219 protein-coding genes and 2 tRNA genes (2 of these 221 cut by a window edge) are annotated in these 220,074 nt (G+C 70.5%); 121 read left to right on the top strand and 100 right to left on the bottom strand.

Translation table 11 applies throughout. From position 1 onward, the window contains the following. The 12 genes in view from EYW40_RS01375 to EYW40_RS01320 are tightly spaced (at most 38 nt apart) and all read left to right on the top strand, a layout consistent with a single transcriptional unit that may run on beyond the window. Positions 1-19, top strand: the 3' portion of a protein-coding gene (locus tag EYW40_RS01375) for a DUF7310 family coiled-coil domain-containing protein (protein WP_135819834.1). Its footprint begins 494 nt before the window's first position; only the last 19 of its 513 coding nucleotides appear in the window; its start codon lies off the left edge, out of view; its stop codon occupies positions 17-19. Then, on the top strand, positions 16-477 hold the full coding sequence (locus EYW40_RS01370; protein WP_135819833.1) for a DUF7311 family protein: 462 nt from the start codon (positions 16-18) through the stop codon (positions 475-477). The genes EYW40_RS01375 and EYW40_RS01370 overlap by 4 nt, the downstream gene beginning before the upstream one ends. Before the next feature lie 26 nt (positions 478-503). Next, on the top strand, positions 504-2,393 hold the full coding sequence (locus tag EYW40_RS01365) for an ATPase, T2SS/T4P/T4SS family (protein ID WP_135819832.1): 1,890 nt from the start codon (positions 504-506) through the stop codon (positions 2,391-2,393). Further along, entirely contained in the window at positions 2,387-4,084 is a 1,698-nt protein-coding gene (locus tag EYW40_RS01360; protein ID WP_135819831.1) for a type II secretion system protein, read from the top strand. The genes EYW40_RS01365 and EYW40_RS01360 overlap by 7 nt, the downstream gene beginning before the upstream one ends. A 34-nt stretch (positions 4,085-4,118) precedes the next feature. Further along, positions 4,119-4,589, top strand: a complete 471-nt coding sequence (locus EYW40_RS01355; protein WP_135819830.1) for a DUF7283 family protein — start codon at positions 4,119-4,121, stop codon at positions 4,587-4,589. Further along, entirely contained in the window at positions 4,567-4,956 is a 390-nt protein-coding gene (locus EYW40_RS01350; RefSeq protein ID WP_135819829.1) for a DUF7285 family protein, read from the top strand. Before EYW40_RS01355 ends, EYW40_RS01350 begins: the two co-directional genes overlap by 23 nt. After that, complete coding sequence (locus tag EYW40_RS01345; RefSeq protein ID WP_135819828.1) at positions 4,953-5,795, top strand: DUF7284 family protein; 843 nt, start codon at positions 4,953-4,955, stop codon at positions 5,793-5,795. Before EYW40_RS01350 ends, EYW40_RS01345 begins: the two co-directional genes overlap by 4 nt. Continuing rightward, positions 5,792-8,851 carry a DUF7286 family protein gene (locus tag EYW40_RS01340; protein WP_135819827.1) on the top strand — a complete coding sequence of 1,020 codons (3,060 nt, stop codon included), beginning with the start codon at positions 5,792-5,794 and terminating at the stop codon, positions 8,849-8,851. The genes EYW40_RS01345 and EYW40_RS01340 overlap by 4 nt, the downstream gene beginning before the upstream one ends. Positions 8,852-8,867: 16 nt before the next feature. Continuing rightward, positions 8,868-9,296: a DUF5791 family protein gene (locus EYW40_RS01335; protein WP_135819826.1), complete on the top strand. Its 429-nt coding sequence runs from the start codon at positions 8,868-8,870 to the stop codon at positions 9,294-9,296. Between the two features lie 31 nt (positions 9,297-9,327). Next, the gene (locus EYW40_RS01330) at positions 9,328-10,224 is read left to right on the top strand and encodes an NAD-dependent epimerase/dehydratase family protein (protein WP_135819825.1); all 897 of its coding nucleotides are present in this window, start codon (positions 9,328-9,330) and stop codon (positions 10,222-10,224) included. A 38-nt stretch (positions 10,225-10,262) separates the two neighbouring features. Beyond that, the gene (locus tag EYW40_RS01325; protein WP_135819824.1) at positions 10,263-11,432 is read left to right on the top strand and encodes a DHH family phosphoesterase; all 1,170 of its coding nucleotides are present in this window, start codon (positions 10,263-10,265) and stop codon (positions 11,430-11,432) included. A 32-nt stretch (positions 11,433-11,464) separates the two neighbouring features. Next, the gene (locus tag EYW40_RS01320) at positions 11,465-12,553 is read left to right on the top strand and encodes an aldo/keto reductase (RefSeq protein ID WP_135819823.1); all 1,089 of its coding nucleotides are present in this window, start codon (positions 11,465-11,467) and stop codon (positions 12,551-12,553) included. Here the strand turns inward: EYW40_RS01320 and EYW40_RS01315 are convergent, their stop codons facing one another. Further along, a complete protein-coding gene (locus EYW40_RS01315) occupies positions 12,554-14,467 on the bottom strand; it encodes a sensor histidine kinase (protein ID WP_135819822.1) in 1,914 nt (637 codons plus the stop codon). A 180-nt stretch (positions 14,468-14,647) separates the two neighbouring features. Between EYW40_RS01315 and EYW40_RS19475 the strand changes: the two genes are divergently transcribed. The 8 genes from EYW40_RS19475 (at position 14,648) to EYW40_RS01280 (ending at position 21,418) form a co-directional block, all read left to right on the top strand. Beyond that, a complete protein-coding gene (locus EYW40_RS19475) occupies positions 14,648-15,436 on the top strand; it encodes a class I fructose-bisphosphate aldolase (RefSeq protein WP_161973144.1) in 789 nt (262 codons plus the stop codon). Next, positions 15,346-16,311 carry an HTH-type transcriptional regulator GlpR gene (gene glpR, locus EYW40_RS19470; protein ID WP_237560561.1) on the top strand — a complete coding sequence of 322 codons (966 nt, stop codon included), beginning with the start codon at positions 15,346-15,348 and terminating at the stop codon, positions 16,309-16,311. Before EYW40_RS19475 ends, glpR begins: the two co-directional genes overlap by 91 nt. Beyond that, a complete protein-coding gene (gene pfkB, locus EYW40_RS01305; RefSeq protein ID WP_135819820.1) occupies positions 16,308-17,216 on the top strand; it encodes a 1-phosphofructokinase in 909 nt (302 codons plus the stop codon). The genes glpR and pfkB overlap by 4 nt, the downstream gene beginning before the upstream one ends. Before the next feature lie 129 nt (positions 17,217-17,345). Beyond that, positions 17,346-18,503, top strand: coding sequence for a PTS fructose transporter subunit IIC (locus EYW40_RS01300; RefSeq protein WP_135819819.1), 1,158 nt, complete (start codon positions 17,346-17,348; stop codon positions 18,501-18,503). A gap of 35 nt (positions 18,504-18,538) precedes the next feature. Further along, a complete protein-coding gene (locus tag EYW40_RS01295) occupies positions 18,539-19,015 on the top strand; it encodes a PTS sugar transporter subunit IIA (RefSeq protein ID WP_135819818.1) in 477 nt (158 codons plus the stop codon). Then, on the top strand, positions 19,012-19,290 hold the full coding sequence (locus EYW40_RS01290; protein ID WP_135819817.1) for an HPr family phosphocarrier protein: 279 nt from the start codon (positions 19,012-19,014) through the stop codon (positions 19,288-19,290). The genes EYW40_RS01295 and EYW40_RS01290 overlap by 4 nt, the downstream gene beginning before the upstream one ends. Further along, positions 19,287-20,981: a phosphoenolpyruvate--protein phosphotransferase gene (gene ptsP / locus EYW40_RS01285; RefSeq protein WP_135819816.1), complete on the top strand. Its 1,695-nt coding sequence runs from the start codon at positions 19,287-19,289 to the stop codon at positions 20,979-20,981. Before EYW40_RS01290 ends, ptsP begins: the two co-directional genes overlap by 4 nt. Then, positions 20,978-21,418 carry a PTS fructose transporter subunit IIB gene (locus EYW40_RS01280; RefSeq protein ID WP_135819815.1) on the top strand — a complete coding sequence of 147 codons (441 nt, stop codon included), beginning with the start codon at positions 20,978-20,980 and terminating at the stop codon, positions 21,416-21,418. Before ptsP ends, EYW40_RS01280 begins: the two co-directional genes overlap by 4 nt. Before the next feature lie 105 nt (positions 21,419-21,523). On the opposite strand, the gene EYW40_RS19785 is transcribed toward EYW40_RS01280, so the two are convergent. After that, positions 21,524-21,691, bottom strand: a complete 168-nt coding sequence (locus tag EYW40_RS19785; RefSeq protein WP_202614405.1) for an HVO_0758 family zinc finger protein — start codon at positions 21,689-21,691, stop codon at positions 21,524-21,526. 88 nt (positions 21,692-21,779) lie between these two features. Between EYW40_RS19785 and EYW40_RS01275 the strand changes: the two genes are divergently transcribed. The 7 genes from EYW40_RS01275 (at position 21,780) to EYW40_RS01245 (ending at position 29,804) form a co-directional block, all read left to right on the top strand. After that, a complete protein-coding gene (locus tag EYW40_RS01275; RefSeq protein WP_135819814.1) occupies positions 21,780-22,991 on the top strand; it encodes an MFS transporter in 1,212 nt (403 codons plus the stop codon). A gap of 53 nt (positions 22,992-23,044) precedes the next feature. Then, positions 23,045-24,151 carry a glycosyltransferase family protein gene (locus EYW40_RS01270; protein WP_135819813.1) on the top strand — a complete coding sequence of 369 codons (1,107 nt, stop codon included), beginning with the start codon at positions 23,045-23,047 and terminating at the stop codon, positions 24,149-24,151. 67 nt (positions 24,152-24,218) lie between these two features. After that, positions 24,219-24,689, top strand: coding sequence for a DUF7109 family protein (locus EYW40_RS01265; protein ID WP_135819812.1), 471 nt, complete (start codon positions 24,219-24,221; stop codon positions 24,687-24,689). 36 nt (positions 24,690-24,725) lie between these two features. Continuing rightward, positions 24,726-25,310, top strand: coding sequence for an NUDIX hydrolase (locus EYW40_RS01260; RefSeq protein WP_135820603.1), 585 nt, complete (start codon positions 24,726-24,728; stop codon positions 25,308-25,310). 147 nt (positions 25,311-25,457) lie between these two features. Then, positions 25,458-26,243 (top strand): DUF7388 family protein, encoded by a 786-nt coding sequence (locus EYW40_RS01255; RefSeq protein WP_135819811.1) that lies wholly within the window; start codon positions 25,458-25,460, stop codon positions 26,241-26,243. Positions 26,244-26,473: 230 nt separating this feature from the next. After that, on the top strand, positions 26,474-28,612 hold the full coding sequence (katG, locus tag EYW40_RS01250) for a catalase/peroxidase HPI (RefSeq protein ID WP_135819810.1): 2,139 nt from the start codon (positions 26,474-26,476) through the stop codon (positions 28,610-28,612). A gap of 82 nt (positions 28,613-28,694) precedes the next feature. After that, entirely contained in the window at positions 28,695-29,804 is a 1,110-nt protein-coding gene (locus EYW40_RS01245) for an NAD(P)/FAD-dependent oxidoreductase (RefSeq protein ID WP_135819809.1), read from the top strand. A gap of 8 nt (positions 29,805-29,812) precedes the next feature. On the opposite strand, the gene EYW40_RS01240 is transcribed toward EYW40_RS01245, so the two are convergent. The 3 genes from EYW40_RS01240 to EYW40_RS01235 form a co-directional block, all read right to left on the bottom strand. Further along, on the bottom strand, positions 29,813-30,238 hold the full coding sequence (locus EYW40_RS01240; protein WP_135819808.1) for an Hsp20/alpha crystallin family protein: 426 nt from the start codon (positions 30,236-30,238) through the stop codon (positions 29,813-29,815). 40 nt (positions 30,239-30,278) lie between these two features. Next, positions 30,279-30,437: a DUF7559 family protein gene (locus tag EYW40_RS19780; protein WP_202614404.1), complete on the bottom strand. Its 159-nt coding sequence runs from the start codon at positions 30,435-30,437 to the stop codon at positions 30,279-30,281. Positions 30,438-30,504: 67 nt separating this feature from the next. Beyond that, positions 30,505-31,410, bottom strand: coding sequence for a hypothetical protein (locus EYW40_RS01235; protein WP_135819807.1), 906 nt, complete (start codon positions 31,408-31,410; stop codon positions 30,505-30,507). A 92-nt stretch (positions 31,411-31,502) separates the two neighbouring features. Here EYW40_RS01235 and EYW40_RS01230 point away from each other — a divergent pair, with 92 nt between their 5' ends. From EYW40_RS01230 to EYW40_RS01220, 3 genes are all read left to right on the top strand, one after another. Beyond that, positions 31,503-33,227, top strand: a complete 1,725-nt coding sequence (locus EYW40_RS01230) for a radical SAM protein (RefSeq protein WP_135819806.1) — start codon at positions 31,503-31,505, stop codon at positions 33,225-33,227. 54 nt (positions 33,228-33,281) lie between these two features. Beyond that, positions 33,282-33,572, top strand: a complete 291-nt coding sequence (locus tag EYW40_RS01225) for a transcriptional regulator (protein WP_135819805.1) — start codon at positions 33,282-33,284, stop codon at positions 33,570-33,572. A gap of 112 nt (positions 33,573-33,684) precedes the next feature. After that, positions 33,685-33,825 (top strand): rubrerythrin-like domain-containing protein, encoded by a 141-nt coding sequence (locus tag EYW40_RS01220; RefSeq protein ID WP_135819804.1) that lies wholly within the window; start codon positions 33,685-33,687, stop codon positions 33,823-33,825. 26 nt (positions 33,826-33,851) lie between these two features. On the opposite strand, the gene EYW40_RS01215 is transcribed toward EYW40_RS01220, so the two are convergent. The 4 genes from EYW40_RS01215 to EYW40_RS01200 all read right to left on the bottom strand — a co-directional run bounded on the left by EYW40_RS01215 (position 33,852) and on the right by EYW40_RS01200 (position 36,717). Next, entirely contained in the window at positions 33,852-34,274 is a 423-nt protein-coding gene (locus EYW40_RS01215; protein WP_135819803.1) for a Rieske (2Fe-2S) protein, read from the bottom strand. 67 nt (positions 34,275-34,341) lie between these two features. After that, complete coding sequence (locus EYW40_RS01210; RefSeq protein WP_135819802.1) at positions 34,342-35,199, bottom strand: aminotransferase class IV; 858 nt, start codon at positions 35,197-35,199, stop codon at positions 34,342-34,344. Between the two features lie 123 nt (positions 35,200-35,322). After that, positions 35,323-35,871 carry a helix-hairpin-helix domain-containing protein gene (locus tag EYW40_RS01205; RefSeq protein WP_135819801.1) on the bottom strand — a complete coding sequence of 183 codons (549 nt, stop codon included), beginning with the start codon at positions 35,869-35,871 and terminating at the stop codon, positions 35,323-35,325. Between the two features lie 45 nt (positions 35,872-35,916). Further along, positions 35,917-36,717 (bottom strand): shikimate dehydrogenase, encoded by an 801-nt coding sequence (locus tag EYW40_RS01200; protein WP_135819800.1) that lies wholly within the window; start codon positions 36,715-36,717, stop codon positions 35,917-35,919. An 87-nt stretch (positions 36,718-36,804) separates the two neighbouring features. Here EYW40_RS01200 and EYW40_RS01195 point away from each other — a divergent pair, with 87 nt between their 5' ends. The 5 genes from EYW40_RS01195 to EYW40_RS01175 all read left to right on the top strand — a co-directional run bounded on the left by EYW40_RS01195 (position 36,805) and on the right by EYW40_RS01175 (position 41,385). Next, a complete protein-coding gene (locus EYW40_RS01195) occupies positions 36,805-38,109 on the top strand; it encodes a sodium:calcium antiporter (protein ID WP_135819799.1) in 1,305 nt (434 codons plus the stop codon). Positions 38,110-38,153: 44 nt separating this feature from the next. Beyond that, positions 38,154-39,473 carry a D-aminoacyl-tRNA deacylase gene (locus tag EYW40_RS01190; RefSeq protein ID WP_135819798.1) on the top strand — a complete coding sequence of 440 codons (1,320 nt, stop codon included), beginning with the start codon at positions 38,154-38,156 and terminating at the stop codon, positions 39,471-39,473. 79 nt (positions 39,474-39,552) lie between these two features. Then, positions 39,553-40,689, top strand: a complete 1,137-nt coding sequence (gene ftsZ, locus EYW40_RS01185; RefSeq protein ID WP_135819797.1) for a cell division protein FtsZ — start codon at positions 39,553-39,555, stop codon at positions 40,687-40,689. Positions 40,690-40,773: 84 nt separating this feature from the next. Beyond that, complete coding sequence (locus EYW40_RS01180; RefSeq protein WP_135819796.1) at positions 40,774-40,944, top strand: protein translocase SEC61 complex subunit gamma; 171 nt, start codon at positions 40,774-40,776, stop codon at positions 40,942-40,944. Between the two features lie 3 nt (positions 40,945-40,947). Further along, positions 40,948-41,385 (top strand): transcription elongation factor Spt5, encoded by a 438-nt coding sequence (locus tag EYW40_RS01175; protein WP_135819795.1) that lies wholly within the window; start codon positions 40,948-40,950, stop codon positions 41,383-41,385. A 135-nt stretch (positions 41,386-41,520) separates the two neighbouring features. On the opposite strand, the gene EYW40_RS01170 is transcribed toward EYW40_RS01175, so the two are convergent. Beyond that, positions 41,521-41,820, bottom strand: a complete 300-nt coding sequence (locus EYW40_RS01170) for a DUF7565 family protein (protein ID WP_135819794.1) — start codon at positions 41,818-41,820, stop codon at positions 41,521-41,523. Positions 41,821-41,914: 94 nt separating this feature from the next. Here EYW40_RS01170 and EYW40_RS01165 point away from each other — a divergent pair, with 94 nt between their 5' ends. Next, the gene (locus EYW40_RS01165) at positions 41,915-42,691 is read left to right on the top strand and encodes a PHP-associated domain-containing protein (protein ID WP_375137140.1); all 777 of its coding nucleotides are present in this window, start codon (positions 41,915-41,917) and stop codon (positions 42,689-42,691) included. A 40-nt stretch (positions 42,692-42,731) separates the two neighbouring features. Next, on the top strand, positions 42,732-43,337 hold the full coding sequence (locus EYW40_RS01160; protein ID WP_375137139.1) for a J domain-containing protein: 606 nt from the start codon (positions 42,732-42,734) through the stop codon (positions 43,335-43,337). Between the two features lie 22 nt (positions 43,338-43,359). Here the strand turns inward: EYW40_RS01160 and EYW40_RS01155 are convergent, their stop codons facing one another. Beyond that, a complete protein-coding gene (locus tag EYW40_RS01155; RefSeq protein WP_135819793.1) occupies positions 43,360-44,142 on the bottom strand; it encodes a DUF7839 domain-containing protein in 783 nt (260 codons plus the stop codon). 154 nt (positions 44,143-44,296) lie between these two features. Here EYW40_RS01155 and artA point away from each other — a divergent pair, with 154 nt between their 5' ends. Continuing rightward, positions 44,297-45,259: an archaeosortase A gene (artA, locus tag EYW40_RS01150; protein ID WP_237560548.1), complete on the top strand. Its 963-nt coding sequence runs from the start codon at positions 44,297-44,299 to the stop codon at positions 45,257-45,259. Continuing rightward, positions 45,259-45,945 carry a metallophosphoesterase gene (locus EYW40_RS01145; RefSeq protein ID WP_135819792.1) on the top strand — a complete coding sequence of 229 codons (687 nt, stop codon included), beginning with the start codon at positions 45,259-45,261 and terminating at the stop codon, positions 45,943-45,945. Before artA ends, EYW40_RS01145 begins: the two co-directional genes overlap by 1 nt. Here EYW40_RS01145 and EYW40_RS01140 read toward each other — a convergent pair. After that, positions 45,940-47,211 carry an NAD(P)/FAD-dependent oxidoreductase gene (locus EYW40_RS01140; protein WP_135819791.1) on the bottom strand — a complete coding sequence of 424 codons (1,272 nt, stop codon included), beginning with the start codon at positions 47,209-47,211 and terminating at the stop codon, positions 45,940-45,942. The genes EYW40_RS01145 and EYW40_RS01140 overlap by 6 nt on opposite strands. Before the next feature lie 153 nt (positions 47,212-47,364). Between EYW40_RS01140 and EYW40_RS01135 the strand changes: the two genes are divergently transcribed. The 5 genes from EYW40_RS01135 (at position 47,365) to EYW40_RS01115 (ending at position 51,238) form a co-directional block, all read left to right on the top strand. Next, positions 47,365-47,751 (top strand): DUF7344 domain-containing protein, encoded by a 387-nt coding sequence (locus tag EYW40_RS01135; protein WP_202614403.1) that lies wholly within the window; start codon positions 47,365-47,367, stop codon positions 47,749-47,751. An 82-nt stretch (positions 47,752-47,833) separates the two neighbouring features. Further along, positions 47,834-49,027, top strand: coding sequence for a threonine synthase (locus EYW40_RS01130; RefSeq protein WP_135819790.1), 1,194 nt, complete (start codon positions 47,834-47,836; stop codon positions 49,025-49,027). A 116-nt stretch (positions 49,028-49,143) separates the two neighbouring features. Then, positions 49,144-49,833, top strand: coding sequence for a metal-dependent transcriptional regulator (locus tag EYW40_RS01125; RefSeq protein WP_135820598.1), 690 nt, complete (start codon positions 49,144-49,146; stop codon positions 49,831-49,833). Beyond that, the gene (locus EYW40_RS01120) at positions 49,830-50,474 is read left to right on the top strand and encodes a TMEM165/GDT1 family protein (protein WP_135819789.1); all 645 of its coding nucleotides are present in this window, start codon (positions 49,830-49,832) and stop codon (positions 50,472-50,474) included. The genes EYW40_RS01125 and EYW40_RS01120 overlap by 4 nt, the downstream gene beginning before the upstream one ends. Before the next feature lie 86 nt (positions 50,475-50,560). Further along, a complete protein-coding gene (locus EYW40_RS01115) occupies positions 50,561-51,238 on the top strand; it encodes a LysE family translocator (RefSeq protein ID WP_135819788.1) in 678 nt (225 codons plus the stop codon). Here EYW40_RS01115 and EYW40_RS01110 read toward each other — a convergent pair. Further along, positions 51,235-51,918 (bottom strand): HD domain-containing protein, encoded by a 684-nt coding sequence (locus EYW40_RS01110; RefSeq protein WP_135819787.1) that lies wholly within the window; start codon positions 51,916-51,918, stop codon positions 51,235-51,237. The genes EYW40_RS01115 and EYW40_RS01110 overlap by 4 nt on opposite strands. Positions 51,919-52,031: 113 nt before the next feature. On the opposite strand from EYW40_RS01110, the gene EYW40_RS01105 reads away from it, so the two are divergent. Then, positions 52,032-52,739 (top strand): alanyl-tRNA editing protein, encoded by a 708-nt coding sequence (locus tag EYW40_RS01105; protein WP_135819786.1) that lies wholly within the window; start codon positions 52,032-52,034, stop codon positions 52,737-52,739. Between the two features lie 288 nt (positions 52,740-53,027). Next, positions 53,028-54,470 (top strand): aryl-sulfate sulfotransferase, encoded by a 1,443-nt coding sequence (locus EYW40_RS01100; protein ID WP_135819785.1) that lies wholly within the window; start codon positions 53,028-53,030, stop codon positions 54,468-54,470. Between the two features lie 138 nt (positions 54,471-54,608). Here EYW40_RS01100 and EYW40_RS01095 read toward each other — a convergent pair whose 3' ends face one another. From EYW40_RS01095 to EYW40_RS01085, 3 genes are all read right to left on the bottom strand, one after another. After that, positions 54,609-55,982 (bottom strand): hypothetical protein, encoded by a 1,374-nt coding sequence (locus EYW40_RS01095; RefSeq protein WP_135819784.1) that lies wholly within the window; start codon positions 55,980-55,982, stop codon positions 54,609-54,611. A gap of 82 nt (positions 55,983-56,064) precedes the next feature. Beyond that, positions 56,065-57,117: a DNA-methyltransferase gene (locus tag EYW40_RS01090; protein ID WP_135819783.1), complete on the bottom strand. Its 1,053-nt coding sequence runs from the start codon at positions 57,115-57,117 to the stop codon at positions 56,065-56,067. A 112-nt stretch (positions 57,118-57,229) separates the two neighbouring features. Then, entirely contained in the window at positions 57,230-58,279 is a 1,050-nt protein-coding gene (locus EYW40_RS01085; protein WP_135819782.1) for a DUF7972 family membrane protein, read from the bottom strand. A 171-nt stretch (positions 58,280-58,450) separates the two neighbouring features. Between EYW40_RS01085 and EYW40_RS01080 the strand changes: the two genes are divergently transcribed. Beyond that, positions 58,451-58,933 (top strand): FxLYD domain-containing protein, encoded by a 483-nt coding sequence (locus tag EYW40_RS01080; RefSeq protein WP_135819781.1) that lies wholly within the window; start codon positions 58,451-58,453, stop codon positions 58,931-58,933. Between the two features lie 24 nt (positions 58,934-58,957). On the opposite strand, the gene EYW40_RS01075 is transcribed toward EYW40_RS01080, so the two are convergent. The 3 genes from EYW40_RS01075 to EYW40_RS01065 form a co-directional block, all read right to left on the bottom strand. Further along, positions 58,958-59,959: a two pore domain potassium channel family protein gene (locus EYW40_RS01075; RefSeq protein ID WP_135819780.1), complete on the bottom strand. Its 1,002-nt coding sequence runs from the start codon at positions 59,957-59,959 to the stop codon at positions 58,958-58,960. Between the two features lie 171 nt (positions 59,960-60,130). Continuing rightward, a complete protein-coding gene (locus EYW40_RS01070; RefSeq protein ID WP_135819779.1) occupies positions 60,131-61,069 on the bottom strand; it encodes a DNA adenine methylase in 939 nt (312 codons plus the stop codon). 46 nt (positions 61,070-61,115) lie between these two features. After that, positions 61,116-62,015 (bottom strand): DpnII family type II restriction endonuclease, encoded by a 900-nt coding sequence (locus EYW40_RS01065; RefSeq protein WP_135819778.1) that lies wholly within the window; start codon positions 62,013-62,015, stop codon positions 61,116-61,118. A 166-nt stretch (positions 62,016-62,181) separates the two neighbouring features. On the opposite strand from EYW40_RS01065, the gene EYW40_RS01060 reads away from it, so the two are divergent. After that, positions 62,182-62,823 (top strand): hypothetical protein, encoded by a 642-nt coding sequence (locus EYW40_RS01060; RefSeq protein WP_135819777.1) that lies wholly within the window; start codon positions 62,182-62,184, stop codon positions 62,821-62,823. Between the two features lie 64 nt (positions 62,824-62,887). On the opposite strand, the gene EYW40_RS01055 is transcribed toward EYW40_RS01060, so the two are convergent. The 6 genes from EYW40_RS01055 to EYW40_RS01030 form a co-directional block, all read right to left on the bottom strand. Next, positions 62,888-62,960, bottom strand: a tRNA-Gln gene (locus tag EYW40_RS01055). Between the two features lie 132 nt (positions 62,961-63,092). Further along, on the bottom strand, positions 63,093-63,524 hold the full coding sequence (locus EYW40_RS01050; protein WP_135819776.1) for a metal-dependent transcriptional regulator: 432 nt from the start codon (positions 63,522-63,524) through the stop codon (positions 63,093-63,095). Between the two features lie 31 nt (positions 63,525-63,555). After that, a complete protein-coding gene (locus tag EYW40_RS01045; RefSeq protein WP_135819775.1) occupies positions 63,556-64,056 on the bottom strand; it encodes a ferritin-like domain-containing protein in 501 nt (166 codons plus the stop codon). Positions 64,057-64,178: 122 nt separating this feature from the next. Beyond that, complete coding sequence (gene sufD, locus EYW40_RS01040; protein ID WP_135819774.1) at positions 64,179-65,390, bottom strand: Fe-S cluster assembly protein SufD; 1,212 nt, start codon at positions 65,388-65,390, stop codon at positions 64,179-64,181. A 1-nt stretch (position 65,391) separates the two neighbouring features. Then, complete coding sequence (gene sufB / locus EYW40_RS01035) at positions 65,392-66,822, bottom strand: Fe-S cluster assembly protein SufB (RefSeq protein ID WP_135819773.1); 1,431 nt, start codon at positions 66,820-66,822, stop codon at positions 65,392-65,394. 58 nt (positions 66,823-66,880) lie between these two features. Further along, positions 66,881-67,795 (bottom strand): ABC transporter ATP-binding protein, encoded by a 915-nt coding sequence (locus EYW40_RS01030; RefSeq protein WP_135819772.1) that lies wholly within the window; start codon positions 67,793-67,795, stop codon positions 66,881-66,883. Positions 67,796-68,138: 343 nt separating this feature from the next. On the opposite strand from EYW40_RS01030, the gene EYW40_RS01025 reads away from it, so the two are divergent. Next, positions 68,139-69,839, top strand: a complete 1,701-nt coding sequence (locus EYW40_RS01025; RefSeq protein WP_135819771.1) for a histidine kinase N-terminal 7TM domain-containing protein — start codon at positions 68,139-68,141, stop codon at positions 69,837-69,839. Here EYW40_RS01025 and EYW40_RS01020 read toward each other — a convergent pair. Then, on the bottom strand, positions 69,832-72,528 hold the full coding sequence (locus tag EYW40_RS01020) for a DNA-directed DNA polymerase (RefSeq protein ID WP_135819770.1): 2,697 nt from the start codon (positions 72,526-72,528) through the stop codon (positions 69,832-69,834). The two genes, EYW40_RS01025 and EYW40_RS01020, sit on opposite strands and share 8 nt — an antisense overlap. A gap of 118 nt (positions 72,529-72,646) precedes the next feature. Between EYW40_RS01020 and EYW40_RS19775 the strand changes: the two genes are divergently transcribed. Together EYW40_RS19775 and EYW40_RS01010 are read left to right on the top strand one after the other, a co-directional pair. Then, positions 72,647-72,820, top strand: a complete 174-nt coding sequence (locus EYW40_RS19775) for a DUF7331 family protein (protein ID WP_449271846.1) — start codon at positions 72,647-72,649, stop codon at positions 72,818-72,820. A gap of 44 nt (positions 72,821-72,864) precedes the next feature. Next, positions 72,865-73,293 (top strand): DUF7346 family protein, encoded by a 429-nt coding sequence (locus EYW40_RS01010; RefSeq protein WP_135819768.1) that lies wholly within the window; start codon positions 72,865-72,867, stop codon positions 73,291-73,293. 19 nt (positions 73,294-73,312) lie between these two features. Here the strand turns inward: EYW40_RS01010 and rad50 are convergent, their stop codons facing one another. The 6 genes from rad50 to pth2 all read right to left on the bottom strand — a co-directional run bounded on the left by rad50 (position 73,313) and on the right by pth2 (position 80,406). Then, entirely contained in the window at positions 73,313-75,979 is a 2,667-nt protein-coding gene (rad50, locus tag EYW40_RS01005) for a DNA double-strand break repair ATPase Rad50 (protein ID WP_135819767.1), read from the bottom strand. Beyond that, positions 75,976-77,310, bottom strand: a complete 1,335-nt coding sequence (gene mre11, locus EYW40_RS01000) for a DNA double-strand break repair protein Mre11 (RefSeq protein WP_135819766.1) — start codon at positions 77,308-77,310, stop codon at positions 75,976-75,978. Before mre11 ends, rad50 begins: the two co-directional genes overlap by 4 nt. Continuing rightward, complete coding sequence (locus EYW40_RS00995; RefSeq protein ID WP_202614402.1) at positions 77,307-77,639, bottom strand: DUF7966 family protein; 333 nt, start codon at positions 77,637-77,639, stop codon at positions 77,307-77,309. Before EYW40_RS00995 ends, mre11 begins: the two co-directional genes overlap by 4 nt. Positions 77,640-77,691: 52 nt before the next feature. Further along, positions 77,692-78,645, bottom strand: a complete 954-nt coding sequence (locus EYW40_RS00990; RefSeq protein WP_135819765.1) for a hypothetical protein — start codon at positions 78,643-78,645, stop codon at positions 77,692-77,694. A 100-nt stretch (positions 78,646-78,745) separates the two neighbouring features. Continuing rightward, the gene (gene truD, locus EYW40_RS00985; protein WP_135819764.1) at positions 78,746-80,068 is read right to left on the bottom strand and encodes a tRNA pseudouridine(13) synthase TruD; all 1,323 of its coding nucleotides are present in this window, start codon (positions 80,066-80,068) and stop codon (positions 78,746-78,748) included. After that, positions 80,068-80,406, bottom strand: coding sequence for a peptidyl-tRNA hydrolase Pth2 (pth2, locus tag EYW40_RS00980; RefSeq protein WP_135819763.1), 339 nt, complete (start codon positions 80,404-80,406; stop codon positions 80,068-80,070). Before pth2 ends, truD begins: the two co-directional genes overlap by 1 nt. A 172-nt stretch (positions 80,407-80,578) precedes the next feature. Here pth2 and EYW40_RS00975 point away from each other — a divergent pair, with 172 nt between their 5' ends. From EYW40_RS00975 to EYW40_RS00940, 7 genes are all read left to right on the top strand, one after another. Beyond that, positions 80,579-81,730, top strand: coding sequence for a hypothetical protein (locus EYW40_RS00975; RefSeq protein ID WP_135819762.1), 1,152 nt, complete (start codon positions 80,579-80,581; stop codon positions 81,728-81,730). A 131-nt stretch (positions 81,731-81,861) separates the two neighbouring features. Continuing rightward, positions 81,862-83,004: a hypothetical protein gene (locus EYW40_RS00970; RefSeq protein ID WP_135819761.1), complete on the top strand. Its 1,143-nt coding sequence runs from the start codon at positions 81,862-81,864 to the stop codon at positions 83,002-83,004. A gap of 75 nt (positions 83,005-83,079) precedes the next feature. After that, on the top strand, positions 83,080-83,667 hold the full coding sequence (gene dcd, locus EYW40_RS00965; RefSeq protein WP_135819760.1) for a dCTP deaminase: 588 nt from the start codon (positions 83,080-83,082) through the stop codon (positions 83,665-83,667). Continuing rightward, positions 83,664-84,560 carry a thiamine-phosphate synthase family protein gene (locus EYW40_RS00960; RefSeq protein WP_135819759.1) on the top strand — a complete coding sequence of 299 codons (897 nt, stop codon included), beginning with the start codon at positions 83,664-83,666 and terminating at the stop codon, positions 84,558-84,560. Before dcd ends, EYW40_RS00960 begins: the two co-directional genes overlap by 4 nt. Further along, entirely contained in the window at positions 84,561-85,259 is a 699-nt protein-coding gene (locus tag EYW40_RS00955) for a class I SAM-dependent methyltransferase (RefSeq protein ID WP_135819758.1), read from the top strand. It abuts the gene before it with no gap. Between the two features lie 30 nt (positions 85,260-85,289). Next, positions 85,290-86,627 carry a hypothetical protein gene (locus EYW40_RS00945; protein WP_161973142.1) on the top strand — a complete coding sequence of 446 codons (1,338 nt, stop codon included), beginning with the start codon at positions 85,290-85,292 and terminating at the stop codon, positions 86,625-86,627. Positions 86,628-86,689: 62 nt separating this feature from the next. After that, the gene (locus EYW40_RS00940; protein ID WP_135819755.1) at positions 86,690-87,916 is read left to right on the top strand and encodes a hypothetical protein; all 1,227 of its coding nucleotides are present in this window, start codon (positions 86,690-86,692) and stop codon (positions 87,914-87,916) included. A gap of 4 nt (positions 87,917-87,920) precedes the next feature. Here EYW40_RS00940 and EYW40_RS00935 read toward each other — a convergent pair whose 3' ends face one another. Then, positions 87,921-88,697 carry a DUF7001 family protein gene (locus EYW40_RS00935; RefSeq protein WP_135819754.1) on the bottom strand — a complete coding sequence of 259 codons (777 nt, stop codon included), beginning with the start codon at positions 88,695-88,697 and terminating at the stop codon, positions 87,921-87,923. Positions 88,698-88,979: 282 nt separating this feature from the next. Between EYW40_RS00935 and EYW40_RS00930 the strand changes: the two genes are divergently transcribed. Beyond that, positions 88,980-90,743 (top strand): histidine kinase N-terminal 7TM domain-containing protein, encoded by a 1,764-nt coding sequence (locus EYW40_RS00930; protein ID WP_135819753.1) that lies wholly within the window; start codon positions 88,980-88,982, stop codon positions 90,741-90,743. Between the two features lie 21 nt (positions 90,744-90,764). Here the strand turns inward: EYW40_RS00930 and EYW40_RS00925 are convergent, their stop codons facing one another. Continuing rightward, a complete protein-coding gene (locus tag EYW40_RS00925; RefSeq protein ID WP_135819752.1) occupies positions 90,765-91,700 on the bottom strand; it encodes a sulfide-dependent adenosine diphosphate thiazole synthase in 936 nt (311 codons plus the stop codon). 114 nt (positions 91,701-91,814) lie between these two features. Next, positions 91,815-93,941, bottom strand: coding sequence for a 5'-nucleotidase C-terminal domain-containing protein (locus EYW40_RS00920; RefSeq protein WP_135819751.1), 2,127 nt, complete (start codon positions 93,939-93,941; stop codon positions 91,815-91,817). Positions 93,942-94,114: 173 nt separating this feature from the next. Here EYW40_RS00920 and EYW40_RS00915 point away from each other — a divergent pair, with 173 nt between their 5' ends. Further along, positions 94,115-94,639: a DUF2243 domain-containing protein gene (locus EYW40_RS00915; RefSeq protein ID WP_135819750.1), complete on the top strand. Its 525-nt coding sequence runs from the start codon at positions 94,115-94,117 to the stop codon at positions 94,637-94,639. A gap of 1 nt (position 94,640) precedes the next feature. On the opposite strand, the gene EYW40_RS00910 is transcribed toward EYW40_RS00915, so the two are convergent. The 4 genes from EYW40_RS00910 to EYW40_RS00895 all read right to left on the bottom strand — a co-directional run bounded on the left by EYW40_RS00910 (position 94,641) and on the right by EYW40_RS00895 (position 100,505). Then, positions 94,641-95,420 (bottom strand): 4-phosphopantoate--beta-alanine ligase, encoded by a 780-nt coding sequence (locus EYW40_RS00910; protein ID WP_135819749.1) that lies wholly within the window; start codon positions 95,418-95,420, stop codon positions 94,641-94,643. A 46-nt stretch (positions 95,421-95,466) separates the two neighbouring features. After that, positions 95,467-98,265 carry a DUF1508 domain-containing protein gene (locus EYW40_RS00905; protein ID WP_135819748.1) on the bottom strand — a complete coding sequence of 933 codons (2,799 nt, stop codon included), beginning with the start codon at positions 98,263-98,265 and terminating at the stop codon, positions 95,467-95,469. A 100-nt stretch (positions 98,266-98,365) separates the two neighbouring features. Beyond that, a complete protein-coding gene (locus tag EYW40_RS00900; RefSeq protein WP_135819747.1) occupies positions 98,366-99,196 on the bottom strand; it encodes a pantoate kinase in 831 nt (276 codons plus the stop codon). Between the two features lie 25 nt (positions 99,197-99,221). Next, positions 99,222-100,505, bottom strand: a complete 1,284-nt coding sequence (locus EYW40_RS00895) for a cation:proton antiporter (RefSeq protein WP_135819746.1) — start codon at positions 100,503-100,505, stop codon at positions 99,222-99,224. A gap of 113 nt (positions 100,506-100,618) precedes the next feature. Here EYW40_RS00895 and EYW40_RS00890 point away from each other — a divergent pair, with 113 nt between their 5' ends. Further along, complete coding sequence (locus tag EYW40_RS00890; RefSeq protein ID WP_135819745.1) at positions 100,619-101,191, top strand: DUF8159 domain-containing protein; 573 nt, start codon at positions 100,619-100,621, stop codon at positions 101,189-101,191. A 74-nt stretch (positions 101,192-101,265) separates the two neighbouring features. Here the strand turns inward: EYW40_RS00890 and aspS are convergent, their stop codons facing one another. Then, the gene (gene aspS, locus EYW40_RS00885) at positions 101,266-102,567 is read right to left on the bottom strand and encodes an aspartate--tRNA(Asn) ligase (protein WP_135819744.1); all 1,302 of its coding nucleotides are present in this window, start codon (positions 102,565-102,567) and stop codon (positions 101,266-101,268) included. 90 nt (positions 102,568-102,657) lie between these two features. Then, positions 102,658-103,011 carry a hypothetical protein gene (locus tag EYW40_RS00880; RefSeq protein WP_135819743.1) on the bottom strand — a complete coding sequence of 118 codons (354 nt, stop codon included), beginning with the start codon at positions 103,009-103,011 and terminating at the stop codon, positions 102,658-102,660. Between the two features lie 81 nt (positions 103,012-103,092). Here EYW40_RS00880 and EYW40_RS00875 point away from each other — a divergent pair, with 81 nt between their 5' ends. The 3 genes from EYW40_RS00875 to EYW40_RS00865 all read left to right on the top strand — a co-directional run bounded on the left by EYW40_RS00875 (position 103,093) and on the right by EYW40_RS00865 (position 106,471). Continuing rightward, positions 103,093-103,560: an Lrp/AsnC family transcriptional regulator gene (locus EYW40_RS00875; RefSeq protein WP_135819742.1), complete on the top strand. Its 468-nt coding sequence runs from the start codon at positions 103,093-103,095 to the stop codon at positions 103,558-103,560. Positions 103,561-103,833: 273 nt separating this feature from the next. Beyond that, positions 103,834-104,259 carry an NAD-binding protein gene (locus EYW40_RS00870; RefSeq protein WP_161973141.1) on the top strand — a complete coding sequence of 142 codons (426 nt, stop codon included), beginning with the start codon at positions 103,834-103,836 and terminating at the stop codon, positions 104,257-104,259. 1 nt (position 104,260) lies between these two features. Continuing rightward, a complete protein-coding gene (locus EYW40_RS00865) occupies positions 104,261-106,471 on the top strand; it encodes an amino acid permease (RefSeq protein ID WP_135819740.1) in 2,211 nt (736 codons plus the stop codon). On the opposite strand, the gene EYW40_RS00860 is transcribed toward EYW40_RS00865, so the two are convergent. Then, positions 106,468-107,166, bottom strand: a complete 699-nt coding sequence (locus EYW40_RS00860) for a phosphoglycerol geranylgeranyltransferase (RefSeq protein ID WP_135819739.1) — start codon at positions 107,164-107,166, stop codon at positions 106,468-106,470. The genes EYW40_RS00865 and EYW40_RS00860 overlap by 4 nt on opposite strands. Positions 107,167-107,265: 99 nt before the next feature. Here EYW40_RS00860 and EYW40_RS00855 point away from each other — a divergent pair, with 99 nt between their 5' ends. Continuing rightward, a complete protein-coding gene (locus EYW40_RS00855; protein WP_135819738.1) occupies positions 107,266-107,649 on the top strand; it encodes a RidA family protein in 384 nt (127 codons plus the stop codon). 39 nt (positions 107,650-107,688) lie between these two features. Here the strand turns inward: EYW40_RS00855 and EYW40_RS00850 are convergent, their stop codons facing one another. The 5 genes from EYW40_RS00850 to gatB all read right to left on the bottom strand — a co-directional run bounded on the left by EYW40_RS00850 (position 107,689) and on the right by gatB (position 116,913). Continuing rightward, complete coding sequence (locus EYW40_RS00850; RefSeq protein WP_135819737.1) at positions 107,689-109,617, bottom strand: hypothetical protein; 1,929 nt, start codon at positions 109,615-109,617, stop codon at positions 107,689-107,691. A 154-nt stretch (positions 109,618-109,771) separates the two neighbouring features. Next, the gene (locus EYW40_RS00845) at positions 109,772-110,629 is read right to left on the bottom strand and encodes a hypothetical protein (RefSeq protein ID WP_135819736.1); all 858 of its coding nucleotides are present in this window, start codon (positions 110,627-110,629) and stop codon (positions 109,772-109,774) included. 80 nt (positions 110,630-110,709) lie between these two features. Beyond that, complete coding sequence (locus EYW40_RS00840) at positions 110,710-113,196, bottom strand: DNA topoisomerase I (protein ID WP_135819735.1); 2,487 nt, start codon at positions 113,194-113,196, stop codon at positions 110,710-110,712. A gap of 180 nt (positions 113,197-113,376) precedes the next feature. Further along, a complete protein-coding gene (locus EYW40_RS00835) occupies positions 113,377-115,371 on the bottom strand; it encodes a bacterio-opsin activator domain-containing protein (RefSeq protein ID WP_135819734.1) in 1,995 nt (664 codons plus the stop codon). Between the two features lie 54 nt (positions 115,372-115,425). Continuing rightward, on the bottom strand, positions 115,426-116,913 hold the full coding sequence (gatB, locus tag EYW40_RS00830; RefSeq protein ID WP_135819733.1) for an Asp-tRNA(Asn)/Glu-tRNA(Gln) amidotransferase subunit GatB: 1,488 nt from the start codon (positions 116,911-116,913) through the stop codon (positions 115,426-115,428). Positions 116,914-117,092: 179 nt separating this feature from the next. Between gatB and EYW40_RS00825 the strand changes: the two genes are divergently transcribed. From EYW40_RS00825 to EYW40_RS00810, 4 genes are all read left to right on the top strand, one after another. Then, positions 117,093-117,647: a GNAT family N-acetyltransferase gene (locus tag EYW40_RS00825; RefSeq protein WP_135819732.1), complete on the top strand. Its 555-nt coding sequence runs from the start codon at positions 117,093-117,095 to the stop codon at positions 117,645-117,647. Between the two features lie 86 nt (positions 117,648-117,733). Further along, entirely contained in the window at positions 117,734-118,036 is a 303-nt protein-coding gene (locus EYW40_RS00820; protein WP_135819731.1) for a DUF7518 family protein, read from the top strand. Positions 118,037-118,066: 30 nt separating this feature from the next. Further along, entirely contained in the window at positions 118,067-121,639 is a 3,573-nt protein-coding gene (gene smc, locus EYW40_RS00815; RefSeq protein ID WP_135819730.1) for a chromosome segregation protein SMC, read from the top strand. After that, the gene (locus EYW40_RS00810) at positions 121,632-122,630 is read left to right on the top strand and encodes a segregation and condensation protein A (RefSeq protein WP_135819729.1); all 999 of its coding nucleotides are present in this window, start codon (positions 121,632-121,634) and stop codon (positions 122,628-122,630) included. The genes smc and EYW40_RS00810 overlap by 8 nt, the downstream gene beginning before the upstream one ends. 30 nt (positions 122,631-122,660) lie before the next feature. Here the strand turns inward: EYW40_RS00810 and EYW40_RS00805 are convergent, their stop codons facing one another. The 7 genes from EYW40_RS00805 to EYW40_RS00780 all read right to left on the bottom strand — a co-directional run bounded on the left by EYW40_RS00805 (position 122,661) and on the right by EYW40_RS00780 (position 128,337). Beyond that, positions 122,661-122,882, bottom strand: a complete 222-nt coding sequence (locus tag EYW40_RS00805; protein ID WP_135819728.1) for a helix-turn-helix domain-containing protein — start codon at positions 122,880-122,882, stop codon at positions 122,661-122,663. Positions 122,883-123,551: 669 nt separating this feature from the next. Further along, a tRNA-OTHER gene (locus EYW40_RS19465) sits at positions 123,552-123,649 on the bottom strand. 54 nt (positions 123,650-123,703) lie between these two features. Continuing rightward, positions 123,704-125,536 carry an FAD-binding protein gene (locus EYW40_RS00800; RefSeq protein WP_135819727.1) on the bottom strand — a complete coding sequence of 611 codons (1,833 nt, stop codon included), beginning with the start codon at positions 125,534-125,536 and terminating at the stop codon, positions 123,704-123,706. 38 nt (positions 125,537-125,574) lie between these two features. Beyond that, positions 125,575-126,444, bottom strand: coding sequence for a succinate dehydrogenase/fumarate reductase iron-sulfur subunit (locus EYW40_RS00795; protein ID WP_135819726.1), 870 nt, complete (start codon positions 126,442-126,444; stop codon positions 125,575-125,577). A gap of 1 nt (position 126,445) precedes the next feature. Next, positions 126,446-126,808 (bottom strand): succinate dehydrogenase hydrophobic membrane anchor subunit, encoded by a 363-nt coding sequence (locus EYW40_RS00790; protein ID WP_135819725.1) that lies wholly within the window; start codon positions 126,806-126,808, stop codon positions 126,446-126,448. Then, entirely contained in the window at positions 126,808-127,203 is a 396-nt protein-coding gene (sdhC, locus tag EYW40_RS00785) for a succinate dehydrogenase, cytochrome b556 subunit (RefSeq protein WP_135819724.1), read from the bottom strand. Before sdhC ends, EYW40_RS00790 begins: the two co-directional genes overlap by 1 nt. A 111-nt stretch (positions 127,204-127,314) precedes the next feature. Next, positions 127,315-128,337 carry a succinylglutamate desuccinylase/aspartoacylase family protein gene (locus tag EYW40_RS00780; protein WP_135819723.1) on the bottom strand — a complete coding sequence of 341 codons (1,023 nt, stop codon included), beginning with the start codon at positions 128,335-128,337 and terminating at the stop codon, positions 127,315-127,317. 93 nt (positions 128,338-128,430) lie between these two features. Here EYW40_RS00780 and EYW40_RS00775 point away from each other — a divergent pair, with 93 nt between their 5' ends. Further along, positions 128,431-129,753: a RimK family alpha-L-glutamate ligase gene (locus EYW40_RS00775; protein WP_135819722.1), complete on the top strand. Its 1,323-nt coding sequence runs from the start codon at positions 128,431-128,433 to the stop codon at positions 129,751-129,753. A gap of 1 nt (position 129,754) precedes the next feature. Here EYW40_RS00775 and EYW40_RS00770 read toward each other — a convergent pair whose 3' ends face one another. Then, positions 129,755-130,366 carry a DNA-3-methyladenine glycosylase family protein gene (locus EYW40_RS00770; protein ID WP_135819721.1) on the bottom strand — a complete coding sequence of 204 codons (612 nt, stop codon included), beginning with the start codon at positions 130,364-130,366 and terminating at the stop codon, positions 129,755-129,757. An 82-nt stretch (positions 130,367-130,448) separates the two neighbouring features. Here EYW40_RS00770 and EYW40_RS00765 point away from each other — a divergent pair, with 82 nt between their 5' ends. After that, a complete protein-coding gene (locus EYW40_RS00765) occupies positions 130,449-130,712 on the top strand; it encodes a hypothetical protein (protein WP_135819720.1) in 264 nt (87 codons plus the stop codon). 2 nt (positions 130,713-130,714) lie between these two features. Next, positions 130,715-131,260 carry an HD domain-containing protein gene (locus EYW40_RS00760; protein ID WP_135819719.1) on the top strand — a complete coding sequence of 182 codons (546 nt, stop codon included), beginning with the start codon at positions 130,715-130,717 and terminating at the stop codon, positions 131,258-131,260. A 111-nt stretch (positions 131,261-131,371) separates the two neighbouring features. Here EYW40_RS00760 and EYW40_RS00755 read toward each other — a convergent pair whose 3' ends face one another. Then, a complete protein-coding gene (locus tag EYW40_RS00755; RefSeq protein WP_135819718.1) occupies positions 131,372-132,526 on the bottom strand; it encodes an acyl-CoA dehydrogenase family protein in 1,155 nt (384 codons plus the stop codon). Positions 132,527-132,641: 115 nt separating this feature from the next. Here EYW40_RS00755 and EYW40_RS00750 point away from each other — a divergent pair, with 115 nt between their 5' ends. The 6 genes from EYW40_RS00750 to EYW40_RS00725 all read left to right on the top strand — a co-directional run bounded on the left by EYW40_RS00750 (position 132,642) and on the right by EYW40_RS00725 (position 138,369). Further along, on the top strand, positions 132,642-134,618 hold the full coding sequence (locus tag EYW40_RS00750) for a 3-hydroxyacyl-CoA dehydrogenase/enoyl-CoA hydratase family protein (RefSeq protein ID WP_135819717.1): 1,977 nt from the start codon (positions 132,642-132,644) through the stop codon (positions 134,616-134,618). Positions 134,619-134,685: 67 nt separating this feature from the next. Then, entirely contained in the window at positions 134,686-135,579 is an 894-nt protein-coding gene (locus EYW40_RS00745; protein WP_135819716.1) for a DMT family transporter, read from the top strand. A gap of 127 nt (positions 135,580-135,706) precedes the next feature. Beyond that, complete coding sequence (locus EYW40_RS00740) at positions 135,707-136,423, top strand: hypothetical protein (RefSeq protein ID WP_135820597.1); 717 nt, start codon at positions 135,707-135,709, stop codon at positions 136,421-136,423. A 49-nt stretch (positions 136,424-136,472) separates the two neighbouring features. Then, the gene (locus tag EYW40_RS00735) at positions 136,473-136,904 is read left to right on the top strand and encodes a DUF7960 family protein (RefSeq protein WP_135819715.1); all 432 of its coding nucleotides are present in this window, start codon (positions 136,473-136,475) and stop codon (positions 136,902-136,904) included. 45 nt (positions 136,905-136,949) lie between these two features. After that, entirely contained in the window at positions 136,950-137,684 is a 735-nt protein-coding gene (locus EYW40_RS00730) for a DICT sensory domain-containing protein (protein WP_135819714.1), read from the top strand. 112 nt (positions 137,685-137,796) lie between these two features. Further along, the gene (locus tag EYW40_RS00725; RefSeq protein WP_135819713.1) at positions 137,797-138,369 is read left to right on the top strand and encodes a HalX domain-containing protein; all 573 of its coding nucleotides are present in this window, start codon (positions 137,797-137,799) and stop codon (positions 138,367-138,369) included. Here the strand turns inward: EYW40_RS00725 and EYW40_RS00720 are convergent, their stop codons facing one another. Beyond that, the gene (locus tag EYW40_RS00720) at positions 138,370-140,382 is read right to left on the bottom strand and encodes a sensor histidine kinase (protein ID WP_135819712.1); all 2,013 of its coding nucleotides are present in this window, start codon (positions 140,380-140,382) and stop codon (positions 138,370-138,372) included. It lies immediately after the preceding gene. Between the two features lie 178 nt (positions 140,383-140,560). Here EYW40_RS00720 and EYW40_RS00715 point away from each other — a divergent pair, with 178 nt between their 5' ends. Continuing rightward, positions 140,561-142,147 (top strand): sensor histidine kinase, encoded by a 1,587-nt coding sequence (locus tag EYW40_RS00715; RefSeq protein WP_135819711.1) that lies wholly within the window; start codon positions 140,561-140,563, stop codon positions 142,145-142,147. A 39-nt stretch (positions 142,148-142,186) separates the two neighbouring features. On the opposite strand, the gene EYW40_RS00710 is transcribed toward EYW40_RS00715, so the two are convergent. Further along, positions 142,187-143,335, bottom strand: coding sequence for an acyl-CoA dehydrogenase family protein (locus tag EYW40_RS00710; protein ID WP_135819710.1), 1,149 nt, complete (start codon positions 143,333-143,335; stop codon positions 142,187-142,189). 149 nt (positions 143,336-143,484) lie between these two features. Between EYW40_RS00710 and EYW40_RS00705 the strand changes: the two genes are divergently transcribed. The 3 genes from EYW40_RS00705 to EYW40_RS00695 all read left to right on the top strand — a co-directional run bounded on the left by EYW40_RS00705 (position 143,485) and on the right by EYW40_RS00695 (position 147,291). Beyond that, positions 143,485-143,652 carry a DUF5786 family protein gene (locus EYW40_RS00705; RefSeq protein WP_135819709.1) on the top strand — a complete coding sequence of 56 codons (168 nt, stop codon included), beginning with the start codon at positions 143,485-143,487 and terminating at the stop codon, positions 143,650-143,652. A gap of 130 nt (positions 143,653-143,782) precedes the next feature. Next, complete coding sequence (locus EYW40_RS00700; protein WP_135819708.1) at positions 143,783-144,880, top strand: aminopeptidase; 1,098 nt, start codon at positions 143,783-143,785, stop codon at positions 144,878-144,880. A 164-nt stretch (positions 144,881-145,044) separates the two neighbouring features. Next, entirely contained in the window at positions 145,045-147,291 is a 2,247-nt protein-coding gene (locus tag EYW40_RS00695) for a methyl-accepting chemotaxis protein (RefSeq protein ID WP_135819707.1), read from the top strand. A gap of 9 nt (positions 147,292-147,300) precedes the next feature. Here EYW40_RS00695 and EYW40_RS00690 read toward each other — a convergent pair whose 3' ends face one another. Next, positions 147,301-147,966: an O-methyltransferase gene (locus EYW40_RS00690; RefSeq protein WP_135819706.1), complete on the bottom strand. Its 666-nt coding sequence runs from the start codon at positions 147,964-147,966 to the stop codon at positions 147,301-147,303. A gap of 70 nt (positions 147,967-148,036) precedes the next feature. Further along, complete coding sequence (locus EYW40_RS00685; protein WP_135819705.1) at positions 148,037-148,990, bottom strand: mechanosensitive ion channel family protein; 954 nt, start codon at positions 148,988-148,990, stop codon at positions 148,037-148,039. Between the two features lie 148 nt (positions 148,991-149,138). On the opposite strand from EYW40_RS00685, the gene EYW40_RS00680 reads away from it, so the two are divergent. The 3 genes from EYW40_RS00680 (at position 149,139) to EYW40_RS00670 (ending at position 150,630) form a co-directional block, all read left to right on the top strand. Further along, entirely contained in the window at positions 149,139-149,372 is a 234-nt protein-coding gene (locus EYW40_RS00680; protein ID WP_135819704.1) for a hypothetical protein, read from the top strand. A gap of 95 nt (positions 149,373-149,467) precedes the next feature. Then, positions 149,468-150,010, top strand: a complete 543-nt coding sequence (msrA, locus tag EYW40_RS00675; RefSeq protein WP_135819703.1) for a peptide-methionine (S)-S-oxide reductase MsrA — start codon at positions 149,468-149,470, stop codon at positions 150,008-150,010. Next, on the top strand, positions 150,007-150,630 hold the full coding sequence (locus EYW40_RS00670) for a peptide-methionine (S)-S-oxide reductase MsrA (protein WP_135819702.1): 624 nt from the start codon (positions 150,007-150,009) through the stop codon (positions 150,628-150,630). The genes msrA and EYW40_RS00670 overlap by 4 nt, the downstream gene beginning before the upstream one ends. A 26-nt stretch (positions 150,631-150,656) precedes the next feature. Here EYW40_RS00670 and EYW40_RS00665 read toward each other — a convergent pair whose 3' ends face one another. Continuing rightward, complete coding sequence (locus EYW40_RS00665; protein WP_135819701.1) at positions 150,657-151,976, bottom strand: PQQ-binding-like beta-propeller repeat protein; 1,320 nt, start codon at positions 151,974-151,976, stop codon at positions 150,657-150,659. Between the two features lie 153 nt (positions 151,977-152,129). Between EYW40_RS00665 and EYW40_RS00660 the strand changes: the two genes are divergently transcribed. Genes EYW40_RS00660 through EYW40_RS00650 form a run of 3 tightly spaced genes read left to right on the top strand, consistent with a single transcriptional unit; the run spans position 152,130 to position 153,516 of the window. Further along, on the top strand, positions 152,130-152,423 hold the full coding sequence (locus EYW40_RS00660) for an SUI1 family translation initiation factor (protein ID WP_202614400.1): 294 nt from the start codon (positions 152,130-152,132) through the stop codon (positions 152,421-152,423). Positions 152,424-152,477: 54 nt separating this feature from the next. Further along, entirely contained in the window at positions 152,478-153,134 is a 657-nt protein-coding gene (locus EYW40_RS00655; protein WP_135819699.1) for a helix-turn-helix domain-containing protein, read from the top strand. 55 nt (positions 153,135-153,189) lie between these two features. Next, positions 153,190-153,516, top strand: a complete 327-nt coding sequence (locus tag EYW40_RS00650) for a HalOD1 output domain-containing protein (protein ID WP_135819698.1) — start codon at positions 153,190-153,192, stop codon at positions 153,514-153,516. 92 nt (positions 153,517-153,608) lie between these two features. On the opposite strand, the gene EYW40_RS00645 is transcribed toward EYW40_RS00650, so the two are convergent. Continuing rightward, on the bottom strand, positions 153,609-154,646 hold the full coding sequence (locus tag EYW40_RS00645) for an NAD(P)-dependent alcohol dehydrogenase (RefSeq protein ID WP_135819697.1): 1,038 nt from the start codon (positions 154,644-154,646) through the stop codon (positions 153,609-153,611). 101 nt (positions 154,647-154,747) lie between these two features. On the opposite strand from EYW40_RS00645, the gene EYW40_RS00640 reads away from it, so the two are divergent. From EYW40_RS00640 to ptsH1, 3 genes are all read left to right on the top strand, one after another. Next, positions 154,748-155,335: a DJ-1/PfpI family protein gene (locus tag EYW40_RS00640; RefSeq protein ID WP_135819696.1), complete on the top strand. Its 588-nt coding sequence runs from the start codon at positions 154,748-154,750 to the stop codon at positions 155,333-155,335. 67 nt (positions 155,336-155,402) lie between these two features. After that, positions 155,403-156,932 (top strand): uracil-xanthine permease family protein, encoded by a 1,530-nt coding sequence (locus EYW40_RS00635; RefSeq protein ID WP_135819695.1) that lies wholly within the window; start codon positions 155,403-155,405, stop codon positions 156,930-156,932. Between the two features lie 48 nt (positions 156,933-156,980). Beyond that, positions 156,981-157,256, top strand: coding sequence for a phosphocarrier protein HPr (gene ptsH1, locus EYW40_RS00630; RefSeq protein ID WP_135819694.1), 276 nt, complete (start codon positions 156,981-156,983; stop codon positions 157,254-157,256). 2 nt (positions 157,257-157,258) lie between these two features. Here ptsH1 and dhaM read toward each other — a convergent pair whose 3' ends face one another. Next, positions 157,259-157,639 carry a dihydroxyacetone kinase phosphoryl donor subunit DhaM gene (gene dhaM, locus EYW40_RS00625; RefSeq protein WP_135819693.1) on the bottom strand — a complete coding sequence of 127 codons (381 nt, stop codon included), beginning with the start codon at positions 157,637-157,639 and terminating at the stop codon, positions 157,259-157,261. Next, entirely contained in the window at positions 157,639-158,349 is a 711-nt protein-coding gene (gene dhaL, locus EYW40_RS00620) for a dihydroxyacetone kinase subunit DhaL (protein WP_135819692.1), read from the bottom strand. Before dhaL ends, dhaM begins: the two co-directional genes overlap by 1 nt. Before the next feature lie 86 nt (positions 158,350-158,435). Between dhaL and EYW40_RS00615 the strand changes: the two genes are divergently transcribed. Continuing rightward, complete coding sequence (locus EYW40_RS00615; protein ID WP_135819691.1) at positions 158,436-159,800, top strand: bifunctional metallophosphatase/5'-nucleotidase; 1,365 nt, start codon at positions 158,436-158,438, stop codon at positions 159,798-159,800. Between the two features lie 36 nt (positions 159,801-159,836). On the opposite strand, the gene dhaK is transcribed toward EYW40_RS00615, so the two are convergent. Both dhaK and EYW40_RS00605 read right to left on the bottom strand, forming a co-directional pair. After that, entirely contained in the window at positions 159,837-160,829 is a 993-nt protein-coding gene (gene dhaK / locus EYW40_RS00610) for a dihydroxyacetone kinase subunit DhaK (RefSeq protein WP_135819690.1), read from the bottom strand. Between the two features lie 122 nt (positions 160,830-160,951). Further along, entirely contained in the window at positions 160,952-161,926 is a 975-nt protein-coding gene (locus tag EYW40_RS00605) for an AEC family transporter (protein ID WP_135819689.1), read from the bottom strand. A 145-nt stretch (positions 161,927-162,071) separates the two neighbouring features. Here EYW40_RS00605 and EYW40_RS00600 point away from each other — a divergent pair, with 145 nt between their 5' ends. Beyond that, entirely contained in the window at positions 162,072-163,160 is a 1,089-nt protein-coding gene (locus EYW40_RS00600; RefSeq protein ID WP_135819688.1) for an NADH:flavin oxidoreductase/NADH oxidase, read from the top strand. A gap of 22 nt (positions 163,161-163,182) precedes the next feature. On the opposite strand, the gene EYW40_RS00595 is transcribed toward EYW40_RS00600, so the two are convergent. From EYW40_RS00595 to EYW40_RS00585, 3 genes are all read right to left on the bottom strand, one after another. Continuing rightward, on the bottom strand, positions 163,183-163,434 hold the full coding sequence (locus EYW40_RS00595; RefSeq protein WP_135819687.1) for a hypothetical protein: 252 nt from the start codon (positions 163,432-163,434) through the stop codon (positions 163,183-163,185). Positions 163,435-163,495: 61 nt separating this feature from the next. Further along, entirely contained in the window at positions 163,496-164,059 is a 564-nt protein-coding gene (locus EYW40_RS00590) for a thioredoxin family protein (RefSeq protein ID WP_135819686.1), read from the bottom strand. Positions 164,060-164,092: 33 nt separating this feature from the next. Further along, positions 164,093-164,509 (bottom strand): EamA family transporter, encoded by a 417-nt coding sequence (locus tag EYW40_RS00585; RefSeq protein WP_135819685.1) that lies wholly within the window; start codon positions 164,507-164,509, stop codon positions 164,093-164,095. A 108-nt stretch (positions 164,510-164,617) separates the two neighbouring features. On the opposite strand from EYW40_RS00585, the gene EYW40_RS00580 reads away from it, so the two are divergent. Next, the gene (locus EYW40_RS00580; RefSeq protein WP_135819684.1) at positions 164,618-165,106 is read left to right on the top strand and encodes an Lrp/AsnC family transcriptional regulator; all 489 of its coding nucleotides are present in this window, start codon (positions 164,618-164,620) and stop codon (positions 165,104-165,106) included. Next, positions 165,103-166,239, top strand: a complete 1,137-nt coding sequence (locus EYW40_RS00575; RefSeq protein ID WP_135819683.1) for a pyridoxal phosphate-dependent aminotransferase — start codon at positions 165,103-165,105, stop codon at positions 166,237-166,239. Before EYW40_RS00580 ends, EYW40_RS00575 begins: the two co-directional genes overlap by 4 nt. A gap of 25 nt (positions 166,240-166,264) precedes the next feature. Here EYW40_RS00575 and EYW40_RS00570 read toward each other — a convergent pair whose 3' ends face one another. Beyond that, positions 166,265-166,675: a DUF5788 family protein gene (locus EYW40_RS00570; RefSeq protein WP_135819682.1), complete on the bottom strand. Its 411-nt coding sequence runs from the start codon at positions 166,673-166,675 to the stop codon at positions 166,265-166,267. A 198-nt stretch (positions 166,676-166,873) separates the two neighbouring features. Here EYW40_RS00570 and EYW40_RS00565 point away from each other — a divergent pair, with 198 nt between their 5' ends. After that, a complete protein-coding gene (locus tag EYW40_RS00565) occupies positions 166,874-167,728 on the top strand; it encodes a DUF7351 domain-containing protein (protein ID WP_135819681.1) in 855 nt (284 codons plus the stop codon). Between the two features lie 35 nt (positions 167,729-167,763). Here EYW40_RS00565 and gatA read toward each other — a convergent pair whose 3' ends face one another. Beyond that, positions 167,764-169,032, bottom strand: a complete 1,269-nt coding sequence (gene gatA / locus EYW40_RS00560) for an Asp-tRNA(Asn)/Glu-tRNA(Gln) amidotransferase subunit GatA (RefSeq protein WP_135819680.1) — start codon at positions 169,030-169,032, stop codon at positions 167,764-167,766. Then, entirely contained in the window at positions 169,029-169,307 is a 279-nt protein-coding gene (gene gatC, locus EYW40_RS00555; protein ID WP_135819679.1) for an Asp-tRNA(Asn)/Glu-tRNA(Gln) amidotransferase subunit GatC, read from the bottom strand. The genes gatA and gatC overlap by 4 nt, the downstream gene beginning before the upstream one ends. Positions 169,308-169,515: 208 nt before the next feature. Here gatC and EYW40_RS00550 point away from each other — a divergent pair, with 208 nt between their 5' ends. The 3 genes from EYW40_RS00550 (at position 169,516) to EYW40_RS00540 (ending at position 171,356) form a co-directional block, all read left to right on the top strand. Continuing rightward, a complete protein-coding gene (locus tag EYW40_RS00550) occupies positions 169,516-170,490 on the top strand; it encodes a transcription initiation factor IIB (RefSeq protein WP_135819678.1) in 975 nt (324 codons plus the stop codon). Between the two features lie 52 nt (positions 170,491-170,542). After that, positions 170,543-171,022, top strand: coding sequence for an NUDIX hydrolase (locus tag EYW40_RS00545; protein WP_135819677.1), 480 nt, complete (start codon positions 170,543-170,545; stop codon positions 171,020-171,022). Between the two features lie 79 nt (positions 171,023-171,101). Continuing rightward, positions 171,102-171,356 (top strand): hypothetical protein, encoded by a 255-nt coding sequence (locus EYW40_RS00540; RefSeq protein WP_135819676.1) that lies wholly within the window; start codon positions 171,102-171,104, stop codon positions 171,354-171,356. 15 nt (positions 171,357-171,371) lie between these two features. Here EYW40_RS00540 and EYW40_RS00535 read toward each other — a convergent pair whose 3' ends face one another. The 3 genes from EYW40_RS00535 to EYW40_RS00525 are packed head-to-tail and all read right to left on the bottom strand — an operon-like array spanning position 171,372 to position 174,619. After that, positions 171,372-172,793: a hypothetical protein gene (locus EYW40_RS00535; RefSeq protein ID WP_135819675.1), complete on the bottom strand. Its 1,422-nt coding sequence runs from the start codon at positions 172,791-172,793 to the stop codon at positions 171,372-171,374. Positions 172,794-172,847: 54 nt separating this feature from the next. Then, entirely contained in the window at positions 172,848-173,930 is a 1,083-nt protein-coding gene (locus EYW40_RS00530; RefSeq protein WP_135820596.1) for an asparagine synthase C-terminal domain-containing protein, read from the bottom strand. A gap of 2 nt (positions 173,931-173,932) precedes the next feature. Then, a complete protein-coding gene (locus tag EYW40_RS00525) occupies positions 173,933-174,619 on the bottom strand; it encodes a PHP domain-containing protein (protein ID WP_135819674.1) in 687 nt (228 codons plus the stop codon). A 160-nt stretch (positions 174,620-174,779) separates the two neighbouring features. On the opposite strand from EYW40_RS00525, the gene purL reads away from it, so the two are divergent. Together purL and EYW40_RS00515 are read left to right on the top strand one after the other, a co-directional pair. After that, a complete protein-coding gene (gene purL, locus EYW40_RS00520; RefSeq protein WP_135819673.1) occupies positions 174,780-176,918 on the top strand; it encodes a phosphoribosylformylglycinamidine synthase subunit PurL in 2,139 nt (712 codons plus the stop codon). Positions 176,919-177,031: 113 nt separating this feature from the next. Continuing rightward, a complete protein-coding gene (locus tag EYW40_RS00515) occupies positions 177,032-177,610 on the top strand; it encodes a HalX domain-containing protein (protein ID WP_135819672.1) in 579 nt (192 codons plus the stop codon). On the opposite strand, the gene EYW40_RS00510 is transcribed toward EYW40_RS00515, so the two are convergent. Continuing rightward, positions 177,603-179,477 (bottom strand): PAS domain-containing protein, encoded by a 1,875-nt coding sequence (locus EYW40_RS00510; protein ID WP_135819671.1) that lies wholly within the window; start codon positions 179,475-179,477, stop codon positions 177,603-177,605. The genes EYW40_RS00515 and EYW40_RS00510 overlap by 8 nt on opposite strands. Before the next feature lie 163 nt (positions 179,478-179,640). Beyond that, on the bottom strand, positions 179,641-180,051 hold the full coding sequence (locus EYW40_RS00505; protein WP_135819670.1) for a helix-turn-helix domain-containing protein: 411 nt from the start codon (positions 180,049-180,051) through the stop codon (positions 179,641-179,643). 219 nt (positions 180,052-180,270) lie between these two features. Between EYW40_RS00505 and EYW40_RS00500 the strand changes: the two genes are divergently transcribed. Together EYW40_RS00500 and EYW40_RS00495 are read left to right on the top strand one after the other, a co-directional pair. Next, positions 180,271-180,954 carry a DUF8170 family protein gene (locus EYW40_RS00500; RefSeq protein WP_237560547.1) on the top strand — a complete coding sequence of 228 codons (684 nt, stop codon included), beginning with the start codon at positions 180,271-180,273 and terminating at the stop codon, positions 180,952-180,954. Positions 180,955-181,013: 59 nt separating this feature from the next. Further along, positions 181,014-181,226: a heavy-metal-associated domain-containing protein gene (locus EYW40_RS00495; RefSeq protein WP_135819669.1), complete on the top strand. Its 213-nt coding sequence runs from the start codon at positions 181,014-181,016 to the stop codon at positions 181,224-181,226. 321 nt (positions 181,227-181,547) lie between these two features. On the opposite strand, the gene EYW40_RS00490 is transcribed toward EYW40_RS00495, so the two are convergent. The 6 genes from EYW40_RS00490 to EYW40_RS00465 all read right to left on the bottom strand — a co-directional run bounded on the left by EYW40_RS00490 (position 181,548) and on the right by EYW40_RS00465 (position 187,403). Then, the gene (locus EYW40_RS00490; protein ID WP_135819668.1) at positions 181,548-181,898 is read right to left on the bottom strand and encodes a helix-turn-helix transcriptional regulator; all 351 of its coding nucleotides are present in this window, start codon (positions 181,896-181,898) and stop codon (positions 181,548-181,550) included. Positions 181,899-181,964: 66 nt separating this feature from the next. Then, entirely contained in the window at positions 181,965-182,711 is a 747-nt protein-coding gene (locus EYW40_RS00485; RefSeq protein WP_135819667.1) for an NRDE family protein, read from the bottom strand. A 68-nt stretch (positions 182,712-182,779) separates the two neighbouring features. Beyond that, positions 182,780-184,288 carry an o-succinylbenzoate--CoA ligase gene (gene menE / locus EYW40_RS00480; RefSeq protein ID WP_202614399.1) on the bottom strand — a complete coding sequence of 503 codons (1,509 nt, stop codon included), beginning with the start codon at positions 184,286-184,288 and terminating at the stop codon, positions 182,780-182,782. Next, the gene (menC, locus tag EYW40_RS00475) at positions 184,285-185,316 is read right to left on the bottom strand and encodes an o-succinylbenzoate synthase (RefSeq protein ID WP_135819666.1); all 1,032 of its coding nucleotides are present in this window, start codon (positions 185,314-185,316) and stop codon (positions 184,285-184,287) included. The genes menE and menC overlap by 4 nt, the downstream gene beginning before the upstream one ends. Then, complete coding sequence (locus EYW40_RS00470; protein WP_135819665.1) at positions 185,316-186,260, bottom strand: 1,4-dihydroxy-2-naphthoate polyprenyltransferase; 945 nt, start codon at positions 186,258-186,260, stop codon at positions 185,316-185,318. The genes menC and EYW40_RS00470 overlap by 1 nt, the downstream gene beginning before the upstream one ends. Before the next feature lie 255 nt (positions 186,261-186,515). Continuing rightward, positions 186,516-187,403 (bottom strand): 1,4-dihydroxy-2-naphthoyl-CoA synthase, encoded by an 888-nt coding sequence (locus tag EYW40_RS00465; protein WP_135819664.1) that lies wholly within the window; start codon positions 187,401-187,403, stop codon positions 186,516-186,518. Between the two features lie 227 nt (positions 187,404-187,630). On the opposite strand from EYW40_RS00465, the gene EYW40_RS00460 reads away from it, so the two are divergent. Further along, positions 187,631-188,506, top strand: a complete 876-nt coding sequence (locus EYW40_RS00460) for a DnaJ domain-containing protein (RefSeq protein WP_135819663.1) — start codon at positions 187,631-187,633, stop codon at positions 188,504-188,506. An 18-nt stretch (positions 188,507-188,524) separates the two neighbouring features. Here the strand turns inward: EYW40_RS00460 and menD are convergent, their stop codons facing one another. Genes menD through EYW40_RS00445 form a run of 3 tightly spaced genes read right to left on the bottom strand, consistent with a single transcriptional unit; the run spans position 188,525 to position 192,082 of the window. Next, a complete protein-coding gene (gene menD / locus EYW40_RS00455) occupies positions 188,525-190,261 on the bottom strand; it encodes a 2-succinyl-5-enolpyruvyl-6-hydroxy-3-cyclohexene-1-carboxylic-acid synthase (protein ID WP_135819662.1) in 1,737 nt (578 codons plus the stop codon). Continuing rightward, positions 190,258-191,625 (bottom strand): isochorismate synthase, encoded by a 1,368-nt coding sequence (locus EYW40_RS00450; RefSeq protein ID WP_135819661.1) that lies wholly within the window; start codon positions 191,623-191,625, stop codon positions 190,258-190,260. The genes menD and EYW40_RS00450 overlap by 4 nt, the downstream gene beginning before the upstream one ends. Before the next feature lie 58 nt (positions 191,626-191,683). Beyond that, positions 191,684-192,082, bottom strand: coding sequence for a YlbF/YmcA family competence regulator (locus EYW40_RS00445; RefSeq protein WP_135819660.1), 399 nt, complete (start codon positions 192,080-192,082; stop codon positions 191,684-191,686). A gap of 216 nt (positions 192,083-192,298) precedes the next feature. On the opposite strand from EYW40_RS00445, the gene EYW40_RS00440 reads away from it, so the two are divergent. The 4 genes from EYW40_RS00440 to EYW40_RS00425 all read left to right on the top strand — a co-directional run bounded on the left by EYW40_RS00440 (position 192,299) and on the right by EYW40_RS00425 (position 196,771). Beyond that, a complete protein-coding gene (locus tag EYW40_RS00440) occupies positions 192,299-193,282 on the top strand; it encodes a DMT family transporter (protein ID WP_202614398.1) in 984 nt (327 codons plus the stop codon). Between the two features lie 98 nt (positions 193,283-193,380). Then, positions 193,381-194,418, top strand: a complete 1,038-nt coding sequence (dph2, locus tag EYW40_RS00435) for a diphthamide biosynthesis enzyme Dph2 (RefSeq protein ID WP_135819659.1) — start codon at positions 193,381-193,383, stop codon at positions 194,416-194,418. Between the two features lie 279 nt (positions 194,419-194,697). Then, complete coding sequence (locus tag EYW40_RS00430; protein WP_135819658.1) at positions 194,698-195,600, top strand: cell division protein CdpA domain-containing protein; 903 nt, start codon at positions 194,698-194,700, stop codon at positions 195,598-195,600. Positions 195,601-195,730: 130 nt separating this feature from the next. Next, positions 195,731-196,771: a disk-shape morphogenesis protein volactin gene (locus EYW40_RS00425; protein WP_135819657.1), complete on the top strand. Its 1,041-nt coding sequence runs from the start codon at positions 195,731-195,733 to the stop codon at positions 196,769-196,771. 10 nt (positions 196,772-196,781) lie between these two features. Here the strand turns inward: EYW40_RS00425 and EYW40_RS19770 are convergent, their stop codons facing one another. Next, positions 196,782-196,958, bottom strand: a complete 177-nt coding sequence (locus tag EYW40_RS19770) for a hypothetical protein (protein ID WP_162991647.1) — start codon at positions 196,956-196,958, stop codon at positions 196,782-196,784. A gap of 171 nt (positions 196,959-197,129) precedes the next feature. Here EYW40_RS19770 and EYW40_RS00420 point away from each other — a divergent pair, with 171 nt between their 5' ends. After that, positions 197,130-197,525 (top strand): DUF7961 family protein, encoded by a 396-nt coding sequence (locus EYW40_RS00420; protein WP_135819656.1) that lies wholly within the window; start codon positions 197,130-197,132, stop codon positions 197,523-197,525. After that, complete coding sequence (locus EYW40_RS00415) at positions 197,522-198,142, top strand: METTL5 family protein (protein WP_135819655.1); 621 nt, start codon at positions 197,522-197,524, stop codon at positions 198,140-198,142. Before EYW40_RS00420 ends, EYW40_RS00415 begins: the two co-directional genes overlap by 4 nt. 58 nt (positions 198,143-198,200) lie before the next feature. On the opposite strand, the gene EYW40_RS00410 is transcribed toward EYW40_RS00415, so the two are convergent. Both EYW40_RS00410 and EYW40_RS00405 read right to left on the bottom strand, forming a co-directional pair. After that, positions 198,201-198,449 (bottom strand): hypothetical protein, encoded by a 249-nt coding sequence (locus EYW40_RS00410; RefSeq protein WP_135819654.1) that lies wholly within the window; start codon positions 198,447-198,449, stop codon positions 198,201-198,203. Between the two features lie 102 nt (positions 198,450-198,551). Further along, the gene (locus EYW40_RS00405) at positions 198,552-200,189 is read right to left on the bottom strand and encodes a rhomboid family intramembrane serine protease (protein WP_135819653.1); all 1,638 of its coding nucleotides are present in this window, start codon (positions 200,187-200,189) and stop codon (positions 198,552-198,554) included. 89 nt (positions 200,190-200,278) lie between these two features. On the opposite strand from EYW40_RS00405, the gene EYW40_RS00400 reads away from it, so the two are divergent. Further along, on the top strand, positions 200,279-200,563 hold the full coding sequence (locus tag EYW40_RS00400) for a DNA-directed RNA polymerase subunit L (RefSeq protein WP_135819652.1): 285 nt from the start codon (positions 200,279-200,281) through the stop codon (positions 200,561-200,563). Here the strand turns inward: EYW40_RS00400 and EYW40_RS19460 are convergent. Next, positions 200,560-201,390 (bottom strand): hypothetical protein, encoded by an 831-nt coding sequence (locus tag EYW40_RS19460; protein WP_161973140.1) that lies wholly within the window; start codon positions 201,388-201,390, stop codon positions 200,560-200,562. The two genes, EYW40_RS00400 and EYW40_RS19460, sit on opposite strands and share 4 nt — an antisense overlap. Before the next feature lie 134 nt (positions 201,391-201,524). On the opposite strand from EYW40_RS19460, the gene EYW40_RS00395 reads away from it, so the two are divergent. Then, positions 201,525-202,142 (top strand): hypothetical protein, encoded by a 618-nt coding sequence (locus tag EYW40_RS00395; RefSeq protein WP_135819651.1) that lies wholly within the window; start codon positions 201,525-201,527, stop codon positions 202,140-202,142. Between the two features lie 27 nt (positions 202,143-202,169). Here EYW40_RS00395 and hisF read toward each other — a convergent pair whose 3' ends face one another. After that, the gene (gene hisF / locus EYW40_RS00390) at positions 202,170-202,982 is read right to left on the bottom strand and encodes an imidazole glycerol phosphate synthase subunit HisF (RefSeq protein ID WP_135819650.1); all 813 of its coding nucleotides are present in this window, start codon (positions 202,980-202,982) and stop codon (positions 202,170-202,172) included. A gap of 137 nt (positions 202,983-203,119) precedes the next feature. Here hisF and EYW40_RS00385 point away from each other — a divergent pair, with 137 nt between their 5' ends. Beyond that, the gene (locus tag EYW40_RS00385) at positions 203,120-204,382 is read left to right on the top strand and encodes an AI-2E family transporter (RefSeq protein ID WP_135819649.1); all 1,263 of its coding nucleotides are present in this window, start codon (positions 203,120-203,122) and stop codon (positions 204,380-204,382) included. A 64-nt stretch (positions 204,383-204,446) separates the two neighbouring features. Continuing rightward, the gene (locus EYW40_RS19765; protein WP_202614397.1) at positions 204,447-204,602 is read left to right on the top strand and encodes a DUF7550 family protein; all 156 of its coding nucleotides are present in this window, start codon (positions 204,447-204,449) and stop codon (positions 204,600-204,602) included. On the opposite strand, the gene crcB is transcribed toward EYW40_RS19765, so the two are convergent. The 4 genes from crcB to EYW40_RS00365 form a co-directional block, all read right to left on the bottom strand. Then, positions 204,603-204,953 (bottom strand): fluoride efflux transporter CrcB, encoded by a 351-nt coding sequence (gene crcB, locus EYW40_RS00380; protein ID WP_135819648.1) that lies wholly within the window; start codon positions 204,951-204,953, stop codon positions 204,603-204,605. Continuing rightward, on the bottom strand, positions 204,950-205,336 hold the full coding sequence (locus EYW40_RS00375; protein ID WP_135819647.1) for a fluoride efflux transporter FluC: 387 nt from the start codon (positions 205,334-205,336) through the stop codon (positions 204,950-204,952). Before EYW40_RS00375 ends, crcB begins: the two co-directional genes overlap by 4 nt. Before the next feature lie 91 nt (positions 205,337-205,427). Beyond that, complete coding sequence (locus tag EYW40_RS00370) at positions 205,428-205,643, bottom strand: ribbon-helix-helix domain-containing protein (RefSeq protein ID WP_135819646.1); 216 nt, start codon at positions 205,641-205,643, stop codon at positions 205,428-205,430. Positions 205,644-205,802: 159 nt separating this feature from the next. Beyond that, positions 205,803-206,099 carry a hypothetical protein gene (locus EYW40_RS00365; RefSeq protein WP_135819645.1) on the bottom strand — a complete coding sequence of 99 codons (297 nt, stop codon included), beginning with the start codon at positions 206,097-206,099 and terminating at the stop codon, positions 205,803-205,805. Between the two features lie 188 nt (positions 206,100-206,287). Between EYW40_RS00365 and EYW40_RS00360 the strand changes: the two genes are divergently transcribed. The 4 genes from EYW40_RS00360 to EYW40_RS00345 all read left to right on the top strand — a co-directional run bounded on the left by EYW40_RS00360 (position 206,288) and on the right by EYW40_RS00345 (position 211,243). Beyond that, a complete protein-coding gene (locus tag EYW40_RS00360; protein ID WP_135819644.1) occupies positions 206,288-206,881 on the top strand; it encodes a sulfite oxidase-like oxidoreductase in 594 nt (197 codons plus the stop codon). A 66-nt stretch (positions 206,882-206,947) separates the two neighbouring features. Further along, positions 206,948-207,781, top strand: coding sequence for an MBL fold metallo-hydrolase (locus tag EYW40_RS00355; RefSeq protein WP_135819643.1), 834 nt, complete (start codon positions 206,948-206,950; stop codon positions 207,779-207,781). Positions 207,782-207,847: 66 nt separating this feature from the next. Next, positions 207,848-210,271: a midas domain-containing protein gene (locus tag EYW40_RS00350; RefSeq protein ID WP_135819642.1), complete on the top strand. Its 2,424-nt coding sequence runs from the start codon at positions 207,848-207,850 to the stop codon at positions 210,269-210,271. A gap of 66 nt (positions 210,272-210,337) precedes the next feature. Then, the gene (locus tag EYW40_RS00345; RefSeq protein WP_135819641.1) at positions 210,338-211,243 is read left to right on the top strand and encodes a phosphoribosyltransferase HisG-related protein; all 906 of its coding nucleotides are present in this window, start codon (positions 210,338-210,340) and stop codon (positions 211,241-211,243) included. Here EYW40_RS00345 and EYW40_RS00340 read toward each other — a convergent pair. Then, a complete protein-coding gene (locus tag EYW40_RS00340; protein ID WP_135819640.1) occupies positions 211,237-212,133 on the bottom strand; it encodes a hypothetical protein in 897 nt (298 codons plus the stop codon). The genes EYW40_RS00345 and EYW40_RS00340 overlap by 7 nt on opposite strands. Positions 212,134-212,463: 330 nt before the next feature. On the opposite strand from EYW40_RS00340, the gene EYW40_RS00335 reads away from it, so the two are divergent. From EYW40_RS00335 to EYW40_RS00325, 3 genes are all read left to right on the top strand, one after another. Then, complete coding sequence (locus EYW40_RS00335) at positions 212,464-212,661, top strand: DUF8144 family membrane protein (protein ID WP_135819639.1); 198 nt, start codon at positions 212,464-212,466, stop codon at positions 212,659-212,661. Between the two features lie 559 nt (positions 212,662-213,220). Next, a complete protein-coding gene (locus EYW40_RS00330) occupies positions 213,221-213,637 on the top strand; it encodes a DUF5805 domain-containing protein (RefSeq protein ID WP_135819638.1) in 417 nt (138 codons plus the stop codon). Beyond that, positions 213,634-214,701 carry a tyrosine-type recombinase/integrase gene (locus EYW40_RS00325; RefSeq protein WP_135819637.1) on the top strand — a complete coding sequence of 356 codons (1,068 nt, stop codon included), beginning with the start codon at positions 213,634-213,636 and terminating at the stop codon, positions 214,699-214,701. The genes EYW40_RS00330 and EYW40_RS00325 overlap by 4 nt, the downstream gene beginning before the upstream one ends. A 107-nt stretch (positions 214,702-214,808) precedes the next feature. Here the strand turns inward: EYW40_RS00325 and EYW40_RS00320 are convergent, their stop codons facing one another. The 4 genes in view from EYW40_RS00320 to EYW40_RS00305 are tightly spaced (at most 29 nt apart) and all read right to left on the bottom strand, a layout consistent with a single transcriptional unit that may run on beyond the window. Further along, complete coding sequence (locus EYW40_RS00320; protein WP_135819636.1) at positions 214,809-216,761, bottom strand: molybdopterin oxidoreductase family protein; 1,953 nt, start codon at positions 216,759-216,761, stop codon at positions 214,809-214,811. Between the two features lie 4 nt (positions 216,762-216,765). Further along, positions 216,766-217,506 carry a helical membrane plugin domain-containing protein gene (locus EYW40_RS00315; RefSeq protein ID WP_135819635.1) on the bottom strand — a complete coding sequence of 247 codons (741 nt, stop codon included), beginning with the start codon at positions 217,504-217,506 and terminating at the stop codon, positions 216,766-216,768. A gap of 2 nt (positions 217,507-217,508) precedes the next feature. Further along, entirely contained in the window at positions 217,509-219,743 is a 2,235-nt protein-coding gene (fdhF, locus tag EYW40_RS00310; RefSeq protein ID WP_202614435.1) for a formate dehydrogenase subunit alpha, read from the bottom strand. 29 nt (positions 219,744-219,772) lie between these two features. After that, on the bottom strand, positions 219,773-220,074 hold the end of the coding sequence (locus tag EYW40_RS00305) for a 2Fe-2S iron-sulfur cluster-binding protein (protein ID WP_135819633.1). 658 nt of this gene lie beyond the right edge of the window; 302 of the gene's 960 nt are visible here — the last part of the coding sequence; its start codon lies off the right edge, out of view; it ends in the stop codon at positions 219,773-219,775.

Raw genomic sequence — 220,074 nt, 5'->3', positions numbered from 1 at the left:
CCTCCGCGACGCGCTGTGACGGTCCGGGTCGTCCTCGCGGTCCTGCTCGCGACGGCGCTGGTCGCGGCGTCGCTCCCGGCGGTCGACGACGGCCGGGAGCGCGCGACCGACAGCCAGGTGCGGGGGGAGATAGACCGGATAGAGCGCACCGCCGCGTCGCTGCTCGCGACGGAGGAGACGGTACCCGGCGCGTCGAACGGGCCGCGCCGCAGCGTCACCGTGTCGCTGCCCGAGCGGAGCTGGCACCGCGCCGGCGTCGACGAACTGACGATCCGGGAGCCGACGGAGGGGTCTTCGCGGTCCAGGGTCGCGTACGCCGTCGCGGGGCGGGACCGGCGCGTCGTGACGCTGGACGCCCCGGTCCGCCCGGCCGCCGGCCCGCTCGAACTCTCTGGGGGCGGCGACTACCAGCTCCGGCTCCGCCTCGTGCGGGTCGACGGGGAACAGACCGTCGTCGTCGACCGTCCGGGGGTTTAGGTAGGAGGCCGCGGCGACCCCGGCGCATGCGAGGGATCTTCGACCGGTTCCGGGAGGGCGACGAGCGGCCCTGCGGCTGTCGCCCCTCGTTCGACGGCGACCGCCTCGTCGTCGACGCCGACGACTGTTCGGGCGACGGCAGACTCGCCGACGAGGCGGACTGCCGCGAGACCGTTGTGACGTCGCTGACCGACCGCGACGCGGAGGCGGTGCTGACGCGGTCCCGCGGCGTCGAACGGGCGTACGAGGACGCCGCCGCGGCGCTGCTGGTCGCCGCCGGCCGGTTCGCGGAGCGCGTCGCCTTCCGCGATGAGACGCTTGCCGCGACCGCGCGGCGCGACCCGCTCCGGGCCGCCCGGGACGCCGGCGCGCGGGCCAGTCCGGTGAGCGACGTCGCGGCCGAGACGGGACTGCTCGAACTCGCGACCGCCGTCGACGGGTACGCCGACGCGCTCCGGCCGTCGGTCGGAGTCGCGGTCGCCGGCTCCCGCGTCCGCTCCCGGCCGCCGGCCGACGCACGGCTGGTCGACGCCCGGGACCTGGACACTGGGTCGACCGCCCGCGTCTACGCGCGGGAGGGCGACGGCGTGCGGACCTACCACCTCGCGCCCGTCGAGGAGGACCTCCCGCCGGACGCGACGGCGACGCTGGTCGACGCCCACGAGGCGCTGGCGACGGGCGCGGTCGAGGGCGGCGACCGTGCGCCGGGGCGGGCGGTCAGGCGCGTCGCGGACGGCGACGACCCGGTCTGCCTGCTCGCGGACGTGCTCCGGAAGCATGCCCGCGGGTTCGGGGTGCTGGAGGACCTCCTCGCGGACCCGCGCGTCTCCGACGTGTACGCGACCGCGCCGGTGACGGAGAACCCCCTCCGGGCGGTGGTCGACGGCGAGACGATGCGGACGAACGTCCGCCTCACCGAGGACGGCGCGGCGGCGCTTGCCTCCCGCTTTCGCCGCGCGAGCGGCCGTGGGTTCTCCCGGGCCGCGCCGACGCTCGACGCCGCGGCGGAGACGGCGGCCGGCGACCGGATCCGCGTCGCGGGCGTGACCGACCCGGTCAGCGACGGCGTCGCCTTCGCGTTCCGCGCACACGGCGAGGACGCGTTCACGCTCCCCGCGCTCGTGGCGAACGGGACCCTCCCGGCCGACGCGGCCGCGCTCCTCTCCGTGGCGGTCGAGCGCGGCGCGGCGGCGCTCGTCGCCGGGGCGCGCGGGGCCGGGAAGACGACGACGCTCGGGTCGCTCCTCTGGGAGATCCCGGCCGAGACGCGGGTCGTCGCCATCGAGGACACGCCGGAGCTCCCGGTGGCCGCGCTCCAGGCCGCCGGACGCGACGTCCAGCCGGTCCGGACGACGCTCGACGACGGCCCGGGGATCGCGCCGACGGAGGCGCTCCGGACGGCGCTGCGGCTGGGCGAGGGCGGACTCGTCCTCGGCGAGGTCCGTGGCGAGGAGGCACAGGTGCTGTACGAGGCGATGCGGGTGGGGGCGAACGCCAGCGCCGTGCTCGGCACGATCCACGGCGACGGCGGTGAGAGCGTCCGCGAGCGCGTCGTCTCCGATTTGGGCGTCCCGGAGTCGTCGTTCGCGACGACCGATCTGGTCGTCACGCTCGAAGCGTACCGGGACGACGGCGAGCGGGCGCGGCGCGTGCGGGCCGTCGAGGAGGTGGTCGACCGCGACGGCGGCGTCGGGTTCGAGCCGCTGTACGCGATGACCGACGACGGCCTCGCCGCAACCGGACGGATCGACCGCGGCGAGAGCCGCCTGCTCCCGACGCTCGCCGACGCCGGCGAGACGTACGCCGACCTGCGCGACCGACTCGCCGCACGCGAGGACCTGATCGCGGGGCTCGCCGCGGACGAGCGGACGCGTCCCGAGGACGTGACGCGGGCCTACGCCGAGGGGAAATGCTGACGGCGCTGCTCCGGGCGCTCGCCCGGCTGTCGCCCGTTGAGACGTCCCCGAGCGCGGAACTGCGCCGCTCGCTTGGCTTTCTCGACACCGACACGACCGCGGAGACAGTCGTCGACGCTGGCTACGGCGCGGCGGTCGTCGTCGCCGCGCTCGGCGTCGCGGTCACGGCCGTCGTGCCGCCGGCGATGCGTCCCGGGGGTGCGGTGGGCGGCCTCGCGCTCGCCTTGGCCGCGGCCCACGGCGTCCATCGTGCCCCGGTCGTCGCCGCGGCCGCGCGGCGGACCGCGGCGCTCGGCGACGCGCCGGGGCTGGTCGGCCGCGCCGTCTTGCGGATGCGGATCACGCCCGCCGCGGAGACGGCGACGGCCTTCGCCGCCCGAACCGGCCGGGGGCCGCTGGCGCGGAGCCTCCGCGAGCGCGTTCGGGCGGCGGAGGGGACCCCGCGGACGGGCCTCGCGAGTTTCGCCGACGAGTGGGACGAGTGGTTCCCGGCGCTGACGCGCTCGGCGCACCTGCTGCTGGCGGCCGCGGCCGCGCCGGCGGCCGAGCGGTCGCGGACGCTGGACCGCGCGCTGACGGCCGTCCTCGACGGGACCCGCGACCGGATGGCGGCGTTCGCGAGCGACGTGCGCGCCCCGGCCACCGCGCTGTACGCGTTCGGCGTCTTGCTCCCGCTCTCGCTGGTCGCGGCGGTGCCGGCCGCCAGCGTTGCCGGCGTTCCGGTCACCCTCCCGCTGTTCGCGTTCGTCTACGACGTCGTCCTCCCGCTCGGCCTCGTCGGTGCCGGCGTGTGGCTGCTCCTCCGGCGGCCAGTCGCGTTCCCGCCGCCGGCCGTCTCGCGCTCGCACCCGGACGTCCCGGACCGGCGCTGGCCGCCGCTCGCCGCCGGCGGCGTCGCGGCCTGTGTCGGCGCGGGGGTCGGCCTCGTAGCCCTGCCCGTCTGGACCGCCCCCGTCGCCGCAATCGGATTCGGTGCTGGCGTCACGCTCGTCGCCTGGTACCGCCCGGTCGTCGCGGTTCGGGAGCGCGTCCGGGCCGTCGAGGGCGGCCTGGTCGACGCGCTCTACCTCGTCGGGCGGCGCGTCGCCGAGGGCGCGGCCGTCGAGTCGGCTATCGCGCGGGCGAGCGAGGAGGTCGACGGCGGGATGGGCGACGTGCTCGCCGGCGCGGCCCGCCGACAGCGCCAGCTCGGCGTCGGCGTCCGGGAGTCGTTCCTTGGCGACCACGGCGCGCTCGCTGACGTGCCGAGCCCGCGCGTCCGGAGCACCGCGGCGCTGCTCGCGCTGGCCGCGAGCGAGGGGCGCCCGGCCGGCGGCGCGGTCGTCGCCACCGCGGACCACGTCGAGGAGCTCCGGACCGTGGAGCGCGAGGCCCGCCACGAACTCTCGCGGGTCACGGGGACGCTCGGCCACACGGCCGCCGTGTTCGGGCCGCTCGTCGCGGGCGTGACAGTGGCGCTCGCCGGCGGCATCGGCGGGACGAAGTTCGGCGAGCCGGCGCTGCCGCCGGCGGGGCTCGGCCTCGCGGTCGGCGGGTACGTGCTCCTGCTCGCCGCGGTCCTCTCGGCGCTGGCCGCGGGGCTCGAAGCCGGCATCGACCGGCCGCTGGTCGGCTACCGCGTCGGACGGGCGCTCTGTGCCGCCACGCCGACGTTCCTCGGCGCGTTCGCGCTCGCCCGCCTGCTGGTCTGAAGGTTTATGTCGGAGAGCGCGGCGAACCCGGGCCATGTTCGACGCGCCAGTCGACACGTGGTATCTCACCGTCGGCGTCGCGCTGACCGGCGTCGCGTTCGCCGGCGTGGCCGCCGACCTCCCGTCGCAGGCACCGCCCGACGCGGCCGGGGCGGCCGATACCGTCGACGCCGTCGCCGCGAGCGAATACCCGGCGACCGCGGAACAGCCGGTCTCGGCCGACGCGGTCAGGCTCGGCCCGCACCGTCTCGCGCTCCGCGACGGCGGCGGGACCGCCCGGGCGACGTTCGCGTACGGCCCCGTGACGCCGGTCGGCGACGGGACCCTGCTGTGGGAGGTCGCGCAGGGTGCCGACCCCGCGCACGTCTTCGAGTCGCCGGCCGCGTTCGCGGCGGCGGCCGCCGACGCGCGCGACCGCGACCCCTCGTGGCGGGACGCCGACGACCGCATCGTCGTCAGAACGGTCTCCTGGGGTGAGAAGCGTGTCACGCTGGTCGACGCGTAGGGGCCAGACCGAACCGCTCGCCGCCGTGGCGGCGGTGCTGGCGGTCGGGGCCGGCCTCGCGCTGTACGCGGCGACCGTCGACGCGACGCTTCCGGGGGACGGCGCGCGTGACGCGACGCCGACCCTCCGCCGCGTCTGGCGCGCGGTCGCGGAGACGGGCGTCGTCGCGCCCGCGGACCTCCCGTCGGGGCTGCACGCCGCGCCCGGCGGCCACGAGGTCCGGATCACGCTGACCGCCGGCGGTGAGACGTGGACCGCGGGCGCCGACGCCCCGCCCGACGCCGCGTCCGCCGTCCGAACGGCGAGCGTCCGGGTCGGGCCGGGGTCGGTTCGCGTCGGCCGCCTGCGCGTGGAGGTGTGGTCGTGACCGACCGCGGGGTCAGCGCGGTCGTCGACGCCGCGCTCTGCCTGCTGCTCGTCACCGGCGCGGTCGCGACGCTCGCGTATCTGCCGGCCGACCCCGGGCCGTCCCGGGCGAACGCGGCCGACGAGACGGCCGACGCGCTCGGGGCGAGCACCGAGCGGGTGAACTACACGCTGACGGTCGACGGCCGCGAACTGGAGCGGTCCGCACAGGGGACCCTCGCGGAACTGCTCGCCGACGCCGCCGTCGCGAACGCCACGGCGTGGGGACGCCCGATCTCGCCCGCCAGCGCCGCGTACGTCGACCGCGCGACCGCGGCCGTCGCCGCCGCCGTCGCACGGCCGAACGCCTCGGTCGCGGTGCGTGCGACGTGGGAGCCCTACCCCGGGTCGCCGGTCCGCGGCGCGGTGTCGGCCGGCGACCCGCCGCCGCAGGGGGCGGACGTCCACGTCGCGACACTCAGGGTACCGAGCGGCGGCCCGCCGGGCGCGGCGGCCGAACCGACCGGCGACGGCTACCGGAGCGTCGCCCGCGCGACCGCGACGGGCGTCGTTGCGACCCTGTTCCCGCCGGCGACAACCGCGCTGTCGCTGTCGGACCCCGCGACGGCGCCGCTGACTGCGGCCCGGTACGACAGGATCGACGGGGCGCTGGGGACGGTCGCGGTCGGCCCCGGCCCCGGCACGCGGCGCGACGTGGCGCGGGCGAACGGCCGCCTCGCCGACGCCCTGACCGAGCAGTTCGCCCGGGACTTCGAAGCGGGGTTCGAGTCGCCACACGCGGCCGCGTCGGCGGTCGCGGTCGGCGAAGTACGGATCGTCGTCAGGGTGTGGGAGCGATGAGGCTGGCCGACGACCGCCGGGCGCGCGTCCCGTTCGCGCTGGTCGGCGTGCTCCTGCTCGTCGGGAGCGCGACACTCGGCGCGAGTCTGCTGGACCAACACGACCGGACCCCAGAAGTCGACGCCGGTGCCGCCGTCGACCGCGCCGACGCGGCCGTCCAGACGGTCGTCCGGGACGCGGTCGCGGACGCGAGCAGGCGGGCGGCGGCGGCTCCGGTCGTCGAGCCGGCGAACACCCGGTACGGCCGGGTCATCAACGACTCGACGCCGTTCCGCGACGCGCTGCGGATCCGGATCTACCTCGCGGTCCAGTCCCGGCTCGGAGCCGTCGACAAGCGCGTTCGGAGCGCCGGCGCGACCGCGTCGCTGCCGCCGGTGACGAACGCGTCGGACCTCCGCGCCGCGAAGCGCCGCGTAACCGTCGATCGCGCCGGCGAGGGCCGGGTCGCGGTCACCGTTCGGAACGTCTCGTTCGTCGCGGAGCACGACGGCCAGACGGTCGCCCGGGAGCGGCGGACGGTCGACGTGACCGTCCCGACACCCGTCCTCTTGCTCCACGACCGCGTCGAGCGCTACAAGGACCGGCTGAACCGCGGTGCGCTGGACGGTCCCGGCTTCGGCCGGCGCGTCGCCGCACGCCTCTACGCGATGGCCTGGGCCCGTGGCTACGCCCAGTACGGCGGCGCGCCGGTCGCCAACGTCGTCGGCAACCGCCACGTCGAACTGGCCGCGAACGGGGCGGCGCTGGAGACGCAGCGGTCGGTGTTCGGCCGCGCGGACCCGGGTGGTCGGGTCGGTCTCGCCAAGGGAACGGCCCGCGTCGGCATCACGGACGCACTCGCGGAGACGAACGTCAGCGGCCAGGGGTGGGTCGACTACGTCCTCGGCGAGGGCGACCCGCCGAACGGGACGCTCCCCGGGGTCGGGAACGCGACCGGACCGGTCTCGCCGGGCCGGACCACCACGGTCGGCGTGAACTACACGGCCGACGTGGCGGCGACGGCCCTGCTGACCGGCTCCGAGGGGCCGTCCCTGAGCGCCGTCGTGGACGACGCGTACGGGACGAAGGCGCGACTGGTCTCGAACTCCAGGACGGTCCGGCCCAGCGTCCGCCCGCGGACGGAACCGGCGGGCGGCAACTGGACGCTGAACGACACCCGCCGCGAGACGGACGTGACGGTCACGGACGGGCGGGCGTCGCTCCCGTCGGTGCCCCCCGGCTGGCACGAACTGCGAAGCTACCGGCGGGTCGTCGCCGAACGCACCGACGCACACCGCGAGTGGACGCGGGGCAACGAGACGGTCTGGACGACCGACCGGTGGACGACCCGGCACCGCGTTGGGATCCGGCTCGTCGGCACGCACGCCGCCGGCGAGCGTGTGCCGAACCGCCCGGTCAGGGGCGTCCACGCCCCCGGCGGCGCGCTGGACGGCCCCAACCTCGCGGGGATCGAACGACGCGCCGCGAGACGGCTCGTCGTCGACCGGGGCGGGGCGAACGAACTGGCGCGAGCCGTCGCCGACGGCGACGACGTCGACGGGACGGTCACCGTCGGCGGCCGGCAGCCGGACGGGGTCGAACGCTGGGCCTACCGGGACGTGGCCGACCTCCGCGAGCGCGTCCGCAACGTGTCGGTCACGGTCGAACGGGCCGGCCTCGCGACCGGTGCCAACCCGCCTGCCGAGCTAGCGGCGAAGCTCCGCTCGCGCCGGTCGGCGCTCGTCGACCCGCCGGGGCGGTACGACGGCGTGGCCGACCGCGCCCGGGTCGGCGTCCGCGCGGCGTACGTCGACCGCACGATCCGGCTGCTGGAGCGCCAGGCCGAGGTCGTCGCGGAGACCCAGGCGGAACTCGACGACGCGCTCGGCGACCTCGGTGCGGTTACCGGCGACCGACTGCAGGACCTGATCGACGCCGCCCGGGCGGTCGACCAGCCGGGGCGACACGTCGTCGCGACGGACGGCGGCCCGACGACCCTGCGCGTCGACGGCGCGCCGGCGTACCTGACGACGGCGTCGGTCGACCACGATAGGGTTCCCGCGGTCGCCGACGGGGAGACGTATCACCCGCTCGTCGCGCGCAACGAGAACGTCGTCACCGTCCCGTACGGCGACGCGGCGGAGGGGATCGTCGGCGAGTTCGTCGACGACACCACCCGGGTCGACCTGCGGACGGCGGCGAAGACGCTCCGCGAGACGAACCGCGCGCTCGACGCGGTCGACGACGAGGGGGTGGTCGCCAGCCGGAGGAACCTCTGGTCGGCCGTGCGGAAGGGGCTCCGGAACGCGACCGACGCCACGGCGGCCGAACTGGCTGCCGCGACCGCGCTGTCCCGGCGCGAGAGCCGGGACGCGGTCAGGGACGGGCTGTCCGAGTGGGACTCGACCGCCGCCCGCGCTATCGCGCTGGCAAACGGCTCCGCGGCCGCGCCGATCGCCGACGCGGCCGCCGCCCGGAGCGGGACGCCCGCCGCGCCGGCGTGGCGGGACCGGGTGCGGACCCGGCTCCGGGTCGCCACGTCCGAGGCGATGGAGGACGGGTCGGTCCGCCCGCCCGAGGGGCCGGTGCGGGACGCCGCGAGCAGCCTCCGCGCGGCGGCGCGGTCGCGGCTCGAAGGCGCGGTCGAGGACGGCCTGCGTCGTGCCGGCGACCGCGCCACGAAGCGACTCGCCCGGGCGCGAACCGCCGTCCCGGCCGGCGTGCCGGTGACGCCCATCCCCGGGTACTGGTTCGCGACGGCGAACGCGTGGCAGGTCGACCTCGGCGGACGGTACGCGCGGTTCACCGTCCGCGCCGGCCGCGACTCGCCGGCGACGCCCGGCGCGACGGTCGCATACTCCCGGGACGGCTCGCCGGTGTCGGTGGACGTCGACGGGGACGGCGAGGGCGAACGGCTCGGCCGCTCGACCCGCGTCTCGTTCGAGGCGTCGACGACGGTGCTCGTCGTCGTGCCGCCGGGGAAAAGCGGCGTCGGTGACGTCGACGGCCAGCGGACCGAGGAGTCGCCCGGGTGGCCCGACGCCGGGCGCGCCGATCTGAAGCCACTTGTAGGGTGATCCCCTACGGGAAGCCATGTTTCACGACCACCGAACGGACGTCGACGGGCTGTCGCCCGCCGACCTGCGGAGCGAGTACGACGCGGACCTCGCGGCCGCGGTTGAGGCGGCCGGCGTCGACCGGGCCGCCGAGGCGGCGGACGTCGAGCGGTCGACAGTCGAGGCGCTGGTCGCGGGCGACGCGCCCGACCTGACGCTCGCGGCCGCGGCGGCGATCCAGGCGCTGGACCCGGACGCGCCCGACGCCGATACGCTCGTCGAGATGGCCTGCGAACACCTGCTGCTCGGGATGACGACGGGCGTCATGGACGTCGACGCGGTGGCCCGCGAACTCGCCATCGACCTGGACCCCAAGGAGGTCCAACAGAAGATAGAGCGGCGCGCGCCGATGACCTTCGACGAGTTCGTCCACGTGCAACACGCCATCGCGGGGCGCCAGCCGTGAGAGCGACGTGCTGCCGGCCGGAGGGACGGCCATGAACGTCGCCGTCCTCGGCTGTGGCTACGTCGGGTTGGAACTGGGTCGACAGCTACGCGGCGCCGGCCACGACGTCGTCGGCGTCCGCCGGTCCGACGCGGGGATCGAGGCCGTCCGCGACGCCGGCCTGGACGCCGTCCGGGCGGACGTGACCGACGCCGCGTCGCTCGCGGACGTCCCGGACGCCGACGCGCTGGTGTTCGCCGCGAGTTCGGGCGGGCGCGGGGCCGACGCGGCCCGGCGCGTGTACGTCGACGGCCTGCGGACGGCCATCGCGGCGTTCGGCGAGCGCGCATCGCCGCCGGACCGGCTGGTGTACACGTCCAGCACCGGCGTATACGGCGACCACGGCGGCGACTGGGTCGACGAGACGACGCCGCTGGACCCGACCACGGAGAAGACGGAGGTTCTCGCCGAAGCCGAGCGCGTCGCCCGCGAGGCGGCGGCGGAGCACGGAATCGACGGCACCGTCGCGCGGTTCGCCGGACTGTACGGCCCCGACAGGTACCGGCTCCGGCGGTACGTCGAGGGGCCGGTGACGGAGGGGTACCTGAACATGGTGCACCGCGACGACGCCGCCGGCGCGGTGCGGTACCTGCTGGAGGCCGACCGGGCGCGCGACGACGTCGTACTCGTCGTCGACGACGAACCGGTCTCGAAGTGGGCGTTCGCGGACTGGCTGGCCGACCAGTGCGGCGTCGATCCGCCGGCGAAGCGGACGAAAGCGGAGCGTCTGGCCGAGGGCGACCTCTCGGCGGCCGCGGAGCGGCGGATCCAGACGAGCAAGCGCTGTTCGAACGACCGGCTCAGGTCGCTCGGTTACGAGTTCGCGTACCCGACGTTCCGCGAGGGGTATCGGGCCGCTGTGGACGCCTTCGACCCGGCCGACGAATAGGGGGAACATTCTTATCGGTTGATAAAGTCTGGGCGAGTATGTCGTCGTTCGCCGGTCCCGCCTCCGCGTTACAGGTCGACGTCCTCCGGGAGCTGCTGCCGGCGCTTTCGTCCCTCGAACTCGCGCTCCTCGGCGCAGGGGTCCTCGTCTTGCTCCTCGGGATCGCCGTCGCGGTGGCGTGGTACCGCCGGGACCCGGGGGAACGGTTCAGCCGGACGCTGTCCAAGCGGGACGAGGTGGCCGTGCTGATGCATCCGAACCCGGACCCGGACGCGATGTCGTCTGCGATGGCCGTCGCGGCGATGGCCAAGGCCGTCGACACCGAGGCGACGCTCCAGTACCCCGGCGAGATCCGCCACCAGGAGAACCGCGCGTTCCAGACGGTGCTGGGCCTGGACCTGAACCGGGTCGGCCGCGCCGCCGACCTCGCGGCCGACGAAGTCGTCCTCGTCGACCACAACGCCCCGCGGGGGTTCGAGGGCGCGTCGTCGGTCGAGCCGTTCGCCGTCGTCGACCACCACCCCGGCAACGGGGCTGGCGACGACTTCACGGACGTGCGGACGGAGTACGGGGCCTGCGCGACGATCCTCGCGGAGTACTTCGAGTCGCTGGACGCGGAGCCGAACCCGGACGACGGCGGGGACGGGCTCGAACTCACCGACGACCTCGCGACCGGGCTGATCTACGGGATCCAGTCCGACACGAACCGGCTGACGAAGGGCTGCTCGGAGGCCGAGTTCGAGGCCAGCGCGTTCCTGTACCCGGCCGTCGACCAGTCGGCGCTGGACCGCATCGCCAACCCGCAGGTCAGCGCGGACGTCCTGGAGACGAAGGCGCGGGCCATCTACGACCGCGAGGTCCGGGGCTCCTTCGCGGTGTGTGACGTGGGGGAGGTCGACGTTGTCGACGCCATCCCGCAGGCGGCCGACGAACTGACGAGCCTCGAAGGCGTCACCGCGGTCGTCGTCTACGGCGAGCACGAGGGAACGCTCCACCTCTCGGGGCGCTCGCGCGACGACCGCGTCCACATGGGCGAGGCGCTCCGGGCGGTCGTCGACGACATCCCGATGGCCGACGCCGGCGGCCACGCGCGGATGGGCGGCGGGCAGGTGTCGGTCGACCACATGCACGGCATCGGCCCCTCGGACGGCCTCACCCGCGACGAGTTCACCGGCCGGCTGTTCGCGGCGCTCGACGGCGACGTGTAGCGCTTTTCCCGGCCCCGCCCGTACGCCCCCGCATGGCAACCGGGCAGGGAACCTGGGACTACCGGGACCGCTTCGGCGACTCGTTCGGTCGCACGTACTTCCGCCGGTACGGCGACGGCGTCGTCTCCAGCGTCGGCGTCGGCACGTACCTCGGGGACCCGACCGACGCGGTCGACGAGGGCTACTACGAGGCGGTCCGAACCGCACTGGAGAGCGGCGTCAACGTCGTAGACACGGCGATAAACTACCGCTGTCAGCGGAGCGAGCGCGTCGTCGGACGCGCGCTCGCGGACGCCGACGTGGACCGCGACGCCGTCCTCGTCGCCACGAAGGGCGGGTTCGTCCCGTTCGACGGCGAGCGCCCGGCCGATCCGGGGCGGTACGTCCGCGAGGAGTACGTCGAGACGGGACTCGTCGACCGCGATGACCTGGTCCGGGGGAGCCACTGCATCGCGCCGGCGTACCTCGACGACCAGGTCGACCGATCGCTGTCGAACCTGGACGTCGAGACGGTCGACCTCTACTACGTCCACAACCCCGAGACGCAACTCGCCGAGCGGTCGCGCGACGAGGTGTACGACCGGCTGGAGGCGGCGTTCCGCCGGCTGGAGGAGCGCGTCGCGGCCGGCGACCTGAGCGCCTACGGCGTCGCGACGTGGGAGGCGTTCCGCGTGCCGCCGGACCACGAGCAGTACCTCTCGCTCCCGGAAGTCGTTTCTCGGGCGCGGGCCGCCGCCGACGCCGCAGGCAACGAGACGACCGGCTTCTCCGCGATACAGCTGCCGTTCAACGTGGTCATGGCCGACGCGTTCACCGTCGAGGCCCACGAGTCGCCGGACGGCCCGACGAGTGCGCTGGCCTTTGCCCGCGAGGCGGGGATCAACGTCTTCGCGAGCGCGAGCCTCGCACAGGGGCAACTCGCCGAATCGATCCCGGAGGACGTGGCCGAGCGGCTGGCCGGCGACACGACGGCCCAGCGGGCCATCAACTTCGCGCGGAGCGCGCCCGGCATCACCTGCGCGCTGGTCGGGGCGAGCGGCCCGGACCACGTCGCGGAGAACGCTGCCGCCGGGACGTTCGACCCCATGGGCGCGGACGCGTTCGACGCCGTCTTCGAGTGACTACTCGGCGTCCCGGACCTCGAACCGCGCGCCGCCCGACTCGCTCCCGCCGACCGACACGGTCCAGCCGTGGGCCGCCGCCACTTCCTCGACGATGGTCAGCCCCAGCCCCGTCGAGCCGCCGTCCGAGAACCCGTCCTCGAACACCTTCTCGCGCTCACCCTCGGGGATGCCGGGACCGTCGTCGGCGACGTAGAAGCCGGGGTTGGAGTCGAACTCGTTTGCGTCGCCGTCCAGCGCGCCGACGTGGACGGTGAGCCCGCCGTCGTCGGTCCCGTGCTCGACGGCGTTCCGGAACAGGTTCTCGAACAGTTGCCGGAGCCGGCTCTCGTCGCAGCGGACGACGGCGTCGTCGCCGTCCAGCGTGAGCGCCGCGGCGTCGTCGCCCGCCGTCTCCCACGCCGCCTGAGCGACCGAGAACAGCGACACGTCCTCCCTGTCCGCGGGCGGGACCTCCTGTCCGCCCTGCGCGACGGCGAGGACGTCCTCGATCAGCTGTTCCATCCGCGCATGCATCTCGGCGACGGTGTCGAGGTTGTCGTCGTCGTAGCGCTCGCGGGCGAGCTCCAGGTGGCCCGTCGCCGTCTGGAGGGGGTTGCGCAGGTCGTGGCTGACGACGTCCGCGAACCGGTCGAGGCGCTCGTTCTGCCGTTGCAGTTCGCGCTGGGCCTGCTCCTGGGTGAGTTCGTAGCTCACCCACTGGGTGAGCAGTTCGACGAACGTGCGTTCGGCCTCGGTGAAGCTCCGCTCGCGGGGCGACGAGTCGGCGAAACAGAGGGTGCCGTACAGCTCGTTTCTGACGAGCACCTTGCACCCGATGTAGCTCCCGAGTTCGAACGTCTCGTAGGCCGGCGTCCCCTCCCAGCCCGCCGCGGGCGCGTCGTGGACGCTCAGCAACTCGTCGCGCTCGACCGTCTTCTTGCAGTACGCCTCCGACAGTGGGCAGGACTCCCCCGGCGAGATGAGGGGGTGGTCGCCCGCCGCGGCCTCTATCTCCTGGACGTCGTCCTCGATGCGGGTCAGGAAGCCGAGTTCGACGCCGAGCCGGTCCCGGCCGAGGTCGAAGACGCGCTCGAGCTTGCCCTCGAACGAGGGGTCCGGGGCCGACAGGACGTTGTACAGTTCCCGGAACGACTCCTCGCGTTCCTTGAGCTGGTCCTCCAGGTGTTTCCGCCGGCTGATATCCCGCCCGATCGTCAGAAGGGCGGTCACCTCCCCGTCCCGGGTCACCGGCTGCAGGACGCCGTCGACGGTGACCGTCTCCCCGTTCGCGTTGCGGTGCTCGGCCTCGTAGCGAACCGCCCGCCCCTCGGCGGCCGCTTCGATCCAGTCCCGGAGGTTCGACTGGAGTTCCGCCGAGTGGGACCACCACGGGGTCTCCGGGAGCGGCCGCCCCCGGACCGCGTCGGGCGCGACGTCGACGAACGCCAGCGCGTTCTCGTTGGCCCGCCGGAGGGTGCCGTCGGGGTCGAGCAGCGTGACGAACGAGGCCGGGGCCTCGAACAGCGCCTCGAACCGGCTGGCGACGTCGCTTTCGGTCTCCTCGGAGCGCTCGCTCAGGTCGGTGTCGACCGTGACGGTACAGGTCGCCCGGTCGCCGTCCCTCGCGACGCTGGCTTCGAGTTCGCAGTCGACCGCTCCGTCCCGGGTCGTCAGTCGCGCGCCGCGGGTCACCGGCCCGTCGGCTGCGACCGCTGCGTCCACGATCCCGGCGTCGCCGGTCCCGCCGCGGAGCCAGTCCGCGAACTCGGTCCCGACGACGGCCTCGCGTGACCCCGCCAACAGCTCCGTGGCCCGGTCCGAGCACTCGACGATACGCCCGGACTGTACGTCGACGAGGAGAAGCGTGGCGGGAACCGCTCTGACGGATTCCCGGAGGGCAGCGGCCGAAACGCCGAACGCGTCGTCGCTCACAGTGCGGCTATCTTTTCACTCAGCGTATAAAAACGCACCGTCGATCGCCGTTGTCGCGAACCGACGGGGCCGACCCGGGTGGCCTCCGTGAACGACTCTCCCGGATCGATCCGCCGGTTCGTTCAAAAGCGTGCAAATTCAACAGGATTTAGACACGCCGACGCGTCGTTTCGATCACGAATGCTTCCCACTGCCGGATCACCCCTGACGCGGAACGGGCGGTCGATAGTGCTCGCACACGACCACGGCCTGGAGCACGGGCCGAGCGCGTTCGCGGACGTGCCCGAGCGGCTCGACCCCGAGACGGTGTTCGAGATGGCGACCCACGACGCAGTCACCGGGTTCGCGGTCGGGAAGGGGCTCGCGGAGACGTACTACCCCTCCTACGAGGACGACGTGAACCTGCTCGCCAAGTTGAACGGGACGAGCGCGCTCTGGGAGGGCGAGCCGTACTCCCCGCAGAACTGGAGCGTCGAGTACGCCGCCGAACTGGGCGCTGACGCGATCGGTTACACGGTCTACCCCGGCACCAACCGCGAACCGGAGATGTTCGAGGAGTTCCGCGACGTACAGGAGGCGGCCCGCGGGCACGACCTGCCGGTCGCGATGTGGTCGTACCCCCGCGGGCAGGCGATCAAGGCCCACCGCAAGCCGGAGACTATCGCCTACGCCACGCGCATCGGCCTCGAACTCGGGGCCGACTTCGCGAAGGTGAAATATCCGCGGAGCGAGGAGGCGATGGCCCGCGCCGTCGACGCGGCGGGCGACGTGAACGTCCTCCTCAGCGGCGGGTCGAAGACCTCCGACCGCGAGTTCCTGTCGATGGTCGAGGGCGCGATAGACGCCGGCGTCTCCGGGCTGGCGGTCGGGCGGAACGTCTGGCAGCGCGAGAACCCGACGGCGCTCCTCGACGCCCTCGAAGCGGTCGTGTTCGAGGACGCGACGGTCGACGCCGCGCTGGCGGAGTAGTTCGGGGCCCGCTTTTCCGCGCCCGGCCGACGCTTCGACAAGAAACGATCATAGACGAACGCAAACAACTATCACCGTGGAAAATCGATCACGGGACAACGAAGACCATGTTACCGGCAGCACGAAAGCGGAAGATCGTCGAACTCGTCTCGGAGAACGACGGCTGCTCGGTCGAGGAGCTCGCCGACGAGATGAACTGCTCGAAGGCGACGATCCGGCGCGACCTGAACGACCTCGCGGACCGCCAGCTCATCGAGCGGTCCCACGGCGGCGCGGTCCCGGCGACGACCGTCGGCGAGGAGCAGTCCTACGGGCAGAAGGAGGTCCAGAACCTCGACGCGAAGATGGCCATCGCGGACCGGGCGGTCGAGGAGATCCAGGAGAACCAGGTCGTCTTCTTCGACGCCGGCTCGACGACGATGCAGGTGGTCAAACACGCCCCCACCGACGGCTCCTTCCTCGCCGTCACGAACTCGCCGCTGCTGGCCCTGGAGCTGAGCAAGGGCGACACCGAGGTCAACCTCACAGGCGGGACGCTCCGCCGGCAGACCCGCGCCCTGGTCGGGCCGAGCGCCGAGAACTTCATGGACCGGATGAACTTCGACCTCCTCTTTCTCGGGACGAACGCCATCGACCCCGTTCAGGGGCTGATGACGCCCAACGAGGACGAGGCGCGGATCAAGGAGCTGATGATCGAGAAGTCCCGGCGCGTCGTGCTCGTCGCGGACGGGTCGAAGCTGCAAAACCGGAGCTTCGTCCGCTTTGCCGGGTTCGAGGACCTCGACATGTTCGTCACGGACGCGACGCTGACCGAGGCACAGCGCGAGCCCTTCGAGAACGCGGGCGTCGAACTCGTCGAGGGGCTCGACGCATGATCCTCACGGTGACGCTGAACCCCGCTGTCGACCACACCGTCCGGATCGACGAACTCCCGGCGTCGGGCAGCGTCGCCCGGACCGACGACGCGCAGTTCGACCCCGGCGGGAAGGGGATCAACGTCTCGAAGTACCTCGTCGGGCTCGGAGCGGACACGCTCGCGACGGGCCTCGTCGGCGACTTCCTCGGCGACTACATCGCGAACAGCCTCGACGAAGAGGGGATCCCCCGCGATTTCGTCGACATCGACGGGAGTTCGCGGCTGAACACGACGCTGTTGACCGACGACGCCGAGTACAAGATAAACCACGACGGCCCCCGGGTGTCCCGCGAGTCGGTCGACGACGTGGTCGACACCATCGAGCGCTACGACCCGTCGATGGTCGTCATCGCCGGGAGCCGCCCGCCGGGACTCGGCCCCGACGCGGTCGACCGGATTGCCCGCGCGGGGCCGTGGCGGACGGCGGTCGACGTTGGCGGCGAGACGCTCGCCGAACTGAGCGCCGCGTACGCCGTCTGCAAGCCCAACCGGGAGGAACTGGCCGCGGCGACGGGCCGCGCGGTCGATTCGCTGGAGGACTGCGTCGCGGCCGCGCGGGCGCTTCGGGAGCAGGGGTTCGACCGGGTCGTCGCCTCGCTCGGCGCGGACGGCGCGCTGGTCGCCGGCGGCGAGGGCGTCCTCCACGCGGCGGCGCTGAACGTCGACGTGGTGGACACGGTCGGCGCGGGCGACGCCCTCCTCTCGGGGTTCGTCGACGCGCTGGAGCGCGGGCGGTCGGACCGCGAGGCGCTGCAGGCGGGGGTCGCCGTCTCGTCGCGGGTCGTGGCGGTCACCGGGACCGACGTCCCCCGGTTCGCCGACGTTCAGTCCGACGTGGAGAGCGTCTCCGTCTCGGTGGTGTAGGGGGTCGTTTTTGCCGGGCGAAGCTGGTCCGATGCTTGTGCCAGTTCATACATCTATATATCGAACAGTAACAAACACAAACGAAAATACTTTTGAACAATTGGCTGTATAATGATGTGGAATCCCACTATGGCATCCAGCGACAAAGCGGAGAACGTCCTCCGGGCGCACGTGACTTCCGTCAAGGAGGACCTGATGACGGGCGTATCGTACATGATACCCTTCGTGACGATCGGGGGTATCTTCATGGCGATCGGGTTCGGGCTGTCCGAACTCTCCATGTTCCCCGGCAACACCGAGACGGTGTTCGAACAGACCGGGTCGCTCCCGTGGTACTTCGCGCAGATCGGCAACCTCGGGCTGACGATCATGATCCCCATCCTCGGGGGCTACATCGCGTACGCGATAGCCGACCGACCGGGGCTCGCGCCGGGTTTCATCCTGTCGTACATCCTGCAGCAGGGGATGCTGATCGACGCCTCCGGCTCTGCGGTCGGCCTCGACGCCGGCGGCGCGACCGCCGGCTTCCTCGGGGCGATCGTCGCCGGCCTGCTCGCCGGCTACGTCGCGCGGTTCCTGAAGAACCTCGACGTGCCGGGCTTCATCGAGCCGATGATGCCGGTGTTGCTCATCCCCGTGGCGACCACGATGGTGCTCGCCCCGGTGATGCTGTTCGTGCTGGGCGTCCCCATCGCGCTCGCCAACGAGGCGCTGACAGGCTTCCTCGAGTCCATGCGCGGCGGGCAGGCGCTGATCGTCGGCGCGATCCTCGGCGGGATGATGGCGTTTGACATGGGCGGCCCGGTGAACAAGGTCGCGTACGTGTTCGCGACGGGCCTCATCGGCGAGGGCGTGACGGGACCGATGGCCGCCGTCATGATCGGCGGGATGATCCCCCCGATCGGGCTGGCCCTCTCGAACTTCATCTCGCCGCACAAGTACGCCGAGGAGATGTACGAGAACGCCAAGAGCGGCATCGTGCTCGGCTTCTCGTTCATCACCGAGGGCGCGATCCCCTACGCGGCGGCCGACCCGCTCCGGGTCATCCCGAGCATCGTCGCGGGGAGCGCCGTCGGCGGCGCGGCCGCGATGACGCTCGACGTGACGATGCCGGCCCCGCACGGCGGCATCTTCGTCATTCCGCTGTCCAGTTCGCCGTTCCTGTTCCTGGGCTGTATCGTCCTCGGGTCGCTCGTCACGGCCGTCGTGGCGACGCTGCTGAAGCCGGACTTCGAGGACCGGATCGAGAGTAGCGACGCCGGCGCGACCGCACAGGCCGACGATTAACAACCGTTAAGTCCCCGGGCAATCATTTTCAAACAATGACGGTCACAATCGATCAGGCCGACGTGGACGAGCTGATCCCGGCCGACCACGTCTCGCTCTCGGAGCCGCCGGCCGAGAAGCGCGACGCCATCGAATTCCTGCTCGACCTGCTGGTCGACGCCGGCCGCGTCGACGACCGGGACGCCGCGCTCTCGGCGCTGCTCGCCCGGGAGGAGGAGACCACCACGGGCGTCGGCAAGGGGATCGGCATCCCCCACGCCAAGACCGACGCCGTCTCCCGCCCCTCGGTCGCGTTCGCGCGCTCCGAGGCGGGCGTCGACTTCGGCTCGATGGACGGGGAGCCGGCGACGCTCCTCTTTATGATCCTCGTGCCCGAGTCCGGCGCGGAGGACCACCTCTCGATCCTCAGTTCGCTGTCGCGTGCGCTGATGCACGACGAGGTCCGCGAGGCCCTCCACGCCGCGGGGGACGCCGAGGACGTCCGGGACACGCTCAAGGAGGCCGTCGCATGAGCGCGGAGCGGACGGTCACCGTCGTCCCCGAGGACGGCCTCCACGCCCGCCCGGCGGCGGCGTTCGTCGAGGCGGCGAACGAACACGACGCCGAGGTGGAGGTGGGCGCGGCCGACGGCGACCTCGTCGCCGCCGGCAGCATGATCGCCGTCACCAGCCTCGGCGTCGCGTCGGGCGACGACGTCCGCCTGGTCGCCGAGGGCGACGACGCCGAGGCCGCCCTCGACGCGCTGACGGACATCCTTACGACGCCAGAGGACGAACTAGACGCATGAGCACCGAGCGACGGGTCCTCCCCGGGACGGGCGCGACGCCGCGGGCCGGCGTCGGGACCGTCGTCTGGTACGACCCCGGGACGGAACTGCCCGACCCGCCCGAGGGCGGCGTCGACGCCGCGGCCGAGCGCGAGCGGTTCGCGGACGCCCGCGAGACCGCGGAGGCAGAACTGGAGCGCGAGCGCGAGCGCACCGCCGAGAGCGTCGGCGAGGAGGAGGCGGCCGTCTTCGACGCGCACGTTCAGTTCATCAACGACCCGACGATAGCCGACGCCGTCGAGGACGCGATAAACGACGGGCTGCCCGCCCCCAACGCCGTCCACGGGGCGTTCGCCGAGCACATCGAGCAGTTCGAGGGGATGGACGGCCGCATGGCCGAGCGCGCGGACGACCTGCGCGACGTGCGCGACCGCCTCGTCCGGATCCTCACCGACGGCGACCGCGTCGACCTCGCCGCGCTCCCCGAGGGGTCGGTCGTGCTGGCCGAGCGGCTGACGCCCAGCGACACGGCGCAGTTGGACCCCGAGCGCGTCGCCGGCTTCGCCACCGTCACGGGCGGGCGGACGTCCCACGCGGCCATCTTCGCGCGGTCGCTCGCGCTGCCGGCGGTCGTCGGCGTCGGCGACGCGCTGTTCGACGTACCCGACGACGCCGAGGTCATGGTCGACGGCGACGCGGGGGAACTGGTCGTCGCCCCGACCGACGAGGAACGCGCGGCGGCCAGCGAAACGGACGCGGCCGAGGTCCGGCCCGACCCCGTCTCGACCGCGGACGGGAAGGGGATAGAGGTCGCGGCGAACGTCGGCCAGCCCGCGGAGGTCGAGCCGGCGGTCCAGCGCGGCGCGGACGGGATCGGCCTCTACCGCACCGAGTTCCTCTTCCTCGACCGCGAGTCGCCGCCCGACGAGGACGAGCAGTTCGAGACGGTCGTCGAGGCGCTGGACGCGTTCCCGGACGGCCGGGTCGTCGTCCGCACGCTCGACGTGGGCGGCGACAAGCAGGTGCCGTATCTGGACCTGCCCGAGGAGGAGAACCCGTTCCTCGGCGAGCGCGGGATCCGGCGCTCGCTGGGCCCGGACGCGGACCTCTTCGAGACGCAACTGCGCGCGCTCCTGCGGGCCGCCGCGGCGGGCGACGGCGACCTCGCCGTGATGTTCCCGCTCGTGGCCACCGTCGAGGAACTGGAGGCCGCGCTCGACCGCGTCGACGAGGTGGCCGCCGACCTGGCGGCCGAGGGCGTCGACCACGCCCTCCCCGAACTCGGCGTGATGATAGAGACGCCGAGCGCGGCCTTCGTCGCCGACGAACTGGCCGCGCGGGTCGACTTCCTCTCGATCGGCACGAACGACCTCGCGCAGTACGTGATGGCCGCCGCCCGGGAGAACGACCGCGTGGCCGACCTGCACGACCCGTTCCACCCCGGCGTCGTCCGGGCCATCCGCCGCACGGTGGAGGCGGGCCACGAGGGCGACGCCTGGGTCGGCATGTGCGGCGAGATGGCCGGCGACCCCGAGGCGACCGAACTGCTCGTCGGACTCGGCCTCGACGAGTTGAGCATGAGCGCCGTCACCATCCCCGACGTGAAGGCGAACGTGGAGGCGACCGACACCGACGCGGCCGCGGACTTGGCGGCGGACGCCGGCGCGGCCGGCACGAGAACTAAGGTACTCGAACGTATTCATCGATCATGAACATCGTAGCAGTCACGTCCTGTCCGACAGGTATCGCACACAGCCAGATGGCGGCGGAGAACCTGGAACAGACCGCCGAGGAGCTGGGCCACGACATCCGCGTCGAGATCCAGGGGGCGATGGGGGCCGAGGACGAGCTGTCGGCCGACGAAATCGCCGACGCCGGCGCGGTCGTCATCGCCGCCGACACCGCGGTCAGCCGCGACCGCTTCGACGGGAAGCCGGTCGTCAAGGGCACCGTCAAGGACGCCGTCAACGACGCCCGCTCGCTGCTCGAACGGGCGGTCGAGGCCGCGGAGACCGGCGAGACCGGCGAGATAGAGGCCGAGACGTCGTCCGAGGGCGACGCGGGAACGGACGCCGGCGAGCAGCAGGTCCGCCGCGGTGGCGACCGCTCGAAGAGCCTCGTCGCGCGCCTGAAGCGGCTGTTCTCCTGACGGCGTCGCCAGCGGCCCGTGCGGGCCGACGGTCCTCGGGTCGCCGGGGCTGGTCGAACGCGTCGTAGCGTACCCGGGAGTGAGAAAGCGGCAACGCGGGCCCGGTCAGATCTCCTTCCACTCCGACCCGCAGTCGGGGCACTCCCGCACCGTCCACACCTCGGCCGGGTCGTTCCGGCTCTTGAGCGTCTGCTCGCACTCGGCGCAGGTGAGCCGCTCGTACGTGTCCTTGAACAGCTCGCCGTCGCGGAGCGCCTTGCGGACGGATCTCATAGGCGAACGTATGTGATTCCCTGGCAAAAAACCACCCCTGCACTTTCGTTTCGAAAAGCTTGACCCCGGGTCGCGCGAACCGCCGCCCGTGTCACCAAGCGAGGGGTCGGGCCGGACGTTCCGCGGGCGGGGGCGGCTGTTCGGCTCGCTGTGCGCGACGGTGTTTCTCGTCAACCTCGCCCGCGTCGTCTTCGCGCCGCTGGTCGAGCCGCTCCGGGCCTCCTTTGGCCTCTCGGGCGCGACGGTCGGCCTCGTTGCGACGATGGCCTGGCTCGGCAGCGCGGTCCCGCGGCTCCCGACGGGGTACCTGCTGACGCGGGTGCCCCGTCACGTCGTCGTGCTCGGGGCCGGCGGCCTGCTCGCGGCGTCGGCCGCGCTGACGGCCGTCGCGGACTCGTTTCCCGTGCTCGCGGCCGGCGCGTTCCTGATGGGGACGACCAGCGGCGCGTACTTCGTCGCCGCGAACCCGCTCGTGAGCGAACTGTTCCCGGACCGCGTGGGCCGGGCCATCGGGATCCACGGGATGTCGAGCCAGCTCGCCGCCGTCGTCGCGCCGCTGGCGGTCGGCGCCATCCTGCTGGCGTGGGACTGGCGCGCGGTGTTCTGGACGGTCAGCGCCGTCGCCGCGGCGACGACGCTCGCCGTCTTCCTCGTCGCGCGCGGCGCGGAGATGCCCGCGGCCGGGACCCGGGACCGAGATTTCGCCGCCGCGCTGGCGCGCCAGTGGCCCATCGTCGTCACCGCCGTCGCCATCATCGGCGCGACCGGGTTCGTCTGGAACGGCGTGTTCAACTTCTACGTGACCTACCTCGTCGAGTCGAAGGGCTTCGCCGAACCGACGGCGCGCAACATGCTGACCCTCGCGTTCGCCGCCGGCGTCCCCGCGTTCGTCGTCACCGGACGCGTGGCCGACCGCGTCCCGCACGTCCCGCTCATGCTGGCCGTCCTCGGCGGGTTCGTCGCGAGCCTGCTCGCCCTCACCGCGGTCCGGTCGCTCTGGCCGGTCGCCGCGGTGTCGGTCGTCCTCGGCTACGTCGTCCACAGCCTGTTCCCGGCGCTCGACACCTACCTGCTGGACTCGCTGCCCGACGAGAACCGCGCCAGCGCCTACTCGGTGTACAGCGCCGGCATGACGCTCGTACAGGCCGGCGGGAGCGCGGCGATCGGCGCGATAACCGACGCCGGGTTCGCGTTCGACGCCGTCTACCGCGGCTCCGCCGTCGGGCTCGCCGCGATACTGCTCGTCCTCGTCGCCCTGCACGCGTTCGACCGGCTGCCCAGCGAGGCCGCCCCGGCCTGACCGCGCCGCCGCGAGTCGCCGCCGTTTTTATCGTGTAGACCAACCCGCGGGTGATGGAGTACGTACAGGAGCGGATCGCGACGCTCCACGCGTTCGACGATCCGACGCCGGCGGCCCCGACCGACCGGAGCGCGGTCGTCGTGCCGATGACCGACCGGGAGCACGCGGGGCTGGCCGCCGAGCGCGTCCTCTCGACGCTGGCGGAGGTCTCGCCGGAGCGGGTCGTCGTCCCGCTGCGCTCGCCCGCCGACCGGGTGCCGGCGTTCGCGGAGTGGCTCGACTCGTTCGACGCCCCGACCGAACTGCTGTGGTGCAACGCGCCCGGCGTCGAGGCGGTGCTCGACGACGCCGGGCTGGACGACGGCTTCGGCAAGGGTCGGGACGTGTGGCTGGCGCTCGGCGTGGCCAGCGAAACCGCCGACTACGTCGTCGTCCACGACGCCGACGCGACGACGTACTCGGCGGCCCACGTCCCGCGCCTGCTCGCGCCGCTCGCCGACGGCCACGCGTTCTCGAAGGGGTACTACGCCCGCGTGGAGAACGGCCGGCTGTACGGCCGGCTGTTCCGCCTGTTCTACGCGCCGCTGGTGCGGGCGCTGTCGGACGCCCACGACGCGCCGGTGCTCGACTACCTCGCCGCGTTCCGCTACGCGCTTGCCGGCGAGTTCGCCGTGACCGCGGACCTCGCGCGTGACCTCCGCGCCCAGCGCGCCTGGGGGCTGGAGGTCGGCACCCTCGGCGACGCCTTCGCCCACGCCGGCTTCGACGGCACCGCGCAGGTCGACCTGGGCCGTCACGAGCACGACCACCGCTCGGTGTCCGGGCCGACCGGGCTGGCCGACATGGCCCGACAGGTCGGCGCGGCGCTGTTCCGCGTCGTCGAGGAACACGGCGTCGCCCCCGACTACGACGCGCTCCCGGAGCGCTACCGCGACGCCGCCGGGGCGCTCGTCCGCCAGTACGCCGCCGACGCCCGGTTCAACGGCCTCGACTACGACGCCGCGGCCGAGCGCGAGCAGGTCGCGGAGTACAGAGACGCCGTCCGGCCGCCGGGTCCCGACGACCGCCTCCCCGCGTGGTCGGCGACGTCGATAGCGCCCGAGGCCGTCGCGGACGCCTCCGCCGAGGCCGTCGAGCGCGTGACCGGGCGGGACCGGTGACGGCTGGCGTTCCGCCCGGGCGGCCCGACCCGAAACCTCATTCCCCGGGGCCACGCAGGGGTCGCACATGGACGCGACTCGCGACGCCGTCGGCGTGGACCGCGACGAACTCGCCGGCGTCGTCGACCTGTTCGACGCGCTGACCCGCGAGGAACTGCGGTCGGCGCTGTCGGAACTGGCCTACCGCCGCGGCGACGAGTTCGACGCCGACGCCGCGGACGGAGCGATAGACGCGGCCGTCGACGCGTACGCGCTCGTCGAGCACGACGACACGCTGTTCGCCGGCCCGACGGCGTTCCCGACGCTGCCGGCCAACGCCGAGGACCTGCCCCACATCATGGACGTGCCCGAGCGGCGCGTCGACCGCGAGGCGCTCGGCGAGGCGGTCCGGGTGCGGGTCGCGGCCGACGCCGAGGCCGCGATAGCGGACGGCGACGAGGACCGAATGGCGTCCCTCCTCGACGTCTGCTACGACGTCGAGGCGTGGGCCCCCGTGTCGCTGGACGACACCCGGGCGGCGCTCGACCGGCGGCTCTAAGGGGTGCCGGCCCCGTAGCACTACCAGGAGATGCAACTGGACCTGGCCCGCGTCTCGGCGCACGCCCCGCGGCGGGTGACCGGCGAGAAGTACGACGCCGCCGTGCTCATCCCGGTCGTCGAGCGCGACGGGGAGGCACACCTCCTCTTCACCAAGCGGGCCGAACACCTCGGCGAGCACCCCGGACAGATGAGCTTCCCCGGCGGCGGCCGCGAGCCCGAGGACGCGGACCTGGAGGCGACCGCGCTCCGGGAGGCCGACGAGGAGATCGGCCTCCGCCCCGAGGAGGCCGACGTCGTCGGGCGGATCGACGACATCCGGACGATCACCGAGTACTCGGTGACGCCGTACGTCGCGCGGGTGCCCGACCGGGAGTACGCGCCCAACGACGACGAGGTGGCGGAGATCGCGGTGCTGCCGGTCGCGGCGATGCTGGACCCCGACAACTACGAGCACGAGCGCCGCGACCACCCCCACTACGGCGAGGTCGTGATCCACTACTTCCGGGTCGACGGCTACACCGTGTGGGGTGCGACCGGCCGCATCGTCGTCGACTTCTTCGAACTGACGACCGACTGGCGCGCGCCCGAGCGGATCGACCCCGAGTCGCGGGCGGACTGAGACGGCCCGCAGACGGGGTGCGGGCAGCTTCGCCCCGAACGATACCCTTTTGCGCGTCGCTCACTCAGTACGGTCCACATGGTCGCACAGACGATGGATCGAGTTCCGCGCGGACGATAGTTCTCCCTTCATGAGAGGTGACCGCCGATGCTGACCAGTGCCGAGTCCACCCTGGCCGGGCTCGACGCGGTCGCGCTGAAACCGTCGGAGTGTCGCGTCGAGCGAGCGGCGGATCTGCCGGTCGACACCGTCGCCGTCGACTACGAGGGCCGCGAGCACGTGCCGGACCCCGGGACGCTCGCGGCGCTTTCGGCCGAGCGCGAGGTGTTCGTCACCACGCCGGTCCGGGCCGACGGCTACGACCCCCTCGGCGACGACTCGCTGACCGATGAACTGCCCGACGGCGTCCGGCGCGTCCTGGTCGCGGGCCACCCCGCCTACCTGAGCGAGGCCGAGGCCGCCCGCGACGTCGCGCCGCGCTTCGGCGCGGCGATGGAGCGCGCGCCCGACGCCTGGGTCGGCACCGAGGGCGTCGAGCGCATCGCGCTGGCCGCCGGCGGCACCCAGTACGAACTGCTCTCCCGAACGACCGAGCGCGACCTGCGCGCGCTGCGCGACGCCGGCCTCGCTGCCGACGTCGCGGTGTACGCGCCGACCGTGCTCACCGACGACGAGGACGCCGTCCTCGACGCCGTCGGCGACTACGCGGCGCGGCGCAAGCCCGTCGCCCGCGCGCTCCCCGACGGCGCGCCGACCGACAGCGCGGCGACCGGCCGCGCCCGCGAGGTACTGTCGGCCGCCGTCCGCGACTACGCGCTCGTGGGATCGCCCGGGACGGTCCGCGACCGCGTCGCCGACCTGAAGGAGGCCGGCGCGACGACGGTCGTGGGCTACCCCGCGCGCGGCGTCGACGCGTTCGCCGAGGGCGCGTAGCGCGGGGCCCGCCGTTCTGTTCCGCTCGACGGTCCGGCCAGCGGACGGACCGACCAGTTGTTCCGGCCAGTTGCCACGTCGTCGGACGTCGTCGGAAACTGACTCCCGGGTCGTCGCGCTGAACCCGCCACCGACGGCGGGTTACTCGATCGGATGAATCGATTGGTCAGAAGCAAACTTCGTTATCCAATGAGACAAGTTTAATACGCGAAAGTCCCAACTTTGCTACGATGACTAAGTCCAATCAGGAGTGGTGGCCGAATCAGCTACGACTCGACATCCTCGACCAGAACGCGGGGGACGTCGGTCCCATGGACGCAGGCTACGACTACGCGGAGGAGTTCGAGGACCTCGACCTCGAAGCGGTGAAGGAGGACATCGAGGCCGTCATGACGACCTCGCAGGACTGGTGGCCGGCCGACTACGGACACTACGGACCGCTGTTCATCCGGATGGCGTGGCACAGCGCCGGCACGTACCGCACCGGGGACGGCCGCGGCGGCGCGGCCGGCGGCCGGCAGCGCTTCGCGCCGCTCAACAGCTGGCCGGACAACGCGAACCTCGACAAGGCGCGCCGCCTGCTCGAACCCGTCAAGCAGAAGTACGGCCGGAAGCTCTCCTGGTCGGACCTGATCGTTCTCGCCGGGAACGTCGCCATCGAGTCGATGGGGTTCCAGACGTTCGGCTTCGCGGGCGGCCGCGAGGACGACTACCGGCCCGACGACTCCGTCGACTGGGGGCCCGAGGACGAGATGGACACCCAGGAGCGCTTCGACGAGGCCGGCGAGATCCAGGAGGGGCTCGGCGCCTCGGTCATGGGCCTCATCTACGTGAACCCCGAGGGGCCTGACGGGAACCCGGACCCCGAGCTGTCGGCGAAGAACATCCGCCAGACGTTCAGCCGGATGGCGATGAACGACAAGGAGACCGCGGCGCTCATCGCCGGCGGCCACACGTTCGGGAAGGTCCACGGCGCGTCCGACCCCGACGAACACGTCGGGCCGGAGCCCGAGGCCGCCCCCATCGAGCAGCAGGGCCTCGGCTGGGAGAGCGACTACGGCTCCGGGAAAGGCGGCGACGCCATCACCAGCGGCATCGAGGGCCCCTGGACGCAGTCGCCGACCGAGTGGGACACGGGCTACCTCGACAACCTCCTCGACTACGAGTGGGCGGCCCAGAAGGGGCCGGGCGGCGCGTGGCAGTGGATCCCGGTCGACGAGGATCTGGAAGGCTCCGCGCCCGACGCCCACGACGACGGGGAGTCGGTGACGCCGATGATGCTCACGACGGACATCGCGCTGAAGCGCGACCCCGACTACCGCGAGATCATCGAGGAGTTCCAGGAGAACCCGATGGAGTTCGGGATGAACTTCGCGAAGGCCTGGTACAAGCTCACGCACCGGGACATGGGCCCGCCGGAGCGGTTCCTCGGCCCCGAGGTGCCCGACGAGGAGATGATCTGGCAGGACCCGCTGCCGGACGCCGACTACGACCGGATCGGCGAGGTCGACGCCGAACAGCTCAAGGCCGAGCTGCTCGACTCGGACCTGAGCGTCCAGCAGCTCGTCAAGACCGCGTGGGCGTCGGCGTCGACGTACCGCGACAGCGACAAGCGCGGCGGCGCGAACGGCGCGCGCCTTCGCCTCGAACCGCAGAAGAGCTGGGACGTCAACGAGCCCGAGGAGCTGACCGAGGTCCTCCGGACCCTCGAAACGGTCCAGGAGGAGTTCAACGCCTCGCAGTCCGACGACACGCGCGTGTCGCTCGCCGACCTCATCGTGCTGGGCGGCGCCGCGGCCGTCGAGCAGGCCGCCGCCGACGCCGGCTACGACGTTGACGTCCCGTTCGAGCCGGGCCGCGTCGACGCCGCCCCGGACCGGACCGACGAGGAGTCCTTCGAGGCGCTGAAGCCGAAGGTCGACGGGTTCCGGAACTACATCGGCGACGACCTCGCCCAGCAGCCCGAGGAACTGCTCGTCGACAAGGCCGACCTGCTGAACCTGACGACGAGCGAGATGACCGTCCTGGTCGGCGGGCTCCGCGCGCTGGGTGCGACCCACGGCGACGCCGAGGCCGCCTTCGTCGAGGAGCCCGGGGCGCTCACCAACGAGTTCTTCGTGAACCTGACCGACATGGGCTACGAGTGGGAGCAGTCGGCGGACGGCGACTACACGTACGAGGTCCGCGACCGCGACACTGGCGAGGTCGAGTGGGAGGCCACCCGCCTCGACCTCGTGTTCGGATCGAACGCCCGGCTCCGCGCCATCGCGGACGTCTACGCGGCCGACGACGGCGAGGAGCAGTTCGTGCAGGACTTCGTCGAGGCGTGGCACAAGGTCATGACGCTCGACCGCTTCGACCTCGAGTGACGAGTTCCCGGCAGTAACAGACCTCCCTTTTCTCCCCGACCGCAACGCTACGCCCAAGTGGATGCCGCCCGCAGCCCCACGCATGACGAACGTCGCAGTCGTCGGCGGCGGCGCGGTCGGCACGACCGCCGCGTACGACCTGGCCCGACAGGGGGCGGACGTGACGCTGTTCGAGCGCGGCGAGCTAGGGAGCGGCAGCACCGGCCGCGCCGCGGGGATCGCGTACGACGCCTTCGCCGAGGACGTCGACGCCCGCGTGGCCGACCGCGCGGTCGAGCGGTTCCGCGAGTTCTCCAGGCAGGGCGAGTTCGAGTTCCGGGAGACGCCGTACGTCTGGCTCGCCCGCGAGGGCGACGAGAAACGTGCCAGCGCCATCCGTGAGCAGGTGCCCCGGATGCGGGACCACGGGCGGGACGTCGAACTGCTCGACCCCGACGACCTCGCCGCAGAGTGGCCCGCGCTCCGAACGGACGACGTGGCGGTCGCCGCCGTCGCGCGGGACGCCGGGCGGGTGTACCCCGAGACGTACCCGCCGCTGCTCGCGTCGAAGGCCGAGCGTGCGGGCGCGCGGGTCGAGACGAACGCCGCCGCGAGCGTCCGAACCGACCCGCTCGGCGTCGAAGTCGACGGCGAGGAGCGCGCGTTCGACGCGGTGCTCGTCGCCGCCGGTGCGCACACGAAGCGGCTGCTCGCCGACGCGGGGGTGGCGGTGGCGCTCAAACCGTACCGCGTGCAGGCGCTGACGACCGCCGACGGCCCGGACGTGCCACTGACCTACGACGCGACGGGCGGGTTCTACCTGCGCCCCTACGGCGACGGCCTGCTCGCGGGCGACGGCACCGAGGAGGTCGAGAGCGACCCGGACGACTGGGCGCGCGACGCCGACGACGAGTTCGTCGCGGCGACCCGCGAGGGGATCGCGGCGCGGACGGGCCACGACGCCGACGTGACCGACGCGTGGGCCGGGCTCTGCTGTGCGACGCCGGACCGCGACCCGCTACTCGGCGAGCTCCGGGACGGGCTGTTCGTCGCCAGCGGCTTCCAGGGCCACGGGTTCATGCGCTCGCCGGCGCTGGGCGAGGCGGTGGCTGCGGAGATGCTCGGCGGCGACGGCATCCCCGAGTTCGACCCGACGCGGTTCACCGGCGACGAGGAGTTCGCCATCGTCGAGGGGATGACCGTCGAGGAGTAGGGCGGCGCTCAGGCGTCGGTGTCGACGGTCGTTTCGACGGCGTCGCCGGCGTCGCTCTCGCTGACCTTCGGCAGCCGCACGCGGAGTTCGCCGGCGTCGGTCAGCGTCGCCGTCGCGGCCTCGGCGTCGACGGTCGCTCCCTCCGGGAGTTCGGCGCGCCCGTCGAGCGAGAGCCCGCGGCCGGGGAACCGCATCTCGAACCCCTCGTGAAAGTCGCGGAAGCGCTCGACGCGGACCAGCACCGCGCCCTCCGCGAACCGGACCTGTACGTCGCTGCCGCTCGCGCCCGGCGCGTCGAACACGACCAGGAAGTCGTCGTCGCTCTCCAGTACGTCGGCCGCGAGCGAGCGGGACTCCTGGAGGCGGCTCGTCGCCCGGCCGACTCCCTTGACCACGGCGTCGCTCACCGACTTGCCGATCTCTCGTAGCGTCATTGACGGATCGTACGTCGTCCAGCCGCGTAAATCTGGCGCGCTACAGTTCGATGCGTTCGAGGCCCTCCGTCTCCGCGCAGTACGGGCAGACCAGGTCGTCGAGGGTCAAGTCCTCGGGCACGTCGTACGTGTAGCGGTTCTCGAACATGTCCATCTCGCAGTCGTCGTTGGTGCACTTGATCTCCTCGGTCTTGGGCATACTCCTCCGTTCGTAGAGGACGGAAAAGGGGCTTTCGGAGGGCGAAACCCGTCCACGCGGGCGGCGGTCACTCCCCGCCGTAGGGCAGTTCCATGACGCTGAACAGCGAGCCGTCGAACGCCAAGCGGTCGGTCGAGGCGGTCCCCTCGAGCCACGCCAGGTCGCCTTGCTCCTCCGCCGTGACGTCCGTGAGGCCGTCGACGGCCTCGCCGAGCGCCCGGACCGCGTCGGCGTCGCGGTCGGTCCGGAGTTCGGTCCGCGTCACCCGCGTCTCAGCGCCGCCGATATCGTAGCCCACGCCCCAGCCGACCCACTTGCCCGAGTCACGGCTCAGCGCGAGCGTCGCCGCCTCGTCGAAGCCGGTGCGGGCGACGAGCGACTCCGACCCCGCGACCGAGTCGGCGAGCGTCTCGTCGGTCTGCAGCAGCGCCCGGAACTCCGCGGCGGACGCGGCGTTCGCCGAGACCACCAGCCCCTCGCGCGAAGCGCCGTGCCTGTCGTCGCCGTAGTGGCGGACCGAGAGGTCGCCGACCGTCTCCTCGCCGGTCGGCTCCCGGTTCGTGGCCGTGTAGGCGTCGGCGTTTTCGGCGGCCGTCTCCGCGTCGAAGCCCCCGCCGCAGGCAAACAGGGAGGGACCTTCGAACAGCGGCGAGGCCACGAGGACGGACCACTCCGTCTCGTCGGGCGGGAGCGTCGCGTCGAAGCGCAGGCCGGGCACCTCCGGGGGGAGTTCGTCGGCGAGGTGGTCGCTAGCGGCGGTCAGTCGCGCGGGCGACTGGAACGTCGCCGTCAGCGACGTCTGGTCCTCGTAGTCCGTCGGGTCGTACAGCCAGCCGCGGGCCGGGGAGGGGGCGGATCCGTCGTCGGCGGTAGTCTCGTTCAGGGGGCCGCCGAAGGCGTCGCTACACCCGGCGAGGGCCGCCGTCGCCCCGACCCCGGCGAGTCGGAGGACGTCGCGTCGTGTGGAGGGCATCGCGTCGAGGATCGGAGCGCTCGGAGTAAAACCCGGCGACTCCCGCCCGCCGCATCGCACCCGTTTTACCCGTCGAGCGTCTACGGCGTCCCATGACCGACCCCGCGAACCTGGACGTGACGCTCGTCGACGGCTACGTCGACGAGCCGGCCCACTTCGGGGTCCCGCCGTACGTCTCGACGTACCCGCGGTACACCGCCGGCGCGCTCGTCGACGCCGGCGTGCCGCCCGAGCGGATCACGTACCACACCATCGACGAACTGCGCGACGACCGCAACCGCTGGCGCGACGTGGAGGAGGCCGACCTGTTCGTCTACATCGGCGGGATGACCGTCCCCGGCAAGTACGTCGGCGGCACCCCGGCCGAACCGGACGAGGTGCGCGAACTCGCCTGGACCGCCGACGGCGTCTCGATGATGGGCGGCCCCGTCCGCTTCGGCGTCGGCGAGGCCAACGAGGGCGCGAGCGAGACGGCCCGGGACGACCTGGACTTCGACTTCCTGGCGATGGCCGACGTGGAGGCCGCGGCCCACGACATCGTGGCGAACGGCCTGGAGGGGTTCGAGGACCGCTACCGCGGCGTCCCCGAGGAGACGCGCTGGGCGCGCCAGGGGGCCTTCGTCGTCGAACAGCACCCGAACCATCCCGACTACCTCATCGCCGAACTGGAGACGTCCCGGGGCTGTCCGTACCGCTGCTCGTTCTGTACGGAGCCGATGTACGGCGACCCGGACTTCCGGCCGCCCGAATCCGTCGTCGACGAGGTCGACGCCCTGTCGGACCGCGGCGTCCATCACTTCCGGCTCGGCCGGCAGGCCGACATCCTCGCGTACGGCGGCGACGGCGAGAAGCCCAACCCCGACGCCCTGCGGGACCTGTACGGCGGGATCCGCGATGTCGCGCCCGACCTGGAGACGCTCCACCTCGACAACATGAACCCGATCACGGTCGTCGAGTGGCCGGAACTGGCCCGCGAGGGGATCCGCGTCATCGCCGAGCACAACACGCCCGGTGACACGGCGGCGTTCGGGCTGGAGTCGGCCGACCCGCTCGTCCAGGAGGAGAACAACCTCAACGTCACCACCGAGGAGTGTTTCGAGGCGGTCCGGATAGTCAACGAGGAGGCCGGCTGGCGGCCCGGGGAAGGGAGCGACGCCCGCGGCCCCTCCACCGGCGACGACGCCCCGGACCGCCTCCCGAAGCTGCTGCCCGGGATCAACCTGCTCCACGGGCTGAAAGGCGAACGCGAGGAGACGTTCGAGCACAACAGGGAGTTCCTCCGGCGGGTGTACGACGAGGGGCTGATGCTCCGCCGGGTGAATATCCGGCAGGTGATGGCGTTCGAGGGCACCGACATGGCCGAGACGGGCGCGGACCTGGCCAGGGACCACAAGCAGCTGTTTCAGCAGTACAAGCAGGAGGTCCGCGAGGAGATAGACAACCCGATGCTCCAGCGGGTCGCGCCGCCGGGCACCGTCCTGCCGGACGTCCACCTGGAGTACCACCAGGACGGCAAGACGTTCGGCCGACAGCTCGGCACCTACCCGCTGCTGGTCGGCATCCCGGGCGAGCGCGAACTCGGGCGGACCATCGACGTGGCAGTCGTCGACCACGGCTACCGCTCCGTGACCGGCGTCCCGCACCCCCTCGACGTCAACAGCGCGACGATGGACGAACTGCGGGCGCTGCCCGGCGTCGGCCGCTCCAGCGCGGGCGACATCGTCGTCGACCGGCCGTACGAGTCCGCCGCCGCGGTGGACGTCGACGCCGACCTCCGGAAGTTCGCGACGGCGCGGCCGCCCGAGCGCGCGGACTGACGGGTCGGTCGAGCGTCTAGAAGAGCTTTATTCCAGGAACCGCTCCGTTCGGCCATGCGCGAAGCCGACGCCACGACGCGCGAGCGGATCGCCGACCGGCTCCGGGCGGAGACGCTCTCGGCGAGCGCGCTCGCCGCGGAGTTCGACGTCACCGCCGACGCTGCCCTCACCCACGTTCAGCACGTCGCGAAGTCGCTGGACGGCACGGGGGAACAGCTACTCGTCGCGCCGCCGGAGTGCCGGGAGTGTGGCTTCTCCGACTTCGACGACCCCGCGAACCGCCCGTCGCGCTGCCCGGAGTGCAAGAGCGAGGCGGTCGCGGAGCCGTCGTTCCGGGTCGAGTGACCGGGAACACGGTATCCGTCCAGTTTCGGCGGGAAAGGAACCTCGTACGACATTGGAGTGTTCTAGGGATTTTAGGGTTCTTGTTAACTGTTCACACGAAATATCGTGGTGTATGCGACCGAACGACGTGACCAACGACGGAGCGGTGTACGAATGTTTCCAGTGTGGTTCCCGGACGAGCGCGTCGGAGGCGGGCCGGTGTAGCGACTGCGGCGGCGAGTTGCTGAACCTCGGCGTCCCGCGGGACCTGTAGCCGCGTCCCAGACGCGCCGACCGTCACTAGTTCCCGGAGAAGTCGATCCGGCCCCCCGTCGAGAGATCCACGTCGCTCGCGGGGCCGAGGCCGTCGAACTCGTAGCGGTCGTCGGTGAGGAACACCCCGCCGTCGGCGACGGTCACGTCGACGGCGTCCAACGCCGCGCCCTCGCAGGGGCCGTGGGTGCACTCGCCGTCGCCGGGCCGGAACGTCGCGCCGTGTTTCGCACAGAGCAGTTCCCCGTCGCGGACCGACGCGCCCGACCCCTTGTCGAGTCGCACGTCGGTCCAGTGCGGACAGAAGTTGCGCCAGGCGGTCACCGACCCGTCGCCGCCGAGTCGGGTCAGGATCACCTCCTCCTCGTCGAAGCCGTCCCGGACGGTACAGAGCAGCGTGCCGTCGTCGGGCACGGCGTCCAGGTCCGCGATGCGGTCGCGCTCGTCCATGCCACCCCTGGGCGCGCGGACGGTTTGAAACGTGCGAAAGCGGCCGGCGCGGCTCGCCGCCCGCCCCTCAGTAGTGCCGGCGTTCGACGAGGCGGTCGAACAGCATCGTCAGCAACTGCGTCACCGGGCCGCCGCCCACCTCGATGCCGTCGACGGTCGCGACCGGGCGGACCTCCCACCTCGTGTTCGTCAGGAACGCCTCGTCGGCCTCGCGCACGTCCGCCGGGTCGTAGCGGCCGGCGTGGAGCGGGACGTCCGTCTCCGACCGAACGAGGTCGGAAACGACCGAGCGCGTCACGCCGGGCAGGACCGGCAGTTCCTCGCTCGGCGTGTGGAGGCCGCGGTCGTCGACGAAAAACAGGTTGCTCGCCGCGCCCTGCGCGACGTGGCCGTCCGGCCCCCGGAGCAGCGCCTCGTCGCCGTCCGTGAGTTCGTTCCGGGCGAGTACCCCGTTCAGGTAGCTGTGGGTCTTGGCGTCCGCGGGCAGCGCCGCGTCCGCCGGCTTCCGGGTCTTAACCGTCTGGAGGGCCGCGGGATCGTCCCAGACCGGCGTCCCCTCGACGCCGCCCCGCGGGAGTTCCTCCGCGACGACTACGACCGTCGGGTCGGCCGCCGGGCCGGGCGTCAGCGTCCCGGGCCGGTCGCCGCGGGTGATAGAGAGACGGACGGCCGCGTCGTCGAGGCCGTTCGCGTCGAGCACCTCCTGGACGCGCACCCGCAGGTCGGCGTCGGAGACGCCGTGGTCGATGCCGAGCGTCTCGCAGGTGCGGTGGAGGCGGTCGAGGTGGGCGGACCACTCGAACACCTCGCCGCCGTACGCCCGCACCGTCTCGAACGCCGCGTCGCCGTACCGGAACCCCCGGTCGCGGACGCTCACCGTCGCCTCGTCGGCCGGGACGAGTTCGCCGTCTACGTGATACTGCATGCGTTCCCCATCAGTCGCGTGGCGCCGACGCGGCCGCTGTCCGACGGAACGGTTCCCGGTCGGACGCGACGGCCGCCGGCATACGTCTCTGCGGTGGTCGCCGCGCGCCGAGTCGCTTGCGGTTTACCGGACCTTCGCCCGCTCGATCCACTCGCCGACGCGCTTCGGGGAGAGGTCGGTCTCCTCGGCCAGGGACTCGGCGTCGGCCTCCGCCAGTTGCGGTATCGTCTCGACGCCGGCGTCGGCCAGCCGTTCCGCGTAGGCCGGGCCGATGCCCTTGATCTCGTCGACGGGGTCGCCGGTCGGCTCCGCGTCGGCCTCCGCCTCGTCCTCGTCCTCTGTCTCGGCGGGCTCCCCCTCTGCGTCCGCCTCGTCATCCTCGGAGTCGTCCTCCGCCTCTTCCGGTTCCTCCTCGACCTCCGGCTCGGACGCCGCTTCGTCGGACTCGTCGTCCGCCTCGTCGGCGTCGTCCTGCTCGTCGGTATCATCCAGTTCGTCGGCGTCGGCGTCGTCCGGTTCGGTCGCCGTGTCCGTCCCTTTCACCGCCGCTTCCGTCTCGGCGTCCGGCGACTCCGCCGGCTCGCGCTCGACCGTCACGCCGATGTCGCGCTGCCGGTCGGCATCGTCGTCGTCGTCGAACCCCAGCAACGATTTCAGCTTTTTCAGTACCATTGCCTGACAATAGATAGTCGCACTACTTAAACTCGTCCGCCCGGGTCAGAGCTGCGAGCGGAGCGCGTCGTCCATCGCGGCGACCGGCGCGTCGCGGCCGGTCCACCGCTCGAACGCGGCCGCGCCCTGGTACAGCAACATCCGCGCGCCGTCGACCGTCGTCGCGCCGGCCGCGGCGGCGTCACGCAGCAGGCGCGTCTCAAGCGGCGTGTAGACGGCGTCGAGCACCGTCAGGCCGCCGTGGAGCGCGTCGGCGGGCACCGGCGTGGCGTTTTCCTCCATCCCGACGCTCGTCGCGTTGACGAGCACGTCGGCGTCCCCGAGCAGGTCGGCCAGCGCGTCGAGGCCGTGACCGGACGCGCCCGGCACGGCGTCCGCCAGGTCGTGTGCCGTCGATTCCGTGCGGTTTGCGACTCTGACGCTCGCGCCGGCGTCCGAGAGCCCGAACGCCACCGCGCGCCCCGCGCCGCCCGCGCCGACGACGACGGCGGTCGCGCCCTCCAGGTCGGCTCCGGCCTCGGCGAGCGCCCGGCGTGCCCCCTCGGCGTCGGTGTTGTGGCCGGTCGGGCGCTCGCCGCCGAAGTCGACCGTGTTCACCGCGCCGATCCGCGCCGCCATCCCGTCCGGGTCGACGGCGTCCAGCACGGACTGCTTGAACGGGATCGTGACGTTCAGCCCCGCGACGCCGAGCGCGTCGGCTCCGCGGACCGCCGCTTCGGCCTCGTCTTTCGCCGGTTCGAACGTGACGTAGCGGGCGTCTATCCCGAGCGCATCGTAGGCCGCCTCATGCATCGGCGGCGACAGCGAGTGACCGACGGGGTTGCCGACCAGTCCGAACACCTGCATGGCTCGTACGGGGGGCCGTGTGACAATAACTGGTCCGCTCTCCCGACAACGCAAGAACTACCTGTACCGTGGCTCAGATTCCCCATGATGACCAGTCGGCTACGACATCCGCTCGCCGCCGTCGCAGTGACGACGCTGCTGACGTTCCCGTGGCTCGGCGTCTACTTCACCGGCGGCGCTGAATCGCTCGGCAACGTCGGAACCGTCGCCGTCAGCGGCCTCTCGGTCCTCGCGGCGTCGTTCCTGCTCGCCTGGGGAGCCGAGACGGCAGAGAAGGACGTGCCGCGCGCGTTCGCCATCGCGGTGCTCGCCATCCTCGCGGTCGCCCCGGAGTACGCGGTCGACGCGCTGTACGCCTGGCAGGCGGGGCAGGGCCGGACCGGCGCGGGCGACCTCGCGGTCGCCAACATGACCGGCGCGAACCGCATCCTCATCGGCCTCGGGTGGTCCGGCATCGCGCTGTTCTCGATCTACCGCGCGAAGGCCAGCGGGGACGTCGCCGTCGAGCACAACGACGGCTTCCTGACCGACACCGTTCTGCTGGACCGCAGCATCGCGACGGAGGTGTGTTTCCTCGCGCTGGCGACGCTGTGGGCCTTCTTCGTCCCGATGAACGGCGGCATCGACGCGCTCGACATGCTGATCCTCGTCGGCATCTACGTCGTCTACATCGGCATCGTGATACGCGGGGAACCGGAGGAGGACGAGGCCCACGTCGGCGTGCCGGCGTACCTCCAGCGGACGCCGGCGCGCGTCCGGATCCCCTCGGTGCTCGTGCTGTTTGGCTACTCCGGGTTCCTCATCTTCACGGCCGTCGAGCCGTTCGCTCACGGGCTGGAGAACATCGGCATCCAGTACGGCATCCCCGAGTTCTTCATGATCCAGTGGGTCGCGCCGCTCGCCAGCGAGAGCCCGGAGCTGATCGTGACCGCGTACCTCGTGAACAAGGCGCGGACGACCGCGGCGTTCAACGCGCTCATCTCCTCGAAGCTGAACCAGTGGACGCTGCTCATCGGGACGCTGGGCGTCGTCTTCAGCATCTCGCAGGGCGCGTACGGCGTGCTGGAGTTCAACCAGAAGCAGGCCGCCGAGATATGGATCACGGCCGCACAGAGCTTCTTCGCGCTCGCGGTGCTGATCAACTTCCGCATCTCGATGCGCGAGGCCGTCGCCCTGCTCGTCCTGTTCGTCTCGCAGGTGCTCGTCGAGTACCTGCACATCCAGGGCGTGGTGGAGTTCATCACCACGTACGACCTGCTGATCGCGTACACGGTCCTCTACATAGCCATCGGCCTCGCGATGTTCGCGACGCGCCTCGACGACGTCCGCACGGTCGGCAGGCTCGCGAAGGCCGACGCGACGAACAGCCAGCCCGCCGCCGAGTCCGACTGACGGCTTCGACACGCTTTTTTCCGACCCCCGCCGACCCACCTCCAGTGATAGCGATCGTCGTCAGCCGCGCCGACTCGGCCTCCGAGCACCTCGGCGAGCATCTGCTGGAACTGGCCGACTGGGACCGCCTGACCGACGACGCCCGCCCCGATGCCGCGGGCGGCGGCGAGTACCACCGGACCGACGGCTTCGAACTGCGGACGTTCGACGACCTCCACCTGCACGTCGACGACGCGGCCGCGGCGTTCGACGACCCGGACCTCCTCGTGTTCGCGTCGCGCCACTCCGGGGAGACCGGGCCGCTGCTGACGGCCCACTTCACCGGGAACTTCGGCCCCGCGGAGTACGGCGGGGAGTCCGGCGACCTCGCGGCGGCCTGCCCGAACGCCCACGCCGAGGTGGTCGCCGCCTTCGCCGAGCACGCGCCCGACGGCTACGACGCCGGGATGGAGTGTACCCACCACGGCCCCAGCCGGGTCGGCGTCCCGTCGATGTTCGTCGAACTGGGAAGCGACGAGGCACAGTGGGCCGACCCCGAGGGGGCGCGCGCCGTCGCCCGGGCCATCCTCGACCTGCGGGGCGTCGCCCCCGACCGCGAGCGCACGCTCGTCGGGTTCGGCGGCGGCCACTACGGGCCGCGGTTCACCCGCATCGTCCGGGAGACCGACTGGGCCGTCGGCCACATCGCTGCCGACTGGTGTCTCGACGCGATGGGCGACCCCGCGGCGAACCGCGAGGTGGTCCGGCGCGCGTTCGAGCGAAGCGGCGCGTCGTACGCGGTCCTCGACGGCGACTACCCCGACCTGGAGCGCGTCGTCGCCGACCTTGGCTACCGCGTCGTGAGCGAGACGTGGGTCCGGGAGGTCGACGACCGGCCGCTCGACGCCGTCGAGGCGGTCGAGGACGCGCTGACGACGGTCGACGACGGCCTGCGGTTCGGCGACCGGTCGGCGGCCGACGGGTTCGACGTCGTCTCCCTGCCAGCGGACCTGGTCGACGAGGCCCAGGGGATCGACCAAGCGGCGGCACGCGCAGCGGTCGCCGGCGAGACCGTCGCGTTCGAGACGAGCGAGAACGGCAACCGCCTCGGCGCGGGCGCGGCCGTCCCCGCCGACGGGAGCCGCGACGCCGTCGTCGACGCGCTGGTCGCGGTGCTGGCCGAGGGGTACGACGAGGTGGGCCGCGAGGACGGCGCGGTCGTCGCGCAGGAGACGGCGTTCGACCCGTCGCTGGCCCGCGAGGCCGGCGTCCCCGAGGGGCCGGCGTTCGGGAAGCTCTCGGCCGGCGAGTCGGTCACCGTCGACGGCGAGACGATACGGCCCGCTGACGTCCGCACGGAGCGAACGCGCCGTTTCGACCTCTAGGCCGTTCCTACCCCGTCTGACGCGCGTCGTCCGCTTGGGGGAAAGGTAATTAACCTGCATCAAATAGGTGGTTCCAAGAATGGATTCGATCGTAGACGAGGCAATCGACGAGGCCGAGGAGGAGGGGGCGGCTGACCCGCGGGACCCGGCGGCCCACGACGACGTGAACGCGACGGGGAAGATGACGGACGACGAGCTGAAGGACGTCCTCGAGGACCTCCAGACGAACATCACGGTCGTCGGCTGCGGCGGCGCGGGCGGCAACACCGTCGACCGGATGGCCGAGGAGGGCATCCACGGTGCGAAGCTCGTGGCGGCGAACACTGACGTCCAGCACCTGGTCGGCATCGAGGCCGACACGAAGATCCTGATGGGCGAACAGAAGACCGAGGGCCGCGGGGCCGGTTCGCTCCCGCAGGTCGGCGAGGAGGCCGCCCTCGAATCGCAGGACGAGATCATGGACTCCATCGAGGGCTCGGACATGGTCTTCGTCACGGCCGGCCTCGGCGGCGGCACCGGCACCGGCTCCGCCCCGGTCGTCGCCAAGGCGGCCCGCGAGTCCGGCGCGCTCACTATCTCCATCGTCACGACGCCCTTTACCGCCGAGGGCGAGGTCCGCCGCACCAACGCGGAGGCCGGCCTGGAGCGCCTGCGCGACGTGAGCGACACGGTCATCGTCGTGCCGAACGACCGCCTGCTTGACTCCGTGGGCAAACTGCCCGTCCGGCAGGCGTTCAAGGTGGCCGACGAGGTGCTGATGCGCTCGGTCAAGGGGATCACCGAACTCATCACCAAGCCCGGCCTCGTCAACCTCGACTTCGCCGACGTCCGCACCGTGATGGAGCGGGGCGGCGTCGCGATGATCGGCCTCGGTGAGTCCGACTCCGACGCGAAGGCCCAGGACTCCGTGAAGACGGCGCTGCGCTCGCCGCTGCTCGACGTGGACATCTCCGGCGCGAACTCCGCGCTGGTCAACGTCACCGGCGGCAACGACATGTCCATCGAGGAGGCGGAGGGCGTCGTCGAGGAGATATACGACCGGATCGACCCCGACGCCCGGATCATCTGGGGCACCTCCATCGACGAGACCCTGGAGGGGTCGATGCGGACGATGATCGTCGTCACCGGCGTCGAGTCGCCCCAGATCTACGGCCGCAACGAGGCCGCACAGGAGCAGGCGTCCCAGCGCGCCGAGGACATCGACTACGTCGAATAGCGACGCCGTCCGACGCTTTTTTCGCAAACGACCGGCGCGGCCCGGAGCAATAGATAGAAAAAGGCCCACGCGTTACTGGCCGGTATGAAAGTCCCATACGACCTCACCTCGTACGTGCGGGTGCTGAAGATGGCCAGCACCCCGTCCTGGGAGGAGTTCTCCCAGATCGCCAAGATCGCCGGGGCAGGCATCCTGCTCGTCGGTCTGCTCGGCTTCCTGATCTACATCGTGATGACGTTCGTTCCGGGGGCCTGACCGATGCCGATCTACGCAGTCAAAACCACGGCGAGCCAGGAGCGCACCGTCGCGGACATGATCATGAACCGCGAGGAGGACGACATCCACGCCGCGCTGGCGCCCGACTCGCTGACGAGCTACGTGATGGTCGAGGCCGAGAACGACGGGATCATCTCCCGCGTGCTGGAGGAGATCCCCCACGCCCGCAGCATGGTCCCCGGCGAGAGCGGTATCTCGGAGGTCGAGCACTTCCTCTCGCCCAAGCCCGACGTCGAGGGGATCGCCGAGGGCGACATCGTCGAACTCATCGCCGGTCCGTTCAAGGGCGAGAAGGCGCAGGTCCAGCGCATCGACGAGGGCAAGGACCAGGTCACCGTCGAACTGTACGAGGCGACGGTTCCGATCCCGGTCACCGTGCGCGGCGACCAGATCCGCGTGCTGGATAGCGAGGAACGCTGAGCAACGCGAAGCGTTCCTCGGAACGGTCGAGCGGGGAGCGAAGCGACCCGCGAGACGCACAAAAAGGATAGTTCTTCACGCCGCGTAAACGAATAGCGATGCCTCCCCGTCCCTCATACGGTCCGGTGCTGACCGCTACGCGGTCCCTTCCTCGTTCAGTCGGTCGACGACCTGCTGGAGGTCGGCCTCGGCCTCTATCGCCTCCTTGACCTGCTCGCGCTGGCGGACCGCCTCGGAGTCCGCGCCGTACGCGCGGACGTACTCGGCGCGGGTGTGCTCGTCGAACGCGTGGCGGATGGCGAGGTAGCCGTCCGGCACGACGACGCCACACACCTTGCACTCGCGGCGCTCGTGGTCGTTCGTCTGGTGGACGATGGCGCTCTCCGCGTCGGCGAACTGCTCCCCGCACCCGTCGATGCCGCATTCCCAGGCCATTGCAAGGGGGATGTGCGTCACGCCGTATAGACTTTTCCGACCGCCGACGGGTCGAATCAGAACCCATAATTAGGCGCTCCGAAAACCCCACTCTGTGACGGAGCGCGACGAGGTTCGGGTCGACATGCACGTGAAGGTACTCGACGAGCGCGTCGTCCGCCGCGCGAAGGAGCGCGGGCTGGACGCGCTGGTGTACGCCCCGCATTTCACCCGCCTTCCGGACATCGAAGCCGCCGCGGACGCGTACTCCGACGACGACCTGACGGTGATCCCCGGCCGCGAGGTGTTCACCGGGGACTGGCGGAACCGTCAGCACCTGCTCGCGGTCGGCCTCACCGACCCGATCCCGGATTTCATCACGCTCGAAGGAGCGATCGCGGAACTGCGGCGCCAAGACGCGGCGGTGCTCGTCCCGCACCCGGAGTTTCTCAACGTCAGCCTCAGCGAGTCGTCGATCCGGCAGTACCGCGACGCGATCGACGGCGTCGAGACGTACAACCCGAAGATGACCGACCGCGGGAACCGGCGGGCACGCACCGTCGCGGTCCGGCAGGACCTGCCGCCGTATGGCTCGTCGTACGCGCACCGCGTGGCGACCGTCGGCGAGGCGTGGACGGCGTTCGACCGCGAGGCGCTTGACGGCGAGGTGACGGGCCAGTCGGTCGTCGCGGCGCTGCAGGGGGGCGCGCCCCGGCGCGTCGAGCACCGGCACGGGTTCGCCCACCGCCGCCGCCGGTTCGCCGAGCAGGCCCACCTCGCCTGGGAGAACACGTGGGGGAAGATAGACCGGGTGTTCCTCTCGGGGACGGAGCCGACGCATCCGCGCCACATCGCCTACGACGGCGCCTTCGACGACGTGGCGGCGTACTAGCGGCAGGTTCTTTGAGCGCGAACCCGTAGCGCGCGGCGTGGTGTCCGACTGGCTCTGGTCGCTGCCGAACTGGCTGGTCGTCGGCCTGGCGATCGGCGGGGCGTTCACGCTCGTCGCCGCGGGCGTGTTCGCCGCAGGTGCCCGACTGTTCCCGGCGTCCCGGGAGTACACGGCCGACGCGAGCGACGGCTTCACCGGCGAGAGCAAGCGCCGCGCGGAGATCCGCGAGTACCTCCAGCGGATCGACGAGCCGTACGCGGAGGACCACTTCGTCGAGGGGCAACACGTCGCCTTCTACCTGCCGCGGCGCGGCGTCGCGGTGACGTTCGACGCGCAGGCGTACTTCCGGATCGAGGGGTCGGCGACCCACGCCGTGCTCATCGAACACGAGATGCCCGGCGTCCACCTCGGGGAGCGACTGCCGTTCGAGACGCCGGAACTGACCCTCGAAACTGACGAACACGACCCGGTCGCCGCCGCGTTCGACACGCTCGGCCTCCCGCCCGACGCCACCGCGGACGACGTCAAGTCGGCGTACCGCGACCGCGTCAAGGACGTCCACCCGGACCACGGCGGCGACGAGGAGTCGTTCCGGCGGGTGCGGGAGGCGTACGCGCTCGCCAGCGAACACTCGGGGACGACCTGACGCTCGGCTCCCCCGGGCGAGGCTACGCGGCGTCCGTCACTTCGTACGACGCGTCGGCGTCCCGCAGCGCGTCGGTCACCCGGCCGACCCTGTCCGCGGTGGCGACGACGACGGGGTCGATCCCCCGCCCGGCGGCGTCGGCCGCAACCTCGCCCGCGGCGAACGTCGTGTCCGGGTCGACGCCGGCCCGGTCCAGCGCGACGACCGCCTCGACGCCCGACGCGGTGACGACGCCGGCGTCGGCACAGGCCGCCGCGAGCGCGTCGGCGTCGACGGCCCCGCTCCCGCCCGAGCGCACCGGCGGCACCTGCAACACGGTGACCGAGCCGGGGTCCAGGTCGATGATCCCCTCGAAGCCGGTGACGCCCACGTCGCCGCCCGCCTCGGCGTCGGTCGTCGCGACGCCGGTCGCCGGTCCCGCCTCGCCGGGGGTCGCGTGGAGCAGGCCGTCGACGAGCGAGAGCGTCACGGCGTCGCCCTCCGCGATGCGGTCGGTCGCGACGGCGGCGTCCTCCCCGACGCTCCCGAGGATGTCGTCGGTGACGTGGTCGGCGAAGCGCCGGACGTCGGTCGCCTCCCGGAGGAGCCAGTCGACGCCCTCCTTGGTGACGCGGTAGCGCGACCGCCCCTCCTTCTCGACGAGCGCGTCGTCGACCAGTTCGCGGATGTACTCGCTGACGGCCTGGCTGGTGACGCCGACGGCGTCGGCGATCTCCCCCTGGCTCACGGCGGGCTGCCGGTCGGCGATCTCGACGAGGATGCGAAACCGCGTCGCGGCGCGTTTGTTCTCGAGGACGTCGGCCATGTGGCCACGGTCGGCCGCGCGGATAAAAAACCCCCCGACGGCCGCCGTCTCGGGACCGTTCCGGCGGGGCGGGCCGCGGCCGACGTACCCGCGCTCGTGTGCGCCCGACGGGATGCCGTCAACTCTTTATTCCGACGCTACCAGATACCCGAACGTGATCGCCCTCTCCGTCGCCGACGCCTTCGCCCCCCTCGCGGCCGTCTCCGACGCGCTCGCCTGGGTCGTGGTCGCGGCATTCGTGCTCGCGTCCGCGCTCACCTGGGCCGGCCGCCGGACGGTCGCCCGCTACGTCGCCAGCGGGACGTGGGGCCTGTTCGGCGTCTTCTGGCTCTCCGTGTTCCCGACGTTCTGGTTCGAGATGCGCAGCCTCATCGAGGGGACGCTCTCGCTCGTTGCCGTCCCCGCCTGCATCTACACCGGCTACCTGCTGTACGACGGCCGGGAGTCGCTGCTGACCCTTTCCCACGCCGTCGGGGCGATGGGTCTCATCTACCTGCCGGCCGAGACGATCCCGCTCTTCCGGCGGTTCCTCGTCGAGACTGTCGCGGGCCAGACGTACGCCGTCATCACGGCGCTTGGCTACTCCCCGGAACTCGTCCCCGTCGACAAGGACGTCGCCGTGCAGGGGTATCTGAGCATGTTCGTCTTCGAGGACGGCGCTGGCCACACGTACACGACCCACATCGTCACCGCCTGCACCGGCATCGGGAGCATGGCCATCTTCGGCGGGCTGATCGCCGCGGTGCGTGCGCCGGTGCGCCGGAAGGCGAAGGCGCTCGGGCTCGCGGTGGCCATCATCTGGGTGCTGAACGTCGCCCGCAACGTGTTCATCGCCGTCGCGTTCGGCAACCAGTGGTTCCAGCAGGACGCGCTCGTGTACGTCGCCACGGAGTTCGCCGGCTACCAGGACCCGAACCTCACCTCTTTCTTCATCGCCGACCGCGTGATCAGCCAGAGCCTCTCGGTCGTCGCCCTGGTCGGGATCACGTGGCTCGTCGTCCGCGAACTCCCCGAACTGCTCGACGTGATCGAGGAGGCGCTGTTCGTGCTGACGGGCACGGAGTACGACCTCGCCGAGGCGCTCGGCCAGCCGGTCCGGGCCGACGGCGGCGAGTGATGCGCCTTCGCGACCGCGCCTGCTACCTCCCGGCGGCCGACGCGCTCGTGCTGACGGACCTCCACGCCGGCCGCGCCGCCGCCTCCAACGTCGAGTTCCCGCTCGGCGAGCGGTCGGACCTGACCGGGCGCGTGGCCGCGCTCCTCGACGAGTTCGCGCCCGCGGAGGTGGTGGTCGGCGGCGACCTGTTGCAGGCGTTCGACCGCGTCCCGCACGGCGTCGGAGAGACCGTCGACCGCCTCCGGGCGACCGCCGACGGCGCCGGGGCGGACCTCGTCGTCACTCCCGGCAACCACGACAGCCAGCTATCGGCGGTGTACGACGGCCCCGCGCCCGCGGAGTACCGACTCGCTGACGGCGGGACGGTCGTCTGTCACGGCCACGAACTGCCCGACGCCGACGCCGACCGCTACGTGGTCGGCCACGACCACCCCGCGGTCGAGATAGAGGGCCGAAAGCGCCCCTGCTACCTCGTCGGCGAGGGCGCGTACCGCGGCGCGGACGTGGTGATGCTGCCAGCGTTCACCCGCCTCGCGGCCGGCGTCGCGGTCAACGGAATGGGCGCGGCCGACTTCGCCTCGCCGCTCGTGACCGACCCGGACGTGTTCCGCCCGGTGGTGTGGGACGAGGACGCCGGCGAGGCGCTCGACTTCCCGCCGCTGGGCGAGCTTCGGCGCTTCCTATAGGTCCTCGACGGCCGCCTCGGCGGCGCGGCGGCCGCTCTCCATCGCCCCGTTTATCGACGACCACGCGGTGTAGTCGCCGGCGAGGTAGACGGGGCCGTCGGGCGCGCGAACGCCGGGCAGCGACTCGCGGAACCCCGGCGGCTGGGCGAACTGCGCGAACGGGACGCGCTCCGTGCGGACGCGTTCGAGGTCGGCGAAGCTGTGTTCGGGGTACCACGACGCCAGCGCCTCGTGGGTCAGGTCGGCGAGTTCGGCGTCGCTCTCCGAGCGCTCGCCGAGGAACGTCGCCGAGAGCAGCGTCGTGTCGTCGGGCGCGTACTCCGGCGCGACGGCCGTCAGGTCGACGACGTGGTTCGGGTCCGCGTCGGCGGCGTTCAGGATGAGCCGCTTGCCGGCGTCCAGTCGCTTGGCCGCGGGATAGGCGTAGTACTGCGTGACGCAGGCCCGCGCGTCGGTCGGGACGGGGTCGACCCCGGTCAGCTCACGGGCGGACGGCGGGTCGGCGGCGACGATTGCCGCGTCGGCGGTCACCGTCTCGCCGCCCACGGAGACGGTCGCCCTGTCGCCCGCGGGCTCGACCGCGTCGACGGTCGCGTCCGTCTCGACGGCCGCGCCGGCGTCCCGGGCCGCCGCTGCGAGCTGTTCGGGGATCGCCGCCATCCCCTCGGCCGGGACGGCGATGGCGCCCGACGAGAGCGCGCGGAAGGTGTACTCGAACACGCGGCTGGACGTCTCCAGCGACCGGTCCAGCGTGATCCCGCCGTAGAACGGCGCGGCGAAGTTCTCGACGAACGCCTCCGAGAAGCCGTAGTCGCGGAGGTACGCCCGGATCGAGCGGTCCGACCCCTCGAATATCTCGCGGCGGGGTTTGTTCCCCAGTTCGCGCCGGAGCTTCAGCGTCAGCAGCTTGTCCCGCGTCGTCACCTCGCGGTTGAACAGCGAGTCGGTGAACGTTCCGGGGTCCCGGAACGGGTCCGAGAGGATCGACCGCTCGCCCGGGCGGGCGATGCACGCGCCGGGAGTGAACCGGCGAAGCGAGAGCGCGTCGAGGTCGAGTTCGCGCTCCGCCGCGGGGTAGGCCGTAAACAGCACCTGGAACCCGCGGTCGAAGACGAACCCGTCCTCGCGGGTCGTGCGGACCCGGCCGCCGACCTCGGCCTCGCGCTCGAACAGCTGTACGTCGACGCCGGCCTCGGCGAGGCGGCGCGCGGCGACCAGTCCGGCCAGGCCGCCGCCGACCACGGCGACGGTCGCGTCCTTCGACATGCCCGAACGGTGGGGCGCGCCACACTAAACGACTGCGAGACGGCTCCCTCCGCCGGCGACGCGGCGCGGGCGACCGGCCGGCCGGCGACGGCCGGTCCGACCCAAAACGGTTTGGGGCGCCGGTTAACCCCGTCCGGCCGTTCGGTACGGACGATGAGAATCGCACGCGCGGAACGGTGGGAGGAAGCGAACGACGACTCGCAGGATGGAACAACCGACGGCCAGGAGCACGAGGTTGCCGTCGCCGAGTCGGCGGCTCGGGACGCCGTGTCGGACCCCGACCGGCGGTATCTGCTGGAGTACCTGCTGCTGAACCGCTACATGGTGTCGCGGGCCGACGTGGCCGCGGAGGTCGCCGCCCGAAGGGGCGACGGGATCCGGGAGGCGGTCGACGACCGGCGTCGAAAGCGCGTCGAGGTCCGGCTCCGGCACAACCACCTGCCGAAGCTCGCCGACGCCGGGCTGCTGGAGTACGATCCGACGAGCACCATGGTGGCGCTTTCCCCCGACGCCGAGGACGCGGTCAGGGCGGCGCTGTAGGCGAACCCGGACGACATCCCGCGGGGCCGGCCGCCGCGGCCGGAGAGACAGGCATTTGGTCCGGCCGCCCGGAGGTCCGCCCATGGAGACGACGGACGCGTTTCTCGGACTCGACTGCGTGGACTGCGGCGAGCGACACGACGCGGCGACGGCGTCCCACCGCTGTCCGGACTGCGGGGGGATCCTCGACCCGGCGTACGACTACGACGCGGTCGATCTGGACCGCGAGACGCTCGCGGAGCGGCCGTTCGAGACGATGTGGCGCTATCAGGAACTGCTGCCGTTTCCGGCCGACGCGGCGGTGTCGATGGGCGAGGGCGCGACGCAACTCGTGGAGTGTCCCGACCTCGCCGACGAACTGGGCGTCGGCCGCGTGCTGATCAAAGACGAGGGGCGGAACCCGACGGGGACGTTCAAGGACCGCGGACAGACCGTCGCCGTCACCGCCGCCGTCCAGCACGGGGCCGACGAGGTGGCTCTGGCCTCCGCCGGCAACGCGGGGCAGGCCGCCTCGGCCTACGCGGCGCGGGCCGACCTCGACTCGCACGTCTTCCTGCCCTCGCGGGCGGGCTTCACGAACAAGGCGATGGTGAACGTCCACGGCGGCGAGATGACGGTCGTCGGCGGCCGCATCGGCGACGCCGGGGCGGCCTACGAGGACGCGCTGGACGAGCACGACGACTGGTACCCCCTCCAGACGTTCGTCACGCCGTACCGCCACGAGGGGAAGAAGACGATGCTGTACGAGATAGTCGAGCAGGAGGACTGGGACGTGCCCGACGCCGTCGTCTACCCGACTGGGGGCGGCGTCGGCCTCGTCGGCATGCACAAGGCCGCGACGGAACTGCGCGACCTCGGCCTGACCGACGAACTGCCGTCGATGTACGCCGCGCAGGCCTCCGGGTGTGCGCCCATCGTCGAGGCGTTCGAGGCGGGCCGGGAGCGCCACGAGCCGGTGGAGACGCCCGACACCATCTGCGGCGGGATCGAGATACCCGACCCCGGCGCGAGCCCGCTGATCTTGGAGGCGCTCCGCGAGAGCGACGGCGGTGCGGTCGCCACGGACGACGACGAGATACTGGCGAGCGCGATCACCGTCGCCCAGAACGAGGGGGTCGAGATGGGCGCGACCTGCGCGGCGGCGGCGAGCGGCGCGATGGCGCTTGCCGACCGCGGCGAGTTCGGCCCCGACGACACCGTCGTCCTGCTGAACACCGGCGCGGGCAACAAGGACGACGACATCCTCCGGAGCCACCTGATGGGCCAGGGGGTGTAGCGGAACCGTACAGTCGTTCAGTTTTAGCCCGGAGAACGACTCAGGATTGGGCACGCGGCCGACGACGAATTAGACGCGCCAGGTATAAGGTTTAGACCCATCTAATCCTCGTCGTGATGTTGAGCGACGTGATGGAGGACTATCTGAAGGCGATCTACTACCTCGAGCGCGACGAGGGTGCGCCGGTGGGCACCTCGCGGATCGCGGAGTACCTCGACGTGACCTCGCCGACGGTGACGAGCATGCTCGACAGCCTCGGCGAACGGGGCCTCGTCGAGCGCGAGAAGTACAAGGGCGTCGAACTGACCGCGGAGGGCGAGACGGTCGCCGTCGAGGTGGTGCGCCACCACCGGCTGCTGGAGGCGTATCTCACCGAACACCTCGACTACGACTGGAGCGAGGTCCACGAGGAGGCCGACGCGCTCGAACACCACATCAGCGAGGAGTTCGAGCGCCGCGTCGCTGAGGCGCTCGGCGACCCCGAGGTCGACCCGCACGGCGACCCCATCCCGGGGGCCGACCTGACGCCGCCGGACGAGGGCGGCGGGACGCGCCTCGACCAGCACGGGACCGGCGACCGCGTCCGCGTCGAGCGCGTCAGCGACCGCGACGCCGAGGAACTGGCCTACCTGCAGGACGCCGGGGTGGTGCCGGGCACCGTCGTTGAGGTGACGGACGTCGCGCCGTTCGGGATGGTGACCGTCGCCGTCGCCGGCGACGAGCAGAGCCTGCCCGAGTCGGTCGCGCGGTCGATCCGCGTCGCGCCGGCCGAGGAGCGCGACGAACTCGTCGTCGAGGAAGCATGACCGGCTGGGTCGAGGTCCTGACGATCGCCTTCACCGCGCAGTTGCTCGCCCTGCCCGGCGAGAAGGGCCAGTTCGTGATCGCCGGGCTCGCGACGAAGTACCGGCCGGCGGTCGTCGTCGCGGGCGCGGCCTGCGCGTTCGGCGGCTGGACGGTCCTGGAGATCGCCCTCGGGCAGGCGCTCCAGGGCGCGCTCCCGGAGTTCTATCTGGACGCCGCGACCGCCGTCCTGTTCGTGCTGTTCGCCGGGATGCTGTTGTACTCGCTGCCCGAGAAGGACGCCCCGGCGGTCACGGACGGCGGCCTGCTCTCCGAGGTCGAGGTCGCCGGCGACGGCCGGATGGCGGGCTTCGTCCCCTCGTTTTCGGTGATGGCGTTTGGCGAGTTCGGCGACAAGACCCAGCTCATCACCATCGGGCTGGCAACCCAGTACGCGGCCGGGTCGGCGATCTGGGCCGGCGAGATGCTCGCCATCGTCCCGGTGAGCCTGGCGAACGCGTACTTCTTCCACCGCTTTGCCGACGCGCTGGCGGAGTACGACGTCAAGCGGTACCTCTACCTGGCTTCGGCGGCCATCTTCCTGCTGTTCGCCGCCGACATCGCGGCGTCGTACGCGTTCGGGACCTCCTTCCTCCCGCTGTGAGGTGCCGGTCGCCGCCCGGAGCCGCCGCCTCCGCCGTGCTCGCCGCTGTCGAGCGATTTTTGTCGGTCCGCTTCCCAGATGGCGACGTGTCGAACGTGCTGACTTCCGCCGTCGCCGGGGTCGCCTTCGGGCTGGCGCTGGCCGCGCCGCCCGGCCCGATGAACGCGATCATCGCCGAGGAGAGCGTCCTGCGGGGGTGGGTCGCGGGGTTCAAGGCGGGGCTGGGTGCGATGACCGCCGACGCCATCTTCTTCGTGCTCGCCCTGTTCGGCGCCGTCGCCGTCGTCGACCGGCTGCCGACGCTCCGGGCCGTCATGGTCGGGGTCGGCGGCGTGTTGATGCTGTACTTCGCCTACGACGCGTTCGCCGACGCGACGGAGGGGTTCGTCGACGAGGGTGAGGTGGCCGACGACCGCGGGTTCCGGAAGGCGTTCGTCCTCGCGCTGACGAACCCGTATCAGGTCATCTTCTGGCTGACGCTCGGGGTCGGCCTGCTCGAACCGGGGACGCTCGACGTGTTCGAGCCGATGCCGTATCTCGGGTCGGCGCTCGCGGGCACGTTCGTCGTCGAGACCGGGTCGCCGACGCTGCTGGTCGGCTTCTTCGGCGGCATCCTCCTCTGGATCGTCGGGTTCCCCGCGACGCTCGTCGGCGCGGGGCGGCGGATCGACGCGTTCGCGCCGGCGGTGGCCTACGCGAGCGCCGGCGTCCTCGCCATCTTCGGCGTCGTCTTCCTCTCGGACGCCGCCGGCACGCTGCTCTAACTGTCGAACTCGTCCATCCCGGCGACCTCCTCGGAGAGCCACTCCCGGAACCACTTGACCCGCTTCAGCCGGCGGTGGGCGATCCCCTCCGCGGTGTCGGACTGCACGCGGTCGGCGGCGTCGCGGCCGCGCTCTAGGACGCGTTCGACCATCTCGGCGGCGTCCATGTGGGTCCGGGCCTCGTAGCCCATCCGCAGGAGCATCAGCGCCGTGCCGTTCGCCCCAACCTTGTCGAGCAGGTCGGCCTCGATGAGACAGCGGGTCTCCAGCGGCAGGTCGGTCAGGTCGCCCTGGTAGGAGTGGTCGGCCACGGAGCTACAGACGGCGTCGACGAACGACGGGGGGTACTCCCCGCGGGTCTCCAGATACTCGCGGGCGACGCGAGCGCCCTCCTCGGCGTGGACGTCCTGCTCGGCGTCCAGTTTGGCGATGTCGTGAAACAGCGCGGCGACCCGGGTCACGTCGACGTCGGCCCCCTCGCGTTTTGCGATCTCCTCGGCGAGGTCGACCACGTTGAGGATGTGGTTGTGGCGGTAGTCCGCGGAGTGCCACGGGTACCACCGCATGCGGCCGCCCTCGTCCTCGTTTTCGACGCTGGCCGCGAGATACTCGAAGACGAAGGCCGCCATCTCCTCGAACTCCTCGTCGGTGACGCGGGACTCCTTTATTTCAACCCCCACACCACCACCCCCAGAGCGTAGATCCGGTGTTCATTGCTACGTCAACAAACGTTTGTTCGACTCTTTAGCGTTACGACACCGCGAATTAAGTTCCCGCGCCGTCAGTTGCCACCGTGACCGAAGCGATCTATCTGGACGACTCCGACCGGCGGTCGTTCGAGGCAACCGTCGAACGGGTGGCCGGCGACCGCGCCGTTCTCGACCGGACACTGTTCTACCCGGAGGGCGGCGGCCAGCCCGCCGACGCCGGGACGCTCACGGCTGACGGGGAGACGTGGCGGGTGACCGACGTGCAAAAGCGCGACACGATCTACCACGCGCTCGACGGCGACCCGCCGCCGGCGGGGACGACGGTGCGGGGCGAACTCGACTGGGAGCGCCGCGAGGCACACATGCGCTATCACACCGCCCAGCACCTCCTCTCGGCGCTCCTGCTCGACGAGTACGACGCCGAGACCACCGGAAACCAGCTTTATGCCGACCGGGCGCGCATCGACTGCGGCTACGACCGGTTCACGGAGACGGACCTGGCGGACGTCACGGCCCGGATGAACGAACTGATCGAGCGGTCGATGCCGGTCGAGTGGTACGAACTGGACCGCGAGACGGCGGAGGAGACGCTCGACCCCGACCGGACGCGGATCCACCTGCTCCCCGACAGCATCACCGAGGTCCGGATCGTCGAGGTCGGCGACTACGACCGCACCGCCTGCGCCGGCACGCACGTCTCGAACACCGACGCGATAGGCGAGTTCACCGCGACCGGGCGGGAGACGAAAGGCCCCGAGGAGGAGCGGCTCTCGTTCGAGCTGTCCGACTGACCGTACGGGTACTGGGGTCGTCCCCCGCCGTAGCCGGTGCGTTCCCGGCCCGTAGCCGGCACATTACTACCTCCCTGCCGCGCCTCGGACGAACTGTGCCGTGGCTGGGCACGAGCGCGAGCCCACCGGCTTCGGCCGGCCCCGGAGACGGGTTGTAGGTTCGACTCCTACCCGCGGCGTTTCCTTCGGCGACGAGTTTCCCCGAGTCACCGTCCGTAGTCTGCCGGTCACCCGCCCCCGCGCCGCCGACACCACAAGGGTTTCGTATCGCCTCTTCCCACTCGCGATATGGACTTCGACCGCGACTCCCTGCCACCCCGCCGCTGGCTCCTCCGCGGCGGGCTCGCAGCGCTGATCTGCGTGCTCCTCGCCCCCGCGGCCTACGCCGCCGTCAACCCGCAGACGGTGGGGCTCGGGTCCGGAACCGTGGAGGAACCGGCCGACAACGTGACCTACGTCACGAGCCAGGGCTTCCACTTCGACGGCTACGGGAACGCGAAGAAACCGGCCCGGCTCGCCGCGGCCGACGAGAACGGCGACCTCCGCTGGTCGTTCGACGGCGACGCCGTCGGCGCGCGCTGGTTCTACGACGTCGACCCGATGGAAAACGGCGACCTGTTCGTCACCGCGACCAACGCTGGGGGAACGATCGCCATGGAGTTCGACCCCGAGAAGCAGGAGCCGGTCCGAACCGAGGAGTTCGACCTGAAGGACACGCACAACATCAACCGGCTCGACGAGGACCGAATGCTGATCGCCAACATGCGCCAGTACGAGGACGGCGTCAGCAACGACCGCCTCTACATCCGGAACGTCACCGCCGGCGAGACCGAGTGGGAGTGGACCTTCCACGAACACTACGCCAACGACACGGCCGGCGGGTTCGGCGAGGACTGGACGCACGTCAACGACGCCGAGTTCATCGGCGACGGCGAGCGCTACGTGCTCGCCTCGCCGCGGAACTTCGACCAGGCGATCGTCATCGACCGGGAGACCGACGAGATAGTCATGCGGCTCGGCGAGGACGGCGACCACGACACGCTGTACGCCCAGCACAACCCGGACTACATGGAGCGCGAGGACGGGACGCCGGTGATGGTCGTCGCGGACAGTGAGAACGACCGCGTCGTCGAGTACGAGCGCGACTGCGGCGACGCCGACCCGCGGCTCGGCGCCGGGACGCCGCCCTCGAAGTGCGAGTGGAACCTCGTCTGGTCCGTCGACGGGTTCAACTGGCCACGGGACGCCGACCGCCTGCCCAACGGCAACACGCTCGTCGCGGACACCCTCAACCACCGCGTCGTCGAGATCACGCCGCAGGGCGAGGTCGTCTGGGAGTTCCATGCGCCCTGGGCACCGTACGACGCCGAGCGCGGTGAGCGGGCCTCGAACGGCCCGACGATGGCCGACGCGGGGACCGGCGGCAACGCGACCGTCTACGGCGGCGACGTCTCCGGGCCGGCCAACCGCTACACCGTCGCGGACGCCATCGCCGACGGCGGCAGCGCCGTCGGCCTCGGCAACGCGGAGGAACTGGCGTCGCGGTGGGCGCACTTCGAGCCCTGGATCCGCCCGGTGTGGATGGGGTCGTGGACGCTGGTCTCGGCGCTGGCCGGGCTGCTCGTCGCGCTTGTCTGGGGCGGCGCGGAACTGATAGTCAACCGGCAGCGCGTCGCCGCCGGCGTGCGGAACGGCGTCGACGGCGTCGGCCGGCGGCTCCGCGGCGACTGATCCCGGCCGTCGCGAACTGTTTCGGCATCCTCCGCCCCCGTTTCGATCCGCTTCCCTTCCTCGGACGTCCCGCAGTACGCTATTCTCCCGGGAGTGGCCGACACGACGAGTGAAAAACAGCCCGACAGGGGAGCGTCCTCAGTCCCGGCGGCGGTACGCCAGCGCCGCCGCGCCGAGGGCGACGACGACTGCGCCGCCGACGCCGGCCACGACGGCCATGGAGACGCCGTCGTCGCCGCCGACCCCGGCGACACCGTCCGTGCCGCCGACGATACCGCCGTCGCCGTCACCGTCCCCGTCGCCGCCCGACCCGCCGCTGTCGAGTTCGGACGGCGCGAAGTCGTACATCGCCGCGGCGCAGGTCTCGATCTCCTCGGTCGTGAAGTTGGCCGAGTTGTGGGCCTCGTACGTCCCGTTGACGCCGACCTCGCGCATCGTCGGCCCTTCGGAGCCCGGGCCGCCGCGCTCGGCGTCGTACGTCTCGTAGGGCGTGTATATCTCCCAGACGATCCGGCCCTCCGGCGTGATCTCGACGGTGCGGTGGCCCATCCGGTCGCTGACCAGCGTGTTGCCGTTGGGCAGGCGGTCCGCGTCGCGGGGCTCGTTCAGCCCCGTCACCGTCCAGACCCGCTCCCACTCCTCGCTCTCGGCGTCGTAGGCGTACTCGACGACGCGGTCGTTCTCGCTGTCGCCGACGAGGATCGTCCGCTGGCCGTCCGGGCCGCGCAGGTGGTCGGGGTTGTGCTGCTCGTTCAGGATGTCGTAGTTGTCGTCCTCGCCGAGCGTGAGGTTCTCCTCGACGTCGCCGGTCGTCCGGTTGACGAAGACGACCTTGTCGAAGTTCCGCGGCGAGATCATGAAGAGGTGGTCGCCGACGGGGTCGACGTCGTTGACGTGCGTCCAGTCGCCCTCGGGGCCGCCGCCGCTCTCGGGGAACTGCTCGGCGTGGTCCTCGAAGCGCCACTCCCAGACCACCTCGTCGCTCGTGACGTTGTACACGAGTAGGCGCTCGTGGCCCTCGCCCTTGTCCGCGATGACTATCTCGTGGTCGTTGAGCCGGTCGGCGTCGTGGGCGTCGTCGACCTGCGGCGTCGACTCGTCGTCGGGGTCGCCGTCGAAGTCACGCACCCACTCGTACTCGTTTCGCCCGGGGTCCAGCTTCCCGATCTTCGTGTTGCCGCTCTCCGTGGTGACGAACAGCAGGTCGCCGTCCGGGGTGCGGTCCACGTCGTACGCGAACCAGCGCCCGCGCAGCGAGGCGTTGTGCGCCCAGTCGAACGAGCCGTTCGGCTCGTAGGACATCAACATCGCGGGCCACTTCTCGTACCCGTCGTCGGTCAGTCGCGTCCCCTGCATGCTGACGACCGTGTTCTCGTCGGGGCGTTCCTCCATCGTCCCGACGCAGGGGTTCGTCCCGTTCCCTTCCTGCATCCCGTCGGCGGCGACGAGGCCTGGCATCGCCATCGCCGGGAGCGTCAACGCGACCAAAACAACGAGCGTGGACCGACGCATACATCGGCCGTCTTGCGGGCGGCGTAATGAATCTTGTCAGGTCGGTCCGCGTCCGGCCGTCGCCGGCCTTCGCGGCCGGCCGTTACGCGCTCCCGTCGCCGACCGGGTCGTGGACCGCGCGGTAGCCGTCGCCGTCGGCCTCGACGCCGTCGACGGCGTACAGCCGGATCGATTGCTCCTGTTTCGTCGTGACCGGGAAGTCGTAGTGGTCGGCCTCGTAGTCGAAGGATCCGCCGGCATCGCGCTCCTCGCGCACGAACTCGCGGTGGTCGGCCAGCCGTCGCTGGACCACGTCCCTGGAGAGGGTGGGGGCGTCCTCGACGCGGTCCTCGAACACGGACGCGAACGCCGGTTCGCGCTCGTAGCCGACGGAGTCGCGGCCGGCGACGAGCGCGGCGAGCGACGTGGTGCCCGTCCCCCAGAACGGGTCGAGGACCGTGTCGCCGTACGCGCTGTACATGTTGATGAGGCGGTAAGGGATCTCGAAGGGGAACGCCGCGGACCGGTCGCGGAGTTCGCTCCCGTCGAGCGTCTGGAACTCGCCTTTGACGTCGGCCCACACGTCCGAGAACCACCGGTTTCGCTCCTCCCAGAAGTACGCCGCCTCGTACCGGCGGGTCGCCCCGGGTTCGAACGCCCGCGACTCGCCGCCGTTGCGGAAGACGAGGACGTACTCGTGTTCCAGCGTGACGTAGGCGTTGGGCGGCAGCATGCCCGACCCCATGAACTTGGCCGCGGAGTTGCTCGGCTTCCGCCACAGCAGTTCCGGCAGCGGGTCGAACCCGAGGGCCTCGAAGTCGTCGACGACCCGGGAGTGGTTCTGGTAGACGCGGAAGCTCCCGTCCACCGTCCGCGTCGCGTCGCCGACGTTGACGCAGGCGATCCCGCCGTCGACGAGGACGCGCTCGACCTCCGCCCACACCTCGGCCAGCGTCTCGTGCATCAGGTCGAACGCCGCCTGCCCCGCGCCGGCGTCCAGCGCCTCGCCGACCGCTGGGTCGAGTTCGGCGAACACGTCGTCCCACATCTCGATCATCGGGTACGGCGGCGACGTGACGACGAGTTCGACGGCGTCGTCGTCGAGTTCGGCGAGGTCGCGGGAGTCGCCGACCACGACGCGGTGCTGCGTCTCCATTACCCGCCTGTTCCCCGTGCCTTCGTAATAGGGACTTTGCATGTCCGCCGGCGGCTTCCGGGCCGCCGCGGCAGCGGGCGTCGACTCCGGCCCGTTCGCGCGTTCGGCCCGGTCACTCCAGATCGCCGTGCGTGACCGTAAACGGGCCGTCGTCGGCGTCCCGCTTGGGGAGCATCGGCCCGATCGCCGCGGTCCGGCGGGTCAGCGTCGCGGTCCGCAGGATGTACGACGCGAGCAGGCTCACCGGGATGGAGACGACCGTCGCGAGCGCGGCGACCGCGTACGGGAGGTACTTGACCGGGACCGTCGCGCCGCCGAGCCCGCCGTACAGCGGGCCGATGAGGGCGGCCGCGCCGATAGCGGGTAATCCGAAGAGGATCACCAGCTGCGAGAAGCGGGTGAGCTCCCGCTGGAGGTAGACGGTCTTGAAGTGGCCTTGCGCCGTGCTGAACAGGCGGATCGCCTCGATCAGATCGTCGAACGCCCGGCGCGTCCCCTCCGACAGCGCGGGCGCGTCGTTGCGGAGATGCCTCGCGGCGTACAGCTGCCACCCGTCGTCGTAGTCGACGGCCGTGGACAGGGCGTCGAACGTGTTCGCCCCCTTGCGCCCGAGGGCCTCGTCCACCTCCTCGGTCCGCTCCCTGACGCCGCGGGCGTACCTGACGGTTAGCTCCCGGTGGTCCTCGTCGTCGATGTCGGCCGCGGCGTCGGCGAGGCCGTTCGCGCGGACGCGGACGTTCTCGGCGACCAGTTCGAGAAGCCGCGTCGGCTCCGCCGGGGCCGCCGGGACCTCCGTCTCATCCTCGACGTCCCGGCGGAACGACAGCACGCCCTCCAGCCGGTCGCGGAACTCGCCGGCCGGCGAGAACTCCTGGGAGAGGATGAGCTGGTTCACCGAGACGACGATGGTGACCAGCGAGAACGACCCCGCGACCATCCCGCTGGCCATCCGCGTGACCGAGTTGGGGTTCGTGAACGCGATGACTCCGAGGTGGTGGCAGGCGAGCAGCACCGCGAATACCCCCGCGGACGTGACCGCGGTGACGTGGAGCCGGTTCCCGTCGACCAGCACCCACTCGACGAGGCGGTTCCGCGACCGCGTCCGACTGGCGATGTTCCCGTCCGACGACTCCCCCGTGTCCCCAGCGCCGGCAGCCCCCATGGTCCCTCAACAGTCACCGCTCCAAAGAGCGTTGTCCCGCGCGACACTCCTCTGGGGTCCACGTTCGTCGATGGACTCCGCGGCCGGGGCGTATCTTGAAATGCTTCCTCGACGTCCGTTTGCTACCGTGACGGCAGACAGTAACCGCACCTTCCGCACGGCTCGACGGTGATGGGGCGTTCGACGCGCCGGAGCCTGCTGGCGACGCTCGGCACGGGAGCGGCGGCGCTCGCGGCCGGCTGTGCCGCGACGAGCGACGAACCGGAGTACGAGCGGCGGACGGTCGACGCGTCGGGCGGCGATCCGCGGTCGGCCGCCGAGATGGCCGCCGCGGCGGCGCTGGCCCAGCGGACGGCGAACGACGGCGCGAGCGCCCTCGACGCGCTCTCGCTCGTCGAGCACGAGTTCGTGCTGGTCGACGGGTACAAGGGACCGACGGTGCAGGGGGTCGTCGAGAACGGCGGCGAGTCCACCGTCGACTACGCCGAGGTCCGCGTCCGGGTGTACGACGACGGCGGCGCACAGCTCGGCCGCTACCTCGCCACCACCGGGGACATCCCCCCCGACACGCGGTGGCGGTTCGAGGCGATCCTCCTCGCGTCGGCCGCGGACATCGCGGCCTACGACGCCGCGGTGTTCGGCCTCCCCGAGTGACGGCGGAACCGGCCGTGAGACGCCCTACTCGTCGTCCGCTGGCGGCCAGTCCACCGCGTCGGCTTCGACGGCGGCGAGCAGCTTCCGCCGCCGATCGTCTACCCCCGCAAGCGACTCGTCGAACTGCCCGTCCGGGACCATGGGAACGTCCGCCTCGCGGAGCCTGTCGAGGGCCGGGGGCGGCGGCGTCTCGTCGGCGGGCTGGATGAACGCAGCGGTCAGCGTCTCGAGGTAGTCCTCCGTGCTCGACCGGGCGCTCTTGACGAGCGCGGCGTTCGGCATCTCGTCGTCCGGGACGCCGAACTCGAGGACCGTAAGCGCCTCGTCGAGGACCGCGACGGCCAGCGGCGACGAGTCCGAGGCGTCCTCGCTGTGGTAGTAGTGGAGGATCGGGTACGACTTGTGCTGCTCCGCGAGCAGGCCCAGGTCCGACGATATCTCGTTGAGCGGGAGGTCGAGGTCGCGGAACCCCTCGCCGTCCCAGCCGGCCCGGACGAACGCCTCGCCCCGGTCGCCGATCCCGGTGACGCTCTTGGCGAACGCCCGCTTGTCGGCGACCGCCCCCAGGATCGAGAGGACGTAGGAGACGCCGAGCGTGACGAACAGCATCCCGCTGGCGGTCGTCAGCGACGAGGCCATCTGCCACACTCCCCCGTTGGGCGTGAAGTCGCCGTTCCCGTCGGTGAACATCGTGTACGCGACGTACCAGGCCCAGTCGGTCCAGCCGAGCGGTCCCCCGCTTCGCGCGTCGATGAGCGAGCTCTCCCCGCCGGCGAACACGAGCGTCCAGCCCGCCCAGAGGAGCCCGACCCACGCGACCAGCGTGACGACGAGGATGATCGGCCCCGAGAGGCTCAGCACCTTCGTCCGGTTCCCGCCCACCGCCCGGAGCCCGTGCCACACCCACGTCGACAGGCGCGAGGAGAGCGGGCCGGCTCCCCCGTCGACCCAGAGCGTCGTCCAGAGGATGTCGACGACCACGACGACCAGTATCACTACACCCAGAACGAGGTAGAGGGGTCTCATGCGGGGATTGACGCGGTCCGCGGCGGTCGGTTCGTCCACGACGGTGCGAGCACGAGCGGTGCCGCGACGCGCGACGCCTCCGGAGGCGGCGCTTGCCACTTCGGCATGGTGAATCAACCACTCGCTGCCGGATAAAGGTGGAGTGGGCCGCGGTCCCGGGGCGGGCCGGCGTCAGAAGTCCGCGATGGACGCCTGCCCCTGCTCCCCGCGTTCGCCTTCCGGAACGTTCGTGGCGACGATCTCGTCAACTTCCCCGCGGGCGGTTTCGTCGCTGTTGATGCTCCGGGTCGCCCCCTCCTTCTCGACGGCGAACCCGGCGTCGTCGTACAGTTCGTACATCACGCCGCTGTTGCTCAGGACGAAGTAAACGCCGGCGTCGTCGAGTCGTTCGACCGTCGCGAGCAACCGTTCCTGGTCGCTCCGGTCGAACCCCTCGGCGGAGTACTCGGCGAAGTTGGCGGTCGCGCTCATCGGCTGGTAGGGCGGGTCCAGGTAGACGAGGTCGCCCTCCCCCGCCGCGTCGAGGACGTACTCGAAGTCAGCGTTTCGGATGTCGGTGCCGTCGAGCGCGCGACTCGCCGCCCGGACGCGGTCGGCCATCACCCAGTCCGGGTCGGCGTACCGCCCGATGGGGACGTTGAACCCCCCGCTGCTGTTCTCCCGGTAGAGGCCGTTGTAGCACGTCCGGTTGAGATAGAGGAGGAGCGCTGCCTCCTCGACGCGGTCGGCCTCGGTCGCCGGCCACTCCTCGTCGGCGTACGCGCGCCGGTTGAAGCGGGCGCGCTGCTGGTAGAAGTACTGCTCGACCGCCTTCCCCTTCCAGTTCTCGTCGGCGAACGCCTCACTGTCGTCGGGGTCGGCTTCGGGGTCCCGGAACTCCCGGAGGCGCGAAATCAACGCGTCGGGTTCGTCACGCACCACCCGGTAGAAGTTGACGAGGCGGGGGTTCGTGTCGTTGACCGTCCCGTCGGCCGGTTCCAGGTCGAAGAAGACGGCACCGCCGCCGAAGAACGGCTCGTGATAGCGTCCGTAGTCGGCAGGGAAGCGGGAGTATATCTCGTCGAGCAGCTGTCGCTTGCCGCCCGCCCACTTGAGAACGGGTTTGACCATCTACTGTTGCATGACCAGTTCTGGGTTATAAAGGTCCTGTTGCAGGCTACTCGTCGTCGAAATCGTCGACAAGATCGGCGGCGAGGTGTTCGTCGGCTTGATGGAGGTTGTACACGTCCACGATGTCGTTGTAGGATTCGGCGAGAACGTTCTCCATCGATTCCCACCCCTGTCCGTCGGTGATCCAAACGAAGACGACCCCGTCGTTCCGCATTCGCTGGGCGACGTGGTTGTACGACCGGCGGATTTCCGACGGCTTGCTTCCCTGTACCTTGTAACAGTTCGCCTCGAAGGCGACGGCGAGGTCGCCGTCTTCGAAGATAGCGAAGTCGACCGTCTTCTCCTGCCCCGTATCGTCGTCGTACGCCGTCGTGTATTCGTCGTCGTACTCCACGTCGTATCCATCCTCCCCGAGACGGTCGGTCACTTCCGCGACCCGCTTTTCGACTTCGTCCTCGAAACAGAGCCCCTGTCGGTTCTTCCGCGCGTGGCTCTCCATCCCGACGAGCATCCCGCGGTAGTGGTCGCGGACGTTCCCCTCGTCGACGATGTACTGGAGGCCGACGTTCTGGAGTACGCCGGCGAGGTCGAGCGCCTCTTCCCGGTCCCCCCCGTCGATGGCCCGCTGGACGGGATAGAACTTCCAGACCCCTTCGAGGGAACTGTACTTGTTGCCGCGTTCGCCGACGAGTTCGAAGTAGAAGTCGATCCACTCGCGGGTATCGTCGGCCGCCATCAGCGCGTCCGCCACCCCCTCCACGAACTCCGACTCGGTGGCGTTTTCGAGGCCGGCGATGGCCTCGATCTGTTTCTCGTACTTGTCGACATCGTCGTCGATCGAGTCCCAGTCGATGAACCGGTCGTTCGGGATCGCCGAGGGAACGGCGTGCTCGATGAAGTCCTCCACGAACTCGTCCGTGGGCGGACGGTGTTGGCGAATCGGCATACGGCGGAACGAGACATCACCGTGGGATAACAGTACCGTTCGCCGACTGGTAGGACTGCCGTCCATTCGTGCGAACGCTCGTTTGGCGGGGGCGGTCGGATCTGAGCGGGCGGTAGTTGGGAGACGTGTCGAACGGACTATCAGTACGGGGCCGGTCACAGGTATCGTGACCACCGAAAGCCGCGTACTCGGATTCGAGGACTATCCCGAACCGGTCGAGGCGATGCTGGACGCACACGAATGGGAAGAGCCACTGAACAGGCAGCGGATGGGCGTGGTGTTGACCTTCGCAACGACCGTCCCCTACCACGGGGGGTCGCACCGCTTCTACGTCGACCGACTGTCGACGGGCCACGAGGTCTACCTCCAGCACCCGGGGCAGCTCAACAACGGGTTCGACTATCAGGTCCGCGTAGAGGGCTGGGACGACAGCGCGACGATGCGGCCATCGCACGACGAGATCTACTCGGACTTCGCTCACAAGCGCGAACACGCCCCGCAGGAGGCTTTCGAAGCGCTCTGTCGGACAGCCTTCGACATTCACGCCGGCAAGGCTCCCGACGAGGCGATCCGGGAGTACGCCGATCGGTTTGACTTCACCGAGGGCCGCGTTCCGGAGGCGCTACTTCGACCGCTCCCGTGGCTGCTCATTGAGCAGGACATCCGCTACTGGCACGGGGACGGCCGTGACCGAACGATGGGGACGATCGAGTCGCTGTACGATGGCGACCCGATCGACGAGATCGACGACCTCCAGCCGCTCCCCGAAATCAACCGGTCCGAGCTGTCCATTCGGAGCCGGACGTAGCTCGTGTCCTTTCCCTCGGACACCCGCAGCCGGAGCTAGCCGGTTTTAATGTGAGATATTTTAGTAGTCCCGGGCGGATTCGAACCGCCGTCATGGGCTCCAAAGGCCCATATGATTGGCCACTACACCACGGGACTTCGCTCGCGGCGTTCGCTCCCGGTATCCGCGGTCCGTCGGACCGGTCACCGGCAGGGACGTCGCTCGTCTCGAGCGTGCTACCGAATATTCGCCAGACGGGCTTATGGCTTATCGTTCGATATCGCGGCCGGTCAGTCGGCCCCTTCGACCACCGGCTCCAGGTACTCGCACTTGTCCTCCTCGGCGTCGAAGCAGTCGGGACACTCGCTGCGGCGGTCGATGATGGTGTCGAGCCGCTCGGCGACGGTGTCGTCGATGACGCTCTCCAGGGCGCGGGCCTCTTCGCGGTACTCCTGGACTTCGAGCACGTTGGCGAGGAACCGCTCGATGATGCAGTACGTCTGGAGCGCGTCCTCGGCGCGGACGATCCCCTCGTCGGTGAGGGTGACGCCCTTGTACTTCTCGTGGTCGGCGAGGCCGCGGTCCTCCAGCTTGCCGATCATCTCGTTGACGCTCGCGGGGCTGACCTCCAGCATGTCCGCGAGCGTGCCGGTCGCGGCCGGTCCGTCCTCCAGGCGCTGCGCGAGGTAGATCGCCTTGAGGTACTGGTCGCCGGTGTTCATACGATACCCCCCGTCGAATGCGTGTGCCAGGTCATGCTCGGCGCTCCATGATCGCGGTGACTTCTTCGACGCCCTCCTCCTCCTCCGCGCGGATCGTCCGCAGCGTGTCGAGCAGGCGGCCGCGGTCGATCGCGTAGTCGGCGTCGCTCGCCTCGACGGCCTCGATGAGGTCGTCGTAGAACTTGTAGGCGGTCTCCTCGTTACACAGCGCGTCGTACAGCACGCCGTCGAAGTCGTCCGGACTCGTCTGGGCGTACTGGGCCTCAACCAGCTTCTCTATCTCCTCGTAGGCGACGGTTTCGGCGTCGAGTTCCGTGACGAGCCGCTCCAGGCGCTCCCGGTGGTCCTCGGACTCCTCGGCGGCGTCCTCCAGCAGTTCGGCTATCTCGTCGTCGAGCTCCTCCCGTTCGGCCGGCGAGAGGGAGTCGAGGTGGCGGTAGGCGCGCGCCTCGACGACCTCCTCCAGCACGACCCCGATCTGCAGGAGCCGGGCGAGCTGGTGGTCGGTCGAGACGCGTTGACCCAGGCTCATACCAACGGTTCCGGCCCGGGGTCACTTAACCCTCCCTACTCCGGCGGACGGCGCAAAAGTCGATTCCGTCGCAATACTCGCGGCGTCGCCGCTCGCTTTCCGAGGCGCTCGGGCGCGCCTCGCTACTGGCGCAGCCGCGCGGCGACGAGGTCCCGCAGGTCGTCGCGGAGTTCGTCGACCGCGACCTCCTCCAGCACCGGCACGAAGAAGCCCTCGACGAGCATGTTCTTCGCGCTCTCGGGGTCGGTGCCCCGTGCTTCCATGTAGAACAGGTCCTCCTCGTCGACCTGTCCCACCGTGGCGCTGTGGGACGCCTCGGTGTCGTGGTTGTTGATGATCAGCTTCGGGGAGGCGTCGGCCTCGCTCTCGTCGGAGAGCATCAGCGTGTTCTCGCGCTGGTAGGAGTTGGTGTCCCACGCGTCGGTCCCGACGTCCTGGACGCCCTCGTACACGGAGCGTGCCTCGTCGTCGAGGACGCCGCGCGTGACGAGGTCGGCGGTGGTGTGCTCGGCCTCGTGCCAGACGCGGGCGTTCACGTCGAAGTGCTGGTCCTCGTGGCCGAAGAACGCGCCGACGATCTGGCTCTCCGAGGAGTCGCCCTGGAGGTACGTCTCGACGGAGCTCTTGGTCAGGCGCGAGCCGATGTTGCCCTCGATCCAGTCGATCGTGGCGTACGTGTCGGCGTAGCCGCGCTTGAGCGTGTAGTTGTACGTCTCCTCGTCCAGGTTCTGGAGCGAGCCGTACTGGACGTTGCTGTTCTCGGCGGCGTCGACCTCGACGATCCCGCTGTAGTAGCGCTCGCCGTCGACGTCGTCGCCGGTGGACTGCCGTTCGAGGATCGTGACCGACGAGGACTCCTCGGTGACGACCAGCGTGTAGTTGAACAGCGACCGGCTGTTCATCTCGGTGCGGACCGTCACGTCCTCCGCGTCGACGCCCTCAGGGACGTGGACGACCGTCCCGGTGCTAAACAGCGCCGTCGACAGCGCCGTCAGGTAGTCCTCCTGCGGGTCGACGACGGAGCCGAAGTGCTCCTTGACGAGGTCCTCGCGTTCGTCGACCGCGTCGGCGAAGGGCAGGACCTCGACCTCGTCGGGGCCGACCTGGTCCTTGTCCTCCGCGGCGTTCAGCGGGTCGACGAAGCCCTCGAAGTCCAGGTCGTGGAGGTTCGTCCACTCGCGGCCGGGCGTCCGGATGACCGACGGCATGTCGAGGTCGTCGAGCGCCTCCAGCGCCTCCAGCCGTGTTTCGAGGAGCCACTCGGGCTCGTCGAGCGAGTCCGAGAGCTCCCGTACCGTCCCCTCGTCGATGGTTGCGTGTACCTGCGTGCTCATGTTATCCGAGGCTCCCCTCCATCTCCAGCTCGATGAGGCGGTTCAGTTCGACCGCGTACTCGATGGGCAGTTCCTCCGTGATCGGCTCGATGAAGCCGGAGACGATCATCTGCTTGGCGTCGTCGTCGTCGAGGCCGCGGCTCTGGAGATAGAACACGTCCTCGTCGCCGATCTTCCCGACGGTCGCCTCGTGGGCGACGTCGACCTTCGACTCCTGGATCTCCATGTACGGCATGGTGTCGGAGGTCGACTCGTTGTCGAACATCAGCGCGTCGCATTCGACGGCGGTCGACGAGCCCTCCGCGCCGTCGGCGATCTGGACGAGGCCGCGGTAGTTCGTGCGGCCGCCGTCCTTCGCGATGGACTTGGACTCGATTGTCGACTTCGTGTTCGGCGCGTTGTGGTACACCTTCGCGCCGGTGTCGATGTCCTGGCCCTCGCCCGCGAAGGCGATGGTGATGTGGTTGTCCGTCGCGCCCCGCCCCTTGAGGATGGTCGACGGGTACAGCATCGTGGCCTTCGAGCCCATGCTGCCCGACACCCACTCCATCGTGCCGCCCTTCTCGGCGATGGCGCGCTTGGTGTTCAGGTTGAACGTGTTCTTCGACCAGTTCTGGACGGTCGAGTACTGGACGTGGGCGTCCTCGCCGACGAACACCTCGACGCCGCCGGCGTGGAGGTTGTGGGTGCCGTACTTCGGGGCCGAACAGCCCTCGATGTAGTGGACCTCCGAGCCCTCCTCGGCGATGATGAGGGTGTGCTCGAACTGGCCCATCCCCTCGCTGTTCATGCGGAAGTACGCCTGAACGGGCATCTCGACGGTGACGCCCTCGGGGACGTACACGAACGAGCCGCCCGACCAGACGGCGCCGTGGAGCGCGGCGAACTTGTTGTCGCTCGGGGGGACGCACTTCGTCATGAAGTGCTCCTTCACGAGGTCCTCGTGTTCCTGGACGGCCTCGTCCATGTTGCAGAAGATGACGCCCTTCTCCTCCCACTGCTCCTGCATGTTCTGGTAGACGACCTCGGACTCGTACTGCGCGCCGACGCCCGAGAGCGCCTTCCGCTCGGCCTCCGGGATGCCCAGCTTCTCGAACGTGTCCTGGATGTCCTCGGGGAGGTCGTCCCAGCTGTCCGCGCCCTCGCGCTTGTCGACGTCGGGGCGGATGTAGGGAACGATCTCCTCGACGTCCAGCTCCGACAGGTCCGGCTGGCCGGGCCAGTCGGTCGGCATCGGCATCTCCTGGTACTGCTTGAGCGCGCGGAGGCGCCGCTCGAGCATCCACTCCGGTTCGTCCTTGTCGTCGCTTATCATGCGGACGACTTCCTCGGTCAGTCCCTTGTCGGACGTCACCGCAGCGCTCTCCTCTTTCTTGAACTCGAAGCGCTTCTCGGTGTCCGTCTCTTTCAGGTGGTCTTGATCTGAACTCATTGTTGTTGTTCGTTGGTTACCGTCCTGGCCTTATAGCGTTGGTTCTAGTTGAATCCGGTTACGCGGTGCCGTACACCTGCTCGCGGACCCAGTCGTACCCCTCGTCCTCGAGCTTCTCGGCCAGTTCCGCGCCGCCGCTCTCGGCGACTTCGCCGTCGAGCATGACGTGGACGCGGTCGGGTTCGACGTAGTCGAGGATGCGCTGGTAGTGCGTGATCTGGAGGACGCCGGTGCCCTGCTCGTCGCGGAGCGCGTTGATCCCCTTCGAGACGTCCTGCAGGCGGTCGATGTCGAGCCCGGAGTCGATCTCGTCGAGGACGGCGATCGACGGCTCGAGGATGGCGGCCTGAAGCACCTCGTTCTGTTTCTTCTCGCCGCCGGAGAAGCCGGCGTTGAGGTAGCGCTGGGCGAACCGCTCGTCCATGTCCAGTTGCTCCATCTTCTCGGAGAGGATCTGCTGGAACTCGGCGACGCCGACCTCGCCCTCGTCGGCGGGGCCCTCCATCGGGGAGGACTCGTAGCCGGCTTCCTCCTCGGATTCGTCCTCGTCGTCCTCGTCCTCGAAGAGCTCCTCGCGCTCCTCGAGCTTGGCGTTCAGCGCCGTCCGGAGGAAGTTCGTCATCGTGACGCCCTCGATCTCGGCAGGGTACTGGAAGCCGAGGAAGATACCGAGCGCGGCGCGCTCGTTCGGTTCGAGGTCGAGCAGGTCCCACGTGCGCTTGTCCTCGGGGATATCGAAGTCCCCGCCGAAGTCACCCTCCTCGAGGTGGAGCAGCACCTCGCCGTCGGTGACCTCGTAGGCGGGGTGACCCGCGATGACCTTCGCTGTCGTGGACTTCCCGCTGCCGTTCGGTCCCATCAGCGCGTGGATCTCGCCGGACTCGACCGTGAGGTCGACACCCTTGAGAATCTGCTCGTCTACGCCCTCTTCGGCGACTTCCGCGTGGAGATTGCTGAGCTCTAATTGTGCCATACTGGGTACTCCTCTGGTACCTCTATCAAGGCCCGTACCACGCATAATGCTTTCGCATTTCGCCGTATTCGTTTTCGTCCTGTGGGAAATAGATTTTCAGAACCAGAAACAACCGCGGGGGATCAGCGCTGCCGATGACCGTCAAGAGCGCAGATGATGGAGTGCCGGATCCAGGGATCAGTGTCGGTTAACTCGCCGATAGATCGCTGTTAGTACTGCTCTTCCCGGCCGCGCCGCTACCCGCGGCCTGGATGGCTGCTCCGTCGACTACGGGCTATGTGTAGCCCAAACAAATATACCAGATCAGTCGAAAGGACGGACCTATCTTGGTGACGAACGAACCGTGAGTTGGGCCGCTCCCGGGGGATCGATCACGCTGTCGGCGTCGTACGTGGCCCTGCTGTTCGTGTCCGGTGTTGCCATGGTGTTGGTGTTCCTGTCGACGCTCCGACGGTGGTCGGAGCGCGTCGCGCGGCTCCTCGGAACTATCCTAGTCGCCACGGCCGTGTGGTGTTGCGCGTACGCGCTCCAGATCACTAGTTCGGGAGCGGCGACCGCCGCCTTCTGGAACAACGTTCGTGTGCTGGGTCCCACGCTCATCTCGCCGCTGCTGTTCCTGTTCGCGGCGGAGTACACGGGGCGCGACGACTGGCGGCGACCCCGCCGGATCGCCGCCCTGTTCGTGATTCCGGCGCTGACTAACGTCCTCACCTGGACGAATCACCTTCACCACCTCGTGCGACGGGACATCGGGCAGGCGGGCGGCCTGTTCACCGAGGTAACCCCGGGACCGTGGGCGGTGGTGTACAGCGTCTACGACTACGCGCTCATCGTCGCCGCGATCTACCTGTTCGTCGCGTCGTTCCGCCGTCGCCGGGACGAACGGTACCGCGGTCAGGCGGCGACGGTACTCGTCGCGATCACGGTCCCGGTGGTGACCAACGCCGCGTACTTCGTCGGGGTGACGGCGGTCGACGGGACGCCCTTCGCCTTCGCTGTCGCCGGGGTGATGCTCGCGACCGCGGTGTACCGTTACCGGTTGTTAGACCTCATTCCGATCGCCCGTAGCACGGTGTTCGATAGCGTCGAAGCCGGCGTGCTCGTCGTGGACACCGAGGATACGATCGTCGACGCGAACGAGCGCGGCGCAGCCATCGTCGGCCCGGATCCGTCCGCGCTCGTGGGGACGAAGCTGTCGACGCTGGTCTCGGACCACGTCCCGTCGGCGGAACCACTCGTGGACGAATTCGACACGCGGACGCGTCTCTCTCACGACTGCGGGACCGAGCAGCGCTGGTTCGACGTCACCATCTCCCCGATCCGGGTCGACGAGGACCGGGGCGTCGGCCGGCTCATCATGTTCACCGACGTCACCGACCAGGTCCTGCGCCAGCGCGCGCTCGAACGCCGGTCGACGGAACTGGAGCGCAAGAACGAACGGCTCGAAGAGGTCGCCTCCATCGTCAGCCACGACCTCCGGAACCCGCTCAACGTGATCGACGGCTACCTAGACCTGGCGCGAGAGACCGGCGACCCTCGGCACTTCGACGAGATGGAGGAGAGCCTCGACAGGATGGAAGGGATAATAGACGAGATGCTGACGATGGCGAAGCAGGGTCGGAGCGTCGACGACCCCGAGGACGTGGCCCTCTCTCGGGTCGCCGACGAGGCGTGGAACTACGTCGACACGCGGGAAGCGACCCTGGAGAACGACGTTCGAAAGCAGGTGAGGGCCGACCGCTCCCAACTGCTGCAGATCTTCGAGAACCTCTATCGAAACGCGATCGAACACGGTGGGGACGACGTTACGGTCCGGGTCGGTACGACGGCCGACGGTTTCTTTGTCGAGGACAACGGCCCCGGCATCCCCACGGCGGACCGCGAGGCGGTCTTCGACCGAGGCCACACGTCGGCGGACGACGGGACCGGATTCGGACTCTCGATCGTCCGGATGGCGGTCGAGGCACACGACTGGCGCATCACCGTGACTGAAGGGACGGACGGCGGCGCGCGGTTCGAGATAGCGACCGGTGAGTCTACATGAAGCTGCTGAGTCCGGTCTGTTCCTGCCCCGACTTGACCTCCTCCCAGGAGACGTCGAGCGCCTCCAGAATGCGGGCGATCGGCCCCTTCAGCGTCTTGTCGAGCATCTTGTCCCAGTCGACTTCGAACTCCTCGGGCACCTGGTCGGCGAACTCGAAGCAGACGACGTCGGGGTCACGCTTGAACTCGCCGTACAGCGGGTCGTGCTGCGGGTCGAACCCCTCCTCGTCCTCCATCCGGCGGAAGAAGGCGGGGTGGACCTTCTTCAGGTAGAGCCGCTTGGGCTTGCTCCCGCGCGCGAAGTTCGTCCCGAGGAAGGCGTTGGCGTACTTCGCGCCTCGGACCTGCGCCGTGTCGGTGTCGTAGTTGTCGAGGCGCTTGCCGATGCCGCCGGGGATGCCCACGTCGTCCAGGTCGACGTTGCCGCGCTGGAAGTCCTCGATCACGTCGTGGACGTACTCCTTGATCGCCTCCCGGTCCTCCCCGTGGACGATCCGGTCGATGACCTCCTTCTGGACGCGCTTGGTGATCGGTGCGATGTCCGAGCGCTGGTATTCGAACCCCGTGATGTCGACGTCGTCGACCTCCTTGCCCTCCTTCCAGACGATGTGGCCGGCGTACCGCTTTTTCTTGCCGGCCTGGAAGAACCGCCGGTACAGCTTCTCGAACTCGATCTGGAAGCGGTGCTCATCGGCGTTCAGTTCCTCGCTGGCGAACTCGTCGTACGAGGCGTTGATGTGTTCCTCTATCTCGAAGGACTGCTCGATGGCCTCGTCGACGGAGACGTCGCCCCCGAGTTCGAGCATGACGCTGTCCGTGTCGCCGTAGGCAACCTCGTGACCTACCTCGTTGGCGGCGGACTCGGTGAAGTTGATCACCTCGCGGCCGGTGGCGGTTACGGCAGCGCCCATCTCCTTGTCGTAGAGCCGGAACCGGTCCCAGCCCAGCACGCCGTACAGCGAGTTCATGATGACCTTCACCGCGGCCTGCTGGCGGTCGAACCGCTCGTAGGCCTGGCTGTTCGGGTCGTACTCGTTCCGGCGCTCCTTTTTCGCCTCGCGCTCGGCGAGCAGTTCGTCGACCATCTCCCGGATGATGCCGTCCGGCTCCTTCCGGAAGTGGGTCCCGTTGGGTGCGACGTACGTGTCGCCGTCGTACGTCTCGGGGTCGACCTTGGTCTCGGGGCTGGCGTTCGTCGTCACCATGCACATCGGGTACAGCGACTTCAGGTCCAGCACCGTCACGTTCTCCCGGACGCCCGTGATCGGGTCGAACACCGCGCCGCCCTCGTAGTCCTCGCTCTCCTGTTTGCCCTTGGAGGGGAGCGCGAAGTCGCCGTGGACCTTGTGGAGGACGTACAGGTCGACCGCGTCGCCGGGCGTCGTCGCGTCCTCTAGCTTGCAGCCGACGAACGAACGCACCTCGTCCCAGAAGTCGACGATGTTCTGCTTGCGGTCGAGTTCGACGCAGAGTTCCACGTCCCTGACGTTGTACTCCAGCAGGCGCTCGGGGTCGTCCTCCCAGAGGTCGCCGATGTCGCCGGGGTAGCGCTCCTTGCCGACGCCCAGTTCCTGCTCGCCGACGGCGTCCAGCCGGTAGGACTCCAGTTCGGTGAACTGCGTCCGCTTGTAGGCGTACAGCAGGTCGAACACCACCCGGCCCTTCACGTCCGGCCCGCCCCAGTCGCTGCGCCACACCTCGCCGACGCGCGAGAGGCGCTCGATCGAGAGGTCGTAGTCGTGGTCGTAGCTCGCGAGCGTCTCCAGCCGGTCGAGGAAGTACGGCGCGTCGAAGTCCTCGAAGTTCCACCCCGTTAGCACGTCGGGGTCGGTCCGCTCGATGTACCCGACGAACGCGTCGAGCATCGCCTCCTCCTCGTCGAAGGTGCGCACCTCGATGTCGGCGTCGTCGCCGATCGGCTCGTACTCGGACAGCGCCTCGGGCGCGTCGACGCCGCCGACCGGCGCGTCGTACAGCCACGCGACGTACTGCTCGTCGTAGGAGTCGTAGCTCGTCAGGCAGACGATCGGCTCCTCGCCGTCCTCGGGGAAGCCCGAGCGGTCGTCGACCTCGATGTCGAAGGTGTTGACCCGCGGCGTCGCCTCGCCCTCGACGGGCTCGACCTCGTCGTGTGGCACGAGCAGGCTGCCGTCGTCGGCCCGCCGCTCGGGCACGCGGATCCCGCTACCGACGTCCTTGTCGATGAGAAAGCGACTCGGGAACAGGATGTCCGCCTCGTAGTGGTCGAACCGGTCGCGGATGTTCCCGACGTCCCGCGGCGTCCGGCCGAACACCTTCGTCAGTTCCTCCCCCCGGATGCTCTCGTGGCCCGCCTCCGTGCCGGTGATGCGGTCGTCGTCCAGTTTCTCCGCGTCGAGGTTCGCGGTCGGCGCGTAGAAGTACGGCCGAAAGCCGAGCACGCGGACGTGCTCCAGTTCGTCGTCGGCGGTGCGCCCGAACACGTGGATGATCGGTCGCTCGTCCTCCCCGCTCCCGACGATGGTGTAGTCGACCTGCATCACCGTGAGGTCGACCGTTCCGTCGGCCTCCGGTACCGCCTCCTCCAGCGGGTTGACGACCTCGACGGACGACCCGCCGCCGTTGCCGGCGACGGCCGCCGCCTCCTCGGCGGGCCGCTCGTCGCCGCCGTCCCCGAAGTCGCCGAGCCCCGTCTGGCCCGAATCAGTCATGGACGCCGGTTGGCACCCGCCGATAAAAACGTCTGGGTTACCCGGTCGGCGGACGTGACACCGCGCCAGCAACAAGACATTTAGTGTGTGAAAATATAACATGGGTTGGAGCACAACGATGACCGACCACGCGAGCGCTCACGGCGAGCACAGCCGGGACCTGCCCGAACCGGACGGTATCGACTCGGTCGAGGCCTACGAGACCGAGGGGGGCGTCGTGTTTTACGACGCGGAGAACCCGCTCGCGTGGCTCGAGACGTCGAAGACGCTGTCGCTGCGCGAGCAGGTCTGACCGTCCCGCAACGCCTAACCGCGGGACCGACCAACCCTCAGTTCATGCGAACAGTTCGCGACGAGTCCGGCGACCGCTACCTGCTGGTCAAGCAGTCGGCCGAGAGCAGCCTCGTCCGCGACCCCGCCACCGGGGAGGAGCGCTACGTCGATAACGACGCCATCGCACCCCTTGACGACGTTTCGCCGCTCGAAACCGCGGCGGCCGGCGTCCCGCCCGCCGTCCGGCGCGTCGTCGCCGCGGCCCACGACGACCGATCGCTGGGGCTGCTCGCCGAACTGGCGGACCGCGGCCCGGTCGCCATCCGCGACCTCCTCGGCGCGTACGACCTCTGCGAGAGCGACCTGCACGGCCTGCTCGCGGAGTTCCGCGCCGCCGGGCTGGTCGAGGAGGCTCGCGTCGGCGGCGAGCGCGGCTACGCCGCGACCGAAACCGCGGCCGAGGCGCTCGACGCGCTCCGGGGCGGCGACTGACTCAACGCCGCCCGCCGGGTCAGTCCAGCGGGAGCGCCCGCCGCTCCCGCGCCACCGACGACCGGTTGCTCGTCGCGTCCTTCTCGACCCGGACGACGTCGTCGGCCGCGCCGACGAGTTCGTCGTCGTGGCTGACGACGATGATCTGCTCGACGCCCAGGTCCCGCATCGACTCGATGAGTTCGACCAGCTGGGAGACGTGGCCGGAGTCGAGAAACACCGTCGGCTCGTCGAGGATGAGCGGCGGCATCGGCGCGGTCCCCTCGATCCCCTCGGACAGCAGGCGGTAGATCGCACAGCGCAGGCTCAGGTTGAACAGCGCGCGCTCGCCGCCCGAGAGCTGTTCCGGTTCCAGCGCCTCGCCGTCCTTCTGATACACCGTCAGCTCGTACTCGCCGTCCAGTTCGATGCGCGCGTACGAGTCGTTCTGGTAGACCAGGTCGAACGTCTCGTTGACCATCCGCTCTAACGTCTCGACGTTGCGCTGGCGCAGTTCCGCGCGGAGGTCGCCGTACATCTCCTGGAGGCGCTCGGTCTCGTCGTATAAGCTCGCCAGGCGCTCGCGGCGCTCCTCCAGGGATTCGCGCTTCTCCCGCAGCTCGTCGAGTTCGTCGAGTTCGTTCTCCACGCCGCCGATCTGGCTTCCGAGTTCGTCGCGCCGCTCGCGGAGCTCCGACAGCTTCTCCTCGACGTCGGCCAGGTAGTTCTCGGCGCGCTCCTTCTCGGCCCGGGCCGCCTCGACGCGCTCCTCGTCGACGGCGTCGGCGAGCTCCCGCTTGCGCTCGCGTTTCTCCGCCAGCCGCTCGCGGCGCTCGTCGTTGAGCTCGGCCTTGCTCTCGCGCTTCCCCCGGAGGTCCGCGATCGCGTCCTCGGCGTCCGCGACCGTCTCGACAGCCGCGCGGAGCGACTCCAGACGATCCTCCCGCTCGCGGATCTCGCCGCGTCGCTTGTTTATCTCGGCGATCTCCTCGCGCTTCTCGTCGGCCGCTTCGGCCTTCGCCGCCGCGGCCTCGCGCTTCCCGTCGGCTTCCGCCGCCAGCTCGTCGGCCTCCTCCCGCAGGTCGTCGCGGAGCTCCCGCTTCTCCGCGACCTGCGTCTCCTTCTCCGAGAGCAACTGCTCCACGTTCGAGCGGTTCTCCTCCAGCCGCTCGACCGTGGCCTCGGCCTCGACGAGCGCCTCGGCGCGCTCGACGGCCTCGTCGAGCGCCGCGATCTCCTCCTGCAGATCGTCGCGCTCGGTCTCCAGCGCCGCGACCGCCTCCCGGAGGTCGTCGATCGACTCGACGTGGGGCGAGCCCTCGACTGGCTGGCCGCACTCGGGGCATTTCCCCTCGTCGAGCAGCGACTCGGCCTCGTCGAGCCGGTCGCGCTTGGCCGAGAGCGTCGCCGTCACCTCCTGACGCTCGTCGCGCAGTTCGTCGCGCTCGGCCTCCAGTTCGGCGAGGTGCGCCTCGGCCTCGCCGAACGCGACCGGCGCGTCGTCGAAGGCCGCCCGTTTCGTCTCGATCTCGTCGTCGATCTCGGCGACCTTCTCGCGCCGGTCGGCGACCGCGGCCTCGGCCTCCTCGATCTCGGCCGCGAGTTCGCCGGCCCGCTCGCGCTTCTCGTCGGCCTCGCCCTCCAGCTCGTCGGCCCGCTCGCGGAGCGTCTCGGCCTCGTTCTCGCGGTCGTTTATCTCCACGCGGATCGACTCCAGGTCGTCGCGGAGCGCCTCGTCGTCGGCGTCAAGTTCGGCCAGCCGGTCGTCGATGCCCGCCGGGTCCGCCTCGGCGAGGTCGGTCTCCGCGAGGAACTCGTCGCCCTCCTCGCGGGCCGCCTCGCGCCGTTCGCGCTCCTCGGCGAGCCGCTCCTTGAGGTCGTCGCGTTCCCCCTCCGTCTCCGCAATGGCCTCGCGCAGGTCCTCGATGTCGGCCTCGACGGTTTCGAGCTCCGCGCGTTTCTCCTCGTGTTCCGCGAGTACCTCCTTCGCGTCGGCCAGCGACTCCTCGGCCTGCGCCTGCTGGTCCTCGAAGCGCTCTACGTCGGCGACCACCTCGTTGCGCTCGGTCTCCAGTTCGTTGAGCCGCGCCGGCAGGTCCTTCGCCTCCTTGGACTCGATCCGCTCCTCCAGCCCGGAGAGCTCGCCCCGCAGCTCGCCGAGCACGTCGTCGACGCCGAGGCGAGCCTCGCTGGCCCGCTCGCGGTACTCCTCTAACTTGCCGAGCTGGAGCAGGTCGTCGATCATGTCCTGCCGGTCGCTTGGCGACGCGTGGATGAGCTTGTTCACCTCGCCCTGCCGGACGTACGCGCAGTTGACGAACGCCTCGTTGTCCATCCGCAACAGCGACGCGACCTCGCTTCGCACCGCCCGCGCGCCCTCGACGGTGCCGTCGGGGGTTTCGAGGACGCACGTCGCCGTCTGGGCGCGGTCACCCGACAGCCGCACGCGGCGCTCGATGGAGTAGCTGCCGCCGTCGTGCGTGAAGTCGAGTTCGACCTCCGTCTCCTCCTCGCCGTTTGTGATCACGTCCTCCAGGGTGCGGTCGTCGAGGGCCTTCGACCCGTACAGCGCGAAGAAGCAGGCCTCCAGCAGCGAGGACTTCCCGCTGCCGTTGACGCCGTGGATCACGGTCACGCCGGGGTCGAGCCGGAGTTCGGCGTCGCCGTAGCACTTGAAGTTCCGGAGGCGGACGCGCTCGAACTTCACAGGTACTCCTCCATCGACGCCTGGCCGTCGCCGTCCGCGACCGCCTCGTCGGCGTCCGCGTCGGCCGCGGCCCCGTCGTCGCTCCCGCTCGTCGCGTCGTCCGCCTGTTCGGGCCGGGCCGCCTCGTCGCCGTCGGTCGAACCGTCGCGCTCGGCCGCGGTGTCGTCCGCAGCCCCGTCACCCCCGTCGTCCTCGTCGGGGACCCGATCGAACGCCGCCGGGTCCCCGTCGATCAGGTCGCGGACGCGGCGGGACGCCTCCTCGCGGACGTTCGAGTCGGCCACCTTGCTCGCCCGCACCGTCTCGTCGATGTCGCGGGCTGCCTCGCTGATGCCGAGTTCGCGGACGCGCTCGCGGACGGCGTCGTCCGGGTCGGCGAAGGAGACAGACGTCTCGGCCTCCTCCGTCTCGCGGTCGCGCCGGTCGTTGACCCGGGCGACGAGCGCGCCCTGTTCGGCCGCGAACTCCTCGACCGCGGCCGGGGTGATCGGCTCGCCGTCGCCGTCTATCGTGACCAGCACCACGGCGTCCTCCAGGTCGTGCTGGCGCACCTGCTCGCGGACGCGCTCGACGCCCTCGCCGTCCGCGAGGTCCACGTCGACGAACGCGAAGTCGCGGGTGGCGTCGAGGCCGCGGCGGGTGATCGAGACGCCGCCGGAGCCGGCCTCGTCGCCGAAGCGGACGATGTTGTAGCCGCGGTCCTCGCGTTCGCTCCCGCTCGCGCGCTCGGTCGACCCGCAGTACGTCACCCACGTGTCCGCCACTTCGGCGCGGTCGGGGTGGTGGTTGTCGCCGAGCAGCATCGCGTCGAAGTCGACAGACGCCTCCGTCAGCACGCGCTCGGTGTCCCAGTCGGCGTAGCCGAACGGCTCGAACAGGCCGTGGGCGACCAGCGCGGCGTGGTCGGCGTCGTGCGGTTCGAAGTCGTAGTCGAGGTCGTCGCGGCGGGACTCGGGGACGTAGTCAAGCCCGTAGAACGCGGTGTCGCCGACGACGTGCGGCGCGTCGCCCAGCCGCGTCGCCAGCCCGAGGTCCTCGAAGAGGTCGAGCCACTGCCCGTCGCGCTTGCCCTCGTGGTTGCCGACGACGGCGAGGAAGGGAATCCCGGCGTCCCGGAGCGAGCGCAGCGCCGCGACGGTGCCCTGGAGGTCCCGGAGGTCGGGGCGGCGGTCGTGGAACAGGTCCCCGGCGTGGACGACGGCGTCGACGTCGTCCTCGCGGGCGTCGGAAAGCACCTGCTCGAAGGCCCGCAGGAAGTCCCGGCGGCGCTCGGGCGAGTGGTACTGCTGGTACCCAACGTGGGTGTCGCCCGTGTGGATCACCCGTGTCATGTGTCACGACCTTGGCGATCGGGTCTTATATCGGTTCCGCGAGCGCGGTCGCTGCCGTCGCGGGGGCGGCCGTCCCCGTCGCCGTGTGCCGCCCGTCGAAACCGTTCGAACTCCGCGAGCGCGCGGGCGCCGCGGCGGCGCATCCGCCGGTCGGACGCGTCCCGGACCGCCTCCCGCAACCTGTCGAGCCCCACCGTCTCGACGAACGCCGCGGCGTGCGCTACGTCCTCGGTCGCGGCGGACGCGCGTCGGACCACCTCGCGGTCCCCGGCGCGCTCGCCACGCGCCAGCGCCGCGAGCGCCCGCTTCGCCGTCGGTACGTCGACCACGCCGCGGGGTGGCCGCGGCTTCGTACGTAAACGTTCACCCCGTCGGCTCCGCTCAGCGTTCGGTCGCGCTCACCGCGAACGTCCCGCCGCGGTACCGGATCGGCGGCGCGTCCTCCTGCACGCCGAACGGCGGGTGTGTGGCCGTCTTCGCCTCGATCCGCACCTCGTCGACGTCGGGCCCGACGTGGGCCAGCGCGTCGTTGAGGGGCCACCGCCGGACGACCTGCTCGGGGATCAACCGCCGGGCGTCGGCGAACGCCCCGTCGACCCGCCGCAGGACGTACGTCGCCGGGCGGGCATCCTCGCTGTCCTCGTTGTACCCCTCCGCCCGCACCGTCACTACGCTTCCGTCGCGGGAAGTGCCCTCGACGGCGGCGGAGGGGACGGGCCTGATCTCGTCGCCGCCGAGTTCGATCCGGGCGGCGAAGGCGGTCTTGTCCTCGTGGTTCCGATCCTCAAACCAGCCGTCGATGGCGAACGCGTAGATGCCGCCGCCGAGGCCGCTCACCGACACCTCCTCGGTACCGCCCGAGAAGGCCCGTATCGGGTTGGGGTGTTCGCCGTCGACCGAGAGGTGCCACCGGTGGCGCTCGCCCGGCGGCAGCGTCATCAGCGGCTGGGGCACGTACCGCGGCGCGACGCGGTACCACCGGTCGCCGACCTGCTTGGCCAGGAGCCACGAGTGGAAGTTCGAGTTGAACGTCGTTTCGGACGTGTTCTCCAGCGCGAACGAGAACTCGGCGGGGAGGCTCCCCTCGCTCGACGAGGGTTCGAGGGACATCCGGTCGTCGCCGGCGTTGCCGTACCAGACGACGCGCGTTACGTCGTCGGCTTCGCCGGGTGGGAACGCCCCCGGGTCCGGTTCGTCGGCTGGTTCGTCCGTCGCGGTGCGCTCCGTGGAGCCGCTCGTCGGGTCGTCGCCGCCGAACCCGCCGGCGGCGCCGCAGCCGGCGGTCGCGGCGACGGCGGCCGCGGGGAGGGCTCGCAGGAGACGGCGTCGTCGCATGGTGGCTCGTCCGTCCCGTTCGAGCATATACTTCGTGGAAGGTACGACGGGCGTTTGACCCATCCGCGACTGGACGGCGCTGACGGGTCGTCGCGCAGCCTCACCCCAGGTCCAGCGGGTCACATTTGAGGAACTCCCGCAGAATCACCGTGGCGTAGGACCCCTTCGGGAGGGTGAAGGAGAAACGGAGCGGGTCGCGCTCGACGGACAGGTCCGTGCGGACCAGCACGGCCCGCCGCGTCCCCGTCGACCCGAACTCCCCCGGGAGGTCGAAGTCGCCCGGCGAGAGGTTCAGGTCGTCGAGGACGGCGCGCTCGATATCGCCCGGCTCGCCGTCGCCGAGGTCCGTTTCGGTGCCGACCAGCGGCGCGGTGACGAACGCACGGCCGCGCTCGCAGTGGCGGGCGACGGTATCGACGCGGTCCGCGGTGACGCGCTGGAGGCGGTCGGTGTCGGGGAGCGCGAGCCCGTCCGGCGCGTCCGTGTCCGCGAAGCAGACCACGTCCCCTTCGACGGGGCGGTCGAACGGGAGCCCCCGGTCGAGGCGCTCGCTCAGGATCCGGTTGAACGCGTACGACTGCGCGGCGTGGACGAACAGCCGCTGGAGGTTCGACGGGACCTCCTCCAGCGCCGCCCGGAAGTCCGCCGGCTCCGTCCCGCCCGTCTCGACGAGCGCGTGGAGCATTGAGCGCTCGTAGCCGAGGCGGCGGGGAAACCGCTCCAGAGCGGCCGCCCAGTCGCGCGTCTCCTCGACGAACTCCCGGGCTTCCCGGGTTCCCTCCGGCTCGCTCTCGCGGGGGTTGCCGAGGTACGCCATCACCGCGCCCGCCCAGTCCTCGCGGACGACGCGGAGGCCGACCTCGTGGGTGACCGGCCGCTTGCTGCCGAACCGCTGCTGACCGAAGAAGTTGGGGGCGGCGGCCGTGCCGCCGCCGAACGCCCGGAGGTCGTCGGCGACCGCTTCGGCGTTGTCCGGGGCCGCCGGGTCGGTGACGGCTATCTCGAACTCGTTGCCAGCGAGGTCGCCGAACTCGATCGACCGTCCGGCGCGGCCGACCACCTCCACGTCGGCGTCCCGGACGTCGGGGAGGTCGTCAGGGTCGACCCCGGCGACGCTGAACAGCTGGGTCGTGACGGCGTACTTGTCCTTGGTGCCGGCCCAGGCGACGCGCTCGCGGCTGATCCCCAGCGCGTCCGACAGCCGCTTCGCGAAGTCGTTCGTGTCCCAGCCCGACAGCGTGACGCGCAGGACGAGGTGGTTGTACGATCCGGGGTCGGCGTCGACCGGCTCCGCGTCGAACCGTTCCAGTTCCCGGACCCGGAAGTCGCCGTCGGCCTCGCGGAGGCGGCCGCCCGTGCCGTCCGCGTCGCTGACGTAGTACGCCATCCCGACTTCGCGCTCGCGGGGGTGTGCCGGGCGCATCAGAACAGCGAGAGGTCGCCGGTCACCTCGTCGACGACGCGCTCGTGTCCGGGACCGACGGCCAGCGCCGTGACGGTCCCCGGGTCGAGTTGCGTGTGCCCGGCGTCGCGGACGACCGCGTGCGGGAGGCCCTCGCGCTCCGCCACGTCGGCGAGTTCGAAGATCTGGGACTCGCCGTCTGCCTTCAGGACGACCTTCTTCTGGCCGCTGCCCTTCCACTCCGACTGCGTCCTGCTGTCGGCGTCCTCGTAGGCCGACAGCGACGCGTGGGCGACCTGCGCGGCGAGTTTCCCCTGCCCCATGCCGATGTCGGTGCGGGCGACGATGGCCTGCTTCATGGCTCGTACGTGCGGGGCAGCGCCTTTAGCCCTGACTATCGCCCGGGGCCGCCGGAACGCTTAATTATCGGCAGTATTACAGTAGGCGGTAGACCCACATGGAGACCGTCCGGGCCGTCACAGTGGCGTCGCGGAGTCCGACCGCTTGCCGCCGTGGGGAGGGTGCCGTCGGATGATCCGCCGCCTCGTCGCGCTGACCTACGACGCGTACCTCTGGATCCCGCGGCGGCTGTACCGCCAGTTCGGGAACTGGGGGCTGCTGATCTCCCTGTTCCCGATGGCGATGATCAACGTCGGTCTCGTCGCGTACGCCGCGGTCAACATCGACCCCTCACGGGCGGGAAACCTGTGGTCCGGTCCGATGCTGGCCGTGCCGATTGCCCTCACCGCCGTCGCCGTCGTCCTCGGCCGCCGTCGGGAGGAACACGCCGACCGGCCGGCGTGGACGGAGCTTCACGACCCGTTCGATATCAGCGTCGCCATCCGGGACGGGAGCGGGGACGCGACGGCGAGCGGGAGCAACGTGTTGCGGATCCTGGGCGAAACGGACCTCGACGACACGCCCGACGAGGGACTCGAACGGATCAGCAAGTCACTCGAACTCGGCGTCGTCGACCCCGGGAATCAGGAGCGAGCACTCCACAACGCCGAGTACAGCCCCGAGGAGGTCGCGTCGCTCTGTTTCGACCTCGTGGACCGCGGACACCCGCCGTGGCGCGCAATAGAGCGCTTCGCCTTTGCCGACCCCGAGGTCTACGAGCCGTACTGGGACCGCCTGTTCGGCGACCCCGCCGAGATGAAGTTCCACCGACTGATGGCGCTTTGCCACATCGCACGCAACGATCCCGAGCGCGTCCCCGAACTCGTCGAGGCGCTCGAACCGCTCGTCGAGACGGGCGACACGAAGCGCCGCAAGCGCGTCGCGGTCGCGCTCGCGGAACTCTCGACGGTCGACGACGCGCCCGACGAACCCCTTCGAAAGCTCGGCAAGGGCCGGGACCCCGACGTGCGCGAGGCCGCCGTCGCAGCCAAGCGGTTCTACGACGAGAACTCTCACGGCCGGTTCGACCTACTGGACCAGAGCCGCGCCGCGGGGCCGGGCGGCACGCCACACGCCGGCGTCGTCGCGCCGAGCACGCGGACGGCTCCCGACGACGACGATTCCGGCGGGCGGATCGGCCACTCGCTCTACCAGTGCGAGGACTGCGGGACGTACCTGTGGGACGACTTGGACATCGTCTCCACGAGTTCGTACTCCTGTAGCGTCTGCGGCCACGAACTCGACGACCAGGACGGCGCGCGGAAGATCTACATGTACGGCTGAAGCGGTGGGCCACCAGCGACCGCCGGAACGCTTAATCATCGGTAGTATTACAGTACACGGTAGATCCGCATGGCGACCCAGCATCCGACCGCTCGCTGTCGCTCGCACCGACCCGGCGGAGGTACCGAAGGATGATCCGCCGCCTCATCGCGCTGCCGTACGACGCGTACCTCTGGGTCCCGCGGCGGCTGTACAAGGAGTTCGGGATCCCGGGGCTGATGCTCTCCGTCTTCCCGATGACTCTGATAAACGGCATTCTGATCGCGGCCGTCGCCTTCGGCGGCGACTCTGCCCGGGCGTCGACCGGAAATATGCCGGCGCTGTGGATGGCGCTCTCGGTCGTCGCCGCCGTCCTCGCCCGGCGACGGGAGGAGAACGCCGAGTACCCGGCGTGGCAAGATCTGGACGAGCCGATCGAGATCACCAAAGCGATCCGGAACGGCCGAGGGAATGCGTCGGCCGCCGCCACGAAGATGGTGCGGATGATCGACGACACGGACCTCGACGACACGCCCGACGAGGGACTCAAACGGATCAGGATGTCGCTGGAACTCGGCGTCGTCGATCCCGGGGATCAGGAGGAGGCCCTCGACGGCCTCGACTACACTCCCGAGGAGGTCGCGTCGCTCTGTTTTGACCTGGTCGACCAGGGGTACCCGCCGTGGCGCGCGATAGAGCGCTTCGCCTTCGCGGACCCCGAGGTTTACGAGCCGTACTGGGACCGGCTGTTCGGCGACCCCACCGAGATGGGCTTCCACCGCCTGATGGCGCTGTCGCACATCGCACGGAACAACCGCGACTTCGTCCCCGAACTCGTCGAAGTACTCGAATCGGCGGCCGAAACGGGCGACGCGAAATACCGCAAGCGCGTCGCGGTCGCGCTCGCGGAGCTGTCGACGGTCGACGACGCGCCCGACGAGATGCTCCGCACGCTCGGCAAGGAACGGAACCCCAACGTCCGCGAGGCGGCCGTCGCAGCCAAGCGATTCTACGACGAGAACCCCCACGGCCGGTTCGACCTGCTGGACCAGAACCGCGCCGCCGGACCGGGCAACACCCGACACGCGGGCGCCGTCGCGTCGAGCGCGCGAACTGCGTCCGAGGACGACGACTCCGGCGGCCCGATCGGATACTCGATCTACGAGTGCGAGGACTGCGGTTCGGACCTGCTGGACGACTTGGACATCGTCGCCGGAAGCTCCTACACGTGCAGCGTCTGCGGCTACGAACTCGACGACCAGGACAGCGCGCGGGAGATCTACCTGCACGGCTGACAGGCCGGCGCGACGGCGCGGACGCACCGCTCCCGGACCGGGGGCTTTAGGCCCCTCGCCTCGCTCCTACCGCGTATGATCCTCTCGGACGCGGACATCCTGCGGCGGCTGGAGGAGGGCGACCTCGTCGTCGCGCCGCTCGACGACCCGGACCTGCAGATACAGCCCGCGAGCGTCGACCTCCGGCTCGGCCGCGAATTCCTGGAGTTCCAGCGGACGAACATCCCCTGCATCCACCCGGACGCCGAGGCGGAGGTCGACGAGTACGTCGACGAGACGGTCGTCGACGAGGGTGACGAGTTCGTCCTCCACCCCGGCGACTTCGTGCTCGGGACGACGAAAGAGCGGGTCGAGATACCGCCGGACCTGCTCGCGCACGTCCAGGGGCGCTCGTCGCTGGGCCGCTTGGCCGTCGTCGTCCACGCGACGGCGGGCGTCGTCGACCCCGGCTACCGCGGCCAGATCACGCTCGAACTGTCGAACCTCGGCACCGCGCCCGTCGCGCTGACGCCGGGCATGCGCATCTCCCAGCTCATCTTCACGGAGATGAAGTCGCCCGCCGAGCGCCCGTACGGGAGCGACCGCGGTTCGAAGTACCAGGACCAGGACGGGCCACAGGCCTCCCGGATCGGTGGCGACAGCGAGTTCGGAGGGGACCAATGAAGTTCGTCGAGGAGATCGTCGTCGAGGAGTTCCTCCCGACGCTCCGGTCGATGCTCGCCGAGGACCTGCGCGACCGCGGGCTGACACAGAGCGAGGTGGCCGAGGCGCTCGGCATCAGCCAGTCGGCGGTGTCGAAGTACGCCCACGGCGACGTGGCCCGTCGCGCGGAGTTCACGGAGGACGAGCGCGTGCAGGACCTCGTCGAGCGCGTGGGCGAGGGGCTGACCGAGGGCGGGATGTCGCCGGTGCAGGCGCTCGTCGAGGCGGAGGTGCTGATCCGCCGGCTGGAGGACGGCGACGTGCTCGCGCGGCTCCACGAGGAGGCGATGCCCGAACTCGCGGAGTACGACGGCTCCTTTCGCGTCCACGACCCCGAGAGCGAACTGCGGACGACCGAGCGCGTGCTCTCGTCGCTCCGGCGCGGCCTCCGTCGGCTTGAGAACACGAGCGGGTTCGCCACGCTGATCCCGGCCGTCGGGTCGAACCTCGTCGTCTGCACGCCCGACGCCGCCGACCTCGACGACGTGGCGGGCGTGCCCGGCCGCATCTTCGACGTGAAGGGCCGCGCGACGGTGCCGAGCGAGCCGGAGTTCGGCGTCAGCGAGCACGTCGCCACGGTGTTGCTCTCCGCGCGGCGCGCCGGGAGCGACGCCCGGGCGGCGCTGAACGTCCGCTACGACCCCGACATCGTCGACCGGCTGGCGGACGCGGGGCTTTCGACCGTCGAGTTCGACGGCGACCGGCCGACCGACGAGGCGGTGGCCGCGGCGCTCGGCGACGCGCCCGGCGCCGACGTGCTGTACCAGACCGGCGGCTACGGCGTCGAACCGATCGTCTACCTGCTCGGGCCGGACGCCGAGACGGTCGCCGAGCGCGTCGGGGAGCTGGTGTAGATGGGCCGGGCGGCGACGGCGCAGTCGTTCTACGGGCGCTGGGCGGCGCTGTACGACGGCATCGCGCGGTACACGCCCGGCGTCGCCCGCCTGCGCGAGCGGGCCGCCGCCGCGCTCGACCTCTCGCCCGGCGACACCGTCGTCGAGATGGGCTGTGGCACCGGCGCGAACCTGCCGTACCTCCGCGAGCGCGTCGGCCCCGAGGGGACCGTCGTCGGCGTCGACTTCACCGGCCCCGTCCTCGACCGCGCCCGCGGGCTGGTCGAGCGCCGCGGCTGGGGGAACGTCCACGTCGTCCGCGGGGACGCCGCGCGGCCGCCGGTCGCCGGGGGCGTCGACGGCGTCCTCGCGTCGTTCGTCGTCGGGATGCTCGCCGACCCGGCCGGAACGGTCGACGACTGGTGCGACCTGGTGGAGCCGGACGGCACCGTCGTCCTGCTCGACGCCGCGCGCTCCGAGCGGCGGGTCGCCGCGCCGGTCAACGCCGCGTTCCGCGCGGTGACGGTCCTCTCGACGCCGTCGACCCTGCAACTCCGCTACGACGACTCGCCGCACGAGCGCCTGTTCGAGCGGATGACGGCCGCCCGGGCGGCGCTCCGCCGGCGGGCGGCGGCGGTCGCCCACGAGGAGCGCTGGCTCGGCATCGTCCGCCTGACCGGCGGGCGGGTTCGCCCGGCCGAACAGCCGTCTCAGCGGTAGTATTTTGGTCGCTCTCGCGTAATCGTAGGTATGGCGACCCGTCGGCGACTCGCCGCCCTGGCCCTCGTGCTTTCCCTCGTGCTCGCCGGCTGTGGCACGGACTCCGGCGCGTTCCGGACGACCGAGCCGGAGACCGAGACTCCGACTCCGGCGTCCGACCCGTCTGCCCCGACGACCGACGCCGGGACGACGACCCGGACCACGACGACCGCCGACGTCACCGAGGAGTACGCCGTGCCGGTGGCCGGCGAGGAGTTGCCCGTCGACCCCGACCTGACGTTCGCCCGGGTGCAGGCGCTCGTCGGCACCGACGTGGAGCCCCAGCCGGTCACCGTCAGGTCGGGGTCGACCCGGTCGGCGGACGCGGGCTACTACGACCGGCGGCCGTTCTTCCGGATCATGGGGCTGGCCGACGCGAACTACTCGACGACAGGCGCGAGCGGCGTGACCTACAGCGACGGCGAGGTGCAGATAACGACCCGGAACGCGTCGACGACGGAGGTCGAGCGGGTGCTGGCCCACGAGTTCACCCACACGGTCCAGATGCGGACGTCGATGACCGCCGACCTCGACGCCGCCGTCTACGGCGACCGCACCACCGACTACTCGATGACCCGGCGCTCGCTCGTCGAGGGCGGCGCGGTGTACGTCACCGACGTGTACGCCGAGCGGTTCCAGAACCGCACGGTGTACCAGTCATCGGTCGTCGAGCGCCGGTACGAGCGCGGCCCGAGCGGCAACCGCTACCTCTGGGCGCCGTACCACTTCGGCTACCAGTACGTCGAGGAGACAATCGACGCGCCGGCCGGGCTTTCCGACGTCTACGAGGACTACCCGGAGACGACCGAACAGCTGATCCACGGGTACGGCCCCGACGAGGAGCCGCCCGCGGCGCTCGAAGTCGCCGACGAGACCGACGGCTGGTACCGGACCGACGCCGACACGAAGGGGGAACTCGTCACGCGGATCGTCCTGCGCGACGTGCTGTCGCGGGAGCGGGCCGCCGCCGCCGCGGCAGGCTGGGGGAACGACCGCGTCCACGTGTACGACCACGCCCGCCGGGACGCGAGCGGGGTCGCCTGGACCCTGCGGATGGACGACGCGGCCGAGGCGACCGAGGCCGTCGACGCGTTCGAGGCGTACGCCGCGCGCCAGTCGGCGGCCGCATACCGCGTCGAGCGCGTCACGCCGCGCACGCTGGTGGTGTTCGGCGGCGACGAGGCGTTCGTCGAGAACGCCCACGCCGCCGGCTCGGACGGCGAGATATCCGTCGCGGTCGGCGAGGGGGTGACGTCGCTCGCGCCGTCCGCCGCCCCGTCGGCTGCCGCGGCTGCCGCGCCGGACGCCACCGCCGCCGCGCCGGCCTGAAGCCGGTCGGTCACGCCGGACCCGCCACCGTTTTGGTCGCCGCCACGTGACGTTGAACCGACATGCGCGCCAGCGTCCCCATCGTCGTCGCGCTCGTCCTCCTGTCGGGCTGTGCCGCCCCGTTTCTCGGCGGCGACGCGACGACCACGAACGGACCGTCGACGAACGACACGACGGCGACGAGCGCCGCGACGACGGCGGCGTCGACAGGCTCGACCACGACGGCGACCGAGTCGGGCGGGTCCTACGACGTCACCGTGCGGAACGGCTCGCTGCCGGTCGACGCCGACGCCTCGTACGCCCGGGTCCAGGCCCTCCTCGGCACCGACGTCGAACCGCGGCCGGTCGAGGTCCGGAACCTGACCGAGTACCGCGGGTACGACCCCACGTCGTACCGGTTCTTCGACTATCTCGGCGTCGGCAACGCCACGTTCGACGGGGACAGGCCGGGCGGCCTGACCACGCAGAGCGGGGCGGTGTACATCCACCCCGGGAACGGCTCGCCGGGGGCGGTCGAGCAGGTGCTCGCCCACGAGTTCGTCCACACGGCGCAGTTCCGGGCGAACATGCTGCCGTGGCTCGACGCGCTCGACGGGCCGCGGCTGACGTACGACCGGCTCCAGACCCGGCTCGCGCTGGTGGAGGGCGGCGCGGTGTACGTCTCCGACGCCTACACCGAACGCCACCTGAACGTCACGCCCGAGTCGGAGCGGATCGCCGCCGAGTACGAGTCCGCCGGCACCGCGAAACGGCTCTTTCTCGCCCGGTATCACGTCGGGAGCGACTACGTCGCGGACCGGATCGACGACCCCGCGAACCTGGCGAGCGTCTACGAGGACCGCCCGCGGACGACCGAGCAGGTGCTCCACGGTTACGCGCCCGACGAGGAGCCCGCGCGGGACCTGTCGCTCGCCGTCCGCGGCGGGAACTGGACCGTCGGCGCGAACGACACGCTCGGCGAACTGACGACGCGGATACTGCTCCGCGGGGAACTCGACCCCGAGACGGCCGCCGCCGCGGCGGAGGGCTGGGGCACCGACGAGGTCGTCACGCTCCGGCAGAGCGACCGCCGCGCGTACGTCTGGGCGCTCCGGGCGGACGGCCCGGGCGAGGCCGACGAACTCGAAGCTGCGCTGGGGACGTTCGCGGAGCGACGCGGGGCGGCCGCCGACGCGTCGTTCGCCGTCGACCGCCCGACCGACGAGACGGTCGCGCTGACCGTCGCCCCGGCCCCCGTCGACGTGCGGGCTGAGGGCGACGCCGGGAACGTGACGGTGACCGTCGCGTAGCCCGCTACCGGCCGTAGCGCTCGGCGTGGGCCTCGCAGAACTCCGGCTCCCGGAGCTGTGCCCGGACCACGCCCGGCTGGCGGTGGGGGTTCGAGAGCCGGCAGCGCTCGTCGTCGCAGAAGGCCTCGCCGGTCGCCGCGAGGTGGACGGCGCTCAGGACGTACCCCTTCAGCGCCTCGGTCGTCCGGGGGTCGTCCGCGACGAGGAACTCGCCGTCGACGCGGTTCTCCAGCACCTCCCGGGGCGGCGCGTCACCGGACAGCAGGGCGTGGCGCTGCTGTTCCTGGTAGTAGGACTCAGGCTTTGCGGGGGCCTCGTACAGCCCCGGCACCGACACCAGGGCCGGCTGGCCGAGGACGCTCACGCGCTTGTGCCAGCGCCCGTCGTGGTTCCCCCAGGTGCCGACCGCGCGGTCGAGCACCGCGACGTGGAGGCGGTCCAGCGGCCGCTCCTCGGCCGGCAGCGCGGCGTTCAACGCGCGCTGGACCGCGACGCCGTCGTACAGCACGCCGCCCGCCCGGGCCGGGTCGTCGAGCGCCCGCTCCTCGTAGCGGACGGTCCCGAGCATCGGGTCGACGGTGTCGCGCTCGCGGGGCGACCGGACCCTGGCCCCGGCGAGGCGCTCGGCGATGTCGTCGGTCCGGTGGGCGTCGAGGAACGGTTCGCGGATCCGGACGTCGGCGTCGATGCGCTCCCGGAGCCACGCGGCGACGGCGTCCGCGTCGACCGGCGGCGCGCCGTCGTAGTCCGGGGGACGGTAGAGGCACACGTCGTCGATCATATCACCAAGTCGTACCACCGGGTAAAAACGAGTTGCGGTGGCCGGTCGAGGGTCGGACGGCGGGCCGGACCGCTCAGCGCCAGACACGGGCGCCGTCGCCCACGTGTTCGTACAGCGCGCCGCCGGCGACCCCGAAGGCCCGCCACCCCCGGTCCGGGATGAACCACCGGCCGGAGCCGCACCGGGTGACGGCCGTTCAGTGCGCGAGAAGTGCTGATACGCCCGTCCGTCGGCGGTCGAGGAGCCACAAGCTCTAACCGTACTGACTGGTTCAGTACATCCGTGATCTATATCGCCCATCTCCTCGGGCTGCTTCTGACGGTCGTCGCCTCGGGCGGCGCGGCGTGGTGGGTCCGTCGGTGGACCGACGACCGCGCGGGGACGGTGCTGATCGTCCTTCTCGCCGTCCACGTTCTCATGGCGCTCTGTGCCGCCGCAGTGCTTTCGAGCGCGGTGCCCACGCCGTTGCGGGTCGCGTCGACCCACCTGATCTACGCGTTCGTGGTGGCGGCTCCGACCCTCTGGCTCGTGTTCACGGCGTTCTACACCGGCCGGGAGAGCGGGCTGACCGGACCGGTGTGGACCGCGCTCGCCGCTGCCGCGGTCCTCCCGGCCGCCCTGGTTCTCACGAATCCTGTCCACGACCTGCTGCTCGTCGACTTTCGGGTCGTCACCGAGCCGATCCGGTATCCGGTGTACCACCGGTCCGGGCTCATGGACGCGCTGATCGTCGTCACCAACCTCCAGCTGTTGGCCGGCCTCGGCCTGCTGTTCCGGTCGTTGCCGTTCTCCCGGCGGGGCGTCCTGTGGCAGTTGCTCGCGCTGGTCGTCGGAATGGCCGCCATCGTCGTCACCGCCCTCCTCGGGATCACCGGCGCCGCCCCGCTCCCGGGGTTCACGTACGGCGTGTACGGCGCCGGACTCTTCGGGGTTCTCGTCGCGGCCGCGCTGTTCCGAACCGGCGTGTTCGCCGTGGCACCGCTGGCCCGCGACGTGCTGTTCGACTCGATCGACGACGCCATCGTCGTCGTCGACGCCGACGGGCGCATCGTCGACTTCAACGAGACCGCCGCGGAGCGCTTCCCGCGGCTGGCCAACCGGGCGGGCGACGGGATCGGGGAGGTGTACCCGTCCTTTCTCGCCGGGACCGACGGGGGGCTTGCGCACGACGACCCCGACCCGCTCCCGGACGGTGTCGAGAACCGGTCGCCGTTCGCCGGGACGATCACCCGGAGGACGGACGGCGGGCGGCAGACGCTGCGCGTGACCGCCCACGAGGTCGCGAGCGGCGGCGAACCGCGCGGCTACGGGCTGATCGTCCGCGACGTGTCGGAGCTGGAAGCCTACGCGTCCGACCTCGAACGCAAGACCGACCAGCTCGAACGCTTCGCCAGCGTGCTCTCACACGACCTCCGGAACCCGGTTTCGGTCGCCACGGGCTACGTCGAACTCGCCCAGGAGACGGGGGACCCGGAGCACCACCGGGAGGCCCTCGACGCGCTCGAACGGATCGACGAGACGATCGGGGACCTCCTGACGCTGTCCCGGGAGGGGGAGTCGATCGACGACCCCGAGACCGTGGCGCTGCGGTCGGTCGTCGCGGACGCGTGGTCGACCAGCGACACCGGGGATGGGGTGCTCGAAAACGCTGTCGAAGGGGACGTGTACGTCCGCGCCGACCCGTCCCGCCTCCGGACGCTGCTGGAGAACCTGTTCCGCAACGCGGTCGAGCACGGCGGCGAGACGGTCCGGGTCGGCCGGCTCGACGACGGCTTCTTCGTCGCGGACGACGGGAATGGGATCCCCGAGGGCGAGCGCAAGGCCGTCTTCGAACACGGCTACTCGACCCGGCCGGACGGGACCGGCTTCGGCCTCGCCATCGTCCGATCGATCGCGACGGCACACGGCTGGTCCATCGCCGTGACGGAGGGCCGCGACGGCGGCGCGCGGTTCGAGATCACGGGGGTAGCCCCCGACGCGTCGGACGAGCCCGAACCGACCGTCGGATCGACGCGCGACGCGTCGGCCGACGGGTCAGCGGGGTGACCGTGGTCAGAAGCTAGCGGGTCAGTCGTCGGCGGGCGCGCGGGTCGTCATGTCGACGGGGTCGGCCTCGACGCCGAGTTCGTCGATGGCGACCTGGGCGGCGCGCTTGCCGGAGACGAGCATCGCGCCGAACGTCGGCCCCATCCGCGGCAGGCCGTACGTCGTCGCCGTCGCCATCCCGGTGGCGATCAGGCCGTCGTGGACGAGCCCCGTGTGCTCGACGACGGCGTCCTCGCTCTCGCCGACCCACATCGAGTCGTGGCCCGGCGAGTCGTGACCGGGCGCGCCGTAGGAGTCGTCGCCGGTGTTGTCCATGCCCGTGTTGTGCTCCTTGGCGTGCTGGATGCCGGGCGCGTCGAGCACGCCGCGCTCGTCCAGTTTGTTGACCGCGACGGCGTCGTGGCCCGTCGCGTCGATGACGAGGTCGGCCTCGACGGCGATGGGGTCGACGCAGGTGATCTCGCGGGGCAGGGCGTGGACCGGCGTCCAGTTCATCACGATGCCGCCGACGCGGTGGTCCTCGCGGATCACGATGTCGGTGAACTCCGTCATGTTCTGGATCTTCGCGCCGGCGTCGCAGGCCGCCTTGATCAGCGCCGAGCAGGCGTGCGGGCCGTTCGCGACGTACAGTCCCTCGCTGTCCTGCGAGCGCTTGTAGTCGACGTCTAGGTCGTCGAGCACCTGCTCGGCCGGCTCGCGCACCGTCACCTTGTTCATGAGGAAGCCGCCGAGCCAGAAGCCGCCGCCGAGGTAGTTGTTCTTCTCGACGACCATCGTCTGGACGCCGCGCTCGGCGAGTTCCTTGGCGGCCATCAGCCCCGACGGCCCGCCCCCGACGATGATGACGTCCGAGTCGGAGAAGTCCATGAACTCCTCGGTCCACTCCTGGCCGATGGCGCGGGTCACTTCCGCCTCGCCGACGTCGCTGAACTGGTCGAACTGGTCTGCGTCGCTCATACAACCAAGTGATACCACCCAGTAGTTGAAAGAGCTTGCGTTCCGCGACACGCACCCGCGGCTGGGGGTCGAGCGCGCAAAGAATGGAACACGGCCGAACGCGCCGCTCGCCCGTCAGTCCCGCCGGCGTGCGGAGAGGCCGACGAGCGAAAGCACCAGCGCGGCGATGGCGACGACCGGCCCGAACCCGGGCTGGTCGGTCGACGCCTCCTCGGTGGTGGTCTCGTCGCTTCCGCCGGAGGAGTCGTCCGACTCGTCGCTATCGTCGCCGTCGTCGGACCCGCTGTCCTCGGAGCCGCCGTCGCTTTCATCGGACTCGTCGCTCCCGTCCGACCCGTCGTTCCCGTCGTCGACGGTGGTGTTTATCTCGACGTTCAGCACCGAGGCGTCGAAGTACGAGCGGTTGTACTCGGCGTCCTCGTAGGCCGCGTACACCTGCACGTCGCCGCCGTACTCGGACAGCGACTGCAGGTCGCCGTCGGCGAAGGTTAGTTCGAGCGTGCCGTCGGCGACGGAGACGTCCGTCGGTGCGACCGTCGCGTTGGCGGCGGTCGTCGCGCGGACGGTGCTCTCGTTGACGGATTCCACGGCCTCGGGCAGGTCGTAGCTCACCGTCACCTCGCCCTCGCCGTCGAGCGTCGCCTCGGCGGTGTCGAGTTCGCGGTCGAGCCGGCGGATGCGGTCGTTGCCCTCGGGCGCGACGGTGCCCTGGGTCTGGACGTACTCCGCGACCGCGGTGCCGTAGAGGGTCTTGGTCTCCTCGACGACGGTCGCGTTCTCCAGCACGGAGCCGTCCCACCCCTTCATGTAGGAGTTGACGGTCACGGTGTAAGTCTCGTCTTCCTCCAGGGGCTCACCGTTGATCCGGACGTCGCGGATCTGCGGGCTGGCGTTCTCGTGGCCGACCCACTCGTAGGTGACCCCGCTGACCTGCAACTGGGCCTCCGCGCCGTACTGCTGGCCCGTCTCGCTCTCCAGGGTGATGACCTGGCTGGCGAGCAGTTGCTTTATCTCCGCGCCGGTGAGTTCGACCTCGACCAGCGTGTTGCCGAACGGCAGGACGCTGTACACGTCGCCCGCGGTCAGGTTTCCGGGGCCGTACACCCCGTCAGAGCGGATGCCGCCGGCGTTCGTGATGGCGACCTGCGAGTCCGTCTTCCACCGGAACGCGTCGGTGATCAGGTTGCCGTAGTTCGTCTCGTCGTGGTAGTTCGAGGAGAACTGCGCGTCGAGCGCGACGTCGGTCTCGCCGAGGACGGTCGAGAGCTGGTCGGCCCGCGCGCTCTCGATGAGCTGGGCGGTCTCCTCGTCGTAGCTGACGTTCTCGGTCACGTCGAGCAGGCTGCCGTTCCAGTCGACGACCTCGCCGTCGCTGACGGTGAGGTTGACCTCGCCGACGTGCTGTGCGCGGGCCTCGGCCTCGACGATCACCGAGCCGCCCGTCTCCTGGGGCGGGTACTCTATCTCGTCGTCGCCGACGACGATGGCGTCGACGTTCTCGGTGCCGTTGGCTATCTCCTTGGCGACTGGCACGCCGAGGTGGGCCGAGACGACGACCACGTCGACGTTCTCCTCCTCTTTCAGCTGGGTGGCGTACTCGCTGGAAGTCTCGACGTGGTCGCGGAGCTCGTACCCCTGCTCGTCGAAGTCCACCGCCGTCTTGGACTTGATCTTCTCGTCCGCGACGCCGATCACGCCGACGCGGACGCCGTCACGCTCGATGACGGTGTACGGCTCGGTGCCAGGGATCGGTTCGCCCGAGTCCTCCTGGACGATGTTCGCCATCAGCCACGGGAACTCCGAGGCGTTCGAGAACTCCGAGACCGGCTCGAAGCCGTAGTCGAGGTCGTGGTTCCCGATCACCTCGGCGTCCGGTTCGAGGACGTTCAGCACGTCGACCGGCGTCCGCCACTGGCTGATCGGCGACAGCGAGTGCGGGCTGACCTGGTCGCCGCCCCCTATCAGCACGGTCGGGTTGTCGTGGGCGGCCCGCCGCTGATCGATCAGCGACACCATCCGCGGCGTCGTTCCGTTCTGGACGACGGCGGTCTGTATGTCGTTGTACGTCAACAGCGTCACCGTGGTGTTGTTCGCGGCGACGCCTGTGCTCGCGACGGGCGAGTCGGCGGCGTCCCCCGTGGCCACCGGCTCCGTCGCGGCCGGCGTCGCGGCCGCCGCCGCGGGCGCGGCCCCCGCGACGACCAGAAGCGATACTACTGCGAGAACTGCTACTCGTCGCATGCAGCCATGGTGTGAGACGGTCACATGATAAACCCTTCTATTATTCGACCGTTCTCTCCCTAACACTATATACCGGTACGGAGACCGAAACCGGGGCCGCGTCGGCGGGAGCGTCCCGAACGACGGCCGGGCGAACGCGTACGCTTTTTCGCCGGCGCGTGGTACGTCGGGCGATGGGACGCCCGTCGACCGGACCGCTCGGCGTGCCGTCCGCAGCGAAGCCGCTGGTCCGTGCGGGCGTCGTTCTCGGCCTCGGGCTGGGCGGCTTCTTCGACGGCATCGTGGTCCACCAGATACTCCAGTGGCACCACATGCTCTCCTCCCATCCCGACCCGACGGTCGCCCGCGACCTGCGGCTGAACGTCCTCGCGGACGGGCTGTTCCACGCGGCGACGTACGCGTTCACCGTCGCGGGTGTGGCCCTCCTGTGGCGCGCCCGGGGTCGCGTCCCCGACCGACCGGCCGGCCGGACGCTGGTCGGGGCCGTCGTCGCGGGCTGGGGGCTGTTCAACCTCGTCGAGGGGACCGTGAACCACCAGATCCTCGGCGTCCACCACGTCCGCCCGGACGGGCCGGGCGGCCCCTTGCTGTGGGACGTCGCGTTCCTGGTGTGGGGCGCGGCGTTCCTTGCCGGGGGCTGGCTCCTCGTCCGCTCCGGCGCGTCGGCGAGCGGTGGGGGAACCGACGGCCCGGCGTGACTCAGCGGAGGTCGCCCGAGCGGATGCGCTCCTCGGCGGCCCGGAGCGCCTCGTCGGCGTCGAACTCGGCGACGATCGCCTGCAGTTCGTCCTCGCCGGCGTCGGCCAGATCGCGGGCGTGGGCCGCGATGTTCGGCACCGCCCGGAGCACGTTGTCGACGATCGGGACGGCGGCGACCTGTGGCGACCGCGACAGCGGGTTCAGGTCGATCACGATCTCGGTCTTGCCCATCTCGCCCAGCGCCTCCGCGCGGTCGCCGTCCTCCAGCGGGACGAGCACCGCGTCGGCGGCGGCGATCCCGTCGGCGTCGACCTTCGCGCGCTCGTGGTCCAGCCCGGGGATCCGCGCGTCGGCGGTCAGCCCCTTCACGTCGGTCGCGCCGTGGGCCCGGAGGTGGTCGGCGATCGCCGCGACGCGCTCCTCGGTCCGGTTGAACAGGTTCACCTCGAGGTCGGCGTCGACGGCCTCGGCCAGGTCGACCATCTCCTCGGGCACCAGCGCCGCGACGTTGCCGTTCACCGACAGCACCGGGTGGTCGGCCAGCAGGAGGTGGGCGGCGGCGGCCCGCTCGGCGGCGTCGGCAGTCGGGATCGTCTCCTCGCCGAGCAGGTAGTCGAAGGCGCTCCCCCGGCCCTCCGCGTGCATCCCCTGGAGGTGGGTGATGCCCTCCTCGATCCCCCGCTCGATGCGGTGGCGGCTGATCAGGTCCTCGTACCGCGGGTGGTCGGCGGGGATCTCGCTCTCCTCCTCGACCTCCGCGGGCACGCTGTCGTCGCTCACGCGCGAACGTGTGCGGTCAGCCGAAAAAAGCCCCGCGATCCCGGCGCTACTGCGCGACGGTGACGTGGCCCTCGGGGGCCTGGTCCTTCAGCGTCTGCATCGCCTCGCGTGCCTCCCCGCGGGTCGGGTACACCTCGATGCTCCGCGCCAGCGAGTTCCCGTCGGCGTCGACGAGCCGCCAGATCCAGCCGTCGTCCTTGTAGTGGAGTTCGAAGGCCGGGTCGTCTATCTCCAGCACGCTCGCGCCGGCGACGAGGTTGCGGATCTCCTCGATCCGCTCAACCGCGGCGTCGCGGTCGTCGTACGGCGTCGCACCAACCGCGACGGCCCGCTCGTCCTCGTCGAGCAGCCGCCAGCGCCAGCCGTCGTCGGCCCGGAACGGCTCGAAGCCGGCGTCGTCGAAGTTCACCGAGGTCGCCTCGGGCGCGAGGTCCTGCAGGCGCTCGACGGCGTCGAGCACGTCCGCCCGCGTCCCGTAGCGCCGGCCGCTCCGGGCGTACGTCTCGCGCTCGGCGTCGATGAGCACCCAGCCGTAGCCGTCGTCGTCCTGAACCACCCGGACGGCGGCGGACTCTATCTCGAAGATCGGCGCGGTCTCCGCGCCGCGGCGGACGGTCTCGACGTCGGCGACGGCGTCCTCCCGGCGCTCGTAGCGCCGCGACCCGGTCGCCACCTCGTCGCGGGCCGTGTCGAACACGCGCCAGGCCCACTCCTCGCCGTCCCGGTCGAGTTCGACGGCGTAGGCGTCGACCTCGTCGACGGGCGCGTCCGCCGCCGCCTCGCGCACCTCCTCGACGTGGGCGGCCGCGTCGTCGCGGGTGCCCCGCGACTCGGCGGCGTCGGCGATCGTCCGGTTGTCGACGGTGACGTACCGCCACTCCCAGTCGTCGTCGGCGTACAGCTGGAAGACGGGGGCGGCCATCTCGCGCACGGCGGCGTCCGGCGAGAGGTCGACCAGCAGGTCCATCGCCTCGCGGGCGGCCTGCCGGCTCGGGTGCGTCGACGCGCCCTCGGCGATCAGGTAGCCCCCCTCGTCGATGAGCCGCCAGCGCCACCCGCCGTCGTCGGTGCGGATCAGCTCGAACGCGGCGGTCTCTATCTCCAGGATCTCGGCGTCGGGCGCGGTGTCCTTCAGCGTCTGCATCGCGTCGCCCGCGCCGGCCTTGGAGTCGTAGGCCTGACCGCTGTCGGCCAGCACCGCGCCGCCCTCGTCGATGAGCCGCCAGCGCCACTGGTCGTCGTCCGTCTGGTACTGCTGGAACGCGGCGGTCTCGAACTCGATGAGGTCGGCCTCGGAGGCCTGCTCGCGGACCGTCTCGATCACCTCGCGGGCCTCCTCGGGCGTCTCGTAGCCGCCCTCGCGGTCGGCGACGACCGTGCGGTCCTCGGTGACGAACCGCCAGTGCCAGCCGTCGTCGCCGGGGTACACCTCGTAGTCCGCGCCGTCTATCGTCACCACCTCGGCGTCGGCCGCCGTGTTCGCCATGGCCCGCGCCCGGGCCGAGAGCGTCGCGGCGTCTTCGGCGCGCTCGTGGTTGCGGGCGACGACCGCGTCGTCGGCGTCGAGCAGCCGCCACGCCCAGCCGTTGCCGTCGGCGTACACCTCGTAGCCGGCGCGGCCCCGCTCGACCAGCGTCGCGTCGGCGACGCCCTCAAGCAGGCCGTCGACCGACGACTCGGCGAGCCGGCGGGCGTCGAACGCCGCCGCGCTGGCGGCGATCTCCTCGTCGTCGTCGTCGACGAGCCGCCAGCGCCAGTCGTCGCCGTCCTCGTACAGCTCCGCGCCGACGCCCTCCAGCGCGAGGACGCGCGCGTCGGGCAGCAGCGACTGCATCCCGTCCACCGCCGCCTCGGCGGCGTCGCGGTCCGCGTGCGGCCCGACGTCCGTGGCGAGCTGGTCGCGGTCCTCGTCGACGAGCCGCCAACGCCAGTCGTCGCCCTCGCGGTAGTAGTCGACCGCCGCGCCATCGATCTCGATGAGCGGCGCGTCGGGCGCGCTGTCCTTGGTGAAGCTCACCGACCGCTCGACGCCGTCGCGGGCACCGTACGTGGTCCCGCTCTCGGCGACGACGCCGCCGTCCTCGCTCATCAGCACCCACCGCCACTCGTCGTCGTCCTCGTACAGCCGGAAGGCGGCGGTGGTGATCTCCAGCAGCCCCGCCCGGTTGACGAGTTCCCGCACCTCCTCGACGGACTCGCGGGCGGCGGTCCGGCTCCCGGCCGCGCGCGTGCTGTCGGCGACGGCGTCCTGCTGGATCGCGCGCCACGTCCAGTCCTTCTCGGGCGTGCGGAACACGCTGAACAGCGTGCCCGCGGTCGCCTCGCCGACCATCACCGGCGGCTGGTCCGCGAGGTTCAACAGTTCGTCCTCGACGAACATCCCCTGCTTGCCGGTGACGACCGGCACCAGCACCGCCACGCCGGCCATGACGGCGATCCCGACGGTGTACACCGCCACGATCTCGCTGGTGTAGTCCATCCCGCTCCGCCAGTGCTGCGGGTAGGCCCACACGAACGCCAGCACGCCGGCCATCGATATCGCCGCACCCCCCAGCGTCACCTCGACGCCCCGCCACCGCACGGGCAACAGCAACACGATGCCGAGCATCGCAAGCGGCATGCCGAAGGCGGCCAGCGAGACGGAAAGCCGCCAGTAGAAGATGTTGACGCCGTCTACCCCCTGGTTCGGCAGGCCGGACAGGAACAGCCCGATGCCGGCGAAGCTCACGAGATAGCCCGCGATGAACAGCCAGTAGCCGTACACGTCCTTCTCGGAATCCGGTTCCCCCACGTACCGCTCGTACAGCCGGAACAGCCGCCCCGGCCGAACGTCAGCCTGTGCCACGTTGACTCACAGGTTGTGTCACGGGTATGGGTGTATTAATTCCCGTTGATAATTCAACCAACAGGTTTTGAAAAGTAAAGCGACCGACCGGTTCGGTCGTTCACCGCACGGTCGCACCGGCGGGATGGGTTCTACAGACCTCGGGGTCGTAGCCGGCGTCCGAGAGGCCGGTGCCGAGCGCGAACACCGTCTCGCCGAGCATCGCCATCGACGCCTCGCCGCCGGCCTCGCTCACGTCCTGTACGGCGTCCCGGACCGTCTCGGTCAGCAGGCCAGCCTCGCGGGCGAACCGCCGCGACGCGTAGATGAAACTCGTCAGCGTCGGCTCGCGGACGACCCGGGAGAGCGCCCGCTCGCCGGCCGCGCCGAGCGCCTCGGTGTTCCCGCCGATCACGTCCTCGGTCGGGAGTTCGCCGAACGTGACGTACTCGACCCGCGCCTCGCGGGGGATGCCGTCCAGCAGGTTCTCGGCCGGCGCGCCGGGTTCGAGGCGGAGCGGGACGCCGCCGCGGGCCTGTGCGACCACGTCGCCCAGCCCCGTACCCGACTGGACCTCCGCGCCGTGGGCGATAGTTATCAGCTCGTTCTCCGAGAGCTTCCGCGAGAACGCGCGGTTCGCGGCCAGCGCCGTCCCCAGCGCCATCGCGCCGGAGACGCCAAAGCCCGAGCCAAGCGGCAGGTCGGACTCGGCCGACACCTGCGCCGACACCTCCAGCGCGTCCAGCACCCGCTCGACGGGCTCCATCCCGATGCTCGCGTCGTCGAGGTACACCTCCGTCCGGTCGGCGGGGCGGACCCGCACCGTCACGCCGTCCGACAGCGTCAGTCCCGCACCCTGCGACCCGGCCTTCGTCGGGTCGTCGTGCTCGTGGGGCGTGAAAAACCCCGTGACGTGGCCCGGCACGAAGGCGCTCGCGGCGTCGTCGCTCATTACACCCCGGTGGGGGGCGCTGTCGTTAACCGTTTTCCATCCGGGCCGACGCCCGCGCTTCGAGGTACTTCACCACGGGCGTCGCCGTCGTGCCGTGGACGAGGATCGACACGACGACGGTCCAGCTGACCACCGACCAGAGCGTGGCGGCGTAGCGGAACGGGGCGTGGTTCAGCGCGAACGCCAGGTAGTAGAACGAGCCGATCCCCCGGATGCCGTAGAACGCCATGGTCGCGCGCTCCACCGGGTCCCGGTCGAACCCGAGCAACCCCACGCCCCCGGCCAGCGGCCGAACGACGAGCACCAGCGCCACGGCGACGGCGACCACCTCGACGGTCATCGGCGCGAGCAGGCCGGACGCCAGCGCGCCGCCGAACAGTATCATGATCGCCGCCATCAGCAGCTGTTCGGACTTCTCGGCGACGTCGTGGAGCGGCTCGTTGTAGTCGTGCGTGCGCTCGTACTGGCGCAGCACCGTCGCCGCGACGAACACCGCGATGAAGCCGTAGCCGCCGGCCAGTTCCGTCAGGCCGTAGACGACGAGCGTGCCGCCCAGCGCCTCCAGCCCCTGCATCGATTTCGCCATCGGCGTCTCCGGCATCGACCAGAAGACCCCCAGCGCGAGCGCCCCGCCGAGCACGCCGCCGAGCACGAGGCCGACCAGGATGCGGTAGCCCACGTCCACCAGCAGCCACTCGCCGACCCAGCTCGCCGGCGTCAGCCCGACGAACGCGACGGTGACCGCCAGGTGCGTGAACGGGAACGCCAGCCCGTCATTGAGGCCGGCCTCGGAGGTGAGCGCGAACCGCACCTCGTCCTCCATGCCCTCCTCGCGTTCCATCTCCTTGGCCTCGGTCCCCTCGCCGGGCTTCTCCACCTGCACCTCGGCCGCCAGCACCGGGTCCGTCGGCGCGATGACGGCCCCCAGCAACAGCGCCGACGGCGCGGCCAGGCCCAGGGTCCAGTGGCCGAGCGCGGCCGCGCCGGCGATGGAAAGCGGCATCGTCACCGCGAGCAGCCGCCACGTCGTCGCCCACCGACGGAGCCCGGGCAGGCGGTCCAGCTTCAGCCCCGCGCTCATCAGCGCGAGGATGACGCCCATCCCCGTGAGGTGCTCGGCGAGCGTGCCGTGGACCACCGGGTCCGGTGGTGGCAGCGGCAGCGGCAGGGAGAACGCCACCATCCCCGCGCCGACGTAGAAGATCGGCATGGAGACCGGCCGCTCGGAGACGGCCCGTGGGAGGAGGGCGACGCCGATCACCGACAGGCCGACGACGACGAGGCCGAGGTTGTACAGCGTCAGCGCCATGGAGCGTGCGACGTACCACGGCACCCCGAAAAAGGGTGAGTGGCAGCGAACGTACCTGACAGTCGCGGCGAACGGGCGCTTTTCAGCGCCGTCGTGGTAGGTCCCCCGTCCCGATGCGCCGACGAACGTACCTCCGACGAGCCGCGGCCGCGGGGGCGCTCGCGGTCGGTGTCGCCGGCTGTGCGAAGCGCGACGACGCCCGCGCGGAGACGGCGACAGTCGCGAAGAACCAGACGCCTGTGGCCGACCGGGTCCCGGACCTGCCGGTCGAGGAGCGCACGGAGGTGATCGCCGCCGCCATCGAGGACGCCGCGCGGGCCGACGTGGATTCGGCGGAGGCCTTCGCGGCGGCCCTCGACGAGCGCGGTGTCCCGCCCGTCTACCTCGAACCGGAGACCGACGCGGTGCTCGCGCTGGAGTACGTCGCGGATCCGGGCGGGGTCCTCGAAGGGATCGGCGTTGTCGCCGGCGCGTACGCCGCGTTCGTCGCGGGCGGCGACCCGCAGCCGGAGCTTGCGGCCACGCTGTTGGACGAGGACGAAACCGCGTTCGGCGGCTTCCACGCCTTCGCCGACTGGGCGGCGGCCTACGAGGCGGGCGAGCGCTCCGCCGCGGCCTACGGCGAGATGGTGCTCGGAACCGTGGAGACGACCGGTCGGATCGAGCCGCCGCTGTCGGGGCGGTGAACGGCCGGAAAACGTCGGGTGCGGGAGCGTCTCACGTCGCGCGTGACGAGTTCCCGCCCGACGAGTTGCGTCGTTTACGGCGACAGACGCTGCCGGTCGCGCGGGAACAGCACCGCTTCCCGGATGTTGTCGAGGCCGAGCATCGTCATGATGAGGCGCTCACCGCCGAGGCCCCAGCCGGCGTGGGGCGGCATGCCGTACTTGAACATCTTGGTGTAGTACTCGAACGCGTCGGGGTCCAGCCCCTGCTGTTCGAACCCCTCGACGAGGTGGTCGTAGCGGTGCTCACGCTGGCCGCCCGAGACGAGCTCCATCGACGGATGCATCAGGTCGAAGCCGGTCGACAGCTCGGGGTCGTCGTCGTGGTCCTTGATGTAGAACGGCTTGATCTCGCTGGGCCAGTCGGTGATGAAGTAGTGCTCGCCGACCTCCTGCCCGAGCGCGTGCTCGCCCTCGGTCGGCAGGTCGTCGCCCCAGACGAGCTGTTCGTCCAGCTCGCCGGTCGCGTTGATGCGCTCGATGGCCTCCTCGTAGGTGAGCCGCGGGAAGTCGCCCGACGGGGCCTCGAAGTCGTCGTAGCCGAGCGTCGCCAGTTCCTCCTGACAGTTCTCGGCGACGCCCTCGTAGGCGGCGCGGACGACCGACTCGCAGGCGTCCATCGCGTCCTCGTGGTCGTAGAACGCGCTCTCGAAGTCGATCGAGGTCGCCTCGTTCAGGTGCCGGGGCGTGTTGTGCTCCTCGGCACGGAAGATCGGGCCGATCTCGAAGACGCGTTCGAGGCCGGAGCCGACCATCAGCTGCTTGAACAGCTGGGGCGACTGGTTCATGAACGCCTCCTCGCCGAAGTAGGTGATCGGGAACAGCTCGGTGCCGCCCTCGGTACCCGTGGCGACGATCTTCGGCGTGTTGATCTCGGTACAGCGCAGGTCGCGGAACTGCTCGCGGACCGACCGGAGCACCTCCGCGCGGATCTCGAAGATCGCCTTCGACTCCTCGGTCCGGAGGTCGAGCGTGCGGTTGTCCAGCCGGGTCGAGAGGTCGGCGTCGACCTTGCCCGACGGGTCCAGCGGCAGTTCGGGGTCGGCCTCGGCGACGACCTCGACCGACTCGGGGACGACCTCGACGCCGGTCGGCGCGCGGTCCTCCTCCTCGACCGCGCCGGTGACGGCGACGACGCTTTCGCGGTTGACGTTCACGCCCGTCTCGACGAGGTCGTCGTCCATCTCGTCTTTCTCGAATTTCACCTGGATCTTCCCGGTGGTGTCCCGGACGATGAGGAAGGCGATGCCGCCCAGATCGCGGATCTCGTGTGCCCAGCCGGCGACCGTGACGTGGTCGCCCGGTTCGGCGTCCGCGGTGTAGGTCCTGTTCTCCATACCACCCAGTTCTGGCGGGCGAGTCTTAAAAACCGTCTTTTCGGCCGGCCCGCCCGGCGCGTCGGGGGAGCGACGCGGCGGAGCCGGGGATCACTCGTCGGGGTCGACCACCGACCCGACGAACGACCAGTGGTAGTGGGTGCTCCCGTCCGTGTGGGTCTCCTCGGTCACGTGGTAGAGGTACGGGCCGTGCGGGCAGTCCGGACAGCCCGCCGCGCAGGGCTGGCGTTTCACGACCGCGGTGTAGCCGTCGTGCTCCTCGACGCTGACTATCTCCTCGCCGGGCTGGGGTTCGATCTGGATCGTCGGGTCGCGGCGGTGATAGAGCAGTTCCTGGGCGTACACGATGGCCTCCCGGAGGTCGTGGCCGTCGAGTTCCTGGAGGACGTTGACGACTTCGTCCGGCAAGTCGTTCGGCGGCGACGGGGATGTGTCGTCGACCATGCGTCGCGGTACGCACCGGCGTGCCTTGTACGTCAGGTCCGTGGGAAAGAACTACCCCGGATGGACTGATCGGCTCATCGTATGGACGAGGATCCGATGGACGACCTCGACAGGCGGATCGTCCACACGTTACAGTCCGACGCCCGAAAGACGTCGGCCAGCGAGATCGCCGAGGCGGCGGACGTCTCCGCGAGCACGGTCAGGAACCGCATCCGCAACCTGGAGGAGGAGGGCATCCTCGCCGGCTACACGCCGGAGGTCAACTACGAGCGGGCGGGCTACCAGCTCCTGACGCTCATCGTCTGTACCGCGCCGATCCCGGACCGCGAGCGGCTCGTCCGCGAGGCGCTGGAGGTGCCCGGCGTCGTCGCCGTCCGGGAGATCATGACCGGGACCGAGAACGTCCACGTCGAGGCGATCGGCGTCGACGGCGACGACCTCAGCAGGATCGGTCAGGACCTGAACGCACTCGGCCTGGAGATAGTCGACGAGGACCTGATCCGAAACGAGTACGAACACCCGTTCCACGAGTTCGACGTGGACATGTGACCCCCGACGTCTCGACCCTCTTTTACCCGTCTCTCCGCCGCCGACGACGGCGGCCGTTTCCCGATCCCGAACTAACCGCCCCTAGAGGACGGTTAGGCAATATATAGAGTATTTATTCCCGGAACAGCATTTCGACCGGGCTGTTTATGCTGTTCCGGGAGCTAACGGGGAATATGCAACCGAGCCACGAACCGCGCACCGCGCGCGATGGGAACCCCGCTCCGTCCGCACCGGCCGCTGCCGTCCGAACGCACCCGACGCCGGACAGGGACCATGGGTGAGGCCCTCCGCCCCGACGTCGAACGCGGCGCGACGACCTGCGTCGTGGGCAACGACGCCGTCGCGGTCGACCTCGCCGAGCGGCTCGCCGGGCAGACGACGGCGGTGCTTGTCAGCCCCGACGCCGACGTCGTCGCCGACGCCGACCGCCGCGGGCTCGACGCTCGCCTCGCGGACGTGACGGACCCTCGAGCACTCGAAGACGCCGGGGCCAGTGCCGCCGACGTCCTCGTCGCCGGGTTCCGCCGCGACGAGCGGAACATCCTCCTCGCCCAGATCGCCAAGACGGGGTTCGACACGGGCACGGTGGTCGTCCGACTCGACGACCCCGACCTGCGGGACGCGTTCGACGACATCGGCGTCGAGACGGTCTGTGTGACGTCGGTCGTGGCTGACGAACTCGCCGGACGGGTGATGTGAGGTGGCGAAGGAACTCGAACGCGACCTCGGGCTGTTCGCGGTGATAGCGATCAGCATCGGCGCGATGATCGGCAGCGGGATCTTCATCCTGCCTGGGCTGGCGCTCAAGACGGCCGGGCCGGCGGTCATCTTCGCGTACCTGCTGGCCGGCGTGCTGGTGCTCCCGGCCGCGCTGAGCAAGGCCGAGATGGCGACGGCCATGCCGGAGGCCGGCGGCACCTACATCTACATCGAGCGCGGCATGGGGCCGCTGCTGGGCACGATCGCCGGCGTCGGCACCTGGTTCTCGCTGTCGTTCAAGGGCGCGCTGGCCCTCGTCGGGGGCGTCCCGTACCTGCTGTACCTGTTCGACCTGCCGGTGAAGCCGGTCGCGCTGGCGCTTGCGGCCGTCCTCGTCGGCGTCAACCTCGTCGGCGCGAAACAGACCGGCCGGCTGCAGGTCGCCATCGTCGCGGTGATGCTCGCCGCGATGGTGTGGTTCGTCGTCGGGGGGCTCCCGTCGACGACCGGCGGCTACTACGACGGCTTCTTCGACAAGGGGTCGGGCGGCCTGCTGGCGGCGACGGGCCTCGTGTTCGTCTCCTACGCGGGCGTGACAAAGGTCGCGAGCATCGCCGAGGAGATAGAGAACCCCGACCGGAACATCCCGCTCGGCATCCTCGGGTCGCTCGCGTTCACCACGCTGCTGTACGTCCTGATCGTCGTCGTGATGGTCGGCGTGACGCCGCCGGACCTGCTGAGCGACTCCGACGTCCCGATGATCCACGCCGCGGAGTCGACGCTCGCGTTCCCGGGCGTCGTCGCCATCATCGCCGCCGCGGTGCTGGCCTTGATCAGCACCGCCAACGCCGGGATCCTCTCGTCGTCGCGCTACCCCTTCGCGATGGCCCGCGACAAGCTAGCGCCGGAGAGCCTGACCGAGATCCACGAGGACTGGGGGACGCCGGCGCGGGCGATCACGCTCACCGGGGCCGTGATGCTGTTGCTCATCGCGTTCGTACCCCTCCCCAGCATCGCCAAACTCGCGAGCGCGTTCCAGATCGTCGTGTTCGCGCTGGTCAACGGGGCCGTGATCGCGTTCCGCGAGGGGAACGTCGGCGACTACGACCCGAGCTTCGAGTCGCCGTTCTACCCGTGGACGCAGGTCGCGGGCATCCTCGGCGGCGTCGCCCTCATCGGCTACATGGGGACGATACCCCTCGTCGGGGCCGTCGTGATCACCGTCGGCTCCGTGCTCTGGTACGTGTACTTCGCCCGCGAGGAGGTCGAACGCGAGGGAGCCGCCACCGACGTCGTCCGCCGGTCGGTCGGCAAGCAGGCCGTCGAGCGTACCCGCACGGCGTTCGAGGAGGTTGAGGGCTACGAGGCGCTCGTCGCCGTCACCGGGGACACGACCGAACGCCGGGAGCGGGCGCTGCTCCGCATCGCGGCCGACATCGCGCGCGAGAACGACGGGAGCGTCACCGTCGTGCAGTTCGACGAGGTGCCCGACCAGGCACCGCTGGAACACGCCTCCGAGATCCAGTCCCCGGCGGACGTGGAGTTCGAGGACCGGACGGCCGACCTCTGTGCGGAGTTCGACGTCCCCGTCCGCTACGGCGAGGTCGTCAGCCACGACACCAAACGCGCCGTCGTCAACTTCGCGAAACACGAGGGCGCGGACTTCCTCGTGCTCGAACGCACCGCCGAACCCCTGTACGCCTCGGTCTTCGGCACCGGCATCGAGTGGGTCGCACGGAACGCGCCCTGTGACCTCCTGCTGATCGAGGAGCGGGAACTCGACCGGCTCGACCGCGTCACCGTCGTCACGGACCGCGGCCCGTTCGACCCGCGGAAGATCGCCGTGGCCGACGCGCTGGCGACCGAGGCCGGCGCGTCGATCGAGCTCCTCTACTCCGTCGAGCCGACCGCGACCGACGCGCAACGCGAGACGATAGACGACTACCTCTCCGAACTGGAGGCGCTGTGTACGGCCCCGGTCGTCCGGTCGGTGATCCAGACCGACGACCCCGAGGGCGACTTCGTCGCGGCCGCCGGCTCGTCGGACGTGCTGATCATCGGCACCGACGGCGGCCGCATCCGCGGGAACGTCTTCGGCCGGCCGGCCGACTGGATCGTCGACACCGTCGACTGCACGGCGATACAGGTCAAGCCGAGCGGCTCGGGGGGCCCGGGCGTCCTCCGCAGAACGGTCGAGCGGCTGGCGTTTTAGGCGTCCGTCGCGCCCTCGACGGTCTCGCGGACCGCCTCGACGCCCTCGTCGTGGACCAGGTCCCCGACGACGACCACATCGGCGTGCTCCGCCATCGTGTGCGCGGAGTCGTAGTCGTGGATGCCGCCCCCGTAGAACAGCGTCGACTCGTCCAGCGCGTCCGCCGCGGCCTCGACCTTCCGCGGGTCGCCCAGCGTCCCGGAGTACTCGACGTAGACGATCTCCTGGCCGTACATCTGCTCGGCTATCTCCGCGTACGCGGCGACGTCCTCGGCCGTCTGGTCGCAGTCGGCCTGCGTGAGCTGGGCGGCGCTGGCCTCGGGGTTGAGGATGATGTACGCCTCCGTGGTCGTCCGGGCCCAGTCGACGTCGTCGGACTTCACCCACTCCTTGTGCGCGCCGGTGATCCACGCCACGTCGCCGGCGTTCAGCACGACCGGGACGAGGAAACCGTCGACGGCGTCGTCGTGGACGACGACCGCCGGGTTGCTCGGCTCCTGGTACAGCGGGACGTCGTACTTCGCGCAGGCGTCGATGACCCGCTCCATCTTCTCGCTGGTCACGTCCAGCGTGCCGCCGATCTCGAGCGCGTCGGTCCCTGTCTCGCAGACGTCCTCGAAGGTTTCGCCCGGCGCGAGTTCCTTGTCCGGGTCGATCTTCACGATGTGGTCCCAGTCGTCCCACGGGGTAGTCATACCCGTTCGATCAGAAAGGGCGGCCAAGAACCCTTCGAAAGGGGCGCTCGTGCGGGAGAGGCCCCCAAGACTTTCCCTCGCCCGCCGCGGGGCTGCCGTATGGGCCGGAAGGAGGTCGGATCCGGGACCGCGTGGGAGTCGGCGGTGGGCTACTCGCGGGCCGTCCGGGCCGGCGACGAGATACACGTCTCGGGCACGACCGCCACCGACGACGGCGAACTCGTCGGCGTCGGCGACCCCTACGAACAGACCGCCCAGGCGCTCTCGAACGTCGCGGACGCGCTCGACGAGGCGGGCGCCGGCCTCGACGACGTGGTCCGGACGCGGCTGTACGTGACGGACATCGACCGCTGGGAGGCGGTCGGCCGCGCCCACCGCGAGGCGTTCGGCGACGTCCGCCCCGCGACGAGCATGGTGCAGGTCGACCGGCTCATCGACCCCGAGATGCTCGTCGAGGTGGAGGCCGTGGCGAAGGTCGGCTGATCCGGAGGGACGTGCCGGGCCGGCCGGCGTCCGCCCCCGTTACTCGTCGTCGGATTCCAGTTCGGCGTGGGCGACGTGGTAGTCGCTGTCGCCGTACTTGATCAGGACGTAGCGCGTCTCCGCCGGCGCGTCGACGGTCGTACTGTCGCCGGGTTCGACCGTCGTGCCGCTTCCGCCCCAGGTCGTGGTGTCACTGTCCGAGGGCGCGAACCGGATCGTCAGCTTCCCGGCGTCGACGGCCTCGCCGCCGCCGTGGGTCAGCTTCAGGCGGCCGTCGTCGGTTTCGGCGACGCTCAGTTCGAACTCGGGGACGACCAGGTCCTCGGACACCGTCACCGGCTCCTCGCCGCCGGTCCACTCGACGGTCACCGTGTCGCCGGGTTCGGCGGACAGTTCGAGACGTTCCTCGTCGACGAGTTCGTCGTACTCGTCGGTCCACTGCGTCGGCGCGGGGTCGCCGTTTATGAGGACGCGGAAGTCCCCGACCGCCGCCTCCGCGACGGCGTTGTCGTGCTGGCCGTAGTACACGAGTTCGGTGGTCCCGTCCTCGCGCACGACGGTGAAGTGCCCCGGCGGCGACGCCGAGAAGTGGAACACGCTCGACGCCATGCTCCAGTTGTCGCCCTCGACCTCGCAGACGACGTGGAGCCGGTCGCCCATGGTGAACCCGTCGACGACTATCTCGTCGCCCTTCGTCAGGCGGTCGTGGCGCTCCGAGACGGGGATCTCCCGCCGTTCGGTCGACTCGCCGTTCGGCTCGCCGGAGCGGTGGCGAACCGAGAGCGCCTCGGCGTCGGCTGGCTGTTCGCCGCGGTAGGTGATCGTCGCCCGCTCGGCCGAGCGGTCGAACGACGCCTCGAACAGCCCGGGGGCGGTGGTGATCTCGTTGCCGAGGTAGTCGAACGTCTCCTCGTCCTCGGGGTCGTCCCACCGGACGCGGACCAGCGTGAACGGGTCGACCGACAGCGACAGTTCGTCGCCCTCCGTGACCGTGTCGTACTGGTCGGTCCACTGGGTCGCGGTCGACTCGCCCTCCACGAGCACCGTCAGCGTGTCCGCGGGGACGTCCTCGCCGGAGTGGACCAGCGTCGCCTCGCTGGCCTCGACGTCGTACTCGACGTGGAACCGCGCGTCCGGCGACGCCTCGCGGTCAGGCTGGGGCGGGCGCTCGTACACGACCGACGCGATCCCCCGGCGGCCGTCCCGCTCGACGCTCCGCTCGGACAGGTTCTCGTCGCTCCACGTCCCGTCGACGAGCGATTCGAGCGCCGCCGTGTCGACGGCCGACTCGTCCTCGAACAGGAAGACGTAGGTGTACCGGCGGGTCCGCTCCGCCACGCGGGAGGAACCGAAGGCGGCCGCCTCGACGGTGTCGGTGTCTAACTCCTCCGGGAGGCTGTTTCCGCTGTCGTCGGGGAGCACCGGGAGGTAGTTGGCCCACGTCTCGTCGACGACCGGCGACAGCACGGCCTCGACGCCGTCGGCGGCGGCCAGGCCGGCGTCGTCCGAGTCCATGGCCGCCTCGGCGGCGTCCATCCCGGCGGTCCACGCCGAGTGGCTCCCGTCGTCGTTCGTCGCCCGCGCCGCCACGATGCGGCCGTCGTCGGTCGTCACGGCCACGTTCTCCGGGGCCTCGACCGCGCCGGCGTCGAACGAGCCGACGAAACAGGAGACGTTCCGGCCGCCGAACACCGCGGACGCGCTGCGGTCGATGTCGGACGGTCCGAGGCCGAACTGGTCGGCGAGGTCGCGGGGGTAGCCGATCCGGGCCGCGTCGCCCGACGGGCTGCTGATGACCACCCTGTCGGGCGAGTCGCCGTCGACCGTCGCGGGGAGGGGTTCGATCGCCCGCAGGACGTCGTCCGGGAGGCTCGGATCGTCTTCCTCGGTCGTGGTCGTCGTCTCCGTGTCCGTCTCGGTGTCGGTGTCCGTGTCGTCTGCGGCCCGGTCGTCCGGGGCGGTCGACATGCACCCGGCGACGGCTGCGATTCCACTGGCGGCTAACAGCTTCCGTCTGCTGATGGGGACCATTCCCTCTTCGATTCGAGGCCTCGTGTGAAAAAACTAATCCTGTCCGGCGGTGGCTGCTGTCTCAATCCGACGGCACCCGTCTGCCCTGCGCTCACCACTCGGCGTAGGCGAGATACTCGTCGCCCTCGTACGCGACGAGCCACGTCCCGTAGAAGTCGTCCTCGTTCAGCCCCTCGTGGTCCCGGATGCGGTCGATCACCGACTGGAACGCATCGCTGTCCTCGAAGTGGCCGCCGTCGATCGCCCCCTCGACGACCGACCGTTCGGCGTCCGACAGTCCCGTGAGCGCGAACAGGTATCGGTCCCTGACCTGGTCGGCGAACGTCGACAGGTCGGGCGCGACCCGCGTCACTTCGTATCGGTACTCGCTCTCGTTCGCGTCGCGGGACTCGACCCCGACCCGGTATCGATCCCCGTCGTGAACGACGATGTCGTACCGCTGCTCCGGAACGAACGCCGATCCGTTCCCCACTTCCTCGGCGGTTCCGTACGAGACGCCGGCGTCGTATCCATCCTGACCGGATGGGGGGTCCTCCGAGAACACGACGTCGAGGCGCTCCCGGTCCGTCGCCGGGAGGTCGTCGTACCGGATCTCGCCGCGGTCCGGCGAGGTGTCGTCCGGGTCGACGTCGACGAGCACCTCGTACACCGTCACCTCGCCGCTCCCGAGTCGGGTTTCCGTGACGGCGTAGAAGGCGTCGTCGACCCGGACGGTGTCGGTGCGGTCGAACAGGTCGTACCGCCCGCTCCGCGTCGCCGACCCGTTCTCGATGGCGGACGTGACGACCCTGTACTCCTCGGACCCCGGGTCCGGCGACATCGACACCTCGTACGCGATGTCGTCCGACGACGCGTCGTCCATGTCGAGCACCACGTCGGGGTGAGCACAGCCGGCGACGGCGATGGAGCAGAGGGCGGTTCCGGTCGCGAGGAACTCGCGGCGGCGCATGGGATCGCTGGTATCCCTCGGTATGAATGCTTTCCCCCGCCGTCACCCGGTCCCGCGGACGGCACACGCCCGGAGCCGTCTCAGGCCTGGGCCTGCCAGTCGCGGATCCGGTCGGCGCTGACGCCCTCTACCTCGCTTGCCACGTCGTCCGGGTCGGCGTCGGTCAGGTCGTCGATGCTCTCGACGCCGGCCTCGACCAGCTTCTCGGCGGTCTTCGTGCCGACGCCGTCGAGCGCTTCGAGGTCGGAGCCGGAGTCGCTCTCGCGGGCCTGGTACTCGCGGTAGTTGCAGACGGGACAGCCCAGTTCCCACGGCTCGTCGCCGTTGTGGACGAGCAGTTCCGGCAGGTCGTGCTCCTCGCAGCGCTCGTCGGTGACCTCTATCTCGCCGCGCCGGGGCAGCGGCAGCGAGTAGTCGCAGTCGGGGTAGCGCGTGCAGCCGACCAGCCGAGAGCCGTTGCGGAGCTGTTTGATCGCCAGTTCGCCGCCGTGCTCCTCGCCACAGGCCGGACAGTCGCCGATGACCGGCCCCTCGCCGGCTTCGTTGGCCTTGCACTGCGGGCAGCCGTGGACGAACGTGCTCCGGCCGGCGAGCATCTTCACGTGGTGGAGGTCGTGCTCGTCGCAGGTCTCGTCGAGGATGAGCGGCTTGCCCGTGTTCGGCAGGGGCAGCGTGTACTCGCAGTCGGGGTAGCCGTCGCAGCCGACGAACGCCGACCCCCGCGAACTGCGCCGGACGAGCAGGTCGTCCCCGCATTCGGGACAGGGACCGAGCCGCTTGTCGGCCTTCAGCGACTTCCGGAGGTGGTCGCCGACCTCCTCGCGGGAGTCGGTCAGCGACTCGAACACCGTCCCCAGCATCTCGCGGGACTCCTCGGTCACGTCGTCCAGGCTCGCCTCGCCCTCCGCGATGGCGGTCATGTCGGCCTCCAGTTGCTTGGTCATCTCCTCGCTGACGACGCGGTCGGCGTACTCCTCGGCGGCCTCGACGACCGCCATCGCAAGCTGGGTGGGCCGGGGCGGGTCGTTCTCGACGTAGCCGCGGTCGTACAGCTTCTCGACGGTGTTGTGGCGGGTCGACTTCGTCCCGATCCCCATGTCCTCCATGGTCTCGATGAGGCGGGACTGGCCGTAGCGCCGCGGCGGTTGCGTCTCCTTTTCCTCCAGACGGACGTCGGTCACCGACAGTTCCTCGCCCTCGCTCACGTCGGGCACGTAGTTCTCGCTGGTCGAGAAGTACGGGTAGACGTCGTGGTAGCCAGCCTCGACGAGGCGCTTGCCGTTCGCCTTCAGCGAGCAGTCGTCGACGCTCGCGACCACCTTCAGGTGCTCCCACTCGGCCTCCTCGGCGACGGTGGCGAAAAAGCGGCGGACGACCAGTTCGTACACCTCCCACTCGTCGTCGGAGAGTTCGCCCGCGCCGGGGAACTCGCCGGTCGGGTGGATCGGCGGGTGGTCGGTCGTCTCCTCGTCGCCCTCCGTCGGGTCGATCCCGTCGAGTTCGAGCAGCGACTCGGCGTCGTCGCCGAACTCGCGGTGGCCGACGAACTCGTCGAGCAGCACCTCCGGGTCCAGGTCGTCCGGGTAGACGGTGTTGTCAGTACGGGGGTAGGTGACGTAGCCGGCGGTGTACAGGTCCTCGGCGATGCTCATCGCGCGCTGGGCGGAGTAGCCGAGGCTGCCGGCCGCGCGGATGAACTGCGTGGTGTTGAACGGGGCCGGCGGCGCGTCGGTGCGGGTGCGGCGGTTGACCCGGTCGACCGCCACCGCGTCGGCGGCCGACAGCGTCTCGTACGTCCCGGTCGCGGCCTCGGCGTCCCAGACGCGCTCGGCCTCGTTGCCGTCCTCGTCGCGGTAGAAGTACTGCGCCTCGAACGGGTCGTCGCCGCCGGCTTTCAGCAGGTCCGCGTAGATCTCGCGGTACTCCTCCGGTTCGAACGCCTGTATCTCGCGTTCGCGGTCGACGATGAGCTTCAGCGTCGGCGACTGGACCCGGCCCACGCTGATGAAGTCGTCGCCCAGTTGCCCGGCCGACAGCGAGAGGAAGCGGGTCAGCGCCGCGCCCCAGACGAGGTCGATCACCTGCCGGGCCTCGCCCGCCGCCGCGAGGTCGAAGTCGAGGTCCTCCGGCTCCGCGAACGCGTCGCGCACCTCGTTGTCGGTGATCGAGGAGAAGCGGACGCGCTGGATCGGTACGTCCTCGTTGACCTCGCGGACGAGTTCGTAGGCCTCCTTCCCGATCAGTTCCCCCTCGCGGTCGTAGTCGGTGGCGATGGTGACGGCGTCGGCGTCCCGGGCAAGCAGGCGGAGCGTGCGGACGATGTTCTCCTGGGTCGGGCGCTTCTCGACCGCGGCGTCGACCAGTTCGACCGGCTCGACGTCGCGCCAGTCGCTGTACTCGTCCGGGAAGTCGACGCCGACGACGTGACCGGACAGCCCCACGCAGCGCTTCCCGCCCCACTCGTACACGTTGACGCCGTTGCGGCGGTCGGCGTCGGCGCTCCCGCCGCTCAGGATCTCGGCGATCCGGCGCGCGGCGTTTTCCTTCTCGGTGATTATCAGCTCCACCGCGTCCCACCTCGCTCTCGGGCCGGGCGTCTCATTGGGGTGAGCTATGCCGAGCCCCGCCCTAAACCTTTCGGGGCGAAATCGCAGGACAGCGCGGGTGTACGGGCGTGTGCGCGGGCGGTCGTGTACGCCGGCCGCCGGACGGCCCGTACGCGCCGCCGGCCCACCGCCAACCCGGGATCAGTCGCCCTCGAACAGCGCGCCGAACAGTTCCCCCTGTGCCAGCCGCAGGTGGTTGTGGAGCGTCGGTGAGGTGATGCCGAGCGAGTCCGCCACCTCCTCGGCGGTCCGCTCCCGGGGCCACTGGAAGTAGCCCGACCGGTAGGCGGTCTCCAGCACCGTCCGCTGGCGCTCCGTCAGCGAGCCGAGCAGGTCGGCGCGCCACAGTCCCGGCCCGCCGCCGTCGCGGGCCTCCGTCCGCTGCCGGTCGCGCTGTGCCAGCAGTTCCATCCCGTCGAACTCCGCCGTGACGGCCTCGACGACCGACCGCACGTCCGCGGTCGCCGGCAGTTCCGCGACGATCCGCGCGCTCCCGTCCGCGGCCCGCATCGACACCACGCTCGCGCCGTACGACGCCAGTGTCGCCGCGACCGTGTCGTCGGTCGTCGTGAACTCGAAGCCGACGCCGTCCTCGTGCTCCCCGAGCGCCGTGGCGTCCTCGACGACGGCGGCGTCCGCGGCCGCGTCGCGGATCGCCTCCGGTGACCCGCCCCGAACGGTCGCGTACACCAGGTCCGACTCCTCCGTGCGCGGCGTCATCCCCTCGAACGTGACCTCCACGTCCGTCCCCGCGGTGACCCCCGTGAAGAAGTGGTCGTCGTCGGTCAACCTGAATTCGAGTTCGGTCCGGTCGTCGGCGACCAGCGCCTCCTTGCGGTCGACGGCCGTCATCGCGTAGCCGATCAGCCGCCCGACCTCCTCCAGCACCGCCGCCTCGCGCTCGTCGAACGCTCCTACCTCCTCCTCGTACAGCGCCAGCACGCCCAACACGGTCTCCTCGTACTGGACCGGGACGGTCGCAACCGACCGGAGCCCGCGGTCCAGCGCGTCCTCCCGCCACGGTTCGAACCGCTCGTCGGTCCCGACGTCGTCGACCACGGTCACCGACCGGTCGATGACGGCCTGCGCCGCCGGGCCCCCGTCGGAGAGGGTGTCGTAGTCCGAGTCGCTCACCGCGTCGAGGTAGCCCTCCGCCGCGCCGGCCTCGAACCTCGGGATCACCCTGTTCCGCGCCAGGTTCTCCCGGCCGATCCAGGCGAAGGCGTACGGCCCGGAGTCCGCCAGCAGGTCACAGACCGCCTGCTCCATCTCCGAGCGCGACGTGGCGTCGATGAGGACGTGCGCCACCTCCCGGATGAGTCGGTTGATGCGGTCGAGTTCGGCCAGTTCGTCCCGCTGGCGCTCCAGCGTCGCCTCGCGGTCGCGTCGCTCGGACTCCTCCCGGACGATGGCGGTAAACAGCCTCCCGCCCTCGTACCGCCCGTGGTGGAAGGACAGCGACAGCGGGATATCCCGCCCGTTCCGGTGTCGCCCGCGGCCCCGCACCTGGGTCCACTCCCCGACCGAGCCGTCGACGACGTGTCGCGCGAACGCCTCCAAGAAGGGCTCGCGGCGCTCGGTCGGGACTAGGTCGGTGACCGGCGACCCCACGACGGCCGCCGGGTCGTACCCGAACACGTCGGCCACCGCCTCGTTGGCGAACCGGATCTCCGTCCGGTCGTCGACGACGACGACGGCGTCCGGGCCGTTCCGGACGGCGGAGTCGAACAGGTGGTCCGCCAGCCCGCCGGTGGGCGCGCGCCGCGAAAGCACGTTCCGGATCCGCGTCGCCAGCGGCTCCGCCCCGTCCGCGACCCTGACGTAGTCGGTCGGCGGCTTCGACCCGATTTCCGGGACGGGACCCGATTCCACGAGCACGACCCCGGCGAGTTCGGGGTAGGTGCGCCGCACCGCCGCGAGGAGGTCGACGCCGCGCCCGTCGGGGAGCGACGCGTCGACGACCAGACAGTCGACGTCGGCGTCCATCCGGTCGAGCGCCGCCCGCCGGGAGGCGTCGGCGTTTCGCAGGTCGGCGTCGAACAGTTCCGCGGCGGCCGAGACGACGGCGGTGCGCTCCCCGACGTAGAGCACGGTCGTACGGGTCGCCGAATCGGCAGCGGTAGCCAGAGACGCCATCGCATGCCGCGACGGCGAGGAGACACAAAAGTGCTCGGGCGGCCGTCGGCCGACTCAGCCGTCCAGTTCCTCGCGGAGCAGTTCGTTGACGGTGCCGGGGTCGGCGCTCCCGCCGGTCGCGCCCATCACCTGCCCGACGAGGAAGTTGAGCGCGCCGTCGTCGCCGTCGCGGTAGTCCGCCACCGCGTCGGGGTTGTCGTCTATCGCGGCGACGACCGCCCCCCGCACCTCGTCCTCGCCGGTCTTGCCGAGCCCCTCGCTCTCGACGACCGCGTCGGGGTCCTCGCCCTCGTCCAGCATCCGTCGGAGCACCGTCTCGCGGGCGTTCTTGGCGGTGATCTCGTCGTCGGCGACCAGTTCGACGAGCCGGCGGATCTCGTCCAGCCGGCCGTCCACGTCGGTGATCGCCATGTCGCGGTAGTTGAGTTCGCCCAGCAGGTTGTCGGCGACCCACGTCGCCGCTAGGTCCGGGTCGAACTCGCCGGCCAGGTCCTCGTAGAAGTCCGCGACCTGCTTCGTGGAGGTGAGCTTCGAGGCGGCCTCCCCGCTCAGGCCGTACTCCTCGCGGAACCGCTCGCGCCGGGCGTCGGGCAGTTCCGGGATGGAGATGCGCTCCTTCCAGTCGGCGACCCGCAGCGGCGGCAGGTCCTCCTCGCGGAAGTAGCGGTAGTCCTTCTCCTCCTCCTTCGAGCGCATCGAGACGGTGACGCCGCGGGACTCGTCCCAGTGGCGCGTCTCCTGTTCGACCTCGCGGCCGCGCTCGACGGCGTTTTTCTGCCGGGTCTCCTCGTAGGCCAGCGCCTTCTCCGCGCCCTTGTGGCTGGTGATGTTCTTGACCTCGGTGCGGTTGGCGTCGTCGAGGGCGGCCTCGTCTATCGCACCCTCGTCGTCGACCTCAGCCGCGGGCACGAGGCTCAGGTTGGCGTCGATGCGGAGGCTCCCGTCGCGCGTGCTGTCGAACACGCTGAGGTACTCCAGGACCTCCTCCAGTTTGGCGAGGAACGACCGCACCTCGCCCGCGCCGCGGAAGTCCGGTTCGGTGACGATCTCCAGAAGCGGCGTCCCCGCGCGGTTGTAGTCGACCCGCGTGTGGTCGGCCGTGTCGATGCTGCCGCCGACGTGCTGGAGGCTCCCCGGGTCCTCCTCCAGGTGGGCGCGCCGGATGCCGACCGTCCGGCGGTCGTCGCCGACCGTAAACGTCAGCTCCCCGTCCTGGCAGATCGGGTCGTCGTACTGGGTGATCTGGAAGTTCTTCGGCAGGTCGGGGTAGTAGTAGTTCTTCCGGTGGAACGCCGTCTCCTCCGGGATGGTTGCGTCGATGGCCTTCCCCACCTTCACCGCGGCCTCGACGGCCGCCTCGTTCAGCACCGGGAGCGCCCCCGGGAGGCCGAGACAGACGGGGCAGGTCAGGGAGTTCGGCTCCGCGTCCGCCGCGTCCGTCGAACAGCCACAGAAGATCTTCGTCTCCGTCTCCAGCTGGACGTGGACCTCCAGGCCGATGACGGTCGCGAGGTCCGCCTGCTGGGCTGCCTGTGCGGTCATTACCCCCCGGTTCGGCGCGGCCCGGTTAAAGGCTAACGGGACCGGACGCCGACGGTGCTGTTCGCGGGTGTCGCCGTAGCGGCCCATCGTCGGCGGAGTCCGAACTGTCCACGCGTCCCGAACGCTACCACCTCCCACAGCACCCGAAAGCATTTGCTACGCTCGGGGAACGTTCGGCTATGCCCGGCCCGGTGTTTCTGGAGGGGGAGACGGTGACGCTCCGCCCGATCGAACGGGACGACATGGAATTCGTCCAGCGAGCGATGAACGACCCCGCCGTCTGGCGGCCGTCGCTCAGCATCAAACCGATGAACGACGAACTCGCCGCGGAGTTCTTCGAGGAGGTCCTCACCACCGAGGGGGACGTCCACTGCCTGGTCTGTCACGACGACGAACCCGTCGGGCACGTCTCGCTGTCGGAGTCCCGATACGGCCCCACCGAGACGGCCCGGGCCCGGTCCGCGGAACTGGCGTACTGGATCGTGCCCGAACACCAGGGACTGGGGTACGGGTCCGACGCCGCCGGCCGGATGGTCGAGTACGCCTTCACGGACCGCAACCTCCGGCGCGTGAGCGCGTACCCCGGGAGCTTCAACGAGGGCTCGATCGCCTTGCTGGAGTCGCTGGGGTTCGAGCACGAGGGAACGCAGCGCGAGGCCGCGTGGTACCGCGGCGAGTATCACGACGCGCTCTGTTACGGGCTCCTCCGGTCGGAGTGGCGGGCCGACGGGTAGCCCCGCCGCTCCGCTCCGTTCACCTATCAGAAAGTATTTACTTGTCTGACGTACGTTTATGCGTCAGGAACCGCGCCTGTACACGTATGACCGGCAACAGGGTCGAGGAGCTCGAGGCGACGGTCGCGGAACTGGAGTCCACCGTCGAGGGACTCACCGAGGAACTGGTCGAGGCGAAGGAACGCATCCGCGTGCTGGAGTCGGAACTGGACGCCGAGACGCCGTCCCGCGCGGCGACTCCCCGGACCACGGACGACGGCGCGGCCGAGGAAGCGACGCCCGACGACGTCGCGGAGGCGGCGTCCGAAGCGGCTAAGGCCGACGACCCCCAGGAGGGGGACGAAGACGCGGACGACTCCGATCTCGGCGACGACATCATCGTCGCGTAAGGCGGGGTCGTCCGCCCCCACGAGCAACCCATGCACATCAAAGAGCTCGTCCTTGAGAACTTCAAGAGTTTCGGGCGGAAGACCCGGATCCCGTTTTACGAGGACTTCACGACCGTCAGCGGCCCGAACGGCTCCGGCAAGAGCAACATCATCGACGCGGTCCTGTTCGCGCTCGGCCTCGCCCGGGCGCGGGGCATCCGCGCACAGAAGCTCACGGACCTGATCTACAACCCCGGCTACGACGACGGCGAGTCCGGCGCGAGCGGCCCCCGCGAGGCCAGCGTCACCGTCGTACTGGACAACGCCGACCGGACCGTCGACCGGCCGCAGGTCGTCAACGCCGCCGGCAGCGAGGACGTCGGCGACGTCGACGAGATAACGATCAAGCGCCGCGTCAAGGAGACCGAGGACAACTACTACTCCTACTACTACCTCAACGGCCGCTCGGTCAACCTCTCGGACATCCAGAACCTGCTGGCCAGCGCCGGCGTCACGCCGGAGGGGTACAACGTCGTCATGCAGGGCGACGTCACCGGCATCATCAACATGACGCCGGGTGAGCGCCGCGAGATCATCGACGAGATCGCCGGCGTCGCCGAGTTCGACGCGAAGAAGGAGGACGCCTTCGAGGAGCTGGAGGTCGTCGAGGAGCGGGTCGCCGAGACCGACCTCCGCATCGAGGAGAAGGAGGCGCGGCTCGAACAGCTCGCCGACGAGCGGGAGGCCGCGCTGGAGTACCAGTCGCTCCGCGACGAGAAGGAGGAGTACGAGGGCTACCTCAAGGCCGCCGAGCTGGAGGACAAACGCGGCGACCTAACCGAGACCCGCGAGGAGATCGAGGCCCGCGAGGCCGAGCTTTCGGAGCTGCGCCGCGCCCTGGACGAGAAGCAGGGCGCGGTCGTCCGCCTCCAGGAGGACCTGGAGGATTTGAACGCCGAGATCGAGCGCAAGGGCGAGGACGAGCAGCTCCGGATCAAAGGCGAGATGGAGGAGATCAAAGGCGAGATCTCCCGGCTGGAGGACCGCATCGAGACGGCCGAGGAGGCCGTCGAGGACGCCGAGAACGAGCGCCGCGAGGCGTTCGTCGAGGTCGACCGCAAGGGCGAGCAGGTCGAGGACCTGGAGTCCGACATCCGCGAGACCAAACTGGAGAAGTCGTCGGTCAAGGCCGACATCCAGGAACGGGAAAGCGAGATCGAGAAGCTGCAGGCCGAGATCGACGCCATCGACACGGAGTACGACGAGGTCAAGGCCGAACTGCAGGACCGGAAGGAGGCGCTGGAGGAACTCAAGACCGAGAAGAACGACCGCCAGCGCGAGCAGGACCGTCTGCTCGACGAGGCGCGCCGGCGGTCGAACGCCATCAGCGAGACCGAGGACGACATCGACGCGGCGCGCGACCGGCTCCCCGAACTCCAGGCCGAACTGGAGGACCTGGAGGACGAACTCGCCAAGGCGCGCAAGAACGAGGACAGCATCGCCGAGGTGGTCGACGACCTGAAGCGGGAGAAGCGTGAACTGCAGGACGATGTCGACGACGTGGAGGACCGCCTGCAGGCGAAGCAACAGGAGTACGCCGAACTGGAGGCCAAGGCCGACGAGAGCGGCGACGCCTCCTACGGCCGGGCGGTGTCGACGGTGCTCAACGCCGACCGGGACGGCGTCCACGGCACCGTCGGCCAGCTCGGCGGCGTCGACGAGCGGTACGCGACGGCCTGCGAGACGGCGGCTGGCGGCCGGCTGGCGAACGTCGTCGTCGACGACGACGGCGTCGGCCAGGACTGCATCGAGTACCTCAAGAGCCGGAACGCGGGGCGTGCGACCTTCCTCCCCATCACGGAGATGCACACGCGCTCGCTCCCGTCGGCCCCCGACGACCCCGGCGTCGTCGACTTCGCGTACAACCTCGTCGACTTCGCCGACGAGTACGCGGGCATCTTCTCGTACGTGCTCGGCGACACGCTCGTCGTCGAGAACATCGAGACCGCCCGCCAGTACATGGGCGACTACCGCCTCGTGACGCTGTCGGGCGAACTCGTCGAGAAGAGTGGCGCGATGACCGGCGGCTCGAAGAGCGGCTCGCGCTACTCCTTTACGAAGACCGGGAAGGGCCAGCTCGAACGGGTCGCCGAGGCGATCACCGACCTGCAGGACGAGCGCGACTCGCTGCGCGAGGACCTCCGGGACGTCGAGGAGCGCCTCGACGACGCCCGCGACCGGAAGACCGACGCCGCCGACCAGGTGCGCTCGATCGAGTCCGAGATCGAGTCGACCGAGGCCGAGTACGAGCGCGTCGAGACGGAGATCGCGGAGATGGAGGACGAGCTCGACGACCTGCGCGCCGAGCGCGAGGAGGTCGACGAGCGGATGACCGAGATCGAAGGGGAGATCGACGAGACCGACGAGGCGATCGCCGACGTGGAGGAGGAGATCGCCGACCTCGAAGCCGAACTCGCCGACTCCCGGATCCCCGAGCTCACGGGGGAGATCGAGGACCTCGAGGCCGAGATAGACGACCTGGAGGACCGCATGGGCGACCTCGACGCCGACCTGAACGAGTACCAGCTGGAGAAGCAGTACGCCGAGGAGTCGATCGAGGAGCTCCACGAGACGATCGAGGCGGCCCAGAACCGCAAGGCCGAGAAGGAGGCCGCTATCGAGGAGTACGAGGCCGAAATCGGCGAGAAGGAGGCCGAACTCGACGAGAAGCGCGAGGCCGTCGAGGAGCTGGAAGCGGAGCTGGCGGAGCTGAAGGGGGACCGCGAGGAGCTGAAAGCCGACCTCCGCGAGGCCCGCGAGGCCCGCGACGAACAGAAGGAGAAGGTCGACGGCGTCGAGACGGCGCTGTCGGACCTGCGCGAGCGCGAGGAGCAGTTGGAGTGGGAGATAGAGGAGCTGGAGGCGGAGGTCGACGAGTACGACCCCGACGAGGTGCCCGACCACGACGAGGTCGAGGCCAACATCGCGCGCCTCGAAACCGAGATGGAGAAGCTCGAGCCCGTCAACATGCTCGCCATCGAGGAGTACGACGACGTGGAGGCGGACCTCGACGAGCTGAAGGAGGGACGCGAGACCCTGGTCGAGGAGCGCGACGGCATCCGCGAGCGCATCGACTCCTACGAGGCCCAGAAGAAGGCGACGTTCATGGACGCGTTCGAGGACATCAACGAGCAGTTCGAGGAGATATTCGCGCGGCTCTCCTCGGGGACGGGGACGCTCCACCTGGAGAACGAGGACGACCCGTTCGACGGGGGCCTGACGATGAAGGCCCAGCCCGCCGACAAGCCGATCCAGCGGCTCGACGCGATGTCCGGCGGCGAGAAGTCCCTGACAGCGCTCGCCTTTATTTTCGCCATCCAGCGGCACAACCCCGCGCCGTTCTACGCGCTGGACGAGGTCGACGCGTTCCTGGACGCCGCCAACGCCGAGCGCGTCGGCGAGATGGTCGACGAACTGGCGGGCGACGCCCAGTTCGTCGTCGTCTCGCACCGCTCGGCGATGCTCGACCGCTCGGAGCGCGCCATCGGCGTGACGATGCAGGACGACAACATCAGCGCGGTGACGGGCATCGACCTGAGCGAGGGGGTGCCCGCGGATGACTGACGAGGTCGGGCTGGAGCCGGACGACGAGGCCGACCCGGACGACGACGTCCCGCTGAACATCGCGGGCCACGAGGACCGCGAACCGCCCGGCTCGGGCGGCGCTGACGCCGACGCGGTCCCCGGAGACAGTGAGGCCGCCGCTCCCGGGGAGAACGGCGACGACCCCGCGGCAGTCGCCGACCTGGTGGCCGACGGCGACGCCGACGACGGGGAGGTCGAGCCGGTCGAACTGCTCGTCCAGCTCGCCAAGGACGGCGAGATAGACCCGTGGGACATCGACATCGTCGCCGTGACTGACAAGTTCCTCGACCGGCTGGACGAGGTGGACCTGCGGACCTCAGGGCGGGCGCTGTTCTACGCCAGCGTCCTCCTGCGGATGAAAGGCGACGACCTGCTCGCCGAGGACGAGCCGGAGGCGGAGGAGCCGGAGCCGTGGGAGGAACCGCTCGACGGCGGCGAGGCACCGCCGCCGGGCCACGACCCCGTCGAGGGGTTAGAGCGGGAGATGGAGCGCCGGCTGGACCGCAAGCACGCCCGCGGCACGCCGGAGACGCTTGATGAACTCGTCCGGGAACTCCGCGAGGCCGAGCGCGAGACGTGGTGGAAGGAGTCCCGCGAGTACGATACCAGCGACTCGCCCGCCGGCTTCCAGCGCGGCACGCAGACGCTGGACTACCGCTCGGGCGACGACATGCGCGTCGACGACGAGCCGACGCAGGGCGAGGTCACGAGCAACACCCACGAGGAGGACATCGAGACGGTCATCGAGGACGTGCGGGCGACCCTGACCGAGCAGTACGAGGCGGGTCGCGACGAAGTGCTGTACGCGGAGATACAGTCGGCCGGCGGGTCGCGCGTGAAGACGTTCCTCGCGCTGCTTTTCCTCTCGAACCGCGGCCAGGTCAGACTGCAGCAGGACGAACTGTTCGGCGACCTCTGGGTGCAGGACCCCAACGCCGACGCGGCGTCGGACGGAGCGGTCGCGGACTGACCCCGGGCCTCGCTGGCCGGTGGGGACCCGTTATGCGGGGCGGTAGGTTCCGCACTCCTCGCGCACCAGCCCGCGGCTGGCGAGCGTGTCGAGGATGCTGAACAGCGTGATCTTCTCCAGGTCCAGTTCCTTCCGGAGCCGTTCGACGGTCGCCTCGCCGCGCGTCGAGAGATAGAGGTACACGAGTTTCGCACAGGGTGAGTCGAGTTCGCCCGGCAACGAGTCGTCGTGTTCGCGGGTGCGTGTAGCCATCGTACGCCGTTCAATACCTTCGACGATATTAAAACTACGCTACGACGTTCGTCGAAATATCCGCGCCGTCTCTCCCCCGGCCCGTCCGAGAACCGTCTCACGGCGGCTGTCACGGCCGTACGCCGACGAGCCGTCGAACGGGTGTTCGATCACCGTCGATTTCGACGACAGATCGTGAAGGTTCCCGTCGGTCCCGACGACGGAGGGTCTCGCAGAATTGTATCGGGGAGTGGAAGGGGCGGGATTTGAACTCTGCGAGACGGTCGCGTTCGCTTCGCTCACGCGCTGCGACTCGCCTGCTCAAATCCCGCGTTCGCCACTCCACGATACGGCGGTCGCTCGGCGACGAAACGCCTCGCAGGAACGTATCGCGGAGTGGAAGGGGCGGGATTTGAACCACGCCCGGACGGTCGCCTCGCTGCGCTCGGCGCTGCGTCCGGTCTACTTCAAATCCCTTCGGCACCGCTCCGAACGACATGGATCGCTCGACGATGAAACGTCTCGCTGGAAAAGACGTTCGGAGTGGAAGGGGCGGGATTTGAACTCTGCGAGACGGTCGCGTTCGCTCCGCTCACGCGCTGCGGCTCGCCTGCTCAAATCCCGCGTTCGCCACTCCACGATACGGCAGTCGCTCGGCGATGGAGCGCCTCGCAGGAACGTATTGCGGAGTGGAAGGGGCGGGATTTGAACCACGCGAAGCCTTTGGATTCCACGACGACGGGCAGGATCCGCCGACGCGGGGCGCTCTACCACTGAGCCACCCTTCCTCGGGCAGGGCTACGCGATGGGGCAACTAAGAGGTGACGGGTCGGGGGCCGGGGTCAGTAGCTACGGACCTTCGGCTCGTACGTCTTGTTCTCGCCTTCGAGGATGACGGGCTTGTAGAACAGTTCGGGGTCCCCGTCGTTCCAGCGAAGCAGCGTGTGCTTGAGCCACTCGTCGTCGCGGCGCTCCTGGTACTCCTGTCGCCAGTGCGCGCCGCGGAACTCGTTGCGGGCCAGCGCGCCGAGCGTGATGGCCTCGGCGAGGTCGATGATGTTCCGCGTCTCGATGGTGTGGATCAGGTCCGTGTTGAACGTCCGGGACGGGTCGTCGACGTACACGTCCTGGTAGCGCTCGCGGGCCTCGCGGATGTCCCGCAGGGCCTGTTTCAGGCCCTCCTCGTTGCGGAACACGTTGACGTTCTGCGTCATGGAGTCCTGCAGGTCCTCGCGGATGGCGGCGTGTTGCAGCCCCTCCTCCTTCTCCAGCAGGCGCTCGACGCGCTCGCGCTCCTCCTCGACGGTTTGCTCGACGACGCCGGTCGGGTCGGCGACCGCCCCGCCGTCCGCCGCCACGTCGTCGCTCGTCGTCGTGACAGCGCCGGGTTCGACCGGGGTGTCGACCTTGCCGGACTCGGCGTCCTCGCTGTAGCCCGTCGTGATCTCCGCCTCCTTCATGTCCTTGCCGGCGGCGTGGTGGCCGGCGCGCTTGCCGAACACGATGAGTTCTGGCAGGGCGTTGCCGCCGAGGCGGTTCGAGCCGTGGACCGAGACGCAGGCACATTCGCCGGCGGCGTACAGCCCCTCGATGCACGTCTCGCCGTTCTCGTCGGTCTCGATGCCGCCCATCTCGTAGTGCTGGCCGGGCTTGACCGGCATCGGCTCGACGAGGCCGTCGACGCCCTCGAAGTCCTCCGCGAGGTGGAGGATGTTCTCCAGGCGGTCGAGGATGCGGTCCTCGCCGAGGTGGCGCATGTCGAGGTGGACGTACTCGTCGTTGATGCCCCGCCCCTCGTTGACCTCGGTGAGTTCGGCGCGGGAGACGACGTCGCGGGAGGCGAGTTCGCCCTCGTTGTTCGCGTAGCCGTGCTCGAACATGAACCGCTCGCCCTCGGCGTTGTAGAGGATGCCGCCCTCGCCGCGGACCCCCTCGCTGATGAGGACGCCCGTCGACGGGAGCGTCGTCGGGTGGAACTGGACGAACTCCATGTCCTCCAGCGGGACGCCGGCGCGGTAGGCCATCGCGTAGCCGTCGCCCGTGTTCGCCACCGCGTTGGTGGTGTGCTCGAACACCTGGCCGGGGCCGCCGGTCGCCAGGATGACCCCCTTGTTCGCCTTGAATCCCTCGATTTCGCCGGTCTTCACGTCGTAGGCGACGACGCCGTGGCACTGCCGGTCGGAGGGGTCTTCGTGGTCGGTCACGGCGAGTTCGGAGACGAACCACTCGTCGTACACCTGGATGCCGTGCTTGACCGCCTGCTCGTACATCGTGTGCAGCAGGTGGTGGCCGGTCTCGGCCCCGGCGTAGGTCGTCCGCGGGAACGAGAGGCCGCCGAACGGCCGCTGGGAGACGCGGCCGTCGTCCTCGCGGGAGAAGGGCATCCCCCAGTGTTCGAGGTTGATGACCTCCTCGGGCGCGTCCTTCGCCAGGGTCTCGATGGCCGGCGCGTCGCCGAGGTAGTCCGACCCCTTCATCGTGTCGTAGGCGTGCATCTCCCAGGAGTCGCCCTCGCGGAGCGCGGCGTTGATGCCGCCCTCCGCCGCGCCGGTGTGGCTTCGCACCGGGTGGAGTTTCGTGACGATAGCCGTGTCCGCTCCTTCCTCGCTCGCTGCGATCGCGGCCCGGAGGCCCGCACCGCCGCCGCCGACCACGATCACGTCGTGTTCGTGCATAGTTTGGTGTTAGTGTCGGGGTTGCTTGTCTGTGGCGCTTACCAGAACTTCAGGTTGCTCTTGACCGCCTCGCGTTTGAGCTCCTGGATGTGCTCGGTCAGCGGGATGTCCTTCGGGCACACCTCGGTACAGGAGAACTGCGTCTGACAGCGCCAGACGCCGTGTTCCTGTTCGAGGATGCGCAGGCGGTGCTCCTCCAGGTCGGCCTCCTCGCGGTCGTCCATGTAGAACCGGTAGGCCTTGTTGATCGCCGCGGGCCCGAGGTACTCGTTGTCGCCGGCGGCGATGTTACAGGAGGACATGCACGCGCCACACCAGATGCAGCGCGTCGACATCTTGATCTTCTCGCGGTTCTCCCGGGTCTGGCGCTGCTCCTCGCCCTCCGGGAACTCATCGCTCTGGAAGTACGGCTCGACGGACTCCATCTGGTCGTAGAAGTGCTGCATGTCGACGACCAGGTCCTTCACGACGTCCTGGTGGGGGAGCGGCTCGACGCGGACCGGCTCCTGCAGGTCGCCCAGTTGGGTCTTGCAACAGAGCCGCTGGGAGCCGTTGACGAACATCGCGTCGCTCCCGCAGACCGCCTGCCGGCAGGAGTGCCGGAAGGTGAGCGACGAGTCGTAGTGGTCCCGGGCGAACATCAAGGCGTCCAGCACGGTCATCCCCTTCTCGTAGGGGACGTGGAAGTCGTCGAATCGCGGCTCCTGTTTCCCCTCGACCTCGGGGTCGTAGCGGAACACCTTCAGGTGGACCGTCGACTCGGCGGCCTCCAGTTGCTCCCGGGCCAGCCGTTCGCGGTCGGCCGCCTCGCGGCGGGCCGCCTTCTCGGACATCCGGCGCTCCTGATGTGGCTTGCTCTCGGTCTCGGCTTCGGTTTCGGCCTCCGTCTCGGAAACTTGCGTACTCATATTAGAACCCCGCCATGACGATGGCGACTCGAACGCCCTGTGCGATCAGCGCGACGCTGGCGACGACCAGCACCCACTTCACGGCCGTCTTTTGCGTGCCGTCAATCCCCTGGTTGACGAGCGCGTTGAACACGCCGTTGACCCCGTGGAACGTCGCGGTCACGAGGAACGCGACCATCGTCGCGAAGTAGCCGACGTTCTGCATCCGGGCCTGCGTGCCCGCGAACTCGATCTCGTAGGCGTGGTGGACGAAGTGCAGCAGGAAGAAGTGGAACGCGAGCACCACCACGAGAAACGCCGCCGTCACGCGCTGGAGGAGCCACCGCGTGCTCGCCGGCTCGAACGAGGAGTAGCGCTCGGCCATCAGATGCCCACCTCCGAGAGGAACGTCGGGACGCTGGCGACGACGATGGCGCCCGTCAGGACCATCGACGCGTAGAAGCTCTTGTCCTGTGCCTCCAGCCCGACCCCCAGGTCGACCATCAGCAGGCGGATCCCGTTGAGGATGTGGAACACCGCCACCGCCAGCAGCCCGATCTCGAGGATGCGGACGACGAACAGCCCTTCCAGTCCCTGTAGCGTCTCGTTGTACGTCTGCGCACCCTGCATCGCGGAGCTGAGGACGGCGATGTGGGTGAACAGATACCCCGCGAGCACCCAGCCGGTGAACTTGTGGAAGATCCAGGCCCACATCCCGGCCGAGAACTCCCGCCACCGACCGAAGTCCTCGACGGCTCCTCGGTTGTAAGACTGACTCATGCTCTACTCTGAGGCTTGGACCCTGATGGTATAGAAGTTACTACCTTCAGCCGGGATCCGGATCGGATCCGCCCCCCGTCCCGCACACGTTCGGGGGACCGCGGGCCGGCATCACCCCCCGCGGCCGCGCTGTTCGCGCTCCAGCGCGCGCTGGGTCTCCGGTCCGAGTTTCGCGAGGTGACAGATCGGGTTGCCCGGGAACACGAGCGGGTTCTGGAGGATGCCGACGAGCAGGCCGGTAAACGGCGCGACCACCTCGTTCGTCGTCGTGCCGAAGGGGTTGGTGATCGTACAGATCGTCTCGCCCTCGCGGACCAGCGAGCCGCGCGACCGGTGCATCTCGACCATGCCGCCGGTGTCGGCGCGGAGCCAGGTCTTCTCGTCGGAGCTGCCGACGACGGTCCGCCAGCCGGGCCACCGCACCGCGGCATCGGGCCGCATGCCGTACTCCGCGAGCACGCTCTCGACACCGTCCAGCGCGCGGTCGATGAAGCCCCGCTGGAACTCGTTTGCCTTCCCCATCTCGATGGTGATCGTCGGCGTCCCCGCCTCCGACGTCTCCCGGCGGAGCGTCCCCGACGGCCCGTTGCTGGAGATGATGACGTTCGAGCCGAACGCGCGGGCGAGCCGGTCCACCGCCTCGTCGTCGGTGTCGGCGCGCACGTGAAGCATGTTCGTTCGACCGCGCGTCGAGGTGTGGAAGTCGATGCCCAGGTCGCAGGGCTTCAGGAAGTTCTCGAAGATGCGGTAGGCGATCCGCTTGGAGCTCGTGCTGGACTCCGAGCCGGGGAAGGAGCGGTTCAGGTCGCGGTCGTAGATCGGGAGGTAGCGCTGCTGGGCCAGGAAGCCCGGCACGTTGAGGACCGGGAGACAGACGAGCGTCCCGTGGAGGTTCGAGTGGTCCCACTCGTTTGCCACTTCGCGCACCACCTCGACGCCGTTGAGTTCGTCGCCGTGGACAGCCGCGCTCAGAAACGCCGTCGGCCCGGGCCGCTCGCCGTTGACGATCGTGACGGGGATCCGGACGGGGTCGCCCAGGTACGTCTCGCTGACGCCGTACCGGATGTTGGCGGCCTCGCCGGGGGCGACGCTCCCCCCGTTGTACGTGAACGGCTCGGCCTCGCTGTCGCTCATGTGTCCCCTCTCGAAGCGCCGACGTAAAAGCCTGCCACGTCGGGGCGACGACGGTATGAAATCGCTTTTGGCACTGGCAGATGACGTACCATTATGTCCGAATCCGGAGGGAGCGTCGGCGTCGGCGTTCTCAGCCTACACAACAGCAAGGAGACGAAAGCGATCTTAAACGCCGTTCAGGACCTGGGCCACCGACCGGAGTGGCTCCGCAGGGAGAACACCGCCGTCGAGATACGCGACGGGGAGGCGACCGTCGAGCCGGAGGTCGACGTCATCGCCAACCGGCTCTTGCTGTCGAACACCGACCAGCCCTCCGAGGACCTCGGCCTCGCGACGACGTTCCAGCACCTCCGGCCGATGCTCAACGAACCCGGGGCCGTGCTGACGGCGATGCACAAGTTCGCCGCGGCGGCGAAACTCGTCGAGGCCGGCATCCAGGTCCCCGACGCCCTGCTCGCGCTCAGCAACGCCCGGCTCAACCGCGACCGGTTCAAGTTCGGCGACGAGGCCGTGTACAAGACCGCCATCGGCACCCACGGCGGCGGCACATGGAAGATCGGCCCGGAGGAGGACGTGAACCCCCGCGTCGGCAACCGGCAGGCGTTCCTCCAGAGCCTGATCGAGCGCGACGGCGAGCGCCACCGCGACCTCCGCGTCTACGTCGTCGGGGACGAGGTGATCGGCGCGATGAACCGCTACGCCCCGGAGAACGACTGGCGGACCAACGTCGCGCTCGGTGGCGACGTCGAGGATGCCTCGGAGGACCTCCCGCCGGAGGTCGTCGACATCGCCCTGGAGTGCTCCGACGTGATCGGGCTGGACTACGCCGGCGTCGACCTCGTCGAGGGCGAGGGCGGCTGGTACGTCCTCGAAGTGAACCCGACGGCCGGCTTCAAGGGGATGTTCAAGGCGACCGGGATCAGCCCCGCGCCCCACATCGCGAAACTCGCCATCGAGCGGGCCGGCGGCGAGGTCGACGACGAGCGCGTCGCGGAGCTGTCCGAGACGCTCGACGACTCGGTGCCGGACTGCAAGCCCTCCGTCCCGCGGACGGATCCGGACCAGCCGCTCGTCATCGGCTACACCGAGGAGGTCGTCGTCAGCGGCACCAGCGGCTCCGCCTCGGTCGTCGCCAAGTCCGACACCGGCGCGACCCGGACCAGCATCGACACGCGCATCGCCGCCGAGATCGGTGCCGGGCCGATAAAGAGCCTCACGAAGGTCCGGTCGGGCAGTTCGAAGAGCAGCCGCACCCGCCCCGTCGTCGACATCGTCGTCGGCATCGGCGGCACCCGCCACACCGTGACGGCCAGCATCGAGGACCGCAGCCACATGTCCTACGACATGCTGCTCGGCCGTGACATCCTCAAGGACTACCAGGTCGACGTGCGCCGGCGCGTCGACGACGAGGAGTAGCTCAGTCCTCCGCGACCACTTCCGCGACAGCGTCGACCACGTCCTCGTTCGCCCGCCACAGGTACAGCGACGCGTACGACCGGTACGGCCGCCACCGCTCGGCCGCCTCGACCATCTCCGCCCGGCTCATGTCGTCGCCGTACAGCGCCGTCATCCCTTTCCGGACGCCCAGGTCGCCAACCGGAAACACGTCCTCGCGGCCCAGCGAGAACATGAGCTGCATGTTCGCCGTCCACTCGCCGACGCCCTTGATGCTCGTCAGTTCCTCGACGACGGCGTCGTCGTCCAGGCCGGCGAAGTACTCGCGGTCGTACCCGCGCTCGACGAACGCCTCCGCGACGTTCCGGACGTAGCTCGCCTTCTGCCGGGAGAGCCCGGCGTCCCGGAGCACTTCCTCGTCGGCCTCCAGCATCTCCTCGGGCGTCGGCTCGACGGCCTCGAACAGCCGTTCGCGCGTCGCCTCGGCGGACGCCATCGACACCTGCTGGCGCAGGATCGAGACGACGATCCGCCGGTAGAGGTCGTCGGCCGGGTCCAGCCACAGCGGGCCGAACTCCTCGACCAGCGGCCCAAGCACCTCGTCGCCCGCCAGGAACTCGTGTGCCTCGTTCACGACCGGGGGTTACGAGTCGGCGCGCATATGCGTTCCGCCGCCGGACCGAAGGCTTAGCATCCCCCGGTTCGACGTGGAGGCCATGTCGCCGACAGTCGACGACCTCCGCAACGAGATCCGGGAGTCGGTCGGGCGGTACGAGCGCGTCGAATCGACCGGGTTCACCAAGGAGGCGCTGGTCGCGGTCTGCGAGGCGCTGGACTGCGACCTCGCGACGGAGCCGACGCCGCCCAAATCCGAGATGCGCGCGGCGATCCGCCGGGCGGTCGACGGGGACCCCGACGACGGGGGCGCGTTCCGCAAGGCTGATCTGGAGGCCATCGCGGCGGCGCTCCGGAGCGAGTAGAGATGCGGAGTTTAGGAGAGGACGAGGAGATCGAACGAGCGATTCAGTATCTGGTCCACTCGTTCGAATCCACGGGCGATAACCCCAAACCGGTGATCCTCCACAGTTCAAGGGTGGGAATGGATCTCTACGACAGGGGTTTCGACAGCCACGTCGTCGTTTCCGGCCTCCTCCACGACCTGATAGAGGATACGGATACGACTGCCGAGGAGATCCGTTCCGAGTTCGGTAACGACGTTGCGGAGGTCGTGGAAGCCGCTAGTTTCGACGAGGACATCGACGACTATCTCGAAAGGCACTACGACATCTATAGGAGATGCTTCGAACTGGGAAGGAGTGCGGTGGCTGTGAAAGCCGCTGACATCCTAGATAACAGCGATTACTACGGGTTGGGGGACTCGGAGGAACTACAGGAGAACCAGATCGAGAAGATGAGATATTTCATCGACGAATCCGAACCGTATATCGGGGAGGAAGGCATCTATCAGGAACTCCAAGACAAGTTCCCCGTCGTGAAGGAACGAGTGCGGAATCGTCTCCGAGATTGATGTCCGATTTGAATAGACACCGCGAGCGCCCGCGGCGCTCGCGGCCTTTTTGATCGACCTTTTTGGACCGAGCGGTGCGCCGGAGGCGCACCCGAGTGTCGAAAAAGGTCGTTAGTAGCCCTTGCCGAGCAGTTCGCGGGCGATGATGTTCTTCTGGATCTCCGTGGTGCCCTCGTAGATCTGGGTGATCTTCGCGTCGCGGTAGAAGCGTTCGACGTCGAAGTCGTTGACGTAGCCGGAGCCGCCGTGGACCTGCACGGCCTCGTCGGCCACGTCGACGGCGACGTTGGAGGCGTACTCCTTGGCCATCGACGCCAGCGCGGTGAGCTGTTCGTCCTCGTTCTCGACGCTCCAGGCGGACTTGTAGGTGAGCATCCGCGCGGCCTCGGTCTTGGTGTGCATTTCGGCCAGTTTGTGCTGGATCGCCTGGAACTCCGAGATGTTCTGGCCGAACTGCTCGCGCTCCTGGGCGTACTCCAGCGCGCGCTCGCAGGCGCCCTTGGCGATGCCGACGCCCTGCGCGGCGACCATCGTGCGGGTCTCGTCGAAGAACTGCATCAACTGGAGGAAGCCCGCGCCGCGGGTGCCCACGAGGTTCTCCTCGGGCACGCGCACGTCGTCGAAGATGAGTTCGGCGGTGTCGCTGGCGCGGATGCCGAGCTTCCCGGTGATCTTGTCGGCCTCGAACCCGTCCCGGTCGGACTCGACGACGATCTGGGAGAAGCCGGAGTAGCGGTCGGCGGCGTCGGGGTCGGTCTTGCAGAGCACGACGTAGTAGTCGCCGACGCTACCGTTCGTGATCCACATCTTGTTGCCGTTGATGACCCACTCGTCGCCGTCCTTCTCGGCGCGGGTCGACACGGAGGACACGTCGCTGCCGACGTCGGGTTCGCTGATCGCCGCGCCCATGATGGCGTCGCCGCGGGCGACGGGTTCGAGGAAGCGCTCCTTCTGGTCCTCGGTGCCGAACTCCATGATCGCGTCGCCCCCGAAGGAGGCGCTGGTGATCGAGAGGCCGATCCCGGGGTCGACCGCGAACAGTTCCTCGACGATGAGCGCCGTCTCGAACGGCGAGTAGCCCGCGCCGCCGTACTCGATGGGGATGTTCGCGCCGGTCAGCCCCATCTCGGCCGCCTTCTCGACGACCTCGTGCGGGAACTTCTCCTCCTGGTCGTACTCCTTGGCGACCGGTTCGATCTCGTTTTCGGCGAAGCGGCGCACCTCGTCGCGGATGGCCTGCTGTTCGTCGGACAGTGCGAAGTCCATGCGATCCGATTCCATACTCAATAATAAAGACCTTTGTAACCCGAAGTAAACTTGAATAGAGTTTGTAACGTCGACGAGGGAAACGTTGAAACCCTTCGCAGGTGAGAGAACGCGTATGGAGATCGACGATATCAACCGCATCGCAGTTCTCGGCGCGGGGAACATGGGCCACGGCATCGCCGAAGTCGCCGCCCTCGCGGGGTACGAGGTGAACCTCAGGGACATCAAGGAGGAGTTCGTCCAGAACGGGTACGAGCAGATCGAGTGGAGCCTCAACAAGCTCGAGGAGAAAGAGCAGATCGGCGAGGGCGAGGCCGACGCCGCGCTCGACCGCGTGACGCCGCTGGTCGACGTTGAAGAGGCCGTCGGCGACGTCGACTTCGTCATCGAGGCCGTCCCGGAGAAGATGGAGATAAAGCAGGACGTGTACGGGGAGGTCGAGGAACACGCGCCCGACGACGCCATCTTCGCCACGAACACGTCGAGCCTCTCGATCACCGACCTGGCGGAGGTCACCGACCGCGAGGAGCGGTTCTGCGGGATGCACTTCTTCAACCCGCCGGTGCGGATGCAGTTGGTCGAGGTCATCTCCGGCGCGAACACCGCCGACGAGACGCTCGACCTGACCGAGGAACTCGCGGCGGACTTCGGCAAGACGCCCGTCCGCGTCCGCAAGGACAGCCCGGGCTTCGTCGTCAACCGCATCCTCGTGCCGCTGATGAACGAGGCCTGCTGGCTCGTCCACGAGGGCGAGGCGACCATCGAGGAGATAGACAGCACCACGAAGTACGAGATGGGGCTCCCGATGGGCAGCTTCGAGCTGGGCGACCAGGTTGGCAACGACGTGAGCTACCACGTGCTGGAGTACATGCACGAGGTGCTGGGCGAGGCCTACGAGCCGGCGCCGCTGCTGGCCGAGAAGGTCGAGAACGACGAACTCGGCAAGAAAACCGGCAAGGGGTTCTACGACTACGAGGACGGCGACGGGGCCGACGTGCCGACCGACGCCGGCCGCGAGGACGTGAAGCGACGGCTGCTCGCCGCGATGGCCAACGAGGTCGCCCACCTCGTCGGCGGCGACGTCGCCGACCCCGACGCCATCGACGAGGCCGTGATGCTCGGCGCGGGCTTCCCCGAGGGCCCCGCCAAGATGGCCGACGACGCCGGCCTCGCGGAGCTGCTCGACGAGCTCGAAACCGCCCACGAGGAGACCGGCGCGGCCCGCTACGAGCCGGCCGACTACCTCCGTGAAGCCGCCGCGGAAGGCGGGTTCCACGGCGGCGACGACGAGGGCGGCGACGCCTACGACTACGAGACGCTCGACGTCGAGGTCACCGACGACATGGTGGGCCACGTCACGCTCGACCGGCCCCACCGGATGAACACGATCAGCGACGACCTGATCGCGGACCTCGACGACGCCATCGACGAACTGGAGGCCGACGACGACGCACGCGCCATCCTGCTGACCGGCGCGGGCGAGAAGGCGTTCTCGGCGGGCGCGGACGTCCAGAGCATGGCCGGGAGCGGCGCGGACCCGATCAAGGTGACGGAGCTGTCCCGCTCCGGCCAGCAGACGTTCGGCCGGCTGGAGTCCTGTGACATGCCCGTCGTCGCCGGCATCGACGGCTACTGCCTCGGCGGCGGCATGGAACTCGCGACCTGCGCCGACATGCGCGTCGCCAGCGAGCGCTCCGAACTCGGCCAGCCCGAGCACAACCTCGGCCTGATCCCGGGCTGGGGCGGCACCCAGCGCCTCCCGGAGATCGTCGGCGAGGGCCGCGCCAAGGAGATCATCTTCACCGCGGACCGGTTCGACCCCGAGACGATGGCCGACTACGGCTTCGTCAACGAGGTCGTCCCCAACGACGAACTGGAGGACCGCGCCTACGAACTGGCCACCGACCTGGCCGCCGGCCCGCCGATCGCCCAGCGCTACACGAAGCGCGCGATGCTCGCCGGCCGCGACGACCGGACCGCCGGCCTGGAGTACGAGAACCAGGCGTTCGGCCAGTTGGCCGCCACGGACGACCTGATGGAGGGGCTCACCGCGTTCATGGGCGACGAGGAGCCGGAGTTCGAGGGCAAGTAACGGGCGACGGACAGCGAACCCCGCCGCTTTCTCCACTTTTTTCCGGGTCCCCTGTGCACTGCTTCCCGTGACCGACGCACGGTTCTGGGGCATCGCGCCCGCCGCGGCCGCATCGCTGTGGGGCGGCATGTACGTCGTCAGCAAGTGGGGCTTCGCCCACGTGCCGCCCGTGACGCTCGCCTTCCTGCGGGTTGCGTTGGCGGCCGTCGCGCTGCTCGCCGTCGTCCGCGCGGCCAAACCGGCACGGTCGTTCTCCCGGCGCGACTGGCTCGACTTCGCCCACCTCGGGTTCTGGGTGGCGGTGACGCTCGTCACCCAGTTCGTCGGCACGGACCTGACGAACGCGAGCCAGGGGTCGCTGCTGACCGTGCTGACGCCGGTGTTCACGCTCGGGCTGGGCATCGCATTCCACGGGGAGGCGCTGACCGGACGGAAGGTCGGCGGGATGGCGCTGGCCGCGGCGGGCACCGTGGTCGTCCTCGCGGGGCAGTACGACCTGACGACGCTCGCGGAGGGGAGCCTCGCCGGCGTCGCCCTGCTCCTGCTCGCCAGCCTCGGCTGGGCCGCATACACCGTCGCCGGCAAGCGCCTCGTGCGGACCTACTCGGCGCTGGAGGCGGCGACGTACTCGACTGCCCTCTCCGTGCCGATGATCGCCGTCCTCGTGCCCGTCGAGGCCGTCGCGACCGGCGCGTCGCCCGCCGCCGTGCCGCTCACGCCCGCCGTGGTCGCCGCGGTGTGCTACCTCGGCCTGCTCAGCACGGCCGCCGCGTGGTACCTCTGGTACAGCGGACTGGCCTTCGCCGACGCGGGCACCGTCGCCGTCTTCTTCTTCGCCCAGCCGGTCGTCGGGGCCGCGCTCGGGGCGCTCCTACTCGGGGAATCGCTCGGCGCGGGCTACGTCGCCGGCGGCGCGGTCATGGGGCTCGGCATCTACCTCGTCTCCACGGCGGGGGAGTGAGGGTCCCGGACCGGCGTCGGTCGGAACGCGGCGGAACCGTCCGGTCTGCCAACACTTTTGGCGGTGACGGGGTATCGATGCCAGCATGGCGACCTCACGAGCGACGATTCGCGGCACGGTCCGCGGGATGGGGACGCGAGCGAACCCGGCGTTCGCCGTCGGGGCGGTCGCCGTCCCGCTGGCCGTGCTCGCGTACGCGGTCCTGTTCGCACCGATAGAGGTACACACCTACGCCCACGTCATGGCCGGCGTGCTCTGGACGGGCATCGACGTGTTCATGGCGCTCGTGCTCGGCCCGGTGCTCGGCGGGCTCTCCGTCGAGGAGCGGGCGAGCGTCTTCGAGCGGTTCACCCCGAAGATGACGTTCCTGATGCCGACGCTGGCCCTCGTCACCATCGCGGGCGGCATCACGCTCGCCGAGCGGATGTCGTACTTCCCCCACGCCGACCCGTGGCTGGCGCTTTTCACCGCGGCCAGCCTCGTTCCCGCGGTGCTGCTGATCGGGTGGCAGTTCCGTGCCTTCGGCGACCGGCGCTGGCGGGCCGCCTTCGCCGTCGTCGCCGCCGGGAGCGCCGCCTTCCTGGCCCTGACGCTGCCCGACTTCGCGATGACCCGCCCGGTGATCGCCGTCTCGCTGGCCGTCGTCACGCTGCTGTCCGTGCTCGGGTTCGGCGTCCTCATGCCGGGCGAGGTGCGGATGTACCGCGAGATGACCTCGGCCGAGCCGGACCCGAACGTGATCAGCCGCATCGGCATGCGCAACGCGAAGCTCTCCGGCGTGCAGGGCGCGCTCCAGTTGGCCGTCGTCGCCGCGATGGTGTACCTGCGCTGGGGCGGGTTCTGACCGACGCCGGCGCGACGGCGTTTTGCCGTCCCGGTCCCTACGCCCCGCCATGTACACCGGGAAGACGGAACAGCCCTGCTGTCTCTGTGACGACCCCGAGATCCACACCCGGATCGACCTCTTCCCCCGCGCGGTCCAGCTGCTGAAACACTCGGACCCCATCGCCTGGCGCGACATCGTCGGCGAGGTGTCGATCTACTTCTGCGAGGACGACTGGGAGACGGTCCGCGACCTCGTGCTGGAGACCGGGATGAGCCCGCTGCCGCGGTGCAACGTCGCGCGGGCCTCCTTCGACCTCCGCGAGGACTTCGAGGCCCTGCTGAACGAGACGCGCGAGGAACCGGACCAGCGCCCGGTCGAGCACGAGTTCCGCGACCGGAGCGAGGCAGCCCTGTCAGCCCCCGACGAGGCCGAGGAGCGCGAACTCGTGCAGGCCCGCGTCGTCACGTGGGCGCTCGCGGACCTCGACGGCGAGGCGTGACCCGGCCCGTCAGCTACTTGGTCGTCGGCGGGAAACTCAGCCTGAATGAGCCTGCGGGACGTCATCGCCGACGTGGAGTCCCGGCGAAAGACGCTGACCGTGTTCAACCCGGACCCGGACGGCGACGTCGCCGGGGACCTCCGGTCGTACTTCGCGGACCGGAACGTCGCGGTCGAGACCGAGGCGACCGAGAGCGGCCGCCCGGCCGGGTTCGCCGTGCTCTACCGCGGGGAGACGTTCCTGACCGCGACGTCGACGGACGCCCTGCGGGACCTGATGACGGACCTCCCGGACGGCGAGTCGGGGCTGGGCGTCGACGACTCGGCCCACGCAGACCTGTTGCGCTACCTAAAGGAAGCGACGTTCACGTCCTACGACGTGCCGGGGATGGTGACCGCGTCCCGCGAGATAGAGGACCGCGCGTGGCGCGTCGGCGACGGCCAGCTGTTCGCTGGGTTCCAGTACGCCTCGACCCTCGACGGCCAGTCGCAGGTGTACCGCGACCTCGCCGAGCGCCCCCTCGACGTGCACGTCTACGCTTCGCCCGACGAGGACCCGCCGGAACTGGAGGGCGTCACCGTCCACACGGAGGACGACCCCGAGATAGAGCGCACCTGGTTCGTCGTCTTCGACGGCGCGGGCGCGGACGACCGCAAGTCCGCCCTGCTGGCCGAGGAGCGCGGCGACCGGGAGTTCTACGGCTTCTGGACGTACGACCCGGCTCTCGTCGACCGTATCGTCGCACATCTCGACCGGCGCTACGGCCGGGTATCGCAGTGAATTCGCCGACCGCGGCGTCCGCGAATGGCGCGCGTTCCGTCACGGCCCGCGGGGTTTATAACGCAGAACCCCATTTGCCAACATAACCGGCCCATCAGGGTCCCGTCCGACCATGCCCCAAGACCCACCCGAAGTACTCGTCGTCGACGACGAATCGAGACTCGCCGACCTGTTCGCCGCGTGGCTCGGGAGCGAGTGGTCCGTCGAGACCGCCTACGACGGGGAGACGGCGCTCGACCTCATGTCCGATTCGGTCGAGATCGTACTGCTCGACCGCCGGATGCCGGGGCTGTCCGGCGACGAGGTGCTACAGCGGATCCGCGAGGCCGGGTACGACTGCCGCGTCATCATGGTGACGGCGGTCGACCCGGACTTCGACATCATCGAGATGGGGTTCGACGACTACCTCGTCAAGCCCGTCTCGAAGGAGGACCTCCTCGACGTCGCCGACCGCATGGCCACCCGGTCGGAGTACGCCGAGGTGACACAGCGGTACTACGCGCTGAGTTCGAAGAAGGCGCTGCTCGAGTCCGAGAAGTCCGAGCGCGACCTCGCCAACAGCGAGGAGTACCGGGACCTGTGCGAGCGGACGGAGGAACTCGAGAAGGAGGTCGACGAGACGATGTCGGGCCTCTCCGACCACGACGACTTCGTCGGGGCGTTCCAGGACCTCCAGGACGAGTGATCACGCCTCGCGGTCGACGTCCGCGAACTCGAAGCGCGCGCCCCCGCCCTCGCTTTCCGTCGCAGTCACCGTCCAGCCGTGGGCGTGTGCGACCTCCCGAACCACCCACAGGCCGATCCCCAGCCCCTCCTCGGACGTGGTGAACTCCGAGTCGAAGGCGTGCTCGCGGACGTGGTCGGGCATCCCCCGCCCGTCGTCCGCGACGTAGAACCCGCCACCGAGGTCGTCGCCGGCCGCCAGCGGGGCCACCGTGACGGTGACGTCGCTCCCGCCGTGCTCGACGGCGTTGCGGAACAGGTTCTCCAGCAGGCGCAACAGCCGCGACCGGTCGGCCGCGACGACGCCCAGTTCGCCAAGCGAGAGGCTCGCCGCCTCCGTGCTGACGTTGCCCCATGCCGTCTCGACGGCCTCGGTCAGGTCGACCGCCTCCGGTTCGGTGACGGTCTGTCCGTGCCGGGCCAGCGCCAGCACGTCGCCGATGATGTCCTCCATCCGTGAGAGCGCCTCGTCGACGTTGTCCAGTCGGTCCGTGCTCCCGCTCTCCAGCGCCAGGTCGACGTACCCCTGCGCGACCGACAGCGGGTTCCGGAGGTCGTGGCTCACGATCTCGGCGAACGCCTCCAGGCGCTCGTTCTGCCGGCGGAGTTCGCGCTCGCGGCGCTTCCGCTCGGTGATGTCCCGGAGCACGCCGACGGTGCCGTTGAAGCGGCCGTCGTCGTCGACCAGGAGGGCGATCTGGTTCTCGCAGGGGATCGTCCGCCCGTCCTTGGTGTGGACGTCCATCTCCATCGCCGTCGCGTCCGGGCCGTCCTCGCACAGCAGTTCGCGTATCCGGTCGCGGCCAGCCTCGACGTCGTCCTCGTCCATGACGATGGAGACGTGCTCGCCGAGCAGCCCCTCGCGGCTGTACGCCGTCATCCCGACCAGCCCGTTGTTGACGGTCATAAAGTGGCCGTCCTCGTCCAGCGCGTACATCCCGTCGCCGACGGTTTCGACGAGGCGCTCGTACCGGTGGAGCGTCCGCTCCTGCTGTTCGATCCGCCCCTCCAGGGCCATCGAGTGGAGGACGTTCGAGACGCTCCCGGCTATCTCCGCGACCGCGGCCCGCTCGCCGTCGCCGATCGGCGTCCGCGAGTACGCCCCGAGCACGCCGTAGCGCTCGTCCCCGGCCATCAGCGGCGCCAGGATACACGCCGAGCAGCCGTGCTCGGCGGCGGCGTCGGCCCACGGAACCGTCCCCGGCCGCTCGGCGGCGTCCTGGACGACCGCGGTCTCCCGCGACCGCAGGACGCGCTCGACCAGCGTTTCCGGGCCGTCGGAGTCGACCGGGAACGTCTCGGAGACCGGCCACCCCTCGACCGCGCTCCCCGTCACCCAGGGGACGACCTGTCGCTCCCCCTCGTCGTACTCGCCGATCCACGCGAAGACGAACCGGCCGTCCCGGGTCAACCGGTCGCAAACGGCCCGTTCGATGTCGATTGGCGACGACGCGTCGACCAGTTCCCGCTTGACCGGCATCACGATGTCGTCCCGGGCGGCGTTGTCGTCGTCTTCGTCCGGTCCGGCCCCGGACCGGTCGCCCGGTTGGTCGGCCCCGGGGTCGTCGGTCGTCCCCCCAGTCGCAGCCAGGTCGTCGAGCAGGCCCGTCACGTGGGCGACGACGTCGCCGCCCGCGTCTGCGTCGTCGAGCGGGCCGTCGAAGCCGACGACCTCGCTTATCGCCGTCGCCCGGCGGCCGTCCGCGGTGAACTCCGAGAGGACGACCAGCGGGAGGTCTGGGTGGTGTTCCCTGATCGCCCGCAGGATCGCCGGCGCGCTGGCGACCGTCTCGTCGTCGGTGACGACGACGTCGACGGCGTCGCTCGCCCCCTCCGCGACGTATTCGACCGCCGCCTCGAACCCGGCCGCGGTCAGCACGGTCAGTCGCGAGTCCCCGTCTTCGAGCGCCGTTGCGACGCGTTCGCGCCGTGTCGCGTCGTTGGAGACGCACAGGACGCGGTTTGGCTCCGTCATTGTCTGGGTTCCGTGTACAGCACACCCGACGCTGGAGGGGATCGACAGGGTGCGATGATCGGTAGTAGGGCTTTCGGGTCGGCGACAATAAAACGTTCCGTCAGCGGCCGCGCCGACCCCGCTTACCGCCAAGTATTTGCTGGCGCTGTTCGTGGACTGGGGTACAAACATTATCCCGATGCGACTTCGAACGAAGCTCTTTGCCGTGTTTCTCGCCCTCTCGCTGATACTGACCGGCGTTCTCGCGTTCGAGTACCAGTCGCATCGGGACAGGGTGTTGACCCAGGCGGAGGCCGACGCCGAGAACGACGCGTCCGTCACCGCGTCGCAACTCGACGAGCGGATCGACGCCGGCCGGGAGACGCTCGTCACCGCCGTCGCCCACCCGGCGATGGCCCGCCACGGCTCGGCGACGCAGGCGGCGCGCGTCGACGCGCTCGCCGACGAAACCGACTTCAACGGCGTCTCCGTCGTCAACCGGAGCGGGTACCTCGTCGCCATCGACGGCGAGTCCCGAACGAACGTCTCGGGCAGGTACCTCGGCGAGCGGCGGTACGTCCGCCGCGCGCTCGCGGGCGAGGCGTTCGTGAGCGACCCCTTCGAGGCCGAGACTGGCAACACCATCGTCGTGTTGAGCGTCCCGATCCGGGAGAACGGGACGGTCGCCGGGACGCTGAACGCCGCGATCTACCTGTCGAACGCGTCGTTTTTCGCGTCGCTCCCCGCGGCCGACGAGGGCGACCGGACCGTCACCGTCACCGCTGACGGGCGAACGCTGTACCGGAGCGACCCGCCGGCCGACGAAACCGTCACCGGGACCGCGACGATGGCGGCGACCGGCTGGGAGGTCACCGTCGACCGGGACCGGGCGGCGGTCCTCGACAGCGTCCGGCGACTCCTCTACGGCCAGACCCTGCCGACGGGGGCGGTGTTTCTCCTGCTCGTCGCCTGCGTCGCCTGGCTGTACCGCAACGACATCCGCAAGGTCGAGAAGCTCGCGGCGGGTGTCGCGGCGCTCGAACGCCGGCAGTACGACCGGGGGCCGGACCTCGGCGGCAGCGACGAGTGGGAGCAACTCGACGACGCGTTCTCGCGGCTCTCGAAGACGCTGGCCGAGCGCGAGACGATGCTGCTCGTGTTGAACCGGGTGCTCCGGCACAACCTCCGCAACTCGCTGACGGTGATCCTCGGCCGGGCGAAACTCATCGAGGAGTCGGCGTCCGACGAGGGAACGCGGCGGAACGCCGCGGAGATCCGGGCGGCGGCCGACGAACTCGGGAGCCTGAGCGAGAAGGCCCGGACGACGGAGGATCTGCTGGTTCCCCCGTCCGACACGGAGGCGATCGAAATCGACCTGGCGGACCTGGCCCGGCGCGTCGTCGGCGCACACCGCGTGGTCGGCCCCGACGCGGAGTTTCACCTCTCCGCTCCCGCGACCGCGCCGGTGCGGGCCGGGCCGGAACTGGAGCAGGCGGTCGACGAACTGGTCGGGAACGCGCTCGCCCACGCCGGAAAGCGGCCGCGGATCGCGGTCACCGTCGAGCGGCGCGACGGACGGACCGAGATCCGCGTCGCCGACGACGGCCCCGGGATACCGCCGGACGAGCAGGCCATCCTGCTCGGCGAGCGGGAGATATCACAGCTCCACCACAGCGGGGGGCTCGGCCTGTGGCTGGCCGACTGGATCGCCAGCCGCTACGATGGCGAACTCGACATCGACTGCGACGGCGGGACGACGGTGACGCTCCGGTTCGAGAGCGCCTGACGGTGCCCGCGGCCGCGGAGGGCGGCCGGGTGCGACGGCTCAGCTCTGCCGGTAGATCAGGTTCCGCTGGATCTCGTTTGCGCCCTCGTAGATGACCGGGATGCGCACGTCGCGGTAGACGCGGGCGATGCGGCGGTCGGACAGCACCGAGCGGCCGCCGTGGAACTGCATCCCCTGCTCGGCGCAGTCGACGGCGGTTTCGGTCGCCTTCGTCTTCGCCATCGCCGCCCACAGGCCGGCCTCGTCGTCCGCGGCGACCTTCTCGGCGGCGCGGTAGGCCAGCGACCGGGCGGACTCGAACTCCGTGCGCATGTCGGCCAGCCCGTGCTGGACCGCCTGGAAGTCGCTCACGTCGCGGCCGAACGCCTGCCGGCCGTGGGTGAACTCCCAGGCCTCCTCGATGGCCGCCGCGGCGAGGCCGATGCCGTGGCCCGACACGACGACGCGGCCGTGGTTGAAGAAGTCCGCGAGCATGTAGAAGCCCGCGCCCTCGTGGCCGACGAGGTTCGACTCGGGGATCCGGCAGTCGTCGAACACGATGTGGCCCTGCTTCGAGGCGCGCATCCCCATCTTCTCGGGGATGTGCTCCGCGTCGTAGCCGTCGGCGTCCGTGGGCACGATGAAAAGCGAGTGGTTGCCGTAGCGGTTCGACTCGTCGTCGCCAGTGCGGGCGTAGACGGTGAGCCAGTCGCCCTCAACGGCGTTGCCGACCCAGTACTTCTCGCCGTTCAGCACGTACTCGTCGCCGTCCTTCTCGGCGCGGGTCTGCATGCCGGCCAGGTCGCTGCCGGTCTCCGGCTCGGAGACGGCGAGGCCCGTGATCTGCTCGCACTCCGCGACGGGCCGGAGGTACTCCTCCTTTTGCTCCTCGCTCCCGTACTCCTCGACCATCTCAGCGCCGAAGCTCGCGAGCTGGAGCGTCAGCGCGATGCCGGCGTCGGCCCGGAAGAACTCCTCGGCGATGGCGAGTATCTCGACCAGTTCCAGCCCGCGGCCGCCGTACTCCTCGCCGATGTCCTGGGCGACCAGGCCGGCGTCCTGGGCCGCCTCCAGCACCTCCCAGGGGTACTCCCCGCTCTCGAAGTACTCCTCGGCGTTGGGCTCGATGTGCTCCGCGGCGAACTCGCGGGCGTCCTCCTTCACGTCCCGTGCGCGCTCCGGCACGAGGCTCTCGTCCAGTAGTTCCATGGAAGGACCGTGGGCCTCGACGGGTAAAATAGCCCCTCAAACTGCCGACGCGGCGCGAAGGATTGTCGGGGGCGTGCCCGGTGGGACCGGGGCACGCGCCGTCGCTGCGAGCCGGGAGGTTTTACTGCCCCGGCCGCGAAGGTACACACATGGGTTTTGGTAGCTACGACGAGTCCGAACAACAGGAACAGACAGTCGACGAGGACGACGGGGAGAGCGTCAACGTCCACGAGCACGACCACCAGGGTTCCGTCGAGGTAGAGGACGCCGACAGCGAGCAGCTGCTCGACCAGCTTCAGGAGATCAAAGAGGAGTAGTCCGGGCGACGGGGGGCGGTCGCGGCGGAGCGTACGCTGTCTTTTTCGGGTCACACGTCGGCCAGCGACCGCCGCGCAGCGCGAGGGTGTTTCGAAACGAATATCACGGTTTTGATGCGATACGTCCGGTATGGACCCCCGCGTCCGCGAACACGCCGAAGTGCTGGTCGAGGACTGTATCGACGTCTCCGAGGGCGACGACGTCGTCGTCATGGCTCCCGCCGTCGCCGAGGACCTCGTCGTCGCGCTGTACGAGGAACTGGGAGAGAGGGGCGCGCTCCCCCACTACTCCGGGGGGAGTTCCCGCGCCAACCGCGCGTACATGCGCGCTGCCGACGTGGACGACTTCGTCGAGAGCGACATCCGGATGACGATCGCCGAGACGGCCGACGCGATCGTTCAGATCCTTGGGTCGCGCAACTCTTTCGAGACCAGCGACGTCGACCCGGAGAAAACCGCCGCCCGCCAGAGGGCAAACGAGGACGCGATGGCGGTGTTCATGGAGAACGACTGGGTGCTTACGCAGTATCCCGCGCCCGGCGACGCCCAGAAGGCCGAGATGAGTACGGCCGCCTACGAGGACTTCGTCTGGAACGCCGTCAACAAGGACTGGGAGGCCCAGCGCGACTTCCAGGCGAACATGGTCGAGATCCTAAACGAGGGCAGCGAGGTGCGGATCGTCTCCGGCGACACGACCGACGTGACGATGAGCATCGACGGCATGGTCGCGGAGAACGACTGGGCGGACGTGAACATGCCCGCCGGCGAGGCGTTCACCGCGCCAGTCCCCGACTCCGTCGAGGGCGAGGTGCTGTTCGACAAGCCGCTGATGGCCCAGGGCCGGGAGGTCGAGGGCGTGTACCTGCGGTTCGAGGGCGGCGAGGTCGTCGAGCACAGCGCCGAGAAAAACGAGGAGGTGCTGACGAGCGTACTGGAGACGGACGAGGGCGCGCGCCGCCTCGGCGAACTCGGCATCGGCATGAACCGCGACATCGACCGCTTCACCTACAACATGCTGTTCGACGAGAAGATGGGCGACACCGTCCACATGGCCGTCGGCCGGGCGTACCCGGAGACCGTCGGCGAGGACCGCGAGCGCAACGAGAGCGCCGTCCATCAGGACATGATTGTGGACATGAGCGAGGACTCCTACATCGAGGTCGACGGCGAAGTCGTCCAGCGGAACGGGACGTTCAGGTTCGAGGACGGGTTCGAGAGCGAAGCCTGAGCCGCCGGACTCGAACGCACTGCTTTTGGCGTCGCCCCACTGCGACCGGCGTACCGCTCCGGTTCTTTGGAATACATTGACATCCGTCCCGTTCCGTAACGCTCCCGTCCAGAAAATATCAGTAATATAAAACTATCAAGCGGTGTGGCGTCCCGATTCGCCCAATGCTAGAGAGGCTCCGCGCGATCGTCCCCGGCTTCATCCGGAACAGCTACGTCGCGAAGTTCGGCATCGCCCTCGCCGCCGTCATTCTGCTCGTGGGGGCAGTCGGCGGTCTCGTCTACGCTCAGACCAGCGACACGCTGGAGCAGGACACCGAACAGCGGCTCCAGACCGCCGCGACCGCGGAGTCCGAACAGATCGGGCAGTGGGTTCGCCACATGCGCATCCGGCAGACGACGCAGGTGAACTCGCGGGCCTTCCAGACGAACGACACCGAGGAGATCGACCTGCGCCTCGTCAGCACCGTCGAGAACGACCGAAGCGTGGAGGACGCCTACCACGTGAACGTCAGGAGCGGGGCGGTCATCGGCAAGTACGGGTACGGCCGCCTGGCGGCCGACGGGCGACTCTCCGACTCGGTGCGAGGGCGGATCGCGAACCTCTCCGACAGCCCGGCGACCGTGACCACGTCGAACGTCTTCCGGCACGAAGAGGGTGGTCCGCCGTTGTGGCTGTTCGTCAGCACCGTCCCGAACGACGAGGACCGCGCGCTCGTCACGGTGATCAACGCCGAACAGCTGTCGGAGACGACGATCCAGAGCCGCGGGGACGGCCGGGCCGTCGTCGTCGACGACCGCGGCCGGGTCGTCCTCTCGCGGAACACCTCCGAGATCCTCGAACGGTCCGCGATCACGCCCGCCTCGGAGTCGGCCGGGTTCGACACCGCGGTCGACCGCGGGGGCACCGAGCAGGCCGTCGGCTACGCTCCGGTGTCGTCGACGGACTGGACGGTCACGACGCGGACGCCGACGGCGCAGGCGTTCGCGCTCCGGACCGAGATCTCCCGGGGCGTGCTCGCCATGGTGGCGCTCGGCGCGGGCGGCGCGTTGCTCGTCGGACTCACCGTCGGGCGGAACACCATCCGGGCGGTCCGCGACCTCGCTCGGCGCGCCGGGGAACTGGAACAGGGGGACCTCGACACGGACCTGTCGACGACCCGGACCGACGAGTTCGGCGACCTCTACGGCGCGTTCGGGAGCATGCGCGACTCGCTCCGCGACCAGATACGGGCCGCGGAGGAAGCCAAGGAGGAGGCCGACCGGCGGCGCGAGGCGTCCGAGGAGCGCGCGGCCCACCTCGAAGCGACGGCCGAGGAGTACGGGAGCGTGATGCGGGCGTGTGCCGAGGGCAACCTCTCGCGCCGACTGCCCCCGGACGAGGAGAGCAAGCCGATGGCGACGGTCGCCCACGAGTTCAACCAGATGATGAACGAACTGGAGGCGACCGTCGCGGAGGTCAAGCGGTTCGCCGACGACGTCTCGGCCTCCAGCGAGCGGGTGACCGCCAGCACGGACGACGTCCGGCGGTCGTCCGAGCAGGTGACGGAGTCGATCCAGTCGATCTCCGAGGGGGCCGACCGGCAGAACGACCAGTTCCAGTCGGTGTCGGCCGAGATGGACGAACTCGCGGCGTCGGTCCAGCAGGTCGCCGCCGCCGCGGACGACGTGGCCGAACTCGCCGAGCGGACCGCCGACACCGGCGGCGAGGGGCGCGCGACCGCCGAGACGGCGATAGCCGAGATGGACGACGTGGCGGCCGCGTCGCGCGAGGCGGTCGTCGCGATAGAGGCCCTCCAGGACGAGATGGAGGAGATACAGGAGGTCGTCGACCTGATCACGGAGATGGCCGACCAGACCGACATGGTGGCGCTGAACGCCAGCGTTGAGGCGGCCCGGAGCGCGAGCGACCGCGAGGGCTTCGGCGTCGTCGCGAACGAAGTCCGCGCGCTGGCCGACGACACGAAGGAGGCGGCCGCGGAGATAGAGGAGCGGATCGCCTCGGTCCGCGAGCAGACCGAGCGGACGGCCGACGAGGTGCGGGCGGCACGGGACGACGTGACCCGCAGCGCCGAGTCGGTCCGCGACGTCGCGGCCGCGTTCGACGACGTCGCCGAGTACGCGGACGAGACCAACACCGGGGTTCAGGAGATCCGCGCCGCGACGAGCCAGCAGGCCACCTCGACCGAGGAGGTCGTCTCGATGGTGTCGACGGCGGCCTCGATCAGCGAGGAGACGACCGCCGAGGCCGAGACGGTCGCGGCGGCCGCCGAGGAACAGACCGCCACGCTCGGCGAGGTCGCAAACGACGTCTCCGGTCTCGCCTCGCAGGCCGAGCGGCTCCACGACGCGCTCGACCGGTTCGAGACCGACTCGGAGACGGAGGGCCTCCGCCCGTCGCCGGCGCAGTAGAAGCCGTCGTCAAGCGACCCGGTAGCTCACCGCGATCCCCTCGCCGAGCGGGAGGACGACCGTCTCGAACGCGTCGTCGGCCCGCACCGTCTCCAGGTACTCCGCGACACCGAGGGTGTGCTCGTTGGGGTCGTCCGGGTCCTCGCCCTCCAGGAGCGCGAGCAGTTTCTCCGTCTCGATGACCCCCGCGGCCATCGCGTTGTCGGCGACGACCACCCCGCCCGGCGGGACTTTCCCGCGAACGGCATCGAACGCCTCGCGGTAGCGGTGCTTCTGGTGGTCGATCAGGACCACGTCGAACGGGCCGTCGTAGCGCGCTATCGCGTCCAGCGCGTCGCCGCCCTCGTAGCGCGCCAGGTCGTCGAACCCGCCGCGGGCCATGTACTCGCGGGCCATGTCGAGTTCGTCCTCGTCGTACTCCGTGAGGACTATCTCGCCGTCGGCGGGGAGCGCGCCGGCGAACCAGTACGCCGAGTAGCCGTAGCCCGACCCGAACTCGAACACCCGTCGGGCGTCGACCAGCCGGGCGAGCAGGCGCAGCGTCGCGCCGACCTCGTGCCCGACCGTCGGGAAGCCGTGCTCGTCGGCGTACTCGGCCATCTCCGCCTGGACGTCGTCCGGCTCCGGGGCCGCCGCGCGGACGAACCGCGTCGCCTTCTCGGACAGGATCTCCATGCGTCAGCGTGGAACGCTCGCCGCCGTAATCGTTTGGTTCGCGGAGCGTGCCGACGGGCCGGCGACCCCCTCACCGGTTCCGGCTGACGGGGAACTTCACCCTGTCGGGGTTGTCGTTGAACCGCGCGAGGATCCGCTCGTACAGTTCGTTCCGGACGCGCTGGCCCCGTCGCGGGTGGACGAGGTAGCGCAGGCGGAGTTCGACCCACGACTCCTCCTGCTTGACGTTGACCGCGGGGCGGTCCTTCACTTCGAGTTCCACGGCCGTCTCCGACAGCACCTCGCGGTAGCGCGCGACGTTCCGCTCCATCTCGTCGCCGAGAAAGTCGTCCGCGGCGGCGACCATCTCCGCGCGGGCGAACTCCAAGTCCGTCTCGTAGGCCACCTGCACCGCGAGTTCGTTCCAGACGTAGGGGAACTCCTCCCAGGAGTAGTTGAACACCGCCGAGGAGAGCACGACGCTGTTTGGCACCGTCACGATCCGCCCCGAGGGCTGGTTCGTGGTGACGAGGTCGCCGTTTATCTCCCACAGCGTCGTCACGAGGAAGTCGACGTCTATCACGTCGCCCTTCGCGTCCTCGATCCGCACGCGGTCGCCGATCCCATAGGGGCGCTTGACGAGGATGTACACCCACCCCAGCAGCGAGAACAGCGGCTGCTGGAGGGCGAACGTCACGGCGAAGCCGACGACGCCGAGCGAGAACAGCACGCCGAGCCACTGCTCGGTGAGCGCGCCGAACACCCCGACCAGCGCCGCCGCGCCGAACGCCAGCCGGATGACGTTGCGCAGGTCGTGCAGGCGGCGCTTGCTCGCGGTGTGGCGCTCCAGCGCCCCGATAACTATCAGGTACAGTCCGTACGCGCCGAGCGCAACCGCGGCGGCTGAGAGCAGTCGCACCGCGAGGGCCGCCGCCGACACCGCGCCGACGCTCGGCCAGTCGACGGCGGCCGACTGGACGACTGCAGCGCCGATACCGGCGACGACGGCGAGCGCGAACGACAGGTAGCCGAGGCGACGGGTCACTGCCTGAACGTCCGGCGGTGGACACTAAACGGTTCCGGGGCCGCGGACTCGGGCGGTGTTCGGCCGAGAAGTGTGTTACTTGTGATCGTTTCTTACCGGTACCTATATCCACGTCGTACGTCTCGGTTCCGAAACGGGTCGATACAAGATGGGATTCTTCGATTCGCTCGGCGCGCTAGCAAGCAGTATCGTCGCGGCGCTCGTGATGCTCGTGTTCGCGATCGTCAGCTTCTACATCACGGTGTTCATCGTCGGCGCGGGCGCGAGCTTCGCCGGCTACGACCCCGGCGGCGGCTTCGTCACCCTCGCCGCCGCGGTCCTGGCCGGCGCGGCTATCGTCGCGGGATCGACGCCGCTGGCGGCGGTCGCCGGCGAGGAGTGATCGTCGGGTAGTCCGGAGCACAACCGCGTCCCCCGGAGGTGTCGCCTCGCGGCACCACCGGCAGATGAATACCGTTCGAACCCGTACCCGTAGCCATGCCTACCGACCGTGCCACCTTCGGCGGCGGCTGCTTCTGGTGTACCGAGGCGGCGTTCAAGGAACTCGACGGCGTCGAGCGCGTCACCTCGGGCTACGCCGGCGGCGACGTCGCGGACCCGACCTACGAGCAGGTGTGTCGCGGGAACACCGGCCACGCCGAGGTCGTTCAGGTCGAGTACGACCCCGACGTCATCACCTATCCCGACCTCCTGCAGGTGTTTTTCACCGTCCACGACCCGACCCAGCTCAACCGGCAGGGGCCGGACGTGGGCACGCAGTACCGCTCCATCGTCCTCTACCACGACGACGAACAGCGCGAGCAGGTCGAGCGCTTCCTCGTCGAACTGTCGGAGGAGGACGCGTACGACGACGATATCGTCACCGAGGTCGAACCCCTCTCGAAGTTCTACGAGGCCGAACAGCGACATCAGGACTACTACGAGAAGAACCCGGACGACCGCTACTGTAGCTTCTACGCCGAGCCGAAGGTCAAGAAGGTCCGCGAGAAGTTCGGCGACCGGGTCACGGCCGAGCAGTGACGCCGTACCCCGAACTCGTGGCGGACTACGACGAGTCGGCACCCGATCCCGCGGCCACCGAGACGACCACGTTCGCGCTGGGCTGTTTCTGGGGGCCGGACGCGACGTTCGGCGCGCTCGACGGCGTCGTCCGGACGCGCGTCGGGTACGCCGGCGGGACGAAGCCCGATCCGACGTACCACGCGCTTGGCGACCACTCCGAGGCGGTGCAGGTCGACTACGACCCGGCCGAACTCGACTACGCCGACCTCGTCGCGGTCGCATTCGAGCACCACGACCCGCGGAGCCAGCCACGAAAGCGCCAGTACCAGCACGTCGTCTTCCACGGGACCGACGCCGAGCGCGAGGCCGTCGAGGCGTACGTCGCCGCGAGCGACTGGCCCGACGGCGCCGTCGAGACGCGGATCGAGCGGATCGACGCCTTCCACGTCGCCGAGACGTACCACCAGACGTTCCACCTGTCGAGCAGCCCGGGCCTCCTGCGACCGTTCGAGGAGGCCGGGTACGACGACGCCGCGCTCCGCGAGTCGCCCGCCGCGGCGAAGGTCAACGCCCACGCCGCGGGCAAGGACGTGCCGGCGTTCGACGACGCGCTGACGTACGACCCGCGGCAGTCGTAGCCGACCGCCACCTCGTCGGCGCGTTTTCACTCACGCTTCTCCGGCGGGAACGCGTGTACCGCGCCGGACTTCGTCCCCAGGTACGCGACGCCGTCCGCGACCGTCGGCCCGGGCGCCGCATCCTCCAGTTCGAAGCGCCAGCGCACCTCGCCGTCGGCCGGGGATAGCGACAGCAGCGTCGTCGTACCGCGGGCCGAGTCGTACCCGTAGAGCCCGCCGCCGTCGGCCGCGAACGAGAGCGAGCCGTCGACGTCGCGACGCCAGACGAGTTCGCCGTCCGCGACCCGCAGGAGACCCGGCCCGTCGCGCTCCACGACGTACGCCCCCTCGGCGTCGACGGCCGCGAGCAACACGGCGGGGTCGCCGCCGTATCGCCATCGCTCGCTGCCGGTACGCGGGTTGCGGGCGCTGACCGTCCCGTCGGCGCCCGCCGTGTACAGGGTGTCCCCCTGGAGAACGTAGCGGGTCCCGTCGCCGTATCGCCACTCCACGTCGCCGGCGGGCGTCAGTGCCGCGATGCCGTCGTCCGCATTCAGCACCACCAGGTCGTCGGCGACCGTGGGGCGGTACGCGGCCCCGTCGCGGCTCCAGCGGGGCTCGCCGGACGCCGCGTCGACCGCCGTGATCCCCGACCACGTCGCGACGACCAGCGCTCCGTCGACGACAGCGCCGTTCCCCGCCACCGCGGTCGGCATCTCCGCCGTCCACGCGACGTCGCCCGTCTCGCGGTCCACGGCGCGGACGGGGTTCCGGTCGATCGTCTGGTCCTGACGGGGACAGACGTATACACGCTCGGCGTCGACCGCAAGGATCGGCAGGTACGCGTCGTCCCGCCACTCGTCCTCGTAGGTCCAGCGGCGACGGCCGTCCGGCCCGACGGCCACGAGACGCTCCTTCCACGCGTACATGCCGTAGCCGAATCCGGCCGTGACGTAGGCGTGGCCGTCCCGGACGACCGGCGTCCCGTGGCACGGCGGCGTCTCGACGCGCCACTGCCGCGTGCCGTCCGACCGGGCCAGCGCGTAGGCGTTCTGTCCGGGGACGTACAGCCTGTCGCCATCGACGGTCGGACGTGCGACGACGCCAGCGCAGTTCCGACAGCCGTCCTGTTCGGCTTCCGTCTCGGACTCCCCGTCGCGAAACGACCACAGAGCTGGTCCCGCTGAACCATCATCGGGCTCGTCGGCCCGTTCGGTGGTCGAGGCGGTCGTGGTGTCCGTCGACGTTCGGGGTCCCGTCGTCCGTGCCGCCGTTCCGGGGTTCGACGATCCGCCCGCACAACCCGCAACGAGAGCGGCCGCGCCGGTCCCGAGCGCGCCCAGCAACCGCCGTCTGGAGACATCCATTATTGATCCGGGGTTCGGATGGGGAAATAAATGCTTTCTGTCGGAACGCCGGCCCCCAATCGATCGCAGCGACCGTCACGGGACCGCGAGGCGACAGGTCGCGATCCGGAGCGGTGCGAACGCTCTTTTCCCCTCGCGTGCCACGCTCGACCAGTGACCGACGACGACCCGTTCGACGACCTGAACGTCACCGACGACCCGCTCGACGACTTGGACCGGGCGACCCAGCGGCTGACCGTCCGGACCGAGTCCCGCCGCTACGACAAGCCCGTCACGATAGTCGAGGGGTTCGAGGGCGGCGCGGACGTCGACGCCCTCGCCTCGGACCTGAAGTCCATGCTCGGCGCGGGCGGGACGGTAAAGGAAGGGGCCATCGAAATACAGGGCGACCATGGGAGTCGCGTTCGGGACGAGCTACGTGACAGAGGGTATCGGATCGACGGATAGCGAGACCGACGGCCGCCTGCGACTCGCGGGCGTACCTGGCGACAGGACGGACCCATGACGACGATAACCGAGTTCACGCTCCCGGCGGCGGCGTTCCCGCTCGGCCGGATCTTCGCGGACCGCCCCGAGGCGACGCTGGAGTTGGACCGCGTGGTCCCGATGGGCGATACGGTGATGCCGTTCTTCTGGGTCGTCGACGAGGGCGGCGACATGGAGTCGGTCCGGGAGACGTTCGCCGACCTGCCGGCGCTCCGGTCCGCGGACCTGTTGACCGACATGGGGTCGCGAGCGCTGTTTCACGCCGAGTGGGAACCGGACCACGTCGGGATCATGGGCGCCATCGGCGCGTCGGGCGTGACCGTCCTCTCCGCGTCCGGGTCGAGCGACGGCTGGGTGTTCGAACTCCGGGCCGACGGCGGCGAGCAGCTCTCGGCGTTCCAGCGACACTGCGAGGACCACGACATCCCCGTGACGCTCACGAGGCTCGGCGAGGTGTCGGAGCCCGAGGCGGGACTGGAGTACGGGCTCACGGCCGACCAGCGCGAGGCGCTCGTGTTGGCGCTCCGCGAGGGATACTTCGAGATGCCCCGCGAGACGGACCAGGAGCGGCTCGCCTCGCGGCTGGGGATCAGCCGGCAGGCGCTCTCCTCGCGGCTCCGCCGGGGCTACCGGAACCTCGTCAGCAACGCGCTGCTGACCGACGGCCTTTAAACGGGTTGCCTATGCAGGGACGACGCTGAACCCCATCCCCGCTGTACAGTCACCGATGAACTCGGAACGCGACCAGCGCGACGACGCCGACTTCCGCTACGAACTGTCCGACGACGAACCGCCGAGCGAGGCCGTGCTGACTGCGGTCTCGACACTTTCGGGTGACGACGTGATCCCCGAACCCGGCGACGGCGGAACGCGCGCGCTGCCCCCGCTGTACGACGCGGTCGACCCGGACGCCCTCGACTCCCTCCTCGACGACGGTAGTCGGCTGACCGGCTTCGACGGGCACGTCTCGTTCACGTACCACGGGTACGAGGTGACGGTTCACAGCCACGGTTACCTCACGCTGCGGCGCCCCGTCCTCGAATTGGCCCAGTAGCGGGTGTACCCGCATTCCCCGCGATCACGTCGATTTCGTATACCGAGATACGGTTCACGCGACGCCCCTCGAACGGGATTCTGACCTCTCGCTCAGGGCTTGATCACCGCACGCCCCTCGATCTCGCCGTGTTCAAGTTTCTCGGCGACCGCGTTGATCTGCGACAGGTCGTACTCGGTCGTGTGGAGGTCCATCTCGCCCTGCTCGACGAGGGCGACGAGTTCCTGTAGCTCTGTGTACGTGCCGACCAGCGTCCCGCGGTACGCTATCTCGGCGTCGACGAGCGTCTGGGACGGCTCGTGGACGTGGCCGCCGTAGCCGACGACGTGGTGGTCGCCCCGGCCGGCGAGCAGGTCCGGCCCGAGCGAGGTGGTGGCGTCGGCCCCGACGAAGTCCAACACCTGCAGCGCGCCCGCGCCGTCCGTGATCCCCTCGACGGCCTCGGCCACGTCCTCGTCGGCGGAGTTCACCGTGTAGTCGGCACCGCAGTCCGCGGCGAGGTCCAGCGCGGCGTCTTTCACGTCGACCGCCACCGTCCGGGCCGCCGTCATCGAGTCGAGCGCCTGCAGGCCGATGTGCCCGAGGCCGCCGATCCCGATCACGACAGCGTAGCTCCCGGGCACCAGTTCGTCGGCCGCCTTCTTCGCGGCGTGGTACGCGGTGATCCCGGCGTCGGCGTGTGGCGCGATCTCCACCGGGTCCAGGGTGTCCAGTCGGATGGCGGCGCGCTCGGACGTCAGCAGGTACTCCGCGAACCCGCCGTCGGTCGTCAGGCCGGGGAACTGCGCGTTCTCGCAGTGCATGTCGTCGCCCAGGCGACACCGGCGACACGTCCCGCAGGTCATCAGCGGGTGGCAGATCACCCGGTCGCCCTCCTCGACGGTCGTGACCTCGTCGCCCGTCTCCACGACACGGCCGGCGTTCTCGTGGCCGAGCGTCTGCGGGAGGTCGACCGGGGCGTACTCCTCCCACATCCCCTCGACGATGTGGTTGTCCGTCTGGCACCAGCCGGCCCCCTCGACTTCGACGACGACGTGGTCCGACCGCGTCGGCTCCGGGCGGTCGACCTCCTCTATCGTCAGCGCCTCGCTCATGTCGTCGGTGTACTCGTGGAGTCTCGCAGCCTGCATGATATCATCTAACATGGTCGGTGACTAAAAGCCCCGTTCGGCGGCCACACCGCCCGATAGCCGACCGAGTTAATACCGTGTGCGCCGTAGTAACGCACGGCATGTCCGAGATACTGCTCCTCGCCGGCGACTTCGTGGAGGACTACGAGATCATGGTCCCGTTCCAGACGCTCCAGACCGTCGGCCACGACGTCGACGCCGTCTCCCCCGAGAAGGAGGCGGGCGAGACGGTCAAGACCGCCGTCCACGACTTCCGGGGCGACCAGACGTATATGGAGACTCGCGGGCACGACTTCGAACTGAACGCGACGCTGTCGGAGGTCGACCCCGAGTCCTACGACGCGCTGGTGATCCCCGGCGGGCGCGCGCCGGAGTACCTCCGGACGTACGACGAGATACTCGAAATAACGCGGCACTTCTTCGAGGCGGACAAGCCCGTTGCCGCGCTGTGTCACGCCACGCAGATCCTCGTCGCCGCGGACGTGGTCGAGGGGCGGGCCTGCACGGCGTACCCGGCGCTCCAGGCCGACGTGGAGACGGCGGGCGGCGACTGGCGCGACGGGGTCACGCGCGACGGCAACCTGGTCACCGGCCAGGCGTGGCCCGACCACCCCGAGTGGCTGGCCGAGTTCCTCGACGTGCTCGGCACCGAGGTCAGCCACGGCGACCCCGTCGCCGCGGACGACTGAGCGCCGGAGCAGACCGGAACCAGCACATCTTTCCTCCGGGCGTCGCGAGTGCGTCACAGAGCCCGGCATGGCACGCGAGGAGTCAGAACCGACGGTCGCCGCCGACGTCGAGTACGGCATCGACGACAGACCGCCCGCGAGCACTTCGGTGCTCCTGGGCCTGCAACACTACCTCACGATGGTCGGGGCCAACATCGCGGTGCCCCTGGCGCTCGCGGGCGCGATGGGGATGCCCGACGACGTGACCGCGCGGTTCGTCGGCACGTTCTTCGTCGTTTCGGGCGTCGCGACGCTGGCCCAGACGACGCTCGGGAACCGCTACCCCATCGTCCAGGGCGCGCCGTTCTCGATGCTCGCGCCCGCCATCGCCATCGTCGGCGTCGTCGCCAACACCCCCGGGAACCCCGGCTGGGAGACGCAACTCGTCCACCTGCAGGGCGCCATCATAGCCGCGGCGCTCGTCGAGGTGGCGATCGGCTACCTCGGGGTCGTCGGCCGGATCCGCGAGTACCTCTCGCCCGTCGTCATCGCGCCGACGATCGCCCTGATCGGCCTCTCGCTGTTCGACGCGCCCCAGATCGCCGGGGCGACGAACTGGTGGCTGCTCGGCCTCACCGTCGTCCTCATCGTCGGGTTCTCGCAGTACCTCGGCGAGGGCCGCCGGATATTCCGGCTCTTCCCGGTCCTGCTGGGGATGGTGACCGCGTGGGCCGTCGCCGCGGCGCTGTCGGTCGCCGGCGTCTACACCGCCGACACCTCCGGCTACGTCCCCCTCGGGGAGGTGGCGGACGCGCCCGCCTTCTTCCTCATCTACCCGCTCCAGTGGGGCACGCCCGAGTTCCAGCTTTCGCTCGTCATCGGCATGTTCGCCGGCGTGCTCGCCTCGATCGTCGAGAGCTTCGGCGACTACCACGCCGTCGCCCGCATCGCCGGCCGCGGCGCGCCGAGCGCGAAGCGCATCGACCACGGCATCGGCATGGAGGGGCTGATGAACGTCTTCTCGGGGCTCATGGGCACGGGCGGCTCCACGTCCTACTCCGAGAACATCGGCGCGATCGGCCTCACCGGGGTCGCCTCCCGCTACGTCATCCAGGTCGGGGCCGTCGTGATGATCGTGTTCGGCTACGTGGGCTACTTCGGCCAGCTCGTCGCCACGATCCCCTCGCCCATCGTCGGCGGCCTGTTCGTCGCGATGTTCGGCCAGATCGTCGCCGTCGGCATCGCGAACCTGGAGCACGTCGACCTCTCGTCCTCGCGGAACACGTTCGTCGTCGGCTTCGCCCTGTTTGCCGGCCTCGCGGTGCCGGCCTACGTGGACGGCTTCGCGACCATCGCCGCGTTCCGCGAGGGGATGGAGACGGTCGCCGTCGTCGGCCCCGTCCTCGGGTCGCGGCTGGTCGCCGACACCGTCTACGTCATCGGGAGCACCGGGATGGCCGTGGGCGGCATCGTCGCCCTCGTCCTCGACAACACGATCCCCGGCTCCCGGGAGGAGCGCGGCCTCGTCACCTGGGAGCGGATCGCCGAGGACGAGGGCGACTTCCGGACCGCCGTGGAGCGCTGGCGCGACCGGGGCGGGGCCGAGGACGCCGACTGACCGGCCCGCGCCGACAGAGTGACGGGCGTCGCCGTCGAACTGCGGACGATGGAACGAGTCGTCACCGTCGTCCCCGAGGCCGGCCTGCACGCGCGGCCGGCGTCGAAGTTCGTCCAGACCGCGAACCAGTACGACGCCGAGGTCACGATCGCGCCCGTCGACGGCGACGCCGACCCTGTCAACGCCGGAAGCATGCTCGCCGTCACCGGACTCGGCGTCGCGTCGGGCGAGGACGTCCGCCTCGTCGCCGAGGGCGACGACGCCGAGGCGGCGCTCGACGCGCTGGAAGAAATCCTGTCGACCGAGGAGGGTGAGTCGTCGTAGCGCTACAGCTTCGACACGTCGCGGGCTTCCTCGGCGGACTCCCGGACGGATTCGAGCGACGCCTTCGGGTTCGCCGCTTCGACCGCCGCGTTGAGCGTCCCCTCCAGCACCGGCGCGTCGGCGATGACGACCTCCTTGTCGGCCGTTTCGACGGCCATCTCGGCGTTCATCACCGCGCTGCCCAGGTCGACGAGCACGACAACCTCGTCGCCGTCCATCCCCGAAAGCGCCTCCTGGATGGCGGGGACGCTGGTACCGATGCCGCCGTCCGGGTCGCCGCCGACGGCGACGATTTCGGCGTCCGCGCCGCCCATCTCGCCCGCGATATCGCGGATCCCCCGCGCCGCGTCGGCGCTGTGGGAGACGACGAGCAGGCTGACCATCAGTTCCCCTCCCCGTCGGGCGTCTCGTCCGGCACCGTCGGGGAGACGGCGTCGACGTCCGGTTCGGCGTCGAAGCGCTCCTCGGCCGCGGCGAGCAGTTCCTCCAGGATCATCAGCGTACTCGTCGCGCCGGGGTCCTGGTGGCCGACGGAGCGCCAGCCGAGATACGACGCCCGCCCCTTCGACGCCCGGAGCGGCACGGTGAACTCGACCCCGCGCCGGGCGGCGTCGACCGCCTTCGCCAGCGCCGCGACGGGCGGGAGGTCGTCCTGTTCTATCGACTTCTTGTACGTGTGGACGGCCGGCGTCACCGCGTCGACCATCGTCTTGTCGCCGACCCGCGCGTCGCCCCGATCCTGAAGCTTCTCCAGGTACGCCTCCGCGAACGCGACGGTCGTCGCGGCGGTCACGCCCTCGGCGAACTCGCTGCTCGCGGACATGATCGACCCGCCGTACAGCGGCCCCGCCGCCCCGCCGACCTCCGAGACGAGCGTCACGCCGACGGTCTTGACGACCTCCTGCGCGTCGGGGTCCTCCAGGTCCCGGACCTTCTCGGCGGCCGCCTGGAACCCGCGGTGCAGGTTCGCCCCGTGGTCGGCGTCGCCGATCGCCGAGTCGAGGTCCGTCAGGTGGGACTTCTCGGCCTCGATCCGGTCGGCCACCCGCTCGACGGCCGCGATCACCGCCTCGGCCTCCGCCGTCTCTGTCATATCGTGGCGTACCAACGGCCGGCGCGGTGAAAACGTTTTGCGCTCGAGGCGAAGCGCTCTTGTCGCGGGGCCGCCACGTCGCCGACATGTCCCTCCGGATCCTCCACTACTCCGACCTGGAGACCGCCCTCGACGACCCCGACCGGTGCGCCCGACTGGCCGGCGCGCTCGCGGCCCGCCGCGGCGACGACGCGCTCGTCGTCGGCACCGGCGACAACACCGCGCCCGGCGCGCTCCCGCTGGCGACCGAGGGCCGCGCCGCGATGCCCTTCTTCCGGGCCGTCGCACCGGACGCCGACACGTTCGGCAACCACGACTTCGACTTCGGGCCGGCGACGGCCCGCGAACTCGCCGCCGAAGCCCCGCAGCCGTACCTCTGTGCCAACGCGGCCGTCGACGGCGAGCGGTTCGCCGCCGACGCGACCGAGCCGAGTCGGATCGTCGACGCCGGCGGCCACCGCATCGGGGTCGTCGGCGTCGCCCACCCCGAGACCGTCGGGATCAACCCCGCCGCCGAGGGCGTGACGTTCTCCGACCCCGTGCCCGCGGTCCGCGACGAGGCCGCGGCGCTCCGCGAGCGCGGCGCGGAGTTCGTCGTCGTCGCCTCCCACTGCGGCAAGCGCGACGACCGCATCGCCCGCGAGACTGACGTCGACGTCGTCCTCGGCGGCCACGTCCACGACGTGCACGTCGAGACGGTCGCGGACACGTTCGTCGTCCGCCCGGGCCGCGCCGGGCGGTACTTCTCCGAGGTGGAACTCACCCCGTCCCGCGACGTGACGATCCACGAGGTCGGCGAGGAGCACCGCGACGAGTCGGTGGCGGCCGCGCTCCGGGACCGCATCGCCGAACACGGCCTCGACGAAGTCGTCGCGACGGTCGAGGACCCGATAGCGCTGACCGAGGAGGCCGCCACAGTCGCCGAGAGCGAGGCCGGCAACTTCGTCGCGGACGCGCTCCGCTGGCGGGCCGGCGCGGACGTGTCCATCAGCCCGACCGGCGCGCTCCGCTCCGGCGACCCGCTGGCCGGCGACGTGACGGTCGCGGACCTGCAGGGCCTCGCGCCCTACGACGACGGGCTGGCCGTCGTCTCGCTGTCCGGCGACCGACTGCGCGAGGCGCTGGCCGAACTCCCCGTCGGCTACCACCACGACGACTTCCCGCCCCGCTTCTGCAGCCACGTCAGCGGCGCGCGGGTCGTCTGGGACGACGACGCGGGCGAACTCCGCGAGGCGACGGTCGGCGGCGAGCCGGTCGACCCCGGCGCGGAGTACACGCTGGCGGTCGCGGACTACCTGGTCGAAACCGACCACGTCAGCGCCGCGTTCGGCGAGGACGACGTGGTGGGCCGCCACGGCGTCGCCCGCGACGCCATCGTCGAGTACGCGCGGGCGGAAGGGATCGCCCCGGCCGTCGAGGGCCGGATCGAGCGCCCGGCGCTCGGCGAGTGAGAGCAAACAGGACAAGGACGGGGACGGCGGTCCGCCCTACCGCTTCAGCGCGATAGTGTCGGCGTCGTGGGCCAGCAGCTCCTTCAGTTCGTCGTCGACGTCCATCACCGTCACCGAGCAGCCCGCCATGTCCAGCGAGGTCATGTAGTCGCCGACCCACGCGTCCCACGTCTCCAGCCCGGCGTCGTCGACCAGTTCCTGCACGCGGCGGTTGACGACGTACAGCTCCATCAGCGGCGTGCCGCCCATCCCGTTGACGATGGTGACGACCTCGCCCTCCGGGTCCAGGTCGTCCAGCACCGCACCGGTCAGTTCCTCGGCCACGTCGTCGGCGGGCATCTGCTCGGTGCGCTCGACGCCCGGTTCGCCGTGGATGCCGATGCCGAGTTCTATCTCGTCGTCGCCCAGGTCGAACGTCGGTTCGCCCTTCTCCGGCGTCACGCAGGAGGTCAGCGCCGTCCCCATCGTCCCGACGCGGTCGATGGCCTTCTCGGCGACGCGTTTCACCTCGTCGATGTCGCCGCCGCGGTCCGCCATCGCGCCGGCGACCTTGTGGACCAGGATGGTGCCACAGACGCCCCGCCGCCCCGAGGTGTACGTCGAGTCCTCGACGGCCACGTCGTCGTTGACGACGACCTGCTCGACGTCCGTGTCGCCCTCCATCGCGGCCATCTCGGCGGCCGTGTCGAAGTTCATCACGTCCCCCTCGTAGTTTTTCACGACGCAGAGCACGCCCTCGCCGCCGTCGGCCGCGGCGATCATCTCGCCCAGTTCGTCGGCCGTCGGGGAGGTGAACACCTCGCCGGCGGCCGCGCCGTCGAGCATCCCCTGGCCGAGGTAGCCGGCGTGTGTCGGTTCGTGGCCGCTCCCCCCGCCGCTGACGACGCCGACCTTCCCGTCGACCGGCGCGTCCTCGCGCACCAGTACCTTCGTGTCGTCCAGCCGCCGTACCCGGTCGGGATGGGCCGCCACCATCCCGTCCAGCATCTCGTCGACGACGTCCGCCGGGTCGTTGATCAGCTTCTTCATGATCAACGTGGGAGTTCGTCACGAACGTACATAAGCGTCCCCCAGGGAACGGCGAGGTGCGGTCGCGTCCCGGCGTGGAACGGGCGATACGGGGCTGCGAGCCCCCGGCCGCCGGCGTGCGCTCACTGGACGAGAGTGATGAGGACGAACAGAGTGGCGACGGAGGCCAGCGTCGAGACGAACACGTTCAGCGACGCGAACTCCTCGTCGCCGCCCAGTTCCTCGGCGAAGACGAACGTGGACACGGCCGTCGGCGTCCCGAACATCACGACGACGGCGGTGAACGTCGCCGCGTCGACCGCGAGCGCGGCGAAGACGGCCCAGGCGACCAGTGGCATGGCGACGACCTTGACCGCGGTGACCCGGCCGGTCGCGCCGAGGTCGACCGACGGGAGGTCGGCCCGGAGCGACGCGCCGACACAGAGCAGGGCGAGCGGCAGCGCGAGCGTGCCGACGGCGTCCAGCGCCGTCGCGGCGGCGGCCAGCACGTCGACGCCCGCGACAGTCGTCGCGGCGGCCGGCACGTCGAAGTCGGCCGACCCCACCGCCAGTCCGGCGACGAGCGATGCGACGACGGGGTTCAGCGCGAGGCCGCGCAGTTCCTCGCGCAGCGACGCGTCGCCGCCGTTGGCGGTGCTCAACACGAGGACGGTCATCGGCACCTGCAGCAGCGAGACGACGCCGAGGACGACGCTCGCAACCGCGGCCACGTCGGCGTCGAACGTCGCCGCGACCAGCGGCAGGCCGAGGTAGCCGAGGTTCGAGTGGTACGACTGGACCACCGCGACGCTGCGCTGGGGCGGCGACCCGCGGCCCCGGTTGACGGCCCACCCGAGCGCCGCCGTGCCCACGAGCACGGCCAGCAGGCCGGCGAACAGCGACCCCGAGACGAGGTCGCCTATCGGCCGGTCGTACGTCGAGACGAAGATGAGCGCCGGGAGTGCGACCCAGTACGCGACCGCGTTCAGCCGCGCCGCCCGCGACTCGTTCAGCACGCCGCCCCGCCGTAGCGCCGTCCCGACGAGCAACAGCGCTAACAGCCCGAGCAGCCGTCCGACGACCGCGACGTCCACCGTCACCCCGCCCAGCGCGTCCATAGGTGGCCCCAGCCGACTCGCCCCCTTGTGCGGTTCGGATCCGGCGACACCCTCCGGTCGCCGCGAGCCGTGCGCCGCTCGCCGCTCCCGGCAAACCCGTCCCGCTCCGTGTCGGTTTTTCCCGCGTGGCGGCTACCGTCGAAGGATGACCGACGACCTGTTTACGCCGCTGACGCTGCGCGGGACGGAGATACGGAACCGCGTGATGGTCTCGCCGATGTGCCAGTACTCCTGTGATCGGGACGGGCTGGCGACCGACTGGCACCGCGTCCACCTCGGGAGCCGCGCCGTCGGCGGCGCGGGCGTGGTGATGGCCGAGGCGACGGCGGTCGAGTCCCGCGGCCGAATCACGCCACAGGACCTGGGCATCTGGAGCGACGAGCACGCCGACGCGCTCGCGCCCGTCGCGGAGTTCGTCCGCGAGCACGGCGCGGTCCCGGCGATCCAGCTCGCCCACGCCGGCCGGAAGGCCAGCAAGACCCCGCCGCGGGACGGGAGCCGCCCGCTGGGCCCCGACGAGGGCGGCTGGGAGACGGTCGCACCGAGCGCCGAGCCGTACCCCTACGACGACGAACCGCCGGCGACCCGGCGGCTGGACCGGGGGGACGTCGAGGACGTGATCGACTCGTTCGAGGCCGCCGCCGAGCGCGCCCTCGCGGCCGGCTTCGAGGTCGCGGAGGTCCACGCCGCCCACGGCTACCTCCTCCACGAGTTCCTCTCGCCGGTGACGAACCGCCGCGACGACGAGTACGGCGGGAGCTTCGAGGACCGGGCGCGGATCGTCCGCGAGGTGACCCGGCGCGTCCGGGCCGTCTGGCCCGACGGGAAGCCGGTGTTCGTCCGCGTCTCCGCGACCGACTGGCTCCCCGACCGCGAGTCCTGGACCGTCGACGACACCGCGCGGCTGGCCGGCCTGCTGGCCGAGGACGGCGCGGACCTGATCGACGTGAGCGCCGGCGGGATCCACCCCGACCAGCAGGTGCCCCACGGCGGGCCGAACTATCAGGTGCCCTACGCCGAGCGCGTCGCCGAGGGAACCGACGCCGCGGTCGGCGCTGTCGGCGGGATCACGACCGCCCAGCAGGCCGACGCCGTCGTCCGCAACGACCGCGCGGACCTCGCGGTCGTGGGCCGCGAGCACTTGCGGGACCCATACTTCGCGCTCCACGCGGCCGAAGCGCTCGACGCGCTGGACCGCGCGGACGTGCCGGTGCAGTACCGCCGCGGGTTCTGAGACCGGCCCCGGACGCACCGGGTCAGGCGAACCCGTCCTCGAACGCCTCGACTTCCTTCTCGCGCCTGCCGCGGTCCTCGTCTTTCCCCTCGCCGTCGTCGTCCCCGCTGTAGTGCATCCCGGTGATCAGGGCGACGACGCCGACGGCAAGCGACAGGCCGGACAGCGGGAGGTACGACCAGCCGCCGACGAGTGGGACGGCGAGGGCGACGAGGAGACTCGCAATGACGACGTATCCCGACTTCGTGGGACCGGAGGGCTCGTCGTTCGACATGCCTCGTCCCTTCGTCGGGTCGGGAGAAATGCTTTGGGCCGCTCGGCCCGGCGACGGTCCGTCAGTCCTCTTTCCACTTGATCGAACAGCCCCGCGAGGGCTGCTCCTCGATATCGACCGCCTCGCCCGCCAGCACGGCGTCTATCGCCTCGCGGACCTGGAACCGGGACGGCTCGTCGTCCGGGTTCGGCGCGTCGTCGAGGCGGCCGTGGTAGGCCAGCCGGAAGGTGCCGCCGTCGTTCCGGAACAGGAACGGGTCCGGCGTGCAGACCGCGCCGTACGTCGCCGCGACCGTCTGTGCCTCGTCGCGGAGGTAGGCGTCGTAGGCGACACGGCCGTCGTCGACGAACTCGCGCATCCTCTCGAAGGAGTCGTCGGGGTACTCCTCGGCGTCGTTGGGGTTGATCCCGACGACGGCGGCGTCGTCGTACTCGTCGGCGAGGTCGTTGAGCAGGTCGAACTTCGCCTGCGCGTACGGGCAGTGGTTGCAGGTGAACACGACCAGCAGCGCGTCGTAGCCCGCGAAGTCGTCGAGCGAGTGTCGCTCACCGTCGACGCCGGGGAGGTCGAAGTCGGGCGCCTCGTCGCCGCGCTCCAGTTCGGAGTCGGACTCCATCATCACCATGCGTGGGGATCGGCACCGCGGCGGCTTATGGCTTTACTCGACGGTCGTGAAGTACACCGCCAGCACCGCGAAGCCGATGCCGAGCAGTTTGCGCCCGGTGAACGACTCGTCGAGGAAGACGATGCCGAGCAGCGAACTCGTCACGAGGAAGAGCCCGAACACGGGCGTCACGACGCTGACGGCCCCCATCGACAGCGCCCGGTAGTACGAGAGGATCCCGATCGCCAGACAGAGGCCCGCGCCGTACATGTACGGCGCTTTCGGGTGTATCAGGTAGCGGGTGACGGACTGGTCCGCGCGGAGGACGAACACGAGCGCGACGGCGACGAGGATCAGGTTCGAGACGAACGTCGCCACGTCGCTCGGTATCGACTCCGTGGCTATCTTCATCAGCGGTGCGACCATCGTGTAGGCGAGGAGGGCGACTATCGCCCAGCCGATGTGGTTCATGTGCGTCGTGGGCGACCGACCCCGGATAGGCTTTCGACTCGGCCGCCCTGCGTGAGAGGTTTGCACGGACGGGAAACCCTTTTGCCGCCCCCGCCGACTGCCCTACACATGACCGCCAAGCGCGAACTGCTCGACCTCCTGCTGGAGAACGCGCGCTACTCCACCGAGGATCTGGCGCGGATGACCGACCTCTCCGAGGAGGAGGTTGTCTCGACCATCGAGACACTCGAATCCGAGGGGATCATCCGCGGGTATCAGGCCGTCGTCGACTGGCACCGCGTCAAGGAGGAACACATCCGCGCCGAGGTCGAGTTGAACGTCACGCTCGACCGCGAGACGGGGTACGACGACATCGCCGAGCGCCTCGGTCGCTTCCCCGAGGTGACCACGCTCCAGCTCGTCAGCGGCGACTACGACTTCCACCTGGAGGTGGAGGGCGACTCGCTCCAGGAGGTGTCGAACTTCATCAGCGAGAAGGTGGCCCCGACGCCGGAGATCACCCAGACGGTCACCCACTACGTGATGGAGACGTACAAGGACCGCGGCATCGAGTTCGAGGACGGCCACGGCGACGACCGGCTGTCGATCTCCCCATGAAGCCGTCGGAGCGCGTCCAGCGGGTCCCGCCGTCGGGCATCCGGAAGTTCTTCGAACTCGCCGAGGAGAAGGAGGACGTGATCTCGCTGGGGGTCGGCGAGCCGGACTTCTCCGCGCCGTGGGCCGCCCGCGACGCGGCGATCGACTCGCTGGAGCGCGGCAAGACCTCCTACACCGCGAACCGGGGCAAGGCCGACCTGCGCGAGGCGATCGCCGACCACGTCGCCGAGCGCTACGACCTGCAGTACGACCCGGACGACGAGGTCCTCGTCACGACGGGCGTCAGCGAGGGCGTCGACGTGGCGATGCGGGCGCTGGTCGACCCCGGCGACGCCGTCGCGGTGCCCCAGCCGTCGTACATCTCCTACGCGCCCAGCGTCATCTTCGCCGACGGCGACCCGCTCCCGGTGCCGACCCGCGAGGCCGACGAGTTCAAGCTCACGTACGAGCGCCTCGCCGAGAGCGGCGCGGCCGACGCCGAGGCGCTGATCTTCTGTTACCCGAACAACCCGACCGGCGCGGTGATGACCGAGTCCGAACTCGAACCGGTCGCGGAGTTCGTCCGCGAGCACGACCTGACGGTGTTCGCCGACGAGATATACGCCGAACTCACGTACGGCCACGACCACACCTCGATCGCCACGCTCCCGGGGATGCGCGAGCGCACCGTCGTGTTCAACGGCTTCTCGAAGGCGTACGCGATGACCGGCCTCCGGCTGGGCTACGCGCTCGCGCCGCCGGAGGCGACCGCCGCGATGAACCGCATCCACCAGTACTCGATGCTGTCGGCCCCGACGACCGCCCAGCACGCCGCCGTCGAGGCGCTGCGGACCTGCGACGACGCCGTCGCGGAGATGGTCGCCACCTACGACCGCCGCCGGAAGCTCGTCCTCTCGCGGTTCGACGAGATGGGGATCGACTGCTTCGAGGCGAAGGGCGCGTTCTACGTGTTCCCGGAGGCCCCCGGCGGCGACGCCGAGGCGTTCGCCGAGGACCTGCTCGAAGCCCAGGGCGTCGCGGTCGTCCCCGGCGACGCCTTCGGCGAGGGCGGCGAAGGTCACCTGCGTGTCTCCTACGCGACCGGGACGAAGGACCTGAAGGAGGCGATGGACCGGATCGAGGCGTTCCTGTAGGACCCCGTCGGACCGGATCCGGCGGCTATAATTTGCCGAACTCCCGCATCATCTCGATCAGTTCCCGCGCCGACTCGATCCGCTCCCGCCGGACCTGCTCGCCGTAGTCCGGGTCCTCCAGCGACTCGAAGGCGTTTATCGCCCGGTCGAGGTCCCGGACCTCCGCCACCAGCGACTCGCCCGTCTCGCAGTCGACGTCGCCGTCCCGGATCCGCCCGACGAGCGCCAGTCGCTCCCGGCGCAGGTACGAGAGCACGTCCTCGACCCGACCGCGCTCCTCGGGCGACAGGTCCGCCCGGTCCGACAGTTCGAAGTAGAACTCGCGGACCGGGACGGACCTGCCGTCGACCCGGATCGACTCGGGCATCGACCCGCCGACGGTGCCGCTCGTCCGGTTGACCCGGCTCAGCAGTTCCTCCCGACGCCGCTCGTTCATGGCTCGTCCCCGCCCGCGGAAGCGGTCGTCGGCCGGTTCGACGTGGCCGCCGCGACGCGATGCCGGATGGCCGTCATATCCGGCGGTTGGCCCGCCGCGGGAATATGCGTTCGGAGCAACGGATTACTCTAACAGAGTTGATACTATCGGGGCGACCCGACGCCAACGTTTACACGACGACGGCCGTACCCCGGGACGATGAGCGGCCGACCGGACCCCACCGAGGCCTTCGAGCGGGCGACCAACTCGACGCGGCTTTCCGTGTTGCGGGCGCTGGCGTCCGCACACGGCGACGACCCGGCCGACCCGTGGCTGGAGTACAGCGAACTCCGGGAGGCCGCCGGCGTCCGCGACAACGGGAACTTCAACTACCACCTCGACCGCCTCGACGACCTCGTCGTCGACGGGCCGGAGGGCTACCGGATCTCCCGCGTCGGCATGGAGGTGGTGTCGGCCGTCGCCTCCGGCGACTTCGATCCCGGGTGGACGTGGGGGCCGGTCGACGTTCCGGGCACCTGCCTCTTCTGCGACGACGCGGTCCGGTTGCGGTACGAGGACGGCGTTCTCCGACTCGAATGTGGCACGGACGAGCACGCCGTCGGCCTCTCGGTGCCGCCCGGCCTGCTCGAATCCCACCCCGAGGCGGCGATCGCCGAACGGGTGACGTTCCTCGAAAGCAGGTGGGGTGAACTGACCCGACGCGGCATCTGCTCGGAGTGCGGGGGTCGCGTCGAGGGGCGCATCGAGTACGGCGGCGTCGGCCCGGACCACTACCACTACCGCGGCGAGTGCGACCGATGTGGGTTCGTCCACGGGATCCCGGTCGGCCTGTTCCTCGTCGGCCACCCCGCCGTGATCGGGTTCCACCACGACCACGGGGTCGACGTCCGGACCGTCCCGTTCTGGACGCTGGACTTCTGCGTGCCGGGGTCGGAGACGGTCGCCTCGGAGGACCCGCTCCGGCTGCGGGTCGAGACCGAACGGGCCGGCGAGACGCTGTCGCTCACGCTCGACCGGAGCGGTGAGGTCGTCTCGACTGAACGTTCGGGATAAGCGGCAGGAATCGCTCGAAACGGCCGTGCCGTCGCTCAGGCCAGCGCGCTGCCGGCCCTGATTATCGTCCCTTCGTCGAACGCCGACCCGACGAACTGGATCCCGACGGGGAGGCCGTCCGTCTCGCCCGCGGGCACGGAGATTGCGGGCAGGTCGGCGAGGTTGACGGGGACGGTGTTGGCGTCGGCGAGGTACATCTGCAGCGGGTCGTCCAGGCTCGCGCCGCGCTCGAACGGCGGCACGGGCATCGTCGGGCTGGCGAGCACGTCGGCCTCGCCGAGCGCCTCGTCGAAGTCCCGCTTGACCCAGGCGCGGGCGTCCTGTGCCTTCTTGTAGTACTTGTCGTGGTAGCCCGCCGAGAGTGCGTACGTGCCGAGCAGGATCCGGCGTTTGACCTCCTCGCCGAACCCCTCGTCGCGGGTCTTGGAGAACGCCTCGTTCCAGTTGCCGTCGCTGTCGGCGCGGTGGCCGTACCGGACGCCGTCGAACCGGGCGAGGTTCGACGACGCCTCGGACATGGCGATGACGTAGTACGCCTCGACGGCGTGCTCGACCGAGGGGAGTTCGACCTCGTGGTACGACGCGCCGGCGGCTTCGAGTTCGTCGAGCGCGTCGTAGAACGTCTCGACGACGCCCTCGTCGGCCCCCTCCACGAGGTTCGTCGGGACGCCGATCTCCATGCCGTCGACGTCGCCGTCCGCCGCGGCGGCGTAGTCGGAGTCGGTCCCCTCCGGCCGCGTGGTCGCGTCCCGCGGGTCCTCGCCGGCGATGACGTCCAGCAGTTCGGCGGCCTCCTCGACGGTCGGCGCGAGCGGGCCGATCTGTTCCAGGCTGTTCGCGTAGGCGACCAGGCCGTAGCGCGAGACGAGGCCGTAGGTGGGCTTGATGCCGACGACGCCGCAGAACGCCGCCGGGTTGCGGACGGAGCCGCCGGTGTCCGAACCGAGCGCGAGGTCGGCCTCGCCGGCCGCGACGGCCGCCGCGCTGCCGCCCGAGGAGCCGCCGGGGACGCGCCCCTCGGCGGCGGGGTTCTCGACCGGGCCGAACGCCGACGTCTCGGTGGTCGACCCCATCCCGAACTCGTCCATGTTCGCCTTGCCGACGACCGTCGCGCCCGCATCCTTCAGGCGCTCGACGACGGTCGCGTCGTACGGCGGCACGTAATCCTCCAGCATCGCGGAGCCACAGGTGGTGCGGACGCCCTCCGTCGAGATGTTGTCCTTGACCGCGACCGTCCGGCCGGCGAGCGGGCCGTCGTCGGCCCCCTCGATCCGCTCCTCGGTGACGAACGCGTTCAGGCTCATGAGACGTTCGGCCCCTCGAAGTGGCCGTCGTCGGTCTCGGCGGCGTTGTCCAGCGCCTCCGCCTGGGTCAGTCCCTCCCGGACCTCGTCCGGGCGCATCACGTTGACGAGGTCGGCGTCGCGGTCCACCTCGGGCACCTCGTCCAGCGTCTCGAAGTAGCCGAGGATGTCGGCGAACTGCTCGGCGAACCGGTCGACGTCCTCGTCGGCCAGGTCCACCCGCGCCAGGTCCGCGACGTGGCGCACCTCGTCGGGGTCGACGGGCGAGTCGCTCATGCCCGAGAGCACTCCCTTCCCGGGAGTAAGGGTTTCGATACGGGCGAGCGGCCGGGCGAACCGCGGATCGAGAACCCGGCGTAGAACCGGCCGAAACGGCCGGTATCGCGACACTCGCCCTTTCCGCTGTCCGGAGATTTAAGTCCGAACAGTCCCAACAGATTATCGCACTCACCGGTTTTCGGGTGCCACCTCCCGACCCCACACCATGACAGACACGAGCACCAGAACCCGCGTGGACGGGCGGACGCGCGACGAGTCCGAAACGGCCGACGAGGCGACGGCTGACCTCGCCTGCCCGGAGTGTGGCGGCTCCCTCGAATCGGACGCCGCCCAGGGCGAGACGGTCTGTGCCGACTGCGGCCTCGTCGTCGAGGCCGACGAGATCGACCGCGGCCCCGAGTGGCGGGCGTTCGACGCCGCCGAGAAGGAAGAGAAGTCCCGCGTCGGCGCGCCGACGACGAAGATGATGCACGACGACGGCCTCTCGACGAACATCGGCTGGCGGGACAAAGACGCCAGCGGCCGGACGCTCTCGGCCCGGAAGCGCGAGAAGATGCAGCGCCTGCGCACCTGGAACGAGCGCTTTCGCACCCGCGACGCGAAGGAGCGCAACCTGAAGCAGGCGCTCGGCGAGATAGACCGGATGGCGTCGGCGCTCGGCCTGCCCGAGAACGTCCGGGAGACCGCCAGCGTCGTCTACCGACGGGCGCTCGACGAGGACCTGCTCCCCGGCCGCTCCATCGAGGGCGTCGCCACGGCGGCGCTGTACGCCGCCGCCCGGCAGGCCGGCACCCCGCGGAGCCTCGACGAGTTCGCCGCCGTCAGCCGCGTCGGGAAGACCGAGATCGCCCGGACGTACCGGTACGTCGCCCGCGAACTGGGCCTAGAGGTCCAGCCCGCCGACCCCGAGAGCTACGTGCCGCGGTTCGCCAGCGACCTGGGCCTCGGCGACCGGGCCGAGCGCCGCGCCCGCGAACTGCTGCGCGACGCGAAAGACGAGGGCGTCCACAGCGGGAAGTCGCCGGTCGGCCTCGCGGCCGCCGCCGTCTACGCCGCCTCGCTGCTCACCGACGACAAGGTGACCCAGTCCTCCGTCGGCGAGGTGGCCGACGTCAGCGAGGTCACCATCCGCAACCGCTACAACGAGATCCTGGACGCGAGCGACGCGGCATCCGCGTAGCGCCGGGCTCCGGAACAACACGTACAAGCCCCCGCCGTCGCTCTGACGGCGTATGGAGACCACCCGACATTTCACCGCGACGACGTACGTCGTCGAGAGCGGCGCGACCGTCCTCCACGAGCACGACCGCATCGGCAAGTGGCTCCCGCCGGGCGGCCACGTCGACCGCGGCGAGGTGCCCCACGAGGCGGCCGTCCGCGAAGTCCGCGAGGAGACGGGGCTGGACGTGACGCTCCGGGCGGAGACCAACGACATCGGCTCGCCGACCGTCGAGTCGCTCCCCCAGCCCGAACACGTGCTGCTGGCCGACGTGAACGTCCACGGCGGCGAGGTCGGCCACCAGCACGTCGACCTCGTCTACTACGCCGAGGCCGACTCCCGGGACCTCGCGCCGGCGGACGGCGAGGCGGCCGCCGCGGCGTGGGAGTGGTTCACGCCGGCGGACCTGCGCGAAAGCGACGAACTCGACCCCGACGTGGCCGAGATCGGCCGGCGCGCGATCGCCGCCGTCGACGAGCGGGCGGACGGCTGATCCGGATGTCCCGCGGGCCAACGGGACCGCGCGCCTGCCGAAGCCATATGCCGGGGCGGTGCGAACGGCTACCGGACGGATGGCCGAAGGCGACGAGGACGACTCCGACGGCGGCCGGACCCTCCCCGCGTACCTCGGCGTCGCGGGGCTCGCGAGCCTCTGCTGTGTCGGCGTCGGCACCGTCGTCGGGGGCGCGGCGGTCGCCGGCGGCGCCGGGACCGTCACCGCGGCCGCCGGCGGCGCGAACGTCGTCGGGTCGCTGATAAGCGGGCTGGTGACGCTGGCGACGGTCGCGGCCGTCGGGCTGGTCGTCCGGTGGCGGCTGCGGTCCTGACGGGTTTCCGCTGCGTCAGAGGTACCCCAGCAGCGTGCCGACGAGCACGAGTACCCAGAGCGCGCCGCCGCCCACTTCCATCGCGTTCCACCGGGACCCCGCGGCCGCATCCCGGGCCGCGCCGCCAGCGATGAGGCCCAGCGAGAGGATGACGACGACCCGCTGGAGCACCACCTCGACCGGGAGCGTCCCGATGCCGAGGTAGGCGTAGTCGAGCCAGATGGCGACCGAGAGCGCGACCGAGGCCGTCACCGCCGCGTCGAACTGACGGTCGAGCCCGGACGCGACGAGGTACGTGGCGGCCGGGAGGCCGAGCGCCATCACCGGGTACAGCAGCGCGGCGATGGCGTACATCGACAGCATCGGCGCGTTGCGTTCGAGGTACACCCCGCCGAAGCGCACGCCGAGCAGGAGGACGACGATGACGAGCCCGAGCAGCAGGTGGCGCATCGTCGTCCGCGCCCGGACGGCGTCGAACCGCTCCAGGTCGACCCCGTCCAGCCGCGACCGGACGCTCCGCCCGACGCCGAACTGGACGAGGCCGAACGCGACCGGGAGGAGGTACGCCAGTTCGATCACCGTCGCCCAGCCGTCGGAGTCCGAGGGGCCGCCGTTGTCGAGGTAGATCCGGTAGACGCCCTCCTCCTCGACGAACGGCTGGCCCATGAACTCCTGCTCGACGTACGACTGGGCCTGCTCGGAGCTGTCGACGCGGTGGCGCAGCGTGAACCAGTCGAAGTGCTCCTTGTGGGCCTGCATGACCACCCACTGCTCGCTCGCGTTGGGGCTCTCGTACATGCGGACGTGGACCCGCGAGCCGTAGTAGTCGCCGTGGTGGAACTGCGTCGTCTCGGTGACCCACTTGCCGTCGCCGTCACCGCCGGGGTCCAGATACGCCCACCGCGTCGCGCCCGTGGTCCGGTCCCACGCGGTCGTCGGGCTGATGTCCTCCAGGAACGAGCGGTTCCCGGAGGCGTTCGTGGCGTTGTCCGCGGCCGTGGCGTTCCCGACCGGCGTGACGTTCCCGTCCGTGTCGTTGGCGACTATTGTTCCGTTCTCGGCCACCGACTCGTTGACGACGGTGCCGTTCCGGAGCGTCTCGTTTTCCCCCTCGACCAGCGGCCGCCCGCCGAGGTCCCGCTCGTCCTCGGCGGTCTCGTTCCACTGGGTCGCCGTCTCCTCCTGCATGATCCGGGCGACCTCCGAGGTGTTGCCGATGACGACGACGTTTATCGGGCTCCGCTGGGTGAACCGCGGCCGCGAGTTCAGGTAGGGGTAGAAGCCGCTCTCGCTCCCGTTGGGCGAGACGAGCTCCGGCGCGGGGTCGCGCTGCGGGCTGACGTCGTCCGTCGTGAACGGCGCGAACAGCGATATCCCCCCGAGCGCGGCCAGCGCGACCAGCGCCAGCGCGCCGACGACCGCGATCCAGCGTCGCATTCGAGCGCCCTAACACGCGAGCGCGTAAAAGCGGACCCCCGGGTTCGGGACCGCTCACTCGACCCGCGAGGCGACGTACGCCGAGACGTGGTCGTCGGTCCGGCGCTTGAACCCCGCCTGCCGGGCGAGCCGGTCGAGTTCGCGGGAGACGAGGCTACCGTACTGCACCGCCTTCTTCTCCCGGAACGCGACCCTGTCGGGGACGAACTCCCGGGCCGCCAGCCGGAGCGCCCGCTTTCGCTCGCCGCGGTCGTCGACGAGCGCGTCGCCGGGCAGCGACAGGCCCGCCCGGACCACGCGGTCGTCGAGCATCGGCGCGACCGGCTCGACCCCCGCCGCCCGGAGCGCGAGCACGTCCCGCTCCAGCTGGTCGGGGAGCGTCCCGAGCAGTTCCCGGCGCGCGCCGCGGACCGTGTCGGCCGCGACCCGGGGGTCCTCCGGGGCGCGGGCCACCTTGGCGTAGCCGCCGAACAGTTCGTCCGCACCCTGCCCGACGGCGAGCCGGTCGTACCCGTCGGCGGCCGCCCGCTCGGCGACGAGGAAAAGCGGGAGCGCGATGCTCACGTCCATCGCGTTCGTCCGCCCCGTCGCGCGGGCGACCGCCGGAACCGCCCGCTCCACGTCGGCCGCGGACAGCTCCACGACGTGCAGGTCCCGCCCCATCGCGTCGGCGGCGTCCCGGGCGGCCTCGACGTCGTGGCTGTCCGGGAAGCCCGCGACGTACAGCGGCGCGTCGAGCCGACTTGCGACGACCGCGGAGTCGACGCCGCCGGAGAACGCGACGGCCGTGGCGTCGGCCCCGTCCTCGGCGGCCGCGTCGTCGAGCGCCGCCGCGAGCGCCTCCCGCAACTCGGCGACGGCGACGCGCTCGTCGGTGACGGGATCGGGGTCCGGCAATTCCCAGACGGGCTCTGCGTCGCCGTCCGCCGGCCGGACGTGCCCCGCGGGAAACGGCTCCGGGTCGGCCAGTTCGTCCGGCGAGAACGCCCACTCCCCGCCGTCGACGAACAGGGGCTGGCGGCCCAGCACGTCCCGGACGAGGCGGCCGTCGACCGCGCCGGCGAACCCGCGGGTCCCCGGAAGCGGGTCGGGTTCGTCGAGCGCGCGGCGGACCGAGTCAGCGGTCGCGCCCCGCAGCGTCATCGCAGCAGCGAGAACAGTCCGTTCTTGACGCGTCGCTTCGCCCCGCCGGCGGCCTGTCGGAAGCTGATGTGCCACGGCGTCCGCTTGCCCTCGACCGTGGTCCGGCCCTCGCGGATGGCGTCCAGAATGGCGTCGACGCTTCGCTCCTCCGCGCCGATGCGCGTGACCGCCTGCCCGACCATCTCGCTGATGTGGGCGTCGCTCCCGGCGGTCATCGGCATCCCGCGGTCGCGGGCGAACCGCTCGGCCTGGCGGTTCGCCCGGCCCGTCAGGAGCCGCGAGTTGTACACCTCTATCGCGTCGGCCTCGGCGAGCGCGTCCTTCGAGATGTTCGCCAGCACGCCGTGACGGGACTCCTGGAACGGGTGCGGGACGACGGCGATGCCGCCCAGGTCGCGGATGCGGTCGAGCGACTCGCCGTACGGCAGGCCCTCGGGCACGCGCTCCTCGACGCCGAGCGCGAGCACGTGGCCGGCGGCGGTCGACACCTCCATCCCGGGGATGCCGACCAGGCCGTACTCCTCGGCGCGCTCGGCGGCGTCGAGGCTCGCGTCTATCTCGTCGTGGTCGGTGACCGCGAGCGCGTCGAGTCCCACCGCGTCCGCCTGCTTCAGCAGGAGTTCGACCGGGTCCCGGCCGTCGTACGACAGCGACGAGTGGCAGTGGAGTTCGGCCGACAGCACGAGTCGGCCTTCGGGGGGCCGTGGCAAAAGCGCCCCGGTCTCGGAGCGCCCCCGCGCGCGGCCGCCGCCGCGCTGAGACAGCGTCGCCCACGCGGCAGTCGACCACCACGAACGTGCACATGGAAAGCCTCTTATTCGGTCTGTTTGAACAGGGAGGTGAATGAGCCTCGCCGATTCGGACCGCGAACTCGTCGTCGAGGAACTCGGGCGCGACCCCACGCGGGCGGAGGAAGCGCTGTTCGAGAACCTCTGGAGCGAACACTGCGCGTATCGGTCGTCGCGCCCGCTGCTGTCGGCGTTCGACAGCGAGGGCGAGCGGGTCGTGGTCGGCCCCGGCGACGACGCCGCCGTCGTGTCCCTGGACGAGGACACCTACGTCACCATGGGCGTCGAGAGCCACAACCACCCGTCCTACGTCGACCCGTACGACGGCGCGGCGACGGGCGTCGGCGGCATCGTCCGCGACACGCTGTCGATGGGGGCCTACCCCATCGCGCTGGCCGACTCGCTGTACTTCGGGGACTTCGACCGCGAGCACTCCCGTTACCTGTTCGACGGCGTCGTCGAGGGGATCGGCGACTACGGCAACTCCATCGGCGTCCCGACCGTGGCGGGCAGCGTCGCCTTCCACGACGACTACGAGGGGAACCCGCTGGTCAACGTCGCCTGCGTCGGCCTCGTCGACGACCCCGAGCGCCTCGTCACCGCGGAGGCCCAGGAGCCGGGGAACAAGCTCGTCCTCGTCGGCAACGCGACGGGCCGGGACGGCCTCGGCGGCGCGTCCTTTGCCAGCGAGGACCTCTCGGAGGACGCCGAGACGGAGGACCGCCCCGCGGTGCAGGTCGGCGACCCGTACACGGAGAAGCTGCTGATCGAGGCCAACGAGGCGCTCGTCGACGAGGGGCTGGTCGAGTCGGCCCGCGACCTCGGCGCGGCGGGCCTCGGCGGGGCCTCCAGCGAACTCGTCGCGAAGGGCGGGCTTGGCGCGCACATCGAACTGGAGCGCGTCCACCAGCGCGAGCCGAACATGACGGCGTTGGAGATCCTGCTCGCGGAGTCCCAGGAGCGGATGTGCTACGAGGTCGCCCCCGACGACGTCGACCGCGTCCGCGAGATAGCCGAGCGGTACGACCTGGGCTGCTCGGTCATCGGCGAGGTGACCGACGGGAACTACGTCTGTGAATTCGAAGGCGAAACGGTCGTGGACGCGCCCGCCGAGTTCCTCGGGGACGGCGCGCCGATGAACGACCTGCCGAGCGAGGAACCGAGCCAGCCCGAGACGGACCTCCCCGAGGCCGACCTCGCCGAGGCGTTCGAGGCCGTCGTCGGCAGCCCGAACGCCGCCTCGAAGCGGTGGGTGTACCGCCAGTACGACCACGAGGTCGGCGTCCGGACGAGCGTGCCGCCGGGCGACGACGCCGCGGTGCTGGCGATCCGGGAGGCCGAGACGGGCCTCGCCGTCTCGGCCGGGGCGGACCCCGACTGGACCGACGCCGCGCCGTACGACGGGGCCCGCGCCGTCGCGCTGGAGAACGCGACCAACCTCGCCGCGAAGGGCGCGACGCCGCTCGCCGCCGTCGACTGCCTCAACGGCGGCAACCCCGAGAAGCCCGACGTGTACGGCGGCTTCAAGGGGATCGTCGACGGCCTCGCGGACATGTGCGCCGCGCTCGACGTGCCGGTCGTCGGCGGCAACGTCTCGCTGTACAACGACTCGCCGTCCGGGCCGATCCCGCCGACGCCGACGCTGGCGATGACCGGGACGAAGGCGGGGTACGACGCGCCGCCCGCCGCGGCCGCCCCCGAGGGCGACCTGCTCGTCGTCGGCGACCCGGCGCTTTCCGGGGAGTCGGTCCCGCTCGGCGGCTCCGAGTACCTCGCTCAGTTCGGCGGGAGCGACCGCTTCCCCGCCCTCCCCGACGAACCGGGCGCGTTCGTCTCCGCGCTCGCGGCCGTCGCCGACGACGACGCGACGCGCGCCGTCCACGACGTGAGCCACGGCGGCCTCGCCGTCGCGCTGGCCGAGATGGTCACCGCCGAGGCCGGACTGGACGTCTCGCTGCCGGACGACGCCGACCCGACGGCCGCGCTGTTTCACGAGCGCCCCGGCCGCGCTGTCGTCCAGACGACCGACGCCGACGCCGTCCGCGCGGCGTTCGACGGCGTCGCGCCGGTCCACGCGGTCGGCGAGGGCACGTCGGCCGGCGAACTCTCGCTCTCCGTCGGCGGCCGCGACCTGACGTACGACGCCGGGGCCGTCGCCGACCTGCGGTCCGTGATCACCGAGGAGATGGGCTGATAGCGTTTGCCCTCGCCGACCACCGTGCTCCCTCGTTCCGACCAGTCGCCATCTTCAAATACGGCGGCCGACATCGTTGAGATAATGCGCCGGGAGAGGGGAGCGATGTCGCCATGAGCGGGGACCCCGTCGTCCTCGTCGTCGAGGACGAGCCGGACCTGGCCAACCTCTACTCCTCGTGGCTGGCGGACCACTGCACCGTCCGGACCGCCTACGACGGCACGGAGGCGCTGGACGCCATCGACGGGGACGTCAACGCCGTCCTGCTGGACCGCCGCATGCCGGGCATCTCCGGCGACCGCGTGCTGGACGCGATCCGCGAGCGCAACCTCGACTGCCGGGTGGCGATGGTGACCGCCATCGAACCCGACTTCGAGATCATCGAGATGGGGTTCGACGACTACCTCGTCAAGCCCGTCTCGCCCGACGACCTGCTCGACACGGTCGACCAGTTGCTCCTCCGGTCGACGTACGATGCCCAGATCCAGGAGTTCTTCGCGCTCGCCTCGAAGAGGGCCCTGTTGGACTCCGAGAAGAGCGAGGCCCAGCTCCGGGCGAGCGAGGAGTACGCCCGCCTGGAGGACCGCATCGCCGTCCTCCGCGAGCGGGTCGACGACACGGTCGCCCAGCTCTCGGGCTCGGACGCCTACGGCCGCACCTGCCGGGACATCACGCGGGAAGGCACTACGTGACCTCGGGGTCGAGCGTCGTCACGCCCGACACCTCGAACCGGAGCGTCCCCGCCGGCGTCGTCGCCGTCGAGAACTCCCAGCCGTGGGCGCGGGCTATCTCCCGCGCTATCGACGGTCCAACCGGCCCCGTCGTCGGGTCGGTTATGCGCTCCCCGTCCCACTCCGCCGACGCGTCCGCACGTTCCACGAAGAACCCCGACGGGTACCCGCCGTCGGCGACCGACCGGGCCTTGGCCGACGCGAGCAGGCCGACCCGGACGTCTGCCCGGCGGCCGTCCGGCGACCAGCGGAACAGGGCCTCGAACAGCTTCACCAGCCGGTCGCGGTCCGCCCGGAGCGTCGCGTCGTCGTCGGCCGTCAGCGAGAGCCCCGCGACCGGGACCGTCTCGTCGTCGACGACGTTCTCGCCCGCGGCCGCGATGGCGTCGGCGACGTTTACCGTCGTGCGCGGGCCGAGCGCCGTCCGCGCCGTCGACAGCTCCGCGGCGTCGTCGACGAGCCGGTCGGCCCGGGCCAGTGCGGACTGAACCTCGGCCGCCCGCTCCGGGTCCAGGACGGCCCCCTCTATTGCGGACAGCGCGGCGTCGACCTCGTCGCCGACCTCCCCGTCCAGCAGCTCCCGCAGGGCGGTCAGGCGCTCGGACTGCCGGGTGATCGCCGTCTCGCGCTCGGAGAGGAGCCGCTCGCGCTCGGCCCGGTCCAGTTCCAGTTCGGCCTGGGCCGCGAGTATCTCCGCCAGCTCGCGGTCCCGCTCGTCGAACGCGCCGACGGTCCGCGCGCCGGTCATCAACACGCCGTGGTCGCCGATCGGCGCGATGATCTCGCTTCTGATCGGCGTGTCCGGGTTGTACACGTCGGTCGCCGCCCGGACGTCGTCGTACAGCGCCGACTCGCCGCCGTGGTAGGCCTCCCACACCAGCCCCTCGTTGCGGCCGAACCGCGGCAGCCCGCCGATGAGCTCGTGTGCGCCGGCGGTGGCCGCGACGGGGTCGAGGTGGCCCCGTTCCTCGTCGAGCAGCCAGACGCCGCTGACTGGCATGTCCAGCAGCTCCGAGGCGGTGTGGACCGTGACCGCACACACCTCCTCCGGGGTGTCGGCCTCGTACAGCTGGCGGGTCACGCCGTGGAGCGACGTGACGACGCGCTCGTACTCGCGGCGGTCGGTCACGTCGCGGATCACGCCGGCGACGCCGCCGCCGTCGGTCCCCGGGATGCGGACCAGCCGGACCTCCCCGACGTGGGTCGACTCGTCGGCCATCTCGAACGTCGCCTCGACGCGGCGCTCGCCGTCCTCGCCGGCCCGGAGCGCCGACAGCGCGTCGACCAGCGCCGCCGTGCTCCCCTCGTCGATGGTCGCGACGCGGTGGAGCGCCGCGACGGGCGTGCCGACGAGGCGGTCCCGCGGGACGCCGAACGTGGCCTCGACGGCGCGGTTGACGTACGCTATCTCGTCGTCGGCGTTGACCGTGACGACGCCGTCGTGGACCGCCTCCACGATGGCGGCGTGCTGGTCCGCCTCCGTCTCGCGGCGCTTGCGCTCGGACACGTCCCGCAGGTAGACGGACAGCCCGGTGTCGGAGGGGTACGCGCGCACCTCGAACCACGTCCCGATCGGGTTGTAGAACGTCTCGAAGGCGACGTCCTCGCCCTCGTCCATCGCGTGGTGGAACTGGTTCGGGAACGGCGTGTCGGCCGTCTCGGGGAACACGTCCCAGATGACCCGCCCGCGCAGCCCCTCGCCGTCGCGGTCCAGCAGCTCCCTGGCGCGGTCGTTGAGGTAGGTGAACCGCCACGCGTCGTCGAGCGCGAAGAAGGCGTCCGCGACGCGGTCGAGTATCTCCGGGGCCGTGGGTTCCTCGTCCGTCATGTCGGTCCCTCCCGGCGGGTCCGCGCGGGGGCCGGGCGCGCGGCGACGCTCCTCATCGCCGCCCGCTACGAGCGGGGCACACTTACCTTTCGTGGCCGAGCGCGGTCGGGGCCGCGGCGGTCCTGCGTCGAGGCCAGCGATCCCTCGCGCCCCGCGGCACCCATCAGCGCTCGGGCCGCGGGGCCGACTCGTAGCGTTCGATCCCGTCGGTCTTCTCGACGGCGTCGTACGCCTCGCGCAGGGTGTCCTCGGCACGGAGCAGGCCGTGGCGGTCGAGGAACTTCCGGCCGTCGTCGGTCAGCCCGTAGAACACGTGTGGCAAGTCCCGGCTCCGGCGCTCGGGCGGGAGTTCGACCCGCTCGACGACGCCGACCTCCATCAGCGCCGTCAGGTGTTGGCGGATGGTCGAGTCGCTCTTGCTCGGGTTCACGTAGTCGAGTTCGCGGAGCGTCGGCAGCCCGCTGGGGTGGCCGAGCACGTCCTGCAGGAGCGCGAACCGCGTCTCCTGCGTGACGACGTTCAGGCGCTCGCGCTCCCGGTCGACCCCGCCGGCCGCCGCGTCGGGTCGGCTCATACCTACGTATCGTTCCGCCTCGTGTTTAACCGTTGTGGTGCAGACCAAACTGGTTGTAAGCGGATTAGTCTACACCGGTCTGTATCGAACCGTTTCGGTTACCGATACAGTCACCGACTCGGCCACCACACCGGTCACCGAACCGACGGACGGGCGACGCCCCGCTTTACTTCCGCCGCGTGCGAGGGGATTATTTACCGCCCGTTCGAGACGCGAACTATGCGCGACGACCGTCGGCCGGACCGGGGCGAGGGCCCCCCGCCCCACGCCGGCCACGACGACCGGGACGCCGACGGCTCCGGGGGGAGCGACGCCGGTGACGACGCCGACAGCGCGCCGCCGACGCCCGACGAGGTCGCGGCCCGCGCCGCCGACCACCTCCACGACCGCTCGCTGTCGCCCGAGGAGTACGAACGGCTCAAACACTCGGTGGCGGAGCTGTCGCCCATCTTCCGCCACGAGCGCTCGTACTTCGTGCTCGGGAGCTACGGCGACCCGGAGATCCGCCGGCTCCAGCTCGTCAAGGACCGGCTCAACCGCCGCCGGGACGCCTACGCCTTCCTGATGGTCGACGTCCGCCGGGAGTGGACGAACACGTACCTGAAGTTCCGGATCCTCGCGGACTACGCCGACGCCATCGTCGGCGTCGCCGAGCACGACCGCGGCGGCTTCCTCGTCGAACAGGGCATGTTCGTCGGGAGCGAGGAGTACTTCGATAAGACCCACGTCTGCAAGCGCGAGTACGACGGCCTCGACGCCGGCGAGATAGACACCGACGCCGACCCCGCCGACCCGTACAGCGGGATGCAGACGCCGATATTCGACCTGCTCGACGACGCCGGCCGGCTCCACCGCTGGACGACGACGGAGGAACTGGAGGACTGCGTGGCCGGGATCGACTGACCGCGGGCACCCCGTAGAGTCATCAACCGCGCCGTGATACGGACATCCGATCGATCACTATGGCAGAAGCCAGCGCGGAGTTCACGGTACGGGGGGTCGAGTCCGCGGACGAGGCGGCGCGCATCGAGGCGGAACTGGCGGAGGTAGACGGAGTGATGGGTTCGACCGTCGACCCGGACGGCGGCGCGGCCGAGGTGCACTTCGACGTGGACCTGCTCGCCGAGGAGCGGATCAGGGCCACCGTTCGGGAGCTAGGCTACGAGGTGGAGTGATCCGAGTTCGACCTCGCAAAGAACGGCAGGCCGGGGACGCGTGGCGCGAACGAGGGTGAGCGCCCGCGCGACCCGGGGGAGGGCAGGCCGTCGGAAGTGAGGAGTCGAAGGGGTCCAGCATACGGCGGCGGAGCCGCCGTTTCGCCGGACGCGGCCGGCGGCCGCGTCCGGAGTTTTTGATCGACATTTTTGCCGCGAGAGTGCCCGCAGCCCGCCGGAGGCGAGCGAGGACACCCGAGTGGTTCGAAAGACGCCGAAGGCGTCTTTCGTCATCACGAAAGAGCGCTCCGCGCTCTTTCGAACGACGGGAAAACGGCCGTCTTACTCCTCGTAGGCCAGGTTCATGATCCACTGCGAGAAGGCGTCGCTGTTGGCGTTGACCTCCTCCTCGCCGATGAACGGCGAGAGCATGTCCCCGGCCATCAGAAGCGAGAAGTCCAGGTCGCGGGCGGTCGGCGAGATGAGGTAGGTGTTGTGGCCGTCGTACACCGTCTCCTCGCGCTGGACCAGCCCCTTCTCGACGAGCGACTCGGCGATGCGGCTCCCCTTGCGGGAGTTGACGTCCAGTTCCTTCCAGAACTCGCTCTGGTGGATGCCGCCCGTCTCGCGGACCAGCTCCAGCGCCTCCCACTCCTTCTCGCTGAGCTCCTCGTCGGTCGCGGACGCGCTCACGCGTGACACCTCCGGACGGGACTGCTCGGGGCTAGCATGTGTCCGTTACAACGGGTTCCATTCCGTTTAAATCTGCCCTTCGGGCCGGACCTCGCGGAACGCCGTCTCGCAGGGCGGCCCGTCCGCGAAGCGGTAGCGAGCGCCGTCCTCGCCCAGCAGGATCAGCGACGACGACCGGGTGCCGAAGCCGTCGCCGTGGACGCAGACGCCGTACTCGTGGTCGCCGAGCACGTCGGCCGCGCGGTCGAGCCAGCCCTCGGCCGTCTCGCCCGGCTCCGGCGTCAGCGCCGTCCGGACCCCGCGTGCGTTGTCGGCCTGGTCGCGGCCCGCGTCCGGGCGGGCCTCGGGCACGTCGAAGCGCCCGTCCGCGCCGACGTTGACGACGACGTGGACGCCCGGTTCGAGCCGCGAGAAGCGAAGCGTGCCGTCCCACTCGAACAGCAGGGCGGCGTCCGCGTCGGCCAGCACGAGGTTGAACCCGTCGAACTCGCGGGCGTCGGTCTCGCGCTCGACGAAGCGGGCGGCCGACTCCGCGGAGCCGTGCCGGAGCGCGTCGCGGACGAGCAGGCCGCGCGAGCGGTCGCCGGCGAGGTCGGCGTCAGTCCAGCGGTTCGTCACCGCGACCAGCAGGCCGTGCTCGTTGTAGCCGATCCACGTGCCGCCCGCTTCGGCGTCGCGCGGGGCGACGACGCGGGGGTCGTCCTCGACGACTTCGGGCGGCTCCGAGGGCCGGTCGACCAGTTCGTCGCGGTTCGCGGCCGCGACGACCGGGGCGTCCTCGAACACCCGCCACGCGAGGGTGAGCGTGCACACGTGGCCGGGTACGGCGGGCCGAGATTTAAAAGGTGGTTCGCCGGCAGTTCGGCCGCGGCCGGCAGCGGTCAGCGCTCGGCCGAACGCAGGCGCTCGCGGACGGCGTCGCGGTCGACGGTGCCGGAGGCGGTCCGCGGTATCTCGTCCGCGAAGCCGACGGTCTTCGGGTGTTTGAAGCCGGCGAGCCGCCCGGCGCAGAACTCGCGGATCGAGCGCTCCGAGCAGTCGGCGACGACGAGCGCGGCGACGCGCTCGCCCCACTCGGGGTCGTCGAGGCCGACGACGGCGACGTCCTCGACCGCCGGGTGGTCGCGGATCGCGGTCGCGACCTCGCCGGGGTCGACGTTCTCGCCGCCGGTGACGATCCGGTCCTCGCGGCGGTTGAGCACCCAGAGGCGGCCGTCGTCGTCGACGTACGCCAGGTCGCCGGTGCGGAGGCCGTGCTCGCCGAACGCCTCGGCGGTGGTCTCGGGGTCGCCGTAGTAGCCCGGCGTCACAGTCGGCCCGTCGACCACGAGTTCGCCGACCTCGCCCGGCGGGCACGGCGACCCGGACTCGTCGACGACCGTCACGTCGGTCACCGAGAGCGGGCGGCCGACCGTGCCGACGTGGTCGGCGGCCTCCGCGGGCGTCGCCGTGGCGATCTGTGAGGCCGCCTCGGTCATCCCGTAGGTGGGACACACCGGGACGCCCAGATCGGCACAGCGCTCGACCAGCGCGTCCGGGGCGGGCGCACCGCCCAGCAGGACGAACCGCAGGGTGTCGGTCAGATCGCCCCGTTCGTCGAGCATCCGGCGGAGCATCGTCGGGACGAGCGACACGGCCGTCGCGTCGCGCTCGGCCAGCGCGTCGGCCGTCGCCCCCGCCTCGAACTCGCGCTGCACGACGACGGTCGTCCCGTACGTCGCCGACCGGACCACCGGCGCGAGCCCGCCCATGTGGTACATCGGGAGCGGGTCGAACCAGCGGTCGTCCGGCAGCACGCCGAGGCGGAACGCCGACCCCGCGGCGTTGGCGAGCAGGTTGCCGACGGTGAGCACGACCGGCTTCGGCCGCCCGCCGGTCCCGGACGTCGAGAGGATGCAGGCCGGGTCGTCGAGTCCCCGCGCGACCGGGTCGACGGGGTCGGGTTCGACCCCGCCCAGCGCGCCGAGGCGCTCGTCGGTCACGGCGGCCGCCTCGGGCGAGGCGTCGACGGACGCGACCGGCGTCTCCCCGGCGATGTCGAGCGCCGTCCGCTCGGTGTCGCGCTCGCAGACGAGCAGCCGGACGTCAAGCCGGTCGAGTTGCGCCTCGAGTTCGGCGGTCGTCAGCCGGACGTTCAGCGGCACCAGCGTCGCGCCGAGGCGGGCCGTCGCGTGGACTAGCCGGACAAACGCGAGCCGGGAGTCCATGAGGACGCCGACCTGGTCGCCCTCGCCGACCCCCAGCGCGGCGATGCGGCCGGCCGTCTCCCCGACCGCGCGGTCCAGTTCGGCGTAGCTCAGCGCCTCGTCGGACTCGTGGACGACGACGGCGGTCGCGTCCGGCGCGCTCTCGGCCTGCCGGGCCACCGGGTCGCGGAGCCGCCAGGTCACGACGACCACGCCCCCGTGGTGCCGATCCCCGGCAGTTGCGGCACGTGTATCGTCCCGTCGCGAACCGGCGCGGGGTCAGCGGTGAGGTCCCGTTCCAGCCGGCCGCCCGTCGCCAGCCCGCAGGGCGGGACGGGCGCGAGCGACGCCGCGAGGTGGACCGCGGCGGTCCGCGCGACCACGGCGTCGACGGTCGTCGTGACCACCGGCGTGACCCCCGCCTCCCGCGCCCGGAGCGCGGCGTCACGGGCGCGGTCGACCCCGCCCAGCGCCATCGGCTTGAGTATCAGCGCGTCCGCCGCCCCGGCGTCGAGGACGGCGTCGACACCGGTCGCGGCGAGGCTCTCGTCGGCCGCCACGCCGACCGGGCCGCCGCGGAGCGCCGCCAGCCCCGACAGGTCGTCGGCGGGCAGCGGCTGTTCGACGAACTCGACGCCGACGTCCGCGAACGCGTCCAGCGCCCGCTCGGCCGCCGCCCGGTCCCACGCGCCGTTCGCGTCGGCCCGGAGTTCCACGCCGGGGCCGACCGCGTCCCGGACCGCCCGGAGCCGTCGGACGTCCTCGTCGACGTCCCGGGCGCCGACCTTCACCTTCACGCAGTCGACGCCGTCGGCGACCGCGTCGGCCGCCTCCGCCGCCGTCTCCTCGGGCGGCGCGTCGCCGACGGTCGCGTTGACCGGCACGTCCGTGACGGCCGCGTCGTCGCCGAGGTAGCGGTACAGCGGCACGCCGGCGTCGGCGGCCCGCAGGTCCGCGAGCGCCAGCGAGAGGCCGTGGCGCGCGGCCGGCGCGTCGACGGCGGCGAGCGCGGCGTCGGGGCCGCGCTGGAGCGCCCGCTCGGCGCGGGCAAGCGCCGTCCGGCAGTCCGAGAGCGGCTCAGTCCAGCCCGGGAGCGGCGACGCCTCGCCCAGCCCCCGGTTGCCGTCGTCCGCAACCCGGACGAGGACGCCCGTGCGCGTCGCCATCTCCCCGCGGGCGGTGCGCAGGGGATCGGAGAGCGGGAGCGCGAAGTCGCGGCGGTCCAGCCGCATCAGACCACCAGCCCCAGCGCGAACAGCGCCGAGTGCGCGGCGAGCAGTTTGCCGGTCCGTTCCAGCGCCGGGTTGAGCGCCTCGCCGGACCGCTCCGTGCAGACGGTCCGGGCGACGGCGGCGGCGTACGGCAGCGTCAAAAGCGGCAGCAGGACCGTCGGCCCGAAGTCGGTCGCCCAGAAGTACGCCGGTACCGCGTACGCCAGCGCCAGCAGGGCGACGAACTCGACCCGGCTCCAGCGGTAGCCCAGCAGGACCGCGAGCGTCGTCTTGCCCGCCTCGGCGTCGGTCTCCATGTCCCGGACGTTGTTCACGACGAGGATGTCCGTCGATATCGCCGCGACGGGGAGGCTGGCCAGCAGCGCGGCCGCCGTGACCGTCCCCTCGGGCACGCCGACGGCCAGCGGGTCGGCGAGCACCGCGGCGGCCTGCACGTAGTAGGTGCCCGTCACCGCGACGACGCCGAAGAAGACGAACACGAACAGGTCGCCCAGCCCGTAGTAGCCCAGCGGGTACGGCCCGCCGGTGTAGGCGACGCCGCTGGCGACCGACAGCAGACCGATGGCGAGGATCGGCACGCCCCCGACGTAGACGAGGTAGGTGCCGGACAGCACCGCGAGGCCGAACGTGACGGCGGCCGCGCGCTTGACCTCCGCCGGCGAGATGAGCCCCGACTGCGTGACGCGGGTGAACCCCTCGCGGTCCTCCGTGTCCGCGCCCTTCACCGCGTCGAAGTAGTCGTTCGCGAAGTTCGTCCCGACCTGAATCAGCGCCGCGCCGACGAACGCGACCAGCGCCGGCAGCGGGGCGAACACGCCGTCGCAGACGGCGAGTCCGGTCCCGACGATAACCGGCGCGGCGGCCGCGGGGAGGGTCTGTGGCCGGGCGGCCATCAGCCACGCCCGCGTCCGCGAGACGTCCGCGGCGTTGGCGACTTCCGTCATTGGCGGCGCTAGGGCCGGCCGCGCCATATCCCCTGTGGTTGCGGGGCGGTGGAGTGGCTAATCGCTGTCCGCCGCGACGAGCATACGCCGCCTCCGGCGGCGTTTCACCGTCAGAGCTTCGCTCTGACGAGCCTTTGCCCACGTCGTTCGCAAAGGCCCCGCGAGCGCCGTCGGCGCTCGCGGCCTTTTTCATCGACGTTTTTGCCGTGAGAGGTTCGCTCGCTCCGCGAGCGAACCCGAACGGGAAAAAGGTCGTTAGTAGTGCCAGGGGAAGTCGTCGAAGTCGGGGTCGCGGCCCTCGACGAACGCGTCGCGGCCCTCCTTGGCCTCGTCGGTCATGTAGCCCAGCCGGGTCGCCTCGCCGGCGAACACCTGCTGGCCCACCATGCCGTCGTCGGCGGCGTTGAAGCCGAACTTCAGCATCCGCATGGCGGTCGGGCTCTTCGAGGCCATCCGGTCGGCCCACTCCAGCGCGACGTCCTCCAGGTCCTCGTGGGGGACCGCCTCGTTCGCCATCCCCATCTCGACGGCCTCGTCGGCGTCGTAGTTCTTCCCGAGGAAGAATATCTCGCGGGCCCGCTTCTGGCCGACCTGCCGCGCGAGGTACGCGGAGCCGAAGCCGGCGTCGAAGCTCGCGACGTCCGGGTCGGTCTGCTTGAAGGTGGCGTGCTCGGCGCTGGCCAGCGTCAGGTCGCAGATGACGTGGAGGCTGTGGCCGCCCCCGACCGCCCACCCCGGCACGACTGCGACGACGGGCTTGGGCATGAACCGGATGAGCCGCTGGACTTCGAGGATGTGGAGGCGGCCGGTGTCCGAGGCCTGCTCCTCGTCGCCGTCGTACTGGTAGCCGTCGTCGCCGCGGATCGTCTGGTCGCCGCCGGAGCAGAACGCCCACCCGCCGTCCTTCGGCGACGGGCCGTTGCCGGTCAGCAGGACACAGCCCACGTCGGTCTGCCGGCGGGCGTGGTCAAGCGCGTCGTACAGTTCGTCCACGGTGCCGGGGCGGAAGGCGTTGCGGACCTCGGGGCGGTCGAAGGCGATCCGCACCGCGTCGACGTCGACGGCGCGGTGGTAGGTCACGTCCTCGAAGTCGAACCCGTCCACCGGCTCCCAGCGGTCCGCGTCCATCAGTTCCGAAACCATCGTTTCCCGGGACTCGGGCCGGCAGGGAAAAATAGGTTCCCGTCACAGCCGCTCGTCGCCGTGCTCCTCACGGCCGTGACGACGTTCGCAAACGCGGGGCGTTTGCTCACTCCCGTCGCAGTCGTCCGGCTCGCTTCGCTCGCCTCGCGCTCGTTCGTTCCGTGCGGTTCGCAACCGGCCGGGGCGCTTTTGTCACCGCCGCGATAAGGGAGCGCAGTAACGCCGCCATGGCGGAGACGTACTACGACGTGCTCGGCGTCGCCCCCGACGCCACGCAGGACGAGATCCAGGCCGCCTACCGCGAGCGCGTCAAGGAGACGCATCCCGACGTCAGCGACGCGCCGGACGCCAGCGAGCGGTTCCGCGAGGTGACCCGGGCCGAGGAGGTGCTGGGGGACGAGGCAGAGCGCGCGCGGTACGACCGCCTCGGCCACGAGGCGTACGTGGGGCGGGTCACCGGCGAGAACGCCGCCGGGGCCGAGCAGTCGCCGTGGACGGCGTCCGAGTCGGCGGGCGCGACGGACCCGAGCGACGCCGCGGAGCAGTGGGCGACCGACGGGGACCCGCGCGACCGGCGGGGGACCGACCGCGACGACGGCCGCCGCGCCGGCGGGACGGCGGAAGCGACCACCGACCGGACGGCGGGGGCGTCATCCGACGCCGCCGGGCGTTCGCGCTCCAGCCGCCGCCAGCAGTTCTACCGGGAGCGGTCGGAGTCCGGGGGAACGGGGTACGCGGTCCGCGACTGGGGCGAGGCGGCGGCCCGCGAGAACCGGGTCAGCGTCCCGCTCACGCCGGACCGGGTCGTCTTCCTCGCCGGGATGGTCTTTCTCTACCCGGTGATGGTCGCCAGCACGCTCTTCCCGCCGTTCCCGCTGGTCGCACGGCTCGTCGTCGGCGGCTGTACGCTGCTCGTCACGGGCTATCTCCTGACGGTGCCGCCGCTCGGCATCCTGCTGTTCGGCGTCCTGAGCGTCCTCGCGCCGCTCGGCGTCGTCGCGTTCTCGGTCGACCCGCTCTCCGTGCCGGCGCTGGCCGCGGTCGGGCTCCCGTGGTCGCTGTTCGCGTTCGCCGTCGTCGTCGAGCGGGCGCTCCGGCCGTGAGCCGGCGACTGCGGGCGGTCAGGACAGGTCGTCGACCGCCGCGCGGTGGATCGCCTCGCGCTCGCGGTGGCTCCGCTCGGCGTCGGACCGGACCTCGATCACCTGCGTCCCGGCGCTGTCGAGCGACGCGCGGTACGCCTCGCGGAACGCATCGCGGTCCCGGGCGCGGACGAACTCCAGCCCGTACAGCTCCGCGGCGGGCGCGAAGTCGAGGCCGTGGGGCGTCCTGAACTGCTCGGTGAACGGCGGGTCGAACGCCTCGACGGGGAGCATGTGGAAGATGCCGCCGCCGTCGTTGTTCACGACGACTATCGTCGCGTCGACGCCGCAGCGCCCGACCGCCAGCAGGCCGTTCATGTCGTGGTAGAACGCGAGGTCGCCGGTGACGAGTACGAGCGGGTCACCGGTCGCGCTCCCGGCCCCCAGCGCCGTGCTGACGATGCCGTCGATGCCGCTCGCGCCGCGGTTGCCGAGGACGGTCAGGTCGGCCGTCCGCGGCGCGCCGAAGCGGTCCAGATCCCGGACCGGCATGCTGTTGGAGACGAACAGCGTCGCGGGGTCGGGCGCGTCCTCGACGGCGGTCGCCAGGGCGTCGCCCTCGAACCGGCGCTCGCCGCGGGCGTCGGCGACGGTCGCCCAGTACCGCCGGTCGGCGTCGAGCCAGCGGTCGCGCCACCCCGGGTCGGCGGGTTCGGCGACGCGCTCGGCGAGGCCCTCGAACAGCCGCTCGGGGTCGGCGACGACGAGGTCGGTCGCCGCGAACTCCGCCTCGCGCCAGCCGCCCGCGGGGTCGACGACCAACTGCCGGCTTCCGGTCCGGCGCAGGTACTTCCGCAGCGGCTTCGAGGTGGGCGACGCGCCGAACCGCACGACCAGGTCCGGGTCGGGCCAGTCGCCCGTCACGGCGGGGTCGAGGTAGCCGTCGTAGCCGCCGACCACGGGCGCGTCGCCGACGTGTGGGCCGTACCGGACGCCCGAGAGCGGGTCCGCCAGGATCGGGAACCCGGCGGCCGCGGCGAAGTCGGCGACCGCGTCCGGCGACGGCGCGGCGTCGTCCGCCGGTCCCGCCACCACGAGGCCGCGGTCCGCGCCGTCGACCGCCGCCGCGAGGTCGGCCAGCCGGTCCTCGTCGAGCGTCGGCCGCCCCGCCGTCGTCCGGACGTGGGGGCGCTCGGGGGCGGTCGTCCGACGGTCCTCGTTCGCGGTCCCCTCGGGCGGTTCCAGCCGCTTTCGGAACGGGCAGTTGAGGTGGACCGGCCCGGCGGGCGTCCCCGTCGCCTCAGCGAGCGCGCGGGCCGCCGTCGTCCGGAGCGAGCGGAGCGGCCGCCCCCCGTCGCGGGGTTCGGGCAGTTCGCGGAACCAGCGGACGGCGTCGCCGTACAGCTTCGTCTGGTCGACCGTCTGGTTCGCGCCGCTGTCGCGCAGTTCCGGCGGGCGGTCCGCGGTGAGGACCAGAAGGGGGACCCGCGCCCGGTCGGCCTCCATCACGGCGGGGTGGAAGTTCGCGGCCGCGGTGCCCGAGGTACAGACCAGCGGCGTCACCTGCCCGGTCCGCCGGGCACGGCCGAGCGCGAAGTAGGCCGCGGAGCGCTCGTCGAGGTGGGAGAAGATCCGCACGTCGTCGCTCCGGGCGAACGCCATCGTCAGCGGCGTCGACCGGCTGCCCGGCGCGACACAGACCGCGTCCACCCCGCCGGCGGCGAGTTCGGCGACGAGGGCGTCGGCCCACGCCTCGTTGCGTTCGGCGGCGGTCATCGTTCCAGCGCGTCCAGCACGGGGCGGTACTTGAGCTGTATCTCGTCCCACTCGCGGTCCGGGTCGCTGTCGGCGACGATCCCCGCGCCGGCAAACAGCGTCGCCCTGTCGCCGCGGGCGACGGCCGACCGGATCGCCACCGCGAACGTCCCGTCGCCGGCCGCGTCGAACCAGCCGACCGGGGCGGCGTACCAGCCGCGGTCGAACGTCTCCGTCTCACGGATCGTCTCCAGGGCCAGGGTCGGCGGCAGGCCGCCGACCGCCGGCGTGGGGTGGAGCGCCTCGATCACGTCCAGCACGTGGGTCGCGTCGGCCAGTTCCGCCGACACCGGCGTCCGGAGGTGCTGGACGGTGTCCAGCTTCCGAACGCCGCGCGCGCCGGTCCGGACCGACGCCGCGAACGGCGCGATCTGGTCGCGGACGGCGTCGGTGACTATCTCGTGTTCGCGGACGTCCTTCCCGCTCTCCAGCAGTTCCGTCGCGAGCCACTCGTCCTCCTCGGGCGTGTCGCCCCGCCCCGTGGAGCCGGCGAGGGCCTCCGTCTCCAGCCGGCGGCCGGACAGCGACGCCAGGCGCTCCGGCGTCGCGCCGAACAGCGTCGAGCGGCCGCCGCCACCGTCGGCGTCGGGTCCCTCGCCGACGCCGTCGAGCAGGAAGCGGTGGCAGTCCGGATACCGCGACCGCAGGCGGGCGAGCGCGTCCGGCACGGACAGGGCCGCCCCGAGCCGCGTCCCCATCGCCTGCGCGAGGACGACCTTCGTCAGGTCGCCGGCGTCGATCCGCGCCAGCGCGGCCCCGACCTGGTCGCGCCACTCCGCGCGCCCGGTCGTCGGCCGGCGCTCGACGACGCCCGGCGGGTCGGCGACCGGCCCCGGGTCGGGCAGGTCCGCAAGCGTCTCCGCGGCTGCGTCCAGCCGTTCCTCGACCGACGCCGGGTCGTCCGGCCCGACGGCGTTGACGGTCAGCCAGCAGTCCTCGCCGTCGCGGACCACCTGCACGCGCGGCAGGAAGAAGTAGCCCGGCGGGAACCCGTCCCAGGGGGCGTCGGCCGCGTGGTCGTCGTGGAAGGCGAAGCCGCCGAACAGCCGCGGCCGGGCGACCGGCTCGGCCGCCCCGTCGAACGACGCGAACAGGTCGTCGGCCGCCCCGCGGACCGCCTCGAACCGGTCCCCGTCGGCGACGACCGTCTCGGCAGCGCCGCAGCCGACGACCGTCGGCTCGCCCGGCGCGGCCCAGACGGTTCTCGGGGCGTCGAACGCGTCGAGAACCGCACGGACCGGGGCGGGATCGACCGCCCGGCTCCGCGTCACGAGGGTGGCGTCCGGTGACGGGCCGGATCGCCGCCCGCTACGCGAACTCTCCATTGTGGAAACGTGAGAAGCGGTCGCCCTTCAGGCTGTCCCATCCGGACGGGCCGGCCGGTCAGTCCTGACAGCAGCCGCCGGCCTCCTCGCCGAAGTCGACGGCGAGGGGCTCGGAGATGGCCTCGTTGACCGCTTCGAGGCGGGCGTCGAGTTCGTTCTGGGCTTCCAGGTACTCCGACATGACGGGGATCCCGTGGAGTTCCTGCTGTGCGCGCTGGACCTCCTGGAGGTCCTCCTGCGTGGCCTCGCCGGTCTGTCGGGCGAGCATGAACTCCTGGCGGATCTCCTCGAACTCCTCGATCTTGGCCTGGGCCTCGTCGGACGCCTCGACGGCGGCCTTCGCCTCCTCGAAGGTCCGGTACTCGGGGAGGTCCGCGATGGCCTCGCCCAGTTCGCGGCCGAGCGTTTCGACGTCCTCGTCGGCGGTCTCCGCGCCGGCGTCGGTCTCGATGCTCATGGCGGGTTCGTTGGGGACGGACCCGTTTGAACCTGCCGGATGCCCCCGATCCCCGCCGGGGCCGGCCCGGACCGACGGCCGCGAAAAACAGTTCGGCTTCCCGAGGAAAGGCATACCACACTACTGTGTGACGTGGTACCGTTACTTCGAGAATACTGAAGGTAGAGGGGTGATTAGGGGAGGTATCTCCGCGGTCTCTCGTCGGAGGCGTTTACAATGGATATATACAAATTCAGAAACGTTGGGGCGTTTCTCGCCCTCGCTGTGGTCTGGGGATCGTCGTTCATCGCGATCAAGGACGGGCTGAGTACGCTGCCGCCGGTGCTGTTCGCCGCGTTCCGGTACGACATCGCCGGGCTGGTGATGCTCGCGTACGCGGTCGGCAAGTCGGGGCGGTGGCTCCCCCGCGGCCGCGAGGAGTTGCGGCTCGTCGCGATGGGTGGAACGCTGATGGTCGGCCTGCACTTCGCCCTGCTGTTCAGCGGCCAGCAGTACGTCAGCAGCGCGGTCGGCGCGATCATACTGAGCCTGACGCCGGTCGTGACGCCGCCGCTCGCGTACCTGCTGCTCGGCGACGAGACGCTGACGCCGAGCGGCGTCGTCGGCGTCCTCCTCGGCTTGGTCGGCGTCGTGATCGTCGCCGACCCGACCGGCTCGTCGCTTGACGGCAGCATCGTCGGCGTCGGCCTGCTGTTCCTCTCGGCGCTCTCGTTCGCGCTCGGGTCGGTGCTGACCCGCCGGTTCAGCGTCGCGCTGGGCACCGTCCCGACGCAGGCGTGGATGATGCTCGGCGGCGCGGGCGTCATGCACGTCATCAGCGCCGCGGCGGGCGAGTCCCCGGCCGGCGTGGCGTGGTCGCCGAAACTCGTCGTCGCGCTGCTGTACCTCGCGGTCATCGCGGGCGCGGGCGGCTTCCTGCTGTACTTCGACCTGCTCGAACGCGTCGGGCCGAGCGAGGCCAGCCTCGTCAACTACGCCACCCCCGCGGTCGCCGCTGTCGCGGGCTGGCTCGCGCTCGGCGAGGCGATCACCGCCTCGACCGTCGCCGGCTTCGCCGTCATCGCCGCCGGCTTCGTGCTGCTGAAGCGGGAGACGCTGGCGGACCTGCTCGGCGGGTCGGACCCGACGGCCGACCGGCGGTCCGCCGGACACGGCGCCGTGGAAGTGCGGGGGAACGTCTACCTGAAGGACTCGGAGTGAGCGGGTTCGCGTCCCCGCGGGCCGCCCCCGTCCGTGCGGCTGCCGGGCACACACCCGAAGCGTCGCCGTTAAACGGTCGCGGTGGCTAGACGGGTGCAATGAGTCAGGAGTCGGAGTTCTCCGAGGGGGACCTGCGAAACACCGGGATGAGCCTCAAGCACGACCGCGAGTGGGACTACGAACTCGACCGCATCGTCGAGGCCGTCGAGGAGCGCGACGCGAAGAAAGTCGGCCTGCAGTTCCCGGAAGGGCTGAAGCGGCGCGGGCCGAAGGTCGCGGACGACATCCGCGAACTCGTGCCCGACGACGTGACCGTGATGCTGTCGGGCCAGCCCTGCTACGGGGCCTGTGACCTGGACACGTTCCTGATGAAGCGCACGGACGTGTTCGTCCACTTCGGCCACTCGCCGATGAAGAACACGGACAAGGTGATCTACGTCCCGCTGTTCTCGAACGTCGACGTGTTCCCCATCATGGAGGAGGCCCTCGACGAGTTGCCCGACGAGGAGGTCGGCCTCGTCACCACGGCCCAGCACATGAACCAGTTCGAGGACATGAAGGCGTGGCTGGAGGAGCGCGGCTACGAGGTCCACACCCGCCGCGGCGACGAGCGGCTGACCCACGAGGGGCAGGTGCTGGGCTGCAACTACGCCTCCGCCCAGGTCGACGCCGACCAGGTGCTGTACGTCGGCGGCGGGAAGTTCCACCCGCTCGGGCTGGCGATGGAACACCCCGACAAGAAGGTCGTCATCGGCGACCCCGTCAACAACGTCGTCACCGTCGCCGACACCGAGAAGTTCCTGAAACAGCGCTACGCCGCGGTCCACAAGGCGATGGACGCCCAGAAGTGGGGCGTCATCTACTGCACCAAGATCGGCCAGGGCCGCTGGGAGCAGGCCCAGGAGATCTTAGACGGCAACGACGACGCCTACCTCATCACGATGGACGAAGTGACGCCGGACCGCCTGCGCAACTTCGACATGGACGCGTTCGTCAACACCGGCTGTCCGCGCATCACGACGGACGACGGCCCGCAGTTCCACAAGCCGATGCTGACGCCCGGCGAGTACGAGATCGCGGTCGGCAACGAGCCGCTCGACTCGCTCTCCTTCGACACGTTCCACGGCACCTGGTAGCGACCAGCGGTTCGTCGTCCGTTTTCTCACATCGTTTTGCGGTCGATGGCCAGCGCGAGCGCGCGGCGCGCTTCCGCGCCGCGGGCGAGCGTTCGGGGGAGGGCAGGCACTCGAAGCGTGCGCTGACGACCGTCAGCGCTCGCGCAGACTGGCGGTACCTGGAACGAGCGCCGCAGGCGCTCGTTGGCGGACATTGAAAGGGCGAGGAATCGCTGCCAAGCGATTCCGAGGGCTTTCTGGCCAAAGAGTGATAGGAGTGGCCTCAGTACCCTCCCGGTAATGGCCGAACGCACGGAAACGGAGAACCAACTGTTCGAGTGGTACCGGACCTACATCGGGGAGCCGGACGCCCGCACGGACGTCTACCTCGGGTTCGGGCTGTTCTTCGGGGGGATCGCGCTGGGAGTCATCGCGTTAGTGCTGTTCCTCTGGGGGAGCGCGGCGGAGCCACGCACCGGGGCCTACTTCGCCCGGATGGGGCCGGCGTACACGCTCGGGATGCTGTCGCTGCCGGCGGCGATGACCGGCATCGTCGTGTTGCTCCCCGTCGAGAAGAAGGCGCAGTACGCCGCGGCCGTCGGCGGCGCGATCAACCTCCTCGCGGTGGTGGGGTTCAACGTCGTCTACCCCGACGACTGGAACGGCTACGGCGCGGACTACACGATGGAGGTCGTCGCCACGTACGCGACCGGGCTGACCGTCGTCGTCGGCGCGACCGGCGCGGCGCTGGTCGCCCACCAGCTCGCGCAGGTCAAACCCGGTCCCGGCGACATCGAGGTGTCGGAGGACGAGGACGACGAGGGGGAGACGATCTCCGACGAGCAGATCGAGTCCGACATCGAGAGCGCGATGGAGGGCGTCGACATGTCGTGGGGCGGCGTCGAGAAACACGAGGGCCGGAAGATTTCGGTCAACACCGACACCGACATCGACGTCTCCGGGATGGACGTGGAGGCGGAAACGTCGCGCTCGTCGGGCGTCGACTCGCAGGTCCAGGGGCTCCGGCAGATGAAAGGCGGCGAGAAGAAGACCGCCACCTCGGAGTCGACCGTCGACGACCAGACGGCGAAACTGAACGAACTGCGCCAGCAGAAACGCGAGGACGACGAGGCCGCGAGCGCGGACGACGGCGGCCTGGACGGACTGCTCTCGCGGCTCCGGAGCAAGCTCGGCCTGGGATAACGTATCAGAAATAGTTCAATATATTCCTCGGTAGCGCGGCCGGTCGATCCGAGATAATAAAATTTCTGTGACACGTTTTCTTGAATTTTTTCGCATAGATTTATTATCGGGGGGTGGACTTGTATCACACATGGCCAAAGGCCTAGACGTCGGCACGATGAACATCCTGTCGGCCCAGCAGGACGGAAGCGACACGGTGTTCGTACAGCAGCGCAACTCCTTCGTGGAAATCGAGTACTCCGACATGGCGGAGCAGATGCTCTCCCGGAGCGAAGTGCTCCACATCCGAAAGGACGATACGGTGTACGTCGTCGGCGACGACGCCCTGAACTTCGCCAACATCTTCAACCGCGAGACGCGCCGCCCGATGAAACACGGGATCCTCTCCAGCGACGAGCAGTCCGCGATCCCGATGATGAAGCTCATCATCGAGCAGGTCGTCGGCGAGCCCGACCGCCCCAACGAGAAGCTGTACTTCTCGACGCCGGCCGACCCCATCGACTCGGACCTCTCGACGCTGTACCACCAGAAGACGATCGAGTCGTTCCTCGACGACATGGGGTACGACGCCGAGCCGATCAACGAGGGGATGGCGGTCGTCTACTCCGAACTGGCCGACAACAACTTCACCGGCCTCGGCATCTCCTTCGGCGCGGGGATGACGAACGTCTGTCTCTCGTACTACGCGGTGCCCGTGATGAAGTTCTCCGTCGCCCGCGGCGGCGACTGGGTCGACGAGCAGGCCGCCCAGGCGACCGGCACGCCCGTCGACAAGGTCACCTCCATCAAGGAGGAGGACTTCGAACTCGACTTCACGACCGACGTCGGCGGCGTGGAGGGCGCGCTGTCGATCTACTACGAGAACCTGCTCGACTACGTCATCGAGCGCGTCGTCCAGGAGGTCGACGAGGAGGACGTCGAGGAGGGCCTCGACGTGCCCGTCGTCGTCACCGGCGGCACCTCCAGCCCCGATGGGTTCGAGGAGCTGTTCCGTGACCACCTCGAGGACGCCAACATCCCGTTCTCGATCAGCGGCGTGACCCACGCCAGCGAGCCGCTGTACAGCGTCGCGCGTGGCGGGCTGGTCGCGGCGCGCTCGGACGAGGAAGACCCCGACGCGGGCGGGGCGAACGACGAGGCGGAGGCCGAGGCCGCCGCAGCCGACGAGTAAGGGCCGCCGCTCACTCCGCGTTCTTTTCGTTGAACCGGCGGAACGCGTCCTGCCAGGACTCGACTTCGACGGGTTCGCTCTCGTGTTCGACCGAGACGCCGACGTAGCCACAGCGCTCGCACACCTGCGCGTCGTGGCCCTCCAGCGTGTACCGCTCGACCTCGGCGTCACACCGTGGACAGTCCATAGCCGTTCCTGCGACCGTGGGTCACTAATAATCCCCGTTTCCAGCGGTCCCGCCGGGAAGCGTGGCCACAGCGTCGGATATCGTGGCATTCGCCTCGCTGGACAGCGCCAGCCAATAACCTATGGTTATCCACAAAGCTTTTTGTATACGTAGTAGATATGGTGTAGTAGCATGAGCACGACGCCGACGCCGAACGTGGAACGCGCCGTCGAGGGCTGTCAGCCGACGAACGTCGAGCCGGTGAGCCTCGCCGCGGACGCGCTGGACTCCACCGCCCCCGAGTACCTCCGCGACTTCAAGCGCGAACTGACCGACGAGGGCCTGCACGCGGCCGACCTCCGCGTCGACGCCTGTTTCGACGAGGACTGCTCGCTGGCAACCCAGGAGGAGATCGACCGCGTCCGCGGCTACGTCCGCGCCGCCACCTTCCTCGGCGCGGCCCGGGTCACCGTCGAACTCGACGCCGTGGCCGACGAGGGGAAGGTCCGGCCCGCGCTCGAGGCCTGCGCCGAGCGCGCCCGCCGCGACGGCGTGACACTCACCGTCGACGGCCCGATCAGCCTGTGAGCACGCGGAGCGAGCTCTCCCGCCAGCTCGGCGTCGTCGCGGGGTTCGACGACCCCGACGCCGCCCTCGAACAGTACCCCACGCCGCCGGACCTCGCGGCCTCTATCGTCCACGTCGCCGACCTCCGCGGCGACATCGAGGGGAAGACCGTCGTCGACCTCGGGACGGGGACCGGGATGCTCGCGCTCGCCGCCGCGCTCCGCGGCCCGGACCGCGTCGTCGGCGTCGACCTCGACCGGTCCGCCCTCCTGACCGCGCGGGAGAACGAGCGCCGGGTCGCCGCGTCGGCCGACGTCGGGTGGGTCCAGGGCGACGCGACGGACCCGCCGCTGTCGGTCGAGGGCGTCACCGTCGTGATGAACCCGCCGTTCGGCGCGCAGCGGGGCAACGAACACGCCGACCGCGCGTTCCTCGAAACCGCCGCCGACGTCGCGGCCGTCTCCTACTCCGTCCACAACGCCGGCAGCCGCGAGTTCGTCGAGTCGTTCGCCGCCGACGCCGGCGGCGAGGTGACCGAGGCGTTCGAGGCGGAACTCGCCATCGACCGGCAGTTCGACCACCACGACGCCGACCGCGAGACGATAGCCGCGGAAGTCTTCCGGATCGACTGGACGTAGCGGCTTGGTCCCGCCCGGGACGTTTGCCCCGTCTCGGCGAGCGACGAGTCGACCGTTTCTATAGCGAGGCGCGGATCCGTTCCCTGAACCGTGGGTTGCCGTAGACGCCGCCCGCGATCACGAGAAGGCACGCGACGAACGAGACTGCACTCAGGACGGGACTCTTCCCGGGATAGTCGCCGAGGTACACGACGAGCGTGGCGAGCACGCCGAGTACCCCCGCGAGTACGAGCAGCCAGCCGAGCGCGCGGGCGAGGGTCCGCCCGGCGAGTTCGGCGAACCGGACGCCTTTCGAACGCTTCTCCATGGCGTTATCGTGGCCCTGGACCGAAAAATTCCTTTTGGCGCACCCCCGGCCGCCGGTCCGACGGGGCCCGGCCGCGCTCCGGGTCGGGCCACCGATCCTACCCTACCGATACCCCTCGCGCTCGGCGACCCGGACGCGGGTCCCGTCCCGCACCGCGAACAGCGCGTCGCCGTCGCGCTCGAACGTCACGCCGGCGACGGTCACCGACTCGTTCGCCGCGGGCATCGGCTCCCGGGCCAGCGTCCTGTTGCCCTCCGTCACCCGCAGTCGGAACCCGCCCCGCTCGGTGGCGACGACGGTGAGGTTCGTCCCGCTGACCCGGGGCTCCGCGGTGGCGGCCGAGGAGTTGAACGCGTGCTCGGGGCGCTCCCCGTCGGTCCGGAGCCAGACGTGGTAGGCCGTCCCGCCGCCGACGGCCGACCAGCCCACCCGGCGCGCGTCGACGGCCGCGTCCCAGCCGACGCCGCCAACCCGGATCCGCTCGTAGCCGTCGTATGCGAGCGCCTGTTTTGACGCCGCCTGCGTCCAGATGTGCCGGTCGCGGTTGACGACGATCACGCCGCTTGTCGTCACGTTCGTGTCCTCACCGAACAGCGACACGTCGACGGCCGGGATCATCCGGTTGCGCACGTCCTCGGCGTACGTGACTGTGTAGCCGTCGACCGTGACCGCGCCCTCCGTCGGCGTCGGCCCGTCGTCGACCGTCAGCGCGTTCGTCGGCACGGCCGGCCCGGCGAGCGCCGCGAGCGAGACCAGCAGGACGACCGACGCGACGGTGCGGCGCGAGGCGTCGCCGCCGGGCCGCGGGAGCGGGCGGTCCGTGGCGGTGACGGCGACGGTGACGACCAGCGCCAGCCCGGCGACCAGCGCCAGCCCGAGCGCCTGGTAGAGGACGTACTCGCCGTTCCCGCGGAACCAGTACACCGCCCACAGCCCCTGCGGGACGGCGAACGCGACGACGGCGGCCCAGAGCCGAACCGCCCCCGGCCCGCGGTCGCGGCGGCGCGCCACCGCCAGGCCGAGCAGGATGCCGAGCAGCAAGCCGATCGCGTGGCCCTGGATGGCTATCTCGGCCCACCACGGCGGCGACGGCCCGCTCGCGGACGTCCCGCCGATTATCACGGGGTCGAGCAGCGCGCGGTACGTGCGCTGGAGCACCGCCTGGCCCCCGAGCGCCGCCGCCACCGTCGTCAGCGGGTAGTGGACCAGCGCGAAGCCGGCGAACGCGAACACGACCCCGGAGAAGCCGATCACCGGGCCCAGCGCAAACGCGCCGGTGAACAGCCCGACCGCGACGACCGCCGCCGGGAAGGCGACGAACGCGCGGACGTACGGATTCGTCCCGAGGGAGGAGAACGTCGACGCGCCGCGTTCGTCGGGGTAGTGGCCCCACGCGTACTCGGCGATCGGCGCGAGGACGAGCGTCCCGGTGAGGTTGCCGAGCAGGTGGCCGGGGCCGCCGTGGGAGAACGCCGCCGAGACGACGCCCAGCGGGTAGAGGTACGACCAGGCGCGGAACGGCAGCGTGACGGGGTCGTTCCAGTGAGCGAGGCCGCCCTGCAGGAAGAGGTACACCGCGACGACGAGCGCGACGGAGACCAGCGTCCCCCAGGGGACGCCGAGCAGCAGGCGGCTCCGCAGTCGGTCGGCGAGCACCCGCCGGTGCTCGTCGGTGGCCCAGGCGACGGCGGCCGACACGAGCAAGGCCCCGACCGCACCGACGGTCCAGGGGAGGGACATATCGACCGCCAGGCACCCGGCCGACTAATGCCTGCCGCTCCCGGCCCCGGTTCGTAAGCTACAAACGGCGCTCGGCAGTAGCACACGGCATGGAACTCCGCGTCATCGACGACAGCGAGGACGAACTCTCCATCGAGATCGGTGGGGAGGACCACACGTTCATGAACGTCCTCAAGGGCGCGCTGCTGGAGACCGACGGCGTCTCCGCCGCGACCTACGACGTGAACCCCGAGCAGTCCGGCGGCCAGACCGAGCCGATCCTCACCGTCAAGACGGAGGACGGCACCGAACCGCTCGACGCGCTGGAGGCGGCGAGCGAGCGCGTCACCGAGAAGACGACCGCCTTCCGCGACGCGTTCGAGACCGCGGCCTAACAGGCCGTCGCCGTCACGTACACCGCGCCGTCCGGCGCGACGTGGACGTCGACGCCGACCGCCTCGCGCTCCGCGTCGAACAGCCCCGACCCCTCGCCCGACCGCATCGCGAAGTCCGCGACGACCGCCGACGCGAGGTCGCTCTCGTTTCCGTACGTGTCCAGCGGCCGCCGGTCGTTCCGCACCGGGATCACGCCCGACTCGACCGCCGGTTCGCGGGCGCACTCGTACCCGACCTCCCCGTAGCTCTCGCTCAGCCGCTCGGCCTCGTAGTCGCCGTACCGTTGGCCGACGCGGAGCTTGTTGTACCGCTCGGCGACCGCGTCCAGGTCGCCGCCGGTCCGGAGTTCGTCGGCGTCCGCCCCGGCGCGGCGCTCGTTGATGCCGTCGGCGATGCCCGACTCGACGGCCGTCAGGTCGAACCCGTCGGCCGACTCCGCCTGGCCGGGCACGTCGTCGATGTCGGGGCCGCCGAGCCCGGGCACCGGGATGACGCCCGCGGCGACCAGCGCCACGACGGCGACGAGGGCGATGCCGGCGGCGATGTACTCCTTGCCGACGTCGAGGTAGCTCCCGCCCTCGAGTTCCGACTCGTCGAACTCCTGGACCTCCTTCCGGAGCTGCATGTGGCCACAGCGGCTACACGGCGGCGAGTTCTTCGGGTGGTTGCGGCCGCACTCCTCGCAGACCCAGACCAGCATGGAGTCCGGGTCGTCCGTCTCGGGGACCTGAACGACGGCCTCCTCGAACGACCCGTGCCCGCACTCGTCGCAGGGCGGGTCGTTCTCCTCGTGGGGTTTGCCGCACCACTCGCATCGCCATTCCATTCCGCTTACCCGTTCGGCGACGTAAATAAAAATCTGCCGGCGCGGCGGTCAAATCTTCGGCCATCCGTTCGCCCCCTCGCGTGAACGGCATTCCCTCGATGGTTTTTTCCACCCCTGGACAGTCGAATCCAATAGTGAGGGTCCTCCGCCGTCGTCCGCGTTCCGCACTCGTCGCGTTCGGCGTCCTGATCCTTCTCGGCACGTACGGCCTCGACCGAACCGTCGCATACGGTTACTCCACGTCCTTCGGTGCGTACGCGCTCCACGTCGGGGCGTTTGCCGTCCTCCTCGCCGGAACGACGGTACTTCTCCCCCGGATCACTGGACGCCCAGACTACCGGGCCGCGGTGACGGCGGTCCTCGCGCTCACGGCCCTCTACCTGCTCGCAGTCGCCGTCGCCTGGTACGACCTGGCGGTCGCGTCCTCGACCCCCACCGCTTCCGACCCTGCTTTCGCCGAACTCGCCGTCGACCGGCTCGTGTTGCCGCTGCTGCTGACGCCGCTCGTGTCGGGCTACGTGCTCGGAGCGTTCGACGCAGTTCCGGCCGACGGCCGGTCCGCCGCGGTTCCGACCTTCGCCGTCGCGCTCGTAGTGGTCGGCCCCGTCGGCGCGAACGCCGCCGCCGCGAGCGACGGCGTTCATCACGGCCTCACGTTCCTCGGCTACGTCATGATGGCCGTCGCAAGCGTCGTCGTGGCGCTCGTCTTCTACCTCGTCGCGCGGTGGACGTACGCTGTGAACGAGGGGTAGGTCGCGGAAAAACGGGTTAGAAACGGTCTACAGCCGAACCGGCACGTCCCGCTCCGCGAGGTACTCCTTGACCTCCCGGATCGAGAACTCGTCGAAGTGGAAGATGGAGGCCGCCAGCGCGGCGTCGGCGTTCGCGTCGGTGAACACCTCGTAGGCGTCCTCCGGGCCGCCACAGCCCGATGAGGCGATCACCGGCGTCGAGACGGCGTCGCAGACGCCCTTCGTCAGCGGGATGTCGTACCCCTCCTTCGTGCCGTCGGCGTCGATGGAGTTGACGAACAGTTCGCCCGCGCCGCGTTCCTCCGCCTCGCGGGCCCACTCGATCACGTCGACGCCGGTGCCCTCGCGGCCGCCCTTGACGGTGCACTCGAACCAGCAGGACTCGCCGTCGACCTCCGCGTAGTGTTCGCCCTGCTCGTCGAAGCGCCGCTTCGCGTCGACGCTGATGACGATGCACTGGCTGCCAAAGGACTCCGCGCCCTCCGTGATCAGTTCGGGGCGCTCCAGCGCCCCGGTGTTTATCGACACCTTGTCCGCGCCGGCCCGGAGCGTCTCCTTGACGTCCTCGCGGGTGCGGATCCCCCCGCCGACGGTCAGCGGGATGAACACCTCGTCGGCCACGTCCTCGACGACGCCCAGCATCGTCTCGCGGCCGTCCGCCGAGGCGGTGATGTCGAGGAAGACGAACTCGTCGGCCCCCGCCTCGTTGTACCGCTTCGCCATCTCGACGGGGTCGCCGGTGTACTTCAGGTCCTCGAAGTTGACCCCCGTGTACACCGCCGGGTTGCCGTCGTCGTCGACGTCCACGTCGATGCAGGGGATGATGCGCTTGGTCAGCATTTACTACGCGACCGTTCGCACGTGGGGCGTTTGACGGTTTCGGCACGGGAAATCCGACGGGGCGGTCCCGCCGCCCATCCCGTCGGAACCCCGAGGGCTTCCCCGACGGATTTCCACGCCGAGGTGGTACGCCCGGCATGTCGATTCCCGGACCCGCGCTGGACCGCGCTCGCGCGGCCTGGTGGCTGTTCGTGCTCGCGCTCGGGGTCGTGGCCGCCTACATCGCACAGGCGTTCGTGGGGATGCTCGTGCTCGGCGCGTTCGGCTACTACGCGACCCGGCCGATCTACCGCCGGGTCAGCGTCGCGGTCGACTCCGACGGCATCGCGGCGACGCTGACGGTGCTGGCGGTGCTCGTGCCGGTCGTCCTGTTGCTCCTGTACGCCGGCTTCCAGCTGTTCCAGGCGGTGCAGGACCTGACCGGCAGCGCCACCGGCGGGCCGCTGCTCGGCGGGTACCTGAACGCACTCCCGGACCAGCAGCGCCAGGCGGTGCTGTCGGTCGTCGAGAACCCCCGTCAGGCGCTGTCGGACCCGCAGGGCACCGTGATGACCGTCCTGCAGGCCGGCCAGCGCGTCGTCACGGCGGTGGTGGGCGGGCTGACGCTGTTGGCGCTGTCGACGGCGCTCACCTTCTTCCTCCTGAAGAACGACGACGGCATCGCCGCCGGGCTGGTCCGACTGTTCGGCGGCCGCGACACCGCGGCGTACGCGTACGCCGCCGCGGTCGACTCGGACCTCGAATCCGTGTTCTTCGGCAACTTCCTGTTCGTGCTCGCCATGTCGGTCGTGTCGGGGGTCGTCTACTGGGCGACGAACGCGTTCGCCCCGGGGGGGCTGACGGTGCCCGCGGTCCCCGTCCTCGCCCTGCTGACCGGCCTCGCGAGCCTGATCCCGATCGTCGTCGGGAAGGTGGTGTACCTGCCGGTCGTCGGCTACCTAGCCGTGCAGGCGTTCCGGACCGACGGCACCTCGCTCGCGTTCGTCGGCGGCGTGCTGGTCGTGTACTTCCTCCTGCTCGACATCCTCCCGCAGACGTTCCTCCAGCCCGTCATCACCGGCCGACAGTTGAACTCGGTCATGCTGATGTTCGCGTACCTGCTCGGCCCGATCCTGTTCGGCTGGTACGGCTTCTTCCTCATGCCGATCCTGTTCGTCCTGATGCTGGAGGCGATACGGGTCGCGCTCCCCGAACTCCTCCACGGCGACCGGCTCACGCCGACGGCTTCGATGGGCGACTCCCTCGGGGCGTCCGTCGACGCGCTCGGCGACGGCACGTCGGAGGACGGCGTCGGGAGCGACGAGAGCGGTTCCGCTGGCGACGACGCATCGACGGACGGCGACGGAGCGCCGAGCGGAGCCCCGCCGGCGGACGGTGACGACGCGACGCGGGGCGAGTGAGGGACCGTCGCCCCGGCCGCGCCGCTTCGGGTTTTTTAAGTGTCGTAGCGTCCAACGCACGGGCATGACGAGCGACCACGACTCCGACGTGCCCGAGGACGAGGAGGCCGGGCGGACGACCGCGCCCCAGAGCCCGTACACGAACCGGCAGGTCGGCATCGGCTTCGCCGTGCTGGCGGTCGGCCTGCTCGTCGCATTCGCAGTCCCGCTCCTGCTTTAATCAGCCCGCGACGAGCCACCCCGCCGCCACGGCCGCGAGCGAACACGCCAGGTTGAGCGCCGCGTTCGCGGCCGCGGCGCGGCGGTCCCCGGTGTCCCACAGCTGCACCGTCTCGACGGAGAACGACGAGAACGTCGTGAACGCGCCGCAGGCACCCGTCCCGAGCAGCAGCGCGGCCGACCCATCAGCACCGGCCGCCGTCAGCGCGCCGAGCGCGAAGCTCCCGACGGCGTTGACCGCGAGCGTCGCACGCGGCACCGGATCGTCGCCCCGCAGCGCGACGTACACGAGGTGCCGGGCGACCGCGCCGAGGACGCCGCCGACGCCGACGAGGTACGCCGGGTTCGTCATCTCGCCGCCCCCGCGAGCGAGAGCGCGGCCCACCGGCCGAGCGCGACGGCGGCGAAGCCCAGCGCGTAGTTGCCCAGTACGTTTGCAAGCGCCAGCGCCGGCGAGAGCGCCGCCGTTTCGACGGCGAACGTGCTGTAGGTGGTCAGCGACGAGAGGAAGCCGGTCCCGAGCGCCACCCGGAACTGCCGGGAGAACGCGCCGAGGTACGCCTCCTCGTACAGGACGAAGCCGAGCAGCGCGCTCCCGGCGACGTTGACGGCGAGCGTCGCCCAGGGGACCGGCACCGCCAGGCCGACGGCGTACCGCGCGTTCGCACCGACGAACCCGCCGAGCGCGACGAGCGCGAGCGATTCGACGGTCGCGAGCGACCCCTCGTCAGCCATCGCGTCGACCGAGGCAGGGCGACCTCAAACAGGTTCCGCTTCGGCCGGGCGGCGTCGCTTGCGACCGGGCGAGAACGGATAGAGAGAGCAGCTAGAAGACGTACTCGTCCTCGTGGCCCATCATGCCGTCGTCCTCCAGGCCGTGGTCCTGGTCGTCGTCCATCGGGCCGCTCGTCTTGAAGGCTTTCATGCCGGTCGACAGCAACTCCTCGACTGCTTCCTCGCGGTTCACGAACTCGCCCTGTTCGACCATCTGGGCGATCTGCATCTCGAGATGTTCGGGGATAGTGATCTCTACTTTCGGCATCGGATACCGGAACTTCGGCGGAGGGGTATTTAATTCTGACGGGGTATTGCGCCACTTCGCGAAGATTCACCAGTACACTACAACAATAGATTAGCTTCGTACGAAAATAGATTCTTTAAATGAAAAATGCGTGTCCTCTCGGTTGATATTTCCGGCCGCTCACCGGTTTCGCATCACGTCCTGCACGGCGTTCCGGATGGTGCTGCCCGGCCGACTGATCCGCTCGACTTCCCGCTGGATCTCGCTGATCTTGAAGTAGCTCCCGAGCGCCAGAAACGTCGGCGGCCACAGGCCCACGAACAGGCCCATCTCCTTGTCGTCCCGGGCGAAGAAGTAGTACCACGACAGCGCGATGGAGCCGATGGCGGCCCACGAGAGCGGGCTCATTCCCGTCCGTTCGGCTCCCTCCGCGACCTGTTCCGCTCGCTCGTCCTGTTGTCGTTGTTCCTCTAGCATCGCTCCTGTATCGAGGGCCAGTCGGTACTTTGTTATTGAGCGCGTTTCGGGAGTTACCGCGCGATTAGCGCGCCGGGAAAACGCTTCCCCGGCGTTTCGTCCGGTGGAACTCGCGGCCCCCGCCGTAATCCCTCGTTACGCCGAGACGAGTCGACACGCCTACTACTGTCCCGACGCTTCGATCGCGTATGCCAAGCGACGCGACGGACCTCTACGAGGAGTTCGGCGACGACCGCCTCCCGCCGGGGCAGCGAAAGACCGAGAAGTTCCCGGTGCTCTCCAAGAGCGGCACGCCCGAGTTCGACCCGGCGACGTGGGAGTTCACCGTCACCGGTGCCGTCGAGGAGGAGTTGACCTTCTCGTGGGAGGAGTTCCGCGACCTGCCGAACGTCACACAGCAGCAGGACTTCCACTGTGTCACCGGGTGGAGCAAGTTCGACTGCGAGTTCACCGGCGTCACGTTCCCCGAACTGGCCGAACGGGCGGGCGTCCGCGACGACGCCGTCCACGTCATGTTCCACGGGATGGACGACTACACGACTGACCTCCCGCTCGACGACTGCCTGCGCGAGGAGGTGCTGTTCGCGTGGGGCTACGACGGCGACGACCTGCCCCGGGAACACGGCGGCCCGCTCCGGGTCGTCACCCCCCACCGGTACGCCTACAAGGGCTCGAAGTGGGTGAACGGCGTCGAGTTCCTCACCGAACCGGAGCGCGGCTACTGGGAGAAGCGGGGCTACTCCGACACCGCGAACCCCTGGAACGAGGAGCGGTACAGCTAGGGTCCGCCGGCTGCAGTCGACCGCGCGAACGCAAGGCTTAGGCGCGTGGTGGCGGGAGTGAGAGACATGACAGAGAGCGACTGGGGCGACTGGCTGCCCCGCGCCGTCGAGGACGCCGACCCCGACACCGTCGCGGTCTGGTATCTGGGCTGCAACGGCTTCGTCCTGAAGGGCAGCGAGGGCACGACCGTGTTCGTCGACCCGTACGTCGGCCTGGGCGACCCGCCGCGGACGATCCGGATGATCCCCGTCCCGTTCGACCCGGCGGACGTGACCGAGGCCGACGCCGTCCTCGCCACGCACGAGCACACCGATCACGTCCACGGCCCGAGCCAGGGACCCATCCTCGAACGCACCGGCGCGACCTTCTACGCGCCCGACGACAGCCTCGCGGTCGCCCGCGAGGACGAGGACTGGGGGGCGGAGTACGACGTCGCCGACGACCAGTTCGCGGAGGTCGCCGAGGGCGACACGTTCGAGGTCGGCGAGTTCACCGTCCACGTCGAGGCCGCCCACGACCCCGACGCCACCCACCCCGTCAGCTACGTGTTCGAACACGAGTCCGGTACGATCTTCCACGGCGGCGACACCAAGCCCAGCGACGAGTTCGACCGGATCGGCGAGGCGTACGACATCGACCTCGGGATCCTCGCGTTCGGCACGGTCGGCAACGTACCGGACAAGCGGACCCGCGAACCGGTCCGCACGCGCTGGTACAACGACGAGAACCAGGTCGTCGAGGCCGCCAGCGACCTCCGGGTCGACCGCCTGCTCCCGAGCCACTGGGACATGTGGAAGGGCCTCACCGCCGACCCGACCGTCCTCCACCACCACGCCAGTAGCTTCGAGTTCCCCCGCGACCTGTCGGTCGTCGAAATCGGCGACCGCGCCGACCTGTAGGGGCTCACGCCCGCGAAACGTTCCATCGCCGTTCCATTTAAGGTCGTGCTACCGGTACGAAGCCGTATGAGTAGCCAGGTCGACACTGACGAAGAGATTGCGGTCGCCGCCGAGGGCGTGACCGTCCGCAAGGCGTTCGCAGCGGACGAGTTCCCGGTCCCTGCGATCCGGTTCGCGATCGAATCGGACCGCGACGTCCCGGTTTCGATACGACTCTCCGAGGACATCCCGGAGGAGTTCCCCATGGACGGGGTGGGCTTTCATCCGGACTACGAGGACGACAACTGGACCGCCTTCCAGGACCACCGCGTCGAGTTCGAGCGGACGATCGACCCCGACGAGGAGGTCGTCACGGTCTACGGGATCCGCGTGGACAGCCCCGACGACGTCGAACCGTTCCTCACCGAGCCGACGCTGGCCGACGTCCAGATCGAGGGCGAGGCCGCCGAGAACGGCGACGGGACGGCCAACATCGACGACATCACCAACGAGGACGACGACGAGGCCGTCAAGAACATGATCTCGGGCGAGAGCGACGGCGTCCCGGGGCTCGACGACGAGGGCGAAGACGACGCCACCGAGGACGACGCCGAGGCCGAGGACGACGACGGCGGCGGCCTTGACCTCGACCTGGGCGACGTGGACACGGAGCCTGACGCGACCGACGACGAGCCCGAGGACGACGCGGACGACGAGCCGGAGATCGACCTCGGCTTCGGCGACGAGGAGATCCCCGACGCCGAAGCCGACCCCGAACCCGCGGACGACGCCCCCGAGATCGACCTGGCGCTCGGGGACGAGAGCGAGGACGAGGCGGCCGAAGCGGACGACGCCGAGGGCGACGGCATCGACCTCGACCTCGAAGCGGCCGCCGAGGAGGTCGACGTCGGCGACGCGCCGGCCGACGAACCGGAGGAGGAACCCGCGTCGGGCGAAGCCGACGACGAGGCTGAGCAGGCCGAGGCGGACGACGAGCCGGACGCGGAGGCCGTCGAGGCCGAGCCCGTCGCCGCGGAGCCGGTCGATGCGGACGACGACGCGGAACCGGTGGCCGCCGACGAGACGGCAGACGCGGACACCGCGGCTGACGAGGACGTGCCGGCCGAGGGCGTCGACGAACCGGATGCCGACGACGAGCCGGACGCCGCCGACGAACCGGAGACGGAGCCCGCGGCGGCCGAAGCCGAGGACGAGGCAGAACCGGCTGAGGCGGACGAGGGTGCTGTCGAGACGACCGACGACGAGGACGAACCCGACACCGCCGACGAGGCGGAACCGGTCGCCGCGGAGCCCGTCGAGGCCGAACCGCAGACCGACGAGGCGGCCGAAGCGGAATCCGAGGAGCCGGACGCCACTGCGGAAGAGGCGGACGAACCGGAGGAGCCGGCGGTCGACGAGTCGGTCGAGGCGGAACCGGCCGAAGCCGACGCCGAGGCGGACGCGGAGCCCGCCGAGGCCGAACCGGAGCCGGCCGACGCGGACGACGAACCGGAGGAAGAATCCGAGGCGGAGCCGGTCGAAGTCGACGACGCGGACGCCGACGAACCGGACGCGGAACCCGCGATGGCCGAAGCCGACGACGCGCCGGCTGCCGAGCCCGAGGTAGCCGAAGCCGCCCCCGAAGCCGACGAGGCGGCCGCTGCTGACGGGACCGACGCCGACGCGACGCCGACGACCGCAACGGCGGCGTCCGCGGCGGCCGAGGGTGGCATCGCGGCCGCGCTGGCCGACGAACTCCGCGCCGGCGACGTCGCGGAGGAGGACAAGGCCGTGCTCCGCGAGGAGCTGGACGCGGAGCTTTCCAGCGCCGACGCCGCGCGCATCGACCACCTCCGCTCGCAGGTCGACGACCTGGCCGCCTACACCGACGCGCTGGAGGAGTTCCTCGACGAGGAGGGCACCGGCGAGGAGATCATCGACAGCTTCCAGGACCAGGTCGAGGAGATGCGGGCCGAACTGGACGACCTGGCCGCGGCGGCCGACGACAACGCCGCCGACATCGAGGGCCTCGACGACTCGCTGGCGGCGACCGAGTCGCGGGTCGACGACGTCGACGCCCGGATCGACGCGGTCCGGGACGACGTCGAGGCGGCCGTCGACGACGCCCGGGAGGAGCTCCGGAATGACTTCGAGGAGCTCCAGGCGGAGTTAAACGACGAGGCGGCCGAACTCCGGTCGGAGGTCGAGACGGCGCGGTCGGAGCTCGAGTCGGACATCGAGGACGCGCGGAGCGACCTCGGCTCGGACGTCGACGCCGTCGCCGACCGCGTCGACGACGCCGAGGAGCAGGTCGAAGCGGTCGAGACCGCCGTCAACGGCGTCGCGGACAACGTGCAGGTCGTCGAGGCCGAGGTCGACGACCTCGACGACGAACTCGGGAGCGTCGCGGCCGACCTGTCGGACCTCGACGAGGAACTGGCGGAGCTCCGCGAGACCGTCGAGGAGATCCAGGCCTGGCGCGACCAGCTCGGCGAGATGTTCTCCGGCTGAACCGGCCGCTCTCCGTTTTCGCGCGAAGCGCAACTCGTTTACAGTCCGGCGGCGTGACACTCCACAATGACCGAGCCGATACGGGTCGCGGTGCCGCGGAAGGGACGGCCGCTGGAGGCGGTCCTCGACCGGCTCGCCGACGGGACCGGCGACGCGGCGCTCGCCGACGACATCTCCTCCACGCTGCGGTACGAGAAGGCCATCACGAAGGGCAACGCCGGCGACGAGCGCGACGCGTACGAGCGCCTCGCCGAGTACAGCGACCTCTCGGACCCGGCCGCCCCCGACTACACGCTCCTGCGGGACGACCGGGCCGGCATGCCGCGGCGCATCGTCTTCGACAGCGTCACCGTCGAGAGCGACGGCATCCCCGTGCAGTTGGTCGGCCGGGAGGAGCCGTTCCGCGCGGTCCGGACCCACGAGTTCGCGCTCGGGTTCGACAGCGCCGACCTGGTGCTTGAGGAAGTCGTCCAACTGCGCGAGGAACCGCTCGGCTCCATCGCCGACCTGAACGCCCGCATCGACCCGCAGGACACGGACGTCAGGGTCGTCAACGGGCTCGGCGACACCGTCTACCACACGCTGATGGGCACGCCGGCGGTCCGCCGTCACGGCCCGGGCGACGACCTGACCCGCGAGTTCGTCGCCGACTACGAGGGGCCGCTCTGCATCTCGCCGCGCTACGAGCGCCTCGTACAGGCTGTGCTCGGCACCGAGGCGATGACCGGCGTGGAGTTCTGTTACCCGGAGGAGGGTGACGAGGAGGAGGCGACGATAGCCGACGTGGGGCTGGGCGTCTACCTCACCATGACCGGGTCGACCGCCCGGTCACACGGGCTGGAACTCGGCGAGCAGCTGTTCCCCAGCGAGACCGTCCTCATGGAGAACGTTGTCGAGACGACCGACCGGTCCGCCGTCGTCACCGAACTGTTCGCCGACGGCGAGTTCGAGACGGCGCTGGCCGTTCAGTGAGTCGCCGAGGCGTTCGCCGCCCCGCCGTTTGCACGCGACGCCCCTTCGAAGGAGCCGACCGTCCGCTCGGTCACGGCTCCCGACTCGTCGACCACCCAGACGAACACGGGGCAGGTCTCGCAGGGGTCGTCCACGGTCACGCTGGCCGTGTCCGCCGACCCGTTCACCGAACTCGTACCGAGCCGGACGTCCGCCATCCCGAGGAACCAGACGACCCGGTGGAGGTCGCCGTCGGGGTCCGCGACCGCGACCGAGAAATTCGCGGTCCGGTCGACGGAGAGGGGTTCGTCGCCCGCGGCGTCGTTCGAGGATGAGCCGTCGACGGTCGCCCCGGCGACTTCCGGTGCTTCGTTACCGCCGCGCTCGACCGTGACGGTCCACTCGGCCGACCCGACCGTGTCGCCGTTCGCGTCGACCAGCGTCGCGTTCACCGTGTGGGGCCCGGGCTCCTCGAACGTCTGCCGGGAGAACGCCTCCCCTTCCTGCCCGTACTCGGTCTGGAACGCGCCGACGGCCGTGCCGGGCTCGCCGTCGACGGTCCACTCGGCGACGATGTAGTCGCCGGCGTACTCCGTGGCCGCGGCCTCGAACAGCATCTCCGTCCCCGGTGCGACGGTCACGTTCCCGGCCGCGGGCGTCGTCCGGGTCACGTCACTGGACCCTCCACCGGTCGCTGTGGACGCACTCTCGTTATCGGCCTCCGAGTCATCACCGGACTGGCCGACGGGCACGTCGTCGAGGCAGGCGTGCGATCCACCGGCGTGCTCGGGTGGAGCCGGACCGGCCCCACTTGGCAGTCCGGGGACGGCGACGAGACCGCTCACCGCGACGAGCGCAGCGATGCTGAGCGTGCTGATCCATCCTGCCCGGCCGTGATCCTGTCGGCGCATATCGCCTTCGCTCCCACGCAGGTCGCTTTGTTATCCGTGGATTGCGTCGCCGAAAGCATATCTGAATCGACCCGTTTCGCAGCGTAGCGGACGCAACGGTCCGGCGTCCAGCGGGGTCGTGACGCCCTCCTGAGCGGAAATTCGAGCTTACCGGCGGTCGCCCATGGCTCAGGATGACCTGAGTGCCATTGGTCGCGATACATCACTACGGCGGTCCGAGAGTCGAACTCTTGCGGCCCCGTCCTGGGGTGCGTTATCTATATCAGTATACGATTTACGAGTAGCTGGCCCGTCGGTGGACTAAAGCGCCCGGAACGCGCATAGCCGGACATGGCCGAACGGAGCGTCGCGGATCTGGTCGAGGACTGGCAGTCGGGTGCCCTCCTCGTCTTCGCTTGCGCACTCGTCGGTGTCGTTTTCGGTAGCATCATGGGGTCGCTGGGGTCCGGCCCCCTCGGACTCGCGGGGTTCGCCATCGGTTCGGTGCTCGCCTTCCTCGCGTTCTCGTACCTGCGATACGGCCGCTGACTGGCCTGCAGCAACGGTACGGCTGGTCACAACCGTCTGTGACGCCCTCAGTCGTTGTCGCCACAGCACATGCGTAGATACATCCGCATGTTGTTCACAAAGCGATGAGGCTGCATACTACGCCTGCCAGCGGCCGGCTCGACGAGTGGACTCACAGCTAGTGTCCCGTTGGCATCTCGCCCACCGTAACTCGCTGAGTGACCCGGCGGCGAACGAACGTCCTTTGCGACTTCTTCGCCGGAGTCCCGCGGCCCACGGACTCGCCATTACTGCACCGACGCTACACGAGGCCGGCTCCTTCTGAACGGCACTTCGATCAGTGTGTCCTTCGAGTGAGAAGTCGTTTCGAATCCGACATCGAACCGATCGTGGCGAAAGTTGGGTGCCAGTATGGACTATATTTTGATCCGTCTTAGTAGCACTACTAGCCGATTTTATAGTACTATAAACACAGATATTCGGTGTATTCGGCGATTGAAAAGGTACTACAACCACGAATAAATGACCTTATTCGTACCCGTGGGACAGGTTGAAGTGGTCGACCTGCGATGGGTCGAACATGGCAGCCGAGGGAGACGAGACGGAGCGAACCGTGGTGAAGACCTTCGTGCCGCGTTACCAGAAGGAGCGCTGGATCGACCACGCCGACGACCTCGACATGAGCCAGAGCGAGTTCGTCCGGACGATGGTCCAGGCCGGGCGGCGCGGGTTCGACCCCGACGATGCGGAAACCGAGGGGGACGAAGGCGGCCCGGAGGAACCCGGTTCTGCGGACGCTACCCCTGGGGGTGACGGCCTCGAAGACCGGGTCCTCGCGACGCTCGATTCGGGTGCGTACCGGGACTGGGACGAACTCGTCGAGGCGCTCACCGGCGACATCGAGAGCCGACTGGAGGACGCGCTGCAGGAGCTCCAGGCGGCCGACGAGGTTCGGTACAGCGGTCGCCACGGCGGCTACACGAAGGTGGACGGATGAGCACGATCGGTCCGGATCCCGGCGACATCGAGGACCCCGTGGCCTATTTCCTGCAGGACGTCGCGTACCACGGGAAAAGCGACCGGACGAGGGACGCCTACGAGCGGGTCCTGCGGCGGTTCGAGCGCTTCCTCGCCGACCCCGACCGCAACCCGGCCGGGACCGAGACGGCGCTGGCGGCCGCGTCCCACCGGGACTGCATGGCCTGGATCCACGATATCCGTGGCAGCGTGGCCGAGAGCACCGTCGCGACGTACGCCTCCTACCTCCACCGGTTCTACGCGTACATGACCCAGGTGGGTGCGTTCGACGCCAACCCAATGACGCTGGTCGTCGAGGAGATGGACGAGACGATCGACACGGACCCCGAACGGAGGGACGTCCCGCTCCCGGACATGCGGGAGTTCGTCGCGGACGTCACGCACCCCCTGGAGCGTGCGGTCGTCGTGACGCTGCTGAAGACCGGGATGCGGGTCGGCGAGCTCTGCAACCTCGACCGGCGGGACGTCCACCTCTCGTCGGTGCCGTTCGACCGCGACAATGCGTCGCGTCGGCCACAAATTGCCGAACGGCCGGACTCGGTCTACGTCGCGGCAGAACCCGCCCGCGGCGAGGTGGTCAACGGCGAGGAGCGGACGGCGTCGAACAAGCGCAAGCGCGCCACGGTCGTTCCGGTCGACGACGAACTCCGGCGGGTCCTCGGCCGCTGGCTTGCGATCCGGCCGGACACGACATCGCCCGCGGAGCCGCTGTTTACCAGCACGAGCGGCGACTGGGGGCGGCGGCTCACCCCCGACATGGTCCATCACGCCGTCGAGACACACGCCCGGAAGCGGGGGTGGTACCGGTCAGGCGGCGGCGCGGCGGCGAACGTCACGCCCCACTACTTCCGGCACTTCTTCACGACGCATCTCCGGGACCGGACCGGCGACCGCGGCATCGTGAAGTACCTGCGGGGTGACGTCGCGCAGGACGTGATCGACACGTACACCCACAACTGGGGCGACAGAGTCCGTGAGACGTACGAGGCGAACGTGTACCGGGTGCTACCCGACGATGCGTGAGACACTGGTAAATTATATTTCGCTATACTGAATCTCCGGGGATGACGGGGATCCCTGACCGCCGAGTCGTCCGACGGCTTCGTCCGCTAAAGTCCTCGCTACCGCGGCTACTCGGTCGATCCGGACGTCCCGTCGCGCGGTCGCACGTCGACCGTCGTCGCACCACACCGGAGGAACGGGTCGGCGTCGACAGCGTGGACGTACGCCGCGCCCCGCCGGACGCCGTCGTCCAGCGTCGCCGTTGCATCGACGGTCGTATCGCCGTCCGTCACGAGGACCGGGGCGTTCCGCTCGACGCCGCGGTCGGCGGCGTCGTCGGGATGGAGCCGAACCGTGCGGTCCCCGGCGTCGTCGGCGTCGCTGGACCTGCCGCCGGTCACGAGCACGAGCCCCGTCTCGGGGGCGGGTTCGGCGACGCCGCCCGGGGGTTCGAACGGCGCGAGCCCGTCCGGCGTGTCGAACGATTCGCGGTATAACACGCCGTCGCGGTCGAACGGCCAGCGGCGCGGCGTCTCGCTGATTTCCGCGTACGTTGCCCCGGCGTATGGGGGCGCGACCGCGGTCAGTTCGTCGAACACCTCGCCGACCGACTCGTAGTCGAAGTGCCCGGAGTCGGGCAGGAGCCGCTTTCCCAGGTCGCGGAGGACGGCGGCATCGGGCCGCGCGTCGCTCGGCGGCGACGCGGTCGGGCGAAGCCGCTGGACGTGCCTGTCGAGGTTGGTGACGGTTCCGGCCTTCTCCACGCCGGACGCCGCGGGCAACACCACGTCGGCGTGGCGCGTCGTCTCGCTCTCGGCGACTTCGACCACCGCGAGCAGGTCGAGCGCGTCCAGCCGGTCGCGGACCCAGTCCAGCTGGCGCTTCGAGACGGCGGGGTTCTCCCCGACGACCAGCGCGCCGCGGACCTCGTCGCCGAACGCCCCGAGCAGTTCCGTCGCGGTCATCCCCGGATCCGCGGGCGGCGCGGTTCCCCACGCCTCGGCGACGCGGTCGCGCGCGTTGGGATCGGTGACGGACCGATGCCCGGGCAACCGGTCGGGGACGCAGCCCGCGTCCGTCGCGCCCTGCTCGTTGACGAGGCCGCGGAGTACGTGGAGGCCGGTGCCGCGGCGGCCGAGGTTGCCCGTCAGCAACAGGAGGTTCAGGAGCGAGTCCGGCGCGTTCGCCGGCCCCTCGCCGCCCTCGACGCCGGTGCCAACCATCGCCGCGACGCGATCGGCCGAGGCGATCCGGTCGGCGACGCGGTCGAGCGTGGCGGGGTCCACGCCCGCCGCCGAGAGCGCCGCTTCACGGTCGAACGACCCCCCGAGCGCCGCGGCGAACGCCTCGTAGCCTCGTGTGCGTTCGGCGACGAACTCGCGGTCGACCCCGCCTGCCTCGACCACGCCCGCGGCCAGCAGGTCGAACACGGTCGCGTCCGTCCCGGGGCGCGGGGCGAGGTGGACGTCCGCGAGCCGCGTCGTCTCGTTGCCGACGGGGTCGACGTGGACGAGCGTCGTTCCGTCGGCGACGGCCGGCCGGACGAACGAGTTGAACGCGACGGGCTGGCGCTTCGCGGGGTTCGCGCCGGCGACCAGGATCACGTCGGCGTCGCCGACGTCGTCGAGGCCGTTCGTGGTCGCCGGCCAGCCGACCCGCTCGGACAGCGCCCGCGCCGTCCCGCTGTGACAGAGGCGGGCGCGGTTGTCGACGTTGTTCGTCCCGAGCGTCCGCGCGAGCTTCTGGAGCAGGTAGTTCTCCTCGTTGGTGCAGTGGGGCGCGCCGAGAAACGCCAGCGCGTCGGGGCCGTGCCGGTCGCGGATCCGCCGGAACCCCTCGGCGACGCGGTCGTACGCCGTCTCCCAGGACGCCGCGACCAGTTCCCCGTCGCGGCGGACCAGCGGCTCGGTCAGGCGGTCGTCGAGCGGTTCGAACGCGGCGACGCCCTTCGCACAGAGCCGGCCGTTCGGGTTCGCCGGGCCGGGCCGTCCCGATGCCCGGCCTCCGTCGCCGGGTTCCAGGTGACACCCGACGGCACAGCGCGGGCAGACGGTCGAGGGGTCCGGGCCTTCGTCCGTCACGGCGCTATCGGTCGTTCCGGAGCCGGCGGCCCTGTGCCTTCAGGAGCGAGACGAGGTAGCCGAGCCCGGCGCGGGCGTCGCGGCCCCGCAGTTTCCGGAACAGTCCGAGCACGCCGACCGGCTCCGACTCCCGCTCGGCCTCGCCGACGGCGGCCAGCACGGTGTTCAACCCCCGCACGGTGTCCGCGTCGGCTTCGATGGCGGAGAACGTCTTGGCGAGGGTCACGAGGTCCTCGAGCTGGTCCTCCCGCTGGAGCTCCAGCACCACGTCGAGCGCCCCGACGAGTTCGTCGCCGTTGTCCTCCAGCGTCGTCGCCAGTTCCTCGACCTCCCCCGGGGACAGCGACTCCGAGAACGCGGTCGCTATCGTCACGAGGTCGTCGAGGTGGCCCGCGCGCTGGAGTTCGAGGACGGTATCGAGCGTCACCGCCAGGTCGTCCGCGCTGTCGCCCAGTTCCGCCGCGAGGTCGGCCGCGCCGTCGGTCGACAGCCCGTCGGCGGCCTTCACCAGGTTGGCGGTCGATTCGGTGACGTGCTGGACCTCCTCATCGTCCGCGCTGGCGATCACCAGTATGGCCGTCGTGAGGAGGTCGTCGATTTCGTCGGTGGTCCCGACGACGCCCGCGAGGTCCTCGCCGTGCTCGGCCAGCGCCGCCCGGAGCGCCGCCTCGCCCTCGGCGTCGCCGCCCTCGTCGCGGCCGCCCTTGGTGGCCGTCTCGGGGTACGCGTCGCGTGGCTCCGCCATGGTCAGTCGTCCCCCGTGACGTCGGCCCCGGAGGGTCGGACCGGTTCGGACTCGCCCTCCGCGGGCGCGATCCGGACGGCCGACACCTTGAACTCGGGCGTCGCCGCGGCCGGGTCGAGGCGCTCCTCGTCGGTCAGGCGGTTCACCGCGCTCTCGGCGAAGTGGATCGGGACGAACACGTTGTCCGGCCCGACGCGGTCGGTCACCTGCGCGGGCACCGTGATCTCGCCGCGGCGGGACGCGATCCGCACCATGTCGCCGCTCTCGATCCCGTGGCTCGCGGCGGTGTCGGGGTGTACCTCGACGAAGTCGCTCGGCGTGTACTGCATGATCCCCTCCTCGCGGTGGGTCATCGTGCCGGTGTGGTACTGGTACAGCACCCGGCCGGTCGTCAGCGTGAACGGGTACTCCTCGTCCGGCGTCTCGGCCGGTTCGCTGAAGCCGACGCCCTGCAGGTGGGCCTTCCCGTCGTCAGTATTGAACTCCTCGGTGTATAGCCGTTCGGTGCCCGGGTGGTCCTCGTCCCAGCAGGGCCACTGGAGGCCGCCCTCGCGCTCGACGCGCTCGTGGGTGACGCCGCCGTACAGCGGCGTCAGCGAGTTCACCTCGTCCATGACCTCCGCGGTCGAGTCGTAGTCCCAGTCCCGGCCCATCCGGTTGGCCAGGTCCTGGAGTATCCTCCAGTCGGGCCGCGAGTCGCCCTTGGGCTCCATCACCTCGTTTACCTTCTGGACGGTCCGGTCGGTGTTGGTGAACGTCCCGGTCTTCTCGACGAACGAGCAGGCCGGCAACACCACGTCGGCGTACTGTGCGGTCTCGGTGACGAACAGGTCCTGCACGACGAGGAAGTCCAGGTCGGCGAGCACGTCCTCGGCGTGGTTGACGCCCGGTTCGGAGAGCGCGGGGTTCTCGCCGATCACGTACATCCCCCGCAGGTCGTCGTCGTCCGCCGCGAGGAACATCTGGGTGGTGTAGTAGCCGTACTCCCCGGAGATGTCGCAGTCCCAGGCGTCCTCGAACTTCGCGCGGACCTCGTCGTCGGCGATGTCCTGATAGCCGGGGAAGTTGTCCGGTAGCGGCCCCATGTCGCCGCCGCCGCCCTGCACGTTGTTCTGGCCGCGGAACGGCGAGACGCCGGCCCCGGGCTTGCCGAGGTTGCCCGTGACCGCCGCGAGGTTCGCCATCGCCAGCACGTTCTCCGTGCCGTGGGAGTGCTCGGTGAGGCCGAGCGTCCATCCGAAGACGGTGCGGTCCGCCTCGGCGATGGTCTCGGCTGCCGACACGATCTCCGCGTGCGGGATCCCGGTTATCTCCTCGACGCGCTCCGGCGTGAACTCCTGGAGCGACTCCTTCAGGTCCTCGAACCCGGTCGTCCGCTCCGCGACGAACTCCTCGTCGTGGAGGTCGTTGTTGACGATGTGGCGGGTGACGGCGTTGATCCACACCGCGTCGTAGCCGGGGTTGACCTGGCTGTACTGGGTGGCGTACTCGGCGATCTGGACCTCCCGCGGGTCGAACACGAGCAGGTCCGCGCCGTCCCGGACGTTCTGCTTGATCCGCGTCGCCAGCACCGGGTGGGCCTCCGTGGTGTTCGACCCCGTCAGAAGGATGCAGTCGGCGAGTTCGAGGTCCTCCGTGCTGATGGAGGCCGCGCCGTAGCCGTACGTCTGGGCCAGGCCGGCGACCGTCGAGGAGTGACAGAGGCGGTTGCAGTTGTCGACACTGTTGGTGCCGAGCACCTGCCGGGCGAACTTGCCCATCAGGTAGTTCTCCTCGTTGGTCGCCTTCGAGGAGGCGATCACCGACAGCGCGTCGCCGCCGTGTTCCTCCTTGATCCCGCCGAGTCCCTCGGCGACACGGGACAGCGCCTCGTCCCACGACGCCTCGCGGAACTCGCCCGACTCGTCGCGGACCAGCGGCGCGGTCAGGCGGTCGTCGGAGTTGACGAAGTCGTAGCCGAACTTCCCTTTCACGCACGTCGAGATGCCGTTGACGGGCGCGTCCTCCTCGGCGGTGGGCCGCGCGGCGAGCACCTCCTCGCCGTCGGAGTACAGGTCGAACCGGCAGCCGACGGCGCAGTAGCCACAGGTGGTGTCCGCGACGTTCAGTTCCTCCAGGCGCTTGTCGCCGATCGACTGGGCGATCTCGAACAGTTTGCCCTCGGGGAGCGTCTCGGCGGCGACGCCCTCGGCGACGTTCTCGACGTTCTCCATCGCCTGCTCTTTCGCCTGTTGCATGTAGCCGGCGACGCCGTCGAGTTCGTCGCTCACGGCCAGTCACCCCCGTCGTCGCTCCAGACGCCGCCGGGGTCGTCGCCGGCACTGGATCCTTCATCGGCCGTGGCCGACTCCCCGTCGGCGTCCGGGCGCTCCGGGCGCTTCTTCGGCGTCATCGGCCCCTTCGTCTCCCCGGAGTTCTCGTAGGTCTTACCGACGCTGTTCTTCTGGGTGAACCCGGGGATCGGGATCGTCGTCGCGTCCTCGATCCCCTTCTCCACGAGCGACCCGGTCGGGCAGACGGTGACGCAGTGGCCACAGGAGACGCAGGTGGACTCTTCCATCGTCGCGG

Source organism: Halostella litorea, assembly GCF_004785955.1.
Taxonomy (GTDB): Archaea; Halobacteriota; Halobacteria; order Halobacteriales; family Natronoarchaeaceae; genus Halostella; species Halostella litorea.
Note: the sequence above shows the minus strand (reverse complement) of the source record. Positions and strands in the feature narration are given on the sequence as shown.

What these genes read in the sequence shown, in the direction of transcription:
- EYW40_RS19785 (WP_202614405.1), bottom strand. Translation starts at nt 21,691, where the DNA reads ATGAGATCCGTCCGCAAGGCGCTCCGCGACGGCGAGCTGTTCAAGGAC.
- EYW40_RS01020 (WP_135819770.1), bottom strand. Translation starts at nt 72,528, where the DNA reads ATGACTGATTCGGGCCAGACGGGGCTCGGCGACTTCGGGGACGGCGGC.
- EYW40_RS01180 (WP_135819796.1), top strand. Translation starts at nt 40,774, where the DNA reads ATGAAAGTCCCATACGACCTCACCTCGTACGTGCGGGTGCTGAAGATG.
- EYW40_RS19770 (WP_162991647.1), bottom strand. Translation starts at nt 196,958, where the DNA reads ATGGACTGTCCACGGTGTGACGCCGAGGTCGAGCGGTACACGCTGGAG.
- EYW40_RS00925 (WP_135819752.1), bottom strand. Translation starts at nt 91,700, where the DNA reads ATGAGCGACGCAGACCAGTTCGACCAGTTCAGCGACGTCGGCGAGGCG.
- EYW40_RS00360 (WP_135819644.1), top strand. Translation starts at nt 206,288, where the DNA reads ATGCCAAGCGACGCGACGGACCTCTACGAGGAGTTCGGCGACGACCGC.
- EYW40_RS00975 (WP_135819762.1), top strand. Translation starts at nt 80,579, where the DNA reads ATGATCCGCCGCCTCGTCGCGCTGACCTACGACGCGTACCTCTGGATC.
- EYW40_RS00915 (WP_135819750.1), top strand. Translation starts at nt 94,115, where the DNA reads ATGGGACGCCCGTCGACCGGACCGCTCGGCGTGCCGTCCGCAGCGAAG.
- EYW40_RS01080 (WP_135819781.1), top strand. Translation starts at nt 58,451, where the DNA reads ATGGGGCGTTCGACGCGCCGGAGCCTGCTGGCGACGCTCGGCACGGGA.
- EYW40_RS00500 (WP_237560547.1), top strand. Translation starts at nt 180,271, where the DNA reads ATGCGCGACGACCGTCGGCCGGACCGGGGCGAGGGCCCCCCGCCCCAC.
- EYW40_RS00875 (WP_135819742.1), top strand. Translation starts at nt 103,093, where the DNA reads ATGGACGAGGATCCGATGGACGACCTCGACAGGCGGATCGTCCACACG.
- EYW40_RS01255 (WP_135819811.1), top strand. Translation starts at nt 25,458, where the DNA reads ATGCTGACCAGTGCCGAGTCCACCCTGGCCGGGCTCGACGCGGTCGCG.
- EYW40_RS00920 (WP_135819751.1), bottom strand. Translation starts at nt 93,941, where the DNA reads ATGCGACGAGTAGCAGTTCTCGCAGTAGTATCGCTTCTGGTCGTCGCG.
- EYW40_RS00715 (WP_135819711.1), top strand. Translation starts at nt 140,561, where the DNA reads ATGCGACTTCGAACGAAGCTCTTTGCCGTGTTTCTCGCCCTCTCGCTG.
- dcd (WP_135819760.1), top strand. Translation starts at nt 83,080, where the DNA reads ATGATCCTCTCGGACGCGGACATCCTGCGGCGGCTGGAGGAGGGCGAC.
- EYW40_RS01050 (WP_135819776.1), bottom strand. Translation starts at nt 63,524, where the DNA reads ATGAACACCGGCGACCAGTACCTCAAGGCGATCTACCTCGCGCAGCGC.
- fdhF (WP_202614435.1), bottom strand. Translation starts at nt 219,743, where the DNA reads ATGCAACAGGCGAAAGAGCAGGCGATGGAGAACGTCGAGAACGTCGCC.
- EYW40_RS19780 (WP_202614404.1), bottom strand. Translation starts at nt 30,437, where the DNA reads ATGCCCAAGACCGAGGAGATCAAGTGCACCAACGACGACTGCGAGATG.
- EYW40_RS00505 (WP_135819670.1), bottom strand. Translation starts at nt 180,051, where the DNA reads ATGAGCCGACCCGACGCGGCGGCCGGCGGGGTCGACCGGGAGCGCGAG.
- EYW40_RS00470 (WP_135819665.1), bottom strand. Translation starts at nt 186,260, where the DNA reads ATGACGGAAGTCGCCAACGCCGCGGACGTCTCGCGGACGCGGGCGTGG.
- EYW40_RS00325 (WP_135819637.1), top strand. Translation starts at nt 213,634, where the DNA reads ATGAGCACGATCGGTCCGGATCCCGGCGACATCGAGGACCCCGTGGCC.
- EYW40_RS00870 (WP_161973141.1), top strand. Translation starts at nt 103,834, where the DNA reads ATGGGTGAGGCCCTCCGCCCCGACGTCGAACGCGGCGCGACGACCTGC.
- EYW40_RS00725 (WP_135819713.1), top strand. Translation starts at nt 137,797, where the DNA reads ATGCCCCAAGACCCACCCGAAGTACTCGTCGTCGACGACGAATCGAGA.
- EYW40_RS00835 (WP_135819734.1), bottom strand. Translation starts at nt 115,371, where the DNA reads ATGGCGTCTCTGGCTACCGCTGCCGATTCGGCGACCCGTACGACCGTG.
- EYW40_RS01010 (WP_135819768.1), top strand. Translation starts at nt 72,865, where the DNA reads ATGCGAACAGTTCGCGACGAGTCCGGCGACCGCTACCTGCTGGTCAAG.
- gatB (WP_135819733.1), bottom strand. Translation starts at nt 116,913, where the DNA reads ATGACCGCACAGGCAGCCCAGCAGGCGGACCTCGCGACCGTCATCGGC.
- EYW40_RS19765 (WP_202614397.1), top strand. Translation starts at nt 204,447, where the DNA reads ATGACGAGCGACCACGACTCCGACGTGCCCGAGGACGAGGAGGCCGGG.
- EYW40_RS00565 (WP_135819681.1), top strand. Translation starts at nt 166,874, where the DNA reads ATGAGCGGCCGACCGGACCCCACCGAGGCCTTCGAGCGGGCGACCAAC.
- EYW40_RS01240 (WP_135819808.1), bottom strand. Translation starts at nt 30,238, where the DNA reads ATGACGCTACGAGAGATCGGCAAGTCGGTGAGCGACGCCGTGGTCAAG.
- EYW40_RS01235 (WP_135819807.1), bottom strand. Translation starts at nt 31,410, where the DNA reads ATGCCCTCCACACGACGCGACGTCCTCCGACTCGCCGGGGTCGGGGCG.
- EYW40_RS01120 (WP_135819789.1), top strand. Translation starts at nt 49,830, where the DNA reads ATGACCGGCTGGGTCGAGGTCCTGACGATCGCCTTCACCGCGCAGTTG.
- EYW40_RS00955 (WP_135819758.1), top strand. Translation starts at nt 84,561, where the DNA reads ATGGGCCGGGCGGCGACGGCGCAGTCGTTCTACGGGCGCTGGGCGGCG.
- EYW40_RS01300 (WP_135819819.1), top strand. Translation starts at nt 17,346, where the DNA reads ATGGCATCCAGCGACAAAGCGGAGAACGTCCTCCGGGCGCACGTGACT.
- EYW40_RS00820 (WP_135819731.1), top strand. Translation starts at nt 117,734, where the DNA reads ATGACCGGCAACAGGGTCGAGGAGCTCGAGGCGACGGTCGCGGAACTG.
- EYW40_RS01330 (WP_135819825.1), top strand. Translation starts at nt 9,328, where the DNA reads ATGAACGTCGCCGTCCTCGGCTGTGGCTACGTCGGGTTGGAACTGGGT.
- gatC (WP_135819679.1), bottom strand. Translation starts at nt 169,307, where the DNA reads ATGAGCGACTCGCCCGTCGACCCCGACGAGGTGCGCCACGTCGCGGAC.
- menD (WP_135819662.1), bottom strand. Translation starts at nt 190,261, where the DNA reads ATGACCGCCGCCGAACGCAACGAGGCGTGGGCCGACGCCCTCGTCGCC.
- EYW40_RS00465 (WP_135819664.1), bottom strand. Translation starts at nt 187,403, where the DNA reads ATGGTTTCGGAACTGATGGACGCGGACCGCTGGGAGCCGGTGGACGGG.
- EYW40_RS01335 (WP_135819826.1), top strand. Translation starts at nt 8,868, where the DNA reads ATGTTTCACGACCACCGAACGGACGTCGACGGGCTGTCGCCCGCCGAC.
- EYW40_RS00760 (WP_135819719.1), top strand. Translation starts at nt 130,715, where the DNA reads ATGCGGAGTTTAGGAGAGGACGAGGAGATCGAACGAGCGATTCAGTAT.
- EYW40_RS01340 (WP_135819827.1), top strand. Translation starts at nt 5,792, where the DNA reads ATGAGGCTGGCCGACGACCGCCGGGCGCGCGTCCCGTTCGCGCTGGTC.
- menC (WP_135819666.1), bottom strand. Translation starts at nt 185,316, where the DNA reads ATGCGGCTGGACCGCCGCGACTTCGCGCTCCCGCTCTCCGATCCCCTG.
- EYW40_RS00445 (WP_135819660.1), bottom strand. Translation starts at nt 192,082, where the DNA reads ATGAGCATCGAGACCGACGCCGGCGCGGAGACCGCCGACGAGGACGTC.
- dhaL (WP_135819692.1), bottom strand. Translation starts at nt 158,349, where the DNA reads ATGACAGAGACGGCGGAGGCCGAGGCGGTGATCGCGGCCGTCGAGCGG.
- sufD (WP_135819774.1), bottom strand. Translation starts at nt 65,390, where the DNA reads ATGAGCACGCAGGTACACGCAACCATCGACGAGGGGACGGTACGGGAG.
- EYW40_RS01365 (WP_135819832.1), top strand. Translation starts at nt 504, where the DNA reads ATGCGAGGGATCTTCGACCGGTTCCGGGAGGGCGACGAGCGGCCCTGC.
- EYW40_RS00790 (WP_135819725.1), bottom strand. Translation starts at nt 126,808, where the DNA reads ATGGCCGAGCGCTACTCCTCGTTCGAGCCGGCGAGCACGCGGTGGCTC.
- truD (WP_135819764.1), bottom strand. Translation starts at nt 80,068, where the DNA reads ATGCGCCCGGCACACCCCCGCGAGCGCGAAGTCGGGATGGCGTACTAC.
- crcB (WP_135819648.1), bottom strand. Translation starts at nt 204,953, where the DNA reads ATGACGAACCCGGCGTACCTCGTCGGCGTCGGCGGCGTCCTCGGCGCG.
- sufB (WP_135819773.1), bottom strand. Translation starts at nt 66,822, where the DNA reads ATGAGTTCAGATCAAGACCACCTGAAAGAGACGGACACCGAGAAGCGC.
- EYW40_RS01210 (WP_135819802.1), bottom strand. Translation starts at nt 35,199, where the DNA reads ATGCAGTATCACGTAGACGGCGAACTCGTCCCGGCCGACGAGGCGACG.
- EYW40_RS00540 (WP_135819676.1), top strand. Translation starts at nt 171,102, where the DNA reads ATGGCCGAAGGCGACGAGGACGACTCCGACGGCGGCCGGACCCTCCCC.
- EYW40_RS01125 (WP_135820598.1), top strand. Translation starts at nt 49,144, where the DNA reads ATGTTGAGCGACGTGATGGAGGACTATCTGAAGGCGATCTACTACCTC.
- EYW40_RS00545 (WP_135819677.1), top strand. Translation starts at nt 170,543, where the DNA reads ATGGAGACCACCCGACATTTCACCGCGACGACGTACGTCGTCGAGAGC.
- EYW40_RS00945 (WP_161973142.1), top strand. Translation starts at nt 85,290, where the DNA reads ATGGCGACCCGTCGGCGACTCGCCGCCCTGGCCCTCGTGCTTTCCCTC.
- pfkB (WP_135819820.1), top strand. Translation starts at nt 16,308, where the DNA reads ATGATCCTCACGGTGACGCTGAACCCCGCTGTCGACCACACCGTCCGG.
- EYW40_RS00810 (WP_135819729.1), top strand. Translation starts at nt 121,632, where the DNA reads ATGACTGACGAGGTCGGGCTGGAGCCGGACGACGAGGCCGACCCGGAC.
- EYW40_RS00900 (WP_135819747.1), bottom strand. Translation starts at nt 99,196, where the DNA reads ATGAGCGACGACGCCGCGAGCGCCTTCGTGCCGGGCCACGTCACGGGG.
- EYW40_RS00450 (WP_135819661.1), bottom strand. Translation starts at nt 191,625, where the DNA reads ATGGAGAGTTCGCGTAGCGGGCGGCGATCCGGCCCGTCACCGGACGCC.
- EYW40_RS00355 (WP_135819643.1), top strand. Translation starts at nt 206,948, where the DNA reads ATGACAGAGAGCGACTGGGGCGACTGGCTGCCCCGCGCCGTCGAGGAC.
- EYW40_RS00370 (WP_135819646.1), bottom strand. Translation starts at nt 205,643, where the DNA reads ATGCCGAAAGTAGAGATCACTATCCCCGAACATCTCGAGATGCAGATC.
- smc (WP_135819730.1), top strand. Translation starts at nt 118,067, where the DNA reads ATGCACATCAAAGAGCTCGTCCTTGAGAACTTCAAGAGTTTCGGGCGG.
- EYW40_RS00860 (WP_135819739.1), bottom strand. Translation starts at nt 107,166, where the DNA reads ATGACTACCCCGTGGGACGACTGGGACCACATCGTGAAGATCGACCCG.
- EYW40_RS00705 (WP_135819709.1), top strand. Translation starts at nt 143,485, where the DNA reads ATGGGTTTTGGTAGCTACGACGAGTCCGAACAACAGGAACAGACAGTC.
- EYW40_RS00605 (WP_135819689.1), bottom strand. Translation starts at nt 161,926, where the DNA reads ATGGACGCGCTGGGCGGGGTGACGGTGGACGTCGCGGTCGTCGGACGG.
- mre11 (WP_135819766.1), bottom strand. Translation starts at nt 77,310, where the DNA reads ATGACACGGGTGATCCACACGGGCGACACCCACGTTGGGTACCAGCAG.
- gatA (WP_135819680.1), bottom strand. Translation starts at nt 169,032, where the DNA reads ATGAGCCTGAACGCGTTCGTCACCGAGGAGCGGATCGAGGGGGCCGAC.
- EYW40_RS01270 (WP_135819813.1), top strand. Translation starts at nt 23,045, where the DNA reads ATGGAGTACGTACAGGAGCGGATCGCGACGCTCCACGCGTTCGACGAT.
- EYW40_RS01360 (WP_135819831.1), top strand. Translation starts at nt 2,387, where the DNA reads ATGCTGACGGCGCTGCTCCGGGCGCTCGCCCGGCTGTCGCCCGTTGAG.
- ptsH1 (WP_135819694.1), top strand. Translation starts at nt 156,981, where the DNA reads ATGGAACGAGTCGTCACCGTCGTCCCCGAGGCCGGCCTGCACGCGCGG.
- EYW40_RS00895 (WP_135819746.1), bottom strand. Translation starts at nt 100,505, where the DNA reads ATGGCGCTGACGCTGTACAACCTCGGCCTCGTCGTCGTCGGCCTGTCG.
- EYW40_RS00735 (WP_135819715.1), top strand. Translation starts at nt 136,473, where the DNA reads ATGTACACCGGGAAGACGGAACAGCCCTGCTGTCTCTGTGACGACCCC.
- EYW40_RS01230 (WP_135819806.1), top strand. Translation starts at nt 31,503, where the DNA reads ATGACCGACCCCGCGAACCTGGACGTGACGCTCGTCGACGGCTACGTC.
- EYW40_RS01225 (WP_135819805.1), top strand. Translation starts at nt 33,282, where the DNA reads ATGCGCGAAGCCGACGCCACGACGCGCGAGCGGATCGCCGACCGGCTC.
- EYW40_RS00410 (WP_135819654.1), bottom strand. Translation starts at nt 198,449, where the DNA reads ATGGAGAAGCGTTCGAAAGGCGTCCGGTTCGCCGAACTCGCCGGGCGG.
- dhaM (WP_135819693.1), bottom strand. Translation starts at nt 157,639, where the DNA reads ATGGTCAGCCTGCTCGTCGTCTCCCACAGCGCCGACGCGGCGCGGGGG.
- EYW40_RS00970 (WP_135819761.1), top strand. Translation starts at nt 81,862, where the DNA reads ATGATCCGCCGCCTCATCGCGCTGCCGTACGACGCGTACCTCTGGGTC.
- EYW40_RS00800 (WP_135819727.1), bottom strand. Translation starts at nt 125,536, where the DNA reads ATGCACGAACACGACGTGATCGTGGTCGGCGGCGGCGGTGCGGGCCTC.
- EYW40_RS01205 (WP_135819801.1), bottom strand. Translation starts at nt 35,871, where the DNA reads ATGGTACTGAAAAAGCTGAAATCGTTGCTGGGGTTCGACGACGACGAC.
- EYW40_RS00720 (WP_135819712.1), bottom strand. Translation starts at nt 140,382, where the DNA reads ATGACGGAGCCAAACCGCGTCCTGTGCGTCTCCAACGACGCGACACGG.
- aspS (WP_135819744.1), bottom strand. Translation starts at nt 102,567, where the DNA reads ATGGAGAACAGGACCTACACCGCGGACGCCGAACCGGGCGACCACGTC.
- EYW40_RS00655 (WP_135819699.1), top strand. Translation starts at nt 152,478, where the DNA reads ATGACGACGATAACCGAGTTCACGCTCCCGGCGGCGGCGTTCCCGCTC.
- katG (WP_135819810.1), top strand. Translation starts at nt 26,474, where the DNA reads ATGACTAAGTCCAATCAGGAGTGGTGGCCGAATCAGCTACGACTCGAC.
- hisF (WP_135819650.1), bottom strand. Translation starts at nt 202,982, where the DNA reads ATGCTGACCAAGCGCATCATCCCCTGCATCGACGTGGACGTCGACGAC.
- EYW40_RS01030 (WP_135819772.1), bottom strand. Translation starts at nt 67,795, where the DNA reads ATGGCACAATTAGAGCTCAGCAATCTCCACGCGGAAGTCGCCGAAGAG.
- EYW40_RS01075 (WP_135819780.1), bottom strand. Translation starts at nt 59,959, where the DNA reads ATGAGACCCCTCTACCTCGTTCTGGGTGTAGTGATACTGGTCGTCGTG.
- EYW40_RS01130 (WP_135819790.1), top strand. Translation starts at nt 47,834, where the DNA reads ATGGAGACGACGGACGCGTTTCTCGGACTCGACTGCGTGGACTGCGGC.
- EYW40_RS00775 (WP_135819722.1), top strand. Translation starts at nt 128,431, where the DNA reads ATGTCCGAATCCGGAGGGAGCGTCGGCGTCGGCGTTCTCAGCCTACAC.
- EYW40_RS00850 (WP_135819737.1), bottom strand. Translation starts at nt 109,617, where the DNA reads ATGTCGACCGCCCCGGACGACCGGGCCGCAGACGACACGGACACCGAC.
- EYW40_RS00680 (WP_135819704.1), top strand. Translation starts at nt 149,139, where the DNA reads ATGGGATTCTTCGATTCGCTCGGCGCGCTAGCAAGCAGTATCGTCGCG.
- EYW40_RS00750 (WP_135819717.1), top strand. Translation starts at nt 132,642, where the DNA reads ATGGAGATCGACGATATCAACCGCATCGCAGTTCTCGGCGCGGGGAAC.
- EYW40_RS00595 (WP_135819687.1), bottom strand. Translation starts at nt 163,434, where the DNA reads ATGTCGAACGACGAGCCCTCCGGTCCCACGAAGTCGGGATACGTCGTC.
- EYW40_RS01290 (WP_135819817.1), top strand. Translation starts at nt 19,012, where the DNA reads ATGAGCGCGGAGCGGACGGTCACCGTCGTCCCCGAGGACGGCCTCCAC.
- EYW40_RS01095 (WP_135819784.1), bottom strand. Translation starts at nt 55,982, where the DNA reads ATGCGTCGGTCCACGCTCGTTGTTTTGGTCGCGTTGACGCTCCCGGCG.
- pth2 (WP_135819763.1), bottom strand. Translation starts at nt 80,406, where the DNA reads ATGAAGCAGGCCATCGTCGCCCGCACCGACATCGGCATGGGGCAGGGG.
- EYW40_RS00590 (WP_135819686.1), bottom strand. Translation starts at nt 164,059, where the DNA reads ATGGTGATGATGGAGTCCGACTCCGAACTGGAGCGCGGCGACGAGGCG.
- EYW40_RS01220 (WP_135819804.1), top strand. Translation starts at nt 33,685, where the DNA reads ATGCGACCGAACGACGTGACCAACGACGGAGCGGTGTACGAATGTTTC.
- EYW40_RS01070 (WP_135819779.1), bottom strand. Translation starts at nt 61,069, where the DNA reads ATGGTCAAACCCGTTCTCAAGTGGGCGGGCGGCAAGCGACAGCTGCTC.
- EYW40_RS00585 (WP_135819685.1), bottom strand. Translation starts at nt 164,509, where the DNA reads ATGAACCACATCGGCTGGGCGATAGTCGCCCTCCTCGCCTACACGATG.
- EYW40_RS00365 (WP_135819645.1), bottom strand. Translation starts at nt 206,099, where the DNA reads ATGCTAGAGGAACAACGACAACAGGACGAGCGAGCGGAACAGGTCGCG.
- EYW40_RS00700 (WP_135819708.1), top strand. Translation starts at nt 143,783, where the DNA reads ATGGACCCCCGCGTCCGCGAACACGCCGAAGTGCTGGTCGAGGACTGT.
- EYW40_RS00375 (WP_135819647.1), bottom strand. Translation starts at nt 205,336, where the DNA reads ATGGCTGACGAGGGGTCGCTCGCGACCGTCGAATCGCTCGCGCTCGTC.
- dhaK (WP_135819690.1), bottom strand. Translation starts at nt 160,829, where the DNA reads ATGAAGAAGCTGATCAACGACCCGGCGGACGTCGTCGACGAGATGCTG.
- EYW40_RS00780 (WP_135819723.1), bottom strand. Translation starts at nt 128,337, where the DNA reads ATGAGCGACAGCGAGGCCGAGCCGTTCACGTACAACGGGGGGAGCGTC.
- EYW40_RS00855 (WP_135819738.1), top strand. Translation starts at nt 107,266, where the DNA reads ATGGGCCGGAAGGAGGTCGGATCCGGGACCGCGTGGGAGTCGGCGGTG.
- EYW40_RS00580 (WP_135819684.1), top strand. Translation starts at nt 164,618, where the DNA reads ATGACCGCCAAGCGCGAACTGCTCGACCTCCTGCTGGAGAACGCGCGC.
- EYW40_RS00665 (WP_135819701.1), bottom strand. Translation starts at nt 151,976, where the DNA reads ATGGATGTCTCCAGACGGCGGTTGCTGGGCGCGCTCGGGACCGGCGCG.
- EYW40_RS00635 (WP_135819695.1), top strand. Translation starts at nt 155,403, where the DNA reads ATGGCACGCGAGGAGTCAGAACCGACGGTCGCCGCCGACGTCGAGTAC.
- EYW40_RS00575 (WP_135819683.1), top strand. Translation starts at nt 165,103, where the DNA reads ATGAAGCCGTCGGAGCGCGTCCAGCGGGTCCCGCCGTCGGGCATCCGG.
- EYW40_RS00515 (WP_135819672.1), top strand. Translation starts at nt 177,032, where the DNA reads ATGAGCGGGGACCCCGTCGTCCTCGTCGTCGAGGACGAGCCGGACCTG.
- EYW40_RS00755 (WP_135819718.1), bottom strand. Translation starts at nt 132,526, where the DNA reads ATGGACTTCGCACTGTCCGACGAACAGCAGGCCATCCGCGACGAGGTG.
- EYW40_RS00345 (WP_135819641.1), top strand. Translation starts at nt 210,338, where the DNA reads ATGACCGAGCCGATACGGGTCGCGGTGCCGCGGAAGGGACGGCCGCTG.
- EYW40_RS00340 (WP_135819640.1), bottom strand. Translation starts at nt 212,133, where the DNA reads ATGCGCCGACAGGATCACGGCCGGGCAGGATGGATCAGCACGCTCAGC.
- EYW40_RS00710 (WP_135819710.1), bottom strand. Translation starts at nt 143,335, where the DNA reads ATGGAACTACTGGACGAGAGCCTCGTGCCGGAGCGCGCACGGGACGTG.
- EYW40_RS00730 (WP_135819714.1), top strand. Translation starts at nt 136,950, where the DNA reads ATGAGCCTGCGGGACGTCATCGCCGACGTGGAGTCCCGGCGAAAGACG.
- EYW40_RS00880 (WP_135819743.1), bottom strand. Translation starts at nt 103,011, where the DNA reads ATGGTCGACGACACATCCCCGTCGCCGCCGAACGACTTGCCGGACGAA.
- EYW40_RS00350 (WP_135819642.1), top strand. Translation starts at nt 207,848, where the DNA reads ATGAGTAGCCAGGTCGACACTGACGAAGAGATTGCGGTCGCCGCCGAG.
- EYW40_RS00330 (WP_135819638.1), top strand. Translation starts at nt 213,221, where the DNA reads ATGGCAGCCGAGGGAGACGAGACGGAGCGAACCGTGGTGAAGACCTTC.
- EYW40_RS00740 (WP_135820597.1), top strand. Translation starts at nt 135,707, where the DNA reads ATGGGGACGCGAGCGAACCCGGCGTTCGCCGTCGGGGCGGTCGCCGTC.
- EYW40_RS00765 (WP_135819720.1), top strand. Translation starts at nt 130,449, where the DNA reads ATGTCGCCGACAGTCGACGACCTCCGCAACGAGATCCGGGAGTCGGTC.
- EYW40_RS00510 (WP_135819671.1), bottom strand. Translation starts at nt 179,477, where the DNA reads ATGACGGACGAGGAACCCACGGCCCCGGAGATACTCGACCGCGTCGCG.
- EYW40_RS00570 (WP_135819682.1), bottom strand. Translation starts at nt 166,675, where the DNA reads ATGAACGAGCGGCGTCGGGAGGAACTGCTGAGCCGGGTCAACCGGACG.
- EYW40_RS00890 (WP_135819745.1), top strand. Translation starts at nt 100,619, where the DNA reads ATGCGCCGACGAACGTACCTCCGACGAGCCGCGGCCGCGGGGGCGCTC.
- EYW40_RS00795 (WP_135819726.1), bottom strand. Translation starts at nt 126,444, where the DNA reads ATGAGTACGCAAGTTTCCGAGACGGAGGCCGAAACCGAAGCCGAGACC.
- EYW40_RS19475 (WP_161973144.1), top strand. Translation starts at nt 14,648, where the DNA reads ATGCTTCCCACTGCCGGATCACCCCTGACGCGGAACGGGCGGTCGATA.
- EYW40_RS19775 (WP_449271846.1), top strand. Translation starts at nt 72,647, where the DNA reads ATGACCGACCACGCGAGCGCTCACGGCGAGCACAGCCGGGACCTGCCC.
- sdhC (WP_135819724.1), bottom strand. Translation starts at nt 127,203, where the DNA reads ATGAGTCAGTCTTACAACCGAGGAGCCGTCGAGGACTTCGGTCGGTGG.
- EYW40_RS00640 (WP_135819696.1), top strand. Translation starts at nt 154,748, where the DNA reads ATGTCCGAGATACTGCTCCTCGCCGGCGACTTCGTGGAGGACTACGAG.
- EYW40_RS00335 (WP_135819639.1), top strand. Translation starts at nt 212,464, where the DNA reads ATGGCCGAACGGAGCGTCGCGGATCTGGTCGAGGACTGGCAGTCGGGT.
- EYW40_RS00825 (WP_135819732.1), top strand. Translation starts at nt 117,093, where the DNA reads ATGCCCGGCCCGGTGTTTCTGGAGGGGGAGACGGTGACGCTCCGCCCG.
- EYW40_RS01355 (WP_135819830.1), top strand. Translation starts at nt 4,119, where the DNA reads ATGTTCGACGCGCCAGTCGACACGTGGTATCTCACCGTCGGCGTCGCG.
- EYW40_RS00990 (WP_135819765.1), bottom strand. Translation starts at nt 78,645, where the DNA reads ATGCGACGACGCCGTCTCCTGCGAGCCCTCCCCGCGGCCGCCGTCGCC.
- EYW40_RS01045 (WP_135819775.1), bottom strand. Translation starts at nt 64,056, where the DNA reads ATGAGCCTGGGTCAACGCGTCTCGACCGACCACCAGCTCGCCCGGCTC.
- EYW40_RS00695 (WP_135819707.1), top strand. Translation starts at nt 145,045, where the DNA reads ATGCTAGAGAGGCTCCGCGCGATCGTCCCCGGCTTCATCCGGAACAGC.
- EYW40_RS01145 (WP_135819792.1), top strand. Translation starts at nt 45,259, where the DNA reads ATGCGCCTTCGCGACCGCGCCTGCTACCTCCCGGCGGCCGACGCGCTC.
- EYW40_RS01195 (WP_135819799.1), top strand. Translation starts at nt 36,805, where the DNA reads ATGACCAGTCGGCTACGACATCCGCTCGCCGCCGTCGCAGTGACGACG.
- EYW40_RS01245 (WP_135819809.1), top strand. Translation starts at nt 28,695, where the DNA reads ATGACGAACGTCGCAGTCGTCGGCGGCGGCGCGGTCGGCACGACCGCC.
- EYW40_RS00940 (WP_135819755.1), top strand. Translation starts at nt 86,690, where the DNA reads ATGCGCGCCAGCGTCCCCATCGTCGTCGCGCTCGTCCTCCTGTCGGGC.
- EYW40_RS01140 (WP_135819791.1), bottom strand. Translation starts at nt 47,211, where the DNA reads ATGTCGAAGGACGCGACCGTCGCCGTGGTCGGCGGCGGCCTGGCCGGA.
- EYW40_RS00805 (WP_135819728.1), bottom strand. Translation starts at nt 122,882, where the DNA reads ATGGCTACACGCACCCGCGAACACGACGACTCGTTGCCGGGCGAACTC.
- EYW40_RS01135 (WP_202614403.1), top strand. Translation starts at nt 47,365, where the DNA reads ATGAGAATCGCACGCGCGGAACGGTGGGAGGAAGCGAACGACGACTCG.
- EYW40_RS19460 (WP_161973140.1), bottom strand. Translation starts at nt 201,390, where the DNA reads ATGGAATGGCGATGCGAGTGGTGCGGCAAACCCCACGAGGAGAACGAC.
- EYW40_RS01090 (WP_135819783.1), bottom strand. Translation starts at nt 57,117, where the DNA reads ATGGAGACGCAGCACCGCGTCGTGGTCGGCGACTCCCGCGACCTCGCC.
- EYW40_RS00535 (WP_135819675.1), bottom strand. Translation starts at nt 172,793, where the DNA reads ATGCGACGCTGGATCGCGGTCGTCGGCGCGCTGGCGCTGGTCGCGCTG.
- EYW40_RS01085 (WP_135819782.1), bottom strand. Translation starts at nt 58,279, where the DNA reads ATGGGGGCTGCCGGCGCTGGGGACACGGGGGAGTCGTCGGACGGGAAC.
- EYW40_RS01265 (WP_135819812.1), top strand. Translation starts at nt 24,219, where the DNA reads ATGGACGCGACTCGCGACGCCGTCGGCGTGGACCGCGACGAACTCGCC.
- msrA (WP_135819703.1), top strand. Translation starts at nt 149,468, where the DNA reads ATGCCTACCGACCGTGCCACCTTCGGCGGCGGCTGCTTCTGGTGTACC.
- EYW40_RS01280 (WP_135819815.1), top strand. Translation starts at nt 20,978, where the DNA reads ATGAACATCGTAGCAGTCACGTCCTGTCCGACAGGTATCGCACACAGC.
- EYW40_RS00430 (WP_135819658.1), top strand. Translation starts at nt 194,698, where the DNA reads ATGGCCGAACGCACGGAAACGGAGAACCAACTGTTCGAGTGGTACCGG.
- EYW40_RS00385 (WP_135819649.1), top strand. Translation starts at nt 203,120, where the DNA reads ATGTCGATTCCCGGACCCGCGCTGGACCGCGCTCGCGCGGCCTGGTGG.
- EYW40_RS00960 (WP_135819759.1), top strand. Translation starts at nt 83,664, where the DNA reads ATGAAGTTCGTCGAGGAGATCGTCGTCGAGGAGTTCCTCCCGACGCTC.
- EYW40_RS00400 (WP_135819652.1), top strand. Translation starts at nt 200,279, where the DNA reads ATGGAACTCCGCGTCATCGACGACAGCGAGGACGAACTCTCCATCGAG.
- EYW40_RS01200 (WP_135819800.1), bottom strand. Translation starts at nt 36,717, where the DNA reads ATGCAGGTGTTCGGACTGGTCGGCAACCCCGTCGGTCACTCGCTGTCG.
- EYW40_RS00405 (WP_135819653.1), bottom strand. Translation starts at nt 200,189, where the DNA reads ATGTCCCTCCCCTGGACCGTCGGTGCGGTCGGGGCCTTGCTCGTGTCG.
- purL (WP_135819673.1), top strand. Translation starts at nt 174,780, where the DNA reads ATGAGCCTCGCCGATTCGGACCGCGAACTCGTCGTCGAGGAACTCGGG.
- EYW40_RS00460 (WP_135819663.1), top strand. Translation starts at nt 187,631, where the DNA reads ATGGCGGAGACGTACTACGACGTGCTCGGCGTCGCCCCCGACGCCACG.
- ftsZ (WP_135819797.1), top strand. Translation starts at nt 39,553, where the DNA reads ATGGATTCGATCGTAGACGAGGCAATCGACGAGGCCGAGGAGGAGGGG.
- EYW40_RS01155 (WP_135819793.1), bottom strand. Translation starts at nt 44,142, where the DNA reads ATGGCCGACGTCCTCGAGAACAAACGCGCCGCGACGCGGTTTCGCATC.
- EYW40_RS00935 (WP_135819754.1), bottom strand. Translation starts at nt 88,697, where the DNA reads ATGATCGACGACGTGTGCCTCTACCGTCCCCCGGACTACGACGGCGCG.
- EYW40_RS00845 (WP_135819736.1), bottom strand. Translation starts at nt 110,629, where the DNA reads ATGCGCCGCCGCGAGTTCCTCGCGACCGGAACCGCCCTCTGCTCCATC.
- EYW40_RS00420 (WP_135819656.1), top strand. Translation starts at nt 197,130, where the DNA reads ATGAGCACGACGCCGACGCCGAACGTGGAACGCGCCGTCGAGGGCTGT.
- EYW40_RS01295 (WP_135819818.1), top strand. Translation starts at nt 18,539, where the DNA reads ATGACGGTCACAATCGATCAGGCCGACGTGGACGAGCTGATCCCGGCC.
- EYW40_RS00650 (WP_135819698.1), top strand. Translation starts at nt 153,190, where the DNA reads ATGAACTCGGAACGCGACCAGCGCGACGACGCCGACTTCCGCTACGAA.
- EYW40_RS01215 (WP_135819803.1), bottom strand. Translation starts at nt 34,274, where the DNA reads ATGGACGAGCGCGACCGCATCGCGGACCTGGACGCCGTGCCCGACGAC.
- EYW40_RS00600 (WP_135819688.1), top strand. Translation starts at nt 162,072, where the DNA reads ATGACCGACGACCTGTTTACGCCGCTGACGCTGCGCGGGACGGAGATA.
- EYW40_RS00315 (WP_135819635.1), bottom strand. Translation starts at nt 217,506, where the DNA reads ATGGCGGAGCCACGCGACGCGTACCCCGAGACGGCCACCAAGGGCGGC.
- EYW40_RS00495 (WP_135819669.1), top strand. Translation starts at nt 181,014, where the DNA reads ATGGCAGAAGCCAGCGCGGAGTTCACGGTACGGGGGGTCGAGTCCGCG.
- EYW40_RS01320 (WP_135819823.1), top strand. Translation starts at nt 11,465, where the DNA reads ATGGCAACCGGGCAGGGAACCTGGGACTACCGGGACCGCTTCGGCGAC.
- dph2 (WP_135819659.1), top strand. Translation starts at nt 193,381, where the DNA reads ATGAGTCAGGAGTCGGAGTTCTCCGAGGGGGACCTGCGAAACACCGGG.
- EYW40_RS01170 (WP_135819794.1), bottom strand. Translation starts at nt 41,820, where the DNA reads ATGGCCTGGGAATGCGGCATCGACGGGTGCGGGGAGCAGTTCGCCGAC.
- EYW40_RS00550 (WP_135819678.1), top strand. Translation starts at nt 169,516, where the DNA reads ATGACAGACACGAGCACCAGAACCCGCGTGGACGGGCGGACGCGCGAC.
- EYW40_RS00615 (WP_135819691.1), top strand. Translation starts at nt 158,436, where the DNA reads ATGTCCCTCCGGATCCTCCACTACTCCGACCTGGAGACCGCCCTCGAC.
- EYW40_RS00425 (WP_135819657.1), top strand. Translation starts at nt 195,731, where the DNA reads ATGGCCAAAGGCCTAGACGTCGGCACGATGAACATCCTGTCGGCCCAG.
- EYW40_RS01175 (WP_135819795.1), top strand. Translation starts at nt 40,948, where the DNA reads ATGCCGATCTACGCAGTCAAAACCACGGCGAGCCAGGAGCGCACCGTC.
- EYW40_RS00645 (WP_135819697.1), bottom strand. Translation starts at nt 154,646, where the DNA reads ATGCAGGCTGCGAGACTCCACGAGTACACCGACGACATGAGCGAGGCG.
- EYW40_RS00440 (WP_202614398.1), top strand. Translation starts at nt 192,299, where the DNA reads ATGGATATATACAAATTCAGAAACGTTGGGGCGTTTCTCGCCCTCGCT.
- ptsP (WP_135819816.1), top strand. Translation starts at nt 19,287, where the DNA reads ATGAGCACCGAGCGACGGGTCCTCCCCGGGACGGGCGCGACGCCGCGG.
- EYW40_RS01100 (WP_135819785.1), top strand. Translation starts at nt 53,028, where the DNA reads ATGGACTTCGACCGCGACTCCCTGCCACCCCGCCGCTGGCTCCTCCGC.
- EYW40_RS00690 (WP_135819706.1), bottom strand. Translation starts at nt 147,966, where the DNA reads ATGGAGATCCTGTCCGAGAAGGCGACGCGGTTCGTCCGCGCGGCGGCC.
- EYW40_RS01325 (WP_135819824.1), top strand. Translation starts at nt 10,263, where the DNA reads ATGTCGTCGTTCGCCGGTCCCGCCTCCGCGTTACAGGTCGACGTCCTC.
- EYW40_RS01065 (WP_135819778.1), bottom strand. Translation starts at nt 62,015, where the DNA reads ATGCCGATTCGCCAACACCGTCCGCCCACGGACGAGTTCGTGGAGGAC.